The sequence below is a fragment of the Pontibacter sp. LHS2 genome, from assembly GCF_058932845.1.
On the sequence record NZ_JBZYWG010000001.1, the window covers coordinates 1,557,127 to 1,787,812 of the forward strand.

At 49.8% G+C, this 230,686-nt stretch carries 178 protein-coding genes, 1 pseudogene and 1 riboswitch (2 of these 180 running past the window's edge); of the genes and pseudogenes, 104 read left to right on the forward strand and 75 right to left on the reverse strand.

Going from position 1 to position 230,686, the window contains the following annotated elements:
- On the forward strand, window positions 1-2,498 hold the 3' portion of the coding sequence (gene uvrA / locus AC5FX6_RS06835) for an excinuclease ABC subunit UvrA (protein WP_493596278.1). 46 nt of this gene lie to the left of the window's left edge; the window shows 2,498 of its 2,544 coding nt (coding positions 47-2,544); its start codon lies beyond the left edge, outside the window; its stop codon occupies window positions 2,496-2,498.
- Window positions 2,499-2,509: 11 nt separating this feature from the next.
- Here the strand turns inward: uvrA and AC5FX6_RS06840 are convergent, their stop codons facing one another.
- Complete coding sequence (locus AC5FX6_RS06840) at window positions 2,510-3,268, reverse strand: hypothetical protein (RefSeq protein ID WP_493596279.1); 759 nt, start codon at window positions 3,266-3,268, stop codon at window positions 2,510-2,512.
- 211 nt (window positions 3,269-3,479) lie between these two features.
- Between AC5FX6_RS06840 and AC5FX6_RS06845 the strand changes: the two genes are divergently transcribed.
- Window positions 3,480-4,007 carry a hypothetical protein gene (locus tag AC5FX6_RS06845; RefSeq protein WP_493596280.1) on the forward strand — a complete coding sequence of 176 codons (528 nt, stop codon included), beginning with the start codon at window positions 3,480-3,482 and terminating at the stop codon, window positions 4,005-4,007.
- A gap of 98 nt (window positions 4,008-4,105) precedes the next feature.
- Here AC5FX6_RS06845 and AC5FX6_RS06850 read toward each other — a convergent pair whose 3' ends face one another.
- The 7 genes from AC5FX6_RS06850 to ggt all read right to left on the reverse strand — a co-directional run bounded on the left by AC5FX6_RS06850 (window position 4,106) and on the right by ggt (window position 14,759).
- Entirely contained in the window at window positions 4,106-5,410 is a 1,305-nt protein-coding gene (locus tag AC5FX6_RS06850) for a RagB/SusD family nutrient uptake outer membrane protein (RefSeq protein WP_493596281.1), read from the reverse strand.
- Between the two features lie 47 nt (window positions 5,411-5,457).
- On the reverse strand, window positions 5,458-8,466 hold the full coding sequence (locus AC5FX6_RS06855) for a SusC/RagA family TonB-linked outer membrane protein (RefSeq protein ID WP_493596282.1): 3,009 nt from the start codon (window positions 8,464-8,466) through the stop codon (window positions 5,458-5,460).
- Window positions 8,467-8,517: 51 nt separating this feature from the next.
- A complete protein-coding gene (locus tag AC5FX6_RS06860) occupies window positions 8,518-9,717 on the reverse strand; it encodes an anhydro-N-acetylmuramic acid kinase (protein WP_493596283.1) in 1,200 nt (399 codons plus the stop codon).
- A gap of 146 nt (window positions 9,718-9,863) precedes the next feature.
- Window positions 9,864-10,544 (reverse strand): ABC transporter ATP-binding protein, encoded by a 681-nt coding sequence (locus tag AC5FX6_RS06865; protein WP_493596647.1) that lies wholly within the window; start codon window positions 10,542-10,544, stop codon window positions 9,864-9,866.
- Window positions 10,545-10,573: 29 nt separating this feature from the next.
- Window positions 10,574-11,833, reverse strand: coding sequence for an ABC transporter permease (locus AC5FX6_RS06870; RefSeq protein WP_493596284.1), 1,260 nt, complete (start codon window positions 11,831-11,833; stop codon window positions 10,574-10,576).
- A 2-nt stretch (window positions 11,834-11,835) separates the two neighbouring features.
- Window positions 11,836-12,912 carry an efflux RND transporter periplasmic adaptor subunit gene (locus AC5FX6_RS06875; RefSeq protein WP_493596285.1) on the reverse strand — a complete coding sequence of 359 codons (1,077 nt, stop codon included), beginning with the start codon at window positions 12,910-12,912 and terminating at the stop codon, window positions 11,836-11,838.
- Between the two features lie 254 nt (window positions 12,913-13,166).
- Window positions 13,167-14,759 carry a gamma-glutamyltransferase gene (ggt, locus tag AC5FX6_RS06880; protein WP_493596648.1) on the reverse strand — a complete coding sequence of 531 codons (1,593 nt, stop codon included), beginning with the start codon at window positions 14,757-14,759 and terminating at the stop codon, window positions 13,167-13,169.
- Between the two features lie 275 nt (window positions 14,760-15,034).
- On the opposite strand from ggt, the gene AC5FX6_RS06885 reads away from it, so the two are divergent.
- A complete protein-coding gene (locus AC5FX6_RS06885) occupies window positions 15,035-16,039 on the forward strand; it encodes an amidoligase family protein (protein ID WP_493596286.1) in 1,005 nt (334 codons plus the stop codon).
- Window positions 16,027-16,953: a gamma-glutamyl-gamma-aminobutyrate hydrolase family protein gene (locus AC5FX6_RS06890; protein ID WP_493596287.1), complete on the forward strand. Its 927-nt coding sequence runs from the start codon at window positions 16,027-16,029 to the stop codon at window positions 16,951-16,953. The genes AC5FX6_RS06885 and AC5FX6_RS06890 overlap by 13 nt, the downstream gene beginning before the upstream one ends.
- A 6-nt stretch (window positions 16,954-16,959) precedes the next feature.
- Here AC5FX6_RS06890 and yjjX read toward each other — a convergent pair whose 3' ends face one another.
- Window positions 16,960-17,520: an inosine/xanthosine triphosphatase gene (yjjX, locus tag AC5FX6_RS06895; protein WP_493596288.1), complete on the reverse strand. Its 561-nt coding sequence runs from the start codon at window positions 17,518-17,520 to the stop codon at window positions 16,960-16,962.
- A gap of 184 nt (window positions 17,521-17,704) precedes the next feature.
- Window positions 17,705-17,808, forward strand: a riboswitch (SAM riboswitch).
- Window positions 17,809-18,157: 349 nt separating this feature from the next.
- On the opposite strand from yjjX, the gene AC5FX6_RS06900 reads away from it, so the two are divergent.
- From AC5FX6_RS06900 to AC5FX6_RS06930, 7 genes are all read left to right on the forward strand, one after another.
- Complete coding sequence (locus AC5FX6_RS06900) at window positions 18,158-19,141, forward strand: ATP-grasp domain-containing protein (RefSeq protein WP_493596289.1); 984 nt, start codon at window positions 18,158-18,160, stop codon at window positions 19,139-19,141.
- Between the two features lie 2 nt (window positions 19,142-19,143).
- Window positions 19,144-20,166 (forward strand): LLM class flavin-dependent oxidoreductase, encoded by a 1,023-nt coding sequence (locus AC5FX6_RS06905; protein ID WP_493596290.1) that lies wholly within the window; start codon window positions 19,144-19,146, stop codon window positions 20,164-20,166.
- Between the two features lie 189 nt (window positions 20,167-20,355).
- Window positions 20,356-21,126, forward strand: coding sequence for an SDR family NAD(P)-dependent oxidoreductase (locus tag AC5FX6_RS06910; protein WP_493596291.1), 771 nt, complete (start codon window positions 20,356-20,358; stop codon window positions 21,124-21,126).
- Between the two features lie 122 nt (window positions 21,127-21,248).
- Window positions 21,249-24,014, forward strand: coding sequence for a cation-transporting P-type ATPase (locus tag AC5FX6_RS06915; protein ID WP_493596292.1), 2,766 nt, complete (start codon window positions 21,249-21,251; stop codon window positions 24,012-24,014).
- 82 nt (window positions 24,015-24,096) lie between these two features.
- Window positions 24,097-24,852 (forward strand): alpha/beta hydrolase, encoded by a 756-nt coding sequence (locus tag AC5FX6_RS06920; protein ID WP_493596293.1) that lies wholly within the window; start codon window positions 24,097-24,099, stop codon window positions 24,850-24,852.
- A 111-nt stretch (window positions 24,853-24,963) separates the two neighbouring features.
- Window positions 24,964-25,866, forward strand: a complete 903-nt coding sequence (locus AC5FX6_RS06925) for an alpha/beta hydrolase family protein (protein WP_493596294.1) — start codon at window positions 24,964-24,966, stop codon at window positions 25,864-25,866.
- 83 nt (window positions 25,867-25,949) lie between these two features.
- Complete coding sequence (locus AC5FX6_RS06930) at window positions 25,950-26,411, forward strand: tellurite resistance TerB family protein (RefSeq protein WP_493596295.1); 462 nt, start codon at window positions 25,950-25,952, stop codon at window positions 26,409-26,411.
- Between the two features lie 12 nt (window positions 26,412-26,423).
- Here the strand turns inward: AC5FX6_RS06930 and AC5FX6_RS06935 are convergent, their stop codons facing one another.
- The 4 genes from AC5FX6_RS06935 to AC5FX6_RS06950 all read right to left on the reverse strand — a co-directional run bounded on the left by AC5FX6_RS06935 (window position 26,424) and on the right by AC5FX6_RS06950 (window position 31,909).
- The gene (locus AC5FX6_RS06935; protein WP_493596296.1) at window positions 26,424-27,401 is read right to left on the reverse strand and encodes a GlxA family transcriptional regulator; all 978 of its coding nucleotides are present in this window, start codon (window positions 27,399-27,401) and stop codon (window positions 26,424-26,426) included.
- A gap of 197 nt (window positions 27,402-27,598) precedes the next feature.
- A complete protein-coding gene (gene msrB, locus AC5FX6_RS06940; protein ID WP_493596297.1) occupies window positions 27,599-28,060 on the reverse strand; it encodes a peptide-methionine (R)-S-oxide reductase MsrB in 462 nt (153 codons plus the stop codon).
- 31 nt (window positions 28,061-28,091) lie between these two features.
- Window positions 28,092-28,517 carry a DoxX family protein gene (locus tag AC5FX6_RS06945; protein ID WP_493596298.1) on the reverse strand — a complete coding sequence of 142 codons (426 nt, stop codon included), beginning with the start codon at window positions 28,515-28,517 and terminating at the stop codon, window positions 28,092-28,094.
- A gap of 188 nt (window positions 28,518-28,705) precedes the next feature.
- Complete coding sequence (locus AC5FX6_RS06950) at window positions 28,706-31,909, reverse strand: AsmA family protein (protein WP_493596299.1); 3,204 nt, start codon at window positions 31,907-31,909, stop codon at window positions 28,706-28,708.
- 327 nt (window positions 31,910-32,236) lie between these two features.
- Between AC5FX6_RS06950 and AC5FX6_RS06955 the strand changes: the two genes are divergently transcribed.
- A complete protein-coding gene (locus AC5FX6_RS06955) occupies window positions 32,237-32,575 on the forward strand; it encodes a hypothetical protein (RefSeq protein WP_493596300.1) in 339 nt (112 codons plus the stop codon).
- 94 nt (window positions 32,576-32,669) lie between these two features.
- On the opposite strand, the gene dacB is transcribed toward AC5FX6_RS06955, so the two are convergent.
- The 4 genes from dacB to tcmP all read right to left on the reverse strand — a co-directional run bounded on the left by dacB (window position 32,670) and on the right by tcmP (window position 37,347).
- Window positions 32,670-34,064, reverse strand: a complete 1,395-nt coding sequence (gene dacB / locus AC5FX6_RS06960) for a D-alanyl-D-alanine carboxypeptidase/D-alanyl-D-alanine endopeptidase (protein ID WP_493596301.1) — start codon at window positions 34,062-34,064, stop codon at window positions 32,670-32,672.
- A gap of 103 nt (window positions 34,065-34,167) precedes the next feature.
- Window positions 34,168-34,863: a hypothetical protein gene (locus AC5FX6_RS06965; RefSeq protein WP_493596302.1), complete on the reverse strand. Its 696-nt coding sequence runs from the start codon at window positions 34,861-34,863 to the stop codon at window positions 34,168-34,170.
- Window positions 34,864-35,031: 168 nt separating this feature from the next.
- The gene (locus AC5FX6_RS06970; protein ID WP_493596303.1) at window positions 35,032-35,595 is read right to left on the reverse strand and encodes a DUF1543 domain-containing protein; all 564 of its coding nucleotides are present in this window, start codon (window positions 35,593-35,595) and stop codon (window positions 35,032-35,034) included.
- A 627-nt stretch (window positions 35,596-36,222) separates the two neighbouring features.
- The gene (tcmP, locus tag AC5FX6_RS06975) at window positions 36,223-37,347 is read right to left on the reverse strand and encodes a three-Cys-motif partner protein TcmP (protein ID WP_493596304.1); all 1,125 of its coding nucleotides are present in this window, start codon (window positions 37,345-37,347) and stop codon (window positions 36,223-36,225) included.
- 71 nt (window positions 37,348-37,418) lie between these two features.
- Between tcmP and AC5FX6_RS06980 the strand changes: the two genes are divergently transcribed.
- The gene (locus AC5FX6_RS06980; protein ID WP_493596305.1) at window positions 37,419-37,853 is read left to right on the forward strand and encodes a hypothetical protein; all 435 of its coding nucleotides are present in this window, start codon (window positions 37,419-37,421) and stop codon (window positions 37,851-37,853) included.
- Window positions 37,854-38,061: 208 nt separating this feature from the next.
- On the opposite strand, the gene AC5FX6_RS06985 is transcribed toward AC5FX6_RS06980, so the two are convergent.
- The 7 genes from AC5FX6_RS06985 to AC5FX6_RS07015 all read right to left on the reverse strand — a co-directional run bounded on the left by AC5FX6_RS06985 (window position 38,062) and on the right by AC5FX6_RS07015 (window position 46,968).
- Entirely contained in the window at window positions 38,062-38,268 is a 207-nt protein-coding gene (locus tag AC5FX6_RS06985) for a hypothetical protein (RefSeq protein WP_493596306.1), read from the reverse strand.
- Window positions 38,269-38,351: 83 nt separating this feature from the next.
- Complete coding sequence (locus AC5FX6_RS06990; RefSeq protein WP_493596307.1) at window positions 38,352-39,263, reverse strand: DUF4097 family beta strand repeat-containing protein; 912 nt, start codon at window positions 39,261-39,263, stop codon at window positions 38,352-38,354.
- Between the two features lie 45 nt (window positions 39,264-39,308).
- Window positions 39,309-40,178, reverse strand: coding sequence for a DUF4097 family beta strand repeat-containing protein (locus tag AC5FX6_RS06995; RefSeq protein ID WP_493596308.1), 870 nt, complete (start codon window positions 40,176-40,178; stop codon window positions 39,309-39,311).
- Window positions 40,179-40,182: 4 nt separating this feature from the next.
- Window positions 40,183-40,998, reverse strand: a complete 816-nt coding sequence (locus tag AC5FX6_RS07000) for a HEAT repeat domain-containing protein (protein WP_493596309.1) — start codon at window positions 40,996-40,998, stop codon at window positions 40,183-40,185.
- Window positions 40,995-41,561: an RNA polymerase sigma factor gene (locus tag AC5FX6_RS07005; RefSeq protein ID WP_493596310.1), complete on the reverse strand. Its 567-nt coding sequence runs from the start codon at window positions 41,559-41,561 to the stop codon at window positions 40,995-40,997. The genes AC5FX6_RS07000 and AC5FX6_RS07005 overlap by 4 nt, the downstream gene beginning before the upstream one ends.
- A gap of 178 nt (window positions 41,562-41,739) precedes the next feature.
- Window positions 41,740-44,190, reverse strand: a complete 2,451-nt coding sequence (locus AC5FX6_RS07010; RefSeq protein ID WP_493596311.1) for a TonB-dependent receptor — start codon at window positions 44,188-44,190, stop codon at window positions 41,740-41,742.
- Window positions 44,191-44,547: 357 nt separating this feature from the next.
- A complete protein-coding gene (locus AC5FX6_RS07015) occupies window positions 44,548-46,968 on the reverse strand; it encodes an ABC transporter permease (RefSeq protein ID WP_493596312.1) in 2,421 nt (806 codons plus the stop codon).
- Between the two features lie 287 nt (window positions 46,969-47,255).
- On the opposite strand from AC5FX6_RS07015, the gene AC5FX6_RS07020 reads away from it, so the two are divergent.
- From AC5FX6_RS07020 to AC5FX6_RS07045, 6 genes are all read left to right on the forward strand, one after another.
- Window positions 47,256-48,614, forward strand: coding sequence for a sigma-54-dependent transcriptional regulator (locus AC5FX6_RS07020; RefSeq protein WP_493596313.1), 1,359 nt, complete (start codon window positions 47,256-47,258; stop codon window positions 48,612-48,614).
- Window positions 48,604-49,959 (forward strand): sensor histidine kinase, encoded by a 1,356-nt coding sequence (locus AC5FX6_RS07025; RefSeq protein ID WP_493596314.1) that lies wholly within the window; start codon window positions 48,604-48,606, stop codon window positions 49,957-49,959. The genes AC5FX6_RS07020 and AC5FX6_RS07025 overlap by 11 nt, the downstream gene beginning before the upstream one ends.
- Window positions 49,960-50,012: 53 nt before the next feature.
- Entirely contained in the window at window positions 50,013-50,630 is a 618-nt protein-coding gene (locus AC5FX6_RS07030) for a phosphatase PAP2 family protein (protein WP_493596315.1), read from the forward strand.
- Window positions 50,631-50,750: 120 nt separating this feature from the next.
- Window positions 50,751-52,478: a SulP family inorganic anion transporter gene (locus tag AC5FX6_RS07035; RefSeq protein ID WP_493596316.1), complete on the forward strand. Its 1,728-nt coding sequence runs from the start codon at window positions 50,751-50,753 to the stop codon at window positions 52,476-52,478.
- A 205-nt stretch (window positions 52,479-52,683) separates the two neighbouring features.
- Window positions 52,684-53,571, forward strand: a complete 888-nt coding sequence (locus tag AC5FX6_RS07040; RefSeq protein WP_493596317.1) for a dienelactone hydrolase family protein — start codon at window positions 52,684-52,686, stop codon at window positions 53,569-53,571.
- Window positions 53,572-53,604: 33 nt separating this feature from the next.
- A complete protein-coding gene (locus AC5FX6_RS07045; protein WP_493596318.1) occupies window positions 53,605-54,129 on the forward strand; it encodes a GNAT family N-acetyltransferase in 525 nt (174 codons plus the stop codon).
- A 77-nt stretch (window positions 54,130-54,206) separates the two neighbouring features.
- On the opposite strand, the gene AC5FX6_RS07050 is transcribed toward AC5FX6_RS07045, so the two are convergent.
- Window positions 54,207-54,620, reverse strand: a complete 414-nt coding sequence (locus AC5FX6_RS07050) for a VOC family protein (protein ID WP_493596319.1) — start codon at window positions 54,618-54,620, stop codon at window positions 54,207-54,209.
- Entirely contained in the window at window positions 54,621-55,550 is a 930-nt protein-coding gene (locus AC5FX6_RS07055; RefSeq protein WP_493596320.1) for a 2-hydroxyacid dehydrogenase, read from the reverse strand.
- Window positions 55,551-55,735: 185 nt separating this feature from the next.
- Between AC5FX6_RS07055 and AC5FX6_RS07060 the strand changes: the two genes are divergently transcribed.
- Entirely contained in the window at window positions 55,736-57,292 is a 1,557-nt protein-coding gene (locus AC5FX6_RS07060) for a protein adenylyltransferase SelO (protein WP_493596321.1), read from the forward strand.
- A 107-nt stretch (window positions 57,293-57,399) separates the two neighbouring features.
- Complete coding sequence (locus AC5FX6_RS07065) at window positions 57,400-57,651, forward strand: BPTI/Kunitz domain-containing protein (protein ID WP_493596322.1); 252 nt, start codon at window positions 57,400-57,402, stop codon at window positions 57,649-57,651.
- Window positions 57,652-58,434: 783 nt separating this feature from the next.
- Here AC5FX6_RS07065 and AC5FX6_RS07070 read toward each other — a convergent pair.
- Genes AC5FX6_RS07070 through AC5FX6_RS07085 form a run of 4 tightly spaced genes read right to left on the reverse strand, consistent with a single transcriptional unit; the run spans window position 58,435 to window position 61,045 of the window.
- Complete coding sequence (locus tag AC5FX6_RS07070) at window positions 58,435-59,367, reverse strand: hypothetical protein (protein ID WP_493596323.1); 933 nt, start codon at window positions 59,365-59,367, stop codon at window positions 58,435-58,437.
- On the reverse strand, window positions 59,364-59,552 hold the full coding sequence (locus AC5FX6_RS07075; RefSeq protein WP_493596324.1) for a hypothetical protein: 189 nt from the start codon (window positions 59,550-59,552) through the stop codon (window positions 59,364-59,366). Before AC5FX6_RS07075 ends, AC5FX6_RS07070 begins: the two co-directional genes overlap by 4 nt.
- Window positions 59,552-60,646: a toxic anion resistance protein gene (locus tag AC5FX6_RS07080; RefSeq protein WP_493596325.1), complete on the reverse strand. Its 1,095-nt coding sequence runs from the start codon at window positions 60,644-60,646 to the stop codon at window positions 59,552-59,554. The genes AC5FX6_RS07075 and AC5FX6_RS07080 overlap by 1 nt, the downstream gene beginning before the upstream one ends.
- 9 nt (window positions 60,647-60,655) lie before the next feature.
- On the reverse strand, window positions 60,656-61,045 hold the full coding sequence (locus tag AC5FX6_RS07085) for a hypothetical protein (RefSeq protein WP_493596326.1): 390 nt from the start codon (window positions 61,043-61,045) through the stop codon (window positions 60,656-60,658).
- A 408-nt stretch (window positions 61,046-61,453) separates the two neighbouring features.
- Between AC5FX6_RS07085 and AC5FX6_RS07090 the strand changes: the two genes are divergently transcribed.
- From AC5FX6_RS07090 to AC5FX6_RS07105, 4 genes are all read left to right on the forward strand, one after another.
- A complete protein-coding gene (locus tag AC5FX6_RS07090) occupies window positions 61,454-62,023 on the forward strand; it encodes a pseudouridine synthase (protein ID WP_493596327.1) in 570 nt (189 codons plus the stop codon).
- A gap of 155 nt (window positions 62,024-62,178) precedes the next feature.
- Window positions 62,179-63,780: a M20/M25/M40 family metallo-hydrolase gene (locus tag AC5FX6_RS07095; protein ID WP_493596328.1), complete on the forward strand. Its 1,602-nt coding sequence runs from the start codon at window positions 62,179-62,181 to the stop codon at window positions 63,778-63,780.
- A 194-nt stretch (window positions 63,781-63,974) separates the two neighbouring features.
- On the forward strand, window positions 63,975-65,120 hold the full coding sequence (locus tag AC5FX6_RS07100) for a putative sensor domain DACNV-containing protein (RefSeq protein ID WP_493596329.1): 1,146 nt from the start codon (window positions 63,975-63,977) through the stop codon (window positions 65,118-65,120).
- Window positions 65,121-65,239: 119 nt separating this feature from the next.
- Entirely contained in the window at window positions 65,240-67,708 is a 2,469-nt protein-coding gene (locus AC5FX6_RS07105) for a TonB-dependent receptor plug domain-containing protein (RefSeq protein WP_493596330.1), read from the forward strand.
- A 67-nt stretch (window positions 67,709-67,775) separates the two neighbouring features.
- On the opposite strand, the gene AC5FX6_RS07110 is transcribed toward AC5FX6_RS07105, so the two are convergent.
- The 3 genes from AC5FX6_RS07110 to AC5FX6_RS07120 form a co-directional block, all read right to left on the reverse strand.
- Complete coding sequence (locus AC5FX6_RS07110) at window positions 67,776-68,987, reverse strand: DUF1501 domain-containing protein (RefSeq protein ID WP_493596331.1); 1,212 nt, start codon at window positions 68,985-68,987, stop codon at window positions 67,776-67,778.
- A 24-nt stretch (window positions 68,988-69,011) separates the two neighbouring features.
- On the reverse strand, window positions 69,012-70,424 hold the full coding sequence (locus AC5FX6_RS07115; protein ID WP_493596332.1) for a DUF1800 domain-containing protein: 1,413 nt from the start codon (window positions 70,422-70,424) through the stop codon (window positions 69,012-69,014).
- 121 nt (window positions 70,425-70,545) lie between these two features.
- Window positions 70,546-70,986, reverse strand: a complete 441-nt coding sequence (locus AC5FX6_RS07120) for a winged helix-turn-helix transcriptional regulator (RefSeq protein WP_493596333.1) — start codon at window positions 70,984-70,986, stop codon at window positions 70,546-70,548.
- A 116-nt stretch (window positions 70,987-71,102) separates the two neighbouring features.
- Here AC5FX6_RS07120 and AC5FX6_RS07125 point away from each other — a divergent pair, with 116 nt between their 5' ends.
- The 4 genes from AC5FX6_RS07125 to AC5FX6_RS07140 all read left to right on the forward strand — a co-directional run bounded on the left by AC5FX6_RS07125 (window position 71,103) and on the right by AC5FX6_RS07140 (window position 74,117).
- Window positions 71,103-71,732, forward strand: coding sequence for a nitroreductase family protein (locus AC5FX6_RS07125; protein ID WP_493596334.1), 630 nt, complete (start codon window positions 71,103-71,105; stop codon window positions 71,730-71,732).
- A 74-nt stretch (window positions 71,733-71,806) separates the two neighbouring features.
- A complete protein-coding gene (locus tag AC5FX6_RS07130) occupies window positions 71,807-72,508 on the forward strand; it encodes a DsbA family oxidoreductase (protein ID WP_493596335.1) in 702 nt (233 codons plus the stop codon).
- Between the two features lie 18 nt (window positions 72,509-72,526).
- Window positions 72,527-73,543, forward strand: coding sequence for an LLM class flavin-dependent oxidoreductase (locus tag AC5FX6_RS07135; protein ID WP_493596649.1), 1,017 nt, complete (start codon window positions 72,527-72,529; stop codon window positions 73,541-73,543).
- A gap of 208 nt (window positions 73,544-73,751) precedes the next feature.
- Window positions 73,752-74,117 (forward strand): spore germination protein GerW family protein, encoded by a 366-nt coding sequence (locus tag AC5FX6_RS07140; protein WP_493596336.1) that lies wholly within the window; start codon window positions 73,752-73,754, stop codon window positions 74,115-74,117.
- Between the two features lie 31 nt (window positions 74,118-74,148).
- Here AC5FX6_RS07140 and AC5FX6_RS07145 read toward each other — a convergent pair whose 3' ends face one another.
- Complete coding sequence (locus AC5FX6_RS07145) at window positions 74,149-74,760, reverse strand: hypothetical protein (protein ID WP_493596337.1); 612 nt, start codon at window positions 74,758-74,760, stop codon at window positions 74,149-74,151.
- 225 nt (window positions 74,761-74,985) lie between these two features.
- Here AC5FX6_RS07145 and hflK point away from each other — a divergent pair, with 225 nt between their 5' ends.
- Window positions 74,986-75,969 (forward strand): FtsH protease activity modulator HflK, encoded by a 984-nt coding sequence (gene hflK / locus AC5FX6_RS07150; RefSeq protein ID WP_493596338.1) that lies wholly within the window; start codon window positions 74,986-74,988, stop codon window positions 75,967-75,969.
- Between the two features lie 3 nt (window positions 75,970-75,972).
- Complete coding sequence (gene hflC / locus AC5FX6_RS07155; RefSeq protein ID WP_493596339.1) at window positions 75,973-76,911, forward strand: protease modulator HflC; 939 nt, start codon at window positions 75,973-75,975, stop codon at window positions 76,909-76,911.
- A gap of 196 nt (window positions 76,912-77,107) precedes the next feature.
- Here the strand turns inward: hflC and AC5FX6_RS07160 are convergent, their stop codons facing one another.
- On the reverse strand, window positions 77,108-77,413 hold the full coding sequence (locus AC5FX6_RS07160) for a hypothetical protein (RefSeq protein WP_493596340.1): 306 nt from the start codon (window positions 77,411-77,413) through the stop codon (window positions 77,108-77,110).
- 26 nt (window positions 77,414-77,439) lie between these two features.
- Window positions 77,440-78,279, reverse strand: coding sequence for an MBL fold metallo-hydrolase (locus AC5FX6_RS07165; RefSeq protein WP_493596341.1), 840 nt, complete (start codon window positions 78,277-78,279; stop codon window positions 77,440-77,442).
- Between the two features lie 463 nt (window positions 78,280-78,742).
- Here AC5FX6_RS07165 and AC5FX6_RS07170 point away from each other — a divergent pair, with 463 nt between their 5' ends.
- Window positions 78,743-79,975 (forward strand): FISUMP domain-containing protein, encoded by a 1,233-nt coding sequence (locus tag AC5FX6_RS07170; RefSeq protein ID WP_493596342.1) that lies wholly within the window; start codon window positions 78,743-78,745, stop codon window positions 79,973-79,975.
- A gap of 116 nt (window positions 79,976-80,091) precedes the next feature.
- Here AC5FX6_RS07170 and AC5FX6_RS07175 read toward each other — a convergent pair whose 3' ends face one another.
- The 3 genes from AC5FX6_RS07175 to AC5FX6_RS07185 form a co-directional block, all read right to left on the reverse strand.
- Window positions 80,092-85,059 (reverse strand): DNA repair ATPase, encoded by a 4,968-nt coding sequence (locus AC5FX6_RS07175; RefSeq protein WP_493596343.1) that lies wholly within the window; start codon window positions 85,057-85,059, stop codon window positions 80,092-80,094.
- A gap of 273 nt (window positions 85,060-85,332) precedes the next feature.
- Complete coding sequence (locus AC5FX6_RS07180) at window positions 85,333-87,468, reverse strand: flotillin family protein (RefSeq protein ID WP_493596344.1); 2,136 nt, start codon at window positions 87,466-87,468, stop codon at window positions 85,333-85,335.
- A 5-nt stretch (window positions 87,469-87,473) separates the two neighbouring features.
- Window positions 87,474-88,100, reverse strand: coding sequence for a hypothetical protein (locus tag AC5FX6_RS07185; RefSeq protein ID WP_493596345.1), 627 nt, complete (start codon window positions 88,098-88,100; stop codon window positions 87,474-87,476).
- 155 nt (window positions 88,101-88,255) lie between these two features.
- Here AC5FX6_RS07185 and AC5FX6_RS07190 point away from each other — a divergent pair, with 155 nt between their 5' ends.
- The 3 genes from AC5FX6_RS07190 to AC5FX6_RS07200 all read left to right on the forward strand — a co-directional run bounded on the left by AC5FX6_RS07190 (window position 88,256) and on the right by AC5FX6_RS07200 (window position 90,620).
- Window positions 88,256-88,903, forward strand: coding sequence for a CatA-like O-acetyltransferase (locus tag AC5FX6_RS07190; protein ID WP_493596346.1), 648 nt, complete (start codon window positions 88,256-88,258; stop codon window positions 88,901-88,903).
- 167 nt (window positions 88,904-89,070) lie between these two features.
- Window positions 89,071-90,144, forward strand: coding sequence for a 3-oxoacyl-ACP synthase III family protein (locus AC5FX6_RS07195; protein ID WP_493596347.1), 1,074 nt, complete (start codon window positions 89,071-89,073; stop codon window positions 90,142-90,144).
- A gap of 224 nt (window positions 90,145-90,368) precedes the next feature.
- Complete coding sequence (locus tag AC5FX6_RS07200; protein ID WP_493596348.1) at window positions 90,369-90,620, forward strand: hypothetical protein; 252 nt, start codon at window positions 90,369-90,371, stop codon at window positions 90,618-90,620.
- Between the two features lie 135 nt (window positions 90,621-90,755).
- On the opposite strand, the gene AC5FX6_RS07205 is transcribed toward AC5FX6_RS07200, so the two are convergent.
- The 7 genes from AC5FX6_RS07205 to AC5FX6_RS07235 all read right to left on the reverse strand — a co-directional run bounded on the left by AC5FX6_RS07205 (window position 90,756) and on the right by AC5FX6_RS07235 (window position 101,260).
- Complete coding sequence (locus AC5FX6_RS07205) at window positions 90,756-92,138, reverse strand: ABC transporter permease (RefSeq protein ID WP_493596349.1); 1,383 nt, start codon at window positions 92,136-92,138, stop codon at window positions 90,756-90,758.
- A 3-nt stretch (window positions 92,139-92,141) separates the two neighbouring features.
- Entirely contained in the window at window positions 92,142-93,566 is a 1,425-nt protein-coding gene (locus AC5FX6_RS07210) for an ABC transporter permease (protein ID WP_493596350.1), read from the reverse strand.
- Window positions 93,563-94,279, reverse strand: coding sequence for an ABC transporter ATP-binding protein (locus AC5FX6_RS07215; protein ID WP_493596351.1), 717 nt, complete (start codon window positions 94,277-94,279; stop codon window positions 93,563-93,565). Before AC5FX6_RS07215 ends, AC5FX6_RS07210 begins: the two co-directional genes overlap by 4 nt.
- A 251-nt stretch (window positions 94,280-94,530) precedes the next feature.
- Complete coding sequence (locus AC5FX6_RS07220) at window positions 94,531-96,969, reverse strand: TonB-dependent siderophore receptor (RefSeq protein WP_493596352.1); 2,439 nt, start codon at window positions 96,967-96,969, stop codon at window positions 94,531-94,533.
- Between the two features lie 515 nt (window positions 96,970-97,484).
- Window positions 97,485-97,763 (reverse strand): hypothetical protein, encoded by a 279-nt coding sequence (locus tag AC5FX6_RS07225; protein ID WP_493596353.1) that lies wholly within the window; start codon window positions 97,761-97,763, stop codon window positions 97,485-97,487.
- Between the two features lie 187 nt (window positions 97,764-97,950).
- Complete coding sequence (locus AC5FX6_RS07230) at window positions 97,951-98,682, reverse strand: Mut7-C RNAse domain-containing protein (RefSeq protein WP_493596354.1); 732 nt, start codon at window positions 98,680-98,682, stop codon at window positions 97,951-97,953.
- A 109-nt stretch (window positions 98,683-98,791) separates the two neighbouring features.
- Window positions 98,792-101,260, reverse strand: a complete 2,469-nt coding sequence (locus tag AC5FX6_RS07235; RefSeq protein ID WP_493596355.1) for a TonB-dependent receptor — start codon at window positions 101,258-101,260, stop codon at window positions 98,792-98,794.
- A 323-nt stretch (window positions 101,261-101,583) separates the two neighbouring features.
- On the opposite strand from AC5FX6_RS07235, the gene AC5FX6_RS07240 reads away from it, so the two are divergent.
- The 3 genes from AC5FX6_RS07240 to AC5FX6_RS07250 all read left to right on the forward strand — a co-directional run bounded on the left by AC5FX6_RS07240 (window position 101,584) and on the right by AC5FX6_RS07250 (window position 107,743).
- Window positions 101,584-102,894 carry an NCS2 family permease gene (locus tag AC5FX6_RS07240; RefSeq protein WP_493596356.1) on the forward strand — a complete coding sequence of 437 codons (1,311 nt, stop codon included), beginning with the start codon at window positions 101,584-101,586 and terminating at the stop codon, window positions 102,892-102,894.
- Between the two features lie 203 nt (window positions 102,895-103,097).
- Window positions 103,098-106,373 (forward strand): S41 family peptidase, encoded by a 3,276-nt coding sequence (locus AC5FX6_RS07245; protein WP_493596357.1) that lies wholly within the window; start codon window positions 103,098-103,100, stop codon window positions 106,371-106,373.
- A gap of 308 nt (window positions 106,374-106,681) precedes the next feature.
- Window positions 106,682-107,743, forward strand: a complete 1,062-nt coding sequence (locus AC5FX6_RS07250; protein WP_493596358.1) for an ArsO family NAD(P)H-dependent flavin-containing monooxygenase — start codon at window positions 106,682-106,684, stop codon at window positions 107,741-107,743.
- Window positions 107,744-107,817: 74 nt separating this feature from the next.
- On the opposite strand, the gene AC5FX6_RS07255 is transcribed toward AC5FX6_RS07250, so the two are convergent.
- Entirely contained in the window at window positions 107,818-108,585 is a 768-nt protein-coding gene (locus tag AC5FX6_RS07255; RefSeq protein ID WP_493596359.1) for an oxygenase MpaB family protein, read from the reverse strand.
- A 254-nt stretch (window positions 108,586-108,839) separates the two neighbouring features.
- On the opposite strand from AC5FX6_RS07255, the gene AC5FX6_RS07260 reads away from it, so the two are divergent.
- The gene (locus AC5FX6_RS07260) at window positions 108,840-109,700 is read left to right on the forward strand and encodes a bestrophin family protein (protein ID WP_493596360.1); all 861 of its coding nucleotides are present in this window, start codon (window positions 108,840-108,842) and stop codon (window positions 109,698-109,700) included.
- 70 nt (window positions 109,701-109,770) lie between these two features.
- Window positions 109,771-110,001, forward strand: coding sequence for a DUF3820 family protein (locus AC5FX6_RS07265; RefSeq protein WP_493596361.1), 231 nt, complete (start codon window positions 109,771-109,773; stop codon window positions 109,999-110,001).
- Between the two features lie 8 nt (window positions 110,002-110,009).
- Here the strand turns inward: AC5FX6_RS07265 and AC5FX6_RS07270 are convergent, their stop codons facing one another.
- On the reverse strand, window positions 110,010-110,408 hold the full coding sequence (locus tag AC5FX6_RS07270; protein WP_493596362.1) for a DUF4268 domain-containing protein: 399 nt from the start codon (window positions 110,406-110,408) through the stop codon (window positions 110,010-110,012).
- 176 nt (window positions 110,409-110,584) lie between these two features.
- On the opposite strand from AC5FX6_RS07270, the gene AC5FX6_RS07275 reads away from it, so the two are divergent.
- Together AC5FX6_RS07275 and AC5FX6_RS07280 are read left to right on the forward strand one after the other, a co-directional pair.
- Window positions 110,585-111,226, forward strand: coding sequence for a dioxygenase family protein (locus tag AC5FX6_RS07275; RefSeq protein WP_493596363.1), 642 nt, complete (start codon window positions 110,585-110,587; stop codon window positions 111,224-111,226).
- 134 nt (window positions 111,227-111,360) lie between these two features.
- Window positions 111,361-112,815: a M48 family metalloprotease gene (locus AC5FX6_RS07280; protein WP_493596364.1), complete on the forward strand. Its 1,455-nt coding sequence runs from the start codon at window positions 111,361-111,363 to the stop codon at window positions 112,813-112,815.
- A gap of 96 nt (window positions 112,816-112,911) precedes the next feature.
- Here AC5FX6_RS07280 and AC5FX6_RS07285 read toward each other — a convergent pair whose 3' ends face one another.
- Window positions 112,912-115,731 (reverse strand): alpha-amylase family glycosyl hydrolase, encoded by a 2,820-nt coding sequence (locus AC5FX6_RS07285; RefSeq protein WP_493596365.1) that lies wholly within the window; start codon window positions 115,729-115,731, stop codon window positions 112,912-112,914.
- Window positions 115,732-115,951: 220 nt separating this feature from the next.
- On the opposite strand from AC5FX6_RS07285, the gene AC5FX6_RS07290 reads away from it, so the two are divergent.
- The 12 genes from AC5FX6_RS07290 to AC5FX6_RS07345 all read left to right on the forward strand — a co-directional run bounded on the left by AC5FX6_RS07290 (window position 115,952) and on the right by AC5FX6_RS07345 (window position 135,204).
- Complete coding sequence (locus AC5FX6_RS07290) at window positions 115,952-116,527, forward strand: RNA polymerase sigma factor (protein WP_493596366.1); 576 nt, start codon at window positions 115,952-115,954, stop codon at window positions 116,525-116,527.
- A gap of 128 nt (window positions 116,528-116,655) precedes the next feature.
- Complete coding sequence (locus AC5FX6_RS07295; protein ID WP_493596367.1) at window positions 116,656-117,690, forward strand: FecR family protein; 1,035 nt, start codon at window positions 116,656-116,658, stop codon at window positions 117,688-117,690.
- 17 nt (window positions 117,691-117,707) lie between these two features.
- Window positions 117,708-121,001, forward strand: a complete 3,294-nt coding sequence (locus AC5FX6_RS07300; RefSeq protein ID WP_493596368.1) for a SusC/RagA family TonB-linked outer membrane protein — start codon at window positions 117,708-117,710, stop codon at window positions 120,999-121,001.
- Window positions 121,002-121,012: 11 nt separating this feature from the next.
- A complete protein-coding gene (locus tag AC5FX6_RS07305) occupies window positions 121,013-122,638 on the forward strand; it encodes a RagB/SusD family nutrient uptake outer membrane protein (protein WP_493596369.1) in 1,626 nt (541 codons plus the stop codon).
- Between the two features lie 74 nt (window positions 122,639-122,712).
- The gene (locus tag AC5FX6_RS07310; protein WP_493596370.1) at window positions 122,713-123,753 is read left to right on the forward strand and encodes a SusE domain-containing protein; all 1,041 of its coding nucleotides are present in this window, start codon (window positions 122,713-122,715) and stop codon (window positions 123,751-123,753) included.
- 147 nt (window positions 123,754-123,900) lie between these two features.
- Entirely contained in the window at window positions 123,901-126,369 is a 2,469-nt protein-coding gene (locus AC5FX6_RS07315; RefSeq protein WP_493596371.1) for a glycoside hydrolase family 31 protein, read from the forward strand.
- 64 nt (window positions 126,370-126,433) lie between these two features.
- Window positions 126,434-128,008, forward strand: a complete 1,575-nt coding sequence (locus AC5FX6_RS07320; RefSeq protein WP_493596372.1) for an alpha-amylase family glycosyl hydrolase — start codon at window positions 126,434-126,436, stop codon at window positions 128,006-128,008.
- A gap of 21 nt (window positions 128,009-128,029) precedes the next feature.
- Window positions 128,030-129,205 carry an aldose epimerase family protein gene (locus AC5FX6_RS07325; RefSeq protein ID WP_493596373.1) on the forward strand — a complete coding sequence of 392 codons (1,176 nt, stop codon included), beginning with the start codon at window positions 128,030-128,032 and terminating at the stop codon, window positions 129,203-129,205.
- 657 nt (window positions 129,206-129,862) lie between these two features.
- Window positions 129,863-132,595 carry an alpha-L-rhamnosidase-related protein gene (locus AC5FX6_RS07330; protein ID WP_493596374.1) on the forward strand — a complete coding sequence of 911 codons (2,733 nt, stop codon included), beginning with the start codon at window positions 129,863-129,865 and terminating at the stop codon, window positions 132,593-132,595.
- A gap of 113 nt (window positions 132,596-132,708) precedes the next feature.
- On the forward strand, window positions 132,709-132,957 hold the full coding sequence (locus AC5FX6_RS07335; RefSeq protein WP_493596375.1) for a hypothetical protein: 249 nt from the start codon (window positions 132,709-132,711) through the stop codon (window positions 132,955-132,957).
- A gap of 73 nt (window positions 132,958-133,030) precedes the next feature.
- On the forward strand, window positions 133,031-133,936 hold the full coding sequence (locus AC5FX6_RS07340; RefSeq protein WP_493596376.1) for a LysR family transcriptional regulator: 906 nt from the start codon (window positions 133,031-133,033) through the stop codon (window positions 133,934-133,936).
- Between the two features lie 62 nt (window positions 133,937-133,998).
- On the forward strand, window positions 133,999-135,204 hold the full coding sequence (locus AC5FX6_RS07345; protein ID WP_493596377.1) for a threonine synthase: 1,206 nt from the start codon (window positions 133,999-134,001) through the stop codon (window positions 135,202-135,204).
- An 8-nt stretch (window positions 135,205-135,212) separates the two neighbouring features.
- Here AC5FX6_RS07345 and AC5FX6_RS07350 read toward each other — a convergent pair whose 3' ends face one another.
- A complete protein-coding gene (locus tag AC5FX6_RS07350) occupies window positions 135,213-136,019 on the reverse strand; it encodes a DUF1206 domain-containing protein (protein WP_493596378.1) in 807 nt (268 codons plus the stop codon).
- A 163-nt stretch (window positions 136,020-136,182) separates the two neighbouring features.
- On the opposite strand from AC5FX6_RS07350, the gene AC5FX6_RS07355 reads away from it, so the two are divergent.
- The 8 genes from AC5FX6_RS07355 (at window position 136,183) to AC5FX6_RS07390 (ending at window position 141,220) form a co-directional block, all read left to right on the forward strand.
- Window positions 136,183-136,557, forward strand: a complete 375-nt coding sequence (locus AC5FX6_RS07355; RefSeq protein ID WP_493596379.1) for a methylglyoxal synthase — start codon at window positions 136,183-136,185, stop codon at window positions 136,555-136,557.
- A 79-nt stretch (window positions 136,558-136,636) separates the two neighbouring features.
- Complete coding sequence (locus AC5FX6_RS07360) at window positions 136,637-137,080, forward strand: hypothetical protein (protein ID WP_493596380.1); 444 nt, start codon at window positions 136,637-136,639, stop codon at window positions 137,078-137,080.
- 45 nt (window positions 137,081-137,125) lie between these two features.
- The gene (locus AC5FX6_RS07365; RefSeq protein WP_493596381.1) at window positions 137,126-137,578 is read left to right on the forward strand and encodes a hypothetical protein; all 453 of its coding nucleotides are present in this window, start codon (window positions 137,126-137,128) and stop codon (window positions 137,576-137,578) included.
- 161 nt (window positions 137,579-137,739) lie between these two features.
- A complete protein-coding gene (locus tag AC5FX6_RS07370; RefSeq protein ID WP_493596382.1) occupies window positions 137,740-138,057 on the forward strand; it encodes a hypothetical protein in 318 nt (105 codons plus the stop codon).
- A gap of 54 nt (window positions 138,058-138,111) precedes the next feature.
- A complete protein-coding gene (locus AC5FX6_RS07375; protein ID WP_493596383.1) occupies window positions 138,112-138,501 on the forward strand; it encodes a hypothetical protein in 390 nt (129 codons plus the stop codon).
- A 191-nt stretch (window positions 138,502-138,692) separates the two neighbouring features.
- Complete coding sequence (locus AC5FX6_RS07380; RefSeq protein WP_493596384.1) at window positions 138,693-139,058, forward strand: DUF2200 domain-containing protein; 366 nt, start codon at window positions 138,693-138,695, stop codon at window positions 139,056-139,058.
- Window positions 139,059-139,100: 42 nt separating this feature from the next.
- Complete coding sequence (locus AC5FX6_RS07385; RefSeq protein WP_493596385.1) at window positions 139,101-139,658, forward strand: helix-turn-helix domain-containing protein; 558 nt, start codon at window positions 139,101-139,103, stop codon at window positions 139,656-139,658.
- A gap of 98 nt (window positions 139,659-139,756) precedes the next feature.
- Window positions 139,757-141,220 carry a serine hydrolase domain-containing protein gene (locus tag AC5FX6_RS07390; protein ID WP_493596386.1) on the forward strand — a complete coding sequence of 488 codons (1,464 nt, stop codon included), beginning with the start codon at window positions 139,757-139,759 and terminating at the stop codon, window positions 141,218-141,220.
- 94 nt (window positions 141,221-141,314) lie between these two features.
- On the opposite strand, the gene AC5FX6_RS07395 is transcribed toward AC5FX6_RS07390, so the two are convergent.
- Complete coding sequence (locus tag AC5FX6_RS07395) at window positions 141,315-141,527, reverse strand: helix-turn-helix domain-containing protein (protein ID WP_493596387.1); 213 nt, start codon at window positions 141,525-141,527, stop codon at window positions 141,315-141,317.
- A 2-nt stretch (window positions 141,528-141,529) separates the two neighbouring features.
- Entirely contained in the window at window positions 141,530-142,066 is a 537-nt protein-coding gene (locus AC5FX6_RS07400) for a DUF2975 domain-containing protein (protein ID WP_493596388.1), read from the reverse strand.
- A 284-nt stretch (window positions 142,067-142,350) separates the two neighbouring features.
- On the opposite strand from AC5FX6_RS07400, the gene AC5FX6_RS07405 reads away from it, so the two are divergent.
- The 6 genes from AC5FX6_RS07405 to AC5FX6_RS07430 all read left to right on the forward strand — a co-directional run bounded on the left by AC5FX6_RS07405 (window position 142,351) and on the right by AC5FX6_RS07430 (window position 150,232).
- Entirely contained in the window at window positions 142,351-142,875 is a 525-nt protein-coding gene (locus AC5FX6_RS07405) for a DUF421 domain-containing protein (protein ID WP_493596389.1), read from the forward strand.
- 189 nt (window positions 142,876-143,064) lie between these two features.
- Complete coding sequence (locus AC5FX6_RS07410; RefSeq protein WP_493596390.1) at window positions 143,065-147,126, forward strand: response regulator; 4,062 nt, start codon at window positions 143,065-143,067, stop codon at window positions 147,124-147,126.
- Window positions 147,116-147,946 (forward strand): CheR family methyltransferase, encoded by an 831-nt coding sequence (locus AC5FX6_RS07415; protein WP_493596391.1) that lies wholly within the window; start codon window positions 147,116-147,118, stop codon window positions 147,944-147,946. Before AC5FX6_RS07410 ends, AC5FX6_RS07415 begins: the two co-directional genes overlap by 11 nt.
- Window positions 147,946-148,518: a chemotaxis protein CheB gene (locus AC5FX6_RS07420; protein WP_493596392.1), complete on the forward strand. Its 573-nt coding sequence runs from the start codon at window positions 147,946-147,948 to the stop codon at window positions 148,516-148,518. Before AC5FX6_RS07415 ends, AC5FX6_RS07420 begins: the two co-directional genes overlap by 1 nt.
- A complete protein-coding gene (locus AC5FX6_RS07425; RefSeq protein ID WP_493596393.1) occupies window positions 148,508-149,719 on the forward strand; it encodes a sensor histidine kinase in 1,212 nt (403 codons plus the stop codon). The genes AC5FX6_RS07420 and AC5FX6_RS07425 overlap by 11 nt, the downstream gene beginning before the upstream one ends.
- A 33-nt stretch (window positions 149,720-149,752) precedes the next feature.
- Complete coding sequence (locus AC5FX6_RS07430; protein ID WP_493596394.1) at window positions 149,753-150,232, forward strand: DUF2721 domain-containing protein; 480 nt, start codon at window positions 149,753-149,755, stop codon at window positions 150,230-150,232.
- A gap of 72 nt (window positions 150,233-150,304) precedes the next feature.
- On the opposite strand, the gene AC5FX6_RS07435 is transcribed toward AC5FX6_RS07430, so the two are convergent.
- Window positions 150,305-151,768, reverse strand: a complete 1,464-nt coding sequence (locus AC5FX6_RS07435; RefSeq protein WP_493596395.1) for an aminoacyl-histidine dipeptidase — start codon at window positions 151,766-151,768, stop codon at window positions 150,305-150,307.
- 314 nt (window positions 151,769-152,082) lie between these two features.
- Here AC5FX6_RS07435 and AC5FX6_RS07440 point away from each other — a divergent pair, with 314 nt between their 5' ends.
- From AC5FX6_RS07440 to AC5FX6_RS07455, 4 genes are all read left to right on the forward strand, one after another.
- Window positions 152,083-153,114 carry a phosphatase PAP2 family protein gene (locus AC5FX6_RS07440; protein ID WP_493596396.1) on the forward strand — a complete coding sequence of 344 codons (1,032 nt, stop codon included), beginning with the start codon at window positions 152,083-152,085 and terminating at the stop codon, window positions 153,112-153,114.
- 87 nt (window positions 153,115-153,201) lie between these two features.
- Complete coding sequence (locus tag AC5FX6_RS07445; protein WP_493596397.1) at window positions 153,202-153,627, forward strand: EamA family transporter; 426 nt, start codon at window positions 153,202-153,204, stop codon at window positions 153,625-153,627.
- A 3-nt stretch (window positions 153,628-153,630) separates the two neighbouring features.
- Window positions 153,631-154,116 (forward strand): GNAT family N-acetyltransferase, encoded by a 486-nt coding sequence (locus tag AC5FX6_RS07450; RefSeq protein ID WP_493596398.1) that lies wholly within the window; start codon window positions 153,631-153,633, stop codon window positions 154,114-154,116.
- 29 nt (window positions 154,117-154,145) lie between these two features.
- Window positions 154,146-154,649: a DinB family protein gene (locus tag AC5FX6_RS07455; protein ID WP_493596399.1), complete on the forward strand. Its 504-nt coding sequence runs from the start codon at window positions 154,146-154,148 to the stop codon at window positions 154,647-154,649.
- 449 nt (window positions 154,650-155,098) lie between these two features.
- On the opposite strand, the pseudogene AC5FX6_RS07460 reads toward AC5FX6_RS07455, so the two are convergent.
- Together AC5FX6_RS07460 and AC5FX6_RS07465 are read right to left on the reverse strand one after the other, a co-directional pair.
- Window positions 155,099-155,545, reverse strand: a pseudogene (locus AC5FX6_RS07460) (nucleotidyltransferase domain-containing protein); the annotation flags it as partial.
- Between the two features lie 239 nt (window positions 155,546-155,784).
- Window positions 155,785-157,128 (reverse strand): glycoside hydrolase family 2 TIM barrel-domain containing protein, encoded by a 1,344-nt coding sequence (locus tag AC5FX6_RS07465; protein WP_493596400.1) that lies wholly within the window; start codon window positions 157,126-157,128, stop codon window positions 155,785-155,787.
- A gap of 189 nt (window positions 157,129-157,317) precedes the next feature.
- On the opposite strand from AC5FX6_RS07465, the gene AC5FX6_RS07470 reads away from it, so the two are divergent.
- Window positions 157,318-159,129: a glycosyltransferase family 2 protein gene (locus AC5FX6_RS07470; RefSeq protein WP_493596401.1), complete on the forward strand. Its 1,812-nt coding sequence runs from the start codon at window positions 157,318-157,320 to the stop codon at window positions 159,127-159,129.
- Window positions 159,130-159,215: 86 nt separating this feature from the next.
- On the forward strand, window positions 159,216-159,971 hold the full coding sequence (locus AC5FX6_RS07475; RefSeq protein ID WP_493596402.1) for a hypothetical protein: 756 nt from the start codon (window positions 159,216-159,218) through the stop codon (window positions 159,969-159,971).
- Between the two features lie 39 nt (window positions 159,972-160,010).
- Here AC5FX6_RS07475 and AC5FX6_RS07480 read toward each other — a convergent pair whose 3' ends face one another.
- Entirely contained in the window at window positions 160,011-160,907 is an 897-nt protein-coding gene (locus tag AC5FX6_RS07480) for a glycoside hydrolase family 25 protein (protein WP_493596403.1), read from the reverse strand.
- A gap of 177 nt (window positions 160,908-161,084) precedes the next feature.
- Here AC5FX6_RS07480 and AC5FX6_RS07485 point away from each other — a divergent pair, with 177 nt between their 5' ends.
- A complete protein-coding gene (locus AC5FX6_RS07485; RefSeq protein WP_493596404.1) occupies window positions 161,085-161,957 on the forward strand; it encodes a M28 family peptidase in 873 nt (290 codons plus the stop codon).
- A gap of 27 nt (window positions 161,958-161,984) precedes the next feature.
- On the opposite strand, the gene AC5FX6_RS07490 is transcribed toward AC5FX6_RS07485, so the two are convergent.
- Window positions 161,985-163,106, reverse strand: coding sequence for an alanine racemase (locus AC5FX6_RS07490; protein ID WP_493596405.1), 1,122 nt, complete (start codon window positions 163,104-163,106; stop codon window positions 161,985-161,987).
- A 321-nt stretch (window positions 163,107-163,427) separates the two neighbouring features.
- On the opposite strand from AC5FX6_RS07490, the gene hemN reads away from it, so the two are divergent.
- The 3 genes from hemN (at window position 163,428) to AC5FX6_RS07505 (ending at window position 166,621) form a co-directional block, all read left to right on the forward strand.
- A complete protein-coding gene (hemN, locus tag AC5FX6_RS07495) occupies window positions 163,428-164,807 on the forward strand; it encodes an oxygen-independent coproporphyrinogen III oxidase (protein WP_493596406.1) in 1,380 nt (459 codons plus the stop codon).
- Window positions 164,808-165,350: 543 nt separating this feature from the next.
- Window positions 165,351-165,899 (forward strand): CopD family protein, encoded by a 549-nt coding sequence (locus AC5FX6_RS07500; RefSeq protein ID WP_493596407.1) that lies wholly within the window; start codon window positions 165,351-165,353, stop codon window positions 165,897-165,899.
- A gap of 59 nt (window positions 165,900-165,958) precedes the next feature.
- A complete protein-coding gene (locus tag AC5FX6_RS07505; RefSeq protein ID WP_493596408.1) occupies window positions 165,959-166,621 on the forward strand; it encodes a hypothetical protein in 663 nt (220 codons plus the stop codon).
- An 82-nt stretch (window positions 166,622-166,703) separates the two neighbouring features.
- Here the strand turns inward: AC5FX6_RS07505 and rluF are convergent, their stop codons facing one another.
- From rluF to ctlX, 3 genes are all read right to left on the reverse strand, one after another.
- Complete coding sequence (rluF, locus tag AC5FX6_RS07510; RefSeq protein WP_493596409.1) at window positions 166,704-167,714, reverse strand: 23S rRNA pseudouridine(2604) synthase RluF; 1,011 nt, start codon at window positions 167,712-167,714, stop codon at window positions 166,704-166,706.
- 91 nt (window positions 167,715-167,805) lie between these two features.
- Window positions 167,806-168,717 (reverse strand): AEC family transporter, encoded by a 912-nt coding sequence (locus AC5FX6_RS07515; protein WP_493596410.1) that lies wholly within the window; start codon window positions 168,715-168,717, stop codon window positions 167,806-167,808.
- A 74-nt stretch (window positions 168,718-168,791) separates the two neighbouring features.
- Window positions 168,792-169,721 (reverse strand): citrulline utilization hydrolase CtlX, encoded by a 930-nt coding sequence (gene ctlX, locus AC5FX6_RS07520; RefSeq protein WP_493596411.1) that lies wholly within the window; start codon window positions 169,719-169,721, stop codon window positions 168,792-168,794.
- Between the two features lie 573 nt (window positions 169,722-170,294).
- On the opposite strand from ctlX, the gene AC5FX6_RS07525 reads away from it, so the two are divergent.
- Together AC5FX6_RS07525 and AC5FX6_RS07530 are read left to right on the forward strand one after the other, a co-directional pair.
- Window positions 170,295-172,496, forward strand: coding sequence for an SBBP repeat-containing protein (locus AC5FX6_RS07525; protein WP_493596412.1), 2,202 nt, complete (start codon window positions 170,295-170,297; stop codon window positions 172,494-172,496).
- A gap of 433 nt (window positions 172,497-172,929) precedes the next feature.
- On the forward strand, window positions 172,930-175,071 hold the full coding sequence (locus AC5FX6_RS07530) for a T9SS type A sorting domain-containing protein (protein WP_493596413.1): 2,142 nt from the start codon (window positions 172,930-172,932) through the stop codon (window positions 175,069-175,071).
- A gap of 61 nt (window positions 175,072-175,132) precedes the next feature.
- Here AC5FX6_RS07530 and AC5FX6_RS07535 read toward each other — a convergent pair whose 3' ends face one another.
- From AC5FX6_RS07535 to AC5FX6_RS07545, 3 genes are all read right to left on the reverse strand, one after another.
- On the reverse strand, window positions 175,133-176,911 hold the full coding sequence (locus AC5FX6_RS07535; protein ID WP_493596414.1) for an aminopeptidase P family protein: 1,779 nt from the start codon (window positions 176,909-176,911) through the stop codon (window positions 175,133-175,135).
- 96 nt (window positions 176,912-177,007) lie between these two features.
- Window positions 177,008-178,138 (reverse strand): OmpA family protein, encoded by a 1,131-nt coding sequence (locus tag AC5FX6_RS07540; RefSeq protein WP_493596415.1) that lies wholly within the window; start codon window positions 178,136-178,138, stop codon window positions 177,008-177,010.
- 165 nt (window positions 178,139-178,303) lie between these two features.
- Entirely contained in the window at window positions 178,304-178,873 is a 570-nt protein-coding gene (locus tag AC5FX6_RS07545; protein ID WP_493596416.1) for a hypothetical protein, read from the reverse strand.
- A gap of 279 nt (window positions 178,874-179,152) precedes the next feature.
- On the opposite strand from AC5FX6_RS07545, the gene AC5FX6_RS07550 reads away from it, so the two are divergent.
- Window positions 179,153-180,175 (forward strand): IS110 family RNA-guided transposase, encoded by a 1,023-nt coding sequence (locus AC5FX6_RS07550; protein ID WP_493596417.1) that lies wholly within the window; start codon window positions 179,153-179,155, stop codon window positions 180,173-180,175.
- Window positions 180,176-180,278: 103 nt separating this feature from the next.
- Here AC5FX6_RS07550 and AC5FX6_RS07555 read toward each other — a convergent pair whose 3' ends face one another.
- Window positions 180,279-180,791 (reverse strand): hypothetical protein, encoded by a 513-nt coding sequence (locus AC5FX6_RS07555; protein WP_493596418.1) that lies wholly within the window; start codon window positions 180,789-180,791, stop codon window positions 180,279-180,281.
- 315 nt (window positions 180,792-181,106) lie between these two features.
- On the opposite strand from AC5FX6_RS07555, the gene AC5FX6_RS07560 reads away from it, so the two are divergent.
- The 17 genes from AC5FX6_RS07560 (at window position 181,107) to AC5FX6_RS07640 (ending at window position 204,656) form a co-directional block, all read left to right on the forward strand.
- Window positions 181,107-182,351 carry an efflux RND transporter periplasmic adaptor subunit gene (locus tag AC5FX6_RS07560; RefSeq protein ID WP_493596419.1) on the forward strand — a complete coding sequence of 415 codons (1,245 nt, stop codon included), beginning with the start codon at window positions 181,107-181,109 and terminating at the stop codon, window positions 182,349-182,351.
- A gap of 81 nt (window positions 182,352-182,432) precedes the next feature.
- Complete coding sequence (locus AC5FX6_RS07565; RefSeq protein ID WP_493596420.1) at window positions 182,433-183,893, forward strand: TolC family protein; 1,461 nt, start codon at window positions 182,433-182,435, stop codon at window positions 183,891-183,893.
- A gap of 93 nt (window positions 183,894-183,986) precedes the next feature.
- Window positions 183,987-184,691, forward strand: a complete 705-nt coding sequence (locus AC5FX6_RS07570) for an ABC transporter ATP-binding protein (RefSeq protein ID WP_493596421.1) — start codon at window positions 183,987-183,989, stop codon at window positions 184,689-184,691.
- Window positions 184,692-184,693: 2 nt separating this feature from the next.
- Window positions 184,694-185,935, forward strand: coding sequence for an ABC transporter permease (locus AC5FX6_RS07575; RefSeq protein ID WP_493596422.1), 1,242 nt, complete (start codon window positions 184,694-184,696; stop codon window positions 185,933-185,935).
- Entirely contained in the window at window positions 185,932-187,110 is a 1,179-nt protein-coding gene (locus tag AC5FX6_RS07580) for an ABC transporter permease (RefSeq protein WP_493596423.1), read from the forward strand. Before AC5FX6_RS07575 ends, AC5FX6_RS07580 begins: the two co-directional genes overlap by 4 nt.
- A gap of 54 nt (window positions 187,111-187,164) precedes the next feature.
- Window positions 187,165-188,544 carry a sigma-54-dependent transcriptional regulator gene (locus tag AC5FX6_RS07585; protein WP_493596424.1) on the forward strand — a complete coding sequence of 460 codons (1,380 nt, stop codon included), beginning with the start codon at window positions 187,165-187,167 and terminating at the stop codon, window positions 188,542-188,544.
- Complete coding sequence (locus AC5FX6_RS07590) at window positions 188,528-189,844, forward strand: sensor histidine kinase (protein ID WP_493596425.1); 1,317 nt, start codon at window positions 188,528-188,530, stop codon at window positions 189,842-189,844. Before AC5FX6_RS07585 ends, AC5FX6_RS07590 begins: the two co-directional genes overlap by 17 nt.
- 172 nt (window positions 189,845-190,016) lie before the next feature.
- Window positions 190,017-190,229, forward strand: coding sequence for a hypothetical protein (locus tag AC5FX6_RS07595; RefSeq protein ID WP_493596426.1), 213 nt, complete (start codon window positions 190,017-190,019; stop codon window positions 190,227-190,229).
- 497 nt (window positions 190,230-190,726) lie between these two features.
- Window positions 190,727-191,500: a polysaccharide biosynthesis/export family protein gene (locus AC5FX6_RS07600; protein ID WP_493596427.1), complete on the forward strand. Its 774-nt coding sequence runs from the start codon at window positions 190,727-190,729 to the stop codon at window positions 191,498-191,500.
- A gap of 10 nt (window positions 191,501-191,510) precedes the next feature.
- Window positions 191,511-193,883 (forward strand): GumC family protein, encoded by a 2,373-nt coding sequence (locus tag AC5FX6_RS07605; RefSeq protein WP_493596428.1) that lies wholly within the window; start codon window positions 191,511-191,513, stop codon window positions 193,881-193,883.
- Window positions 193,884-193,986: 103 nt separating this feature from the next.
- Window positions 193,987-195,522: a lipopolysaccharide biosynthesis protein gene (locus AC5FX6_RS07610; protein ID WP_493596429.1), complete on the forward strand. Its 1,536-nt coding sequence runs from the start codon at window positions 193,987-193,989 to the stop codon at window positions 195,520-195,522.
- A gap of 84 nt (window positions 195,523-195,606) precedes the next feature.
- Window positions 195,607-196,797: a glycosyltransferase family 4 protein gene (locus AC5FX6_RS07615; RefSeq protein WP_493596430.1), complete on the forward strand. Its 1,191-nt coding sequence runs from the start codon at window positions 195,607-195,609 to the stop codon at window positions 196,795-196,797.
- Between the two features lie 53 nt (window positions 196,798-196,850).
- Window positions 196,851-198,152 (forward strand): O-antigen ligase family protein, encoded by a 1,302-nt coding sequence (locus tag AC5FX6_RS07620; protein WP_493596431.1) that lies wholly within the window; start codon window positions 196,851-196,853, stop codon window positions 198,150-198,152.
- Between the two features lie 64 nt (window positions 198,153-198,216).
- Window positions 198,217-199,152 (forward strand): nucleotide-diphospho-sugar transferase, encoded by a 936-nt coding sequence (locus AC5FX6_RS07625; RefSeq protein WP_493596432.1) that lies wholly within the window; start codon window positions 198,217-198,219, stop codon window positions 199,150-199,152.
- Window positions 199,153-199,265: 113 nt separating this feature from the next.
- Complete coding sequence (locus AC5FX6_RS07630; RefSeq protein WP_493596433.1) at window positions 199,266-200,105, forward strand: glycosyltransferase family 2 protein; 840 nt, start codon at window positions 199,266-199,268, stop codon at window positions 200,103-200,105.
- 27 nt (window positions 200,106-200,132) lie between these two features.
- On the forward strand, window positions 200,133-201,389 hold the full coding sequence (locus AC5FX6_RS07635; RefSeq protein WP_493596434.1) for a right-handed parallel beta-helix repeat-containing protein: 1,257 nt from the start codon (window positions 200,133-200,135) through the stop codon (window positions 201,387-201,389).
- Between the two features lie 639 nt (window positions 201,390-202,028).
- A complete protein-coding gene (locus AC5FX6_RS07640) occupies window positions 202,029-204,656 on the forward strand; it encodes a PA14 domain-containing protein (RefSeq protein ID WP_493596435.1) in 2,628 nt (875 codons plus the stop codon).
- Between the two features lie 311 nt (window positions 204,657-204,967).
- Here the strand turns inward: AC5FX6_RS07640 and AC5FX6_RS07645 are convergent, their stop codons facing one another.
- Window positions 204,968-205,447 (reverse strand): hypothetical protein, encoded by a 480-nt coding sequence (locus AC5FX6_RS07645; protein WP_493596436.1) that lies wholly within the window; start codon window positions 205,445-205,447, stop codon window positions 204,968-204,970.
- Between the two features lie 314 nt (window positions 205,448-205,761).
- The gene (locus tag AC5FX6_RS07650) at window positions 205,762-208,038 is read right to left on the reverse strand and encodes a LamG-like jellyroll fold domain-containing protein (protein WP_493596437.1); all 2,277 of its coding nucleotides are present in this window, start codon (window positions 208,036-208,038) and stop codon (window positions 205,762-205,764) included.
- A 677-nt stretch (window positions 208,039-208,715) separates the two neighbouring features.
- Between AC5FX6_RS07650 and AC5FX6_RS07655 the strand changes: the two genes are divergently transcribed.
- The 3 genes from AC5FX6_RS07655 to AC5FX6_RS07665 all read left to right on the forward strand — a co-directional run bounded on the left by AC5FX6_RS07655 (window position 208,716) and on the right by AC5FX6_RS07665 (window position 212,622).
- Window positions 208,716-210,194, forward strand: coding sequence for an MBOAT family O-acyltransferase (locus tag AC5FX6_RS07655; protein WP_493596438.1), 1,479 nt, complete (start codon window positions 208,716-208,718; stop codon window positions 210,192-210,194).
- 12 nt (window positions 210,195-210,206) lie between these two features.
- Entirely contained in the window at window positions 210,207-211,319 is a 1,113-nt protein-coding gene (locus AC5FX6_RS07660) for an alginate O-acetyltransferase AlgX-related protein (protein WP_493596439.1), read from the forward strand.
- A 61-nt stretch (window positions 211,320-211,380) separates the two neighbouring features.
- Window positions 211,381-212,622 carry a glycosyltransferase family 61 protein gene (locus tag AC5FX6_RS07665; RefSeq protein WP_493596440.1) on the forward strand — a complete coding sequence of 414 codons (1,242 nt, stop codon included), beginning with the start codon at window positions 211,381-211,383 and terminating at the stop codon, window positions 212,620-212,622.
- Between the two features lie 10 nt (window positions 212,623-212,632).
- On the opposite strand, the gene AC5FX6_RS07670 is transcribed toward AC5FX6_RS07665, so the two are convergent.
- The 7 genes from AC5FX6_RS07670 to AC5FX6_RS07700 form a co-directional block, all read right to left on the reverse strand.
- Complete coding sequence (locus tag AC5FX6_RS07670) at window positions 212,633-213,847, reverse strand: glycosyltransferase family 4 protein (RefSeq protein ID WP_493596441.1); 1,215 nt, start codon at window positions 213,845-213,847, stop codon at window positions 212,633-212,635.
- 102 nt (window positions 213,848-213,949) lie between these two features.
- The gene (locus AC5FX6_RS07675) at window positions 213,950-215,296 is read right to left on the reverse strand and encodes an NAD(P)H-dependent oxidoreductase (protein WP_493596442.1); all 1,347 of its coding nucleotides are present in this window, start codon (window positions 215,294-215,296) and stop codon (window positions 213,950-213,952) included.
- A gap of 125 nt (window positions 215,297-215,421) precedes the next feature.
- A complete protein-coding gene (gene rfbC, locus AC5FX6_RS07680; RefSeq protein ID WP_493596443.1) occupies window positions 215,422-215,973 on the reverse strand; it encodes a dTDP-4-dehydrorhamnose 3,5-epimerase in 552 nt (183 codons plus the stop codon).
- A 61-nt stretch (window positions 215,974-216,034) separates the two neighbouring features.
- Complete coding sequence (gene rfbG / locus AC5FX6_RS07685) at window positions 216,035-217,141, reverse strand: CDP-glucose 4,6-dehydratase (protein ID WP_493596444.1); 1,107 nt, start codon at window positions 217,139-217,141, stop codon at window positions 216,035-216,037.
- A gap of 79 nt (window positions 217,142-217,220) precedes the next feature.
- Entirely contained in the window at window positions 217,221-218,021 is an 801-nt protein-coding gene (gene rfbF / locus AC5FX6_RS07690; protein ID WP_493596445.1) for a glucose-1-phosphate cytidylyltransferase, read from the reverse strand.
- 314 nt (window positions 218,022-218,335) lie between these two features.
- Entirely contained in the window at window positions 218,336-219,157 is an 822-nt protein-coding gene (locus AC5FX6_RS07695; RefSeq protein WP_493596446.1) for a WecB/TagA/CpsF family glycosyltransferase, read from the reverse strand.
- Window positions 219,158-219,161: 4 nt separating this feature from the next.
- Window positions 219,162-220,493 (reverse strand): undecaprenyl-phosphate glucose phosphotransferase, encoded by a 1,332-nt coding sequence (locus tag AC5FX6_RS07700; RefSeq protein WP_493596447.1) that lies wholly within the window; start codon window positions 220,491-220,493, stop codon window positions 219,162-219,164.
- A gap of 1,051 nt (window positions 220,494-221,544) precedes the next feature.
- Between AC5FX6_RS07700 and AC5FX6_RS07705 the strand changes: the two genes are divergently transcribed.
- From AC5FX6_RS07705 to AC5FX6_RS07715, 3 genes are all read left to right on the forward strand, one after another.
- Complete coding sequence (locus tag AC5FX6_RS07705) at window positions 221,545-228,081, forward strand: DUF8696 domain-containing protein (protein ID WP_493596448.1); 6,537 nt, start codon at window positions 221,545-221,547, stop codon at window positions 228,079-228,081.
- Window positions 228,082-228,087: 6 nt separating this feature from the next.
- Window positions 228,088-229,104, forward strand: coding sequence for a PorP/SprF family type IX secretion system membrane protein (locus AC5FX6_RS07710; RefSeq protein ID WP_493596449.1), 1,017 nt, complete (start codon window positions 228,088-228,090; stop codon window positions 229,102-229,104).
- A gap of 129 nt (window positions 229,105-229,233) precedes the next feature.
- A complete protein-coding gene (locus tag AC5FX6_RS07715) occupies window positions 229,234-229,626 on the forward strand; it encodes a transmembrane 220 family protein (protein ID WP_493596450.1) in 393 nt (130 codons plus the stop codon).
- Window positions 229,627-229,704: 78 nt separating this feature from the next.
- Here the strand turns inward: AC5FX6_RS07715 and AC5FX6_RS07720 are convergent, their stop codons facing one another.
- Both AC5FX6_RS07720 and AC5FX6_RS07725 read right to left on the reverse strand, forming a co-directional pair.
- Window positions 229,705-229,914 carry a heavy-metal-associated domain-containing protein gene (locus AC5FX6_RS07720; protein ID WP_493596451.1) on the reverse strand — a complete coding sequence of 70 codons (210 nt, stop codon included), beginning with the start codon at window positions 229,912-229,914 and terminating at the stop codon, window positions 229,705-229,707.
- A gap of 35 nt (window positions 229,915-229,949) precedes the next feature.
- On the reverse strand, window positions 229,950-230,686 hold the final stretch of the coding sequence (locus AC5FX6_RS07725) for a heavy metal translocating P-type ATPase (RefSeq protein WP_493596452.1). 1,498 nt of this gene lie beyond the right edge of the window; the window shows 737 of its 2,235 coding nt (coding positions 1,499-2,235); its start codon lies beyond the right edge, outside the window; it ends in the stop codon at window positions 229,950-229,952.

Below are 230,686 nucleotides of genomic sequence, written 5' to 3' on the forward strand. Positions count from 1 at the left end.
GATTTGTAGAAGTACGTGGCGCCCGGGAGCACAATCTCAAAAACATCAGCCTTTCGATACCTCGCGATGCACTTGTCGTGTTCACAGGCGTGTCCGGTTCAGGAAAGTCTAGTTTGGCGTTTGGAACATTGTATGCGGAGGCGCAGCGGCGCTACCTCGAATCGGTGTCACCTTATGCGCGGCGCCTGTTCCACCAGATGGCCGTGCCGGAAGTAGATGCCATTGACGGATTGCCTCCAGCTGTGGCTTTGCAGCAACAGCGCGGGACACCCACTACCCGATCTTCTGTAGGCAGCGTCACCACTCTCTCGAACCTGCTGCGCATGCTCTATTCCCGGGCCGGCGACTACCCGGAGGGGCAGTCCATCATCTATGCCGAGGCTTTCTCTCCTAACACCGCAGAAGGCGCCTGCCCTACTTGTCACGGTCTGGGGCGAATGTATGATGTCACCGAAAAGTCAATGGTGCCGGACGACTCACTCACCATACGCGAACGGGCGATCGCGGCCTGGCCCACCGCCTGGGGCGGACAGAACCAGCGCGACATCCTGGTGACGATGGGCTTTGATGTGGACAAGCCCTGGCGTGAGTTGCCCCAAAAGGACCGTGACTGGATCCTCTTCACAGACGAGCAGCCGGTCGTGCCCGTATACCCGGGGTATACCCCTGAAGAAACGCGCCGTGCCGTTAAGCGCAAGGAGGAGCCGAATTACATGGGGACCTTCAGCAGCGCCCGCCGGCACGTGTTCCATACCTTCGCCAACACGAACAGTCCGCTCATGAAAAAGCGGGTCATGCAGTATATGCTCAGCACCGACTGCCCTACCTGCCAGGGCAAGCGCCTGCGGCCGGAGTCTTTGTCCGTCAAGTTTGCCGGCTATGATATCACAGAGCTTTCGCGACTACCGCTGAAAAGGGTGCAGTCTGTTCTGAAACCATTTGCAAGAGGTACTGAGCCGGGCCATTCCCGTACGGAAGCAGAACATCCTGAGCAGGCCATCGTCGCTAAACGCATTGCAGATGACCTCTGCGCCCGCATCGATGTGCTGCTTGACCTGGGCCTGGGCTATTTGTCGCTGGAGCGCAGCACGCCTACCCTTTCCCCGGGTGAGTTGCAGCGCCTGCGCCTGGCTACACAACTTTACTCCCATTTATTCGGAGTAGTGTATGTGCTCGACGAGCCTTCCGCCGGTCTGCACCCTGCCGACAAGGTGGCCCTGCTCCGTGCCCTCGACGGGCTCAAAAAAGCGGGCAATTCACTCTTTATTGTGGAGCATGACCTGGAGGTGATCCGCCATGCTGACTGGATCGTGGACGTGGGCCCTGCTGCCGGCGAGAAAGGTGGTGAGATCCTGTACAGTGGTCCTCTCGAAGGATTAAGAGAAGTTGCATCCTCCCGCACGGGTTCTTATCTGTTCAGCCAGCCAAAAGGGTTCAACCAGAACCCACGTGAACCGAGAGAATGGCTGGAACTAAAAGACGTCAGCCGGAACAATCTGCATAGCCTGTCTGCTGCGTTTCCGCTTGGGGTGTTCACATCCGTGACTGGTGTATCGGGCTCCGGCAAGTCCAGTTTGGTAAGCCAGGTACTGGTAGAACTGGTAGCTTCTCACCTGGGGCATCAGCTGCCTGTAGAGGAAGAGGAAGGCAGCGAATTAGAACGTGACATACCTGTTACAACCGGAGGCCATATCACAACAGGTATGGAGGAGATCAAACGATTGGTGCGCGTGGACCAGAAGCCCATTGGTAGAACACCTCGCTCCAACATGGCCACCTATACCGGCTTGTTCGACCACGTACGCAAACTCTTTGCCAGCACACCACTCGCAAAAAAACGCCGCTACGATGCGGGGCGCTTCTCCTTTAATGTGGCCAAGGGGCGCTGCGAGAATTGCCAGGGAGAGGGATTCGTGATGGTGGAGCTCCTCTTTTTGCCGAGCGTATACGCCCCCTGCCCTGTGTGCCACGGTGCACGCTACAATGCCCAGACACTGGAAGTCACCTATCGCGATAAGAACATTGCCGAAGTACTGGATATGACGGTGGATGCGGCCTGGGAGTTTTTTGATGAAGAAGCCAGCGTACACCGTGCCCTTACCATGCTCCGTGAAGTTGGCCTGGGTTACCTGCGACTAGGGCAGCCGGCCACCGAGCTTTCGGGTGGTGAGGCGCAGCGCATCAAACTGGCGACCGAACTGCAGCGCTCCCAGCGTGGCAATACCCTCTACATCTTAGACGAGCCTACCACCGGTCTGCACCCTGCGGATGTCGACAAACTGATGATCCAGCTCCACCATTTAGTTGATGCAGGTAATACTATTATTGTGGTAGAGCACGACATGCGGGTGGTGGCTGCCAGCGACTGGGTAATCGATATTGGTCCGGGTGCCGGAGAGGAAGGCGGTTTGGTAGTGGCGGCAGGACCACCGGAAAAGATCGCCAAATCCAAAGGGAGCAAAACCGCACCTTTTCTGAAAGCGTTGTCCAATACCTAAACTAGGCTGCTTTATAAGGAAAACAGAAAGTTCGCCTGCAAAATAGATTCGTTAAGCCCTGCTATACCTACTACGTTGCGCCAGTAGCGCCATTCGGTGCCTGCGTATACCTTGCCGGGCTTATCCCAGAAACTGCCCAGGTCTACATGGAACTGCGGCTGCGTCAGGTACTGCGTGGTGCCGGGGCCACGATCCCCGATAAAATCCATAAAGCCCCTGAAGCGAAAGCGGAGGCGCTCTGACACAGGTATAGGAATATCCCAGCTTGGCGTAAACTGGTAGGTACCGCTGTATTCGGCGCCGTGTTGTTTGTAATAGTAGGTTTCCAATTGCAGCAGTCCCTGACCAGGCAGCCAGAATTTGAAGGCTGGCCCTGCCGTGTAAACAAAGAAGTCTTCATCACCCCCAAACAGTACGTTCAGTCCCCCTCCTACCAGTACATCGCTTATCGGGCCGACGCTGAAAGCGCGGCCTGTAGCACGGCTCAGGCTCAGTTTGGGATACCACTCCAGATACAGATTCGGAGCTGCCAGACTAGCATCGTTGAAAAGATCCGCAAAGCCGAATTGCTCAAAAGGTCCCAGGTCTCCAAAATGCTCTACTGTAATGGTAGCCAGTTGACCTGACTGATTCAAGCTGCGGCCATAAAGCAATTGCACATTGGAGCCTCCTTTATAATTTACCTGCGCCAGTGCCTGGTTAGCAAAAAGGAGTAAAAGAACATATAAAAGGCACTTACTGCTGCTCGTATTCAAAAGTGTTTTTGCCATTCCGATTTACATAATGAGGTACTAAAATATCCGGTGCGACTGCAAAACTCTATTTACGGAAAGCAAACACTTTATTGTAAAAATTGAATACTAAAATTTCGACACTTTACCCTCATGTCACTATAAGTACTTCACAAATTGCTATTTATACTATTGCATTGCTATTGTTATTATCTCTAAATTTGTAGGTTACCATTATTTTACTTGTGCGATGGAGCTAAGATTCGTACATCATTGGAATTATGCGCTATGTGAGCGTGAGCACGGTATACTGGAATCTGCCATATCGCTCACTACGCAACGGCGCGACGAGTTTTTCCTGAAGCTAGCGGCTGACTTCATCGCTGTTCATACCCAGATACAGTATGTGCTCATCGGAAGCCTCAGCTCGGACCACCGTTATGTTCATACCAATGTCCTGCTGAAAAACGGCGACCTTCAGCCAAATATCAGTTACCCACTGCTACACTCTCCCTGCGATTCTGTAATTACCCAGCGATTCTGTTACTACCCCAGTAACGTGCAACACTACTTCCCGCTTGACCTCGAGTTGCAGGAACTAAACATTGAGAGCTACCTGGGCAGTATCTTCCTGACAGAAGATGGTGAACCCGTTGGCCTGATCGCTTTGATGAGTGACAAGCAATTGGACAATGCGGCCTTTGCCGAGCATCTTGTATTAGTCCTTAGCCCTGCCATTGAGGAGGAACTGATCCTACAGCGCAATAATCAACTCTAATTATCAGGTATAAAAAAACCTCTAGCTGCCTGCAACGTGCTATGCCGTTACATGCAGCTAGAGGTTTTCATTTTATCAATGACAGGTATAGCGTAATCTTAGATAGCCGGATCGTTTGGCGTGTTTGGATTATTGCGACGCTCCTGATCAGGATAAGGGTAAAAATTGCGGTTGCGCTCTGCCAGGTTATCAGGAGGTCCAGGACGATTGAATCGGCGGCTGTCTTCCCACTTCTGCCCAGTCAGGTATAGCTCCGCTGAGCGCTGCTTGTATACCTCCAGCAGCAAGGCCTCTCTTGTTACCGGACCGCTGTAGGCAGGCAATCCGGCATGCACACCAAATGGATCACCGGATGTCTGCGTACGCACCTGGTTGATCAGAGCCAGTGCTTCATCCAAAGAGCCATTGCTACGCAGCAGGGCCTCCGCTTTGATCAGTTTCATCTCGTCTGGCAGGTATACCGGGATTCTCGAAGTTTGCGTACTGAAGAAGCCAGCCAGTGTTCTAACAGGATCTCCATTTACCACATCTGTTGGTCCGGTCATATAAAAATCCAGGCGTCTGTCCCCTGCCTCAAACAGCTCTGCAGGCAACCCAAATCTATCACGTGGTCTGAAGTAACCTAAGCCGATTTCAAAGTTCGTGGCATTGAAAATTGGGTTAACACTTTGGACGTTGTAATCAAATTCAGATGTCTCTGATAGATCGACCTTATCAGCATTGGCAATGGCCGCTTCGTAGTTGCCGGCATACAGGTTATACCTGGCATTGAAGGCATAGAGAGTGTTCCTCAGGTCAAATAAAGGCCCTGTCACCTGTGCGGTAAACTCCGGCGAGGGAGGAGTAGCCTCAATCAAGGCTATGCCCTCTTCCAGATGGGCAATGGCTGCTGCTAGCAATTCCGCTCGAGGCCTGAAGGTAACATCGTCTGTCTGACTGGTTTCGGTATTTGCCTGCTCGAACGCAATGGCCAAGTTTCCCTGAGCCATGGCATTAAACAAATGCGCATGCGCCAGCACACCGCTCAGTGTACCACCTGTCAAGGTAGGTATGTCAGCGGCGTTATCTATGATTTGCTCACTCATCAGCATCGTGCGCTGCATTCTGGACCAAAGACTAAGAATATTGCCATTGAAGGTAGGCAGCGCTGTGCCACCCGCCTCCAGTTCCAACACGTTTGTGAAGGTTGCAACACCCTTAAGTTCGCGCCCGGTCACGCCAGGATACAGATAGGCAGCCTCCAATCCTGCTGTCGAGTAAAACTGCCGCAGGCCTATACTCAGACCTATAATACCCTCCCGGGAGTTCAGCACCTCCAGGTCACTGGCTGCGTTGGGGTTAGGTATGTCCAGTTCACAACTACTGACTATCAGCATAAAGCCGGACAATACCGCTGTTTTCAAATATGAGGTTATATTTTTCATATAATTATTCTTTTGAATGAAGAAGACTAGAATGACACGTTGATACCCACCGCATAGGTTCTTGGGATCGGCACTTCCACAAAGTCAAAGCCACGTACGGCATTGAGTTGACCGGCGGCATTCACTTCCGGGTCATAACCACTGTAGTCATCTATAGAAAAGAGGTTGCGGCCAGCCAAGCTCAGGCGTACATTGGGACTGCCCAGGAAAGCTGGCTTAAAATCGTACGCCACAGATATCTCACGCAGCTTTATAAAAGAACCGTCTTCTATATAATTTTCAAAAATACCGAATAAAGCGGCGGAAGTCCCTTTCGGCACCTCTCCTCGCAATTCGGGTTCATAGCCCGCCAGTCCGCCATAAAAGTCACGCTCCCCCACCCGGCGTGTGAAGTTAAATACATCAAAGCCATAAGCGGCATCAAACTGTGTGCGGAAAGACAGGCTACGGCCAATGGTAAGCTCATTTACCCATGAGCCAGTCCAGTCGGGGTTGGGGTCGCCGATCACTTTTGGTACTGTTGCACCAATAGGTTGCCCGTTTTCTGGGTTACGCCCTGCCCGCTCAGGCTGCGGCAGACCGGCAGGATTCAGCAGTAGCGTGCCATCCGGGTTGCGGGCAAAATAAGTGCTATAGAAGGCGCCGATCGGGTAGCCATCCACAGCGGCCACTTGCCCGAAACCTCCTGGAAACGTTACTACGCCTCCAGGTATGTTGTTCAGCGTATTTTTGTTTCTGGAGTAGATCAAGGTGGATGTCCATTTGAATCGCTCCGACTCCACCGGTGCGCCTGTCAGCATAAGCTCAAACCCCTTGTTGGTCATTGTGCCAACGTTGGCATACTGATTCACGAAACCTGTAGAAGGTGAGAGATTGATGAACAGCAGCAGATCTTCCACGTCCTTTCGGTAAAACGTAAATTCCAGCCCTAGCCGGCCATTCAGGAAGCTCATGTCTGCACCGATCTCTTTCTCTATCTGTCGCTCTGGTTTGATACCCTCATTACCCAGTTGCGGTGATGGTACCAGGCCCGGCAAGCCGGACAAGGCAACAGGGTTATAGTTGGTGTAACGGCCATATGCAGGTATAGCCGTCAGGTTGCCGGCCTGGCCATAAGAGGCTCTCAGTTTCAGAATCGGAATGATGTTGCCCATACCTTGCCAAAAACTCTCATTGGAGATCAGGTAGCTACCACTCACTTTCGGGTAGAACTGCCACCTGTTGTCCTTTCCGAAAATAGAAGAAACATCGTAGCGTCCAGCCCCTGTCAGGAACAAGCGGTCTCCGATGCCGAAGGTCTGCTGGGCAAAGAAGCCAAGGATGTTTACGTCGCGACGGCTCTCATCGGCAACGATGTTGGCACCCCTGGCGACTTGCACCAAGGGTGCCAGTTGAGTTGCCGTGATAGCCGTTGAATAATCCTTTTCAACCTGCGCTGTTGCTCCTGCACCTGTCGTCGACTCTAGCCAGTCAGTCAGCATAGCCCGGTAAGAAATGTTCAGGTCGTTATTCAGGCGATAAGAGGTAAGGTCTGCGCGGCGTGAAAAGCCAGCGTTGTAGGAGGGCGTAGTATTTCCTATCGGAATAAGGCCGGTGGCTATCTGTGTCGCGTTGTCATAGCCCAGTATATAATTGATGTTGAGGTTATTGATCGGGGTCAGATTTACCTGGAAATCACCGATAAATCTATTTGTCCTTTGGCGGAAGTCAAAGCGGTTGATCGCTTCCAGTGGGTTTGTTCTTCTTAGGATCGATATCGGTGCAGTAGATGGATAGACACCCTCGACAGGACGCGGATCGATATAGTTGTTACTAAAAATAAAACCCGTTAAGGCACCATAGGCTTCCGTTAGACCGCCGTTTGGTATCTCCTGGCTGGTGCTCAGCGAGTAATTGGCTCCCAATGAAACAGATAACCAGTTATTTATTGTCTGATCCACCCGCACGCGGGCTCCGGAACGCTCAAACTTCGTATTGTCGATGATCCCCTGGTTGCTGAGATAGTTGCCACTCAAAAAATACTGGGTATTGGCACTGCCACCCGACACTGACAGGTTGTTTTCTGTTCCGAAAGCTGTTCTGAAAATTAAATCCTGGTAATCATAGCGCTGCACAGGCTCCTGCGTCAAGTCATTCGGATTAGTATTGACAAATCTGAAAGGGTACTGATTATAGTCCAGTGTTTTACGCACCCGATTCACCCGAAACTGCGTGGAGGCTGTAATCTGGGGTTTGCCCTCTTTCCCGCGTTTGGTGAAAATCTGCACTACCCCGTTACTGGCACGGGAGCCATATATGGCCGCGGCCGCAGCGCCTTTAATCACTTCTATGCGCTCAATATCATTCGGATTGATATCTACGAGGCGATTTTGCGTATAGCCTCCCAGGTCGATCAGTTGCTCGGAAGTGTTGTTGATGATCACCCCATCCACGATATAGAGCGGGTCACCGGAACCCACCACCGTACTGGTGCCTCGCAGGCGTACACTAATACCACCGGCCGGGTTACCGGAGTTCTGTGTGATTTGGGCACCGGCTATTTTACCAGCCAAGGCTTGGTCTACAGAGGTAGCCACACTGTTTTCGAGGGAAGCAGCCGAAACCGTGGAGATGGCATTACCCAACTGCTTTTTACTCGTAGCTACCGAAGTACCCGTCACTACCACTTCATCCAAACCTACGATATCCTCCCGGATCTGCGCATCAACCTGCACCGTTTGCTTATCGCCGAGGGTGATAGGACGCACCTCTGGTTTAAAGCCTACAAAAGAAAATGTGAGCTGATATGCACCTGGCGGCAATGCGGCTGACAGGTTGTATACTCCATTTGCATCTGTGGCCGTGGCGATGTTGTGGTTCTGAAACTTCACCACAACGCCTGGCAGCGGTGACTTCGTGCGGGCGTCAGTTACGGTACCTGTAACGGTGTAGCGTGCACCCTGCGCAATGGCCAGCTGACAGGCAGCGACCAACAGGAAGATACACAGCAGGATAGCCTTTCCGGAGGCCTTCCCAAACAAGTAAATATTTCTCATAGTGCCTCTTAATTTGTACTGTTAATAATGTGATGTATCGATAGTGAGAATTTACTCTGGCAAACTGATCTTCCCCATCAGCACAGAAGGTACCCGCCTTTTACCCGGGCCGAAGGGTATAGGCTCTCCTACCAGGCACTCGTTGGCCAAGGTGGCAAACAATACCGCTTCTTTTGCGTCAGGAGATACCCCCAGCTCAGCCGTATTGCGGACAGTCGCACCCGGCAGCAGCTCTTTTATATTTTGTATGAGTAGCGGGTTGTGCATACCGCCGCCACTCAGGAAAATTTCAAAATCAGCGCTATCAAGTGAGCGGTTCAGCGCATCAGAAATGGCCACCGCTGAAAACCGGTTCAGACTCGCCATGACATCTTCAGGAGACAGGTGTTCGGTATCAGACCTGCGCTGCGCTGCGGCCAGGTATGAGAGGTTGAACAACTCAGGGCCGGTTGTTTTAGGAAAGTCCTGCTCAAAGAATGGATGGTAAAGCAGGGCTGCCACCAACGCAGAATTATACTTCCCTTTTAAAGCAATGGCTGAATCTGCGTCATAGTAGGTGCCAGGGAATTGCTGCTGCACATAAGCGTCCATCAGCGTGTTGCCAGGTCCTACATCGGTAGAGAAAATACGGCCTGTTTCCAGATCGCCTGGCAAAAACGTGAAGTTGGCTATCCCGCCAATGTTGAGCATGATCCGGTTCTGGTGCTCTTTTGAGAAAAGCAGGTAGTCACCGTAGACAGCCAGCGGCGCTCCTTCCCCTCCTGCAGCCACGTGTTTCTGCCGGAAATCACTCAGGGTAATCACCCCTGTGCCCATCGCGATGTGGTCGCCATCCCCGATCTGCAGCGTAGCGTCCGGCATACCTGCCACGCCATGCAGCGAAGCTGGTGCGTGATAGATGGTTTGCCCATGACTGGCAATCGCATCCACTTCCCCGGCTCCCACTTCCCACTCCTGCAAACTTTGGTTGATCAGGTCAGCATGGAAGCGTCCGATGTAGGCATTCAGCAGGCAGACACGCTCCAGGTCTACCTCCCGCTTTGAGAAGATCGCTTTCACTTCTTTTTTAAAGGTATCATCGTAAGGCATCGTCACAAATTCCCGCAGTTTCATGCGGGTTTGCGTGCCGTGACCCTCAAATTCACAGAGTGCAATATCAAGTCCGTCAAGTGAAGTACCTGACATGAGACCAATGATGGTTCTTTTCTCTTTACTGGCGACTTTGAAAAGTCTCGCTAGCATTTTATTCATAATAAATTAGATAGGGTGAAACCACTAAACAAAAGAACCATAGGTTCTTCATACGAAATCTATAAAGTATGGGTAATATAGATACAGGCGAATTTCCGCATAATCATGCAGAAATTCACAAGAAGGTTGTATTAAGGCTGGCTTAATTAGCTGCGAACGATGCGGCCATCCTCCATTTCGATGATGCGGTGGCTGTTTTCGGCAAACTCAGTGTCGTGGGTAACAATAAGCAGGGTCTGGTTGTGCTCCTCTGTGAGTTCTTTAAAAATATTAAAAACAATGTCGCTGTTGCGTTTGTCGAGGTTGCCGGTAGGCTCATCGCCCATGATAATGTGCGGGTCGTTGATGAGGGAACGGGCAATGGCTACCCGCTGTTTTTCGCCGCCAGAAATACGGTATGCCGACTGCTTGGCCAGGTGGTCTATCCCAAGCATTTTAAGTCGCTCCATGGCACGGTGCTCTATCTCCTGCTCACTATATCTACCCAGTTTCAGGCCGGGCAGCATCACGTTACGCAGCACCGTGAACTCATTGAGCAGGTAGTGAAACTGAAATACAAAACCGATCTTCTCGTTTCGGATGCGGGCCAGTTCAGGGTCCGGGCGGCCAGACATCAGTTCTTTGTCGATGTAAAGTTCCCCAGTATAATCGGTATCCATAGTGGAGAGAATGTACAGGAGCGTGGACTTGCCGCAACCTGACTTCCCGATCACGGACACAAACTCCCCTTTGTTGACGGTAAACGTGATATCCCGGAGCACTTGTACAGTCACAGGGTCATGGAACGCCTTGTTGACTCCTCTTGCTTCAAGTATGACTTGCTGCATGTTTTCTTCGCTGCTGTTCATTGCTATACCTATTTGCCTCGGATGATTTCAACCGGATCCACTTTGCTTGCCTTGCGGGCCGGGAAGAAACCGGCAAAATAGGTGGTGATCAGCGAGAAAGATCCGCCTATGAAATAATAAAGTGGATCGTAGTTTACCGGAAAAGTCTTTATGGTAGGCAATGCGGAGGTGTTGAATGGAATGCTATCAATAATTGCAGAAAATATGAAGCCGAACAGCAAGCCCATCGTCCCTCCAAAAAAACCAATGCTCATCGCAATCACCAGAAAAACCAGGTTTACATCCCGACCTGAAAAACCCGTGGCCTTGAGTATCGCAATGGAGTCCATCTTTTCGTAGATCATCATGTTGAGAATATTGAAAATGCCGAACCCTGCTACGATCAACAGGGTGACACCCACAGCGTAAGAGATCATCGAACGCACACTGCTACCGGTCTCAAACTGTGCATTGGCCGTTTGTATGTCTTCTGCATCAACCTGAAATAGCTTGGCGTATTCATGCGCGACGGCTGGAGCCTGCTCCAGATCGTGTAGCTTCACCTGGATGTCAGTCATGTAGTTGGCCGGTTTGCCCAGCAGCTTTTGGGTGGTCGCAATGGAGGCATAGCTCTGCACCTTGTCATATTCCTGTATACCTGACTGAAAATAGCCGACCACTTTCAGAGGAAATCGCTCCCCCTGCGCCGTCGTCACCTGCACTACGTCACCTATATCGGCTACCAGTATTTCGGCCAAACCTTTGCCCAGTATGATGCTGTTGGCCACGTTCTTCGCATCGATGGCATTGCCGGAGGTCACGTATTCCTGGAAATTGAACAAACGACTTTCCTCCTCCACATCCACACCGTTGATCACACCAGTGATATCGATCGTACCCTCGTTGAAAAACACCTGTGCCATGAGTTTTGGAGTCGCGCCCAGTACCCGCTTGTCCGCTTTTACGGCCTGTAGAATTGGTCCGCTGTTGTAGATCTCCTGCCGGGTGATGCCCGCTTTCACAGAGCTGACAAAATTGTAAGAGTCCTTGTACTGTTCCGCTACATTGACGGGTTGGTTCTCGCTGGGCTTGATCTCGTTGTAAAGGCGCACATGCGGCGTACGGTTGAGTATCAGGCTGTCGAGCATGTCGTTGAGACCGTTCATAAAACCAAGCAGCGTCACAAACATGGCGATGCTGAAGGTTACGCCCACGGCAGCCACCAGCGTTTGCCGCCAGCGTGCCAGCAACATGGATTTTGCAATGCTGATGATCAGTTTAAAATTCATCGCTAGGGCTTCACGATCACATCTTCACTTGACAAACCTTCTACTATCTCTACCTTCTGGTAGTCCTTCAGGCCGGTCTTCACGGGCACTCGTTCGTCTTTGCTCTTGAGCACATAGCCGCCATCCACCAGATATTCGCGGGGGATGGTGAGGGCATTCTTTTTAGCCTGGATGATGATGTTGGCTTCTGTGGTCAGGTTAGGGTATAGGGCATCGGGCATGGTCACAAATTCAGCCTCTACCGTAAAGGAGCGGGTACGCTCGTTCATGGCCGGGTTGACCTTGGTGATGCGCCCCTCAAACACCTGCCCCCGGTAACTGTCGAGGTTGAGCAGCACCTGTTGGCCCGGCTTGATGCGGGCTATGTCGTACTCGTCTACCTGCAGTTCCAGTATAAACTCGTTTGCATCTCCTACCACGGCAATGGGTACCTGCGGACTCACCAGTTCTCCTTTTTCGCGCAGCACGCTGTATACCTTGCCATTGGTTTCGCTTTTCACGGCATAGTCGTCGCTCACGGTTTCGCTTATCTGCAGGTTCTTCTGCGATTGGCGGGCGGCAAAGGCCAGTTGCTTTCTAAGGTCGCTGTAGCGAAGGCGGGCTGAACGGTATGCTGTCTGTGAGTTTTTATAGGCCAGTTCGCGTTGCTCCAGTTCTACTTTGGTGCCGATCTGGTTGGCCCACAGGTTGCGCTGCCGCACCAGCAACAGAGAGTCGTTTTGCATGCGGCTGCGTGCCAGATCGATGGCTTCCTGCAATTCAGCCAGCTTCTCGGCATTGGCACCTACGCGGGCGTATTCGGCAGCCAGCCGAGCGTTTTCGGTGTTCAGTCGGGCGGCGTCGTTGTTGATCCGAACCAATGTCTCTCCCTGCCGGATGGTGTCCCCTTCTGTTACGAATATCTCTTCTATGATGCCACTCACCACCGGGTATACCTGGTATTGGTTGCGGCTCTTCACTACGCCGGAGGCATACACGGCTTCCGAAATATCCTCTACAGTAGGTTGGGTGGTTTCCTTTTCACCACCGCAGGAGGCGAGGAAGACCAGCAGAAAAGCCAGTTGAAAATATCGTTTCATCGGCATGATTCTTCTAACGTCACAAACATAGATTCAGGTGGTCTTACACGTATACAGTGGGCCATTGCCCAGCCCCGGTTAACTCACCTGCAGCCGATATTACCGGCCTTGTGGTACGCTCCAAATGTAATGCATTCAGCACTTCCATGTATCCTGAGGCGACAGTTTTATGTAAAAAAACTCAAGAGAATCTGTAAACTATTTTCACCACATAGACTTCACCAACTGCATTGCCCTTATTAGCAGAAAGTGAACTAGAAACCGGCCGCTGCATCATCTCCTCTCGGATCTGCTCCTCCTTCCAGACGACCATCCGGGCGCACCAGTATACCTGCGGCTCTGCCAATTCCTCCTGATTTGGGAGCTATCCGGTGCCCTCGCCACCACATCTTCAACCCTGTACCAAATCCCAGCGCGCCCCATTCACACAGTATCCAGTCGGGTTTCCACTGGTGATGAAAGCGGCCGGCATTGACTGCTCCCTGCATCGGCATGCCATGTACGGTTACGTTCAGGATGATCTGGTAAACAGTAGTGATGATAGTGGAGCCGCCCATGCTCCCGATGATCAGGTGGAGTTTGCCGTCTTTTTCCAGTATGGCAGGCGTCATAGAACTGAGCATGCGTTTGCCCGGTGCTATGGCATTGGCCTCCCCGCCTACTAGTCCATAGCTGTTCGGGAAACCCGGCTTGACACTGAAATCATCCATCTCGTTATTAAGCAGAAATCCCGCTCCAGCCACAAACACTTTGGAGCCGAAACTACTGTTTAGTGTTGTGGTAACTGAAATGGCGTTTCCCTGCGAATCAACAATGGAATAGTGCGTGGTATTGGGGCTTTCGGGGGGAGCGGGCACACCGGCCAAAACAGCATCGCTGTCTGTCGCCCTGTCCAGCGACACATCCTGCATTCGGCTACGGATATAAGCCGTGTCCAGAAGGCCTGCCACCGGCACTTCGTAAAAGTCCGGATCACCCAGGTGCCGGGCCCGGTCAGCGTATATTCTTCGCTCGGCCTCCACCATCAGGTGTGCTGTCTGTGCAGAATTCCAGCCCCAGTCTTTCAGGGGATAATCTTGTGCGATGTGTAGCAGTTGAAGCAAGGCTATACCTCCGCTGGAAGGAGGCGGCATGGAAATCACATGATAGTCACCGACTTGCCCTGCCAGGGGTTTACGCCAGACAGCGCTGTAGGCTGCCAGATCGGCTTTGGAAATAATGCCCCCACCACGCTGCATCTCCGCCTCGATCAGCTCAGCCGTCTCCCCTTCATAAAAACCTGCTCTGCCCTGATCCCGGATCCGCTCTAAGGTATAGGCTAAGTCTGTCAACCGGAGGCTATCCCCTTCCCGCCAGCGGTTCTGGAGGATGAACTCCGGTCGCAGGGTGTTGTATTTTATAAAATCGCTTCGTTCATCGTTTAGCTTCTTTGCCTCCTTCCGGGTTAGGGGAAAGCCTGTGGCGGCTAACTCTACTGCGGGCTGCACCAATTCGGCCCAGGGCATGCTGCCATACTTTTCGTGCAGCTTGACCATACCGTCCACTGTGCCGGGTACTCCAGGAGCCAGGTGCCCCTTGAAGCTCAACTCTGTTATGACATTTCCCTGCGCATCCAGGTACATGTCGCGATGGGCTTTGCCCGGTGCTTTCTCCCGATAGTCCAGCGCATCCACGGCCCCATCCTGCTGTCGAAGTACCAGGAATCCACCGCCTCCAATGTTCCCCGCATCAGGGTATACCACTGCCAGGGCAAATTGCACCGCCACTGCCGCATCCACGGCATTGCCGCCGCGCCGCAGGATGTCAGCCCCCACGTCAGAAGCCAGCGGATGCGCTGTCACCACCATGGCATTTTCAGTAACTAGTCCGGTTTCGTTTGTATCCCATCCCGTGCAGCCCGAAATACCAATGATCACGAGCAACAGGGTAATTCTGATGAATGTCAAGCCTGCTTTTCTTTAGTCCTAGAAATGAATCCTACTCTTTACCCGATTGCAGTCCTTCAGGTTTTAAATGCAGGAAGGGCTATCGGCTATGAGGATCGATTATCTCTGGCTACGGCAGGCGCATCCGAACCGTATCCCTGTATTGCCGTTTTATTTACATATCCTGAATTTAAACTATGGTATTCAAACATCCGCCCATATTACACAATGAACAAGGCAAGCTGCGTAAAGTGGGTTTTGAGCTGGAATATACTAACCTGAGCGTTGAGGACTCTGCACGGCTGGTACAGGAGCTGTATGGGGGAACCGTGCAAAAAGAAAACCGCTTCAAGCAGCTGGTAACCGGTACGGAGCTTGGTGATTTCACGATTGAGTTTGACCTGACGCTGCTCACAGAGAAACGCTATAAAAAGGTGTTTGAAACCTTCAACCTGCATATCGAAGACATCAAAATTGGAAATGGCACCCTGGAAGATGAAGTAGAGGAAACGCTCGGCAATTTGATAGGTAAAGTGTTCCCCAACGAGATCGCCTGTCCCCCGATCCCCTGCACACAGCTTGACAAGCTGGAAAGGCTGCGGGATGCCCTTTTCCAGCACCATGCTGAGGGAACAAATGCCTTCCCTACGAATGCCTTTGGCACCCACATCAATGTGGAGGTTCCCGAATTGGACATTGACACACTGCTTGCTTACCTGCGGGCTTTCCTGCTGCTGTACCCCTGGCTACTGGAAGAAGGACGAACCGACTTCGCCCGGCAGATCAGTCCCTTTATCGCCCCTTACCCGGCTGACTATGTGGACTTGGTGCTTAACCCGGACTATGCACCCGATCTGGATGGGTTTATTATCGATTACCATACCTATAACCCGGACCGGAACCGCCCGCTGGACCTCTATCCCTTACTGGTCTACCTCCGAAGTGATATGCTGGCGCAGTATACCAGACTTGGTAAAGTAAAGGCACGCAAAGCCTTCCATTACAGGCTCCCCAACAGCTCGGTCTCACAACCTGACTGGACCCTGGCGCAGGAATGGAACAATTGGGTGCGGATTGAGGAGCTGGCAACGGACAGGTCTACCCTTGCTCATATGAGCAAAGAGTACCGCTACCTGAAGACCCACACCTTACTGGGTTTTGAAACCAAATGGACAAATAGAATAAAGGAATGGCTATCCTAAGATCTGAAAATAAAATACACCGAGGCAGACCGACCATCGGCATCACAGGGCCTGACAAAGGTGGTGGAGCCGCCTGGTTTTTCACGGCACTTTCGGTATTGCTGGCCGGCGGCAGACCGGTACGCATTACGCCCTCCAGGCCCCGCACCGCGGACGGTTTGCAGGGATTGATCATAGGAGGAGGCGCTGATGTGGACCCCTCCATTTATGAGCAGGAACATGTGATGGATGAGTACTTACGCCGCACCCTGCAACATCCCCGAAAGAACATTTTCCAGCGGGTAGGTCGCTTTGTGAGTTGGGTTTACTACCCGGCCGTGTTCCTGCTCCGCAAATTGCTTAGTCGCAAACTGAGCTTCGGGCTGGACCGTGCCCGCGACCACCTCGAGCTGCAGCTGCTGGACCAGGCTGTACAAAAGAACCTGCCCGTGATGGGGATCTGCCGGGGGGCTCAACTGATGAACGTGTATTTCCGGGGTACCCTTTACCAGGACATCAACACGTTTTACCTTGAAGAGCCCAATCCGGCCAGTGTGTTTCCGGTGAAAAAAGTGCATATAAAAGCAGGCAGCAAATTGGCTGATGTGTTAGGAACCCAGCGGCTCAGAGTGAATGCACTGCACAATCAGGCGGTAAAAGAAGCAGGAGAATCCGTGAATATTGTCGCCCGTGAGCCCAACAAGGTTGTACAAGGTATAGAGCATCAGGAGCAGGAGTTCATGATCGGTGTACAATGGCATCCGGAGTACTTGCCGCAGAGTCGCTCACACCGTCGGCTATTCAAAGGACTGGTGCAGCAGGCAAGGCTCGTCAATCAGCAAATCGAGGAAAATGACCTGCAGACATCTCTGTCACAACCTGCGCTGGAGGCCGAAAAACAGTTAAAACAGCAAACTGACGAAACACAACAGTAAAACTAACTACCCCTCCAGAGTTTTCTGCAGGTATAGCGCCTCGTTTTTGAACCGTACCAACGCCAGTATCACAGCCTGCTCGTAGAGCTGTGTTCTGTCTACCGCATTGTCGGTGAGCAGCCCGATAGCACCGGATGCCTGCTTTGAATTGGATTTCCTGAACACCAGGTCATCCGCTTCCCCAAGTTCCATCCCCTTCTCTACCAGATCGGCTACAATGCCGGGCAGGTAAAAAGAAGCTGATCGCGCCTTGCCTATACCTTTAGCCGAGCGCACCACCACCCAGGCAAAAGCAGCCAGTTCGTCATCATGCGACTCCACACCGCCTTCTATACCTATCCAGTAATCAGCATCCGGATGTGCCGCGTGCGCCTTGTTTACCCTGTTCAGGGCGCCAGTCATGGTTTCCTCGTCTGTCATGGGCTGGTCAGCTACGCCAGAGGGCACTGACACAGGTATGGCCTCGAAGTGCAGCGCAGGAAACATGTTGCGGAAGCCACCAAGGGCAGCAGCTACTTTTACCGGGTTGCGTGACGCGACCACTACAGTATGTTGGGGTTTGCTCATCAGGTATAGGACTTAGTCAATGCAAAGAAAGGGAAGCGACTGCAGAAGTAAAAGCCCATAGACTCGATCTGGCTCAGCCCGCTTCAAAACCAATGTACCTACACTTTTTTTACTTATAATTTGGAATTCTTAAAATCTGCCCCCAACTTTGTATCCGTAAAGTCAATATACCTACACCGTATTTGATTTATAAAGAAGAAGGGAGAGAACAGGCTCTGTGAACTTCTAGCAACCAGTGAACCACACCAGGTGCTAATTCCTGCCTAAAGCATTTAGGGGATATAAATTTTTAAACATGAACAATTCAGCGAACACCCTTACTGGTTCACTTATCAACCGAAGCATCCCAGCTTCATTCGGTTCATCATTTTCATTCGCTTCTTATACCTGTTGTTGCTGTTGTTGCTAACACAGCTGCGAAGGTCTCCACTATTTTAAGTTAGACTTTATCGTCTCCCTGCGCAGCTCACAGGGATAGCGCTGCCCTATGCACTCGCTGCATCTCGGGCCCTGCTTTGTCATACCCTTTCCTGCATTTTTAGGGTCTTACTCCCTGTGTCTCATCATTTTCCTCACCTTGCCTGAGCGGGGTGCCTGGTACCATTTTGTCAACAATTCACACTTAATATATATACTTATGTCAGCCTATTCATCAGATAAAACAATAGCTATTTTTCACGAACACCAGGAATGGTTCCGTCCCTTGTTCAACGAACTTGAGGCACGCGGCATACCTTACGAGCGCCAGGATGCAGCCGCGCATACCTATGATCTGGCCTCGCCGGAGCAAAACTACAGCCTGGTATTCAACCGCATGAGCCCATCAGCTTACCTGCGCAATAACCAACAGGGCATCTTCTATACCTTGAACCTGCTTGCTCACCTCGAGGCAAAAGGTGTAACAGTGATCAACGGTCACAAAGCTTTCCTCTACGAAACATCCAAAGCGCTGCAGCTCACGCTACTCGAAAAACTGGGCCTGCCCTACCCGAAATCGCGTGTGATCAACCATGCTTCGCAGGCGGTAAAAGCAGCGGAAGGACTGCGCTACCCAATCGTGGTAAAAGCCAATATCGGAGGCAGTGGTGCCGGCATCGTGCGCTATGATTCACCGGAAGAACTGGCGCTTGCTGTTACCACCGGCCAGGTGGAGCTGGGCATCGACCACACGGCGCTGGTGCAGGAGTTTATACCTGCCCGCGGTGGCCATATAAACCGCGTAGAGACCCTGGGCGGCAAGTACCTCTATGCCATCAAGGTATACACCACAGGTGAGAGCTTCAACCTCTGCCCTGCCGATATCTGCCAGACCACTTCCGGCAAAGAGCTGGTACGCAATGCCTGCGCCATCGACGCACCGAAGAACGGTATGCGTGTAGAAGCCTTCACCCCGGAGCAGGAAGTGATCGATGCTATCGAGCGGATCATGCAGGAGGCAGGTATAGATGTAGGTGGCATCGAGTATACCATCGACGACCGCGATGGACAGATCTACTACTATGACGTGAATGCGCTGTCAAACTTCGTGGCAGATGCCGTTAACGTGATCGGCTTCAACCCGCATGCCCGTCTGGTGGACTTCCTGGAGAAAAAGGCGCAACTGAAAAGAGAGGAGGTATAAGCATGGAATTCGGATATTGGTTACCGGTATTCGGCGGCTGGTTACGCAACGTCGACAACGAGAACATGGCCCCGAACTGGGACTATGTCAAAAAACTGGCGCAACGCAGCGAGGACTGGGGTTACAGCCTCTCCCTCATTGCAGAGCTATACCTGAACGACATCAAAGGTGAAGAAGCCCCCTCCCTGGAAGCCTGGTCTACCGCGGCGGCTTTAGCAGCTGTGACCGAGCAATTGGAGATCATGGTGGCCGTGCGCCCCACTTTCCATAACCCGGCCATACTGGCCAAGCAGGCGGCCAACATCGCCCAGATCAGCGGCGACCGCCTGTCGCTGAACGTAGTATCGTCGTGGTGGAAAGACGAGGCGACCAAGTACGGACTCCAGTTTGAGCAGCACGATGACCGCTACGCCCGCACCAAAGAGTGGCTCGATGTCGTGACTGGCGTGTGGGAGCAGGACCACTTCTCTTACCAGGGCAACTACTACCAGGTAGAAGACAATGTGCTACAGCCAAAACCAACCAAAAAGCCCTTTCTCTATGCCGGCGGTGAGTCGGAAGCGGCCAAAACGCTTATCAGTCAGCAGTGCGACGGCTATGTGATGCACGGCGACTCACCGGAACTGATCGGAAAGCGCATCGACGAGATGAAACGCCGCCGCGAAGCCAGGGGCCTCCCTCCTATGAAGTTCGGTGTGGCCGCTTACAGTATCGTGCGTGACTCGGAGCAGGAAGTGAAACGGGAACTTGACCGCATTACCCATGTGAAGGAGTCAGCAGCCGGCTTCAAGAACATGGAACAGTGGGTGTCGGGCACACAACTCGAGCGCCAGCTATCCCTGCAGGACTACTCGGTTTCAAACCGTGGTTTGCGTTCGGGTTTGCTGGGTACGCCGGCGCAGGTACAGGACCGCATCGCGGAGTTTGAGGCCGTAGGCGTGGATTTCTTCCTGTTGCAGTGCAGTCCGCAACTCGAGGAGATGGAGCGTTTCTCTGAAGCTATTATACAGCAAGTGGTCGCTTAAGCATAGCACCCTACCTAATACTAACAGCAACCTAAACTTACCTAACCTTTGGATCCCTGTCGCTTTCTGAGTGGCAGGGATTTTATAGTATATAGCATTTTAAACAGTGACCCTCGTCATTATTTTATTGAGATGCCCTTCCGAGATTTGCGTTATAAGAATAAGGTGCTCACTCTAAATTTTGAAAAAATGACAGCAGATTCACAAAAACAGTTTTCAGGCAAAGTAGCGCTCGTAACCGGAGGCTCATCTGGTATAGGAAAGTCAACTGCACTGCAATATGCCCGCGAAGGCGCCCAGGTGGTTGTATCTGACATACACGAGGAACCGGGCAGGCAGGTAGTGCAGGAAATAGAACAACTTGGCGGGCAGGCTGTTTTTGTGCTGGGCGACGTATCAAAACCCGAAGACTGCGAGCGCATGGTGCAGCAAGCCGTGGAGAAATTCGGCCGGCTGGATATCGCCTTCAACAACGCAGGTATAGGCGGTGAAGCCAACCCGATTGCCGAAATGAGCATCGAAGGGTGGAACAAAGTGATCAGCGTGAACCTGAGCAGTGTGTTCTATTGCATGCACTTTCAGATCCGGCAGATGCTGCAAAACGGCGGCGGGGCCATCGTGAACAACTCATCTATCCTTGGTCAAGTGGGCTTTGCTAATTCAGCTGCTTATGTGGCGGCCAAGCACGGCGTCGTGGGGTTGACCAAAAACGGAGGCATCGAGTATGCTGCACAAGGTATACGGGTCAACGCCATTGGTCCGGCCTTTATCAAAACTCCCTTGCTGACCGATGCCGGCATGACCGAAGACGTGCTGCAATACCTGACTACCAAGCACCCGATCGGCCGTTTGGGCGAGCCCGAGGAAGTTGCCGAGCTGGTTATCTGGCTGAGTTCTGATAAAGCTTCGTTCGTCACAGGATCGTACTACGCTGTAGACGGCGCCTACCTGACGCAGTAAACACCCGTATTACCTACAGAATACCACCTTCTTCCGTAATTCAGATACTCACCTTGTATTGGAATTAATGTTATCTGCGAGCGCCTTGCATCCGCAGGTATAAACGACAACATCAAACTGATATGAGTGTAACAGAAGAGAAAAGAGTAAGCACAAGTCCCCTGAAACCTGGCCAGCATCCTGACTGGCATAGCCTGGAGGCACAGGAAGCGCTTGATTTGCTGGAGGTATCACCCAAGAAGGGACTGACTGATGAAGAGGTGCAAAAGCGGCAGGAACAGTACGGTCGCAATGTGATGACGCCCAAAAAGCAGCAGAGCGCTTTTGTACGGTTCATGTTGCAGTTTCACCAACCCCTGATTTATATCCTGCTTGCCGCTACGGTAGTTACCTTTCTGCTGGATGAGTACATCGACTCAGCCGTGATCTTTGGGGTGGTGTTTATAAACGCGATCATTGGGTACATACAGGAGTCAAAGGCCCTGGCTGCGATCGATGCACTGTCACGCAGCATGACGGCGAAGGCGCAGGTGATCCGCAATGGCAAAAAGCAACACATCAATGCGCAGGAGCTGGTACCCGGCGATATCGTGCAGGTGCAGTCGGGCGACAAGTTTCCGGCCGATGTCAGGTTGACGCAGGTGCGCGACATCAAGGTAGACGAATCAGCGCTGACCGGCGAGTCTGTGGCTGTGGAGAAAAACGCTGCGGCTGTGGCTGCGGACGACGTGCTGGGTGACCGCTTTTCGATGGGCTTTGCCTCCACCGTCGTCACCTACGGGCAGGCCACCGGTGTGGTCGTGGCTATAGGCGATAAAACCGAGGTGGGCAAGATACAGGAGTCGATCTCGAGTGCGCAGACCCTTGAAACCCCGCTTACCAAAAAGATCAAGGAGTTCAGTCACCTGCTGCTCTGGGTTATTCTGGGGCTGGCAGCGGCAGTGTTTGTTGTAGAAACCATGCGCGGGGCTGACTGGGGCGATACCTTTATGGTGGCGGTGGCATTAGCTGTAGGAGCTATACCGGAAGGCTTGCCGGTGGCAGTGACCATCATGCTGGCGCTCGGCGTTTCCAAAATGGCCAAACGCAGGGCCATCATCCGAAAACTGGTAGCCGTGGAAACTTTGGGCAGCACCAACGTGATCTGCTCAGATAAAACCGGTACGCTCACCGAAAACCAAATGACCGTGCAGCAGATCGTGGCCGGTGACAAGGTATACGCCGTGAGTGGCCTGGGCTATCGACCGGAAGGCCGGATACAGGAAAATGAGCAACAGGCTGACCTGAGCACCAATAAGGCACTGGAGCAACTCCTGATCGCGGGCTTGCTATGCAACGACAGCTCCGTGAAAGAGAAGGAAGGCCAATGGACCATTGAGGGTGATCCGACGGAGGGAGCCCTGGTGGTTTCTGCCCAAAAAGCCGGATTTGAACGCAGCAAACTGGAGCAGGACATGCCCCGCAAAGATGCGATCCCTTTCGAGTCGGAGCATCAGTATATGGCGACGCTGCATGAAGGCGAACGCCGTGTCATCTACCTGAAAGGTTCCGTGGAAGCTGTGCTGGAAAGAAGCGAAAGCATGCTATTGCCTGATGGCGAAGCGGGGCGACTGGATGAGGAAAGCATCAACAATCAAGTCGAGCAGATGGCCGGTGAAGGACTGCGTGTGCTGGCCTTCGGGATGGCAGAAGCAGATGGACTGGATAGCATAGACCACGACAAGACTCGCTCCGGCTTGGTGTTTATTGGTTTGCAGGGCATGATCGACCCGCCGCGCAAGGAGGCCGTGGAGGCAGTGAAACTATGCCAGCAGGCAGGTATAGATGTGAAGATGATCACGGGTGACCATGCTGCCACAGCGGCTGCCATCGCCAGCCAGATCGGATTGGAAGGTGCTCGGGAGCATGGTAAGCTCAAGGCCATCACCGGAAAGGAACTACAGCAGATCGAGGATAAGGAACTGGAGGATATCGCCGAAAACACGGCTGTGTTTGCCCGTGTGGCCCCGGATCAAAAACTGCGTTTGGTGAAAGCCCTGCAGGCACGCGACCACGTGGTAGCCATGACAGGTGATGGTGTAAACGACGGTCCCGCTCTGAAGCAGGCCAACATTGGTATTGCCATGGGAATCACCGGAACCGACGTAGCCAAAGACGCCTCCGACATGGTACTCACCGACGACAACTTTTCATCTATTGAGGGAGCCGTTGAGGAAGGCCGCAGCGTGTTTGATAACCTGACCAAGTTCATCGTCTGGACGCTACCTACCAACCTGGGTGAGGGCATGGTGATTCTGGCCGCTGTGATCTTAGGCACTCAACTGCCGGTGCAGCCAGTGCAATTGCTTTGGATTAACATGACTACTGCCGTGCTGCTTGGCCTTACGCTGGCCTTCGAGCCGAAGGAGCCGGGCATCATGGATCGTCCGCCGCGCCCGTCCAACGAGCCTATCCTCACGAAAGACCTTGTTATGCGGACCCTGCTGGTGGGTACGATCCTCCTGATCGCGGCCTTTGGCCTATACCTGTATGAGCGCCGCATACTGGGTACTGATGTAGCAGAGGCGCGTACGGTGGCAACCACGGTGTTTGTGGTGCTGGAATCTTTCTACCTGCTAAGTTGCCGCTCCCTGGTGCGTCCTATGCGTGAGATCGGTTTCTTTAGCAACCTGTGGGTGTATTATGGCATTGCCGCGATGTTCTTCTTTCAGGCCCTGTTCATTTACCTCCCGATCATGAACACGCTGTTCGGCTCTGCACCGCTGGATTTAATGCAGGTATTGCGCATTTTTGGTGCTGGTGTTGTGTTGCTGGTCATTGTGACTATTGAGAAAACCATCCGCTTCAGTATCAACAGACGAAAGGAAAAAACGGCGGCCAAAAATTAGGCCGCCGCTCTACTTAAAGTCAAAGCTTTTGAAGACCGTAGTTAGCATTGGGATCGTACTGGTTTGTATATACCTGTTATTTATGGGCTTTTTATCGTTTCAACAAGAGCGTCTGATCTTTTTTCCGGAAAAGCTTCCTGCTGACTACCGCTTTGGTTTCAGACAGGAGTTTGAGGAGATTGTCATACATGCAGGTGATGGCACCCGGCTCCATGGTGTGCTGTTTAAAGTACCGAACCCGAAAGGTCTCGTGTTTTACCTGCACGGAAACGCCGGCTCCGTGGATTCCTGGGGTTGGATATATGAAGCTTACATACCCCTGCAGTATGATGTGTTTGTGCTGGACTATCGGGGGTATGGCAAAAGCGAAGGAAACATCACGAGTGAGGCGCAGTTTTATGCGGACGTGCAGTTGGCTTACGATGAGTTGAAAAACAGGTATAGCGAAGAGAAAACCGTTGTGATCGGCTACTCGATCGGGACGGCGGCGGCTGCTAAACTGGCCGCAGAAAACAAACCCAAGCTTCTGATCCTACAGGCTCCCTATTACAGTTTAGGTGATCTGATGCAGAGCCTATATCCCTTTGTGCCAACATTTCTGCTCAAGTACAAGTTCGAGACGTTCCGGTTTGTACAGCAGACCCAGGCTCCCATTGCCCTCTTCCACGGTATGCTGGATGAGATCATTTACCCGGGATCATCAGAGAAGCTGAAAGCACACCTGAAACCTACCGACCGGGTGATCCTACTCAAAGGTCAGGGGCATAATGGTATGAATGAAAACCCTGCCTACCGACGTGAATTGGCCCGGGTGCTGACTCAATTGGTGAATAAATAAACAGGAGGCCTGGCATGGCTTAACAAGGTGCCAGCTACGATCAGGTAGAGAGAAATCTGTTGATTCCAGTATCTTTACTGATCATCTGATATAAAACTTTCCTTTTCTCACATGCGCCCAATTCTATATACTTTGCTGCTCTGCCTTTTGTGCAGCACTACCCTTTTTGCCCAAAACCAAAAACCAACGCTGATCACCTGGCAGGATATTGCTGCCTTCCCCGCGCCTGCCGCAGGTATGCGCATTGCCTATGGCGCAGACTCTTTGCAGTATGGTGAGCTGCGCCTGCCGGAGGGCAAGGGTCCTTTTCCGGTGGTAGTCGTAGTGCATGGCGGATGCTGGCTGTCGCAGTACAACATGCAGTATATGGCACACCTGAGTGCTGCTCTCACAAAAGCAGGTTATGCCACCTGGAACCTGGAGTTCCGTCGTGTGGGCGATGCCGGAGGAGGCTGGCCGGGCACTTTTCTGGATGTGGCGCAGGGCACGGACCACCTGAAAGTATTAGCGAAACAACACTCGCTTGACTTAAAGCAAGTGGTGGTGCTGGGGCATTCGGCAGGCGGGCATTTGGCCTTGTGGCTAGCGGCACGTAGGAATCTTCCTCGCAAAAGCGAACTCTATACCCGTAAGCCCTTAAAGGTAAGCGGTGTGGTGTCACTGGCAGGTATAGCCAATCTGGAAAACTACGCAACGGCCCAAGGAAGCTGCAATGCCGCCGTACCTAAACTAATGGGTGGAATGCCGGTAGAAGTGCCTGAGCGCTACCTGGTGGCTTCCCCGATGCGTATGTTACCGCTAAAAGTACCGCAGCGCATGCTACAGGGAGCACTTGATCCTATTGTACCTGTCGAGCAGGCAACAGCGTATGCAGATCGTGCCAAAAGCAAAGGAGATGCTGCAGAAGTGGTGCTCCTCCCCGACGCCGGACATTTTGATCTGGTGGCTCCCCAGTCACCAGCCTGGGCTAGTGTATTGACCTCTATTAGTGAAGTGCTTCAGAAGAAGAGGTAATCGGTCCTGCCAATTGCAACCGTTCATCGCAAAACAAATGTATGACATAGCAAGTACCTATTAACTGAGTCAATAGATAACCCATGGAAGGCGTTTTTAACACAACAGGTCGGACCAATGTGCCCGACACCTATACCTACATCCCGCAAAACGAACAGGAAGCCTGGATCGCCATCATGCACGCCTGTGTAGCTGTTGACGACGATGTGGCCGATGAAGAGCTGGATGTGATGGCGCATACCCTGGCCAACCGATCGCTCTTTGAAGGGCACGACATCATGGCTTACAGCAGAAACGTATTCTACGCGCACGTACAGCTTGGCAGCAAATTACTGATCGACAACTCAGTAGACTTGATATCGGAAGAAAACCGCCCCACTCTGTTTGCGCACACCATCCAATTGGTGCTGTCGGACTGCGTGGTAACCGAAAAGGAGGAAGAGCTCATTCATTACCTGTACTCCGCCCTTGACCTGGATGAAAAGAAAGCACAAGAGATCGTCCGGGTCATACTGATCCTCAATAAAGACAAGAAGTGCCCGTGAAGAAGACTATACCTACACAGTCAACTCCCGGTTGTACTTGCTCCGATACTGCAGCGGTGAAAGGCCTGTGATGCGCTTAAATGTGGTTCGAAAGGCTTTTGGGTCAGAGTAACCCACGTTGTACATCACTTCATTCACGTTCTCGCGGGAAGTTTCCAGGCTTAGCTTAGCTGCTTCGATCTTCACGCGCTGGATGTACTCTACAATGGAATTGGCAGTAGCTTTTTTGAAGCGGCGCTCCAGGTTACGACGACTTAGGGCCAGCATATCGGCCAGTTGATCTACCGTGATCTTTTCCTGGTAGTTAGTTTCTATGTAATCCTGTGCGGTTTTTATTTGGTCGTCGTCATGCTCTTTTTGCCCTTTGAATATCATAAATGGCGATTGGCTGCGGCGCTCGATCTCAATCTGGAAAGCCTTCGACGTGAACACGGCTACATCCCGGCCAGCATACTTCTCGATCAGGTATAGGATCAGGTTAAGATAAGAAAAGGCACCTCCGCTTGAATAGATCCCCTGTTCATCTGTAATGATCTTATCTTCCACTAACTGCACATCAGGAAACATTTTGCGGAAATCGTTGGCGGCCATCCAGTGTGTAGCGCATTGCCTGCCATCCACGAGTCCGGTTGAGGCCAGCAGAAAAGCCCCTACGCAAAGACTGGCTACCTCTGCCCCGGCTTTGTGCTGCTCAATGATCCAGGGAACAAAATGCTGGTTTTGCTCAAGGTTCTGCACTATGTCTCCGTCGAGCGCCGGAATGATGATCAGGTCCGTCTTAGCTACGTCCTGCGTTACGGTATCGGTAAAGACCGTGTATATGCCGCCGGCAACAGATAACTGCTCTGTGAGTCCAACCAGTTGCACATCGAACAAGGCAGGTTTGCCCATACTGATAAGCAGTTTGTTGACCTCCGTCAGAACCTGCCGCGGACCTTCCACACTGCCCAGGATGGCTCCTTTCGGAACCAGAATCGATATATGCTTCATCCGGTTATCTCTATCTGATGTTTCTGCCGTACTTTTCCTGAAAACACCCCCAACTTCAACTATAATCCTCAGCTAAGGGACTCTTTTACATAATCAAGTTAGAAAGAATTACGGTCGCGACCAAGCATTTCGGATGGTGTAATTTTTATGTATTGTGAGGACTTCCGGATTAAATAAATCACACCTACTAGCAGCTTTCATTGGATATCGCTACCATCATCTATCCTGACCAGACTTGCCGAGTTAATGCAGTAGCGCAGACCGCCCGGCTCTGGTCCGTCGTGAAAAACGTGGCCCAGGTGACTGTCGCATACGTTGCAAAGAGCTTCGATGCGCTGCATATGGTGGCTGTCGTCAAAGGCATAGCGGATGGCGCCCCGGCTGGCGGGTTGTGTGAAACTGGGCCACCCCGAGATGGCATGGTACTTCTCTGTTGCATTGAACAGGACTTGTCCACAAGCCGCACAGGTATAGGTCCCTGGCTCATAGGAGCGACAGTAGGCGTTGCGATAAGGCGGTTCGGTGCCTTTTTCCCGAAGCACAGCATACTGTGCGGGAGTCAGCATCTGCCTCCATTCTTCCTCTGTTTTCTCGACTTTGAGGAAAGGCTCCGGATTGCTGTATTTGGCGTAATAGATGATATCTTTCCAGCGTAGCATAGCTGCTTATACGCATCCTTATCCCGATTTGTCAGGTATAGCTTGGCCTTCTGTCTTTGTCGCGGCGCGGCCCTCTGCCCATCCCTGCGTCAATGCTCCAGATTCCGGCTCCCCGGGCTGCCATGTATAAAAACAGAAAGCAGTAAAGCACGGCTTTCTCCCCGTTGTTAAGCAGCGGATTCCAGCCTTCGGGAAAGTGCGACATAAAGAAAGCGACCGCCATCTGACCACTGGCAATAAAAGCTGCCCAACCCGTGAAAAGACCAAATGCAATCATAAGTCCGGCCACCAGCTCCACTACACCAGCCACACCCATCATGGAGGCAAGCTCGACTGGTGTACGGTCGCCAGGCCAGGCAAAAAGCTTTTGTGTGCCGTGCATGGCAAACATCAATCCGGATACTATGCGCAATATCGCATACAGTTGCGGACTGTAGGGTCCCAGAAATCTTTCCATAGTTAGCTAATTAAAATACGAAACCTAACGTATTGCTATGCAAATATTTACATAAGACCATAAACGATCTGAAGGAGAAATAAGTTAGATTAACCCTGAAAAGGTACTCTGCCCACTGTGGTCGTTCGAATCAAGTATCGCATTGCGATCGGACTGTTGAATGAAGATCTTTCGCAGATCCAACAATCCTACTTTTCTATATCAGAGAAGGCTGTGTCGATGCCGTAAAGCTGCAATACATCCAGAAATTCATTGCGGAGCATGTAAGTGATATCTTCTCTTTCGCGTCGGTTGCTGAGCTTCACCTTAAACTTGTCCAGCTCCCGCACGAGCAGCAGGTGCTGCTTGTTCTGGCCATTTTTCAGGGAAAGTGAATCTTCCTGAATCTGCTCAATGCGGCGCTCGTTGTTGCCGAACAGAATCTGGAATATGTTGATGTCCATGCTCAGGTTGGCGGCTCCTCCCATGGTATAAGAGCCCCTCAGGTCGAAGGTAGAGAGGTTGTTGTGCAGGCTGAAGCCAGGCGTGATGAACTTGTTTTTGTGCAGGATAAAATCAGCGTCCACATCCTCAAAGTACAGGTGCTCGGTGCGTTCTTTCCGCATAAAGCCGAGCGCCTCCTGTATGGGTTTTATGTCTATCAGTTCCATATTCTGAAAGGTAGCGCGGGTATAGGCCACGGTGCGGTCAAAACTTGGGGTGAAGGTGCCGTCCAGTTTGGTGTAAATGACCACGTGACAATCTGCTTTGCCTTTTATGTTGCGGCTGCTGAGTATATCCAGCTCCATCTGCTCGGCCACCGTAAACAGCTGCTCCATGTCCACATCCTCTACCTGCGCCTTCAGCCGAACAGGGATCGTGTCGGAGGGTTCGTTCAGAATCATCACGCCCTGCGAGAAGATGGTTCCGCCGAAAGCGTTCAGGTATAGTTTGTCGAGTTGCGCCTGCTCCCTGTTCAGTCTGGCATCGATGGCCACATTGCTTCCTTTCAGGTAATCGTACTTCAGCTCCTGCGCCTTGATGTGCATGCTCAGGTCGTATACCTTCTCCCGTAGTTTCGTTATGCCGTTCTCCTCTTTCTTTTCTTCCGGCTGATTGATTTCTTCTTCCTTAGGAGGGAGTAAAGTTTTAAGGGATGCAAAGTTTTGCATGAAAGCCTGCAGATCCAGAAAATCGTAATCTAGTGTCACGTCTAGATAGGGTCTGGTCAGGATCGTTCGGGTCAGGTAAAAGCCGCCCTTTGCCGTGGCTAACCCGCCTTTCGTAGTCCGAAAGCGCATATCGTCCATCGTCACATGGCTTCGCTTTTTGTTTAGGCGCACCGAAATGTTTTGTAGGTCTTCGTCGCCAGGCAGGTTGACCTGACGCACCAACAACGACAGCTGCACTTTTTGCAGTGGCTGTATAAAATCCAGCGCATTACCTTTACCTGCGCCGTCGGTTTTACCGCCTGCTGCATTGCCTCCGCCAGCTGAACCGGCGATGGCGTTGATCTGCTTCATGCTAGTCAGGTTGAGGTTGTCCATTTCGGCGGCCAGTTGTACATTTGCCTCGGTCAGGCGGCGGTTGTCATTGGGTACTATCACCTTCCCCGTCACGGCTATACCTTGCGATTGCAGGCCGATGTCAGAAAGCGTGAGTTGTTTGCCGTCGCTCCTGAGGCGGGCCTTCATGTTGTGCACCGGAGTTGACTGCACGTTTAGCCGCTCACATGTCAGCCGCATGTTCATCCGTAAAAACTCTGGCAGAATAGTAGTAGGCACATTTGCTGCTTTAGCTACAGCTTGTGGTGCCATACCGGCTTTTACCTCTGGTTCCAACTTAAGCCAGTTGGTGTTGACTTGTTTCAACTCTATGGCGCCGTTTATCGTGACAGTGTTGTGCTGCCCCAAGAGGTAATTCATGATATTGCTCGCAGCGCCAGATACAGAAAAAGGCTTTCCTCCTAGTCTACCACCCATCCCTTGCAGTTGAAGTTCGCTACCTGCCAGTTTGGCCACACCGTTTAGGTCGGTGCAGGGCACGGCCAATTTTGCCGGTTGAAAACCTATGTTGTGCAGACTGATCGCTCCATGCCACTGCAAATCCTGCTCCCGCAAACGGCCTTCGCTGGCATGTAGATTTCCTTTGATGATCACATCACCGGCAATGGTGCCACGAGGAAGTGAAATGTAGTCCGGCGGCAGCACCCGTGCCAGACTGTCCAGGGTATAGCTGCCAAAGAGACGGGCGTCAACGAAGGGTTCGGTGAAATTGGTGATTTTGGCTTGTAGGTAGACGCTGTCCTGACCGGTATGGGCAGAGAGACGGTGCAGTGTAAATGAGCTCGATTCGGGCGACTGCTCCGGTCCGTTGTCGAGTTGCCCGGCAATCTGGATATTGGATAGCGTGATGCGGGTGGTGGGCCAGTGCAGTTTGCCGTCCTGCAAAGCAAAGTTGAGTTTGTTTCGCGGACGCTGCTTAGAGCCAGAGTGTCCGGCAATGTGGTAGTGCAGCTTCACACGGCCATCGCTTTCCACCTGCTTCAGCAAAGGAATCGACCTGACCGAGGACATTTGGTTCAGCAGAAAGAAAAAAGGCTGGTAGCCTTCAAAGTGAAGATCCAGATTTGAACCCTCACCTGTGACTAGCTTTTGGTGCGTACCCGAAATTAGTACTTCATTGCCATTCAGCATGGCTTTGCTGTTCTCAATTTTTCCCTGCTTTTTCTTCAGATCGTAGGTATAGCGGGCATCTACAGTAAAGGCTCTGTTCTCAAAAAGACGAAGATCGCGGCTGCTGATGTGCCCGATTTTCCCTTCCAGTTTACCTTGCAAGTATAGCTTTCCTTCCTTCACCTCCGCCTCCATATCTGAATTGAGTATGTGCAAAGCCAGCCCACTTTCCTTGTAGTGATTTTCAGTAATTATCCGCGCATTTTGGATTCGGATCTGGTCGATTTCCAACGACAAATCGCTCTCGTTTTCCTGCTGTTCATCTCCTTTGCCGAAGGCAAGGCTTACTTTGTTTCCGGCCGAGTCTACCCGCTGATGGAAAGTCAAACCATGGAGGTATACCTTGCTTGCCCGGATCGTGCCGAAGGGCCACTGCAGCACCGGCACCAGCACTTCTGCCTGCTTCAGAGCCAGCACCTCCAGCGGCTCTGCCGTGCTGGTGTCCACTAACGATATATTGTGAAGTGAAACCGTCAGGTATGGAAAGTTATTCCAGCCGGATATTTCCGACTGAAAAGGCGCGAGTGCCACGCCGGGTTGCCGGGTAAGCGCCGTTTTGATCAGGGCTGGCAGTTTGTCCTGGTATAGCGAGGGCAACAGCAGAGACGCTGCCAGTACCAGGGTCAACAGAAGGCCTATCACCAACAAAAATATCTTCCCTAAAATGTGCGGTTTCATAGATTATATAGAAGCGCCTCCCGGATTTATAATACCGGTTAACCTTTCCTTAAACTCACTTTTTAAAAGAAAGTTGGGACTACTTCTACTTGCCTGTAGCTCCTGTGTTATATAGGTTTAGGCTATATAAGCGATGTTTTTCCGCAATCCCTTTGTCATAGCGAAAAGTTGCATTCAAAAAAGCTGTCAGAATGCCCGAGAAGCTGAGATATAGCATGTAGAGACGCCTTCTGATAACCTAAATCCCGTTTTCATCCGTACAGATTATTACCCTGGCGAGGACCAGGCATGAATTAATGTTTTAATAAATTAGAAGGAGATAACGTGATGAGTAGCAATAACAGAAATATTTCAGAAGACCCGAATTCAAGAAAAGGAGAAGGCGTAAGCGGCCTTGGCAAAGGCAAGCAGACAGGTCCGGTAGCAGGCGGTGCCGACAACACCCGAGGTGAAAACAAACCGAGCCGTGAAGGCAGCAGTGGCGGAGCCAAACAGGGTAACCCCAATCAGAGGGAGCAAAAAGGCCCGCAGGATCCCAATGCCAATCTGGCTACCACCAGCCGTGGCGCTGACAGTACGGACAAGGAGTTCCGTAACGACCAGCCGAATGCCAGTACCCTTAAGGGGCACAAGAGCAACGAAGGTCTCGGAAATGAAAAACACTAATTTTTGATAACTGAATCGACCCAATGGTCATAAAGCAAAAGCCCCGACACTGTATGCCGGGGCTTTTGCTTTTCTGTTATTCTAATAGGCTGATCTACTTCAACTCGTCCAGCACCTGGTACATCTTTTTGACCAGTCCAGAGGCAGAGCCATTGTAATTATTCACCACGAAAGCGAATACATATTCCCGCCCATTCCTGGCTTTATGATATCCGGTATAGCCTTTTACTCCGCGTATGGTACCACTCTTCATTTTCATGCCGTTAAAGCTTGGCAGTGAGGTATAGAAACCCGGGAACCAGGCCTGCTGACGGGCATGCAGCAGCATACGTACCTGTGCATGGGTAGTCACCCGGTTGAGTGGCGACAGGCCAGAACCGTCGACCATGGCTAGTTCGGTTTCGGCTATACCTTGTGACTTCCAGTGTTGCCTGATCTGCTCCAGTCCTTTGCGGGTATCGCTGGTGCCTGAGTTGTTGTAAGCGATGGTTTTCATGAGTGCTTCGCCATACAGGTTCACACTCTTGCGGTTGAACCAATACACAATGCTATCCAAAGGTGGCGAGACAACAGTATGTAACGAGGTATAGCCCTGTTGCGAAATGCCGTTGTGCTGCATTGTGGCTTGCGTTGGCATGCTGATACCTAAAGTCCGGAGTGTGTCAGCCAGCATACTCACAAACTGATTGGCACCGGAAGGCAGTGCACCGGAAATCTTAAAGCTGCTCTCGTTGACAGGTATAGTACCCCGGATAGCCGCCGTCGAAGTGCCTACCGGAAAATAGATGTAGGCATTATCCCCTGTGCCCGCTGCGGCAGATGTTAACTCAGAACGCAGCCCATAGCCATTCAGGTCCGGAACTGTTCGCACAATGGAGACCGGGTCGCCGATCTGCTTGCCAGATTTGAGAATAACATCGTACTGATTTTCACGCCAGTTGAGTTTAGAAGCACCGGCCCCGTAATAGTTGGCAATGTCCTGCCACATCCAGCCATCAGGCACGGTTTCTTCATTCCAGCCTTCATTGCTTACTACTACCTCTCCTATCGATTTTATACCTGCCTGCTGCACTGCCCGAACGATCTCGCTGAGCACAGCTCCCTCTTTGGTAGTTGCCCAGCGCCAGCTCCCAAAAGTCGGGTCACCACTCGGCATGATAAGCAGCGACGTATTACTGCCGTTTTTCCGAAGGGCAAATTTCGTTTCGTAGCGGTGGTCCTTGCCAAGCAGTTCGTAAGCGCTAATGCTCGTGATGATTTTCATGGTGGAAGCCGGCGCCAAACCAACTTTACTGTTGCGGTCAAATACCACCTGGCCTGTTTTAGCATCCACCACATACAGTGAGGCGATGCCGTTCTGCATTTGCGGGTCAGTTTCGAATTTCTGGAAGGCGGTCGTCAGTTTAGACGAAGCTGACTGAGCCCAGGCACAGTTTAGGGTCAGAAAGCAGGCAATTAGTAAGGTAAAAGGGGTGATACGGGTTTTCATATCCAAAAAATACGCATTTCCGCCGGTTATCCCCAATCCTTAAACCAAAACAGCCGCTTATTCCTGCGAATAAGCGGCTGTTTTGCTATTTTAAGAGCTGATACTACCAGTCATAGTTGTCGCGGTCTCTGTTGCGCTCGTTGAAGCGACGTTCGTCGTCTGATCTGCGCTGTTGGCTATGGCCCCAGTTGTTGTAGGCGCTGCGCTCCCGGTCTTCATCGCGGTTGTTATACCTGGTAGAGCCGTAGCCTGTGTCGCGGAACTGATCGAAACTGCGGTTGTAACCTCTGCCGTCCCTATTCTCATTTCTGTAGCCAGACTCTTCACTTCTGTAGCCTGATCTTGACATATTGTTGTCCATGTAACCAGTGCCACGGTAGCCTCTGTTTGGCTCCTCATTCATGCGGCCGCCGTAGTTGTAATCGCCTGATCGGCCATAGTTCTGACGACTGTGGTCGTCGTGGTCATAGTAGTTTCGATCACCACCCATCTGGCGTGGTCTTTCGTGGCCGGACATGCCATAGTTGGATGGCCCGTAGGCGGAGCCGCCCCCGTAATTACTGCCTCCTTCGCCATAGCGTGTTCCGCCACTAAAGTCACCATAGGCACGTGTCCCGCTCGTCATTCTGCTGCGATCATTGCGGTCTTCGTGTCGGTCATGATCACTCCTGCCCTGATCGCCTTCCGGATTGTAGCGCGACAGGCTGTTCGTGTTACCAGTTCGGGCATTTCCGTGTTCATCAAAGTCGGCATAGTGATTCTTGCGTGGGCGGTCATTATACTCGTTGTTTCTATTCATAGCTTCGTTATTTAGGTTAAAAACTCTTCCTCTCATAACGCAACAAAACGGAGCATGTTCTTAATCGCCCTCCGAAAAAGCACTCACAACCTAACCGCAACTTCAGTCCAGAAGATGATTCCAGATCAGGTTAAACGTAGAAAATCCACCAGCTGGAGGCCGCTATACCTACAACTTATGCAGTTGAAAATATCCCAGGTAAAGCTCGTCTTCCGAGCCTTCTACACCCGGTGTGATTTCGAGTCTGTACTGCTGCTTGTCCTCATCCGTCAGGATATCTTTCACTTGAAAAACCTCGTCTACATCCACACCGAACTTATCGTCGATGTGTGAGGTGGCTCCCTTAAAACCGGTGTGTTTGTAAAAGGCAGTTTGCTTCGCCTGCTTCACAGCCCCCGCTTGATCTTGTGCTACTGCCAGCATTTTGTAATGAAACTCGTCGAACTCACCTGGCTTGTACCCGCCAAGATTCAGGAAGAACAGCTTGTCAGCACCAGTCTCAGCAGGTGTAGCATCCTTCGGTACTACTTTTATTTGGTAGCTGTTGACCTGTGTCACTTCCCGCCAGGCATCCACGTGAATATTGCCTTTCGCCTCCGGCCAAAAAGCCTTAATAGCCGGCACAAGGTCTCTCACCTGTTCGCCTATTGCAAAGAACATGTCATGCTGCTCAGTATTACGACCCGCCGGCCGACAGCCCAGCATCAGCATAAAGAGTTTAGGGTTTTGCATTGGTGTTTGGTTATTGAAATGAAATTTCTATTTATTGAGGTGTATTTTGCTTGATTTAGGTAGCTATTATTCAGGTAGAAGTAGAGTAACTACGGTTATTGACATCCCTCTGTCCCTAATTGTCTGAATCAGGATTTTCAGGATTTAAAGATTAACAGGATTCTCGGGGAACGATTATCATCCCCCTGCCCCCTTCTTTGTCGAGGGCCCCTACCCCCAAGGGGGGCTTTTCTGAAACTGCTAATTCACAGGTATAAGCGCTGATCCAATCTTTATAATTCACAGACCACTGGCACGCATTGAAAAGGTAACTTGACCCTTAAGCTATGAAATAGAACACCTCAGCCAAGTGCACCAAATGACGCTCCACTGTTTGAGCGTTCAGCGAGTGGGGGTAGGGGCCCTCGATTTGGAGCGTCTTGATTTTTTTGCTTACTTTTTTCATCAAGGAAAAAAGTGAGTGCCCGCAGCACAGGCGAAGCAATGAAACAAGTCATGTCGCTATACCTGCAAAAGCAGCAACTCTACCTAGGCCAGAGGCCCCGCCATAGCAGACACGAGCGTGGACGCTCGCGCCATAGCATCACACCCGACCCCGGCGGCCAGGTGACAAATCATCCTTCCACCTTACTTATACCCAATAATCGAAGTAAACGACACCTTCCGCATAGGCTGTCGCGAAACCGGGTTGATTGCCTCTACCACTCCCTCCGCTTTCAATACCTCCAGCGCTTCTTTGTAATTCCCCCGGATATAATTCGTACCGATATTATGATGGCGGTAAATACTATCGATCGGTAGATTATGATAATAGTCTCGCTTACCTGCCAGGTCAGAAATCAGGTTCTTGATCGAGTAACGGTACTGCTCCTGAAACAGCGACAACTGGTGCTTGATGTTCGCTCCGAAAAGCGGAACGCCGTCTTCCTGGTAGTCGCTGTACATGAGCATGAGCTCCTTCATTTTCATGTAGGGCGCATCATTCTTGGAGACAAAAAACAGGTAGTGACTCGTCTGGTTCTTTTTGGGCAGACTGATCTTGAAGCGGAACGTCTTGTAATCCTTCTCCCGAAACACATCCTCAAACTGGTCAACCATAAAGTCTTCCCGCTGGCCGGCATCCTGGTAGCGGTCACAGAACTCGCGGATCTTTTGCAGGCGCTCTTTGCCAAAAACATCGGCCATGATGCTGTCGTCAGTTGCTCCCTGCACAACAGCCCGTAGCTTAGCTGGCGTAAAGAGCATGAACAGATCCAGGCCCCAGCGGCGCACCGACTGCAAGAGCAGCTGCTGTGAAAATTCATAGCCGAACGGATCCAGGTATAGCAGCGTGGGCACATCGTTGCCGAGGAGCTTGGCAAGTGAGGCCAGACTAGTCTCTTCATGCAATAGCACAGGTTTGTGCTGCAAGTCTTCGTAGTAAGGCAATTGCTGCAGGTTCTCCTTTAGCCTGGCAGTAACGGTTTTCTTTTCGTCGTTGAAAAAAGTGCGCACCACTTTGTTCAGGTTATACTTATCCGTAGCCCCGAAAATGCTATTAAGTACCCGTACAGGCGTGGCAGGCTTGCCATCTTCGGGCTTTCCGTCACCTGCGTACAGATCAATAAAGGCCAGCACCGGGTTGGTCTTGTAGCGCTGCCCCTGCAACTGGGCACTGCACCAGGCCTTGAAAAATTCATTCAGCAGCTCTGACTTAATCTCGGCGCTGCTGCGCTGTTCTATAAAAAAATCGTTTGTATCGGCAGTAGACATGGAAAATAGCCCAATGTTTTATGGAAAGGTAAAGTTAGGGCTTGTTTCAATTATAAGCGTAATTTTGCAGCATGAAACTGACTGGCAACATTCTCAATATTAAAAACAAGCGCGACGACCACAATGCAGGTATCGTCATCGAGGTGGACAAGATCGAATACGTCACTTACAAGAAGGATGGCAAGTATTACCAGCCTTTTAACCTGGAAGTGGAGCTGGAAGAACCGATTGTGATCACCGGTGACCAGTTGGCCCGCAAGGCGGACAAGCACCTGCAGGAAGGCGAATACGATTTTGATGTGTATGACAAAGAAGGTGAAGACTATGTGTTGAATGAAAACAAGTTCCTGTCGGTGCTGATGATGTACGATGAGGATGAACAGGAGCACTTCCTGTCGTCGGTAGAGTATACGGTTACATTACCTAACGAAGATTTCAAGGTGCTGAAAGAAGAGCAGCACAAACTCCGACAGTCCCGTAAAGGCGCTGGTAAAAAGAAGAAATAGCCTGCCGCATATCAGGTATAAAGACAGAAAGACCTGTTTCAAGCATAGCTTAAAACAGGTCTTTCCTTTTCATGTTCCGTCAAACATGGAAGCAATTCTTCCAAAAGCTTCTACAAGCTTTAATTCAGGTTTACGCCTGTCTGAACGATAACATAATGTCTATACCTGGTTATACGTATCACAACGCACTAGGTTGATGTCCAAACACTTACTTTTTGTTCATACCCAGATAAATACCGTAACCGATCAAGCCAGCGCCCACAGCAAAAAGTACATACTGCTTCTGCTTGTTGTCCAGACCGTTAAAAGTATCCAGGCCGTATTTGCCCGGGTTCTTCACCATGTTCAGTATATCGCCTGGGTTTTGCATCAGGTTTTCAAGTAGATTCGAGGATTTTGATGTATTGGTCTTCATAGTTTTTCTTTTTTCTTTTGCTTACGGCAATAGGAGCCGAATAGATAGGAAAATTACAGAAAAGCTATACCTGATGCAAGAGGCTATTTGTTTGCCTTTCTGAGGTAGATGTTACCGTTCATGTTCTTGATCATGATTTCGGGACCGCCACCATTTACTTTGCCTGAAATAAAGTCTGCAGTGCTCACCCGGTATAGCCCCTTCTCGGTACGGGTACCGGTCGGCGTTTGAGCTGCTTCCTTGGTCATATCAAAATCAGTGTATACTTCTCCCCTGTCAGATTTCAACTTAGCATTGAATTTTGAATTGGCCGGCAGTGTCACATCCACATTTCCATTCAGGGTAGAAAAGGCCATGGGCGACTTGCCATCCCACTTCAGGATGTTGGCTTTCACCATGCCGTTTGTCGTGTTCGCCATAGCCGTGCCCGACACATTCTCAAGTACGATGCTGCCATTCACGTTAGACAGTTCCAGGTTACCATTTACATTGCTGATCATGATGTTGCCATTATTCACCGTTGACAGTTTCAGGTTAAAGTTAACTGGCACCATGATTTCCAGATTCAGTGGTCTGTTGATTGATTCAGTTGAAATCTGAACATTATTATTTTGCTCCGTTATCGTCAAGTTTATGTTTGAGTTAGGAATCCGCTTCAGCCCATTTGACTCAGACATAGACTGACCTGCCTGATGCGCTTTCTTCATCGACTCTCTCAGGGCTTGCTTCTTTTCAGCTTCTGAGGCTGGAGCCGTTGTAACTACATTTTCTTTTATGTTTTCACGGATACTGCCCTTATTACTGCCAGGACTCGCCTTCACGATGACCTCCCTGGTTTTAGTGCCGCTTACTTTTATTGATCCGAATACAAGGCTTACTTCCAGAGTACCTGTCTCGTTCGGTTTACTGAGGGGTACTTTCAATTCCTGCGTTTCCTGTGCAAATACAGAGGTGCTCAGCAGCAGGAATATCGCGATGATCATGTTGCGTTTCATGGGTTCTTTAGGTTGTGGTTCATGTATGTGGCCAAGCGTAGTTGCTTAGCTTTGTGCTTTCACAATTACTTTTCCGTTGAAGGTTTTCAGGTATAGCGAAGCTGCTCCTGCCCCCGTTTTATAAGTTGATTCTTTGCCAAGTTTATAGGTAGTAGTGCTACCATTTTGGCTATTAACTTTCTCCACTTTAGGAGCCAGGTGCTGCAGGTCCTCCAGATCGGTGTAGAAATCGCCATTGAAGGCACTGAAGCTAATGGTGGCTGAAAGCGACTTACGGTACAGCAACTCAACGTTGCCGTTCAGCGTTTCCAGCCTCGCCTGCTTTTTTGGGTTTTCACGGTACTTCGCGACCACGCTTCCGTTCACTGTTTTGGCATCTACATCTCCTGCAATGTTGTCCAGCAGAATCGGTCCGTTCACGTTCGCTGCATGAATGTAACTGGCGGTAAGGTCTTTAATCGTGATGTCGCCGTTGTTAATCGTGGTTAGGTCTATATTGGTGTTTTGTGGAACCTTGATCGTGAAATTGTGCGTGAACCTATACCCCAGTTCTTTCGTGATATTCACGCCCCGATTGGAGGAGCCGGTTCTGTGCGACTGAATGTAGGGCGCTTTCAGATAGCTGATGATGCTATCGCCGCTCACTTCAAACTCCAGGCTCAGTTCTCTCGATTTTTCCAGTCCGTCTGCTGTTCGTGGTTTGATAATGCGCTCTACCTCGATCAACACCTTGTCGCTGTTGTGTGTCTCCACATGCACAAAGCCGTCGATATTTTCGACCTTGAGCACATTGCCGGGTGATTTACGGTTAAAACGCAACTCCTTTACGATCTTTTCGGTGTGGTGCTGGGCCAGCAACTCACTGTTGACACAGCAGAATACCACCAGTAACACCAGGTATTTAATGACTTTCATAGTTTTAGATTAAGACGTTTATACTTTCTTTTATTTTATCTTTTACCAGTTCGTTGGTGCTTTCATCCTGCAGCAGCTGCTGGAGTTGTGGCACTGCTTTTTTCTCCTGCAAAGCCTGCATCAAATCAGCCAGGGCGATCTGTACCATCGGTGAGTCCTGCTGACTGATGGACAGGATCAGCCCCGCCCTTACTTCCGGCTTTTCTGTGTGACTTTTCAAGGCTTCAACAGCAGCCAGCCGCACGTTCACATTGGGGTCATTGTTAAGCGAATTGAACAAAGCATCGATCACCCGGCTATCGGCATTTGTCATCTCCTGCGAGATGTTCACGGCCCGCAACCTGTCCACTGCCAGGGGTTGATCAATTAATGTCGTAAAGAGCACCTGCTTCATCTGGCTCAGTTCCATGGCCAGCATTTTTACATCAGGGTCCTGTTGCGGCTGTTCTTGCTTTGGAGAGAAGGAAAGCCAGGCAACCAGGAAACCTGCAAAAAAGATAACCAGGGTATAGGCAAACTTGGCTGGGCTCAGAAAAATGTTCAGTTGCTGCCAAAGGTCTCCCCAGGAAAAAGAAGGCGCTGTAGGTATCACCTTTTGCTTTTCTGTAGCCAGCATCTGGTTGAACTTGGCATCCAGCCCAGGCCCTGGCTCCGGCTCCGGCAAGGTATGGAAGGCATTGAATACAGCTTGTGTCTCCTCCAGTACAGCAGCAGGTATAGCGCCCGATGCCACCAGGGCTTCAAATTCTTTTCGTTGCGTCTCGTCCAGGTTTCCTGTCAGGTAGTCCAGGATCAGTTCTTCGTGTCGCTCGCTGTTCATATGTTTATTCCTTTCGCCTGTAATTTTAGAAAGACCTCCCGTAGGTCATTGATCGCCCGAAACACCCGTACCTTTACATTTGCCTCGGTGCAGTTGTGTAGTTCTGCAATGTCTTTGTATTTCACCCCTTGCAGTTTACTCAGCAGCAACAGCTCCTTTTTGTCGTGGCTCAATTGGTCGAGGGCTTTTTCCATCAGCAGCAGGTGCTCTTCTTTCTGCTTCGCTTCTCCGGGTATCGTCAGGTCTGCCAGCACATCCTGTTTCTCACCTATGTCAGTGGTGATGCCGGCTTTCTTTGATTTCCGGATGTGATCGGCCAGCACGTTGCGGGCCAGGTGATACAGCCAGGTGACAAACTTGCCATCGCCCCGGAAGGTATGCCGGTACTTAAGCACCCGCTCAAAAACATCCTGCACCAGGTCCTCGCTCAACTCAGCATTCCGGGTGAAGCGGAAATAAAAGCCGTACAGGCTTCTGCCATACCGCTTAAAGAGCAGGCTGAGCTTGTCAAGGTCGCCAGACTTTACCTGGAGCATCAAAGCATTGTCAGTCAGTATTTCCAAATGAGCAGGTTGTTTGAGTGTTCATCTTTAGAAACTCCGGTTTTAGGAAAAGTTACAACATTCCGGCACTTATTTTTGCGCAAAAGGAGCAAAGCTAGAGAGTCGCGCCTGCCCATAAAAGATAATGGGGCTCAGAAAGCCCCATTATTCTCACCTTTACAAACAAGCAATAATTCGATCAACCGCCTGTGCGGTTCAGTTCTTCCAGGTTGTTGCGGCGGCGCTCTTCTACTTTTGCGCCTCTGCTAAACTTATATCGGAGGGTAAACCCGATGTTACGCTGTCGGAAATATTGGTCCCAGTCACTCACGTTGCCCTCACCCAGCGTAGCTCCAATGATCAGGTGCTGCGTTCCAAAAACATCATTCGCGTTGATGCTCAGGTCCAGTTTTTCATCCATAAAGCTTTTCTTCACCCCCACATTTAGCCACCAGCGCGCATCGGCACGGTAGAGCGCATAGACACTAGGTCCCTGGTATACTCCGTTTAGCTCCAGCTTTACTTTTTTAGGCAACAGGATGGTGTGGTTGGACTGCAGCATGTAGAACACCTGGTCGTTTACAGTCTGTCCATTATCAAGCGCGACATTGTACTCGTTATAAGCCACGATCAGTGTATTGTTCGACTCCCAGTTTTTCATGACGCTGTAGGGTATATTAGCTGTCAGGCTCAGGTTTTTGGAGTCGTCTGCGTTGCCGATGTAATACACAGTGGTGGCCGTTTCAGGGTCAATAGCGACCAGCTCTACAATAACATCCTGCGTGTGCTGATAGCTCAGGGTCAGGTTATAAGTCTTCTTGAACACCTGAGAGACGCTGAAGGCATGGGTAAACTGCGGCTTCAGGTCTGGGTTGCCAAGCCAGTAGGTATACGGGTCGCGATAGGCAAAGAAGGGATTCAGCTGTCCGTAATTAGGGCGCTGCAGACGGCGGCTGTAGTTATAATTGATCTGGTAGTCGTCGCTCACCTTCTGCTGGAGAAACAGGCTCGGAAACAGGTTGAGATAACTTCGCTTTGTGACATCACCTGTGGTCAGCAACTCCCCTCTTGACTGTGTCTGCTCTGCCCGCAAACCTGATTGCAAACTAAACCGCTCGCTAAGTTTGGTATTGAAATTTACATAGGCAGCATAAATGTTCTCATCATACACAAAGTGGTTCGTCCGCCTGGTGTCCAACACCAGCGTTTCGCTGTTGTTGAAGTAAAAGCGGGAGTCGGCATCGGATATCACCCGGCTGGCTTTTGCTCCCATTTCCAACTTGCGCCCTAGCGCCAGTGGTTTCGTGAAATCAACTTTGGCAGCATAAATATCGAACTCGTTTGGTGTGTCGGTATACAAGAAATCCTGCGTAACGGCACCCGGATCGGTCAGGTCATAGAAGAAGTTATAGAAGTTAGCATCTCCTCTGTTCCTGATCTTTACGAAATCCAGATCGGCGGTCAGTGTCGTGCCCAGGGTGTCATACTTGCCCATGTAATGCACATTGGCCGTTCTGTTAGAAAAGCGGTTCTGGTTGAAGTTGTCCGCATCTATAAACTGGGTTGGCTGATCAGGCGAAGGCCCAATGTAAGTCTCTGTCAGGAAATCAGCATGCAACTGGTTGTTAGCATAATACCCCATGACACCCACACTGTGTCGATCGTTAAAGCTGTAGTCTGTTCCCAAACGGACAGCAGGCGGGCCCTCCACTTCAAAATTACCGTCCGCCACCTGATCGAAATAGGTAGAGGACTCATCGCCTTTGAACACACGGGTAAAAGTGGCATCGCGTCCTCCGACCCGACGCGCCATATCCAGGTTCACGAATGAGCTCCACGGGCCGGTCTTGTAATTGATGCTGGCTCCTGTGCTATAGCCGTACTGCTTAAAATTATAGTTGCCTCCGGCATACACACTACCATTCAATCCTTGCACGGTATTCTTTTTCAGGTTGATGTTGAGTATACCCGAAGAACCCTCCGCATCATACTTTGCTGATGGATTGGTGATGATCTCGATGTTGCGGATGTTCTCGGCAGACATACCCTCCAACAGCGAGCGCAGGTCACGGGCAGACAGGTAGGTCAGCTTTCCGTCGAGCATGACGGTTACCCCTGCACGTCCATTCAGCTGAATGTTGCCCTCCTGATCTATGAACACACCCGGAGAAGTGGCCAGTACATCATAAGCTGTCCGGCCTGCAGCCAATGCCGTTCCTTCTATACTCACCACCATGCGGTCGGCCTCCTGGGTGATCGTAGGACGAAGCGCTTCAACCGTCACTTCCTTGAGCTGGGTAGCAGTAGGCACCAGTCTGATTATACCTGCCGTTACCTCTGGCTTTGCCGCAGTGACCGCTACCCGACTGACAAACTTCTTCTGATAACCCAGGAAGCTGATGGCCAATTGGTAATTCCCTATTGGCACACCCTCAAATGAAAAGCGGCCAGTTGCATCGGTGAGGGAGCTCTGGAGTGCTTGTGTGGTACCTGGCTGCAGCAAAGCGACCGTAGCATACTCAATGGGCTTGCCAGTAAGTGAGTCGGAAAGGGTGCCGGTGATTTTACCTGCTTCCTGCGCCCACGCGGCATTGGAAACGGACAGGAGAAGACATAGCAATCCCATCAAAAAAAGTACACTTTTTTTCATAGTTATAGAGTTATGATTTTATTTATTCGCTTTTGTATGCGTGGGGTACAAGCTAAAGACACATCTTTCTGCTCACAGTTGCATCCGGCATCAATTTAATCTCACATCTTGCTGCGCCGCCCATTAAGGAGACGATCGAGTGTCTAAAACCTTACAGGCTTTTCCAATTTTATTTTCAGAGACTGCTAAGGGCTGAGCAGCCTCCAGGTGATTTACATAGAAGGAAACTTCAGTTTTGGGGAAGGTTACAGAATTTCCTGTACTTTTTTTCAGGTATAAGGTATAGGCGGCGCCTCAGCCAATTCATGCTGTTACAAGTAGCTTTCAACTGAGGCGCTGCCTGTGTTCCGTATTACATTAATCGAAACGCAGATTGCGCACCGGATTGGACATGGCCGCCTTCAGAGCCTGGTAACTGATCGTGATGAAGGCAAGAACAGCGGCAAATACACCAGCCACCACGAATATCCATACCGGTATGTCGATGCGGTAGGCAAAGTCTTCCAGCCAGTTTCGCATGGCATACCAAGCCAACGGGAAGGCAAGCAGTGCCGACACCAGGATCAGCAGTAAAAACTCTTTGGAGAGCAGTGCCACAATGTCTTTGTTTTCAGCGCCCATTACCTTGCGTATACCTATCTCCTTTTTACGGCGCTCCGCTGCGTAGGCAGCCAAACCAAACAGACCCAGGCAGGCAACGAATATGGCGATGCCCGTAAAGATCCAGAGCAGCGATTTCAGCTTATCCTCCGACTTGTACATCTTCGCGAAGTTATCGTCCATGAACATATATTCAATCGGATATTCAGGCGAAAACTTATTCCATACCTCCTTTACATGCTCAATGGAGCTGGCTATGCTTTCCGCTTCCATTTTCACAGCCACTTTAATGTTCGCTCCCGGATATATCTGCAATACGGTTGGGTCGACTTTATCATACAGGCTCTTAAAGTGAAAGTCTTTTACAACTCCAATGATCTTCCCTTCCTTCAGAGAGTCCTGGTTATCCCAGGTTGGCCATAATAGTGTTTGCCCGATTGCTTGTTCAGGAGTTCCGTAGCCTAATTCCTTCACGGCAGTTTCATTGATCATAAAAGCATGATCAGCATCTGTCTTAAATGATTTGGAAAAAGGTCTGCCTGCTATCGTTTTCACATCAAGGGTGTTCAGGTAATCGAAGTCCACCATTAAAATGGTGGTGGACTGGCGCAACTGCTCCCCATTTCGAAGCACGATAACACCATCTCCTGCTGTAGCGTCTCCCGGGAATCCATAGCCGATGGAGGCGCTTTTAATGCCGGGAGCTTTTACTAACTCACTTTTGAACGTTTCATAGTTCGTGAACATGTTATCCCCTCTCATCTGGAAGAACATGATTTGCTCCTTATCAAAGCCCAGGTCTTTGTTGTGCAGGTATGACACCTGCTTGTACACCACAAAAGCACAGATGATCAGGAAAATGGACAAGGCGAACTGCACCACAATCAACCCATGGCGCAGCCACTGGATACGCCCCACCTTGCTGTCAACCACCACTGCGCTTTTGAGCACCCGTACCGGCTGAAAACCTGACAGGATCAAAGCCGGGTAGAAGCCCGCCAGTATACCTACGACTATGGTAAGCAGCACTAGCAGCAGCAACAGGTATGGTTCGGTGAAGACATTGAAACTCATTTCTTTGCCTGTGAAGGCGTTCAACGAAGGCAAGAGCAGGGACGTGAGGGCAGCGGCGAAGATCACACTGATGAGGGTCAATAACATGGTCTCCCCGATGAACTGTGCTACGAGCTGGCTACGGCTGGCACCAAGCGCCTTGCGCACCCCCACTTCTTTGCCACGCTTCATCGACTTGGCAGTGGCCAGGTTGACAAAGTTGAAGCACGCAATGAGTAAAATGAAGATGGCGATAATCCCAAGCGCCTTTACATAAGTTATATTCCCTCTGATAGACTGATCGTACTTAAAGCTGGCTGAGTAAAGGTATACTTCTCTGAGAGGTTGGATAAATGGCAGGTAATCATGGGGCTTATTATTATTTGGGTCGATCTGCTTGGCCACGATCTCTCTGAACTTAGACTGCACAAATTCAGGATCGGATCCTTCTTTTAACTTTATATAGGTATAAAACTGCTGCCAGCCCCAGTTTTTCATCCGCTCGGGAGGAATACCTGCCGCTGACATAGGCAACACAAAATTGACAGGCAGATGAAACTTGTCGTTGCTCTCAAACACCCCTTTGACCAGGAGCGTCGATTTGTTGACTGAAAACTCTTTTCCAACAGGGTTCACATCTCCAAAAACCCTTTCTGAAAATTTATCCGAAATGACAATGGAAGCGGGTTCATCCAACGCCTTTTCAGGAGAGCCATATTTAAACTTCAACCTAAAAATATCGAAGAACTGGGGATCCGCAATGAACATTCCGGTTTCATAGAGCTGCTTATCGTCTACTTCTATGAGTGTTTTGTTGTCAAAAGACAGCATCAGGATACGGGCCATCGACGTTACTTCAGGAATGCTTTCCTGCAGGGTAGTCCCAAACATAGGCGGTACACTGGCCATAAAATCACCACCACTCTCGCCCGTCTGCTGGTTGTATACCCGGTATACCTGCTCCCCTTCCGGCAGGAACTTGTCGTACTGCAGCTCGTCGTACACAAACAGCCCGATAAGCAGGCAGGCTGTTAAACCCAGAGCAAGACCTGCAATATTGATAAAGGAAAAGCCTTTGTGCCGTAGCAGGTTTCGGTAAGCGGTTTTGATGTAGTTTCTGAACATGACGCTCAATTTAGTAGATGATGCGATATAGTATGACACCAACAGTTCTGATCTTAATCAAAGCACTGCCTGGCTGCTGTTTTAATACAGAGTCAATGCCATAAATTTATATTATTGATAATTAGATACTTACATAAAAACATTACTTTAAGTGCGTACATTTTCGCGCAGCCGGTGTGCGATTTCGCACGCCTCTATTTCCAGAAAAGCCTGTTTTAGCTTCGTAATCAGCCAGTTGTATTAATGGCATAATTATAGTTTCTTTAGGTACTATATCATACCTCCTTATGCTGTTAAAAAAGGCCTCCATACTGATTGTTGATGATGATGCCGATGTGCTCACGGCTGTCCGTCTGCTGCTCCGGCCACAGGTCAAAGAGATCGTGACGGAAAAGAACCCGGAACAGCTCCCTGTTTTGCTAAAGCAACAGACATTCGATGTCATCCTGCTGGACATGAACTTTAAGAGTGCCATCCATACCGGCAATGAAGGGTTGTACTGGCTGCAAAAAATAAAGGAATTGCGACCGGAGGTAGCCGTCATCATGATCACGGCTTATGGCGATATTGACCTGGCCATCAGGTCCCTGAAAGAAGGCGCTTTTGATTTTGTAGTCAAGCCATGGCACAACGAGAAACTGCTCAACACCATTACCAATGCAGTAAGCCAAAAGTTAAACGGCAGCAAAACCACGACCTCAGGTACAAATACCCCTGCCAGCGACTTCGAACTGCTGGGCGAGTCGGATGTCATGCAGGATATTAAGCTTAAGATAAAGAAAATAGCCCCTACCGACGCCAACATCCTGATACTGGGTGAGAATGGCACTGGTAAAGAATTGGTGGCTAAAGCCATACACGAGCAGTCGTTGCGGGCCGCCAAACCCTTTGTGAAAGTAGACGTGGGTGCCCTTACGGATTCGCTGTTCGAGAGTGAATTGTTCGGCCATAAGAAAGGCGCTTTTACCGATGCCCGCGAAGACCGCGCAGGTCGGTTTGAGGCCGCACAGGGAGGTACCATCTTCCTGGATGAGATTGGCAACATTTCGCTGCACCAGCAGTCGAAACTACTGAGTGTGCTCCAGAACCGACAGGTGATCCGGGTGGGTGCTAACGAACCGGTCAACATTGATGTGCGTTTGCTTTGCGCCACCAACGTACCGCTGAGTGAACTGGCAAACGAGTCCCGCTTTCGGAAAGACCTTATCTACCGCATCAATACCGTAGAAATCCTCATACCACCGCTTCGCAAGAGAGGGAAAGATATAGTGCTGCTGGCTACACACTTTGCCCAGGTATATGCGCACAAGTACATGAAACCAGTGCCTGAACTCAGCAAAGCAGCCCAAGATAAATTGCTGCACTATCACTTCCCCGGCAATGTGCGTGAACTGCAATACGCGATTGAAAGAGCAGTTATTATGGCCGACGCGGCGCTCCTGGACGCAGATGATATTCTCTTTTCGCCTATAGAGGCTGCACCTGCAGGCGAAGCCCTGGAGCACGGCACTAACCTGGAGGAGCTCGAAAAACTGACCATCAATAAAGTGCTGCAGCTGCACAATGGCAACCTGACCCGAACCGCCAAAGAACTCGGCATCACCAGAACAGCGCTCTACCGACGCATGAACAAGTATGGGCTTTAGAAACTTAGAATGGGCGATGATCGCACGGGTACTGCTTCTGCTCATGACCCTGAGCATACCGGCTTTCGTCATCGTCAAGGGCTGGTCAGAAACGCTGGTGTTCTGGCTGCCCGTGTTTATTTTTCAGGTGCTGGATCTGCTTCGCTTTTTGCGCAAAACTCAGACAGAATTCGATGAGTTTATACAGTCAGTTCATTACCGGGATTTTTCCAGGCATTTTAATGTGCAGCATGCCTATACCCAGCTGCAGCCTCTCCGCAAAGGCTTTAACGAGATCAACTCCACATTCAAGACCATCACGCTCGAGAAAGAAACCCAGTATCATAATCTGCAGAAGGTAGTAGAGTTGGTGGAAACAGGTATACTGTCTTATGACATGGAAAGCGGAGAAGTGGTGCTCATGAACGAATCGCTCCGGAAGTTACTGCATGTCCCTTTCATGAAAACGATTCATTACCTGTCGAAGCGGGATAAGGAGCTGTATGAAGTCATCCTGGCTCTGGAACCTGGCCATACCCGTATTGCGACTGCCCATACGACCCATTTCGAGAAGAACACGACCAAAGTGCTGCTCTCGGCTACAGCACTGCAAAACCAAGGAAACAGGTATAAACTGGTTGCCTTTCAGAATGTAAATGAAGCCTTGGATGAGACAGAGTCACAGGCCTGGCAGAAGCTGCTGAACGTGCTCACACACGAGATCATGAATTCAGTCGCTCCCATCTCCTCTCTGGCAGATACACTCAAAAACCGCCTGCAGGAAACCCAACCCACAGGTATAACCGCAGAAGATCTGGAGGACCTGGAAGTAGGTATAAGCACGATCAAGCAACGAAGTGAGGGTTTGCTGCGCTTCGCCGAAACCTACCGCAATCTGAACAAAATCACGAAGCTGAACCTGGACACGGTATATGTGAAAGACCTCTTCGCCAATTTGCAGCGCCTGATGCAGCCAACCCTGGCACAAAAAGGTATACAGCTGGAACTTAACCTGGCCAACCCCTACATATCACTGCATGCCGACCCCACGCTGCTGGATCAGGTGCTGATCAACCTCCTGGTCAATGCCATGGAAGCGGTGAAAACGGTGGAGACTCCACAGATCACGCTTGCAGCCTATACCTCTCCGGATGAGAAAACGGTCATCAAGGTCATGGACAACGGCATCGGCATGTCTCAGGAAGTGCAGGAGAAGATCTTTATACCTTTCTTCAGCACGCGCAAACAAGGGAGTGGCATCGGGCTCAGCCTTTGTAAACAGATTGTGCTGTTGCACCGCGGGACGATACAAGTCCAGTCCGTTCCAGGAGAGGGCACTACTTTTATGCTCCGTTTTGGACAATGAAATTTTAAAAGCCTCGTATAGGTAGCAGTACTTGAAAATATTAAAGCTTACCCATGTTTCTGCTTCCGAATCTGGCGCTACTGCTCATAGTTACTACTACCTTTTTTGAAACCTTCGCCAACCTGGACCTGGCCACACTAGAACTGCTAAATGGCAGCCGTGCAACAGATCTGGACTTCATGCTGCTTACCCTGACCGTTACCGCCTATGGACTTGGTACCATGGTACCGCTTTGCCTATACCTGACAGGACATTTCAGGAGGATTGTTTCGCTCAAGTTGAAAGCCTATCAGTATGTGTTCGCCATGGGGCTGAATGTTCTGTTTATTGGTCTGCTGAAGTATACTGTTGATCGACCCCGCCCCTTTATCACCCACGACTCAATTGAGCAGATTGCGGAGGCCAGCAGTCCCTCCTTCCCTTCCGGGCACACGGCTTTTGCCTTTACGGCTGCTGTTGTACTTGTGCTGATGTTCCGCAGTCCCGTTCTGCGCGGCCTTATACTGACCTGGGCCTTGCTCGTCGCTTACTCCAGACTGGCCTTGGGCGTGCACTACCCCAGCGATGTACTCGGCTCCATGCTGCTCGGATCTGCCGCTGCCTTCCTGTCTACTTACGCCTTTCGGAAATACCGCGAACAGTTCTATACCTTGCTCAGGTATCGGTTATAGATTCATTATATACAACTTTTATGATATACATCAGTAATACTGACTTGCAACGGTTCGGGGCTGGTCATATAATGAGTACAACCACAGCGTAGAGCCCTGATAGTTGTGTATTCCCGGGAAATGTATGTATCGCTCTTGCTGCTGCGCATTAACCCACGTGATTCTCCCGCTAATCTATACAACGAAACGATGAAAGGATTTACATTTACTAAAGGTGACATTTTCGGAGGGCTTACCGCCGGTATTGTGGCCTTGCCGCTTGCACTGGCCTTTGGACTCCAGTCAGGTTTGGGCGCTGCGGCTGGTCTTTACGGCGCTATCATTTTGGGGTTGATCTCGGCAGTCCTAGGTGGGACCTTTACCCAGATCAGCGGTCCCACAGGTCCTATGACAGTGGTAGCAACAGCTGCCATTGCAGGGTTTATCCAAATAGGAGGAAGTCTTGAAATCGTAGCCGGGGCTATTGTCGCCACTTTCCTGCTTGCCGGTATTATACAGGCGCTCATGGGCGTCATACGGCTTGGCGCTCTGATCCGCTTTATACCTTACCCGGTTATATCAGGCTTCATGAGCGGCATTGGTGTAATTATTATCCTCCTTCAGCTTTTTCCAGCCATAGGCCAGCCGTCACCACCTACAACCATTGACGTGGTTCGACAGATCGGGCCTGCCATTTCAAACATCAATGTCTGGGCACTGCTCTATGCAGCGCTCACTGTGGTGATCGTTTACCTTTTTCCTCGTATTTCGAAAACCGTCCCGGGTACACTGGTGGCACTCATTGGTGTGACTATTTTGTCAGTCGTGCTCCAAAAAGACGTTGAAGTGATCGGCACCATTCCTTCCGGGCTTCCCGAGATACAACTTGCCAGCCTCTTTTCAGTTGACGCGGCTTTCTATGGGCAAATAGTTCGCGTGGCCATTACACTGGCTGCACTTGGTGCCATCGATTCCCTGCTTACTTCGGTAGTGGCCGACAACATTACCAAAACGCGCCATGATAGCAACAGGGAATTGATCGGGCAAGGTATAGGCAACTCGGTTGCAGGTATTTTTGGCGGTTTGCCTGGTGCAGGCGCCACCATGCGTACACTCGTCAATATCAGATCAGGAGGAACGTCAAGATGGTCGGGCATTATTCACTCTGCCACCCTAGCGATTATTCTTTTGGCTGTAGGTGCTTACGCGGCTTTGATCCCAAAGGCAGTGCTGGCAGGCTTGCTCATTACAGTTGGGCTGGGTATCCTTGATACACGTGGAATCAGACATATCCGAGTGGTGCCGCGCACTGATGCCGCTATTATGATTGTGGTATTGCTGGTAACTGTTTTTCTCGACCTGCTCACCGCTGTAGGTGTAGGAATGGTGATGGCGGCGCTTTTCTTTATGAAAAAGATGAGTGATTCAATTGGGGCACGTACCCTCGTGGAACCACTGGACACATACGACAACGGACAACACTGGCAGAACAAGAACCTGCCTGCTGAGCTAGAAGGAACTGTTTTGGTAAAGCATATTGAGGGTCCTTTGTTTTTTGGTTTTGCGTCGGGATTACAAAAAATGGCGGAAGGCGTTGTGGATGTCAGCCATGCCATTTACCGAATGGAGGAAGTGCCGTTTATTGACCAGACAGGTTTATACTCTCTACAGGAAACGCTGATGACCATGCAGGAAAGAGGGATCAAAGTGTTTATAACGGGACTTCTGGAACAGCCAGAGCAAATAATGCGGAAGGGCGGGTTAATCCCGCAACTGATTCCCGATAAGCATGTCTGCCCTACATTCACAGCGGCGGTCGACTGCATTATAGACGATCTCAAGAAAAAGGAATTGCCTCTCTCTTCTTAAAGAGTATACTTATAAAGCCTGAGTGCATCAGCTGTACGAGCTCGTTACAATCTTTAGCAGAATCAAAATATTACAGGTCTGGAGCGACCTCTTTTCCATTCTGTTTCCTTACCTTAATGATTATCTTAGCGCTTCGCAAAAGTCAGTAAAAATAGTACTTTGCCTCTGACGCTCAGATCAGTTTATAGCAAAACAGAAAGCCCATATGGAAGAGATCAAAAAAGAAGACATCAAGCAGGAAGTGTTTGACCTGTACGACGATTATGCGCATGACCGCATCAACCGTCGGGATTTCATGCAGAAACTTTCGATCTATGCGGTGGGTGGCCTCACGGTGGCTTCGCTTGCGAGTTTTCTGATGCCGGACTACAAAAACAAAGTTCAGCTCGCGGCAGATGATCCGCGCATCATATCAGAATACATTACTTACCAATCCCCGAAAGGCGGGGGTCCGATAAAGGCGCTTTTGTCGATGCCGGCTGATGCGAAGAGCAGGCTGGGTGGTGTGGTGGTCGTGCACGAAAACCGGGGCCTGAATCCGCATATCGAGGATGTGGCCCGAAGAGCCGCACTGGCTGGGTTTATCTCACTCGCCCCGGATGCCCTCACGCCGTTGGGAGGCTATCCCGGCACGGATGATGAAGGCCGTACTCTGCAGAGCCAGCGGGACCGCAACGAAATGCTCGAGGATTTTATAGCAGCGCATGAATACCTGAAGACTCATAAAAACTGCAATGGCAAAGCTGGTGTGGTAGGCTTTTGCTTTGGTGGCTGGATCGCGAACATGATGGCGGTGCGTATACCTGATCTGGCAGCAGCCGTGTCTTTCTATGGAGGCCAGGCACCTGTAGAGGATGTTCCGAGAATCAAGGCTCCCCTTCTCCTGCACTACGCCGAACATGACACCCGCGTGAACGAAGGCTGGCCGGCTTATGAAGAAGCTTTAAAGAAGCACGATAAGGTATACACCGCTCACTTCTATCCAGGTACCAACCACGGCTTCCACAACGACACCACACCCCGATACGACAAAGCTGCGGCCGAACTCGCCTGGCAGCGTACCGTTGATTTCTTAAGTCAGCATTTAAAATAACATTACACAGGAAGTGATACTTAAAGCAGGTATATGATGAATTTCAAACTGCGTCCCTGGACCATGGAGGACCTCGACAGTCTGATCAAATATGCTGACAATTTCAACATAGCCCGGAACATGGCGGATGTATTTCCACATCCCTATACCTACGAGAAAGGCGTATCTTTTTTAGAGATGGCAACGCAGGGAAAGCCGCCCCATATCCTGGCAATCGAGGTAGAAGGCGAAGCCGCAGGAGGTATAGGTATACACTTGCAGCACGACATTTACCGTAAAAATGCCGAGATGGGTTATTGGCTGGCAGAACCACACTGGGGCAAAGGCATCATCACGGAGGCTATCCGCCAGATGATAAATTACGGCTTCACGAACTGGGAGATCACCCGCATCTTCGCACGTCCATTTGGCTACAACATCGGTTCGCAGCGAGCACTAGAGAAAGCCGGCTTTGTGTTGGAAGCAAAGCTTGAGAAGACCTTTTATAAGAATGGAAAATACCATGATGAGCTGATCTACGCTGTCAGGCGGCCTAACCTGCACGAAGATCAGGTATAGCCATACCTGAAAAAACAAAAAGGCCAGCTTGTAACCGATACAAGCTGGCCTTTGCTTTTAAAGCCGTTGGCGATCTATCAGGAAGCAAATACCTCCTCCGGATTCTTAAAAGCCTTAAACTCAAGCGGGTTTTTGCTATGGTCGAGGATAAACATGGTACGCTGCTCCCCTACCTGCCCTTCGTAGCGGGTGTAAGGTTCCACCACAAAAGGTATAGCATGCTGCTTCAGTCGCTCGCGCACCTGATCGAACTGTTCGTAGCTGAGCAGGCAACCAAAGTGCGGCACCGGCACACTGATACCAGCCACTTGTCCGCAATAGTCGGGCTCAGGTATGTTGGCACTCACGTGGGCTGACAGCTGGTGACCAAAAAAATCGAAGTCGATCCAATGCTCTGTGCTGCGACCTTCTTTGCATCCTAGTATGCCAACATAAAACTGGCGCGTCGATTCAATGTCCTTTACCTTGAAGGCGTAGTGAAATGGGTTCATTTAATATCCTTTAGCTTTTGATACTACATTGATTAGTGGCTCGCCGTGGCGCATCCGGTCATAGTTTTCCAGAATCTGTGACACAGCAGAGGCCGGATTAGTAACACTGGCGACGTGTGGCGTCACCGTTATTGCCGGATGCGACCAGAATGGATGCTCCTCTGGCAACGGCTCTTCCCGGAATACATCTAAACTGGCTCCCGAAAGATGCCCCTTGTCGAGCATTTCGATCAGATCGTCATCAACCACGTGTTCGCCGCGGGCTACATTGATGACATAAGCCCCTTTAGGAAGCTTGCTGAATGTGTCTTTGTTTAAAATATCGGCCGTTTGCTTGGTTAAGGGTAGCAGGCAGATCAGGATGTTGGCACTCTCCAGAAAAGCAGGCAGTTCCTCTGAACCGGCATAAGTCCCTACCCCTTCCATCAGTTTGGGAGAGCGGGACCAGCCGTGCACTTTAAAACCGAGTTTGCTCAACTGCTGTGCCGTATGGGTACCGAGTACGCCCATGCCCATCACTCCAATCACCACGTCGGCGGTTCGCTTATAGCTGTGCTGTTTCCAGGTATGGCTTTGCTGTGCCTCTTTATACTTCTGTAATCCGCGCACATGATTGAGTACCTGTGAGATCACAAAAGTAGCCATGTCCTGCGTCAGGTCTTCGTCTACGATGCGGGTGATCTGAACACCTTGCGGTAAATCCGGATCACGCAAAATATGGTCTACTCCGGCACCCGTAGAGGCGATGCATTTTAGGTTTGGAAATGCTGTGAAAGCACCGGGCTGGTGGTTCCAGGCCAGGGCAAACTCAACTTCCTCTGCCGGACCTGTATCCGGATAAACATGTACTTCTAAGCCCGGACGGCGTTCCTTCAGGGCACTTTCCCAGCGGCTCGTGTTTCTGCCCTGGCTGAATATAGTGATTGACATAAAAGCTGTAAGTCTGTTCGGTAATGTTTGGCGATGTAAAGCCTGTCCCTGATTACGTACTAAACGGGATAAGTCTGCTAAATTTAACTAATCTTGCACAAATCTTGTTAAAGAGAAATCAAAAGGCTGACAAAAGCTTTACAGAAATGCCATGGTCAGCTTCCTTATACCTAAAACTGAATAAGATGGAGCAACTGAGCTCAAAAATTTATAAAAAAGAATTTGTAGACGCTTTTGCTGGTGATGACAGTGGCACGCTAACGCCTCGCCAGACACCGGGCGTACTCTACAGCAAAGCAAGACCTACTCCGGTAGAAAAAGTGACTCTCCTGGCCTGGTCCGATGCGCTTGCCAGAGAGCTAGGTATAGCCAGGCCCACCGAGCAGCAAGACATCGATATATTGGGTGGTAATCAGGTAACAGACACCATGTACCCTTACGCAGCCTGCTATGCCGGACATCAGTTTGGCAACTGGGCCGGTCAGTTGGGCGATGGCCGGGCCATTACGCTCGGTGAATGGGAAGCGCCTGATGGTAAAACCTGGGAGCTGCAGCTGAAAGGCGCAGGACTCACGCCCTATTCCCGCCGTGCTGATGGACGAGCCGTGCTGCGCTCCTCGGTTCGCGAGTATCTGATGAGTGAAGCCATGCATTATTTAGGTGTGCCTACTACTCGTGCCCTGAGCCTGGTGAGTACCGGTGAGCCTGTTCTGCGAGACATGTTCTACAATGGCAATGCGGCCTACGAGCCCGGTGCGATCGTGATGCGGGTTGCTCCGAGTTTCCTGCGCTTCGGCAACTTCGAGATGCTCAACGCCCGCAAGGAAGTCGATAACCTGCGTCAGCTCGTCGACTGGACCATCTCCCGCTATTACCCACATATCACGGGTGAAGACAAAGTAATAGACTGGTTCAAAGAGATCGTGGAACGTACTGCCCGCCTGATGGTGGAGTGGATGCGGGTGGGCTTTGTACACGGCGTGATGAACACCGACAACATGTCCATCCTCGGCCTGACCATCGACTATGGCCCTTATTCGTTCGTGGACAATTATGACCCGAACTTCACCCCGAACACGACCGATCTGCCGGGCAGACGCTATGCCTTCGGGAAACAGCCCTCTATCGGCTACTGGAACCTGGGCGCTTTGGCTGGCGCTCTACTGCCGCTAACTGATAAAGATAAGTTGGTAGCCACACTGGAGTCATTTAAGGATGTATATTGGTCGGCATACTATGCCATGATGGGCCGCAAACTCGGGTTAGACCAGGTATCTCCATTAGACCGTGATTTGATCAGTCATTTTGAGAAAACCCTGTCAACGATACAGCCTGACATGACCATCTTCTATCAGTTGTTGATTGATCTTCCGCTTTCGGTAGAGCGTGAAGAAGATGTAGCAGATCACTTCAGGCAGGCACTGTATGATGACCTGACAGCGGAGCATAAAACAGCGCTCTATACCTTGATCAGCAACTACCTAGAGCGGCTAAACACGAACAAGATCAAGCGGTCGGATTCACAGGAAATGATGCGAAAAGCAAACCCACGTTTTGTGTTGCGCAACTACCTGCTGCACCAGGCGATTGAAGGATTGGAGAAAGGGGATGACACCCTGTTTGTGAAGCTACAGGAGGCTATCAGAGAACCGTATTCCGATAAGTTTGACGAGTTCTTCCAGACGCGACCCGAATGGGCTTCCCAGAAAGCAGGATGCTCGATGCTTTCGTGTAGCTCTTAAGTAACGGCGGCAGAAATTCAGGCTCGAAGAATTTCTGCCGCTGGTTTGCAAAGTCGATCAACCATCTCCTATCTTAATGCAGGTATAGCTTTTAACAAAACTGCAACATGAAAACCAAGGCGCTCCGTATCCCAATCCTTTTCGCAGCGGTGCTCGGATTGACTTCCTGTGAAAAAGACTGTGAAACCACCATTGCTGCCTGCACTGAACGGCCACCAACCGATGAACTCTGCCTTGCAGCATTCAACAGATGGTTTTACAACGAAGACAAAAATAAATGCGAGGAAATCAGGTATAGCGGGTGCACCTTGAAAGGATTTGAAACGAAGCAGGAATGTGAGCAATGCAAGTGTAGTTGATTAAGATTACAGGTATAGCTCGGTAGGTTATGTTGCAGTTACCGGTCCTACGACCCCTAAGCTAAGGCGGGGATTTTGGCTGCACTACGCACCAGGTGTAGCCGTTGCAGCGATGATTCCCGTGCACGATTAACACACACCTGCCCCTCTCTTCGTAGAGGCCCCCTACCCCCATAGGGGAATCTCATTAATGATTGTCATCCCCCTGCCCCCTTCCAAGGGGGACTTAGCTGCCACTACCAATCTGCAGGTATAAGCGCTATATTAAGTGACCACTGACAGGTATAGCAAGACTAACTTGCACGGAAACTATGGAACAGATAAATGTGCCAGGTGCACCCTTTGGCGCTCCACTGTTGGGGGTGAAGGGGTCCCCCTGTCAAGAGCGTTCAGCGAGTGGGGGTAGGGGCCCTCGATTTGGAGCGTCTTGATTTTTTTGCTTACTGGGGGTAGGGGCCCTCGATTTTTTCATCAAGGAAAAAAGTAGGTGTCCGCCGCACAGGCGAAGCTGTGAAATAAGGCAAGTTGCTATACCTGCAACAGCCGCAGCTATAATACCACTTGCCCGCCGCACAGGCGAAGCTATTAAACAACATCTTTTGTTATAGCTGCTACAGCCGCAGCTATACCTATACCTGGGCCAGAGGCCCCACCATATCCGTCACGAGCGAGGAAGCTCGCGCCATATTACGACAGTATCATACCCTGAAAGCCAGTGATAAAATCAATAAAAAAGCCCCTGATCACGCAGAGGCTCTTCACTAGTAAATTCTAAAACTAACTTTAAAAACTCTTCCGATGCATTCTTACCGGAAACAACCGATAATCCATTAAGCTCACGGCGTACGGAAACCCCCGCCAGTGCACAATTGGTACATGCCGGGCGGGGCTTGGCCCTTTGGTATCAGGTATAGCGAGCATCGTATTACCGATATAACTCAACTCCCCCTTTTCAACCGCTAACTTACCAGCAACATGCTGCAGGAAAACATCCTTGTCAGCATCCGAAGAAGTAAAGGAAATCTCACGTGATATGGTGGCACCGCCTTCCAACTCGGGTGCATAGAACACGCGGGAGAAAGTATCGATGGCAATGATGGGGACACCCAACGTTGGCACCTTGGCCTGCATGACATCCGGAGGCGTCATAGGCGCCTGATTGGCCACTCGCTTCACCATCTCCGTAACTTTCTGCGCAGTATAGATGCCCTTGATCGTTTCGGATTCGATGCGCTTGAGTACCTGCTCTACCTTTGACTCGAAAGGCTGACCTGGGTTCTCCTGCCGCGGCGGAGTCGCCGGTCGCGGTTGAGACTGCCCCTGCGGACGCGGCTTCTGTACCTGAGGCAATGGCTTTGGCTTTTCACGCTCCGGCACGTAGCTGTCTTTGATATGTCGCTCGTGCACATTGATCACCGTCGTGAAGGTATTGATAAAGTGCTCTGTGTTCTGCACATGAAACAGCTCTAGCTCCTGTATGCGCTTGCGGGTAACCAGGTAGTTGTGTACTAGCTTTGTTTTTTCGAAAACGGCCAGCACCTTCTCTGCGTGCGGGGTGTGCTGATAGCGCTCGTACAACCTGTGCAGCGCATTGAGCCTGGCGTTAGAAGCACGGATATACTGCATCGCACGGGCATCAGCAGCACCGGGATGGTCTATGACCGTGCGGGTCGATTCCTGTTCCAGCCCGAAAAAAGAACGAAAAAATCGGATCATTTAGACAGGATGCGTTTGAGGTGCTGGGTTTCGATTTCGACCTGTAGTTTCTCAGAGAGTTTCATCTCTTCGAAAAGGTTGTCGATATGCTGGATATAAAGGTCCAGCACCGCCTCCTGCTCGTCGCTCAGGATGCGGTGCCGGACGGCTAGTTCTTCTTCTTTCTTATCCCCTTTGTAAATCATTATTCGATTTCAATCTGTTTGGACTTGCCAAAAGTGCCGATGATCTTGCTGTTAAGTTCTTCCTGAACCTGTGCCAGTTCTTTTACGGCTTCTGCCCGTTTCTTGCTGCCCTCTTCTGATATCTTGATCACCTGATCGAGTGTTTCTACCATGTCTTTGTTCACCTTCTTCAGCGTCTCCACATCCACAATGCCGCGCTCGTTTTCCTGCGCTGCGATCACAACGTTTTTCTTCAGAAGCTCGGAGTTCTTGCGGAGCATTTCGTTTGTCGTATCGGTCACCTTTTTCTGTATCTCGAGGGCCTTTCGCTGCTTCTCTAAGCCAAGCGCAATGGCCACCTGCTGACGCCATACAGGTATAACCGTCACAATGGAATTCTGGATCTTCTGAGCCAGCACATCGTTCGTGGTCTGGATCATACGGATCTGCGGCATCGACTGCGTAGCGATGGTATGCGACAAAGTGAAGTCGTGTACCTTCTTCTCCAGACGCTCTTTAAAGGCGATCATATCGCTCAGGCGCTGCACCGCCAGTTCGTCCTGTCCGCTGTTTTCCACCTCGTCCTGCAGCTTCGGTATGATGTCGGTTTCGATCTCTTCGATCTTCATCTTTCCGGCTGCGATCACAGAGCGTATCTCGTGGATGTACTCCACTGCCTGGTTGAACATGACTTCCAGACTGGTGGAGTCCTTCATGATGCTCTGCCGGGTACGCTCCAGTTTCACGACTACATCGTCTACATTGGCCGACACGGAGTTGTACTGCGAAGCGATCTGCTTCGACTTATCTGAAAACTTTTTCACGAAAGGCAGGCGTGAGAAGAACCCGCCCTTCTCCTGCTCATCGATCTTGATCATGTTGATCTGGTTGAGCAGTTCGTTGATGGCATCACCTGCCTCGCCTGAATCCTTGGCTTTTACTTTGGTGAGCAGTTCGTTGGAGTAATGGCCCAGTTTGCGCTGCGTTTCCACACCAAAGTTGCTCAGACTTTCCGGGTTACCCGGATCGATGGACTTGGAAATCGCCAAAGCTTTTTCCCTTATTTTTTCTTGATTCTCTGCGATCGTAATCTCTGTTTTCTCTGTTTTTTCCATCTTGTTTTATTACCTAAAAAGGTTGTGATTGATTAGGTCTAAAGAGTTTAAGTACTTTTTGATATTCTCGTGGCGGTCGGTGGTTTCGTACCACTCAATATCGTTAAGCGGCAGGTACTCACCCAGTAAGTCACGCACTTCATTCAGCAAGGCTTCTCCCTTTTTTGTTCTAAAATCAGGATTCCGGTACTGCGCACTCACATACTCTACTTTCACCTGACCGGTCTTAGTCACAGCCAGTTCGCGCACTTCCACTACCAGTTCCGACGACTGGCCGTTATCGTTTACAATCGTTTTATAAACGCCTTTATTACCCTCTTCCAGCGCTGCGGCACATTGCTTGCGAACATCCAGCAGGGCTTGGCGTAATTTCCGGTTCGGCACAACGTAATGTCCCACAATATAACCCAGTAGAGCAGCTATTAAGAATGTCCAAAAAATCACTTTCGTATTTATAAAGTTTAAAGCTCAATTACTATGTAATGAAGCAAAATAAATTGATGTTATCAAGTATTGATGAAGCAGATGGGGCCTGGAACAGCTGGTTGATTCTCATTTTCACCTGTTATACTCCTCGCTCCCAGCCTTTTTCTATCTTCTATACGCGGAACCTGCACCTGGGGCTGACGAGAGTTCAGGCTGAATAAACAGCAGGAATTGCCCCCCTGCACCAATTGTGCCCGAACACATCTTTTCATTGTCCTATTACGGTGGCGAGGCTCCATACTTTACAGGGCTCGCCGATAAAATCAGGCATTTTGTCTAATTTGCGGGACGATCTATACCTGATTTTTTACTTTCGCATACATGCAGCACCGGCATTTCATTTTGCACAAACCCTACGGCTACATCAGCCAGTTCGTGACCGACAAGAAAAAGAAGAAACTACTCGGCGACCTGCACGACTTCCCGGCCGGCACCATGGCCATCGGGCGGCTGGATGAGGCCAGCGAGGGTTTGCTGCTGCTCACCACTGACGGCAAAATGAGCGAACAGGTACGCAGTAAGCATGTCGAAAAGGAGTACTATGCGCAAGTAGACGGCCTGATCACCGACGAAGCCATCGCCCAGATGCAGGGAGGGGTGTCCATCGGGCTTTACGGCGAACAGTACGGCACACGCCCCTGCACCGCTTTCCGGCTCGAGGCCGCACCGGATTTCCCGGAACGCAGCCGCCGCATCCGTGACGACCGCCACGGCCCGACCAGCTGGGTGTCGATCACGATCTCTGAAGGAAAGAACCGACAGGTTCGCAAAATGACTGCTGCTGTGGGCTTTCCGACATTGCGACTGGTGCGCGTGCGGATCGGGAATATAAGACTGCAGGAGTTCGTGCCGGGGAGTGTATCAGAAGTTGAAAGCTTTGAACTGGGATAAAACCTGTGTTATACCTGCGAAATTTCATTGGTACTTTAAACCAAAGTCGTCACGAGGAGTCTATTGAGCGGTTTCGATAGCGATAGCATATATTTACTATATTTAACGGATATACCTTAACATATCATACAAACAATCCATACCTTAAATTAACCATGAAGAAACACCCTATTCGCATTCTGGCCTTGGCTTTGATGCTATCGGGCGGTGTGAGCAGCGCAACGCTAGCACAGCGACCGCAACAGCAGCAGGCACAGTCACAACAAAAGCAGGATCCTGTAATACAGAACATCATCAAGATGGCCACTGAGAACTCACAGCTGGAGAAGCTGGGCCATGAGTTGATGGACGGCGTTGGACCACGTTTGGTAGGTACACCGCAGATGAAAGAGGCCGCCGACTGGGCCGTGAACAAGTACAAGGGTTGGGGCATCGACGCACGCATCGAAAACTACGGCGAATGGCGTGGCTGGGAGCGTGGCATTACCCATATCGACATGGTACACCCACGTGTAAAATCACTTGAAGGCATGCAGCTGGCCTGGAGCCCGGCTACCCCATCTAAAGGGGTGACGGCTGAAGTGATCACCATGCCTGAGTTCGCCGACTCCGTTGCTTTCCAGCGCTGGTTGCCGAGCGTAAAAGGCAAAATGGTGATGATCTCGATGAACCAGCCAAGTGGCCGCCCAGAGTACAACTGGAAAGAGTTTGCGACGGAGGAGTCTTTTGAGAAAATGAAAAAAGAGCGTGACGAGCAGAACGAAGCCTACCGCAAGCGCATCGCTGCTACAGGCAAAAACGCCCGTACGCTTCCTGTTGCGCTGGAGAACGCCGGTGCTGCCGGTATTGTGATGTCAAACTGGTCACAAGGTTTCGGCGTGAACAAGATCTTCAGTGCTTATACCAAGAAAATCCCTACCGTAGATATCGCTTTGGAGGACTACGGCATGCTGTACCGCTTAGCGGAGAACGGTAGCAAGCCACGCATCAAGGTAGTAGCTGAGTCGAAGCACGCCAAGAAGCCGGTTCCTACTTTCAACACAATCGCTGAGATCAAAGGCTCTGAGAAACCAGACGAGTACGTGATCCTGTCAGCTCACTTTGACTCCTGGGATGGCGGTACCGGTGCTACTGACAACGGCACGGGCACGATCCTGATGATGGAAGTGATGCGTATTCTGAAGCAGGTATACCCGAATCCTAAGCGTACGATCCTGGTAGGTCACTGGGGTAGTGAAGAGCAGGGTTTGAACGGTTCACGTGCTTTCGTAGAAGATCATCCCGAAATTGTGAAGAACACACAGGCTGTTTTCAACCAGGATAACGGTACTGGCCGTGTGGCTAACATTTCCGGTCAGGGCTTCCTGCACGCTTATGACTACATGACCCGCTGGCTGAACGCCGTGCCGCGTGACATCACCAAAGATATCCAGACCTCATACCCTGGCTTCCCGGGTGGCGGTGGTTCTGACCACGCTTCATTCATTCCGCACGATGTGCCAGCCTTCATGCTGAGCTCCCTGAGCTGGTCTTATGGCAACTATACCTGGCACACCAACCGCGACACCTACGACAAGATCGTGTTCGACGATGTGCGCAGCAACGTCATCCTGACGGCAATTCTGGCTTACATGGCCAGCGAAGAGCCAGAGATGGTATCGCGTGAGCGCAGTGTGATGCCGGTTAACCCGCGTACTGGCGAGCAAATGAGCTGGCCACAGCCAAGACCTTCAACCCGCAAAGGTGGACTTGACTAAGGTATAATTTCACAGGTAATTTACCTGATCTATTTCAGCACAGCCGCTGCAGACTTTCTGCAGTGGCTGTGCTTTTTTTATGGCTATACCTGATCATGTCAATCCTTGCTTTTGAAGGAATCTATCGGTTTTTGGACTTAGCCCCGTATAAAATAATATAGGCAACCAACTATACCTATAAAGCAAAAACAGACATGATTGGCAAATCGACATACAAGGCCGCACGCGAAGTGGCACAAATTGCGGAAGACCATTTCACCAACCAAATCGAAGCAGCAAAAAAACTAAACGGAAACAACCTGGCCACCATACCGCCTGCCCGCATCATCGAGACCATGATCGACGCCGCTTTCTGGGCGAGCCTGCGCCGTGAAGAAGGTCAATCTCCTAGAATATCACTTGCCTTCCTACCGCCCGAGCAGACTGAGCAGCCGCTCTTGTTTGAGCATCACCTGACCTTATCACCTGCCGTGCTGACCAAGATCGGCCCTGGTGTGGAACGGCCGGGTATCCACCTGGGCGTGTGGTACGAAGGAGACTACCTGCATATCTGGGGTACCACCCGCAGTATCCCTAACTTTTGCTTTGTACTGGATGTGCCGGAGCCCGGCTTGCTGGTGATTAAGCACCGCCGACAGGATGGCTTTGGCAAGTTTGTGAACGTGGCGGTGCTGATGGGCGATCAGGTAAAGATCGTGAACGAAGAAAGCTCCCATTTACCCAATTGTCCTGATGTGCTGACTTCCCTCCTAGGCTTCAGCTCCCTGAGCGTCTGGAATAAGTCACTCAATGTGCTGGTGCAGCTGGCCGTGTCGATGCGCTCCCACAAAAAAGGGGGCATCCTGCTGGTGGTCCCTGCTGGTTCCGATACCTGGCGCACTTCCATCCGACACCCGATGCGCTATGCCGTGGGCCCCGCCTATTCTGAACTGACTGATTTGATGAAGCGAAAAGGAGAAAAAGATAATGACAACTCCGGATGGCAGGACGAGCTAAGAAGAGCCATAGAAGCCCTAGCTGGGCTCACAGCCGTGGATGGTGCCACCATTATCAGCGACAAGTATGAATTGTATGCTTTCGGTGCCAAAATAACCCGTAAACAAGGCAGCATGCCCGTAGACAAGCTGATCCTGACAGAACCGGTGATCGGAGGCGAAGCCATGATCGACCAGCCTGCTCTGAGCGGTGGCACCAGGCATTTGTCAGCCGCCCAGTTCGTGCACGACCAGCGGGACGCCATTGCACTGGTTGCCTCACAGGATGGCAGGTTTACCATCTTCAGCTGGTCTGATTGCGAGAACATGGTACAGGCCAACCGCATTGATTCCTTGCTACTCTAGCAGCATAAATCGCCACAATTTTCTATCCCGAAAAGAGATACACGTTTGTGATTTTAAGGAATGATTATTGCACTCGTTTTTGTTGATAAAGAAGAGATGTTTTAGAAAAAGAGGACGATATGATCAGATATAAAATAACTAAAAAATGGGCTTTCCTGGTGCCGGCACTGCTGCTGGCATTTGTGTCGCTGGCATTCGTCAGCCCACAGACAGGCCTGCTCCAGACGCTGGAGAGCCACCTCGCCAACTGGCGCACGCAGTATTCTCCTGAGAAGGTATACCTGCACCTGGATAAGCCGCGTTATACGCCGGGCCAACAGATCTGGCTCAAAGGCTATGTGGTAGATGCTGCCAGTCTGCAGCCGACTACGAAGAGCCGTGTGCTTTACGTGGACCTGCTCAATGCCAATGACGAAGTCGTAGAGCGCCTGAAACTGAAAACTGAGAATGGCAAGGCTAACGGCGACATCGTTCTGCCGGCTAACCTACCAGTAGGTCAGTATACGCTGACTGCTTATACCCAATGGATGCGCAATTTCGGGGAAGAGAGCTTTTTTCGGAAAGAGATCAGCATTATTGGCGAAAAGCCGTTGACAGAAAAGCAGGATAAAACGGCTCAGAAAATCGACCTGCAGTTCTTTCCCGAAGGTGGTGATCTGGTGCAGGGATTGCAAAGCCGTGTAGCCTTTAAAGCCAGCAAACCCGACGGAACAGGTATAGCCGTAACCGGTGCCGTATATGATGCGCAGAATCGAAAACTACTTGACTTCAAAGACACACACTTAGGTATGGGGGCTTTTGCTTTGCAGCCGCAGCAGGGTCAGCGCTACATCGCCCGCGTTACATTCGAGGATGGCAGAAAAGCCGAGTATACCTTGCCTGAAGCCAAAGCGACAGGCTATGTGCTGAGCGTAAACGAAACGGCCAATCCGGATCAGCTACAGGTGCAGGTTGCAGGGAATGCCTCCGGCCGGCAGTCGCTGGTGCTGACAGGTATAAGCCGCGATGCGGTGCAGTATGCGGAGCAGCTCAATGTGCAGGCAGGACAGAATTTTAGCAAGCAGATTGCCAAAGCGGACTTCCCGACAGGTATAGCACGCTTCAATCTGGCCACTGCATCGGGTGAGCCCTTGGCCGAGCGACTCGTGTTCATTGATAATCAAGACAACCTGGACATCAGCCTGACAACCGACAAGAAGACCTACAGCGGACGTGAGCGTGTGACCATGCAGGTACTGGCCCGCGACAAGCAGGGCAAACCGGTGTCTACAGACTTTTCACTGGCCATCACCGACGACGAACTGGTAACACCGGACTTGCAAGGGCTTAACATCAATGCCTACCTCCTGCTCACCTCCGACCTCCGCGGCTACGTGCAGAATCCGGGCTACTATTTTGAAAGTAACGACGTGGCCCACCAGGAGGCCCTCTCCTACCTGCTGATGACGCAGGGCTGGCGCCGTTTTGGTTGGCAACAGCTGGCCAAGGGTGAATTTCCGGAGTTAAAGTATAGCCCTGAAACAGACCTTGCTGTGCGGGGCACTTTGCTCACTGACAGGGGTAAACCCGTGAAAGGCGGTGAAGCGCTGCTATACCTGAAAGGGCAGCACCTTGCTTTTATCACGACAGAAACTGATAAAGACGGCCGATTCGCTTTCGAGGGATTTGACTATACCGGCGCCGTAGACATGGTGGTGCAGGGCACAGATAATCGCGGTCGTAGAAAGCATTTGCAAGTGCAGATCGACGAGCAGGATTACCTGCCGAAGCTATCGGCTATACCTGCTCCACGAAGTGAAGAACTCGTGGCAAGTGCCAGCCCTGACCTGCTCACAGCTGGTAAAGTAGAAATGGCCGCGGCCGATGAAATCAACAGTGGGTTCACTTTGAAAGGCATCTTGCTGAAGGATGTAAAGATACAGGGCCAGGCTGATATGGTAGAGCCCTTTAAACTGCATCGAAAAGCGGATGTGGTCATCAACGCAAGAGACTTGCCCATGGCTCCTTCCGGCAATATCATAGAGTCCTTGCAGGGACGTGTGGCCGGTGTACAGGTATACCGCACCGGTCCTAACGACTTCCGGGCGCGTATCCGGGGTAGCAGAACTTCTCCGCTATACCTGATCGATGGCATGCCTGTCGAAGAGGGCATTACTTCGCAGCTCAACCAGTTTGATATCAGCCACATCGAAATCCTGAAAGACGCTGCCAGTGCCAGTCTGTACGGTGGACGTGCCTCGGGTGGTGTGATTGCACTGTATACATGTCAGGGTGGCGAGGCGATGCAGGAAGTGGAACCCGGCAAGTACATCATCATACACCGCGCACAGGGCTACAGCAAGGTGCGAGAGTTCTACAGTCCGCAATACGATGGCAAAACACCTGCCAGCCGCGAGCCTGACCTGCGTACCACGCTCTACTGGAATCCAGGTGTGCAAACTGATGCGCAAGGCAAAGCGACTGTCAGCTTCTATGCAGCCGACCGCAACACGACCTACCGCGCCATTATGGAAGGTATATCCGATGCCGGTAAGCCCGGTCGTGGTATAGCTACTTTTGATGTGAGTCTAGGAAGAGCTAATCCTTAAAAGAGTTACCCAGCACAAAAAATCCCGCCGCTTGTACTTAAGCGGCGGGATTCTTTGTGTCTATATTTTATACAAGTCCCGACAGGATTTGGGTTTTATCGCCAAGGATACCTGCGGCATTACCGCTCAGCCAGTTCTGCAGCAGTGTGGCATATATATTCCGGAAATCGATGCTATACCTTAAGTCGCCCTCGTCAAGATCCTGCAGATTGGGACCATCGTTATAAATGCCCGCCTGCTTTAGCTTTCCGCCGATCAGAAAAAGATTGTTAGCCGTGCCGTGGTCTGTTCCGTTGCTGGCATTCTGGGCTACGCGTCTGCCAAACTCCGAAAACACCATGATCACGGTATTGTCAAACTCCTGCTGCTGTTTCAGGTCTTCTACAAAGCTGTAAACACCTTCCGAAAGCTCCCGGAGCAAATTGGCCTGCTGCCCCACCTGCCGCACATGCGTATCGAAACCCGTGAGCGAGGCATAGTATACACGCGACTCCACACCTGACGAGATTAGCTCGGCAATGGTCTTCAGGTTGCGGGCAAACTCCCCGTTCGGATAGTCTTTTTTGCTGCGGTATACCTTGGTCTTCTCTTGCAGGTAACCAGCCGATTGCTGGGTATCGATCAGCGTTTTGTAGAGATAATCTACCTGATGATGGGCATGATCCTGCTCGTGGAGCTGTGCCGCCCGCTTCAGGAAATTGTCGTTGGTAGCCTGGAAAAAGCGCTTCACATCCTGCACCGCTATACCTGTATACTGCGCTCCTTTCAGCGCCAGACTAAGCGTGTCGTCTACTTCAATGGCGGCATGATTGGCTCCCGGCCCCGACAGGCTGTCGAGGTAGCGTCCGAGCCAGCCTGTGCTCAGGTACTCGTCAGAGGCGCTGGCTGAGTGCCAGATATCCATGGAGCGGAAGTGTGAGCGGTCCGGGTTGGGGTAGCCCACACTGTTAAGAACAGACACGTAGCCCTGGTCGTAAAGCAGGCGCATCTTTTCCATCGCCGGGTTCAGCCCCAGGCCCTTGTCCAGGGTGAGCACTTCACGGGAAGGTATAGCCAAGGTGGGACGCGCTTTGTAATACAGGTCATTTTGATACGGAACTACCGTGTTCAGTCCGTCGTTACCGCCGCTAAGCTGTATCACAACCAGCCTTTTACCATTGGAGTTGGCCAGCAATGGTAGTCCTCCCCTGTCAAGGCCATGCAAAAAATTGGGTACCAGCAGCATGCCCGAGGCCAGCGCCGACATTTTAATAAATTCTCTTCTGGAAGTAGAAGCCATAGTCCTAAAGTGTGCGGTGGAAAACTAGCATAACTGGTACTCAGGCAGTGAAAGCAGCCGCAGCGTCAGCAAAGTGATCTTGTCGGCATGGCTGGCTCCGTCCGGCACATGCTGCGCCAGCAAGGCGGCGGTTTCCGGTCGTAGCGGTACCTGCAACAGTTTTTGACCCAACGTCTCGATCAACTCCCTTTCTTTTACATTCTGCAATTGCTGATGCAAGCCGCTCAGATCGGCCTTGGCCCGTACAACCCGTATCCCATCCTGCCGACGCCTTCGCGGTGCGGTCGGTTCGGAGTCGTCGTCAGGTTTCAGGTTGACCTCCAATGCCGCATCCTGCAGCAGTGCTGGTCCTATTCGAAGCCGGAATGAGAGCGTGGAGCTATCGATCCAGTTGCGCCCGCCGGCCCAGCCACTTACGTTCGGGGGCCTGAATAGCTCCTGCCCCAGCGCCCGCTGCAATACCAGCGGACTGCGGCCATCAGCATAACTTATATTAAACTGACGCTGCAAACCTGCCAGTAGTTCTATCGGTGATTTGATTTTGCTCCCCACCACATCAGGTCCGTAAAACCACTTCGCCGTGAAGATCTTCTCCAGCAGCTTCGATATATCATAGCCTGTTTCGTAGAAGTAGCTGCTCAGGCTTTGGATGCGTACCGGATCAGGTATATCACTTACAAAAAAGGTGTAGATCTTTTCGGTTAGGAATTCGGCCGTGCGCGGTTTCTCTATAATAATCTGCAGTATTTCTTCCCCGCTGAAATTCCCCTGCTTCCCCATAAAAGTTTTTTTACCCCGGTCATGCTGTCGCGCACGGAACACAAATTCCCCTTGCGGATTGTAGGACCAGCCGGTAAAGGCACGGGCGGCTTCTTTGATGTCCTGCTCAGTATAATGCCCCCGGCCCAGCGTGAACAGCTCAAGCAGTTCGCGGGCGAAGTTTTCGTTGGGGCGTTGTTTGCGATTTTGCTGGTTATTGAGAAACTGCAGCATACCGGGATCTTTGGAAATGGCCAGCAGCAGGTCCGGAAATTTGCCTAAGGCATGCGCACGGAGGGTGTTGTGCTGTAGCAGGGCGATGCGGGGCTCCCGCAGTCGGCAGGCAAAGTGCCCATGCCAGAAGAGCGTCATCTTTTCACGCAACTGGGCGTCGGAGGTGGCCATCTGCTGGAGCCAGGTATTGTTAAGCAGTACAAAGCCCTGCTGCCTTTCCCGCTGCCGCTGTTGGCGCATTTCGGCATTCTGCGTATCAGTTTGCCCTGATATTTCTGTATATGGAATCGTTACTTGAAGAGGTACTGCCGGGCCTGACTGGCGAAACAGGTCGCGAACAGTTTGTTTGATTCCGGGACTAGCCTGATCAGGTCTGAAAGGTATACCAAAGCCAGCCCGCCAATAGAGGTGCTGCAGCTTTTGTTCGCGTGCTGAAGTTTTCATGCAGATGCCATTTAAACTTAGATGAAATAGCCTCATCAAGGTTTAAATATACCTGAAAATATATGTTAGCAGGTATGGCATCTAACAAATTTAAAGTCAGTCGGTTTTGACCGACTCGCCACTACGCTAGCTGTGCTTGTTTTTCCTTCTTCCCATACCTTTCCCGAGCCTCCAGAATCTGGTTAATGTTCAGCTTGGCCCAATCAGCCAACTGCAGTAATTGCAGCAGCAAGCCCTGCCCCAGCGGCGTCAGGCTGTACTCCACCCGGGGTGGGATTTCCGGGTATACCTGTCGGCTAACCAGCCCATCCTCTTCCAGTGAGCGAAGCGTTACGGTGAGCATGCGCTGCGAAACACCGTTGATCTGGTTTTTGAGTTCGTTGAAGCGTAGTTTCTCCTCTTTCCCAAGGGTGAGGATGGTATAGATGGACCACTTGTCCCCGAAACGGGCCAGAATATCCTTGATCGGGCAGCAGGTTTCGATATCTTCCTTGCTGCACAAAACTTTATCGATCTTTTTCTGAATCGTAAGTTGCTGGTTTTCAATGTTAGTTACTTCCATGATACTTAGTGTGGCGAATGTACCTGCTTGACATGCACAAATTTAACAAATACCTTTGAGTTACCAAAAGTAACTAAGTAATGAAACGTTACTGGTCCTTTAACTGTTGTATAGACATGAATATCTTAGAATCTTTGAAATGGCGCTATGCCGCCAAGCGAATGAACGGCCAGCGTGTGCCGTCCGATAAAATAGAGCGTATACTGGAAGCCATCCGTCTGGCTCCTTCTTCCATGGGTCTGCAGCCTTATACCGTATTGGTGATCGAGGACGAGGAACTGAAAAAGCAGATCAGACCGGTTGCCATGAATCAGCCACAGATCCAAGAGAGCTCGCACCTGCTGGTTTTTGCAGCATGGGACGACATCAACCCGGCCCACATCGAAGAGTACATCCAGCACACAGCTGAGGTGCGCAACATGCCAGCCGAGCAGCTGAATGATTTCAAAAACACCCTGTTAGGTATAGCTGAGCGCAACACGCAAGAGCAGAATTTCAACTGGGCTGCCCGTCAGGCTTACATCGCCTTTGGTGTGGGACTGGTTGCTGCCGCTGCTGAGCAGGTTGACGCCACCCCAATGGAAGGCTTCGATGCAGCTGCATTAGACAAACTGCTGAACCTGCCGAAAAAAGGCTTGCGCAGCGTAACACTAATGCCGCTCGGCTACCGAGACGTGGACAACGACTGGCTGGCCAAACTGCCTAAAGTAAGACGACAGAAAGAAAAATTCGTACTGGAAGCATAAGCTTCGAATTAGCAAGTACAGCCGACAGCTACCTTTATCGGGCAGCTGTCGGCTTACGCATTTAAAGAATTACTATGACAAAGCAGAAAATTAAAATAGACATCTTCTCCGATATCAACTGTCCCTGGTGCTACGTGGGCGAGCGTAGACTCGACAAAGCGCTGCAGCAGGTCGGAGATCAATACGAAGCTGAAATCAGTTTTAAAGCCTTTGAACTGAACCCGAACATCCCGCAGGTTGGTATGGGCAGACTTGAGTACTTCAAGGGCAACTATGGTGAACAGATCGTGTCGCAGGTGCCGGCCATGGACCAGCGCATGACAGAGGCCGGTGCTGAGGAAGGGATCAAGTTTAACTTCTCGGACAGCATGACGGTGAATAACACCTTCAACGGTCATCGCCTGATCTGGCTGGCTGAGCAGTACGGTGTGCAGCACGAGGTAGCCAATGCGCTCTTCAAAGCTTATTTCACTGAAAACCGCCAGATGAACGACACGGCAGTATTGAAGGAAATAGGAACAGCACAAGGTATACCGGCTGAGCGACTAGAAAACTTTTTTGAGAGCGAAGAAGGCAAACAGGAAGTGCGTCAGATGGAGGCCTTTGCGCAGGCCGCAGGTATAACTGGTGTACCGGCTTTTGTGATTAACGACCAGTACCTGGTAAGCGGTGCCCAGCCAGCAGAAACTTTCCTAAACGTATTCAAGCAAGTAGCGCCCACTATCCAGAAGCTCGACATCGAAGGCAACAGCTGCGATGTAGGCGGAGTGTGCTAACCATATAATCCAAGCATGATGGCAGACAAAAAGCTAAGCGAAATTAAACTATCCGTTCTTGATCTGGTTCCGATCCGATCAGGCAAGAGCATCCACGACTCCTTTCAGCACAGTCTGGAGCTGGCCCGTCACGTCGAGCAGTTGGGCTATACCCGCTACTGGCTGGCTGAGCACCATAACATGCCCGGCATCGCCAGTTCAGCTACCGTTGTGCTGATCGGCTACATTGCAGGCGGTACTTCCACGCTGCGTGTGGGCTCGGGTGGCATTATGCTACCGAACCATGCCCCGTTGGTAGTCGCGGAGCAGTTCGGTACGCTCGAGAGTCTCTACCCCGGCCGCATCGATCTGGGGCTGGGCCGCGCCCCCGGCACCGACCAGGTCACAGCCTATGCGCTGCGCCGCGACCTGCAGGGCAACGTGGAGGATTTCCCGAACAACGTAGCCGAGCTAAAGCAGTACCTGAGTGCCGACAACAGCACGGCCAAGGTAAGGGCTATACCCGGCGAAGGGCTGGACATCCCAGTTTGGATACTGGGCTCGAGCACTTTTGGGGCACAGCTGGCCGGCATGATGGGCTTACCTTATGCCTTTGCGAGTCACTTCGCCCCTGCTGCCCTGCACGCCGCGCTCCAGGTATACCGCGATAGCTTCCGCCCTTCTGAGCAATTGCAGGAGCCTTATGCGATGGCCTGTGTGAATGTGGTAGCCGCTGATACCGATGCGGAGGCCAACCATTTGGCAAATTCCCTTTACCAGTCGTTCCTGAACGTGATTCAAGGCAAGGCCTTGCCGATGCAACCGCCAGTGGAGAGCATGAAAGACCGTTGGAGTCTGCAGGAGGAGTATGCTGTGAAACAGATGCTGCGCTACAGCTTTGTGGGCAGTAAAAAGTCAGTACAGGAAGAACTAGAGGCTTTCGTGGAAGAGACACAGGTGGACGAACTGATGATCTCCACTGGTATCTATGATCCGGAAAAGCGACTTCATTCCTATTCCCTACTTTCTGAAATTACCGCACTGCAAGAGAAATAAATATTGGACTGGCATTGCCCAGCCAACATTGTACTTAGAAACAGACCCGGGCATGGCTCCGGGTCTGTTTTTTTTATACCTATACCTTCATTTCGATGCCACTCACCTTAAATCCGTGGCATTACCCTACCTATGTTGCAACGAATTGATTCCTGCACGTACAGCTTAGTTACTGATCGGTAACTTATCACCAATAACCTGATAGCAGATGGAAGAGACATCAAAGAAAGACCATAATAGTTTTATAGAGCGGCTGGCACAGCGGCTGGGCATCTCAGCTAATGCCAGCACAATTTACGGTGAACCGGTGGAGCGCGATGGCGTAACTGTTATACCTGCAGCCAAAGCCATATATGGTTTTGGAGGCGGCAGTGGCGCTAAAGCGGGTGAGGAAGGAGCTGGCGGCGGTGGCGGTGTGGCCATCAAACCCGTAGGTTACATAGAGATCAAAGACGGTAACACCAAATTCAAATCTATACCTGACCCAGAGCGGGTGATCAAGATCATTGGCGTTAGCGGTATTATGGCCTTTATTTTGATGAAAAGCGTTGATAAGCTGGTTAACAAACGCTAACCCAGATCAATTAGCGGTTAACCGCTGCTACTTACTGACCTGCCTTGTTGCGCGGCGGGTTGATCATGATGTGGGCGCCATGCGTGCCGGGATGCATGATCCAAGGCATGGCCACGGAACCCTGGTCAGGCTTAAGCGGCAGACCGGTGCTCTCGGATGTGGCCCACGGGATGTAGACCACATACCGCAGGTAGCCGTCGGCTACCTCACCGGCACGCATATTTACCTGCTCATCAGGTGCACTGTACACAAAAAGTGTGGTGGGCTGCTTTGGCATGTTCAGCTTTCCGCTCTTGGCTTCTTTCTCACGCATATCAAAAATTTCGTTGGCACTCACACCTTGTCGGCGCAATTCTCGACCACGGGCCATGAAGGGCTCTAAGTCGCGGTGGTAGCATGATACCGAAAAGCCAGGCTGATTCGGGTCGTCTGCCAGACAGACCAGTTCATTAGTGCCTTTCCTCAAAGTGACCATCTCTCCTTTCTGATTATAGCCCAGCACAGTGGCCCCTTCTCGCATATCGGCCGGGGCAGCCAGTACGGCGGTTTTGATCTGCGCTTCGGCAGTTGGGATAGTGGTGTTCTGGGCCTGACTGCTATACCCTACCAGCAGCATGAGAACAAAGGTGAGGAAGTGTTTCATATCGGTTGTATAACTAAGTACAAGTGATCAAAAGCTGGCTGATCATCAGCTTTTACCCTGTACGAATAATTCAGTAAAAAGCTTTCAACAATGTATAGTCACTGTTTTTAAAGTACGCTATACCTGCATCACTCACAGAGAACTCCTTTCCCTATACTTATCAAGACATCAACATATTAAGATATTTTAGTTATCTTAACGCTACAAACAAATACTCCCGCGCCCATGGCTGAACCTAACTACCGGCTACAGTACTACATGTTTATGCTGAGCAAGCACTTCCGCAAGATTCTGCTCGGCTTGTTCCTGCTGATACTCCTGCTTACTTCCGTGAAGACGGTTGGCCCTGAAGAAGAAGGCGTGGTGATGTACGTCGGACACTACGACCGTACCGTGCAGCCCGGACTAAACTTCATTTTGCCTTTCGGTATTGAAGAGATGAAGAAAATCCCAGTACAGCGTCAGCTCAAGCAGGAGTTCGGTTTCAGAACACTGGAGGCAGGCAGAAACACACAGTACTCCAAAGCGGACTTCAATGACGAATCGCTGATGCTGACCGGCGACCTGAATCTGGCCAACGTGGAGTGGGTCGTGCAGTACCGTATCGTGAACTCTTACAATTACCTGTTCAAGGTGCGCGACGCAGAGAAAGCCCTGCGTGATATGTCCGAATCGGCGATGCGCAAGATAGTAGGCGACCGAACTGTAAACGAAGTACTTACTGTGGGCCGTCAGGAAGTAGCCACCAGCATGGAGGTGCTCTTGCAGCGCATGTGCGACGAATATGAAAACGGTATTCGCATTGACCAGGTAGTGCTGCAGGACGTGAATCCGCCCGAGACGGTAAAGCCGTCTTTCAACGCCGTGAACCAGGCCCAGCAGGAGCGCGAAACCCTGATCAACCAGGCCGAGTCGGAGTATAACCGCATCATTCCGCGTGCGCGTGGCGAGGCTGATGAAACCGTTCAGCTGGCCGAGGCCTATGCCCTGACGCGTGTGAACGTAGCAACCGGTGAAGCTGCCCGTTTCAACTCCCTCTTCGAAGAATATGTGAAAGCTCCTGAGGTAACCAAAAAGCGCTTATACCTGGAAACCATGGAACGCATCCTGCCAAAAATAGGCGATAAAGTGATTGTGGATGAGCGTGGCAACAATGTACTGCCGCTCTTGAACCTGAATCAGAATAAAACTCAAACTCCAACGAAATAGCCTGTGAATACCCCAAAGATACTTTCGCTTATAGCTGCAGTACTCCTGCTGACATTGCTTTTCACAAGCGTATTTGTGCTCGACGAAACCAAGCAGGCCATTGTCACCCAGTTTGGTAAACCTGTAGGCGAACCACGCTCCCAGCCAGGTCTGCACTTTAAGATCCCGATCATTCAGAAAGTGCAGTTTTTTGACAAGCGCTACCTCGAGTGGGACGGCGATGCCAACCAGGTACCGACCAAGGACAAAAAGTTTATCTTCGTAGACTCCTATGCCCGCTGGCAAATCACCAACCCGCTGCAGTTTTTCATCCGTCTGCGTGATGAGCGCTCCGGCCAGTCCCGCCTCGATGACATACTGGACGGCGAAACACGCAATGCCATTGCCAGTCACGATTTGCTCGATATTGTGCGCTCCACCAACCGAGAGCCGGAAGTATCTGATGAGATCATGGAAGACCTGGAGAACCTGGACAAGATATCTGTTGGTCGCGACAAAATTGAAGCGCTGATACTGAAGAGAGCCAACGAACGTACCTCAGACCTGGGTGTGCAGATATTGGACTTCCGCTTCAAGCGGATGAACTATGTAGACGAGGTGCGTAACCGCGTTTATGACCGTATGATTAGTGAGCGTAACCGTATTGCCGATCAGTTCCGCTCTGAGGGTCAGGGTGAAGCCCGCAAGATACAAGGTAACAAAGAACGTGACCTGGCCCAGATCACGTCCCAAGCCACCCGTGAAGCCGAAGTGATACGTGGTAAAGCTGATGCACAAGCCACCTCCATCTACGCCTCTGCCTACAACCGCAATGCCCAGGCCCGCGAACTCTACGGCTTCCTCCGCTCCATGGAAACGCTGGAGAAATCATTTGATGATAAGACGAGTATAATCCTGTCTACTGATTCGGAACTGTATAAGTATCTGAAGCGAGCGAACTAAGAAGAGTTGGGGAGTTAGAAAGTTAAAAAATTAGAAAGCTAGAGATTTGAAAAAGCCCGATGACCTTACACTGTAAGGTCATCGGGCTTTTTTGGCTTATGATCGCTTGGTAGGGACAGGTCGCGACTTGTCTTAATCGTGAACAGAAATTCTTTTTGCTGACAGTGGTAAGTATCGATTGATTTTATTTATCTGTTTACTGGCAGCGCAAAATATTATATAAGCTATTAGGGCTTACCCTCATTTTACTTCTTCTTTCTTCTCCCTCGTTCAAAAACCGCCTGATTTTGCTGAAAGGAGAAAGGCAGTGGTAGGCAACATAGAAGAAAATCAAACTCATTAAGATTAACAGATGTCCGCCAAAACCTGATACAGAAAGTGTTCTACTATGAACACCTACCGCTACCAAGTCATTCTTTATCATTAACACACCTACTACCAAGCAAAGGATTGCGATATAGATAGAAAAAATAAAGAAGCTTTTGTCTGTCTTAAATTTCATAGCAATCGTCTCCTAAGATAATAGGCTTAAAAAAGCGAAAGCTGTTCTCCTGCAGGCTGTATGTCACTCACGGATAGGGTACGTTCAAAAATATCGCCCTGGCAGCTGATTTTATACACAGCTGTTTCCTCAAACCTCGAGGCGACCACGACTTCGGTGCCGTCGGCACAGGTCTCAAAAAGGCGCTTGGCCAGTTTCGGGCAGTTGTTGTCCTTGGAGAGGTGAGAGAGAAACACATGGCTCATGAAAGCGGGTTTATGCGCTACAAACAGCTCAAGTGCCTGACGATTGGACAAGTGTCCGTGGTTGCCACTGATGCGCCGCTTGAGGTAATACGGGTAGTAACTTTGCTCCAGCATTCCCTCGTCATAGTTTGTCTCCAGAAAAGCAGCATGGCACTGCTGGAAGTGATGGATCACATGGTCGCATGGTGTGCCGATATCCGTGAAAACGCCTATTTTCACCCCATTACCTTCCACGATAAAACTGTGCGGATCTGCCGCATCATGATATTTTGGAAAACCTGTAACAGACAAGCTACCGATTTGTACCGGCTCGTAGCCTGTAAAGGACTGCACCTCTATCCTACTCAGGTCCATCCGGGAGCGGTACAGCGTGCTGGCTGTAATGTATACTGGCAATCTGTACTTATGCGCCAACACTGGTATCCCTTTGATGTGATCGGAGTGCTCATGCGACACAAAAATAGCCTTCACCTTACTCATCGAGAGCCCAAGACGCTGCATGCGCCGTTCGATTTCACGGCAGGAGATGCCAACATCCACCAACACGGCTTCTTGGCCGTTGCCGATGTAGTAACAGTTGCCGTTGCTTCCGGAAGCAAGTGAGGTGATGGCTAAAGGCATAGGGTACAAAGGTCGGGCATTTATAGGTATAATTCAACTTGTATCTTTCCATTCTTTCTCTTAACAAACTCTTTTACTGGCAATCTCTCCTTCACAGAAACATGTCGACCATAAAAGCTCAGGCTAAGCTCTTCTTCAAAAAGCCCTAAATAAATAGCAAGCTTCGTTAATCGAAAAAAATTCATCTCCATACAACTTCCATTCACATATCTTCATCTTTTGCCCCACAGTGTCCAGTAATGAACAGGAATTGTTCAATAATAACCAATATTTAAGTCTAGATGTGCTAAAAACTAAGCTCTAAGCCAGATTTTAAAATCTGGCACGCCAATTGACAAAACACAATAAAATCAATCTATTGTTTAATCTTAAGAAAACGCCTATGAAACAAGTTTCATTTTAATCACTGCTAGAAAACCTCCTAGACATTCTGAATACCGCTTACAAAATAAAACTACTGAATATGAAAAAGTTAAAAAATTTAATGCCCGGCTTATTGCTGGGTGCTATGGTTGCGCTTACGTTGAGCAGCTGCGACAAGGAAGATCCTAAGCCAACCAATCCCATTGACCCAACAAACCCTACAGATGGAGAAGTGATTGAGACGCCCTTCACCGCTATACCTGCAGACTTTGTTGGAACCTGGTATATCGATCACAATCAAGGTCCTCTTTCAGCCAATTGGGAACAAGGTACTTTTCAAGGCAAACAGGGCTTTCGCGAATTCAGGACAATCGTGATGACGGCAGATGGAAAAAATGCGGTGGAGTATACCTCTGATGTGATGAATGTGGGTGATGAGGTTAAGCAGTACCTCTATAAAATGACAGGAACTTTAGAGCACAAGGCCAACCCGAACACCATCACCTTTCATGCTAAATCAGGTAAAATGAGAATATTCAGCAACAAATACTCTGGCTTCAAGGAATCTGATATCATCACAAAAGACGTAAAGGCTTATAAAACGGTTTTCATTAACCCTGAGGCTTCCACTTACACCAACTCGCAAAATTTCTTGACAGCAAAGCGCGTTGATGGTAACATGCAGCAGTCGGTGAGGTTCAAAAAAGTAGAAGGCGGTACTGGTACACCAACCAGCCCGGGCGGCCTGTACACGAAGCCACCTACTACAGGTACCTATGTGCAAATCGGTGACAAGTACTATCCGACTGTGACCATCGGTAACTTGGAGTGGATGTCTGTGAACTATGCCGGGCCAGGCGGATTGAGTAATTCTGATAATCCTGAATACGGTACTTTCCTGAAGTATCAGGATGTTGCGGCCATTCAGATACCTACAGGTTGGCGGCTCCCTACACGGGAAGATTACCTGGCACTTTTGAAGTCACAAGGTATAGCATTTGATGAAATCTGGGACAGTACTGACGGGTCTGACGTACAGTCGAAGCGTTTGCTGGGCCAACTGATGTCGACCACGGGCTGGCTGAAACAGGACGGTTACGCTAACAATAAATCTGGTTTCAATGCGGTACCCGGCAACCTGATGGTAACCAATGGGAATCCGCATGGTGCAGGCTCCAACTGCCTACTCTGGACAGCTAACCGCGATGCCGAAGATAATCCGATTGTGTTTAAGATCATCCAGTTGCCTAGCGATACCTATGCCTCCTTCTCTGGTCAGCCTATTGGATATAACCCACCACACGTGCCGGTAAGGTTTGTTAAGAACAAATAAGCGTTTTAACTGATTTGATGCTTTTGATTAAGAACTTCTGTAAAAGTTAAATGCAAAATAAACAAGCCCCTGCAGGATCTATACCTGCAGGGGCTTGTCTGCACCTCAGCTATACCTTACAATTCCTCCGCTGCTTCCAATCTGCTTGGCTTAAACTGGCTCAGCACCTCTTTAATACCTGCCAGTCCGCCAGAGATGTTCTCCATTTCCGACAACACCTGCCCTACCTGGTTGTTGTCGCCGAAGCCTTTGAGCTTGTTATTGCGAACGAAGGTAGCTTTGATGTCTTCCCAGCGCTGCGCCTCGGCCTCGGTCATGATGCCGATCAGTTGTTTAAACTTGAGCATGTTGGCTTCGGCTCCTGAAGTGAGCGTCTGCGATTCGGCTTCGTAATGCGACAAAATAAGCGTTTGCAGTTCCTGGTCGTTCATGATCGGCATCACCTTTTCGGCCAGCTTGTTCATGTTACGGTAAGAGCCCTGCAGTTTAAAAGCTGGCTCGGTTCGGTACTCGTCTGCCTGCGCGGCCGATCGGATGTACTCCAAGTTTACTTTCAGGATCACGTCCTGAATCTTGAGCAGCTTTTTCAGCACCAGCACATACTCGTTAATCTCGGCAGCTGAGTGATTCCCTTCAAACTCCAGCCCTTCGCTATTGCCCGTTTCAGCCAGTTGGATGAGCGCATACACGTCTTTCTGACTCTTCGCCGCCAGCTTCGCCAGCACGGTATTGGAGGTAAGGGAGTTCTCGATGTAGCTCAGCTTGAACACGTCTTCCGTGTCGCCAATGATGTCGCCGAGGTTGTAGATGTCGGCACGGTTGGCGAGCATGTCAGGTATACGAAACTTCTCCCCTGTCTCCGTGTAAGGGTTACCGGCCATGACCACGCATACCTTCTTGCCCCTGAAATCATAGGTTTTGCTGCGGCCTTTGTACACGCCTTCAATCTTGCGCTGGGCATCGCAAAGCGAGATAAACTTCTGCAGAAACTCCGGGTTGCAGTGCTGAATGTCGTCGAGGTAAATCATCACGTTATCGCCCATCTCAAAGGACAGGTTCAGCTTCTCCAGCTCCTCGCGGGCAGCGGCATTAGGTGCCTCCTTCGGGTCCAGCGCTGTGACCTGGTGACCAATGGCCGGCCCGTTGATCTTCATGAAGATAATGCCCAGTCGGTTGGCGATGTACTCCATGATCGTGGTCTTGCCATAGCCCGGAGGCGAAAGTAGCAACAGCATACCCATCAGGTCGGTACGTTTGGTCTCCCCTGCCGCGCCGATCTGTTTGGCGAGATTGGCGCCGATCAACGGTAGGTATACCTGATCGATCAGTTTATTACGCACAAAAGAAGAGAGCACCCTTGGCTTGAATTCGTTCAGCCGAAGCGCCTGCTCCGCCTGCTGCGTCATGTTCTTTTTGAGCTCCGTAAACTGTACAAAAGCATTTGCAGTGTTATTGGTATAGTCGCGTAGCCGATGCAGGAACTGGTGATAGTTCAACTGGTAGCTTTGCCCCTGTACCTGCTGGTGAGCCCCCTGCATACCTTGCAGGTTTTCCTTCAGTACGGTGTGCACCACCTGCAGCGGATTGTAGCTGTCGGTCAACAGCAAAGTCGCCACCTCGGCCACAAACTCGGTTTTGTCATGCTGGCCAGCCTGTGCAATGTACGCCTTCAACCAATGCTGTATCAGTTCGAACTGGTGGGCCACATTCTCCTGCAGTGCTTTAACAGACTCTTCAAACCTATCCAGCACTTTACGCTCCGTCAGGAAATGTTTGAAACCATCGTATAGCACGTCGGCCTGACTGTCAATGACAAAGTGGTTGCCACGGGTAAGTTCGTAAAACAGGTATGCTCCCGCCTCCCCCGCATTGGCCTCCTTACACAATCCCGTCTCCTGCTGGAAGGTATAGAGTTCCTGTTGCAGATCGGCCTTCACATCATCAAACTCGTGTGTATCGGGGAAAACCTGCAGGATCGCGCTTATACCTTTGAGTTGGTGATTCAGTGTGTTCTTCTTCGCTTCCGGCACAAATACTTGCCAGTACAGCTGCGCACAGGCTCTGTCGATGGAGGTATAGCGCAACAGGTCGGCTGTTTTGATCAGGCGGATAAGCGCACTTAAGATCAGCCCCGCGTCGTGGTCGTGGACGCCTTTCATGTAGCCCTCGTTGAAACGTACGGCCATGAATTTGTTCACGTACTCGGTCAGTTCGGATTCAGTGAGTTTGTGCAGTTCGTCTAAGGATAGGTATCGGAAACTGTTCTCCGTCTGCTGACTCGCTATACCTTTGTCTTGCGCAGCCTCCAATATTTTAAAGGCAAGGTACTCGGCACGGTATACCTGATTGTTCTCGGAAACCAGCGTCTGCTCCCATACCGGACGATAACTTAAGAACTGGTCATCCGTGATCTTCTCGAAAAAATTAGTACCAGTGAGGTGGTAATACATAGCATCGTCGCGGTGCACCACGCTCAACTCCAGCGGCTGGGTGTTGACCGTAAACTGGTGCTTGCCAAATTTCAGAATATTGGCGCCGTCCACAAACAGCTCCTGCTTGTCTTTCAACTGACGAACGGCGTCTTCCTTGAGTGTCTTAAGACGGCTCTGGATGGTATCGGCTTTTACCGTATCGCCGATCTTGAGCAACTCCTCTACCGTACTCCGCACCTTCTCGATCATCAAATCGGAGGCGAAGTAACCATTTATCTCGTTTACAGAAGTCAGTTTGCCGGCCCGGTTCTGGACTGCTTTCAAGATGCGGTCTGCTGCCTGCTGCAAGCTGTTAGCACGCTTGTTCTGCGCTTCCTGCAACTGCATTTTCTTCGATTCGAAAGCGCTGTAGATCTCTTCCCGCTTTACCGTGAGTTGCTCAATGAACTCGTCAAAATCCGGGAAGCGGCCTTCCAGTTCTTCCAACTGCACCATCAGTTTGGCCAGATACTCTTCGCACTTCTGCGGCGAGTCCGACACATCGAGGTAGTTAACCACACTCTGGCTGATCAGCTTGATTTGGGAGTTAAATTCAGCTTTGCCCTCCTGACTTAACAGCTCTTTGCGTTTGCGGCGCAGGGTGGCTTTGGTCTGGTTAAACGTGGCATAAATAGCCGAGATGGTATCGATGATGCGGGTGGTCTGGGTGGCGTCTTCGATCTTGAGGTTGCTCACCACATCAATCAGCATTTCCAGCTCCGCCGAAACGGCCGCGATTTCTTTGTCAGTAGCGTCGGCTTCTACCACCTTGGCTATACCTTCGATGGTGGCATTTATTTCCTTTACCTGCTTCTCGTAAGGTGCCAGTGAGTTGGGCTGCAACAGGAAATCAACGGCTCCGTTGGCGGTATCCTGCGCAAATTGCTGTAGCTGTGCTTCGTATTTTTCAATGGTCGGCAGGTCGGTATAGCGGAGCTCTTTTAGCGAGATCACCTCGCCGCGTATACCGCGCAGGTCGGCCAGGTACTTCACATAATCGTTGATGCTCTCTGCCTTCTTGAACTTCAGCGTCTGGATAAGCGCGTCGGCTTGCCCCAGCACCTGACCTATCTGCGCCTGCGTGTTTTTCTTGATGCTGAGCACCTTTTCATACTCTTCTACCGCAGCCGTAGCCGTCTGCCGGATAGCCGAAATCGGAGCAGCCAGGTTGTAGGTCTCCGCACGATTCAGCCAGTGGTAAGAGTCCAGTACATCGGTGGTTTTCTTGATCAGGTCAAGGTATAGGTTGGCATAGGAATCGTCTTTGTGCAGGAGCGACAGTACTTCGTTGCTCTCGGCCATGGCCCTCACAATATCCTTGTTGCCGATCTTGTACAGGTAGGACTCTTGCGTAACAGGTATAACAAAGTTGGGTCCGATGTAAGACGTCTGCCAGATCTGAATCGCATGGTGCTTCTGCGCTTCATCGTTCGCACGGAAATAGCACAACTCCCCGTTCTCGTAGATGGCATAGCCGTGACAGAGGATCGGCGTTTCGATCTGCTGCGTGATCAAGTTGTAAGACAGCAACTGGTAGATGCCCGACTCCTTGTTATAAAACACATACAGGAAATCCTCGCCGTTCGGAGAGGTGATGCGCTTCTCAAAAAGCATATCCTGCAGGTTGTTATCAAATTGCTTGAACTCGCCTGTCTGCAGGTAATAGCCATAGGCGTAGATGATGCCCTGCCCATCCGGCAACAGCACACAGCTATGCTCCAGCGCATCGATGCGACGGGCTTCCTGCAGCTTGATGTTGTAGACAAAATAACGGTAATTGTTCTCGCGGTATGGGCGTATCTTCAGAATGATGATATTGCCTACCACGGCGTAGTAGATCTCCGAATCATCCAGCGTCTGGTCCTTGTCTTCTACTTCTTCTGCGTAAATGCCACGGCCAGAGTCGGTATTGTCTTCTACCTTGATGGTCAGGTCGCCGCCAACCGTCTCCACAAACACCTTGTCCTCGATGGAAACGTGCGGGTGCTTGCCTTTGCGCTGGGCCTCGCGGGTGGTGCGCTTCCAGCTAAAGTCATGCTGGTTGGGGAAGATATACTCGTGGTCGCTGCGGTTGTCGATGTAGGAGATGCTGTCACCTTTGAACAACCACTTAAAAGTCTTGATATCATTGACGCCTTTGCCCACCCGGAACACCATGTACAGGTAGTTGCCGATGTGCGCAAACTTGACGAACTGGGTATTCTTGTAGTATTTGTAAAGCTTCTGAAAATCGTCTTGGAATGTCTTGTCTTGCAGTAGGTCCAGCGGCTGCTGATGAAAGCTGTGCCCTTCGTAGGTATAGACGCCAAACACATCCGACAACTCCACTTCCGACTTCAGGCCAAGGTATACGTTGTAGCCGAAAAGCAAGGTATAGCCCACCGGCACCATGTCCCAGGGAACGCAGTTGTTTTCGGTGGTAATCCGCTCGGTCGTGATCAGCTGCGTCTCGATCGCCCCGAACACGCTCTTGCGCTCTTGGTTGAGTTGCTCCAGTTGCGTGCGCAGTTCAGCCCCGCTTTTCTGCAGACGGTTCCGTAAGATTTCATAGGTCCCACCCTCCAACTGCACGTTTTCGGCAGTTGGTGTGGTGGCGGTATTGGTATCTTCCATGGTAGTGGAGGCAAAATTTTAGAAGCTACTCTAAAGACCTCGCGGTGTCTATCAGACCCGCTAGTGTCTGCGCCAGTAGCTGTTACTATACCTACTATAGATATAAGATTTGGCCTTCGGCATAGACTCTCACAGGTCTGGAAGACACTGTGAGGTCATCAGAGCAACAGATAATTTCTTTTAAAGTGTATTCACAGCTAGATTCTGTACTAATGGCTGGCACGCATGAAAAAAGCCCCTCTCCTGTTTTTAGGAGAGGGGTTTGGGGTGAGGTTAGTTCAATGAAATATAAGGCTTATCCGCAATCCCCATCGCGGTAGCCGTTGTGGTCAATTGCTTCAGCGTATTCAGCGTGCCTTCGTCGGCGCTGCTTTGCATCATCTTCAGCAAAAGAGCCGATACGCTCAGGTTACGCACATCATCGGAGGTCATGCCGAACTGGTTGATGAACTGCTGCAGGTTCTCGCGAAAGTCCACATGCCCGTTGCCATTTGGCTGGAAGAAAGTCTCTTTCACCGTGTTCAGCACCTCGCTGTTGCTTACCAGTCGGTCCACTTGCTTGCCTTTGGTGATAGAGCCCACGATCTGGTCGAAGAACATGGTTTCACCACCCACGATGTCAATTTTCGCTGACTTCAGGGCTTCGGAAATCACTTCGGCCTGTGAAGCGGCAATGTCTTTCTGGATATTGATCTGAGCCAGTTCGATGGCTTTGTCTTTGTCCAGACGCAGCTTGAACTCTTCGTGTTCTTTGCCCACGCCATCCAGCTTGCGCATGGCTTCGGCTTTCTCCTCTATACCTTTGGCATCCACGGTGAACTTCTCTCCGATCACACGGGCCTCCGCGAGACCGCGTTTCTCTTCGGCGGCTGCCAAGTTTTCTACAACCGTCGCATCGGCTATACCTTGCTCTTTGGTCACTTTGGCAGTTACCATACCCAGTTTCTCGTCGGCTTCGGCCTGTGCATTGGCCTTCGCTTTGATTACCAGTGCTTCCGCTTCGCCTTCCTTCATTCGGGCATGGGCTTTGGCTTCCATCACCTGCGCTTCAGACAATCCAAGCGCTGCCGCTTGTGCTGCTTCCGCCTCGGCCATCGTCTTGATCGCCTGTGCCCGGTTGTTAGAAGATACCTGCTCTGCCTCGGCATCAATCAGCAATTGCTTGGCTCGGAACTCCGCCGCCTGACGTGCCGCTTCGGCGCTCTTGATCTCTCTAACAAGAGACTCCTCTGCTTCCTTTTCTGCATTCTTAATGGCTACGGCTTTCACACGGTCAGCCTCGGCAAAAGCTTTGGTATCCTTGATCTTCTCTTCTTCCTCCACCACGGCTTTCTCCACGGTCACACGCTCGCGGATGATGCCCTGTATGTTTTTGCGCTCTTCTTCGATGGCCTTTTCTTTCTCGATTTGCGCCAGTGCCACGATACGCTGTTTTTCATTTTCTTCCAGCAAACGGGCCTGTTCCACACGCTCTGTTTCAATGGCATCTGTACGCTGCTTGCTGCGCTCAGCTACCAGAATCTGGCGGTCTTTGTTCTGCTCGGCGATCTTCACTTCTTCGTCTGTTGCGATGCGGGCTTTCTCTGCTTTCAGACGCTCTTCGTGGCGCACTTTTTCCATCTCAGCAAACTCACGCGATTTGATGTTCGATATCTCACGTTTCTGCTTTTCTTCGTTTTCGGCCAGTTGTTTTTCGAGCTCCAGAATCGTTTCCTGCGCTTCTACATCCTGCTTCTTAATAGTCTTCTGTTTTTCGCGTTCGATCAGGTTGGCCTGTACCTTCTGCTTAGCTGTCAGGTCGATGATCTTCTTGATACCTTCGGCATCGAGGATGTTGTTTTCGTTCAGGTGCATCAGCGGTGTTTGCTCCAGGTAGTCGATCGCGCAGTCGTCCAGTACATAGCCGTTCAGGTCTGTGCCGATGGTCTGGATGATCTGGCGCTTGAAGTCGTCGCGGCTGTTATACAGTTCTACGAAATCAAAATGCTTACCCACCGTTTTCAACGCTTCGGAGAACTTGGCATCAAAAAGGCTCTCAAGGGCTGAGTGGTCAGAGGCACGCTTACAACCGATGGACTGCGCCACCTGAATCACGTCTTCCGGCGTTTTGTTCACGCGCAAAAAGAAGTTCACCTTGATGTCGGCACGCATGTTGTCTTTACAGATGAGGCCTTCGGAGCCAGTTCTGGAAATCACGATCGTCTTGAGGGTAATGTCCATCACCTCCAGCTTATGGATAACGGGCACTACAAAAATACCGGAGAAAGATACTTTCGTATCGCCCAGACCGGTACGTACCAGCGCCTCGCCTTGGATGGCCTTCTGGTACATCTTAATAACAAAGACTATTAAGCCAATAGCGAATACCGCCAGCATAATGACGATAGACAGGGATAAAGATTCTAACATGCGAATTAAATGGTTTGGTAAGGTTCTATAAGGTAAAATTTGTTTTCAGCATTGTATTCGAGCACAAGTGCGGTTTCTCCTTTCTGCACAGCAGAGCCCATGGTCGTTCTGACATTCAGCAAGAGCGGAGCCCCCGTTGTTTTCACAGCGGCCTGTCCCATGTCGTTGCCATTAGCAGGCAAAATGACCGTACAGATCTGCCCGATAATGTTGGCGGCTGATTCATGTTTCTTTTCCAGCGCGGCAAACACCTTCACAAAGGGCATGGTCAGAAATTTGGATACGAACAGAGCGGCTACGAACGAGGGGATCAGGTATAGCCATCCTAACAAGGTATAGCCGTCGTTAAAGTAGTGGTTCGCCAGGATAGAGATCACCCAGAAAGGCAGCGCGAAGAAAGTGAGGAACACCATGAAAGGCACCTTGCCCAGGTTAAAAAAGGCGAGCACTGAGTTCAGCCAGCTAACCGACGATATGCCATCAGCGTCCACATCCGGCTCCACTTCTACATCAAAGAAATCGAGGTCCAGCAAGCCGAAGATGACGGCCAGCCAATACAGCATGACGAAAACCAGTAAGGCTGTTGGAATGATGTTGACACTGGAAAAAGTAGCTTGTAAAAGTTCGTTCATAGGCAAAGTAGGTTAGCGTGCTATAAATATAATAGAATATTCATAACATTGCATACACTCACTGCTTCTTCACAAAAAAATAATAGTGCGCAATCTCTTATCTTTGTGCTTCCGTTTACCAAAGGTAGTCTGCTTAAAATCTGCCCTATTTATACATGCAAAACCGCTATAGCAAAGAAATCATACCTATCGAAGGATGGGAACGTGAAGAGAGTTTTCGATTCTTCAGCACCTTCACACAGCCATTTTTCAATGTCCACACGGAGGCTGATATCACGCCGCTTTATCATTACTGCAAACAGCATGGCTTATCTGTTTCGCTGGCTTATATGCACGCGACTGTACAGGCTGCCAGAAATACAGAAAGCTTCCTGCTGCGCATCGAAAACGGACAGGTGGTGAGGTATAGAGGACTGGATATGTCAACTACTATTCTGAAAGACAACAAACAAATCGCCTTTACCCATTTCCCTTACCAAGAAAAGCTGGAGGACTTTTGTGCCGAAGGTACCCGTATCATTTCGGAAGTAAAGCAAAGCAAAAAACTGTTCAACGGCCATCAGGGCGTTGACCTGCTGCACATGACCACACTGCCCTGGTTTACTTTCCGGGGTATGGAGCATGCCTTCTCCATTAACCCTGTTGATCCGGGCGTGCCGAAGATAGGCTATGGCAAACTGGAGATGCGCCAGGACAGGGTATACCTGCCCATCAGCATTGGTCTGCACCATGCCCTGGCCGACGGCTACCACATGCACCTGTTCATGGAGGAGCTGGCTCAGGTTATCCAGAGCTATTCTTAGCAGAAATCGACGGATAAATTGCGCTATACCTGACAAAGTGTATAACAGTATTAATGTTTAAACACTTTTGCAAAATTTTTCTTGCCCTATATAGTGGTTATCAATATATTGTGTAGCTCCAGGGTCTTGCACCCGGATAATCTTCCTTCACCTTTTAATCTACCAATATGTGGCGATCCGTTATCACTGGCACCGGCAGTTATATTCCGACAGAAGTAAAAACCAACCAGGATTTTACCTCTCACAATTTTTACACAGACCAGAACGTGCCGATCGGGGTTTGCCCGCATGTGGTGGTCGAGAAGTTTCAGAAAATAACAGGTATAGCGGAGCGTCTCTATGTGGCCTCCCATCTTACCACGTCTGATATTGCTACCCTGGCCGCCGAGCAAGCCATCCAAAACAGTGGCATCGACCCCGAAACGCTGGATATGATCATTGTGGCGCACAATTTCGGCAACGTGATCGAAGGCACGATTCAGTCTGATGCCGTGCCTGCGCTGGCCAGTCGCGTGAAGCACAATCTCAAGATCAAGAGCCCAAATTGTGTGGCCTACGACATCCTGTTTGGCTGTCCGGGTTGGGTACAGGGCGTGATTCAGGCCGAGGCGTTTTTTAAGGCAGGTATGGCCCGTAAGGCGCTGGTGATTGGAGCTGAAACCCTCTCCCGCGTAATCGATCTGTATGACCGCGACAGCATGATCTTCAGTGATGGCGCAGGTGCCTCAGTGGTGGAGTACCAGGAAGTACCTGAAGATGGCAGCGGCATACTGGCCAGCTGTGCCCGCAGCCATAGTGTGGATGAAGCCTTTTATATCAATATGAATAAGTCCTACATGCCTGACGGTGACCCGCGAGTGCGCTACATCAAAATGAAGGGCCGCAAGGTATACGAGTACGCCATTAAGCTAGTGCCGGAAGCCATGAAGGCCTGCCTGGATCAGTGCGGTGTAGACATCCAAGATCTTAAGAAAGTTTTCATCCATCAGGCCAATGAAAAGATGGACGAAGGCATGATTCAGGCGCTCTACAAACTCTATGACAGACGCGACATTCCGGAGGATATTATGCCGATGAGTATTCATTACCTCGGCAACAGTTCTGTGGCCACCGTACCCACGCTCTACGACATCGTTAGCAGGGGTCAGGACGAGAAGCATCAGCTAAACAAAGGGGACATTATCCTGTTTGCTTCAGTAGGGGCTGGTATGAACATCAATGCGATCTGCTACAGGGTATAGCCACTATTGCGGACACCTAAACCTGAGCCCTGCTACCAGTAGCGGGGCTTTTTGTTTCAAATCGGTAGGCGTTCATAATCAGTCACAATACTGCTGATCACCTTGGTTTTTTGTACATTGCAGTATCGTAGCCCGGGATAAAGTAGTGTATACCTGATCAGACTACGAATTGCTGCTGTAGCGCTAGACCTGCGGTTTGCAACTTAATTAAAATACCGATTGAAATGAAGAATTTGCTACTTTCGTTGAAGCCCAGATTAAGTAATCACTTTTTCATAAAGAACTTAAAACCTACGCTGCGATTTGTAGCCATGGTAGCCACACCGCTCTGCCTGGTCAACAGTTTTATCGCCACCCAGGACAGCATAAACTTTTATGCAGATTTGGCTTCCCGCTTTACATTTAGCTTCCTGATTACCTATCCGCAGGCAGTAGTGTATGTGAGCCTGATCAAGTGGTTTGACAGAAAAAGGTAATGGGTGCTGAAGGTTTACATATTCACTAGATCAACCAATTCACTTTAAATAATCTGGTACCAGAAAAACAAAGCCTCGCTGCAAAACAGCGGGGCTTTCATGTTTAACTAGTAGTGCGTAATGAAAAAACTTTGATTACCTGACGCTCGGCTTTATTCTTCTGAACAGCAACATACCTACCACAAAAACCAGCAGCACACTCAGCGCTAGTTTATAAAGCCCTGTATGTACCGTCGCAAAATCAGGTGAACTGGTAAAGCTGTGGCGTGGCTCTTTGGCATAGTCGTCATTTGTGAAATTGACCTGATTGAACAGGAAAGGATAGTAAAACTCTCGGAGCGAATCGTGGTACTGAGTGGCACTTTGCAGGAAGCCCACATAAGACGGCAAATCAGAACCGGCCATGGCATTGAAGATGGTCTGCACGTTGACCGGCACCGACCATACATTCAATTGCTCTACCAATTGATGGCGTGTCTGCAGTCCTTCCTGGTATTCCCGCGCCAAATCTGCCACGGCTACATCACCCAAATGATGGAAGGCATAGTACCAGCGCCAGGCAAAGCGACCCTGAATTTCGGTGGTGTCGGTCCACTCCGGGTATAGGGCAAAGAACTTATCCATTGTTTCACGCTTGGGTTTGTCCCAGCCACCGTGCACTACTTCCCGCTGTTTGATGGTGAGCTCCAAAGCCTGAGGCATCGGCTGCTTCACGGCAATGTACACATTCAGCAGCGCAGGTATAATGATGGTGAGCATGAGCCACACCCCCAGCAGCGTCACGGCATTGAAGGCGGAGTTCTTTTGCAGGGCCGCCACCACGAAGGCCACACCAAACCAGAAGAGGCAGTATAGTATGACCACGCCCAGCCAAAACGCAACCCGCATATCCGGCGAAACTTGCCCCCATACCATGGCTACCACCGAGAGCAGTAAGGCTAAGCCCAGCACCAGCATCATCCGGAAAGTCAGCTTGGCACCGACGATCAGTGGCAGGCTAATGGGTTGCGAGAGCAGCAAAGGCAGTGTGCCCTGCTCCTTTTCTACCGATAGGATGTTAAAGCACAGTCCGATAATCAGCAGCGGAAACAGGTATACCAGCACAAAGGCCAGGTCGAAATTGCCTGACAAGACTTTGAGCGGATTGATGTTCTCGGTGTCGTACAGTTGCGACTGCAGGTTAAGCAGGCGGAGTTTGATGTAATACGGGTTCACATCGCGCTGCCCCAACGACAAACTGGCCCAGGAGTCCGGATGGTTAACGGCGAAGGTGGAGTGATAATAGCCAATGTCGCCGGCGTCGGTACCGTCTGGGTATTTCGCTTTCAGCTCCTCAATGTTTTGCTCCGTCAGCACATCCAAAGCGGCAATGTTTTCCTGCTGCCGGTTTATTTCCGTAGTGCCGTAGTAAATACCATACAGCCCTGCAAAAAGAGTCAGTAAGGTCAGGATGAGTAATCCTTTATCGGCCCTAAAATTGAGCCATTCGAATTTTATCAGTATCCAGAATTTCTTCATCGCTTAAGCAATTTTAGTTTTGTCAATCAGCCGCATACCTACCAGACTGACCAAAGCCAGCCACATGAACAGGGCGATTAAAGACACTAGGTGGTTGGCCAGTGCCCAGCCGGCTTGCGGTGTTTCGTACACAAAAGGCTGAAACTCCTTCCAGGTATCGGTACCCAGGCGCGTCTCTTTGTCGCCGTATTTCAGCCGGGTTGTCTGTATGTGGTTCAGCCCCTGCGCCAGGTTGTACCGGTACTGTTCCGCCTCGTTCTGAAAATGCACATAGTGGTTGAAGTCTGCGCCGGCCATACCCATGGATAAGTGGCGCACTGCCTGGTAGGGGTTCAGGAAGCCAGCAAATTCAGAAATGCGGTTCTGCTTTCGGAAAATGTCGGTCAGCTCCTCGAAATGTTCCTGGTATACCTGTGTGCTGTGCTCCTCTCCTGCCGCCATGCGTATACCATCGAAGTTCACAGGCAATTCCTCCAGAGAAGAAACCTGATATTTCTTCAGCAACTCTTGTTTCAAGGCCTCGGTGCGTTCGTCCTGTCCACTGCCATGCCCGTCTATACCTTTGGCTACTTCTTCGTGCACGTCAGCATCCATTTGTGCTTTGGTTGGTGTGGTATAGAGTGTTGAACCCAGGTTAGCAGATGCTTTGGGTATAATCACACAACAGAGTATCCAGATACCCAGCAGGGTAACCAGTGCCGTGCTCGATCGCTGGTGCAAGGCCGATACCACCACGGACAGCACGATGAAAATGAAGAAGTATACCAGATAAAAGCCGATGAACAACAGTAGTCGCACCAGCACATCATCCCCTAAATCAAACCCGCCTTTACCGAATAAAAGCATACTAGCGAGTAGCAAGGCCGGTGCCACCACCAAGGCCACCACTTTGCTGTAACCGGCTACCTTTGCCCAGGCCACCTGCCGTAACGACACGCCCTGACTCAGCAGGATTTTCAATGTGCCGGTCTCCTTCTCCTGCGTAAATGCTCCGAAACACAAAAAGATGATAAGCAGCGGAATAAGCATTTGCAGCACAAAGGCCACCGTCATTTCGCCGAAGCGGATAAGCGACGAAGATTGCTGTGCCTGGCTGAAGTTGGCGCTGTTCTGCTTGTGTGCCTCCATAAACACCGAGGCGCCGGTATAGGAGTCCATGCCGAAATCCAGAAAGCTGATGCTGGACTTGGGGCGGAAGGCGTAGGAGCCGTAGTGCGCCATGCGGTGCGGGTGACGGTCTTCGGAGTTGGCGAACTGGTCGTTCACCGTCTGTTGCGCAGCTTCGCGCTCGGCCTGCAGGGTGTTATAACTGTGCAACCCCACCACGGTGGCGGCCAGCAACAGCAGCAGCACGATGATGCTGAGCGCCATGAAACGACGGTCACGCAAGGCGCTGATGAATTCTTTCTTTGCTATGCTTTTTATCATCGTGTTACATGCATGTAGTTCAGGTATAGATTTTCTAACTCGTTAGCATCGAGGCTCGCTGCAGGCTGCACATCCACAAGCTCGCCTTCCCGCATAATGCCGATGCGCGTGCCCACTTCCTTGGACCGGAAGATGTCGTGCGTCGCCATGAAGATGGCAGTACCCTGTCTGCTTAATTTCAGCAACAGCTCCGAGAATTCGTTGCTGGCTTTCGGGTCGAGACCGGAAGTAGGTTCATCGAGTAGCAGCACTTTGGCGTGCTTGGCCACCGCAATGGCTATACCTACCTTTTGGCGCATCCCTTTAGAGTAACCGCCTACTCGGCGACTCACGGCATCAGCAGGCAAGCCTGCCTCAACCAGATACCGTACAAGTTCCTCTTTCGAGTAATCAAATCCTGCCAGGCTACTGAACAAGGCCAGGTTCTCCATACCTGTCAGGTTGGGGTATAGCATCACGTTTTCAGGTATATATGCCAGGTATTCTTTTACCTGCGTCACGTTGCTGGCCACTTCGTATCCATTGATGTAGGCGGCGCCAGAAGTAGGTTGTATAAAGCCCAGGAACAGGTTAATAGTCGTGGATTTGCCCGCGCCATTCTGCCCCAAAAGACAGAAAATCTCGCCGGCACTTATCTGTAAATCCAGACCTTTGAGCGCCACTTTATCCTGGTACTCTTTTCTGAGTTGCTTTGCTTCTAGTATGTATTCCATTTTCTTAGATGATGATGATTGATGTGTTTAGATTTCTTATCATGAATATTCAGTCCTGATTTTAATTATCAGGGAAATATTCCTCGATGGTCAGGGTTATTTTTTCTGATTTTGTCATCCTGTAAGGATCTTGGTAAAGAGGGTCCCTACCCCCGCTAGTAGCATAAGCTTAACCTCAGGGGGAAGGGGCCCTCTATTTCCAAAAACTATCTTAACAGAGTGACAATAATTTCTGAGCATGCTTTCTTCAATCAAAAAGAGTACCCGATGCTCGCCATAAAATTGCGGGGCGCACCCGGGCTCACGCGGAAGTAGTCGTAGCCGCCCACAAAGTATTTCTTGTCGAGCAGGTTGTTCATGTTCAGGTTGAACTTGAACTTGTTGATGTTGTAGAACAAGGCTGCGTCAACGGTCGCGTAGGATGGCCAGTAGTCCCAGAACAGTTCGCCGGTTCCTACACGGCTGGCCTGGTTCTCCATGCGACGCTTGCTCATCTGGTGACCGCCCACTGCAAAACCAAGTCCGCGCAGCTCCGGCAGATCGAAGGTATACTTGGCCCACAGACCAGCGCTGTGCTTCGGTGCATTGGCCAGCGGCATGCCGTTTTCGGCGGCTATACTTGCCTGCAATACTTCAGTGTGATTGTAGGCATAATTGAAGTTCAGGCTTATAGTAGAGCTCAGGTTACCGGCCAGTTCCAGTTCCGCTCCCTGCGAACGCGCTTTGCCGTTTTGCTTGTAGGTCGGGTTGCCGTCAGCTGTGAACTGTTCGGTTGGCACCAGCATGTTCTGCTTTTCTATCTGGTAAAAAGACAGCGTGGCAAACAGGCCTTTGTTGAAGAATTCTCCTTTCAGACCGGTTTCCACCTGGTAGCTGGTTTCATTTTTGAAAGTTTCGCCGTTGCCGTAGCGCTCCGGAAACTTGATAAACTCCGGTTTCAGCGGTTTGAAGCCCTGGCTATAGCTGGCAAAGTAGTTCAGGTTGTCGAGTAGCGAGTAGGTCACGCCCAGACGTGGCAAAAGTACGTTCTGCACGATCTGCTCTTGTCCGTCGCCATAGTTGCGCTTATCCTGAAACATTTCGTAACGCAAACCTGCCAGTACTTTGAGCCTGTCAGTCAGCTCCATCTGGTCCTGCACATAAATGCCAGTCGTATTATACACCGCATTAATGTAGTCGATAAAGAATTGCGGCGTCGGGCGGCGGATATACTTGGTTGCGTCCTTCAACTCATATACCGGGTTGTTCAGATCCAAAGTGAGTGGCACAACCTGACCGTTCATCAACTGCTGTCGTGCCTCCCAAATCGTACTGCTTTTGTCCGTATCAAACTCAATGAAATCTGCACCCAGCGCAATCTTATGGCTCACGCTACCGGTATTGGCGTTCAAGGCAAAATAGCCCGAAAAGCTGTTGGTATACTCCTCCGCCATACGCTCGTAGTAGCGCAGGTTCATGATCGTGTTGGCCGGTGCGTCTGCATAGGTGTTCAGCGTGCGGTGTTCCTTCAGATCCTCCGAATAAGTAAACTTCAGATAAGAGGCGTTAAAAGAAAGCCAGTCCGTGAACTTGTGGTTGAGGGAGGCATTCAGGTAAAAGTCGTTTACCTTGAAGTGGTCGTTTGGCTGGTTTAGCGCAAACGAGAAAGGCAGGGCAAACAGGTCACCACCACGCACCACCAGACCACGGTCCAGATAGCCGTTGAAGTTGCTGTACACCACCTCGGCATTGATGGTCGTCTTGTCGGTTGGGAGGAAGGTTACAGTCGGCGCAATGATCACCGCTTTGTTGTCGATCACGTCGCGGAAGGTCTCCGTGTCTTCGTAGCTGAAATTGAGGCGGTAGAGCATGGTTTTGTTCTCATTCAGCGGACCTGTAAAGTCCAGCGCCGTGCGCACCGTGTTGAAGCTGCCCACTGAAAAACTCACCGCTTTGCGCTCCTCGTCGAGCGGCTTTTTGGTCACCATGTTAATGGTACCACCCGGGTTCACATCGCCAAACAAAGCAGCGCCCGGCCCTTTCAGCACCTCCACACGCTCGATGTTAGCTGTAAGCGGCACCCGGAAAAAGCCGTTACCATAGCTATACCCGGAGCGCATGCCATTCAGCAGACGGAAGCCACTCTCGTAGCCGTTGCGGAAGCCACGCACGGTCATGTCGTCGTAATGTGAGTAAAGCGTCACGCCGGCCATGTTCTTCACCACATCCGTCAGACGATAAGCTTGCTGGTCTTCCATCAGTTCCTTTGTCACGGTCGAGATGGTCTGCGGCACGTCAATCACCAGCGAGGCGGTTTTGGTACCGATAAAGCTGTATTCGCTTTTATAGGATGTCTCCTTGCGACCCAGCACCTCAACTTCCTGTAAAGCGTTTGTGGAGGTAGTCAGGGTGAAGTTCAAAATCAGCGCAGGGGCGTCAGCTGAAAGCACGACCTCACGTCTTTCTTCTTTGTAACCCAATCCTCTGACTATTACCGTGTGGCTGCCCAATGGAAGGTGTTGTAAGGTATAACCCCCAGCAACCCCAGACATGGCAGCATGATTACCCTGTGTCAGGAGTATGGAAACGCCTTCTACCGGGTTTCCTTCCTGTGTGCGCACATTTCCGGAAATACTTCCGGGGTTTTGTGCCATACCTGCAACGTGTGCAAGGAGTAATACCAGGATCAAGACGAATTGGTATTTTTTCATAAAGTGAGTATGATTGAGTTTTTTGATCTGTTAGAAATAGAGGGCTTATACCTGGCACTCAGGTAAAGAAATAGGCACTTCATTTTGGAATGATGAATACAATAATTCCTGAAGATGAAAACTTAGGATGAGTAAGCAGCTGGGGAGCCTTTTCTACTGGATCGGATGCGGCGGCTATACCTGTAGGTTAACAACACTCAGGTATAGCTTTGCCTGTAACTATAGGCGCTGCAAGGCGCCTATAGTTCTAGTGTGTTTAGAACTACGACCCAATTGCCGCAGCCAAAACTCAGCCACATCGAAACTGATAAGTAAAGAATTGATCAGGTGCTTATCCTGGAGAAGAATACTGGTGTTACAGCTCAAAAGCGAATGCGAAAAAGCCAAAACAAATTAAGCCTTCATGCATCAGCTAATAACATACAGCCATGCAGTCCTCTTACAAGGAAGCATATAGAAACCAGCCAAAAAGCAAGGCTCTCAAGCCTTTGCACCAAATAATTCTTAAGAAAAGGCTATGCTACGGGAGGTCCCCGGAGATAGGTATTATTGGGATAGGTAAACTTCCAGGCAAAGCTATAAGGCTGCAAATAGCAGACCTCAGCCGTATACTTGATCAACTCAAAGGAAAACTCCGGGGAAGAGAAATCTGAATTGTAGAGCTCGTCAACCTGGCAGTGCTGGTGTTTCGTGTCTACTTTGTGATCTGCATCAGGAAGCGCGTGCTCCGTGTGATCGTGAAAGTGCATAGCCAATACCATCTCGTCTGGCACCATCACGCGAGCGAATAGCATCAGAAAAGCAAAAGCGATATAGGTACGGAAGCTATACAAATTATCGTAGTCTGTGAGTTGTGTGTCTGCCCACGTCAGAAAAGCAAAGGTAAAATATTGATACTACCTTTCCATATTAAATTTTTAGATTCTTCATTACCCATTTCACTTTCCGGAAACAGGTATACAGGAAACATCAACCAAAAAACTAGCTGGCAGTGTTCCTAATCTTTTTCACCAATTTCAGCATCCGCTCAAAGTGGGAGCCTTTCCAGTATACCTGTTTGCATTGCTGGCACTGGTAAAACTCATCAAAGTACTGTTTCGTTTTAGGTGGCAGCTGCTCCAGTACTTCCTGTTTATTGACAGGCGCAATGTTACCATTACAGATCATGCAGCGGGTAAATGGCCTGAGCTGGTCGCCTAATCTATACCTATGGATCACCTCTTGAAGTTGCTCTTCGGTTTGTTGTGAGCGCAACCAATAGCCTTCAGTTATAGCTTTGTTCTTAAGCAGATTTACATCCCGCGTGAGTAAGATGCGTTGCTCTTCGCAGGACAGCCGCAACAGTTCCGGGTCCTGCAGGTGCTGTTCGTATACCGTGTCGAAGCCCAGCATGCGCAGCGATCGGGCCAGCGAGCCTAAATGTACATCCAGCACGAAACGTCGCTCTCCTATACCTGCCAGTAGCTCTTCTTCCCTTCCTTCAAAAGAGAAAACCTCCACGCGATCAGCCGGCGCAAGGCGCTGGCTAAGATCTACTTTTGTTCCATTCACCAGCACCTCCCCCACCTCTACATGCGGCACACCGATGGCCTCGATCATATCTTTCAAGGTCTGGTGTTCTGCATAGGTATAGGGGAAGCTGATATGGCGCTTCATGGGCCGCAAAAAATCATTCAAAGAGCCGTAAAACTTGAAATAGGCAGTCTGGGACATGGTACAGCAGGTATAACCCAGGTATACGCACCTAAAGCAAAACCGCCCGGACAAGGCCCGGGCGGTTTAACAATTAACAAAAACCAGTCTTTAAACTATTTACTATTTCTTAGTTTGCTCTTCTTGTTTCTTCTTCGGCACTGCCGGTGCGGCGGCGGGACGGACCAGACTGTGCCTGGCCGAAGCGGTAATTAAAGCTCAAGGTGGCTACCTGTGTGTCGCGGCGCTGGTAGAAGTTCTCTTCATAGCGGGCCAAAGCGGTGTAGCCATTGGCTTTGTTGGTAAAGAATATGTCCGACACGTTGAGCTTCACACTGGCCTTTCTATCCCAGAACTGCTTCTGCACACCCGCCGACATAAACCAGATCGGGTCTACTTCCAGGAAGCCATACACTTCGCGGCTGCGGTAAACGCCCACCAGTTCGGCAGACCAGTTATTCGGCAGTTTGAAGGTGTTGTTGGAGTTGAGGTTGAAAGTCGGACGACCGTTGCTCAGGTCTGTTTCAGCCAAAAAACCTTTGTAATGACCATAGTAGAAGGTACCGTTGTTCACGCTGTTGAACCAGTTACCGATCGAGAAGGGCGCTGTCAAGGTCAGGCCGTAGTAGTCGAGCGTGGCCAGGTTGCGGAAGGTCTGCACCACCAGCTTCTCTGCATTCGGGTCAGGCGAGAGCACGTTCACCATCACATCGGTGGTGTGGCTGTAACTGAGCTTGGTAATGAAACGCTGATCAAAGGTATGGGTCAGTTCGAATGAGTACGAAAGCTCTGGTTTCAGGGAAGGATTACCCGCTGAGTATGTGCTTGGGTCCAGAAAGTTCTTGAACGGATTGAGCTGGTTGTAAGAAGGCCGGTTGATGCGGCGACTCACAGACATTCCCAGGTCATGCTTCTTGCTCAGGCTATAGTTAACCGCTGCGCTCGGAAACAGCTGGGTATAGTTGCGCTTAAAACCGTCCTCTCCAACTACCTGCCTCCCTTTGGCAATCGTATTTTCGAGACGGAGCCCTAGCTGCAAACCTGCTTTCGCCCATTTTTTATTTGCATTCACGTAAGCCGCGTTGATATTCTCGTCATACAGGAAGTGGTTGCTCTTATCGGTATCCGGCACATTGCCGCCATTGCTTCGGTCAAAAAAGGCCAGGTTGTTATCGGCCGTCACCAGGCTGCTCTTCAAACCAGCCTCAAAATTGCCGCCTATCGCAGTCAGTGGCTGACGGTAATCGGCGCGAGCCGATTTGATCGTAAGCTCTCCGTCCAGGGTACCGTACAGCAGGTAGGGGTCACGGATCTGCTCGTTGCTCAGGTTATAATAATTGGTGATGAAGTTCTGCTCATCGGTGTTGCGGTATGCAATGTAGTCCACATCGGCGGTGATCTCACGACCTACGCTGTCGATCGTGTGCTTCAGGTTGAAATTATAGGCCTGGTTGCGGCGGCCATGCTCCACGTCGGCAGTGGTGATGAAAGATGACTCTGCCACGCCGGCTGCGTTGATCACACTGGAGCGGTTGTTTGTTCCGCGGTCCAAGTCCGATACGAAGCCACTGGCTATTACACCCAGCACCGTTTTTGGTGACAGAAAGTAATCAACCCCTACCCTGCCCGTGTGGTTGTTCAGCGTAAAGTCAAACCTGTTCTGCTGGTCATAAGCGCCGATGAAGCTGCCGTTCTCGTCCAGGAAGCGGCGGTAAATATCCAGGTCATTGAAGTCTTTGCGCAGCACATAGTTGTAGCTGCCGAAGAGGTTGAACTTCTTGGTGCGGTGGTTCAGCTGCACCCCCTGGTTCGACTTGGCAAAGCGACCCTGACCATATGAAGCGTTAAATGTTCCGTTGGTGCCCAGGCTCTTGTCACGCTTCAGGCGGATGTCGATGATCCCCGAGTTGCCCGCTGCATCATACTTTGCCGATGGGTTGGTGATCAGCTCGATTTTCTCTACGCTGCTGGCTGACATGCCGCGCAGCATGTTCGCTAGTTCAGCACCCGACATTGGTACCTGCTTTCCGTCCACCATTACGATCACACCCTGACGCCCACGCATGCTGATGTTATCATTCTGGTCGATCACCACGCCCGGTGCCTTCTCCAGCACTTCCAGGGCCGTGTTACCAGCCGACACAATGCTGTTTTCTACATTCAGCACCGTTTTGTCAAGGTGCTGCTCGATCAGCGGTTTCTGTGCTTCGATCACGACCTCCTTCAGCGCTGTTGCAGACTGGCTCATCAGGATCGGATTCAGTTTCAATGCTTCTGACTCAGAGCTTACATTTGCTTCCATGGCCTTCGACCTGCCAAATCCAACCATGCTGGCAACGACCTTATACCTGCCAACGGCTATACCTTCGAACAGGAAAGTACCGCTTTCATCGGAGAGCGTCCCCTTCACGAGGGAGGAATCTGCTGCATGGAGCAGGAGCACGTTGGCATAGCCCATCGGTTTGTCAGCTGTTTCCAGCACCTTGCCCGTGATGGTAGCTTGCTGGGCCGAAACAGAAGTGAAAAAAAAGAGAAAAAACGACAGCAGTAAGAGCACCTTACTATTGCGTTGAGACTGGTGAGATAGAGAATTTTCCATGTGCGCTTTGTAATTATTTTTTCATAGTTTGGTTTTGCTTATTCTAATAGTGTGCCATTCACTTAAACAACTGATATTCAATAACTTAATTTTAAATAATTGATTTTAAGTTCCTACTTAGTGTCCCATAATGGACACTCCTGTTTTGAATTCGGACACACTCTATGCAGGAAGTGTAAGCAAAAGAGAAAGGCGATAGCTAGAGGGTTGCTTTAAAGCAAGAAAAATGTGGGTGCAAGGCCGGACTTTAACATTTTGTTAAGATATCTCCGTATAAATTGCCTAATATTAAACTGTCATACCTTGCTAACCCACGTCCGAGCATGGAGTCATACTTTGAACTGAAAAAGAATAACACAACCATTCGGACAGAGATCCTCGCCGGTTTCACCTCGTTCCTGGCAACAGCCTATATCATCGTCGTCAACCCTTCTATCCTAAGCCAGGCGGGTATGCCTTTTTCGGGCGTGCTGACGGCCACGGTGTTGGTATCAGTTTTCAGCAGTGTGATGATGGGGGTTTATGCACGCAATCCGATCATCGTGGCGCCAGGTATGGGACTGAATGCCTTCTTTACTTTTTCGGCTGTGATGGGCATGGGCATTTCGTGGCAGGTCGCATTGGGCGCCGTGTTCTGGTCCGGCATCATTTTCTTGCTACTCTCGGTGTTCAATGTGCGCACGCTTATAGTCAAAGCTATACCTCGTCCTTTGCGCTACGCTATCGCAGCTGGCATTGGCTTGTTCATCACCTTGATCGGATTTGCTAATGCCGGTTTTATTGTCTCAAACCCGGCTACGACTGTTGGCCTGGGAGCACTTACGCCTTCTGTCCTCACCTTTTTAGCAGGCCTGTTTCTGATGGCAATCCTGATCACGCGCAACGTGACCGGCGCTATACTACTGGGCATTTTATTCACTACCCTGGCGGCATATCCATTGGGGCGCTGGTGGGGAACGGACGTTGACCCCATCGTCAGTTGGCAGGGACTTGTATCGGCACCTGACTTCAGCCTGATCCTTCAGCTCGACCTGGTCAACTCGCTGCAGTTTGCGGTGTTCCCGGTTATTTTCGCTTTCGTGTTCACGGATCTGTTTGATAGCCTTTCCACTTTTGTAGGATTGGCGGAAGCCGCAAACCTGACAGACGAGCATGGGGAACCCCGAAACATCAAGCGATCGCTCACGGCCGATGCGGTTTCCACTACACTGGCCGGGCTCGTGGGCTCCAGTCCGGGTACGGCGTACATTGAGTCGGCGGTAGGTATAGAGGCGGGTGGTCGCACGGGCTTGACAGCTGTCGTGGGTGGTCTATTATTTTTGCCCTTCCTGTTTCTGGCTCCATTGCTCTCTATGATTCCGGCCATCGCGACGGCACCTGCTCTGGTGCTGGTAGGTGCTTTTATGGTGCGCCCCATCGTGAAAGTCAACTGGCTGAAAATGGACGAGGCTATACCTGCTTTCCTGGCGATGGTCCTGATCCCTTTCACCTACTCTATCTCCCAGGGCATCATCTGGGGCTTCCTGAGTTGGGCCGTACTAAAAGTTGCAACCGGCCAGACAAGAAGCATCTCCCCTACTTTATGGGTTATCGTTGCCTTTTGCGTGCTGGCTTTGGTCATGCAGTCGCATTAAGTGTAAGCGGCAGAAGTTTTTCTCCTTGAAGAAACGAGAACTCAAGTTCAAAGCTTACAAGCGTATGCCTGAGGGGTGAGAGTGGTTTATCTCAGAATAACTGAAGCAATCAAACTCGACTTGTCTCAAAGCCAAAACAGTTTTGTCCAAACACTAAAAATTCCCCACATCTTCCTTAAATTAGGGCTTTCAATCCGAACCCTATGATCAAAAAATTTGCTCTAGCAGCACTGCTCGCCACTGGATCGGCGCTGTCAGTTGCTGCGCAGGACGCACCCTCCTGGTTGCGTTACCCGGCTATCTCCCCTGATGGCAAGACCATTGTTTTCACGTACAAAGGCGACCTCTATACTGTTCCGGCGGCAGGCGGCAATGCTATACCGCTTACCCTGCACGAGGCGCATGATTTTATGCCGGTGTGGAGCCACGACGGTAAGTCGATCGCTTTCGCCAGCGACCGTTACGGCAACTTCGACATCTTCGTGATGCCGGCCACGGGCGGAACGGCCCAGCGCGTAACGCACCATTCGGCCAACGAATTCCCGTATGAGTTCAGCGCTGACAACAAGACCATCTACTTTGGTTCTAACCGTCTGGATGCGGCCAGCAACCGCCAGTTCCCAACCGCATCACAGCCGGAGCTGTACCAGGTGGCAGTTTCCGGAGGCCGCGTAACACAGGTACTCACCACGCCAGCCGAAGAAGTGAAACTGAGCCGCGATGGCAGCAAAATGCTTTACCAGGACAAAAAAGGCGGCGAAAATACCTGGCGCAAGCACCACGTATCGTCTGTGGCCCGCGACATCTGGGTATACGACACCAAAAGCGGCAAGCATACTAAACTGACCACCTACGAAGGCGAAGACCGCAACCCGGTTTTTGCTGACAACGACAAAACCATTTACTACCTGAGCGAAGCCAGCGGCACGTTCAATGTGTATAAGATGGCAGCGCAAGGTCCTGTTAAGCCAGAGCAGGTCACTAACTTCGAGAAGCACCCGGTGCGCTTCCTGACTGCCGCCAACGACGGCACGCTCAGCTTCAGCCAGAATGGCGAACTCTATACCAAGAAGGCAAACGGACAGGCGCAGAAAGTAAACATCCGCATTGCCACCGACGCGAAAAGCAATAATGAAAACATTCTTTCTGTGGGCGACGGCATTCGTGACCTGGCCGTGTCGCCTAATGGCAAGGAAGTAGCTTTCATTTATCGCGGTGAAGTGTTTGTGAGTGCTGTCGAAGGTTCGGTGACCAAGCGCATTACCAACACGCCGGAGCAGGAGCGCAGTGTGAGCTTCTCGCCGGATGGCAAGTCGTTACTCTACGCCAGCGAGCGCGGCAAAAGCTGGAAGATCTACAAGACAGATATCGTACGTTCGGAGGAGCCTTATTTCTATGCTTCTACCCTATTGAAGGAAACGGCCCTGATCGAAAACGACAAGGAAAATTACGATCCGCAGTATTCGCCGGATGGCAAAGAAGTCGCTTTCCTGGAAAACCGCATGACCCTGAAAGTGCTCAACCTGGCCAGCAAGCAGGTACGCACCATTCTGAACACGAACGAGCTGTTCTCCATGCGCGACAACGACCAGTACTTTACCTGGAGTCCGGATGGCAAGTGGCTATTGTTTGAGTACTCTGAGCCGGGCTTCGCTAATGGTGAGGTAGGTATTATTGCGGCAGACGGCAAAGGCAAGAAGGTTAACCTGACCGAAAGCGGCTACAGCGACTTCGCTCCGAAGTGGATGATGGGCGGCAAAATGATGATCTGGAACAGCACCCGCGACGGTATGCGTGCCCAGGCCAACAGCGGCGGCGCACAGGCCGACGTGTATGCCCTGTTCTTCACCCAGGATGCCTTCGATAAGTATAGACTTAGCAAAGAGGATTACGCACTGCTGAAGGAGCAGGAAGAGAAAGCAGCCAAAGAAAAGGAGAAGGAAAAAGAGCAGGAGAAAAATAAGAAGAAAGCCAAGAAAGAAGAGACTGCCAAAAAAGAAGACCTGCAGATCGACTGGGAAGGCATCAACTACCGCAAGGCAAAACTGACGCTGCATTCATCCAGTTTGTCGGATGCCCTGGTATCCAAAGACGGTGAGACGCTTTACTACCTGGCCAAGTTTGAGAAAGGCTTCAACCTGTGGTCGACGAGCCTGCGCTCCAAGGAAACCAAAATGCTGGTAACCCTGAACGCGAATCGTGCCCGTATGGTATGGGACAAAGAGCAGAAAAATATCTTCCTGGAGTCGGATGGAAAGATCGTGAAGCTCGACCCAAGCAACAGCAAGCAGGAGACGGTGAAGATAGACGGTGAGATGAACCTGGATGTAGCCGCTGAGCGTGCCTTCATGTTTGAACACGTATGGCGCCGCACCAAGCAGACCTTCTACACCGCCGGTTACCACGGCGCTAAATGGGACGAGCTGAAGGCCGATTACGAAGCCTATCTGCCGCACATCAGCAACGACCACGAGTTTTCTGAGATGTTGAGCGAACTGCTAGGCGAACTCAACGTGTCACACTCCGGCTCGAGCTACAGCAAAAACGATCCGAATGGCGACGCTACTGCTTCGCTGGGTATTTTCTACGACCAGACTTATACCGGCAACGGCATCAAGCTGGACGAAGTGATCGTGGGTGGACCGCTGAACAAGGCCGGACTGAACCTGAAGGCAGGCATGATCATCGAGAAAATCGATGGTGAAACCATTACCCCAGACAAAGACCTGGCGCAGTTCCTGAACCGCAAGGCTGGTAAAAACACCTTGCTCACGGTGACGGATGCCAACGGCAAAAACAGAAGGGACATTACCGTGAAGCCGATCTCACAGGGTGAAGAGAATACGCTACTTTACAAGCGCTGGGTGCGTCGTAATGCGGATGAAGTGGATCGTTTGAGCAACGGTCAACTGGGCTATGTGCACATACCGGGCATGAACGACCCGAGCTACCGCACCGTGTATGAAGAAGTGATGGGCAAATACGCCAACCGTAAAGGCATGGTAGTAGACACCCGTAACAACGGCGGCGGTGACCTGGTAGCCGACTTGGCCATGTTCCTGAGCGGCAAAAAGTTCCTGGACTACACCACGGATACCCGCTCTGCCGGTTTCGAGCCGTCTTTCCGCTGGACCAAGCCAAGCATCGCACTGGCCAACGAAGCCAACTACAGCGACGGCCACTGCTTCGCCTTCAGCTACATCGACCTGAAACTGGGCAAGCTGGTAGGGATGCCGGTACCGGGTACCTGTACCTTCGCCGGCTGGGAAATGCTGCAGAACGGTAGCGTGCGCTGGGGTGTACCACCACTGGGCGTGAAGGACATCCAAGGCCAGTACCTGGAGAACCTACAGACCGAGCCGGACGTGAAAGTGATGAACGAATACGAGCTGGTGAGCAAAGGCAAGGACCAGCAACTGGAGGCAGCCGTAAAAGAGTTGCTTAAGGATATTGAAGCACAGGGAAGCGCGCAGAAGTAAGCTACCCCTAGTCATAGCAAAAAGCCCCGGCCCTGGTCGGGGCTTTTTGTTTTAGGTATAGGCTATGTTGTAATACATGGGCTATACCTGGTATACCTTAATCGTACTTCATGCATCATGCCATTTACTTCTCTCCGGTATACAAGCAACAATTTAAGGTCAAAATAATCAGCCCCATCTGTCATCCCGACGAAAGAAGAGTTCTGAATTAAATTAAAACCTAGCACCACTCCAGATTTCTCGCTTTGCTCGAAATGACATAAAAAGCTTAAATACCGTATCTTTCCCACACAAACAGCTTACCTGACATGCAGACGATCTATGACACCATCGTAATCGGCGGTGGGCAGAGCGCCCTGGCCTGCGCCTACTACCTGAACCGTGCGAAGCTCCATTATATCTTACTCGACGATCAGCCGGCACCAGGCGCTTCGTGGCGCAATTACTGGGATTCGCTCACGCTCTTCTCCCCTGCCGCTTTCAGTAGTTTGCCAGGCTGGCTTATGCCTGAGAGCAAAGGCGAGTTTCCTTCCCGTGCTGAAGTAGTTTCCTATCTGACGCAGTACGAACACAGGTATAAAGTGCCCGTCGAGCGGCCGGTGCAGGTGCAGGACGTCTGTTTTCGGGAAGATGTTTTTGAGATTAAAAGTGCTGATAAAACTTACCGTACCCGCACCGTCATCAGTGCAACAGGTTCGTTCCGCAAGCCCTTTATACCTGACTATCCGGATGCAGATAAGTTTGAAGGCCAGCAAATGCACTCCGCTGCCTATAAAAACCCGGATGGCTTTGCCGGGAAACGGGTACTTGTAGTGGGTGGCGGCAATTCAGGTGCTCAGATCCTGGCCGAGGTTTCTAAAGTAGCGGATACTACCTGGGTGACTTTAAAAGAAGTGACCTATCTGCCCGATGATGTGGATGGCCGTGTCCTGTTCGACCAGGCATCAGCTAAGTACTACGCCATGCAGAAAGGTGAAGCGCTTGATCCGTCCAGGTATAGCCTGGGCAGCATTGTGATGGTGCCGCCGGTAAAAGAAGCCCGGGACCGTGGCGTACTTAAAACAGTGAGGCCTTTTAAAAGCTTTTACAAAGATGGTGTCATTTGGGCGAATGGAAAAAAGGAGCCGATCGATGCCGTGATCTGGTGCACAGGTTTCCGATATGCGCTGGACCACCTCTCCTGTCTGCAACTGGTAGCTGATAATAAAGGTCGCATAGAAGTAAAAGGCACGCAGGTCGCGCAACAGCCAGGACTCTGGTTAGTAGGATACGGCAACTGGACAGGCTTCGCTTCAGCCACCCTTATTGGCGTAGGTCGCAGCGCCCGGCAAACGGTAACAGAGATTCAGGATTTTCTGAACAAGGTATAGCCAGCACAATTTAACATAATTCACAAACTAAAAACCTTCTGTTATCCAGTCCTCTACTTTACCTGCTAACGTGACTACCAGGCCGGTGCGTTATCAAGCGCTTTAATTTCCTTTTTGTAGGCAGACGGCAGAATAACAGATTTAAGCAGCCACTCGGCCTTAAAGAACCTGCTCAGTTTGTAAGCGGCCAACACCGGGCGCAACAGGGAAAAACTAGTAAGGCCTAATTGCCCCCGCACCAGAGTCGGAACGATTAGTTTCTGCCCTTCCAGCAACAACCTATACCTGATGGGGCCCAGGTGCTTGCGATACTGCTTGTACAGGTCAGTAGTGAAGTGACTAGCCGCCAGGTTTTCCGCTAAGTGCTGTTGTCGCATGGGCAGCCAGGTTTGATAATTCTCGGGCAAACCCTGCAGTCCCATCCGGGAACCAACCCGCCAGAACACCTCGAACACATTTTCCTTTTCTGCTTCAGTTAAAGGCCGTTCCAGCAGCTCAAACGAACGGATAGAATAATCGATCAGCATGAAAAGCACATCCCGGTAAGCCCAGTCAGGTATCGCCATGCCCCGCTTAGACTCTACCCCGGCATGGATCTTTGCCATTGTGTCGATTGCCTTGTGCGCCCCTTCCATACTGGAAAACACAATTTGCCGGGCATAGCCTACCGTGGAGAACAAGCGTCCCAACGGATCAGCGGGTAGCCGTCCGGTGAAGTAGAGCCAGTCCACTGCCTTGTTGAGCGCAAATTCGGCTGAGGCGCCTGCGAAAATGAACAGGATCGTGTCGCCCTTTCCCCAGATCTCACGCACCACACTATCTTGCTTTACAAAGTATTCCATAGTAAGAGAACAAAGGTATTGCTCAAATTGTGCTGACAGGTATATTATTTACTAACATGCAGGTATGGCATTACCCAACTGAAGTATATACAACTGACAATCAAAAACATAGATAAATTAATATACTTATTTTTAGATGCAGTGCTTGCACATTAAAAAAATTTGTATTTATCTTTAGGCTCAACTTTTAGCCGAGCTGAACCCCGCTTAGCCCGCCCGCTCACTTAGGGACGGGCTAAGCGGATTTCTTTTTTATGATCAACTACAACCCCAAAGACTGGTTCGTTTTCATTTTCCGTTTCTCGAAGGCTGATACCTTCAGGAGACTTATGCCCCTCATGCTGGCCGTGGGAGCTTACTCTGGTCTGGTGGCATATGTGGAACTCAACTTTCTTAATCTTGCTGAAACACAGTACATCCGCAATGTAGGCATGATGCACGGGGTATTGGGTTTTGTTATCTCGCTGCTCCTTGTGTTTCGCACCAACACTGCTTACGATCGCTGGTGGGAAGGACGCAAAATATGGGGAGGACTCACGAACAGTTCGCGCAACCTGGCCATTAAGCTGCAGGCTATTTCCACTGACAAAGAAGACCGACGCTTCTTCCGACTCATGATCCCGAACTATGCCTTCGCCCTCAAATGCCTCTTACGCGAAAACGAGGACTTCCGAGAATTGGATCCAGTGCTTGATCTCAAGAAAGAGAAGCACCTGCCTAACCAAGTGGCAACTGGCCTATACAAACGCCTAAATGCCATGTACACAGAGGGCAAAATTGAGACTGCCCAGATGCTGGTGCTCAACGAAGACATAAAAGCGCTGACCGATCACTGTGGAGCTTGCGAGCGCATCAAGAACACGCCTATACCTTTTACTTATAGCGTGTTCATTAAGAAGTTTATTTTCTTTTATGTGATGACACTGCCTTTCGGCTGGGTGTTCAGCCTGGGTTACTATGTCATACCGGTCGTTATTCTGATCCTGTATGCCTTGGCCAGTTTGGAGCTGATTGCTGAAGAGATAGAGAATCCTTTCGGCACAGACCCCAACGATTTACCCGTTGATCAAATTTGTCACAACATCCGCAAGCATGTGAGCGAAATACTGGATTAAAGCCTTCCATTATGGAAGGCTTTTTTATGCCTGCGATCTAAACCTTATCTTTAGGAAAACTACGAAGTCTATGCAACCTGACTCCTCCATGCTCACAGAGCTGGTCCGAATGAAAATGCCCTTCGGCAAATACAAGGACACGGTGCTTTGTTATTTGCCTGTCTCATACCTGGAGTGGTTTGCCCGTGAGGGCTTTCCACCTGGCAAGCTCGGCATGTTACTGGCGACGCTCTATGAGATCAAGATCAATGGACTGGAGTATTTGCTCGATCCTTTGAAGCGGCAGGCCCGCATGCGCTAGGGCTATCCCTATCGCAGCTCGTCAAAACTGTATTTGGCATCGCTCCAGAAGGCATCCAGGGCGATAATGCGGGGTTTGAAAAATGAAATAAGCGCCGGCCAGTCATCCTGGTTAAAAACACTCACTCCTTTTAGTTCTGTGTAGATGCGGCTAATCACTTTTCCGTATTCGTCTACCGTGTGCAGATCCCAGTTCCACTCCTCTCCTAGAGTATCGTGCAGGAGCTCCTTCATGGCTTCAAACTGCTCAAAGAACATTTGCTGGATTTCAGAGTCCGGCTGTACCATCTCAATGGCAATGGAAGCTTGCTTTTTGTCAGCCTGCATGCGGAAGTATACGTTCTTCAAGCCTGTCTTATAGTTGATCCAGTTGGTGGGCATACCTTCCGCGGAAAGGACTGGGGACATGTACTGCCCGAAAGCTGTCCAGAATGCCTGCTTAAGTTTTGACGCTTGTTCCCGTGTGTACATATGGCAAAATTGGTGATTGTAGAGGTAAATAACAAAGTGAATGAGAATGAACAAATTCGCCTTATACCATAGTGAATACGTAAACAGGATAGTATACCTGTTCTGCAACATCCATGATAAAAACGATTCTGCTATACTTCTGGCTAATCACTGCGGCCAGCTGTCACGCACAGGACAACAGGGAAGCACAAAAGCTTGCCCGTCGTATAGGAGGGCCTTGTGAAGGATGCGAAGCATTGCACGAGTATGGCGATAAACAGCTCAGCCCAACTGATACACTTCCGGCTTTTCAAACTACTGCGCAAAACAAGCTAAAAGTGACGGGCACCGTCTACCTGCCCGATGGCAGAACTCCGGCGCAGGATGTGATCCTGTACATTTACCACACAGACGAAACTGGGATTTACCCTAAAAAGGGAAAAGAGGAAGGCTGGGCCAGGCGACACGGTTATTTAAGAGGCTGGATCCGGACTGGGGCTGATGGCAGGTATACATTCTATACCACTAAGCCCGGTTCCTACCCGTCCAGAACAGAGCCTGCCCACATCCATATCACCGTCAAGGAACCTGACATGAACGAATACTACCTGGATGATTTTCTGTTTGAAGATGACCCTTTGCTCACGCAGCAAGTACGTGCATCGCGCAATGGCCGGGGTGGAAACGGCATCATGGCCCTCAGCCGCGAAGGCAACCTGCTGGTCGCGAAAAGAGATATCATCTTGGGTCAAAATATACCGGACTATACCCGTTAGCAAATCGCTCCTGAAAATGCGTAACAGGCTCTTGCCGCAACTTAAAAATTGTATTATCGTTGCTTGTTACATATTCAGTCTCTGCGATATACCTGACTTTCGGGTGATATGGGGAGGCTTAAAAAGATAAAAATATGAGAAAAAACATAATATCCGGATTATTGGCATCCGTATTCCTGATAAGCAGCTCCTGCCAGACCAACCCGGTAACGGGTAAGAAAGACGTGATGTTCATGTCAGAGAGCCAGGAGATTGCCCTCGGGAAGGAAGCCGACCCACAAATAGTAGCGGAGTTTGGACTATACGAAGACCCTGCTCTGCAGCGCTTTATCAACGAGAAAGGCCAGCAAATGGCTAAAATCTCACATCGCAGCAATCTCAACTACGAATTTAAGATCGTAGACTCCCCAGTGATCAATGCCTTCGCCGTACCAGGTGGCTATGTATACTTCACCCGCGGCATCATGGCCCACTTCAACAATGAAGCACAGTTTGCAGGAGTACTTGGGCACGAGATCGGGCACATCACAGCACGCCACTCCGCCCAGCAGCAAAGCAAGTCCATACTGGCGCAGGGCGGTCTGCTGCTCGGTATGATCCTGTCGCCAACCGTAGCTCAGTATGGCCAGGAAGTTTCGCAGGGACTCGGGCTGTTGATGCTCAAGTATGGCCGCGATGCTGAACGTGAGTCTGACCGACTGGGTGTCGAGTACTCGACCAAGATTGGTTACGACGCTACGGAAATGGCTGATTTTTTCCTTACACTGCAGCGCAAGCAGGAAGAAAGCGGACAGGCGCTGCCGTCTTTCCTGTCATCGCACCCTGATCCGGGCGACCGTTACAATACAGTGCACCAACTGGCTGCAGAGGAAAAGAAGAAACAAAACCTGACCAAAGCGCAGATCAACCGCAACAATTACCTCAAAATGATTGACGGGCTTATCTACGGAGAAGACCCAAAACAGGGATTTGTGGAGAACAACGTATTCTATCACCCAGTGTTGAAGTTCCAGTACGGCATGCCTGCTAACTGGGGCTACCAGAACTCCCCGCAGCAGGTTCAAATGGGACCGAAAGACGGAAGCGCTGTGATGGTCTTAACCCTTGTTCCCGGATCAAACTTAAAAGAGGCGGCGCAGCAAGCGTTGCAGCGTTACAACTTACAGCCTGTGGAGAGCAAGGAAGTAACCGTGAACGGACTGCCAGCCATTGCAGTAGTGGCAGACCCTGCTCCGCAACAACAGCAGCAACAGCAACAGCAGCCTTTACGCACACTCACCTACTTTATACAATACGGGGGGAATATTTACAGCCTGATGGGAATCACGACGGCTCAGAACTTCAACACGTATTTTCAGCAATTCAGCAGCAGCATGCAAAGCTTCCGTGAACTGTCAGACCCTGACAAATTGAACCGACAGCCGGAGCGCATTCGCATTGTGACGGTATCGCAGAACACGACACTGGCTCAGGCGCTGCGAAGCAACAATGTCCCTGATGCCCGCCACAATGAACTGGCGGTGCTCAATGGCCTGCAATTGAGCGACCAGATCCAGTCCGGCACCATGATCAAGGTACTCAGAAAATAACCACGCCTCTACCAAAACAAAGCGCCCTGCTTCAATATTAGAAGCAGGGCGCTTTGTTTTTAGGAGGTAATAACTGACAGGTATAGAGTACCTCGTTTAGTTTTGCACCTTCAGTAGTTTGTGTACTGACTTTTTACCGCCTTGCTCTACCTGCATGTAGTAAATGCCGGCAGGTACACGCTGTAACCTTAGCTGCTCCTGGTGGCTATGCTGATGCTTCAGGAAACGAACTTGCTGCAATTGACGGCCCGTCATATCTACTAGTTGTACCTGCACAGGTCCACGGTAGTCGCCTTCCAGGTGCAACACGGTAGCTTCCTGCATGGGGTTCGGGTATACGCTTATACCTCTTTCAGCCAGTTCCTCTTCAGCTGACAGCACCAGACCCTGCCATGGCACAAGGCCTGGCTTCGGTGTTTCTAGCTTTTTGGTGGTATAAATATGAAACTCGCCCGGCTGCAGTTCCATTGCCTGACCCGGGTCTGTGATGTTGTTTTCTCTACCGGTGAAATAATCATACCACACCCCGGCAATCGGGAAATTAGCATTCATCGGCTGTGCCTTCACATCAAAGTTCCCGATTATAAATACCCGCATATCCTCATGATAAAGGGAGATGCGTTTTACGTGACCACTCAGCTGCAGGTCAAAATCGTCGGTGCTGAAAGCCGGTTCGTTCAGTTTCAATTTGATCAGTTCGGCGTATACCTGGTAGAGCTTCTGACGATCCGGCTGCTGCTGATACTCCCAGCGGATTGGCTTTTTACCAGTACGGCCGTTTTCGTTGATCGGAACTTCATAACCCAGTTCTCCAAACTGCCACATCATCTTCGGGCCAGGTATAGGAAAGAAGAAGGCGGCAGCCAGTTTAGAACGATCGAGGGCAGTGCTCAGGGTACGGGTATTGTAACTGCCATTGCGGTTACCGTAGTTGAGCACGTCATACATAATGCGTTCCTCATCGTGGCTTTCCATGTACCCGATCAAATGGGGATTATCCCAAGAGCGGTTTTTATAAGAAATCCCCTGCGGATTGGCCAGTACCCCTTTTGCCATATTGAGGTAGTCGTGGTTATAGTTGCCCCAGAACATCATGCCGTAATTGGACAGTTCTTTTTCTTCCTGGTTGTCGGCAAAGTGCTCCAGTATTACATAGGCCGTTTCATCATAGCTTCTGATCTCGTTATAAATGCGCTTCCAGGTGGCGACGCGGCTGGCATCGTATGCACTCCAGGCATTTACGTTTTCACCGGTATTTTTTTGAGTGAAACCCTTTGAGAGGTCAAAGCGGTAGCCGTCTATGTTGTACTCTTCTATCCAGTGGCGGTTCACACGCTCCACCAGGGCCTTAGTGGCTTCGCTCTCGTGGTTGAAATCGAAAAACACACTGAAAGGATGCGTGGCACGCTGGTTAAAGAACGGGCTGTTGGCAGCCGGCTGGTTGCCGTCCCAATACATTTTCACATACGGATACTCGTAATCCGCCTGATTGAGCACAATGTCCAGAATTACGGCAATACCCATTTCGTGCGCCTTGTCTATGAAAGCTTTCAGGTCGTTCTTGGTGCCATACGCTTTGTCGGGCGCAAAAAAGAAGATCGGGTTATAACCCCAGGAATCGTTACCGGAAAATTCCATCACCGGCATCAACTCAATGGCGTTCACGCCGAGGCGCTTCAGGTAGGTGAGCGTATCTGCCAGCACTTTGTAATTGCGGGCTTCAATGAAGTCACGCACATGCAGTTCATAGATCACCAGGTTCTCCGGATCAGGCCTTTCAAAGTCGGTCACTTTCCAGGTATAGCTCTGCTGGTTTGTTTGCAGGATCGATACGATGCCCTGGGCTCCTTCCGGGTATGCTTTTAGGTTAGGATAGGTGCTGGCAGGTATGTACTGGTCCATAGCCGGGTCCAGAATCTTTTCAGTATAAGGGTCGGCAACGGCAAGTGTACCATCCACCAGGTACTGGTAGGCTACTTCCTGCCCCACTGGCAGACCCGAGAGTTCGATCCAGTAGCGGTTGCCATCAGGTGTGCGTTTCATGAGGTACTCCTGTCTGCTCTCCCAATTGTTAAACTCCCCGATGGCATATACAAAGCTCTTGTGTGGCGCATACAGCACCAGGGTAGCGCTGGTGGCACCGGTATAGTTCACACCATCCTGCATACCGTTTGGCAGGGCTGCTACTGTCGGTTGAGGCTTCACACGGAAGGTAAAGCTTTCGGTAGCAGTGGCCTCGCCTTGCTTAGCCTCGATGGTAACAGTGCGCAGTACACCTTGCTGGTTGCCAGCATTGATGCTCGTCTGTATAGCGTCGGTATTGTTGGCGCTGTAGACAACCGTGTTGTCCAGCTTTACGGTTACGTTAGCACTGTTGGAGATGACAGCCCGCACAGGTATAGCACTGTTGGCCTCCACAAAAAAGTTTCGCTGCTCAGGTTCGCGTAGGGCTATCTGCAGGCTTCCGTCATAGATCTGGATAATAAAGTCTTCGGTTTGGGCAGTGCCGTTGCCATTCTTGAGTAGCAGGCCCAATTTATCGATGGTCTGGCCGGCGGGTACTCCAAAGTATGTTCGGGGCGTGAGTTTAATCTGCCAGCGGTCGTTCCCAAGCGAGGTCATCTTGCCCGGATTAAAAGGCTGGTTGAAACTCGTTTGACCGGCCGGCTGATACTGAAAAGCATCAGTTGAGCCTACTGTTCCCGCGCCTGACCACAGGTACACATCGTCGGTCTTACCCAGCAGCCCCGTGGCCCGACCGTCTTTTGCCTGCTTTACATCAATAATGATGGTAATCTCCTGGTCGCCGTTAGGGAACTCAGGTATAGTTTGGACTGCCTGTGCCTGTACCTGCCAGGTTATACCTGCCAAGAAAACGAAAAGCACCAAAAATCGGTAGAGGTATTTGTTTGCCATAAAGGGATATAATAAATGAAAGGAATTCAGGTATACAGTAGCGCGCAGGCTGATCTTGAAGCTATAACAACAAACGCATTCACTTAAAATACGCTTATTCTTTGATTTGTATGTTATAACACCAGATAAGCTTGGATATTTTTCAGAGCTTAAAGGTATGATTTTCGATTAAATTCTAATATAATTGTTGTACTCCGTGTCAAAAACGGTGCAATCGCGCATGGATGAGCAAGAAGTTTGGGGCAGGTTTAAAGCAGGAAGCGAGAATGATTTTTCGCTGCTGTATCGTCATTTTGCCCCTATTATGCTTCGTTATGGTAACCGGATCACGCCTGACAAAGAGCTTATACGCGATTGCTTGCAACAGGTGTTCTTTTCGCTCTGGAAAAGCCGTGAATCTGTAGGTACCCCTACCAACGTGCAGCATTACCTCCTCAGGGCCATCCGAAACGAGATCATTAAAAAGGGGAATCGCGCCAAACAACATGAAACCTTGCCTGAACATTACCTCTTCGGTCTCGAGGACTCCCACGAGCAAACCATGATCCAGCTACAAACGGCCGAACTGACCCGTCAGCGGATCGCGGAGCTTCTCTCCCAGCTACCGGCCAGGCAGCGTGAGGTCATCTTCCTGAAATACTACGCCAACCTTAAGTATGATGAAATCGCCGCCATCATGAACATCGGGCAAGACTCCGTATATAAAACGACCTACAAGGCAATTGCCCGCCTCCAGCAGCTACTCACAAAGAGTTCACTCTTACTCCTTACACTCTTTTTTTTAAAAAATATCTAGCTTATTATCAACATCTTACAACAAATAAAAATTTTTTTGTAGGATGAAGGGATAATTTTGACTGTTACCGGCTCTTGTATGTAGAGCGTCCCTATTAGCTTATACTGCACATCAACAAGAAGCACGACATGAACCACGCAACAGCCACTGCCGCTGAACTGGCAGCCGACCATGACTTTATACAATGGGTCAAATACCCTACGCAGGAAGGCACGGCGTACTGGTCCGAATTCAGCGAACACTATCCTGAAAAGGCAACAGAACTTGCTGAGGCGCGTCGTATAGTGCTTTTGCTCTCACAGGAACAAGCCGATGACCTGAGTTGCTCCGATGACGTGGAAGTGGTATGGACGCAGTTACAGGATGCCATTCGTCAGGAGAAAGAGCGCGGAACCAACAATGGTCGGGTACGCTCACTTTGGGGTCTAACCCGCAATGCCTGGTTATCTGCAGCAGCTGTTATGGTAGTTCTGCTTGCCTCTGCCGCACTCATTTTCAATCTGCAAAGTAGCAAACCGGTCACTTATGCCACCACTTATGGAGAGAAGCGAATTATCCAACTTTCTGACAAATCCGTAATAGTACTTAACGCAAACTCTAGTATAACTATTCCTGAAAAGTGGGAAAAAGACAAGCCCCGAACCGTACAGTTGCGTGGTGAGGCCTTTTTTTCAGTAAAAAAACAGGCTAATAGACAGCAGTTTATCGTCACAACCAGCAAGGGTACCCAAATTAATGTACTCGGAACGGAATTTAACGTATATGACCGCGACCTGGAGGACCGAGTGGTGTTGGCAAGCGGAAAAGTAAAGCTAAGCGCCCTACAAAACGGTGAAAACAAACAGGTAGAAATGCAGCCCGGCGACCTTATAACAGTATCTGCAGCACATGGCTTCAGCCATCGTCGCGTGGAACCGGATCTATACACAGCCTGGCAGCACAACAAGATATATTTTGACAACTACACACTGCGTGAAGTAGGCACGCTGATCGAGCAGCAGTATGGCTATAAAGTTGAATTCAGTGGCAACGAGCTCCCCGGGCAGCGCATCACCGCCTTCCTGGAAGTAAAGAAGTCCGATGACATCCTTAACACACTGGCTGAGACATTTGACCTGAAAATCACCCAAAAAGAGAACACAATATACATAAGCTCACTATAAAATTAACCCCATAATCTATGCTAAATAAATCTACCAAGAGACTAGGTTCCTTTGGCCTGGCAGTGGCCCTGAGCTGCTTTCAGGTGCCGGGGACCGCTCAGGGTTATCCGGGCCCGGGTCCGAACCTTGCAGTGAACCACACCTCCGGACAGGCCCTGACGGCCAAGTCGCTCAAAGATTTGCTCAATGATCTTAAGAACTCACACGGCATACAGTTTTCATACCAGGCCAGTCTCGCTGAGGATTTGCAACTGATCGTGCCGGAGCAGAAAGACGGCGTACAAAACGTGGATGAGTTCCTGGGCACCACACTGGCCAGCAACAACCTGGCTTACAAGAAAGTGAGAGGCGTCTACATTATATCGAAAGCACGACCTGCCTCCACGACCACCACAACCGTAGTAGCCAAGCCGCGCACTGAAGTGCAGCAGGATGTACAGGTAACAGGTCGTGTACTAGACGAGAATGGCGGTACGCTTCCGGGCGTAACGGTTGTACTGAAAGGCACTACCCGTGGCACGTCCACGAACGCTAACGGAGAGTATACCCTATCTGTACCAGCCTCAGGCGGTTCACTTGTGTTTTCCTTTATTGGCTATACCACGCAGGAAGTAGCCATTGGCAATCAGTCCACCGTTAATGTGACCATGCGCCCTGATGCCCAGGCACTTCAGGAAGTTGTGGTAGTTGGTTATGGTACACAGCGTAAATCTGATATTTCAGGTGCCGTAACCGCGATTTCTTCCGAAGACTTTGTGCAGGGTCAGATCACCACACCTGAGCAGCTGATTCAGGGTAAGGTAGCCGGTGTTCAGATCACACCAAACGGTGGCGCTCCAGGCGCTGGTAGCCGCATCCGTATCCGTGGTGGTGGCTCTCTTAATGCCAACAACGATCCGCTTATCGTAATTGACGGTGTGCCGCTTGACAATTCATCAGTGTCCGGATCGGCTAACCCGCTCAGTTTCCTGAATCCGAATGACATTGAGACATTCAACATACTCAAAGACGCATCAGCTACTGCCATTTACGGCTCCCGTGCTTCAAACGGTGTAATCATCATCACCACCAAAAAAGGCACTGTCGGCCAGAAGCTGAATGTTACGTTTACAACGCAGCACTCGCTTTCTAAAGTAGGCAAAACGGTTGACGTATTATCAGCTGACGAGTTCCGTCAAGTAGTAAACGAGCAAGGCACTGCTTCGCAGATCGCACTGCTGGGCAATGCGAACACGGACTGGCAAGACCAGATCTATCAGACTGCTTATACCACAGACAACAACCTGAGCGTTGGCGGCTCGGTGGGCATACTGCCTTACCGTGTATCGCTGGGCTACCTGAATCAGGATGGTGTGTTGCGCACAGGTAACTTTAAGCGCGGTTCTATTGGTGTGAACCTGAACCCACGCTTCCTGGATGATCACCTGACAGTAAACCTGAACTATAAAGGTGCCATTACCAACAGTAAGTTCGCAGACGAAGGCGCCATCGGAGCAGCCGTGGCCATGGACCCGACACAGCCTATCATGTCTGGTAGCGACCAGTTTGGCGGTTACTTCCAGTGGCTGGATGCCAACGGGCGCTATAACCCGCTGGCCACCCGCAACCCACTCAGTATGCTGGAGCAGCGTGACGACCGCGGTGAGGTGAAACGCCACATCGGTAACGTGCAGTTGGATTACAAACTTCACTTCCTCCCGGATCTGAGAGCTAACCTTAACCTGGGTTTTGATCGCTCTAACAGCAGCGGCTCTACTTTCTATCCAGCTGATTTTGCGCCGGAGGCTCCAAACAATGGTAGAAGAACAGAGTACGAGCAGGAGAAGAAAAACACACTGGCTGACTTCTACCTGAATTATGTAAAAGACCTGACAGGTATTAACAGCCGCATCGACGCGACAGCCGGTTACTCGTTCCAGGAGTTTGAAAATGAAAGTCCGCAGTTTATCCCAACTGATGCGGATGGGTCACCGCTCAGCGACCTGGAACCAGGACTTCCAACAAATGATATCTATCGCCTTCGCTCTTACTTCGGCCGTCTGAACTACGTGTTACTCGACCGCTATATCCTGACAGGTACAGTGCGCCGTGACGGTACATCACGCTTCAGTAACGATGTGCGTTGGGGTACATTTCCAGCTCTGGCACTGGCCTGGAGAATCAATGAAGAAGCTTTCCTAAGAAACTCTCCGGCTGTGTCTGAACTGAAACTCCGTTTAGGTGTGGGTGTTACAGGTCAGCAGGACATTGGTCCATTCTTCCCATACCTACCACGCTACACCATTAGCGACAACACCGCACAATACCAGTTTGGCAACCAGTTCTACAATCTGCTGCGTCCTGAAGGATATGACGTCGACATTAAGTGGGAAGAAACTACCACTTACAATGCAGGTATAGACTTTGGCTTCGTAAATAACAGAGTGAACGGTAGCCTCGACTACTTCTTTAAAGATACACGCGACCTGTTGGCACTTGTTTCGGTTCCTGCAGGCACTAACCTCGTGAATGAGCTGATCACAAACGTAGGTAACCTGGAGACAAGAGGTCTGGAAGCAGCTCTGAACTTTGTGGCTATAGACAATGAAAAAGTGAACTGGAGCATCGGTGTAAACGGAACCTACCAAAAGCGTGAGATTACCAATCTGAGCAAGATCGAGGATCTTAACTTTGAAGGATATCCTGTAGGTACCATTGCCGGTGGTGTTGATAACAGAATTCAGATCAGAACAGTAGGATATGCACCGGATGTGTTCTATGTATACAAGCAGGTATACGATGAGCAGGGCAACCCAATCGAGGGCTTGTATGCTGACCTGAACGAAGACGGTGTTATCAGCGAAGCAGACCGTTACCGGTATAAGAAGCCTGAGCCTGACTTCTTCCTGGGCTTTAACTCTAACCTGACTTACGGCAACTTCGACCTTGGTATCGTGATGCGTGGCAGCGTGGGCAACTACATGTATAACAACGTGTACTCTAATACGGGCGCCTACCGTGGCTTTATGTTCCCTGGCTACCTGACTAACGTATCGCCAAACGTGCTGGAGACCAACTTCATGAACTACCAGCTGTTCTCTGACTACTACATGGAGAACGCTTCGTTCCTGCGTATGGAGAACATCAACTTTGGCTACAACGTGGGCCGTATCTTTAATGAGAAAGCGAATCTGCGTCTGAATGCCAACATCCAGAACCTGTTTGTGATCACCAAATACAACGGTCTTGATCCTGAGATCGCCAACGGTATAGACAATAACTTTTACCCAAGGCCGCGTGTTTATACCCTAGGTCTGACTGTTAACCTTTAATGCATCCCATCATGAAAACTCTGAATTTCAGAAACATAAGAAACATAGCACTGGCAGGGGCCCTTTCTCTGACAGCTGCTTCCTGCGACCACAGCTTGGACATAGAGCCGAAGTACGATGTGGTTTCAGCTAACGTGTACCGTGACTTCGCCAACTACAAGAGCATCCTGGCTAAAATGTATGCCGGCTATGCGGTAACAGGTCAGCAAGGCCCTGCCGGTCGTCCGGACATCAGCGGTATCGACGAAGGCTTTTCAAACTACCTGCGTCAGTACTGGCAGGCACAGGAACTGTCAACTGACGAGGCGATCATTGCCTGGAACGACGGTACCCTGCGTGACCTGCACGACATGGACTGGACACCGGCCAACGAATTCCTGCGAGCGCTTTATAACCGTATCTTCTACCAGGTTTCGCTTACCAACGAGTTCATCCGCGAAACACAGGATGCCCAGCTAAGCGAGCGTGGTATTACGGGCGCTAACTTGGAAGAGGCGAAACGCTTCCGTGCAGAGGCCCGCTTCCTGCGCGCCCTGAGTTACTGGCATGCGCTTGACCTCTATGGCAACGTGCCTTTTGTGACGGAGCAGGACCGCGTAGGTTCTTTCTTCCCGGAGCAGACGACACGTGCTAACCTGTTCAGCTATGTGGAAAGCGAACTGCTGGCCATTGAGAATGAACTGGGAGCGCCGGGTTTTGAGTACGGCAGAGCCGATCAGGCTGCAGCCTGGACATTGCTTGCCAAGCTATACCTGAATGCAGAGGTATACACTGGTCAGGGCCGTTATGCTGATGCCGTGGCCTACTCCAGAAAAGTGATTGACTCAGGTCGCTACCAACTGGAGGCAGAGTATAGCCACCTGTTCCTGGCTGATAACCATACCTCAAGTGAGATCATTTTCCCGATTACGTTTGATGGCATGCGCACCACTACCTGGGGCGGTATGACTTACCTGGTGCATGCGCCTGTAGGTGGCAACATGAATGCAGCGGCATTCGGCATCAACGGTGGCTGGGGCGGTTTGCGCACTACCAAGAACATCGTGGAGCTATTCCCAAGCACCAACGCCACTCCGGATGAGCGTGCCATGTTCCATACCGACGGACAGAACCTGGAGATCGATGACATCTTTACTTTCACAGACGGCTACCCGATCACAAAATTCAAGAACGTGAACAGAGCAGGCCAGGCGGGTTCTGACCCAAGCGGCAACCACCCGGATACAGACTTTCCGATGTTCCGTCTGGCGGATGTATACCTGATGTATGCTGAGGCTGTGTTACGTGGTGGTGGCGGTTCTACAACTGACGCCCTGAGTTATGTAAACCAACTGCGCACCCGTGCCTACACCAATGCCAATGGTACTGTCAGAGGCAACGGCGGCACGATCAGCCAGGGACAGTTGACGCTTGACTTCATCATCAACGAACGCGGACGTGAGTTAAAGTGGGAAGGTCACCGCAGAACGGACCTGATCCGTTTCAACAGGTTTACGTCGGCTACCTATGTATGGCCGTGGAAAGGTGCCGTTCCGGAGGGAAGGGGTGTGGAGGAATTCCGCAGACTCTACCCGATTCCAAGCACGGACCTGACTGCTAACCCGAACCTGACACAGAACCCGGGCTATACGCGATAATCTGAACAAACCGGAGGCTGGTCTTACACCGGCCAGCTTCCGGATAGATCAATCACATTTTGAAATCATCAAATATGAAAAGCACGATAAATAAGTTATTCATCCTGTGCCTCATGTCGCTGGTGCTGTTCTCTTGCGAGAAAGACGAAGAGCGACTGGTACTACGCCCGGGTGCTGTCCCTACTCTGGCTGCCACTGCCAATAGTGTAGAGCTGACACCTGATACCAAAGAGGAAGAGGCCATGACCCTGAACTGGACCGCCGCTGACTACGGCTACCAAGCAGCCGTTACCTATACCTTGCAGTTTATTCCGGAAGGTGGAGACTTTGCCTCAGCCAGAGAAATAGAAGCGACACCAGGCAGGCTGACCAGAACCTTCACTGTAGCAGAGCTAAATACACTGGCTTCACAACTAGGTCTGGCACCTAACAACGAAAGCACGGTGCAGGTACGGGTTGAGTCTTCCGTAGCTGATAATGTTACTCCTACTTACTCCAATGTCGTATCATTTGACGTGACGCCATTCCTTGACATCATCGAGTATGCATCGCTTTGGGTACCGGGCAGCCACCAGGGTTGGAACCCAGGCACTGCACCGAAAATATCGTCTGTGAATGACAACGGGGTGTATGAAGGCTATGTAAACTTCCCGGATGCACAAACCAATTTCAAAATTAACCCGGCACCGAACTGGGACAATGACTTTGGAGGTACCAGCAGCGGCAACAAAGGTACGCTTGTGGCAAAAGCCTCAGACCTGCAGGTAAACGGTGCTGGCTATTATTTACTTAAAGCCAATACCAACCAGATGACCTGGGAAGCCATCAAAACGACCTGGGGTGTAATAGGTGATGCGACTGGCAGCTGGGATAATGACAAGGATATGACCTACGATGCGGCAGAGCAGGTATGGAGAGCGACCCTTAACCTGTCAGTAGGTGAAATCAAGTTTAGAGCTAATGACGCTTGGAATATTAACTTAGGGGATGACAATGCCGACGCTCTTCTGGAATATGGAGCAGCCAACATCAAAATCGAAGAGGCTGGTCAGTACGAAGTGATCCTGAATCTCTCAAATCCGGGCAACTATACCTACTCCCTGATCAAGCAATAAGATGTGGAGCTCGCGCACAGACTTTTCTGAAGCATACTGCTGCGAACTGCATCATTAAACTCAGCAAACCCGGCAGGCAGCACCGCTTGGCCGGGTTTGCTATATAAAGACCTTTTGTTTTCAACCTTTCAGCAAAGATCTCCCCACATGAAGATTTTATACAAACCACTGGCTGCCCTCCTGCTGACCACGGTGCTATACCTGCCCTCCCATGCGCAGAACAGCCCCATCAGAGAGGTTGGCTCCGTGAATAATGTCAACATCTCCGGACAGAAAGTAAGCCTGACCACCGACCAAAACACCCACGTTGAAGTGACGGTTTATACCCCGACCGTGGTGCGCGTGCGCATGGACAAGCAGCCACTCGGCAAAGACTTTTCCTACGCCGTGGTTACGCAACCACAGCAGGCCAAAGTAAACATCACACAAAACGACAAAGAGGTTACCATCCTGACAGATTCGCTGCAGGCCCGCATTACCAAAAGTCCGTTCTCAGTCGCTTTCCTGACCCGCGATGGCAAGGTAATCAATCAGGACGAAGAGGGTCTGACTACCTCCTGGATCGGGGAAGAGGTGACCACCTATAAGAAAATGCAGAAAGGCGAGCGCTTCATCGGTTTGGGTGAGAAGACCGGCGGACTCGACCGCCGTGGCAGCGGCTATACCAACTGGAACACCGATGCCTATGCCTACACCACCGGCCAGGATCCGCTGTATACCACCTTTCCTTTTTACATCGGTATCCACAATGGCCTTAACTACGGCATCTTCTTCGACAACAGTTACCAGAGTGATTTCAACTTTGGGGCCAGTAACGACCGCTTCTCTTCGTTCGGGGCACAGGGCGGCGAGATGGATTACTACTTCTTCTACCACACCAAATTGGCCGACATCATCGGTAGCTATACCGGTTTGACAGGTCGCATGGAACTGCCACCACTCTGGAGCCTGGGCTACCAGCAGAACCGCTACTCCTACTACCCGGAAACAGAGGTATTCCGTATTGCCCAGACCCTGCGCGAGAAACGCATACCTGCCGACGGCATCACGCTGGACATTCACTACATGGATGCCTACAAGCTCTTCACCTGGGATAAATCGCGTTTCCCTGATCCTGCCGCCATGAACAAAAAGCTCAAAGACATGGGCTTCCGCACGACCGTAATCGTGGATCCGGGCATTAAGATTGAGGAAGGCTATGGCGCCTATGAACGTGGCGTGAAAGATGATGTGTTTCTGAAGTACCCCGACGGTAAATACTACTCTGGCGAGGTATGGCCTGGCTGGACGCACTTCCCGGATTTCACGAGCGAGAAAGGCCGTGAATGGTGGAAAAAAGAGATCAAATTTTTCGCCGACACCAACGTGGATGGCTTCTGGAACGACATGAACGAGATCGCCACCTGGGGTCAGAAAATGCCGAACAACGTGCTTTTCAGTTTCGAAGGCAACCTCACCACACACAAGCAGGGACGCAACGTGTACGGTCTGCAAATGGCCCGCGCCAGCTACGAAGGCGCTCGTCAGCACATGCCGAATAAGCGTCCGTTTATTCTCTCCCGTGCCGGTTACTCGGGTTCACAGCGCTACTCCGCCATATGGACTGGTGACAACCGCGCCGAGGACAGCCACATGCTTCTAGGTGTGCGTCTGCTGAACAGCCTGGGTGTAACAGGTGTCGCGTTCTCAGCGATGGACATTGGTGGCTTCACGGGCAATGCGCCAGTTGGCCTGTTTGCCCGCTGGATTCAGCTGGGAGCCTTTACTCCTTACTTCCGTAATCATACCGGCGTAAACACCCGTTCCGCCGAGCCCTGGGCTTTTGGAGAAGAGGTGACGGAAATTGCCCGCAACTTCATCAGCCTGCGCTACAAACTGATGCCCTACATCTACTCTAACATGTATGAAGCTACGCAGAGCGGACAGCCGCTCATGCGCACACTGGCCATCGATTATACCCACGATCCGCAGGTATACAACGGCGAGTTTGAGTCACAGTACCAGTTTGGAAAGGCCTTCCTGATCATGCCGTTTGAAAGCACCAAGAACTATGGCAAAGTATACTTCCCGCGCGGCAAGTGGTACGACCTCTGGACAGGTGAAGTAAAGCAGGGCAATCGCGAAGAGATGATCGGGGTGCAATACAACAAACTCCCGATCTATGTGAAGGAAAGCAGTATCATCCCGATGCAGTCGCTGGTGCAGCATACCGCTGAAATGCCAACCGACACACTTACGGTACACGTTTTCCGTGGCGATGTGAACAACAGCTTTGTGTACTACGAAGACGATGGCGAGAGCTACGACTACGAGAAAGGCGCCTTCTATAAGCGCACCATCTCCTATGACCCGCGCCGCAAGACTATTACGTTTGGCGATGTGGAGGGCAACTTCCAAACGAAGTTCAACCACGTAAAGGTCATGCTGCACGGATTCGATGCGAAGACCAGATTCCAGTTCAACGGCAAACGGACGAATGTGCAGGAGGATTTTGCTTCTTTCATCGACCCGGTTTCCCGTTTCGACCCCCAGGGCAGTGCTAACCCGCAGATCGGGTATAAGGTGCGCAGCATGGTCGTGCGTAACGACAACGGTCGCTTTACAGTCGGCTTTTAATTGATCAGGCCTCCACAGCATTTCAGTTCTGTGGAGGCTTCTTTCTTCCTCAAAACAAACAATCATGAAAAAACTCAACCTGCATCATCTGCTGCTTATACCTGCGCTATACCTGGCGACGGGCTGCAGCTCGACAAATCAACCGGAAAGCCAGCCTAATACTGCCGCAAGCGAATGGCCACGAAGCGTGAGCTACGAGATCTTTGTACAGTCCTTCTGCGACTCGGACAACGATGGCATCGGCGACATCAAAGGCATGACCTCTAAGCTTGATTATCTGGCTGAACTAGGTATAGAAGGCATCTGGTTGATGCCGATGAGCCCCTCTCCCACCTATCACAAATACGACGTGACCGATTATACCGGCATCCACCCGGATTACGGTACCATGGAGGACTTTAAAACCTTTGTTGAGGAAGCCCACAAGCGCAACATCAAAGTGGTGATTGACTTTGTAGTGAACCACTCCAGCAACCAGCACCCTTGGTTCTTAGAGGCGGCTAAAGATGAAAAAAGCCCTTACCGGGACTATTATGTGTGGGCCCATAAAGACGACCCACAGACTAAAGGTGAAGGCAAAACTACAGGCGATGACTCGCACAACGTGCATCAATGGCATGAAGTGAAAGGCAGCGACTACAAGTACTTCGGCTACTTCTGGGGTGGTATGCCTGACCTGAACTTCGATAATCCAAAGGTGCGCCAAGAGGTATACAAGATCGGTCGCTATTGGCTCGAGGACGTGGGCATAGACGGCTTCCGTCTGGATGCGGCCCGCCATATTTTCCCGGATGACAGACCGGCAGATAATCACCAGTTCTGGGAAGAGTTCAGAGCGGAAATGCAAAAGGTAAAACCTGATGTATACCTGGTGGGCGAGGTATGGGCCGAGGCCGATGTGGTAGCCCCTTATACCAAAGGCCTTCCTGCCCTCTTTAACTTTGAGATGAGCTGGAAAATACTCGATGCCCTGAAGACTGGGAACGGCGATTCACTGGCTATTCACCATGATCGTATCATCAACACTTATCAAAAGGTGAATCCGAACTTCATTGACGCTACCATCCTGAGCAACCACGACCAGAACCGCATCATGAGCGAGGTAAACGGCGACATGAACAAGGCGAAAGTAGCGGCGGCGCTTCTCTTTACATTGCCGGGTGCTCCATACGTTTATTATGGGGAAGAGATTGGGATGCAGGGCAAGAAACCGGATGAGCAGATCAGGGAGCCTTTCCTGTGGGATACCAAAGCCAACGACGATTGCCGTACCAGTTGGGTAACCCCCGAGTACAGCACCGAGCAAAATGTGAAGCCGATGGCACAGCAGGCACAGGACCCGAACTCACTGCTGAACCATTACAAAGCCTACATTCAACTTCGTAACAGCAGCAAAGCGCTGACGCATGGGGAACTGGAACCGGTGAATATGAACAACCGGGCTGTCAGTGCCTTTATGCGTTCTATGGACGATGAATCGCTCCTGATACTGCATAACCTGTCAAGCAAAGCGGTTAGTGTAACTATACCTGCCAGTTTGCAAGAACACAATCAACTGCTACACCAGCACAATGCCGCTAAATTAAATGGCAATGCCGTACAACTGCCGGCCTACAGCTCCATCATCCTCAGAAAATAGAATATGAACAGCAAAGAAACTATGCTAAAGCTCAAAGGCCGCCATACCTTGCTCTCCTTCGTACTAATTGGATGTTTGGGTATGGCAACCTTCACGGGCTGCAACGGCAATCCGGATCAGCCCGAACAAAGTTTGAGTACCCAAGAAGAGAATACCATGGAAATAAAATCCGAGCCTTTTGGCACTGCTCCTAACGGACAGGAAGTACAGCTCTATACCTTGACCAATGCCGAAGGTATGACCGTGAAGATCACCAATTACGGAGCCATCGTGACGTCTATCCAAACACCGGATCGCGACGGTCAATTAGGCGAAGTAGCCCTCGGCTTTGACAGTGTGGATGGGTATGTACCCAACGATCCTCACTTCGGTGGCATTGTGGGCCGCTACGCTAACCGCATCGCTGAAGGCAAATTTACTTTGGATGGACAAACCTATACCTTGGCTACCAACGATGCACCGAACCACTTACACGGCGGCATCACCGGTTTTGATAGAGTAGTTTGGCAGGCCGAACCCTTGCAGAAGCAAAACGCTATCCGGCTTACCTATGTAAGCAAAGACGGCGAAGAAGGCTATCCCGGCAACCTGACTGTGGTTGTCACCTATACCCTGACTGGCTTCAATGCCCTGAAGATTGACTACGAGGCCACTACCGACAAAGCCACGCCGGTCAACCTGACCAATCACAGCTATTTTAATCTGAGCGGAGGTAAGGAAAAGGACATCCTTAACCATATTGTGAAGATCAATGCCGATCAGTTTACCGCAACAGATAAGACGCTTATACCTACCGGCGAGCTAGCTTCTGTAAAAGGCACTCCTTACGATTTCACCTCGCCAACCCGTGTGGGTGAGCGTATCGAAAACCTGCAGGGCTATGGCTACGACCTAAACTACGTAGTGCGAAATGGTGGCGATAAACTGGTACACGCTGCTACTGTGGAAGACCCAAGCACCGGCCGCATGATGGAAGTGCACACGACGCAGCCCGGCATACAGCTCTACACGGCTTATCACCTGAACGGCACCCTGACAGGCCATAACAACACAACCTACAACCGCTACGCCGGCCTCTGCCTCGAAGCCCAGCATTACCCGGATTCTCCGAATCAGGAAAGCTTCCCTTCGTCGATCATCCGGCCCGGTGAGAAGTACAGCGAAACGACGGTGTATAAGTTTGGGGTGAAGGAGTAGTGTGAATCTGAATTTATGGAATTGCAGGATTATCATGCACGATTAACACATCCCTCCCCCTCTCTTCGTAGAGGGCCCCTACCCCCAGAGGGGAATCTTGCAATAAAAAATTCAGAAGCATAAATGGTGTCGTTAAGGTATAACTCTGCACGATTGTCATCCTTCTGTTCCCTTCGAAGGGGGCTTACCTGCTGTTGTGTGACAAGGACAAGGTTCGTGGTTTCTGATGCGGATGCCGGGTCATACCACCCCTGCCCCTCCTTAGCTAAGGAGGGGAGCCTGCAGTAGCTATTTTGTAGGTACAAGCACTGTAGTAACTGTCACGTAACACTGGCACACATTGAATGAAGTCCTTGCACGCGAGCAATAAAACAGATCACCTCAGCCAAGTGCACTTTAACGACGCTCCACTGTTGGGGGTGAAGGGGTCCCCCTGTCAAGAGCGTTCAGCGAGTGGGGGTAGGGGCCCTCGATTTGGAGCGTCTCGATTTTTTTGCTTACTGGGGTAGGGGCCCTCTATTTTTTCATCAAGGAAAAAAGTAAGGCCCGCCCGGCCAGGGCAAGCAATGAAACAATACACGTTGCTATACCTGCAACAGCCGCCGCTACGTCAGTTAAAAGCTGGCTAAGCGAAACTACAACCTTTTAAAATTAACTATGACTAAGTACACTTACATAAAAGCAGCAAGCTTAGCAGCACTACTAACTGCAACCGCCTGCAAAACACCTCAACCTGAAACCGGCACGACTAACGATACGGTCAGCACCGAACAGCCAATCTGGCAATCCCAAGCTTACAGCATTTACTCTGACCGCGTGGTGCAAGGTGACTACGTGGCGCAGGCGCTCTCCCCTACTGAAATCACCTCCAGCTACCAGAGCCCAGCCAACGAGTTTCAGTCCCCGGAGGTCCTGTTCAAGTTCAGCATCAACAGCAAGGACAACGAAATGCCGCCGGGTATGGACCACCAGTTCATCTGTCTCGCTGAAGAAGGCGGAAGTTGTGAGACCCCGATCATCAAGTTCGGACAACAACTCAAAGCCACTGAGCCAGCACCTGCCAAAGCCTTTCTACCACCGAACACGCCGCTGACGGTAAGGGTGGATATGCGTGAAGTGTTGAATGCTTTTGAGAAGCAAGGATTTTATACCGCTTACAACGGCAGCAAGGTATACAAAGACGATTTCAAGGGTGTTTACATTGCAGGCAACTCCTCTCCCCTCACGTGGGATTTTGACAACCTGGCGAGCCGGGAAGGAATGGAATTGGAAGACCCGGATGGCGATGGCATTTACGAGGTGACGCTGAGCATGAATGCACACCAGGAGGAAAAGCAAATTGCTTCTCACTGGAAACTGAGTCTGCCAATCCAAAAGTATCCGCAGTACAGCTCCGACTATGTACTGACCGACGCGCTTTACAACATGACGCTGGAGGAAGTGGTGAAAAACATCGAAGAAGATGGCACCTTCCGGACAGGGAAAGAATGGGCCGGCGTTTGGACCCGCGACATCAGTTACAGTTTGATACTGGGACTGGCGGCCATTGAACCGGAAATAGCCCGCAAGAGTCTGATGCGCAAAGTAAAGAACAAACGCATCATCCAGGACACGGGAACGGGTGGTGCCTATCCGGTATCGACGGACCGCATTGTGTGGGCTACGGCCGCATGGGAGATCTACACTGTGACCGGCGACCAGAACTGGCTGCGCGAGTCCTACGAGATCGTACGCAACTCCATGGAAGACGACTTGCTCAACGCTTTTGACCAAACAACGAATATGATGCGCGGTGAGTCTTCTTTCCTGGACTGGCGTGAGCAAACCTATCCGAAATGGATGCAGCCAGCCGACATCTACGCTTCACAAAACCTGGGCACCAATGCCGTGCACTATCAGGCCAATGTGCTGTTGAGCCAGATGGCGACGATGCTAAATGACAAACAGGCCGCTGACAGGTATAGCAAATTGGCTGAGCTCATCAAGCAAGGTATAAACACGCATTTGTGGCAGGAAGATAAGGGATATTACGGGCAATACTTGTACGGCCGCAACTACCTGTCGCTTTCCCCAAGGGCTGAGGCGTTGGGTGAAGCACTGACAGTGCTGTTTGGCATTGCTGATGCCGAAAGAGCGAAGAGAATTGTGGCCAATACACCGGTATACGAGTTTGGCATTCCGAGCATTTTCCCGCAGATTCCGAACATTCCGCCTTACCACAACAACGGCATCTGGCCTTTTGTGCAGGCCTACTGGACATTGGCAGCCGCTAAGACCGGTAACGAAACCGCTACCGAGGAAAGCCTGAATGCGATTTACCGCCCCGCCGCTTTATTCCTGACTAATAAAGAGAACTTCGTGGCCAGCAATGGCGACTACGCGGGCACGCAGGTAAACTCCGACCGTCAGCTCTGGAGTGTGGCCGGATACCTGGGCATGACCTACAAATTACTTTTCGGTATGGATTTTCAGGCAGACAAGCTGGTGTTCAAACCTTTTGTGCCGGAGAGTTACAAAGGCAACCGCCGTCTAACGAATTTCAGGTATAGAAATGCAGTGCTCGATATCGAGATGCAGGGCTTTGGCAACAGCATCCGTAGTATCACGTTGGACGGTCAGCCACTGGAAGGTGCCGCTATACCTGCCAGCCTCAGCGGCCAGCATAAGGTGCAGATCGTGCTCGCTGACGAAATAAGCGACAAAGGCAGCCAGAATAAAGTAGCCCACCACGTAACCCCTCCTACCCCAACTGCCACTTTCGCCAATGGCAAATTCAGCTGGCAGCCGGTAGAGGGCGCAGTGAACTATACCGTGCTCAAAAACGGTAAGCCCCTGCAGGAAACCACCGAGACAGGTATAGCCGTGCAAGCGGATGGGTACGCTGAATATCAGGTGATCGCGACCGATGCAGCAGGTTTTGGCTCTTTCGCCAGTGAGCCGATTCCGGTGTATGCCAAGTCGCTGGAACAGGTATACGAAGCTGAGACGGTGGCTAGTCCAGCCAAACAACCTTACAAAGGCTTCACAGGCAAGGGCTTCGTGGAAGTGAGCAAAAAGGTGAATACGACCATTAACTTCAAAGTAACCGTGCCACAGGCAGGCTTGTATGCCATCGACTTCCGCTACGCCAACGGTAACGGCCCGATCAACACTGACAACAAGGCGGCCCTTCGCACTTTGAAAAAAGCCAATGCATTTGCGGGCACTGTTGTGTTGCCGCAGCGTGGCATCGGCGAGTGGAGCGACTGGGGCTATACCAACAAGGTATGGGTGCAGCTCGAGAAAGGCACTAACCAATTGTCACTAACCTTCGAGCCGGCTAACGAGAACATGAACGGAGAGATCAACCAAGCCATGATCGACCACCTGCGCCTGATTCGGGTACAGTAGCATCAATCAATTGCAATAAGATGCCCCGGTCTGAATCCAATCAGGCTGGGGCTTTGTGTTTTAGTGGCATCTTCTTCCTCTAAAATGAGTATAGGGTATACCTTAAATTACGAATGATGACGCAACGAGAAGTTACCGATAGCGAAAATACCAACTGGACCTGCGTACAGGCCTATGGCTCCCTATCCAAGGAAAGCGCTGAGAAGGCAGCAGAACTGGCAGAAGAAACAAACGGCGATGTGACAGTGGTCTGCACCCCGAGCGGTGGCGCTCAGACTGTGCGGCTGCAATTGCCGAAAGACTGGATGGATACTGTATCAGACGAAGAGTTGGTAAAACAAATCACCGCTTCTCAGAATTAATTCCCGACAGCGTTTACCTGCTACCAAACAACAAGGCAATTCGTTATACTTGCAGGTACACACTTATACAGGTATGCTCTCTCACAGGCACGAGATTTTTATGGAAGTGGCAAGGTTGCTTAGTTTTACAAAAGCCAGCCAGACGCTTTTTATCAGCCAGTCCGCCATCAGCAAGCACATCAAGGCGCTGGAGGAGTTTTATAAAACTGGCCTCTTTGAGCGACTCGGTAACAGTGTGGTCCTTACCCCCGCCGGCAAGCTACTGTATACAAAGCTCTTGACTGCCAAACAGCTGCAGCACGAGTTATACCAGGAATTCAAGCAAGTCAGCGATAACTTCTCCCCGCAGGTAAAAATGATCCTGGGTGCCAGTACTACGATCTCTCTCTACATCCTGCCACCGGTGCTTTCGGCCTACTTACAGAAGAATGCCAATGTGCAGCTTGATCTCAAGAACCGAAACAGCGAGAACATTCTCAAAGCACTGCTCGACCATGAAATAGACTTGGGCATTGTGGAGGGTATCAACAAGGTAAGTAACGTCACTTATACTCCTTTCCTGACAGACGAAGTGATTGCCGTGTGTTCATCCCGCAATCCGCTCAAAAAGCAGCAGTTGGAGGTGCGTGACCTGTATGATATTCCGTTGGCACTTCGCGAACGGGGATCAGGTACGCTGGCGGTGCTGGAACATGCGCTGGAGCAGAAAAAAGTAAAGCTACAGGACCTGCCTATCAGAATCAGGCTTGGTGGTACAGAAGCATTGAAAAACTTTGTGCGAGTCGACACCTGCCTTGCCTTTTTGCCGCGACAGGCAGTGCTCAAAGAGCTACAGTCGGGGGAACTGGTGCAGGTGCCTATCACGGGACTCACTATCAAACGAAGCTTTAACTTCATTCAGCGTAAGGGCACTGAAAACAATTTCCCATACAAAAATTTCATTCAGTTTACGAAGCGTCATTATTCCATTTTGGAATAGGCCATTATATATCTCTATTTTGTTCAGTCATATCAGTTGTGCTATTTGCCGTAAATACTGATATGGAAACGTCCCTTCAACCTTTGCTGAGCCACCTTAGCACCCTGACTTGCTCGAGTTGTGGCAAATCTTATTCTCCTTTCGAAAAACAGACAGTTTCACCATGCTGTCAACTGCCGTTACTAGCTGACTATACGCTTGCCGATTCCTTTAGCAAAGAGGCGCTGCAAAATCGGGTAGGTACCATGTGGCGCTACCTTGAAATGCTGCCTGTGCTGCACGAAGAGAACATTGTAAGCCTCGGCGAAGGCTTTACCCCGATTCTGCAACTTGCTAATCTGGCAAAGAAATATGAATTAAGCTCACTGCAGCTGAAAGACGAAGGCCAGAACCCAACCGGCTCCTTCAAGGCCCGCGGACTGAGCATGGCCATTTCCAAGGCGAAAGAACATGGTGCGGAGGGCTGCATTATACCTACGGCCGGTAATGCTGGCGTTGCCATGGCTGCTTATTGCGCCAAGGCAGGTATGCGGGCCGTGGTGGTAATGCCACGTCATACCCCAAAAGCTTTTCGGGATGAATGCTACTGGTATGGTGCCGAGGTGGTGCTCGTGGATGGCCTGATCAACGACTGCGCAGCCAGGGTAAAAGAACTCAACAGCAAAGGCGAGTTGCTGGATGTGTCTACCCTGAAAGAGCCTTACCGACTCGAAGGAAAAAAGACCATGGGCTATGAAATAGCAGAGCAAGGCAACTGGCAACTACCAGACGTGATCCTATACCCTGCGGGCGGTGGCACCGGACTGATCGGTATCTGGAAAGCCTTTAAGGAAATGAAGTCAATCGGATGGCTGCCCGAGAATGCCAAACTACCTCGTATGGTAGCGGTGCAGGCCGAAAACTGCCGCCCGCTGGTAGAGACTTTCTACGGCAGGCAGGCCAATGCCCAAAACTACGTGGGCAAGCCTACCATTGCCAACGGTCTTGCCGTGCCGCGCCCGTTGGGTGAGCAACTGATGCTTCAGACATTGCAGGAATCCGGCGGAACGGCTATCAGTATCACGGAAAGCGAAATGGTAACAGGACTAAAAGAGCTTGGTGCCAACGAAGGCCTTTTTGTAGCGCCGGAAGGAGCCGCAGTATGGATGGCAACCCGCAAACTAGTAGACATCGGCTGCATATCACCAGACGAAAAGATACTCTTGCTCAACACAGGTTCCGGACAGAAATACATGGAGAACTTATCGGATGTGTTTTCGCAGGATTAAGCGCAGCCTTATCCTTCCCTGAACTTGTAATACACACTGAAAACGAACATGAAAAAGCCATAGCAAACCGTACCTACCGCTACCAAAAAGAAAGCACTGTCACCTATTGTACCTCCTCCTATAAAGTCGAAGGCTGAATCAGTATCACCGACTGCATCTTCGTCCTGCTTAAAGGCGCCGCGCAGCAGGAAATAACCTAGCACCAGGAGAATGATGCCGCGTGCAAAATATCCCGCCCATGCCATGGTATGGATGATGCGTTTCTTATACGTTTCCAGTTCCTCCAGATGCAGGCGCTTGTTGTAGGCTCCCTGCATTACAAACAGGAACTGAGCCAGCCCCGTGAGCATGGTCACTACTCCAGCGGCTCCAACCAGCCATGGCCCTGCATCCCAGGCCAGTACCCTGGCTATCATCAGCTGTTGTTCTTCTTCGCTGTTTCCCCCACCTCCGTTCAGCACTTCGTAAGCGGAATAGGCAATAAGTCCATAGCCTATTCCGCTTAAGGCAACCCCTACCCTTTTGGCTATCCCTTTCAGATCACTTCCATATTCATAAGGATCGGTCAGCGCCTCGAATATCCGCCAGACGATATAGCCAACCATGCCGATCAGCACTATCCAGACCAGCACTTCTCCTAGTGTATATTCAAGTAAATAATCCATGGCACGCTCTTCATCGGCATCATCTTTTGACCTGCCAAACAGAGACAATATCGCCATGCAGCCAAGCAACACATACACCATACCGATGGAAACACAGCCGTAACGGGCCAATATGTAAGCTGCTTTTCTGTACTTATGGTCTACAGTCATGGGTATTGTTTTGTGGGCTGGATTTATTTTAAGGCTTATATGAATGCGTTAAGATTGTGTAAAGAATGAAATCTTTCCGGCATGGGTCGTGGCTATTTATAAGGAAAACACTATCTTCACTAACACCATTAGCCAGATCTTTTCATCCTATACGGCATACCTTATGACAACTATCGCTTTAATTGCCCACAACAACAAGAAAACCGAACTACTGAACTGGGTAAAAGAGAACCAGCAGGCCTTGCGCCAATACAAACTGATCGGGACGACCAACACCTCCAAACTTATCAACGAGCTGCTGGACATGAATATCGAACCCTTCGGACACGGCCCCAGCGGTGGTGATATTTTATTAGCTGCCCGCCTGCTACAAGGTCAGATCCAGAAGGTGATTTTCTTCATCGACGTAGAAACCCCGCACGGCCACGAGCACGATATCCAAACACTGATCCGCACCGCAGTGCTAAACAATATTCCTATCGCATTGAATAAGGCATCGGCTGATTTGATTGTATTGGAAAGAAAGGAGTCGGTATAAATCTATAACTCCAACTCCACATATAGTGCAGATAGTAGGAGTAGGTACTCCTGCTATACGCTAGTTGTTCCACATTGCAATGAATTATAAAAAGCTAAATATTGATTGGAATGCTGAGCCAAACGCCCCCGAACCGAAGCTGGCGGTTAACGGCAGTCAAGTTAGCCTTAGGTTTTATCTCAACTCATTCGTCTTCGACCAAACTGAAGAAGATGAAGAGGGTGAATTAACTTTTTTTAACTGCCATATATACAGCTTCAATAGTTGTAACGATGAAGGGTACCAACAAGGACAGTATAGATATTCAAATGAACAACTACCTTGGGGGGAATTCTACCTACTGCAAACTAATTGGAAGGATGAATTCCCAGCGGGGTGCCCAGTCCTAAGTGAGGTAGTTGAAGAAAGTAAAATGAAGCACTTCATCTTCTTTTTGCGAGACAACACTTTTGAATGTGTTGCAGGAGGCTATGAATTCAGGTACCTAAACACAAAAACAACGCAGGCACAACAAAACCTATAGTGCATGAACGCACCATAGCCAAGCCGTTATACTTAATTTCAATTCATGGGAAAAACTTTACTCCTAATACTGGCTTCCCTCATAGCTTTAAGCTGCCAACCTAAACTTGACAATAGAATGACCAATAAAGAGCATCAATTTAAAGAAGGACAAGTTTGGGAATACAAAACAAGGGTGGGTGAAGAGTCCTCAAAAGTAACAATTCTGAAAATTGAGGAATACCCAAAGGACCAAGTGGTAGTACACATTGCGGTAGACAAGGTAAAAATAAAGAGCCCAACAAACGAAGATAGTACTATAACTTTTATTGAGCACCTACCATTTGATTTGGTGGCGCTGGAAAAAAGTGTGACAAAGAAGATAATAGATAATCAGCCTATACTTGATTTCAAAGATGGGTACGAGGTATGGAAACTGTTCTTTGACGAGGGAGACGCTGGTGTATTCTCAACTTCTGTTAAAGAAGCCGTTGCATATACTGAAGAAACAATGGAGTAGAAGTATTAAAAAACATAGTATAACCCAGCGCAGGCTCCACACTCGGCTACACCTGGTTCGCAGCCTGTACTAACCGTTTTATGACATTTAAAATATAAAATTTAGGCTTCAAAAACGACTTGCACCTTCTCCTGATAAAACAAGCGAAAAATTAAATCAAGATGTTCCATATAGTTATTCACTGTCAGCCCAAAAAGGGAAACGAAGAGTTCTTTGGAAAAGCAATTGGAGCTTATGCCTCAATCTTACTTGACTATAAAGACTATAATGGAGCTATGGAATTATCGAAATATTATGTGGAAGAGAATGGTTGGGAAATCTTAAATATAGAAGACGAATATTACACTTTCGAAGACAAAGAAGATTTACCAGTTGACTATCAACAATATTTCGATGAATTGGGTGAGTATGGATATTCTTTAATATTTAATACTTATGACGAAAAAGAAGAAAAAAACGACACACAACAAAACCTATAGTGCATAAACGCACCATAGCAAAGCCGTTGGCACTTATTTAGAACATGAAAACTAATGGTACTTTTTGATTATATCTATTTTAGACTAGCAAAATTTTTTTTCAAAAAGGACGGAACAGCAGCTCATAGAGCAAACGCTTTATTAACTATTATGCAAATAGGTCTCCTGCTTGAATTCTGTACTGTGCTTAACCGTTATCTGCTTCATTTTGATGTATCAAAGCCTAACATAGATTTTAGAATTTTAGCAGCTGGCCCTGTTTTACTGCTAACGGCCTATAATAACTACAGGTACAAGCATAAATATCTGATTTTTAGAGATAGATGGTATGAAAAATCAACTGCGTATGTGATCAAAGGTATATTAGTCATTTTAGCTCTCCTGTTTCCATTCATACTGCTTTTTATAATAGTTGATAATCCACTTTTTAACAGGATTCTCTAAGGAATAATAAGCAAAACATCTGCTAACAAATGGTAAGACTCATCTGATAAGTAGTGTTGAAGAGATAGAGGAACTAGGTTATGTAAGGGTATAAAGATTACATTCAATGCTGATCCGATAGGAAAAATATCAAAGAACGATAGTTGGCGATAAAACATTAAAAAAAGAGCGATCAGAATGATCAAAACAGCATGAAAACAACCCCAGAACACGATGACCGAATGGCTAAAATGATCTTTGCATCGGTATATCCCTACTACGTCGCAAAGGTTGAGCGCAAAGGCAGGACAAGAGAAGAATTACATCAAGTAATTGAGTGGCTGACGGGCTTTGAAGAGAAAAAATTGCAAGAATTAATTGACGAGCGTGTGACCTTTGAAGCGTTTTTTTCACAAGCCAGCTTGAACCCCAATGCTCACCTGATCACAGGAGTAATATGTGGGTATCGGGTAGAGGAAATAGAAAATCCTTTAACAAAGCAAGTAAGGTATCTGGACAAGCTAGTGGACGAATTAGCGAAGGGCAAAAAGCTTGACAAGATATTACGACAGGTATAAAACCAAATTTAAAGGTACTACCTAATCTTTACCCTTCAACAAATGTCTAGACTACTAGCGCTCAGAGAAAAGGCAAACTTAACCCAGGAAGAGTTGGCTGAACTGTCGGGCATTTCTGTGAGAACCATCCAGCGGATCGAATCGGGTACGGCGCCCAAAGGCTATACCTTGAAAGCCTTGGCGAAGGCACTGGGCGTTGAGGAAAGCGCACTACTGGTCGGGGATGCTATACCTGACCAAACACCTATACCTGATCAACCAAATGTGACCTGGCTCAAGCTAATTAACCTATCCTCGCTGCCGTTCACCATTATTCCGCCAGCCAACATTATATTACCGCTGATCATCATGTTTGCCAGAAAACAGTTCACGCCACTTGCCAGGCAAATCGTATCAGTTCAGATCATGTGGACCATCCTATCCCCCATTATTTTCATGCTGGGTGCTTTCATGAAAAACTGGTTTGATCTGGGAAACAAATTTACCCTGGTCATAATGATCCTCTTAGTGCTGACGAATGTGTTTATCATCCTCCGGAACACAGCCGAGCTCGATAAAAACAAAAGCCTTTATATCAAATTGAATTTCAATATCATATAAGCTTTGCTTAGAAATGGCGGGATGCTGTCGTGCTATTGGCGGCTCAATTTTTTCACTAAATTACATCAGTTACGGACCTTTGCCTTAAAGACATACTTATGGCAAAGCGTATATTTTTCAGCACAGTACTTCTGTTCTTTTGCTCCCATGTCATGCGGGCGCAACTAAGCAAAACCTCCCCCCTCTTTATCGAGCTCAAGCAACTGGACAGCACCTTCTTTGAAAGAGGCTTCAACCAATGCGACCTGGTATACCTGGAGCAAGCTGTTTCAGAAGATCTGAAGTTCTACCATGACCAAGGTGGTTTCCAGGACCGAAAAGCTTTTCTGGAAAACACACGGAAATACATCTGCCCAAACGCTGCCAGCAAGCCTATCAGAAAGCTGGACGAAGCAAGCCTGGAAGTTTTTCCGCTTTACAACAACGGGAAGCTTTACGGCGCTATCCAACATGGCATCCACCACTTTTATATCAGAGAAGCCGGCAAGGAAGACTTTTGGACTGGCACTGCTCGCTTCACCTCTGTTTGGATGCAGGAAAATGGCACCTGGAAACTGAGCGAAGTTTTGAGCTACGATCATCAAGATCCACAGCCGGAGAAACTGCGGGAAAATACTATAGAGCAACTGCTCAAAGATAACCGTGTGCCTGCCTTGGGTTTGGGTATAATTGAAAATGGAAAACTAACCAAAGTGGAAGTTTTTGGTACGCTGGATGGAAAAAGAAAAGCTCCTGACAATACCATTTTCAAAGTGGCTTCTTTGACCAAGCCCGTTGTCGCGCTCATTACTTTGAAGCTGATTGACAAAGGCTTGTTAGGTTTGGATGAACCGCTCTTTAAATATTGGGTAGACCCTGACCTGAAGAAAGACAAGCGCTATAAGAAACTAACACCGCGGCTTGTACTCAGCCATCAAACGGGCTTCCCAAACTGGCGTTATATGACTGATTCAAACAAGCTTGCTTTTGAGTTTGACCCTGGCACCAGGCACCAATACTCTGGCGAGGGATTTGAGTACCTGAGAAAAGCCATTGAAAAGAAGTTTAATAAAAGCATCGAGGAGCTTGCCAGTGAGTTGCTGTTTATACCTGCAGGTATGAGTGATACACGGTTCTGGTGGGATACTACGATGGATGAAGCAAGGTATGCGCAAAACTTTGACTCGGAAGGTATAAGGCTTCCAACAACCAAATATTACGAAGCCAATGCAGCAGCCAATCTCCTGACAACTGTAGAGGATTTCGGAAATTTCCTGGTCTATGTGTTGGAGGGTGCAGGGCTGTCAGCTTCCATTTCAGACGAGATGCACAGGAGTCAGGTACAACTGCGCAAAGATGATTACTTTGGATTAGGTTGGGAGAAGCTAACCGGGTTCAGCGATGGGGAGTATGCTTTGATTCATACAGGCAAAGACCCGGGTGTTAGCACGTTGGCTATCATTTACCCGAAGTCAAAAAATGGATATCTGATCTTTTTGAATGGTGATAACGTGGACAAAGTATATGAAGAGTTGTTGACCAACCACCTATATCTGGGAAAAGAATTGTGGGGTAAGCGATAAACAGACCTCATTGGTTAGTTTAAAATGGTGAACACTCTGTCAAGCAATGGGTTTAAACTACAGCGAGCTGACTGCCCCATGATATTCTGAGGCTTCAACTATTTTCATTGCCATACTCCAGCAAGTCACCGGGCTGGCAGTCGAGGGCTTTGCAGATAGATTCGAGGGTGCTAAACCTTATTGCTTTGGCTTTCCCGGTCTTGAGGATCGAAAGATTTGCTAATGTTATATCCACCTTCTCCGACAGCTCATTTAAGGACATCTTCCGCTTCGCCATCATTACATCCAGGTTCACTATGATCGGCATATTTATACTGTTAATTCGTTTTCGGCTTGTATCTCCACGCCTCGCTTAAATATTTGAGAGATGATAAACACAAGGCCTGCCATCAAAAAGAAACCATCCGTGGACCATTGCTCCAGTGTAATCCCCGTTCTTTTAGAAAGCCACTCCATGTGCGCATTATTAAACAAGGCAATAGCCCATATTCCGAGCAGAACATAGCTGATTTGTTCCAGCAGCTGTGCCACATCAATCGAAAAGGGACTTGCCAAGTTTACTTTTGACAATGCCTTGATCAAGAGATAAAAAACATAAGCCTTCATCCCTGCAAAGGCTATCATGAAAGAGACGATCATGGAGTATTGCCAAAAACTGTATTCCCGCAATTCATATAAACTCAGGTCTCCATAGAGCCTATGCACGCCTTCCGGATTGACAAGACTCACCCCATATGATACCAGGATAGCACCTGTTTTCACCATCAGACCTACAAATGCGATCCATGACAGCACATACATCACCCGGAGAATATGCTCAGTTCTTGTTTTGCCTTGCTTTTCCATAACATGATCGTTTAAGTTGATCGAAGATAAGTAAATATTTATTGATAAACAATAAATATTTACTAAATTAAGATAATTCGGAAGATTAAATTTAATCTGATTGGACTGAATTCAGTAGCAGGTAAGTATCTCATTCGTCTTTGCCCCTGCCCGAAAATATGAATAGCAGGATGGGCAGATAGACTGATAGACGATGATGGTTTATATTTTATCCGTAACTGTTCAAACTCAATTAAGTAAAAGAGGGCGTATACCTAAACTTAAAACAAAGGAATACACACCTTATGGAAAAATTCTTTTTTGATAATTGGGAGAGCATCTTAAGAACATTCACCATCACCATTCTGGCTTACATTGCCATGATCTTGCTGCTCCGATCATCGGGCAAACGAACACTCTCTAAAATGAATGCATTTGACTTCATTGTGACGGTGGCACTGGGCTCAGCACTTGCTGCGGTTTCACTTAATAAAAGTGTGGCCCTGATTGATGGTATTTTGGCATTTTTTTTACTGATTTTCCTTCAATATGTCATTACGTGGCTTTCAGTCAGGTATAAATCCGTGAAGCATTTTATCACCAGCAAACCTACTCTGCTCCTCTACAAAGGAGAACTACTGGGCGAAGCCCTCAAAAAAGAACGGGTCACGATAGAGGAGATCAACTCGGCCGCACGCAATGGCGGGCACGCCGACCTGTCCCAAATTGATGTGATGATCCTGGAATCCACGGGTGAGATCACTGTGATATCAGGCATAAAGTCAGGCTCAACCAATGCCCTTAATGACGCTGAGAATTTTCCGCGCTGAAGTATAACAATGCTATCAGGTTGTAGCAGCAACCGCTAATTCCTATCAGGCAACCGACATTGACAGCTCAATTATAGCAGCAATCTGTTCAAGCTTTTCCTATACCTGCGCCCGAAAATTGCCTATGTTTTCCTAACTTGCATTTTCAACAGGTTCTTATTCACCCTTGCCTAAACCTACGCACGTTAGATGAACATCATCCGAAACCTGAAGATCAGGGATAAGCTTCTACTCCTGCTTGCCCTGCTCCTTTTCCCGCTTATCTACTTTGTAGCTGTTACTGTGCAGCGCGAATTTGAAGATAACGACAAGCTGAAGGACGAGATCGTACAGCTCACCGAGTCCGAAAAAATATCTACTTTGCTTCACGCATTTCAGCGTGAGCGGGCTCGCGTACTGGCTGCAGCTTCCGGTGACTCCATCTTTATGTTGGATGCCCGCGCACAAAGAGCCCTGACCGATGCCGCTGCTCGTGATCTCGTCGATTTCCTGAGCGAAACCAGTCGCACCCTGCCTGCCATTACGATGATGCAGGCTCTTAATAAATACCGCACCGACCTGGACAAAGGCCGACTAGACGTAGCAGATTACCGGCGCTATTCCAATGAATTCATATTCAGCATGCTCAACCGAATGGATGCGAGTGCTACCGGTCTGAGCAACGTCGAGATCAGCCGCAGACTGATCAGTTTCAAAAGTCTCTCAGAGTCCAAAATCCACTTGGGGCGTATGCGCAGCCTGCTCATGAAATCTATGCAGGAAGGCATTTTTTCATATCAGGATTATGCCCTCCTGATGACGCAGTATAACAACCACACAACAACGCTGGAGAACTTCACGCGCTACGCCGACCAGCAGACTTTGCAGGAGGTTCAGAATATTTTAGTGTCTGACGAGTACAAGAGCGTCATTTCCATTGTACAGCGCCTGGAGCAGAATCCGGAAACTAACCTGAACACTTTTAATGCAGGAGTTGTGTACAATTTGTTCAGCACGAATATTGAGGCACTTCGTGAGGCTGAAAAGCACCTGATTCAGAACATCCGGACTCAGGTAGAAGAAGAGAGCGCTCGCAAGGAAAGCTACTTGCAGGTACTTTTCATCATACTGCTCTTAATCCTGCTTTTAACCGGTTTCCTCTCCATTTATATCATCAACCTGATCTCCAATTCGCTTTCTACCCTCAAGACGGCGGCCGACCGCATCAGACTGGGAGCCACAGATGTGAAGGTGGATATAGAAAGCGAAGACGAGATAGGCAGTGTAGCTTCTTCCTTTAGAGGCGTGGTGGACAAAACAGTGTCGCTGTCGCAGGTAGCGCAGGCAATCGGGGAAGGCAGATACGATGTGGATGTGAATGTGCAAAGCAAAGAGGATGTGCTGAGCCTTGCTATCCGGGAAATGAAGGACAACCTGCAGCGCTTTACCACCGAGAACGCCAACCGCAACTGGGTACTGACTGGTGTGGCGGAGCTCAACAACCTGATCGGCGGTGAAAGCACCCTTGACAATGTTGCCAAACATGCGCTCTCCTACCTCTGCAACTACACCGACTCTGAAGCCGGCGTGCTTTATCTGCACAACAACAATGGCAAACTGGAGCCGGCTGCCAGCCACGGGGTGCAGCAAAATAAAAGCCAGCTTCCTGTTTTTGAAGTTGGAACAGGTACAGTGGGTCAGGCTGTGAGTGAGCACAAAGTAAAAGTGCTGGAAGGCGTGCAGGAAGAATACCTGCGCATTCGCACCGGTCTTACTGATATTGAACCTGCCACCGTGATCATCATTCCGCTTTACTTTGGCAACATTGTGATAGGTGCCCTAGAACTGGCCTCTCGTCAATCTTATACTGAAGTGCAGCGCCGCCTCCTCGACTCTGCCGCCGAGCGTGTTTCAGTGCTGATCCATACCCTGAAGACTCACTTGCAAACGCAGGAGTTACTCTACGAAACACAAAATCAGGCCGAGGAACTTGAAACGCAGCAAGAAGAACTGCGCCAGCTCAATGCCGAACTCAAAGCGTCGGAAGAAGAGCTACGCGTAAACCAGGAAGAGCTGCAGGAAAAGAACGCCGAACTCGAAGAGAAGGCACAGCTATTGGAAGAGCAGTACGAAGCGCTGGGAGCCAAGAATAAAGCCCTCGAAGATGCCCGCGATGCCATCGAGTTGAAAATACAACAAGTGGAGACGGTGAGCAAGTACAAGAGCGACTTCCTGGCCAACATGAGCCACGAACTGCGCACGCCGCTCAATAGTATCCTGATCCTGTCTCGCCTGCTGGCTGACAACAACGAGAATACCCTTTCCACCAAGCAGATGGATCATGCCCAGATCATTCACAAATCGGGCAATGACCTGCTCAGGCTGATCAACGAAATACTGGACCTGTCGAAGATCGAGTCGGGTATGGTGAAACTGGAAACAGAAGAACTGAAACTGTCTGATATCTCGATGGAGCCGATGTTCAAAGAACTGGCTGCCAAGAAGAAGATCAACTTCAAAGAGCGCCACCTGGCTGGCAATTACGACAGTATTGTAACCGACCGCTTCCGACTGGAGCAGATCCTGAAGAACTTCATCGGCAACGCCATCAAGTTTACCGACGAAGGTGGTGAAGTGGAGTTCAAGGTATACCCTGTCACACAGCGGCCTGCCTTCAAAACATCCCAACTGCGCGATACCCAGGACGTGGTGGCCTTTGCCGTGCGTGATACGGGCATCGGTATACCTGCCGACAAGCACGGCATGGTGTTCGAGGCCTTCCAGCAGGCCGATACTTCGACTACCCGCAAGTATGGCGGTACCGGTCTGGGTCTGACCATCAGCAAAGAGCTGGCTACACTATTAGGCGGTGAGCTGATGCTGGAAAGTGAGCCTGGCACCGGCAGCACCTTTACGCTATACCTGCCGCGTGTGCCTTTTAGCACAGCAAATGGTTCTGCTATACCTGAGCAGCGTCAGGCTCCTGCTTATACCCCACCAGCAACACAACCTGCCGCAATACCTAGCCCAACGTCGGTGCAACAGAAGAGCCAGAGCATGGGGCAAGTGTTCCTCAACATGGAGCGACAGGACAAGAAAGACATTTGCGTGCTGATCGTGGAAGATGACAAAGGCTTCAGCGACATTCTGGCCGACTTTGCCAAAGCCAAAAACTTTAAAGTGCATCAGGCCTTTACAGGTCGCGACGGACTGCGCATTGCGCACGAAGAAAAACCGGATGCGATGCTACTCGACATACAGCTGCCAGATATGACCGGCTGGGATGTGCTCCAGAAAGTGCGTGAAGACAAAGACCTGCGAGACATCAACGTACATGTGATGTCGGCTTATGACAAAGAGGTGATTGGAGAGCACGCTGAGAACGAAGAGTATTTGCCAAAGCCAGTTACTCTCGAGATGCTCAACAAGGCATTTGGCTCCATCGTGAGCAAGTCAGGAACCAGTATCGAGAATATCCTGATCGTGGAAGACAACGAAATTGAGAACAAAGCGGTGGCTGAACTGCTGCTGTCCCATGGACTCAAGTCGACATCTGCTTACTCTGCCGAAGAAGCTGAGAAAGTGCTGGCCAAACAAAAAGTGGACTGCATCATCCTCGACCTTAACCTGCCGGGTATGAAGGGTTACGAATGGATGAAAAGGATTAAGTCGCAGACCAAGCTTGGTGATATTCCGATCATCATCTACTCGGGCAAAGACCTGAGCGAGGAAGAGGAAACCAAACTGAAGGAGTTCGCCAACACGATCATCATCAAAAACGAATACTCATACCTGCGCCTGCTTGACGAGGTACAGCTCTTCCTGCACAAAGTAAACCAGAAGCTGCCACCGGGTAACGAATTCAAGATGAAGCTGCACGTGCCAGAGGAGGTACTGCGCGGCAAGAAGATACTGGTGGTGGACGACGATGTGCGTAACATCTACTCCCTGAGCAGTTTGCTGGAGATGCACGGTATGAAAGTAATTGCTGCCTATGATGGCAAAGAGGCACTCGAAAAACTTGATACTGAGACAGGTATAGACATGGTGCTGATGGACGTGATGATGCCGGAGATGGATGGTATAGAAGCGACAAAACGAATCCGGACGGATTTACGTTTTAAGCAACTGCCGATCATTTCACTCACTGCGAAGGCCATGAAAGAAGACAGAGAAAAATGCATAGAAGCCGGGGCTTCGGATTATATACCTAAACCAGTTGACACCGACAAGTTGCTTACCCTGATGCGCGTTTGGCTGTATGAAGCTTGAGCAGGATGAGTTGTTTGAGCTGGAGGTAGAGGCGCTCATCAAAGAAATACACACACAGTACGGGTACGATTTCAGCGGCTATGCACGGGCCTCGGTGTACCGCCGCATCAAGCGTTTTCTGGGGCAGAAGCATTTGCAGAGCATCGAAGAACTGCGTAAGTTTTTGTTCACGGACAGTTTCTTTTTCGAGAATTTCCTGCAGGAGATCACCGTGAACGTGACGGAGATGTTCCGTGACCCGACTTTCTATAAGTCACTGCGCGAGAACGTGCTCCCGATCCTGTCCACCTACCCTTTCATTAAAATATGGGATGCGGGCTGCTCTACGGGCGAGGAACTGTTCTCGCTCGCCATTCTGATGGAGGAGGAAGGTTTGCTGAGCCGTACCAAGATCTATGCAACTGACATAAACCAGAAAGTGCTGCGGCAGGCCAAGGAAGGCATCTTCTCGGCTTCGCATATGACAGCCTATACGGCGGCCTATTATGCAGCTGGTGGTCAACGCGATTTTGCAGATTACTATACCAGCAACTATGGCAGTGTGAAATTCAACTCCTCGCTTGTCAAAAACGTGGTTTTCTATCCGCACAACCTGGCTACCGATACCTCTTTTAACGAGTTTCACCTGATCGTGTGCCGCAACGTGCTGATCTACTTCAACCGGACGCTGCAGGAGCGGGTATACCAGTTATTTGATGAAAGCCTGATCAGTCTGGGCTACCTGGCGCTTGGCAAAAAGGAAACACTCGCTATGTCGGACATCAGCAGCAAGTATAACTTCGTAGATAAGAACAACCGCATTTACCGCAGAAAATTGTAATGCTCGACACTTCCAGACTTGTTGTAATAGGTGGCTCCTGGGGCGGCATACAGGCTTCGCTGAAAATACTGCAGGGCCTGCCCGCTGACTATAGCATTCCTATTGTACTGGTGCTGCACCGGCTGCGCAATCAAGAAGGCAGTCTGCAAGAGCTGTTTGAGAAGAAGCTGAGCCTGAAAGCGGTGGAGATCGACGATAAAGCCCCGCTGGAGGCAGGCCATGTGTACATAGCTCCGGCTAACTACCATGTACTGCTCGAAAAGGACCATACCTTTTCGCTCGACGACTCAGAGCTGGAAAACTACTCCCGCCCCTCCATTGATGTGACATTTGGCAGTGCAGCCGATGTTTTCGGAAAAAATACAGTTGGGATACTACTTAGTGGCGCCAGCAAGGATGGAAGTTCAGGATTAAAAGCTATATTTGAAAAACGGGGCATTGCTATTGTGCAGCACCCCGGCGAGGCGGAGATTGCCACGATGCCACTGGCAGCCATCAACAGCATACCCGGCTGTAGTATCATGAACGTTGAGCGCATACAAGCTTATTTGCTAACCTTACATGGACACTGACCACCTGACCATACCACATACGACCTTGCCGACAGACACCCACCCGGTTAAGATACTGCTAGTAGATGACAAGGAAGAAAACCTTGTCAGCCTGGCGAGTCTGCTCTCTGAGGAAGGAGACAATACGCATTACCTTTTTGCTAACTCAGGCGAAGAAGCCCTGAAGCTAGCGCTGCAGGAAGAAATTGCTCTGATTCTGCTGGACGTGCAAATGCCCGGCATGAATGGCTACGAAGTGGCCCGTTACCTCCGCGACATCTCTAAAACACGTGATATTCCCATCATTTTCGTTACAGCCATCCACCAGCAGGATGTGCATGTGATGGAGGGATTTGAGGCCGGTGCTGTGGACTTTTTGTTCAAGCCCCTGCACCCTGCTATCACCAAGGCTAAAGTAACGGCATTTGTTCGCTTTTACCTGCAGAAGAAAGAAGTGGAGCTTGCACACAAACGCACACAGGAAATCAACCGCGAGCTGGAAGAACGTGTGAAAGCCCGCACGGCAGAGCTTACCCGCGTAAACAAAGACCTCGACAACTTTGTGTACACCGCCTCTCACGATCTAAAAGCCCCTATCAACAACATTGAAGGACTGGCAGTCGCCCTGAAAGAGGTACTTGATAGCCCGGAACCCGATCATGATGAACTCAACATCATCATGGCCATGATCCAGGATGCGATTAGTCGTTTCAAACATACCCTGATGGACCTGACTGAGGTGGCCAAACTGCAGCATCAGGATGAAACAGCCATCGAAAGCGTACGGTTTGAAGAGCTGATTGATGACATAACGCTCAACATTCAGGACCTGATTCTAAAATACGACGCCACGATTGACACTGACTTTTCAGAGGCTCCTGAGATGGTTTTCTCCCGCAAAAACCTTCGCAGCATCGTCTATAACCTGGTGTCAAATGCCATCAAGTATAGCTCACCTGAACGCCCGCCGATCATTGAGGTCAGTACGTATCGTGAGGGCTCATATACTGTGTTCCGTGTGAAGGACAATGGACTCGGTCTGAAGTCAGAAGACAGGGACAAGGTATATGGTATGTTCAAACGCCTGCATGCGCACGTGGAAGGTACCGGCGTCGGTCTGGCTATTGTGAAGCGCATAGTGGAAAACAGCGATGGCAAAATTGAATGTGACAGCGAACAAGGCAAAGGTTCTGAATTCAGAGTTTATCTGAGGGGGCAGTAAGTACCGGCCACCTAAGCAAGGTATAGCACAACGATGGACAACCTCTCCGCAGCACTTACCATCTTGTCGGCCATGATCACTCCGGCTATCCTGATCATGGCAAGCGGCTCTTTGATACTCACTACTTCTCAACGCTTGAGCCGCAGCATGGAAAGAGTTCGCAAACTAGCCGACCAATACAGCACACTAACTGCTAAAGAAACCCTCTCCCAGGCTGACCTTGCTGAAAAAGGCTTTCTACTGGAGCTCCTGATGCGGGCAACCCGCCGCTGCCGCCTGCTGCAACGTGCCATGACGAGTCTATACCTCACCCTCGGTGTCTTTGTGGCCACCAGCATCGCCATCGCCCTGTTCGACGTACTTAACCTACCCTATGCCTGGGCGATTACCCTGCTGAGTTTGATCGGGGCCGGCCTGCTGTTCTACGCTAGCTTACTGCTGATCGTGGAGTCAAGGATCGCCCTGCAAGCCGTGGATCGCGAGATGGACTGGGTGATGCGGGTGAGTAAGTAGAAAATGTATAAAACAGAAGAGCCGCTCTTTGCATTTGCAGGAGCGGCTCTTCTGTTTTATTTAAGAATGGGACTACGCTTTAGCAGGTATACGCTTCAGTGTATCCAGCAGGAAATCCCAGTACTTCTGCACCGAGCTGACCTGCACTTTTTCATCTGGAGAGTGAGCACCGCGGATGTTAGGACCAAAAGAGATCATCTCCATCTCCGGATAGTTCGCACCGATGATACCGCATTCCAGACCGGCATGGCAGGCGTTCACGTGGGCTTCTCCGTTATACTTCTCTTTGTAGAGGTCGCTCATCAGCTGCACAATGCCCGCACCCGGACGAGGCATCCAACCCGGATACATACCGCTCAGCGATACTGTTGCGCCACCCAGTTCGAGCGCACTTTGAATAGCTGCAGCCAGATCCATTTTCTCACTATCCACAGAGCTACGGGTGAGGCACTGCACGGTCAGTTTTCCGTCCTGCACCAACACACGAGCCACGTTATTGGAAGTCTGCACGAGGTGCTGAATATCCGGACTCATGCGGTATACCCCGTTATGGCAGGCATAGAGCGCACGCAGCAGCTTGCTCTGATAGTCGGCTGGCAATACCTGTGTCGGGGCTTCTGTCTGCTCCACTGTTACGGCCAGATTCGGATCGGTCGTAGCATGTTCGTTTTTGAGGATAGCCGTCAGCTCCTCCACAAATTTTTCAAAAGCCGTCGCCTCACCTGCAGGTATAGCCACCACGGCTACTGACTCACGAGGGATCGCATTGCGTAGTCCGCCGCCATCGATCGCGCCAATGCGCAGGCCAACTTTTTCAGTAGCCTGGTGCAGCAGACGGTTCATCAGTTTATTGGCGTTGCCGCGACCGAGGTAGATGTCCATACCAGAATGACCGCCTGTCAGGCCTTTGATGCTTACTTTATAGCCTTTCATATCGCCGCTTATACCTTCAGACTGATAAGTGCCGCTGGCATTGATGTCCACTCCGCCGGCACAACCGATGGTCAGTTCGGTATCATCTTCGGTGTCAAGGTTGAGCATGATATCGGCTTCCAGCATACCGCCTTTCAGGCCAAGTGCACCGGTCATACCTGTTTCTTCGTCTACCGTAAACAGCGCTTCGATGGCTGGGTGCTCGATATCAGAAGAGGCAAGTAGTGCCATGATCGTAGCCACTCCTAAACCGTTGTCAGCGCCCAGCGTCGTACCACGGGCTTTTACCCAGTCACCGTCTACATACATGTCGATGCCCTGCGTGTCGAAGTCAAAATCGGTGTCGGCGTTCTTTTGGTGCACCATGTCCACATGGCTCTGGATCAGTACCGTTTTGCGGTCTTCCATACCTGCGGTGGCGGGTTTCTTGATGATGACATTGCCGATCTCGTCCTGTATGGTTTCAAGGCCAAGTTTCTGACCAAATTCCATCATAAAGGCGATCACACGCTCTTCTTTTTTGGAAGGACGCGGAACGGCATTCAGGTCAGCGAAATTATTCCAGAGGGCTTTCGGTTCGAGTGCTCTTACTTCAGTGCTCATGTATGGATTTTATTTTTGATTGCGATGCTCGTGTATACCTGCGTGCAGGCATACCTATTGGTGGGCGCTAAGGTACTAAGATTATGGGAATGCGCCAGAATCTTTAGGCTCTCCTACCCTAGAAGGTTTAGTCTTATAAACTTGCCAGCAAGAACCTTACAGGATGACAAAAGTAAAGTAGAACGATCTGCCACTGCGAGGGCAACTGACAAGCAACTCCTCTAATAAAAAAATTTCAAACCCTTGCGTCTTTTCGATTCCCTCCCCGTCATCCTGATGAATTTGAAACTAAAACATAAACAACAATTCATCATATGGAACCGATCTATCAATTCGCAACACCACAGTCCATCCAAAACCAGAAAGCCCAGGAAGGCGATCAGAAACAAAATGCTACGCAGCAGGTAAATACAGCCAATTGCTGCGAAGCGGCAGAAGCAAAAAGAGCTAACTCCTCTTCTCCCCTGCTTGCCCTTGCCTTCCTTTTACTTACTAGTTTGTTTGTCAACTTCGCTGCCACAGCCCAAACAGCTATGGTCTTGAACAACAACCATAGCAAAGCTACTAAGGAAAATAAATCAGATGTAGCTATTCACTCTTTGGACGACATTGTTTTTCCTGAGGCTGACTTCAAGCGTGGCGCCTACCTGAAGCTGCGCACCGTATACGTTGATGTGCCGGTAAGCAAGTTCAAGCTGAAGCCTTTCCCTGCCAACAGTTCGGCCGAAACCCGCGCTGAACTCGATTTCCTATTGCACTTGCAAAAAGCCCGCAATGCTGAGGCCATCAACCGCACGGAGACCATGGCCAACGTATACTTCGATCCATTGACTACCAACCCGGCCGATGCCGACTATATCCGCAACATCAACAGCCTGTTCTATATTGGCCGCGACCTGGGTCCCTGGTTCAATGCGCAACACTTACCCCTAACAGCACAGGTTTTGCAAAATGTCATTCAGGATGCTACTTACTACATCTTCTCGCTCAAAGCCGGCTTTAGCCGCCCACGCCCTTACCAATTGGATGCCCGACTGGAGAATCTGGAAGCACCGGGCCACGCCTCTTACCCTAGCGGCCACTCTTCCACTTCGCACGTGCATGCCTACATCCTGAGCCACATCTTCCCGGAGTATAAAGACCACTTCATGGGTGTTGCCAGCGACATGGCCTTCTCCAGAGAGACCCGTGGTGTGCACTACCCAAGCGACTCAGAAGCCGGTAAGGAGTTTGCCCGCCAGTTTGTGGAAGAGCTGATGAAGAACCGTAAATTCCGCACTGACCTGGAAGCCATGAAGGCGGAAATAGTACAGGCCAGAGCAGCCAATCAACTCACGAAAAAATAAGCAACACAGCCGCACAAAAATTCCGGTCAGGGGTAGAGGGAAAGAACAAAACCTGTCGTACTATTGCAGCCTGAAATTTGAGGGATAATGGAATCTTGGTTAGGATACGCACTCATTGCCATGCTCACAGGGGGCGTGGCAATGGTGTTTGCGAAGATGGGCATGAATAACAACGCTAATGAACATTTAGCGCTGGTAATACGCACAGGGGTATTGTTTATGATGGTGCTGGGGCACGCACTCTATGCCGGCGGTCTTAAAACGGCCCGGCTGATCGACAACAAAACACTCACCTGGTTCATCCTGGCGGGAGTTTGCACGGCGATTTATTGGATACTCTATTTCAAAGCCATCAAAACAGCCGATGTATCGGTAGTGGCTACGATTGACCGGGCAGGTATACTGGTGACGGTGGGCCTCTCCTACTTTCTGCTGAACGAACCGCTAACGCCGCGACTACTGCTGGGCATGGGCGTGATCTTGTGTGGCACCTTGATTCTTATCTGGAAATAAGCAATGATACAACTTGTAACAATGCAGAAGGAGCATGCGGATGATGTGCTTCGCATCTACGGGGAAGGACTTGAGACTGGTCTCGCGACCTTTAATACTGAAGTGCCCTCCTGGGAGGAATGGGACTGCAACCACCTGCCGCATACCCGCGTGGTAGCGATAGAAGATAGTGAAGTACTGGGTTGGGTAGCACTGCTGCCCGTCTCCTCCAGAGCCTGTTACCGGGGAGTGGCTGAGTTCAGCATCTACATCGCTGCCCGCCACCGTGGTAAAGGTATAGCTGACCAACTTATGCGCGCCATGATCGAAGAAAGCGAAGCCAACGGCATCTGGACGCTGCAGTCGTCTACTTTCGCTGACAACACCACCAGCCTGCGCATGCAGGAGCGGCACGGCTTCCGGCAGATCGGCTATCGCGACCGCATAGCCCAACTTCACGGGGAGTGGCGCAACACCATACTGCTAGAGCGCCGCAGCAACTTGTTTTAACCTATACTTCGTATGCCCTTAAAAAGCCCATGGAGATTCACAACATAACCTCCTTTCTGGATTACTATGGCAAGATCAGGCAGCGCACTGAACGTGTCATCGCTTGTATACCTGCCGATCAGTACGATTGGACTTATCGCCCAGGGAAATTTACCTTTGCTGACCAGATCCGGCACATCGCGGCAATTGAGCGTTATCTGTATGCCGAGGCCGTGCTAGGTCAACCTGCTTCTTACAAGGGCTGTGGCCAAGAACTGGCCGATGGTCCGGAGCAGGTGCTTGCTTTTTTCAGGGAGAAGCACGGGGAAAGTCTGGCTATTTTCAGCCGTTTGTCCGACGAGGACCTGCAACAGAAAATACAGACACCAGGCGGCGGTCACATTACTTGCTGGAAATGGCTGCGGGCGCTGGTGGAACATGAAATCCATCACCGGGCGCACATTTATACCTATCTGGGCATCCTGGGAGTACCAACGCCTCCAATTTTTGGCCTTACCTCAGAACAGGTACAAGAGCAAAACGAGAAGAATTAAAACCAAACGCATAAAAAATGGCCACAGCACAGTGCTGTGGCCATTTTTTATGAAATTATACCTGCCTTCAGGTATGGCGCTTATATCGTCCGGATGGTCACGACTTTGTAATCCCACTTCGTGATATCATGTCCGTACTGAGTTTGGTCGATAAACGGACCCCGGCAAATCTTTTCTTTGGGTGTTTCTACTTCGTACTGCTCTTTAGCCCTCAACAGCAGCTCGTCCATCAGCCAACGAGGTATGATGTCGCGCTCCGAGGGGTATACGAATTGAAAGCTCATGAACTGAGCCAGCAATAGTTGCCAGTGCTGTTCGGTATAGCTCCACAGCCGATTCCAGTCCAGTTTTTCGCCGCAGCGCAGAATAAGGTGGTTGATGTCGGAGCCATCGTAGCGTTCCCGGTTCTGCACATACAGCTTGCACCAGATCAGCTCCTCCGGCGGCATAAATTTTACCTTCACCCCGTACAATTCCCCTTCTGTGGCAAATTCGAACCAGCGGTCATCCACGGGGCACAGACTACCAGGATTGTTGAAGATCAGGTCCATCAGGTGCTCTCCCTTTTTGGCTTTGGCCAGCCAGCGGGCATCGGTCATTTCGGTGGTGTAGCCATCATCTGCAAAGGTCTTGAGTATGCGCGGGCACTCTCCCGCTTTACAGAATACGTCCAGGTCTTTCGTAGCTCTGTTGATGCCAGTATACATATCAAGGGCAAGACCGCCCCCTACCAGAAACTTGGCTTCACTTTTCATCAGCAGGCTGAGAGCTTCTCTGTAAAAAGCCTCTGCACTTACCTTTTCTGTTGTTTTTTTACCCGTTTTAGCCTTCCCATTGGTTCTTGTACCCGCAGCGATGGCTGTCTTTATGTTTGTATTATTCAGTTGCTTGCCCATGTGTCAAATTCAAGCTCTATCATCAATATAATTTTCAGTAGGAGACAGCAAGGCCTGAAGACTGCCTCTATCAGAAACAGTCTAAATTGTACTACTCCTAAATATAAAACTGAGGTAAGTGGTTTACTGTGAAAGCATCAAATTAGTTGTAGCGCTCACTAAATAAACAATGCGCTAACATAATGCCTTGTATTGGAGCTTAAATCTGAACATTCAAATTGCACAAACAAGAGATGACTTTAGTAAAAATCCAATGCAGAACTGAAGGTGTTGCCGGCCTTCACATAAAAAGGAAAATTAGCGGTGGCCACGTTTCCCTGCCCGTCATACACATAAGCGTATAGCCTGTAAGGCCCATCTTGCTGAGGCGCCTTCAGGGTGGCCTTTGTACCCTCCATTTGTGTGATCGCTTCAGGTATAAGGGCTGGCTTTTGCTCTTTTATTGCATTACCATCCTCACTCACCGTCTCCGGCAACAGTTCCCACCTTACCTCTAGACTGTCTCCTTCCGGGTCAGTAACGAACACGGCAACTGAGGATAATTCCCCAGGTTGCAGGTATACCTGGTCAGTGGCAAAAATGTCTTTGAGTGACATGTACGCAATGTGCGGTGCCCGATTGAAGTCACGTTTTCCGGTCCAGATCTCGCGCATCACCTGAACCATCTCCGTCTCCTCGCCTGTCTCCGTCATCATGCTAAACCAGGTAGGCGTTGTTTCGTACTTGTAGCCCCAAATAAAGGCATAGGCACCCAGGCAATGGTCCAGGTCAGCCAGTACAGTTTTCTTGTACCTCTCGCGAACAAAAGTAGCTTTCTCAGAACTGGTTTGCTCGATTGGCGCGTACCACCAGGTGGTGTAAGTTTCCCAGTAGCCTCGTCCACCAAACTCAGCTATAACATAAGGACCATTCCAGTCCGTTTCGCGAAGTTCAGCCGGCAAGTCGTGCAGGGCTCCGAAGGAGTTGATGGATAAGATATCAATGGCTGGGCAGCGACGCTTAATGAGGTTGACAACCTGCTTGGGTACGTTCATCACAGTGGTCGTTGTCGGGTGGTTAGGATCAATTTCATGAATCATTTCCGCCACGCCATTCACGGCATCCCATACCTTCACGTTAGAGCCTTCTGCATAAAGCTCATTGCCTACTACCCACATCAGCAAGGCCGGATGGTCTTTGTATTTAAGGACTTCTGCTCGCAACCGCTCCTTCTGAGCCGCCACGTCATCTTTGTCATAGTAGTTGAAGCCTTCCCGCTCTCGTTCCATCCAAAGCCCCAGCATCACGGTCAGCCCTTGTTCATGTGCTTCGTCCAGGATGCGCTGCGCATCATCCGTGTGCCACACCCGGATAGAGTTGCCACCGTAAGCTGCTACTTTTTCAAAATGCTCGTAGCCTGCGGCTCCCTTTATAAAGTAGGGTTCGCCATTCCGGTATAAGGTATACTTTTCCCCTTCCTTCACTACTTCTACAGTGCGTCCTAGTTTGTTATATTGTTGATCTTCAGATGTTCTAAAAGCACAAGAATTGAAAACGAACAAGCAAAACACAAGAATTGTACTATTGCGAATAAGATAAACCATAAAGCTGGTTAGCATAAAGTTAAGATGGTAAGGCGTAAGCGATTAAATACAGGGTAAAGCAATGGAACTTTTGAGGCTAATACGAGTATAAACCCCAGATGTTATTGTACCAGATAATCACAAAACATGCAAAATAGCTTGTGCATGAAAATTAAGCCATCCTAAAAAAATACACGTTCCCGTTCGCTGATGTATAACATTCCTGCCAGTAACTCTAAAGTACAGCATACTTCCATTCAAGGCGTTGTTCCAAAGCCGAAGGATGTTATGACCATTCGGGTCATGATCGTGATGGGGTTGATTACGATGGTGTTATTCCTTTACTGGTTCCTCGACTCTGACCATATTGGTTACCTGCCACTCTATATTTTATTGACGACTGCCCTCGGCTTTAAGCTACTGCGCACTTTGCACGAGTGGTATCATTACTTTGATGTGAGTGTGCCCGTCAAGCCGAAGCTGCGCACCAAGTTCAAGGTCGATGTGCTGACCACTTTCTGTGCCGGCGAGCCTTACGATATGATCATCAATACGCTGGAGGCTATTCAGCGTATTCGCTATCCACATACGACTTACTTGTGCGATGAGGCCGATGATCCTTATCTGAGAGAACAGTGCGAGCGACTGGGTGTGATCCATGTTACCCGCACCAAAAAGGTCAATGCCAAAGCGGGCAACATCAACAACGCACTACAGCAAGCTACCGGTGACATCTGCCTGGTGCTGGATCCTGACCACGTACCAGTGCCTGAATTTCTGGACGAGGTGCTGCCCTATTTTGAAGACCCGGAGATTGGTTATGTGCAGTGCGTGCAGGCCTACTACAACCAGAAGGAAAGCCTGGTGGCCTACGGTGCCGCCGAGCAGACTTATAACTTCTATGGCCCTATGATGATGGGCATGAACGAACACGGCACAGCACAGGCTATCGGCGCCAACTGCACTTTCCGCCGCAGCGCCCTCGACAGCATTGGCGGTCACGCAGCTGGCCTGGCCGAGGACATGCACACGGCCATGCAGCTGCATGCCAAAGGCTGGAAGTCAGTGTACGTACCCAAGATTCTGAACCGCGGACTGGTACCGGGCACATTGGCAGCCTACTACAAGCAGCAGGTAAAATGGAGCCGTGGCACATTCGAGTTGCTCTTCACCACCTACCCGAAACTGTTTAAGCACTTCACGTGGCGGCAGCGCATTCATTACGGCACGCTTCCACTCTACTACCTCTTTGGCGTTTTCAACCTGATCGATTTTCTGATCCCTTCCCTGGCTCTGATCATGGCCGAATTTCCATGGTATGTGTCACTCGGGGAGTTCCTGATCATGTTCACGCCTTTCTTCCTGATCTCCATCGCCATCCGGCAGTATGCGCAGCGTTGGTATCACGAAAAAAATGAAAAAGGATTCCATATGTTCGGCGGCATTCTGCGCACCGGCACCTGGTGGATCTTTATGCTGGGTCTGATCTATTCGATCTTCCGGGTGAAGGTGCCTTACATCCCGACACCTAAAGACGATAAACCTAAAAACAACTGGCTTCTAAGCCTGCCTAATATGCTGATGGTCGGGCTGATGCTGGGAGCCATCGCCTACAGCCAGTACCTCTACGGACACTTGTACACCAACCCTTATGTGCAGATGATGGCCATGTTCTCGCTCGTCAATGTGGCGATACTGGGTTCGGTCGTGGTCATTGGCCAGGAGAAGTTCATACAATGGGTAAGGTACAACATCCTGCATGCCAACCTGCTGCAGCCTGTGCTACAACCGTTGCGCCTGGCCATCTGGCGTACCCGCCACAGCTTCTATGACGGTATACGCTACGTAGCTATTGTGATTACCATGCTGTCGGTGGCTGTTTCAACCAGCTTCCTGTTATTTGGCTACAAACCTTACAACACTTCCCAGAAACAGGACAAGCCACTGGTACAGAAACCATCACAGCCGAGGGCTAACTTAAATACTATCCTCCCTGCCAGTTTGCTACCGGCTGAGAAGTAAGCCTAAGCACAAATTGCCCAACAGTTGACGGTCGCTCCCGTTTATAGGAATAGTGAATTGATGTGCAACATTAAAACTATAAAGCTATGAACAGATACTCATCAGACAGAGAGCATGACCGCCACGAAGGAGGTTTTCATACCCATCGCTCGGAGCGCTACCGCCATCCGGAGCAGGACAGTGGCTATCGTTTCGACGACTATGGCTCTGCAGCGCATGGTGGCTATGGTAATGAAACATTTCAGGACACCTGGGGTAACCAGGGCAATGAGCGGGGCGGATCGCGCAACTATTCCAGAAGAAACATCACCGACAGCGATACTTACAGCACTTCCCGCAACTATGGCAACATGGGCAGCTACGGTGGTGCCCAAGGCTTTGGTGATATAAGAGGCGGCCGCCATGATTCTGACCATCCGTTTGATAGCGGTATGGGCTCGCAGCGCAGCTATGGCGGCGAGGGCCGTGGCTCAATGGGTGACCGGGGCTACCGGGAAGAAGGCCGCAGCTACAGCCGCCACAACAGGTCTGGTTCCGACCGTGAGGACTTGTATGGTCGCGAAGTATCACGCCGCTTTGAAGGCAGTGGCGGACAGGGTCGCTACGATTTTGAGCGCGATGATTACTACAGCTCCAACTACGGCGATGACCAGGGCAACTACATGGGCAGCGGGTATAACCGTGAGTCCCGCAGCCGATATGGAGAGGGCGACTACGGCTCAAGCGGCTTCATGCAGTCAAGAGATCAGTCACGTGGCCAAAGTAACAGAGACCGTGACCAACGTGATCGTCGCCCACGTGAGTTCAACACTGCTCAAAACCGCTGGAGTAACGACTGGTAGATCAGAACAGAAATCCTATAAAAACAGCAAAGGCGCAGCTTATCGTTGCGCCTTTGCTGTTTTTGGAGCGTCTTTCGGATCTGTCGTTTCTTTAGGCTGGATGCATAGTTTGAGAATATCTTTTTTGGTGCCGTAGAAGATATTGCAGTCCACAGGTCCCCGTATACCTTCGATCACACCCCGGTCGGTATGCTGCCAGAAGGAAAGCAATGCCCGGTCTGTTCGCTGCATTTTGAGTTCTTTCACGTTATAGTGCGCGATCCAGAGCGTGTATTCATCAAAGAAGCCCTCCAGATAATCTTTGTAAAAGCTGTAGCCGGTGTAGATGATGGGCTTTGTGCCATAGGCCCGCTCCACGTGCACCAGCCACTCTTTGATATCGCCCCGGAAATGGTTGAGCGGTTGCTTGCCGCGCACTTCTACATCCAGTACAGGCGGCAGGTCGCCGGGCTGCAGCACCACGGTCTGAATAAAATTGCGGGCCTGCTCTTCGGGTGATACATTGGGGCGGTAAAAATGGTAGGCTCCCCGGATGATCCCTACCTGCTGTGTTCCTTCCCAATTGCGCTCATAGTGACTGTCCTTTAGCTTCACACCTTCTGTGGCTTTGATAAAGGCAAAGGATACATCATTGTCGCGCACCTTCTCCCAGTTGATCTTGCGCTGGTACTTGGACACGTCTATACCCAGTATCGTATTGCCAAGCGGACTATGCCCCTCAGGCCAGATGGGCTGTTTTTTTTCGGTGAAGAACTCTACATAAAGCACCAGTAAACCAATAGCCGCGACCACGCCCAGCCCGATCCAGAAAGGCAGCTTGGACTGCTTCTTTTTGGGCTTCTTGCGTTTAGGCGCAGCACGGGGAGCCTTCGGGGCTGGTGTAGCCTTGGGCGTCCGGATGGCATTGATCGGATTAGCGGTTTTAACTGTACTCATAGCTTCCTGTGGGGAAAGCAAAGATATACCTTTCAGACAAATGGAAGGTATAGCCATGTTTAAAAAAGATTACCTGCTCGTGCGGCTATACCTTGTAATTGCTTTAAAAATAGCGCTATACCTGCTGCTGTTGACTAAACAGATTCTGGTATAGCCGTAAAAGGAAGTTCACAGAAAATGAAAGGCATGACAAACAGCAAGCACAGACTTTACCGCGATGTAGAGCAGCTGACAGGTATACAACCCGCCCGAAATTACCAGAACATGAAGTCCCTGGAGGAGGCCGTCAGGTACATTAAAGGTGAATTTGAGCAGCTGGATTGTGAGGTGGTGGAGCAGCCTTTTAAAGTCGACAACAGGACTTATAAAAATGTGGTAGCTATGTTTAAAGGCCAAAGCAGTGCTGAACGTATTGTGGTGGGCGCCCACTATGATGTGTGCGGCGACCAGCCCGGCGCCGACGACAATGCTAGTGGAGTAGCCGGTCTGCTCGAAACGGCCCGACTCCTGCACGAGCACGAGCCTGATCTAAAACACGACATTGAACTGGTAGCGTATTGCCTGGAGGAACCGCCCTTCTTTGCCAGCGAAGACATGGGCAGTGCCGTGCATGCCCGAAAACTGTATGAGCAGCAAGTAAAAGTGCGGGCCATGATTTGCTATGAAATGATCGGCTACTTTTCAGAGGAACCAAACTCGCAGAAGTTTCCCGATCCAGAGTTGGCGAAGCACTATCCTGACAAAGGCAACTTTATAGTTGTGGTCGGAAAGACAGGGCAGGAAGCCTATACCCAACAGGTGCGTGACCTGATGCGCCAGCATACTTCCATCGATGTGCAGTCGGTTAACCTGCCGGCTGGCTTTGGGCTGGTGGGTCTCTCCGATCATCGCAATTACTGGAAGTACGATATTAACGCCATCATGATCAACGACTCCTCTTTTCTGCGCAACCCCCACTACCACCAGACCAGCGATACCATTGACACGCTCGACTTCGACAAAATGGCGGCAGTGGTGCAGGGGGTTTACGGAGCCCTGATCAAGCTATAAAAAAAGCCGGTACTCCACAGGATATACCTAGCTGAAGTACCGGCTGCTTCTACCTGACAGATGCTCCAGCCGCTTGCCATCGAGCGTGGTATAGCTTCCCATCACATCAGCGGTAAGGCAGGAATGGATTGGCAGAATCCCCATCAGGTCGCCTATTTTATACTTGTCGAAAAGCTCCTTGCTGGCCCGTATGGTGCCGTGCTCCTGTGACAGCGACACTACTTCTATACCTTCCAGCGGCTCCGACCAGCCGTTTTCCGTCAGTTCGACCACACGCCCGAATAGCAGCGAGCCATCTGCTCCCACCAAACTGTCTTTAGAAAAATGCACGCTGCCGCCGTGTACGATGATCTCGTTGCGCTCCGGGTGCTTGGCGATCACCGGACAGGCCATGCACACCGCTATCTGCCCAAAACTGCAGGAGCCGATGTGCTGTTGCGTCAGGTCATAAAACACATAATTGCCCGGTCTGATCTCGTCTACTCCAGTGATAGTCTGCAGGATGCTGCAGGAAGGCGTGTCCCCAATGGATACCTGCAGCTCCGGGAAGCGTACCTTATACCTGTCGCGCACCAGATTGAGAAGAAAGACCGTGGTATGGTGGATGGTGCGTATCGCCTCAGCATCGGTTTGCTTGTAGGTATGGCCGTCATGGGCCAACACGCCTGTGAACTGTAGCTTATCGCGCTGCTCTAGCAAGGCCACCATTGCATCCAGTTCTTCGTGACTGTGCGGCAGGATGCCTGTACGACGATAGCCTGTGTCGATCTTAAGCCAGAGGTTCACCGGATGCTGCAACTGATCTGATAATGCCTGTACAGTTTCGATGTTCACGGCCACCAAATGCAGCTTTATCTTGGACGCCAGTTCGTTTACCAACGCCATATCCCGGATGTTCACAGGTATAGCCACCATAATGTCGCTCCAGCCATGCGTGGCAAAGTAGCGGGCCATTTTGAGCGAAGACACGGTAATGACTTCTGTTCCCGCCTCCCGGAACCACTCCCCCACCTGCGCCGATTGGTGCGTTTTAAAATGCGGACGAAGCCGGATGTTGTTGCGGGCAGCCTTCTCGGCCATTAGGACGATGTTCTGGCGGCATTTCTTTTCGTCCAGTAAGAGGGTGGTTTCTTTGATATGGTCGAGCATGTCTTTCTGGTTTTACAGGTATAGCAAATACTGGGGAAGGCATCAAGCTCTGTCGGAAACTATCGCCTTGAGGACAAGTGAGAATTCGCTGAAACTTAACGCCACAAACAGGCTTTGGGGAGGCTCGTGACAGGTATAGCACCTAACATTTTCGCTCAAAAATTTCTTTTCATGACAAATATCACCCCTTAGCCCTGCCCTAAAGTTCATAAAAAGCAGCTTGACTGACAAATGTCATTTCTTAGGTGAAGGGTGTACCCGACCTTTGTACCCATCATGAAGCAGCTATTGCTTCGGTGTACCAATTTAGAATAATCGCTTATGAAAACTGCTGTCGCGCCCACCACTCCTGTTGAACTGCTGGCCAAGTACGATGTACCTTCGCCACGCTATACCAGCTACCCCACTGTGCCGTTCTGGGACGAAAAACCCCTGCCCGAAGCCCGTTGGAAGAGCCATGTGCAGCAGGCTTTCCGAGCCACAAACAAGAAAGAAGGCATCAGCCTATACCTGCACCTGCCCTTTTGCGAGGCACTATGTACATATTGCGGCTGTAATAAGCGCATCACCAAAAACCATGCGGTAGAGTCGCCTTATCTGGAGGCGCTCCTGAAAGAATGGGAACAGTACCTGGCGCTTTTTGACGAGAAACCACGCATCACTGAGCTGCACCTGGGTGGTGGCACACCTACGTTCTTTAGTGCAGCTAACCTGAAGAACTTGTTGGAGCGTTTGCTTGAAAAAACCGAAACTACGCCAAATGCGGCATTCAGCATCGAAGTGCACCCGAATGCCACCAACGCTGAGCAGCTGCAGGTGCTCTATGATCTGGGCTTCCGCAGGCTGAGTGTGGGCATACAGGACTTTGATCCGTACGTGCAACTCATTATCAACCGCATCCAGACGTTTGAGAAGACAAAGGAAATATTTGACATAGCCCGTGAAATCGGCTATACCTCTATCAACGGCGACATTATCTACGGACTGCCGCACCAGACTGAAAACAGCGTTCGCCATACCATCGAGAAAGTGAAAGAGCTGCGCCCGGAGCGCATTGCCTTTTACAGCTACGCTCACGTGCCCTGGAAGAGCAAAGGCCAGCGTCGCTACTCAGAGGCCGACCTGCCTGCACCGGAAGTAAAGCGTGGTCTGTATGAACTGGGCAGAGCCATGCTGGAAGAGGCTGGTTACATCGAAACTGGCATGGACCACTTCGCCCTGCCGGAAGATGAGCTGTGCATTGCAGCGGCCAACGGCACATTGCACCGCAATTTCATGGGCTATACCCCGCGCCATACCCAGTTGCTGATCGGCTTGGGCTGCTCCAGCATCTCTGACACAGGCACGGCCTTTATGCAGAACATAAAAAAAGTAGAAGGGTATGAAGAGGCCGTTCTGACAGAGCATCTGCCGATCTTCAAAGGCCACGAGCTAACCGGTGAGGACATGTTACTGCGTACCCACATCCAGAACCTGATGTGCCGCGACTACACCAGCTGGGAGCCGGAGGAACTACCCTACTTTGTGGATGCCTTGATGCGCCTGCAACCGCTCGCAGACGATGGGCTGGTAGAGTATAGCAGCCAGGACATACAGGTGCTGCCAGCCGGTAAGCCCTTTGTACGCAACATTGCCATGTGCCTGGATGCGCGTCTTTGGACTGGGAAAATAACGGTGCCGGTTTTTAGTAAGTCTGTTTAAGGTGAGTTAAATAGGTCTGTTTTTTTGATTGATTATTCAGACTAATGACAAAGTCCGGAGAGCGCTTGTTCTCCGGACTTTTGCTTTTAACTGGTGTAGCAGTGGTTGTAGGTATAGCTTATCTGACTAGAGTTATAGCTTGGCTTGGCCAGCCGGGCCTCACTTTTTTCCTTGATGAAAAAATAGAGGGCCCCTACCCCCAGTAAGCAAAAAAATCAAGACGCTCCAAATCGAGGGCCCCTACCCCCACTCGCTGAACGCTTAAACAGTGGAGCGTCATTTAGGTGCACTTGGCTGAGGTGATTTGTTTCATTGTGAGCGTGCAAGTTAGTCTTGCTATACCTGCCAGTGGTCTTTGTGGTTTACAACAAAAACTACGAAGCTTATACCTGTCAAATAGCAGCAGCTCCCCTCCTTCGATAAGGAGGGGCAGGGGTGGTTGGATCTGATTTAGCAAAAATCCTGTTAATCCCTAAATCCTGAAAATACTGATTCTGACTTTTGTTTTTATGTACCTTTGCCCAAACAGCATCCTGACGGTCTATGTCCTTTTTATACCTCAAAGCCCTGCACATTATATTTGTGGTTACCTGGTTTGCCGGCTTGTTCTACATCGTGCGCCTGTTCATCTATTATGCTGAGGCGCAGGAGAAACCGGAGCCCGAACGCAGCATCCTGCAGAACCAGTTCAGCATCATGCAAAAGCGACTTTGGTATGGTATTACCTGGCCATCTGCCATCCTGACCCTAATCTTCGGCACCAGCATCGTTATCACACTTGGTCTTTATGATCCTTTTCCGGGCTGGCTTGTCTGGAAATTAGCTTTCGTGGCAGGATTGTACGCGTACCATTTTCTTTGTCACAGCATTTTCAAACAGCAACAAAGCGGCATTATCAGGTATAGCTCCACCCAACTGCGCATCTGGAACGAGGTGGCTACGGTCTTCCTGATCGCCATCGTGTTTTTGGTAGTGCTTAAAAGTGCGCTAAGCATGGCCTGGGGCATTGTGGGACTGCTGCTGTTTTCGGCATTGCTGATGCTGGCCATTCGCATCTACAAGCGAACCCGGGAAGCGAAGCAGGCGCGTTAAACTACTGAACAATTCGTGCTTTGCCACGGATTTTGTAACTTTGAACAAACACCTGATACATGAAACAACCCGCACTGAAGCCCAACGAGAGAGAACTTATCAAACTGATACGCTTTTTTAGCAAACGTGCCGCACGACTGATGGAGGAGGGCGAACTCAGCGCGGAGCATACCCAAATGACCACCGCTTGCGAGAATCTGGAAACGCAGCTAATCACGCATGCTGCCAATCGCACCGCCATCATGGACAAGCGGGAGCGCCTGCTCAACATCATCGAGGACAATGCCCAGTGCCCTAAGTGCAACAAAGCCGATATGCTGAAGCGCACCGGTGCCACCACCAACGAGCACGGCTGGAAATGCAATACCTACAAGTGCCGCCGCTGTAATACGAGCTTTACCTGGAACCGCCCCAATAACCCGTGGGATATGGTAGAGTTTCTGGAAATGTACATCGGTCAGCTGCAACTTGCCATGGCTGCTGAGCAAAACCAGGACGTGATCAACCACACGGAAGATGCAGTGGCCCAGATGAAGGATAGCTTGAGCCGCCTGCGTCCGGTGCTGCAAACATCAGACGAAGAGATAGACGCCCTGCAGCAAAAAGAAAAGGAGATGGATAAGTTGATTCATCAGTTCAAAACCTACCTGCAGATCGAGAAGATCAAACTGAACGCCTATCCGGAAGAGGACGCAGAAGAAGAAGAGGAAGATAATCAGTAAACAACATAGCAGTGAAAAGCCGGTGCAACAGGAAGGTCTTATACCTATACCTGATGCACCGGCTTTTTTATGGGTAGTTAGGTTAGCGCCTTTTGCGTCCGCCGCCCTTGGCTGCCGGCGCATTTCGGCTGGCCCCTCTGGAGCCTGTGTTGCTCTTCCCTCCTGACTTCTTAGCCCCCGGCCCTTTGGAGGCGCCGCGCTGACCTCTGCCGCCTTTGGAGTCGCTTGCTCCGAAACCGCTTTTCTTGCCTGCACCACCTTCTTTTCTGGGTGGTCTACTTCCAGACGTTGACTTCTTGCGAGTTGGCTGCGAAGTTTGCGATTGATTAGCAGCTGCCTTTTTCTTGCCTACTGAGCCTTCCTCTGTCATCACGGAATCAGCTACCAGGCTATGTAGCATTTCAATCTCGGTTTCAGTGAGCTCTCGCCATTGGCCTAACGGAAGCTTAGCCAGGGTGATGTTCATGATGCGAATGCGCTGCAGAGTCTGCACTTCATAACCCAATGCCTCGGTCATACGACGGATCTGGCGGTTCATGCCTTGCGTGAGGATGATACGAAACTTGTTCAGCCCCAACTGCTCGACAAAACACTTCTTCGTGTTCACCCCAAGTATCGACACGCCATTGCTCATCTTCTGCACAAAATCCTCGTTGATCGGCTTATCCACTGTCACGATATACTCTTTCTCGTGCTTGTTACCGGCCCGCAGGATCTTGTTTACGATGTCCCCATCATTGGTCAGGAAGATCAGGCCTTCTGAGTCTTTGTCGAGGCGGCCAATCGGGAAAATACGCTCCGGATAATTGACAAAGCGGATGATGTTGTCGCGCTGTGAGAGATCGGTGGTGGTTTCTATACCTGCCGGTTTGTTCAGTGCCAGGTATACGGGTTCCACCTGGTTCCATTGCAGTGTTTTGCCGTCTACCTGTATTTTGTCTTTGCCTTTAATCCGGGCTCCGACCTCGGGGGGCTTGCCATTGACCAATACCCTCCCCTGCTCTATCAGTTTATCTGCTTCGCGACGGGAACAGATGCCTGCGTCGCTGATGAACTTGTTTAAGCGGATGCCGTCGGATGTGTGTTGTGTCATAATCTAAGATGGCCGCGGTCTATACCTGCCGGCCGTGTGTTTATACTTGTAAAATAACGAGAAAACTTCAGGAATAGCTAACCGATTGTCCCTACAGTCCCTGCACCAGCAGATACCAGACGGCCAGTGTAATAAAAGACAGCGGAATCCCGAAGCCCACCATCATAGAGGCTAGCCGGGGCTTGAGGCCGTAGGAAATGGCCACGATAGAAGCCGTGATCATAGGTGCCATACCTGCCTCCAGGATACTCACCTGTACTACTGGTCCGCGCATACCGAGCACCCCTGCATAGAGTACGTAAATCAGTAAAGGAGCAAGTATCAATTGAAAAGCCAGGCCCAGAGCCAGAAAGCGCCAGTGCTTGCTCCTCCGCTCAATCCGCAATTGCATGCCCACACTTACCAGCGCCAGCGGCGTCACGGTGCTACCCAATCGGTTGAAAACATCTTTCAGGTCATCCGAAAAATGCAGATTGACTACATTCATGGCGAAAGCGATCACGAATACGAGGAAAGGCGGGAATGTGAGAATCTTCAGGCCAATGGCTTTAAAGTCCGGCTGCCCCTTGGAGAAGTAGGCGGCCAAAGCTATACCTAGCGTCGAAACGACCACAAAGGTACCAGGCAGGTCCACGAGGATGGCCGTCTGCAAACCCTGCTTGCCGTACAGCGCCTCGATGATCGGGAAGCCGACAAAGGAAGTGTTACCCAAACCGGCAGTAAGAATCAGACAACCCACCAGCTTTTTGGACCAGCTATATATCTTGCCTAAGGTATAAAAGAAGGCCGCGGCCGCCCCAAAGCAGATCCAGGCCACACCCACAGGCAGCAGTACCGTGCTATCCAGTTCCACCTCAGGTATAGCGTAAAGCGCCAACGCCGGAAGTGAAATGTGAATAATAAACTGGTTGAGTACCACCGGCGACGTGCTCGGGAAAGCTGGCACCCGGCGGAGCAGCACCCCCACGATCAGGCAAAGAAAAAGAAGAATGATACTGCTCATGCAGGCTCAGGTATAAATGAAACCGCAAAGCTAGGTATACGGTGGCAGGTATAGGGTATGGTTCAGCGGAAAAATTATCGCTTCTTAAACAACTCCGCGATCATGCACCGGATGCTTCCTCCCCCTGCTTTCTCGATCATGTGGATGGGCAGGTTTAAGATGTGCTCATTATGCGCCTGCATGCGTTCCAACTGCTGCGGCGTCAGGCTTTCGTAAGCGGCCTTCGACATAACCAGAATACGTTCGCCCTGCTGGTTTTCGACCTGCAGCATATTGCCCGCAAAGTGCTGGTAAGTTTGCTCCTTGCTGATCTCGATGATCTCTTTTCCGGTCCTCCTTAGGCTGGTGTGCAACTTTTCACGATCTTGTTCACTCACCACATCCAATGCTACCACCACGTAGGTATCACCCACACACATCATTACATTGGTATGGTAAATCAGTTCGCCTGCTGGCCCGTAGGCTTCGAACGTAACCGCTTCATAGCCCAGTTTGTCACAGAAATGCGCTAACGCCTCTAAACTCGTACGTGGTGACACCGCAGCGTAAGCGATCTTGTTCACACGGTCCAATACCAGGCTGCCTGTACCTTCCAGGTATACAGGTGCTTCCTGCTCCTCAAAAAATTCCAGCGCCACATGCTCTCCACACTGGCAGGCATGCTTGATCTGCTCTATAACCTCCTCACGTCGTTCGTTTCGTCTGCTGGCCGACGCCATGGGGTAGGTGACCAGTTGTCCCTCAGAGTGAGTAGAAAACCAGTTATTCGGAAAAACAGAGTCAGGTGTGCCTGCATTTTGAGGATCGCGCATTGTGATCACCTCCACACCAAGTTGACGCAATTCCGCCACCGCATTTTTGAACTCCAGCAGTGCAATATCCTGCACCTGCTCAGGCGTAAAGTCCTGCAGTTCTTTCTGAAAAGCATTTGTAGCGGCTGCCTCCGGGTTATACCCAAAGCCCGTAGGCTCGATCATCAGGATGGTGCTGGTGGTTTGTTTCATGTTTCACAAATTGTGGCGTTCAATCAATAAATACGCAAGATAGAAATTGAAAACCGGTTTGCTATAAATATGGCTACTAATGTAGACCAATTCAGATTGCATTACATACCCTCCTCTATAAAGCCGGCTATCATATACTTCAAAACAAGTCAGGTTGATTTCTAAAGATGTCAACTTCTGGCATCCTGATTTATCCGTTTGCAATCATTTCCTTGTGATTTTGACCTGTTTACTCCACAGGATACACCTGTTACACATTTTAGAGTTTTATTTTCTTATTTTTTATTTATATAGTTCAATATCAATCGTATTATAAAAGACCATTCCCATTCACCTGAGTTTATTCTTAACACCCTTGTTTCAGAAAGATCCGGTGCCGGCCCTATTGGCAGGAGAATAACTGACAGGACGCTATCTAATTTACGAAATAGCCAAATCCACTTGTATAGCATTTGATTTCAGGATTTTATACTTGGTGTGCAACTTCATTTGCTCTACTGATCAGTAGCAGTCTCAACTTGAAAGTCAAGTCTTAAGATACAATTCGTTACCTCAGTTTTATTTACCAAGCTAATGGAACAACTTTTATTATTCGGAAGAGCACTGGTGCTGGGTATTCTTCTTATCATTCCTGCATTAGGTTTTTCTCAAGTTACCCAGGAATGGGTCGTCACATACAATGGTCCGGGATTCAGCCTGGATGGGGCAACAGCCATGGTAGTAGATGCTGATGGCAATGTGTATGTGACGGGCTTCAGTTATTCGAGTAAACCTGTCGACGATACCGAGGCCTTTAAGGACATTGCCACAATCAAGTACAACTCAGCGGGTGAGCAGCAATGGGTGGCAAGGTATAATGGATCAGTGAACGGAGCAGACCACGCCGTGGATATTGCCCTGGATGCAGCCGGGAATGTATATGTGACCGGCTACAGTGCCGATAGCAAAACGGCTGATAGTGACCCCAGATCCAGGTATGATTATTTGACCATCAAATACAACGCAGATGGGGATGAACAGTGGTTTGCCTTTTATAATGGCCCTGGTAACGGTTGGGACCAGGCTACGGCTTTAGAGGTTGATGACGCAGGCAATGTATATGTGACTGGTACTGTTTATGTAAGTGGCCCAAGCTACGGCGGCAGCGCGAACTATGACTATGCTACCATCAAGTATAATACAGACGGCGAAGTGCAATGGATAAAAAGATACAATGGGCCTTCAAATCTTTCTGACAGAGCCACCAGTCTTGCCCTGGATGCAGCTGGCAATGTGTACGTGACTGGCACAAGTCTCGATCTTACTGATATATTCCGTAGGAGTGCTGCAACCATCAAATATGATTCAAATGGGGATGAGGTATGGATAGCCAGGTATGGTGGGCCTGAGAACAACTCAGACGTCTATACAAGCGATCTGGCTCTTGACGCTGCTGGCAATGTATATATTACGGGTTACAGTTGGTCCGAGCTCGACTCTGATGACCTGCCCATGTATGACTACACGACTCTCAAGTATAATTCAGCAGGCGTGCTGCAGTGGGATCGATTCTTCGACTCCGGTGAACTGGCAGTTTATCAGCCTGCTCCAAGAGATGATTTTGCGCGGGCGCTGGCTGTGGACGCCGAGGGTAATGTCTATGTAACCGGTCAAACCGGCAACAGGGAAGAAGATCCTGACAATGCCTTCCTCACGATCAAGTACAGTACGCTGGGGGACGTGCTTTGGGCCGCACCATTTGACGGGCCAGGCGGGCCACAGGGAGGCGGTGGCAATGACGTTGTGCTGGATGCTGAAGGAAATGTGTACGTCACTGGTTCTATAACCATGACACAGGAATGGCAAAATACAGACTATGCCACTATCAAGTATAGTCCGGAGGGTATTCAGCAATGGCTTATGACATACAATGGACCAGGTAACTACATAGATAATGCAGCTGCCATCGGGTTAGATGCTGCAGGTAATGTGCATGTAACCGGACAAAGCTACCTTGACGATGAAAGTGTTTTTTACAGGGACATGGATTCTGAATATGCCACTATTAAGTATTCTCAAACGACCTGCACGCCGCCCTCTCCAGTCCTTACGGTCGTTCCAACCTCTGCTGTCTACACCGGCGGTGATCCGACTACTTTATACCTGGGCTATGGACCACAGAGCGTACAATTGGTGGCCAGCGGTGGGGAGAGCTATACCTGGCACCCAGCTACTGGCCTGAGCAGCACCTCAACTTCCGAAACTGTCTTCACCCCCACGGCCGCCGGCACTTACACCTTTACCGTCACCGCCTACAGCGGCGCCTGCTCAGCCACAGCTAGCGTTACCATCAAAGTGGTGGATGCCCGCTGCGGCACGCGGGACAAGGTGCGCGTGTGCCACAACGGGCGGACCCTCTGCCTGCCGCCCTCCGCTGTGAGGGCCCACCTGCGCAACCACAAAAAAGACAAACTGGGCATCTGCGGTGATGAGTCTGCCGAAGAGGAGGTTATCACTGTAACAGTCCCCCTGAAGTTGTTCCCTAACCCTTTTAGCGACTGGGCCAACGTGGAGTTCTCGCTGCCCGTGGAGGGAGCCTACCGCCTGGAGCTCTTCAGCGCCAGTGGCAAGATGCTGGGCGTTGTGACCCAAGGCCAGGGGCAGGAAGGGCAAGTGGTACGGCTTGAGCTGAAGGCCGAGCAGCTGCAGGCCGGTAAACTCCACCAGGGCATTTACTACCTGAAGCTCTTCACCCCAGATGAAGTACAAACGATAAGACTGGTACTGAAAGAATAAGTAGTTAATGAAAGCATGTGGTCATTTGCCATAGTACACCCTGTTCAAGTAATTATAAATAATTAAATTTTACCTACAATTAGTTAAACTAAATCAATATAAAGTAGTATAGCATAATAGATCCTGCTATGGATTTTATTGCTGCTCCAAACCCTCTTAGAGCGCTGCCCATACTATGCTGATACAACAGCCAGAGTAGCACTAGGTATGCACTTTACCTGCTACAGCGCAGTCTTTTGACCAACTGTATTGGCAAAAAGACTTGATCACTCATCACAATGGATCCTCGATATGCATTCAGCATTGCTGGAGCAGGAGAACTATGTGCTTTTGGGTCGACCACTGTATCTCCATCGGTTTGTCAAATGCGATCGGCGATAGGTGTAGGCTTAATCAACTTATTGATTGATCTCATTTTCAAACATCCTACATTATGAAAACAAGTTTACCAAGCTACATTTTCAATTTACAGCCGAACAGCCCGTCTTTTTCCTGGCTTTACTTCCTGGCAGTTTTACTTCTCTCATTCAGCTACTCCCAATTATCGCAGGCGCAGACCGTGGAGTGGGATAAGACAATTGGCGGCTCTGATGACGATCAACTTACTTCCTTGCAGCAAACTGCTGATGGAGGTTATATACTCGGTGGATACTCTAATTCGGACATCAGCGGAAATAAAAGTGAAGCCTCTAAGGGGTTTTATGATTATTGGATTGTAAAGCTAGATGCAAACAGAAATAAAGAATGGGATAAAACATATGGCGGGAGCGACTTTGACGCAATAATAACTATAAAACAGACCAAGGACGGAGGTTATATTTTGGGTGGAAGGTCCTCCTCAGACATCAGTGGGGACAAAAGCGAACCTTCACGTGGCTCTGAAGACTATTGGATAATCAAGCTCGATGCAACAGGAAACAAAGAATGGGATAGGACATTTGGTGGGGATATGCAAGATATCTTCACCTCCATTCAGCAAACAAGCGATGGGGGGTATATCCTTGGGGGATTTTCTGATTCAGGCATCAGCGGGGACAAAAGCGAGGCACAAAAGGGTGCGGGTGATGAGTTCGTATGGGACTATTGGGTGGTCAAGGTTGATGCAAGCGGTAATAAGGAGTGGGACAGAACCATTGGAGGAGAAGATAGTGATAGGCTCCAGTCAATTCAGCAAACGCTGGACGGAGGTTACATCTTGGGAGGCTACTCGAACTCAGGCATCAGCGGTGATAAGAGCGAAGCCTCACGAGGAGGCTATGATTTCTGGATAGTTAAAATGAATGCAAACGGTGGTATAGTGTGGGACAAAACATATGGTGGCGACAATCATGAAGTATTTGGCTCTTTGCAACAAATTGCTCTTGAGCAAACCTTAGATGGAGGTTATATTTTAGGTGGTAGCTCAGCCTCAGGTATAAGCGGTGACAAAACTGAAGTGAACCGGGGGCAAGGTGATAATGCGTTTAACTATGACTTTTGGGTAGTAAAGATCGACGCAGATGGTGCTAAGGAGTGGGACAAAACATTTGGAGGAGATTCAAATGACAGTATGGTCTCCCTGCAACAAACCATTGACAATGGGTACATTCTAGGAGGAACGTCTGAATCAGGAATTAGCGGAGAAAAAAGCGAGCCTTCAGCAGAAGAGAGTAATGATTATTGGGTAGTGAAGATCGATGCCAACGGCATATTGGAGTGGGAGGAAACAATTGGAGGGAATGGTATAGATATATTGCAATCCTTGCAGCAGACGCTAGACGGTGGGTATATTCTTGGAGGTAGCTCGAACGCTGGTGTAGGAAGAGATAAAACTGAACCCAATTATGCTACTATAGATCCAGAAAGCACAGACTATTGGATTGTAAAACTAAGTGGCGAATCTACTTGCACGCCTCCTACTCCATCCATAGCATTGGTGCCCACATCCAATGTATATACAGGAGGTGACCCTGCCACACTATACCTGGGGTACGGACCTCAAAGTGTGCGTTTACAGGCAAGTGGGGCTGAGCGCTACGAATGGAGCCCGGCTACTGGTCTAAGCAGCAGTAATGTAGCCAACCCACTTTTCACACCAACTGCACCGGGTAGTTATACCTTTACGGTCACAGCCTTTAATGGCACTTGCTCCGCCACGAGCTCTGTGACAATCACGGTGGAGGATGTGCGCAGTGGCAAGGGCAAGATATTAGTGTGCCATAGCGGTAAAGCTATTCGTATCGCTCCCCCAGCTGTTGAGGCTCACCTGCGCAATCACAAAGGTGACAAACTAGGCATGTGTCAACCTGCTCCACAGGAAGTAAACCAACCTACCGCAGTAGCGCTAAGGGCTTTTCCTAACCCTTTCCGAGACAAAACAAATATAGAGTTTTCACTTTCTCAGGACGGATCTTACCAATTAGAGCTTTACAATGCCAATGGTAAGTTATTAGGTATAGTCGCGCAGGGAAAAGGCAAAAAAGGGAACCTGATCCAGCATGATATAGAAGGCAAAAAACTGAAGGAAGGCGTGCACTACCTACGCCTGATCACTGACGATGAAGTACAGACTGTCCGATTGGTTCTAAAGAAATAAAAAGAAAAAACCGGCTATACCTTGCACAGGTATAGCCGGTTTAACGATCAAAAAGCAATAATTAAATCGCTTTCGCCTTTTCCTTCAGCCAGCTCAGTTCTTCCTCTGTCAGCTGCGGGCCAAGCTTGTCTACCACTAATTGGTTGTAGTCATTGAGCCATTTGATCTGGCGCTCATCCAGCAGCTCTTTCTTCACCGGAGCCGTGTCGATCAGCGCTAAAGTCAGGTGCTCAAAGGTATAGAACTCACCGAAGTCATTGGCCTCGTCAGGTATAGTCAGCACCAGGTTCTCGATGCGGATACCGTACTGGTTCGGACGGTATAAGCCCGGCTCTACCGAGGTGATCATGCCCAGTTCAATATCCACAGGCGTTGGGGAAGGGTTGAACACATGCGGGCCTTCGTGCACGTTCAGGAAAAACCCAACGCCGTGCCCGGTGCCATGTCCGTAATTGCGTGCATAGTCCCAGAGTGGCTTGCGCGTGATAGCGTCGATCTGATAGCCGCGCGTGCCTTTCGGAAAGCGGGCGGTGGCGCCGTCTATCATGCCTTTCAGCACCAGAGTATAGTCTATCTTTTCTTCTTCGGTCAGGTTGCCCAATGAAACCACGCGGGTGATGTCGGTAGTACCTGTCGTATACTGTCCGCCGGAGTCCAGCAGGAACAGGCCATCGGCTTTCAGTTCTACATCGCTCTCCGGTGTGGCTTTATAATGCGGCAGGGCACCGTGCGCTTTATAGCCGGCAATGGTATCGAAGCTTTCGCCCACAAAGCCCTCCTGCTCAGCCCTGAATGCAAGTACCTTATCAGCAACAGATAGCTCAGTGATGGTCTCTTTGCCCAGATTCTCCTCCAGCCACTTGAAGAAGCGGGTTAAGGCCACGCCGTCTTTCACCATCGTTTTGCGGGTGTTTTCTACTTCCGCTTCATTCTTAATGGCCTTTAAGAAAGTAGTCGGGTTAGTGGTTTGGATCACACGCATACCTGCTGGCAACTGTTTATACAGCGCATAGCAGTTGCGTTTTGGATCAATCAGAATAGTAGCGTCGCTGGGTAGCTCAGCGAGCAGGCGTTCCACCATTTCGTAAGGCTGCAGCTCCACACCGTCGGCCATCAGTTGTTTCTTGTCATCCTCACTTAGTTTGGCCTGGTCAATGAAGAGAATGGTGTTATCCTGACTGATCAGCGCAAAACTCAGCACCACCGGGTTGCACTTCACGTCGGAGCCGCGCATGTTGAAGAGCCAGGCCATATCGTCGAGGGAAGAGATCAGGTGGTAGTCGGCTCTTTGCTTTTTAAGGGCTTTGCGCAGTGCTTCCAGTTTTGCCGTAGTAGATTGGCCGGTTGTCTCCTCTCCTATCAGGTAGGCAGAGGCAGTTGGCAACTCAGGACGGTCCTCCCAAATGGCGTCCAGCAAATCACGGTCAGAGGCCAGGGCTATACCTAGCGGTGCCAACTCCTGCTCCAGCAGCTCAGCCAGACCAACTGAGATCAGTTTCGCATCATACGCCACCACTTCGCCTTTTTCCAGACGGTCACCCAGCCAGCCAATGTATTCCGGTGCGTGCTGTGCCTGCAGTTTCACGAGCTCAAAGCCACTATCTTCCAATTGATCTTTGGCCTGTACAAAATAGCGGGCATCGGTCCAGAGGCCGGCAAAGTCCTGCGTGATCACCAGCGTGCCAGCCGAGCCGGTAAATCCAGAGGCAAAGTAAATGCACTTGTAGCGGTCGGGCAGGTATTCGCTGATGTGGGGGTCAGCCGAAGGTATGATGTAGGCGCTCAGTCCCTGCTCTTTCATCTGCTGGCGTATGGCAGCCAGTCTTTCTTTATAGTTCATAGTTCGTGTGGCTTAGTGAAAGAGGCAAATTAAGGAAAGATGGGGAGAAATGCGCGGATTAGAACGAGAATGGTGGCCGATTAACAATCAGGGCACTTATTTCCGGAGAATCTCAATTTCTACCCGCCTGTTCAGAGCCCGGTTAGCATCAGTATCATTGGCCACTTTCGGCATACGCTCACCCAACCCCTCAACAGAAACCCTGTCCGCAGCTATGCCGCTGTTGGTTAAATACTCTTTCACTGACTGCACCCTGCGGATGGAAAGCTGTAGGTTATCTTCATCTGAACCTACATCATCGGTATGGCCTGTTATACGCACCACCACTTCCTGCTCTGCTTGCATAAAAGCTGCCAGCGAGTCGAGCATGGGGTAGGCCACCGCCAGTATATGATGATCTCCGGAAGTGAAATTAATGTCTTCGAGGGTGATCGTTTCTCCAACATGAAAGGGCTTAGACGGACTGCTCGTGCCGCCTACTGCGGAGGCAATGGGTACAGCCTTCTCCTGTTCTGCTGCCGACTTCAGCACTACACTGATGTTGTCGTAACAGTAGTAAGTGCCTTTGGTCTTGCTACCTTTCTCCTCCTGCTCTTCATCAGGGTTCATGGATGCGAGGGCTTCTGCGTTAGCCCCTATAAAGTTGCCGATCACAAGAAAGCGCTCCCCTCCTTTGGCTTTGTAAATGGCGCTTACTTTTGTCCATACCTGTCGCGATGCCAGTGGGCCCGGTTGGGCAGCTCTTAACGCCAGGTAGGGTATATTGGTCCCGGTGAGCGGATGATCTTTGAGTCCGTACACCTCGCGGGTAGACCGCATTGGCCTATTGATGAAATGCACGGTGATCTCACTGATGGGCGGCTCTATGGTAGAGGCTTTGATCGTATAGAGCGATACCAAATACTCTTGGTTCTTCTGGAGCGGGCGAGTCAGTTCAGCTTGCGTCAGTTCGCTGGCGCCGTAGCTGAACCATTGGCACAGGCAAACCTCCCCGAAAGCGATATTTGTTAACTGTCTGCTGGGTGTTTCGGAGCGATACGCATTGAAGTAAGGCGGATACATGATTACCTTGCCTTCTACTGACGCAATATCAGGTGTGCCGCTCACGCCCCTGAATCCGATAATACCTCCTTTCAGCTCCTCCAGGCTGGGGTTTCGCACCAGATTCTGCGCCAGGGCCTGACTCAGATATAAGCTGAAAAGAAAGTATAGCAGAAATGCTTTCATTTCAATAATTACGGGGAGCGCCTTGTGAAGATTTTGGTTAGATTGTCTTACTGAATTTGGAGGTTTACTAGTTTAACGGTTTCGAGCAATAATGTGGGCGAGATGCAGCGAGAACCTGTATGATACACCTTGTTAGGCTATTGCTGATCTTTTTTTACAGATAGACTAGTTAGTAGCACATAGCTTATTTTCCAATAGTAAAAGTTCAAGACATATTATTGAAAGCGGTCTCTGGGTTAGTTTTTGATGATCAAAGTAAGGTTTCTCGTTTAAGAACTGATTCTGTACAATATATTCTGTAACCTGCATTAGCCCCTTATCAGTAGAGCCTGCTTTTGCCCTTGCTTTAGTGAGCAATTCCGTTAATCTGGCTTCTACATGCAATTCTTTATAGATCTGCATTCCTTTCTCCCCGCTTTCGCTTGGATTCATGAGAGTGCCGCTTTCATGAATCCCACCAGTTTGTTCCATATACTTCATAGCTAAGGTATCTATCACCATAGCAATTTCCAGTACATTTTGATGGAGTTCTGGATTATGACTTTGTGGGATTTTTGATTCGATTAAAGGATAGTAATCGAATCTGTTTGAAGTATTCATGCCAACAGCATAGGCTGACAAGTCTTTTAGATCATCTTCTGCTAAGGAAGAATAGCTCTCGGTACAACCTGTTGCAAGTATAGAAAATGAAAAAAGGACAATTAAACATATCCCAAAAGGGTAAAGTTTAAGCATTACTTTTAATTATGTTTTAGGTTTAGCCTAACCTTTAGATTTGGTCTATATTATTTTTCCAATACACCCGGTACCCTTTTCTCAGGTATAGAAGTATTGCCTTTTATACCTTAAGGCAGCCAGTGCACTACCCGCTAACAAGGCGAGACTGGTCCTAACAGCCGATTTAGACTGGCTGCTTTATTTTAAACCCGCAGGCAGGGGTCATATAGATTTTCGGGACATGAGGGCCCATTATAAAGGTTTCGATCCGCAGCTTGCATAACTCAAACAAAAGATATGGAAAAGCCTATCAATCCGCAAGCCCCGGCCTTCATCTTGGGCATCGATGTGTCAAAAGACAGCCTGGATGTGTGCCTGGTCAGGGTCAGTGACAACCAGCAACTCTGCCACAAGCTCAACAACAACCCCTCCGGCTTCAGAAGAATGAAAGCCTGGCTTAAGCAGCACGGCTGCGAGGCGGGAACGGAAACGCTCTGCTGCCTGGAGCACACGGGGCTCTACACCCGCCAAGTGGTCCATTATCTGCTGGCAAGGGATGTGCAGGTGTGGATGGAGAGCGCCCTGCAGATCAAGAGAAGCATCGGTATGGTCAGGGGCAAGGACGACAAGGTGGACGCCCAGCGCATCGCCCGCTACGCGCTGCTGCACCAGCGCGATGCCAAATGCCTGAACCTCTCCGGTGTGACGCTGGAACGCTTAAAGGATCTGCAGGCAAACAGATCAAGATTGCTAAAGGCATTGCAGAGTATCAAAGTCACCATCAAAGAACTCATAGCGGTAGATCCGGTGTCTGGCAAAACACTCGAGCAGGTGAATAAGAAGGCCATCAAAGGACTGGAGAAGAGCATGGAGCAGGTGGAGGAGAAGATGCAGCAGTTCATCGCCAAAGACGGCGAGCTAAAGAAGAAGTACGACCTGCTCACCTCAATCAAGGGCGTGGGAAAGGTGCTGGCCATCTCGCTGCTGGTCTATACCCAGGGCTTCACCAGAATGGATGACGCCAGGAAGCTGGCCTGCTACTGCGGGGTGGCTCCCTTTGAGTACCGCAGCGGCACGAGCGTGATGGGCAGAACGGGTGTGTCCAAATTTGCCAACAAAGAACTCAAGCACATCCTCCACATGGCCGCCATCAACAGCGTCCGGTTTAACGAGGAGTTCAGGCTCTACTTCGAGCGCAAAGTCGGGGAAGGCAAGAGCAAGATGAGCGTCATCAATGCCGTCAGAAATAAGCTCCTCCACCAGATCGTGGCGGTGGTGAAACGGGGAACTCCTTATGAACTGAAATTGAAGAATATTTAGAGCAAAGCCCTTGTTTTAATCATAGATTTCGGCTAGTATAATAAGTGTGCGAGGCCATCGGCCGAAGTATATTGATTATACCTTGTTAGGTGATTTAATTTACTTATACCTTCAAGTTGTCTTTCCAGAGTAATCTAATTGCATTGAAATAGTCAGTTTCAAAAGTTAACGTTCTGATTTCTGCTATTTCGAATTCATAATCGTAATCTTCAACTATCTTTCCATCAGCACCTATAAAATCGATAAGTAAATACCTGTCTTCTAAAATCTGCTTTACTTTCCCCATCATAACAGCACATTCTTCCGAGTCTTGAAATTCAAATAATCCGTATGTTTTTTCAATCCAATTCAAAAGTTCAAGGGTTGTACCAAAGTAAAACCCTTCTGGTAAGGTTGAAGTTGTTTTCCTTAATTTGATTACTCTTTCTACTTTTTCCTCGCTTGCTGTTCTTTCTGTTTTATCAATGAAGGATTTCCTTAAAATCTTGTAGCCGTCAATTACATAATCTACAGGAATATATTGGACTAGAATCCAGCTTTCGTTTTCAGCGATTGCTCTGCCCATTATCGGGTCTTCCCAATCTTTTAAGTAATACTTATTTACCTGTCCTATCATTCTCTTTTATTTCACCTAACTCGTAGCTAAACGGAAGTCTACTCCTGTTATCCGCCATATAGGGTAGCTATATGGAATAACATACCTTAAAACTACATTATAATTTCAATTTATAACACGATCTATAATCTATACTACCTTAATCCCCATACCTATAATTTCCCTCCTCCCAAAACCGCACAAACTGTTCAATAATGAACAGGCCCAAAGCTTCAAAAACCTAATTTTTAATTCACAAAACACTGTAAATCAATAATATATAAATCTGGCATCTAAATTGGCTATACCCTCTCGATCAAAGTACAAAATAAGACAATGGATCGTGAATTATCAGCCAGCACCAAACAAGCCCAGAAGCGAAAGCGCATTTGGCAAATAGGTATAGCCGCTGCTCTAGTGGCAGCAGCCATTTTCGGATTCAGAAACCTGATTAGTCCTAGCATTGCCCAGGCAGATATCAGAACAGCGCTGGTCGAGGAAGGGCCAGTTATTGCGACGATCACAGCTTCAGGTACAGTGGTGCCGGAGCACGAGCAGGTAATCACCAGCCCTATCCAGGCACGCATCGAGCAGGTGGTGCACAACACAGGCGAGCAGGTGCAACCCGGCGACCAGATCCTGCTACTCGACAGAGCTTATACACAACTAGCCTACGATAAACTGAAAGACGAGCAGGAACAAAGCCGTCACAAAACAGTGCAGCTCAACCTGAACCTTGAAAAGAAACTCAACGCCCTGGCTTCGCAACTGGAGATAAAACGGATGCGGGTGAAAAGTCTGCAAGCCCAGTTGGAAGATGAACAGTACCTCCTCACTATCGGAGGTGGTACACAGGAGAGTGTGAAACAAGCCGAACTCAACCTGAAGATCGCGCAGCAGGAACTCGAGCAGATTGAACGAGAAATTAAAACAGAGCGTCAACTGCTTAAAGCTGACGAACAGGAACTACGCTATACCCTGGCCATGCAAAGCCGCTCGATCGAAGAGCTGCAGCGCAAAATGGAACAGGCTGAGGTACGAGCCAAGCAACCAGGTGTAATCACCTGGGTCAAAAACGAGATAGGCAGCAACGTGAATGCCGGCGACATCATTGCCCGTCTCGCCGACCTGAGCAGCTATCGCGTGCAGGCTACCATTTCAGATGCTTATGCCAGTCAGATCAGCATTGGAAGCAGCGTAGTAGTCCGCATCAACGACACGAACCTAAAAGGCAGCATTGCCTCCATCAAACCAACAGTAGAAAACGGCATCGTCACATTTTTTGTGGCGCTCGAAGATAAAGCGCACCAACTCTTGCGCCCCAGTATGCGCGTGGATGTGTATGTGCAGACAGTTGCCAAACCGAACACGCTGCGTGTGAAGAACGGTCCCTACTTTAGAACTGCCAGCAAGCCACAGGTATACGTGTTGCGTGACGGCGAACTGATCAGAAAAGAAGCCAAGATTGGCGTGAGCAATGTGGACTATGTGGAATTGGAGCATGGTGTGCAAGCCGGCGATAAAATAGTAATCTCCGACCTGACCGACTATCAGCACCTGGACAAGGTGAAAGTTAAGTAAGTTGGGGAGTTTGAGAGTTGATGAGATAGAAAGTTAAAAAGTCCTTTGTCTGAGAACAAGTCGTGACAGGCTAATAAAATTATGAAAAAGCTTTACTGTTTGTTGTTTGTAATGCTGCTGCCCTGTTTGCCAGGTATAGCACAACCGGCGACCCGCACTTTGAGTCTGCAGGAAGTGATTGCCCTGGCGCAGGAGCAGTCCGCGGCGGCCCGGCAAGCTGAGACCAGCCGTGAGAACAGCTATTGGCAATGGCGCAGTTTCAAGTCTGACTACAAGCCGCAGCTCAGTTTAACGGGTACCCTCCCCGACTTCAGCCGCACGATCATGCCGGTTACCCAGCCCGACGGTACCACCGACTTCAAACCGGTCTCGATCAACAACTCGGAGCTCGGGCTGAGTTTAAGCCAGGTGGTCAGTCCGACTGGCGGCCGGGTGTTTGTTACGTCGCTGATGCAGCGTTTTGATGACTTCGACCGCCAGCAGACCCGCTACAACGGCAACCCGGCTATCATAGGTATAGAGCAGCCGCTGTTTGCTTATAACCAACTTTCCTGGGCCAAAAAGATAGAACCGCTCCGTTACCAGGAGTCACAGAAAACATACTTGGAGGAGCGCGAAAAAATAGCCGTGAACGCCACTAAATTATACTTTGATCTGCTTCTGGCCCAGACCAACCAGCAGATCGCCAGCAAAAACCAGTCGAGTAACGATACCTTGTACCAGATCGCGCAGGAGAAATACAAGCTCGGTAGACTTTCCAAGAACGACCTGTTGCAGTTGCGCCTGGCTGTATTGAATGCCGAGCTGGCGATGGCACAGGCTGCTCTTGATCAGCAAACTGCGGCACTTGCCCTTAAGACTTACATCGGCATGAAAGAGACAGATCAGTTGGCCTTGCTGACACCGGCAGGTATACCGGATGCAACAGTGTTAGCTGAAGTAGCACTCGCCGAGGCCCGCAAGAACCGCAAAGAGAACATCAACTTCAGCAGACGATTGTTGGAGGCAGAGGCATTGATGGCCAAAGCACATGGCGACAATGGCTTCAACGCCAGCCTGTTTGCCACCTTCGGCCTCACGAACCGTGGCGCCTCTTTCACCGACATCTATACCCGACCTGAAAACCAGCAGCGGGCCCGCATCGGTTTCAGCATGCCGATCATGGACTGGGGACGACAGCGCTCTATCTATAAAGTAGCGGAGCTGAACAAACAGTTGGTGCAGTACACCGTGGACCAGGAAGATGCCAACTTTGAGCAGGCCGTGCTTACACAGGTGAACCAGTACAACACGCTGAAGTCACGCATTGCCACCACCGCCGAGGCTGATGCCATTGCAGAAGAGCGTTACGAAATCGCCCGCAACACTTTCCTGATTGGCCGCATCAGTATCACCGATCTCAACATCGCCCTCGCAGAAAAGGACCAGGCTCGTCGCGCTCACATTGCTTCTTTAAGCGAGTTCTGGACAGCACACTATACCCTGCGATTGCTAACGCTTTATGATTTTGAGCAACAGCAGGTGATTGAAATGAGTGAGTGAGCGAATGAGTGATTTAGTGAATAAAGAACATCAACAACTTAGCAATGCAGCAATTCAACAAATTCATCGATATTAGAACCAAGGTATAAAACTATGATCACGTTAAAGAACATCGAAAAAGTCTACCAGACCAAGACCATTGAGACGGTAGCGCTGCACAACGTCAACCTGCACATCTCGAAGGGCGAGTTTGTGTCGGTGATGGGACCATCCGGTTGCGGTAAGTCCACGCTGCTCAACATCATGGGCTTGCTCGACGAGCCAACCAATGGCGTTGTGGAGATAGATGGCAACCCCATCAGCAGGTACAAGGACAAAGAGCTGGCACACATCCGCAATCAGAAGATCGGTTTTGTGTTCCAGAGCTACCACCTGATCAACGACCTGAGCGTGCTGGACAATGTGGAGCTCCCGCTCCTGTACCGAAGCAGCATCTCGGCAGCCGAAACACGTCACCTCGCACTCACCGCTTTGGAAAAAGTCGGACTCAGTGCCCGCACCAAGCATTACCCTACGCAGCTTTCCGGTGGACAGCGCCAGCGTGTAGCCATAGCCCGTGCGCTGATCGGCCAACCGGAGATTATACTGGCTGACGAACCGACCGGTAACCTCGACTCCGTGATGGGCGAAGAGATCATGAACATCCTGCTCACGCTTAACCGCGAAGACGGCACCACGATCGTGATGGTGACGCATGACGAGAATATGGCTCAAAAAACAGAGCGCCTGATCCGTTTCTTTGATGGCCAGCAGGTATCTGATGCTAAAACTGCCGCATTCGACTATCAAAAGGTATAGCCATGTTGAAGAATTACATCAAAATAGCCTGGAAGGTGCTCTTGCGGCGCAAGTTCTTTACCTTCATCAGCCTCTTCGGCATCAGCTTTACACTGATGGTACTCATGGTGGCTACTTCCCTCTTCGACCATACCTTTGGGCCGCAAATGCCGGAGCGAGAAATGGACAAGCTACTTTTTGTCAACATCATGCGCGAAGAACAATCCGAGGGCTACATGAGCAGTGGGCCACCGAGTTACCATTTCCTGGACCGCAACGTACGCACGCTGCAGACACCTGAACAGGTATCCATTAATTCGGTGTTCTTACAGGTGAACAGCTACATTGACAACCGCAAACTTGCCCTGGATATTAAATATACTGACCGCGAGTTCTGGGATATTCTCGATTTTGAGTTTCTGGAAGGAGGCCCATTCGGGCAGCAGGAAGTAGCAGGGGCCAGCCGTGTGGCCGTCATTAATGAAAGTACCCGAAACAACTATTTTGGTGAAGGTGAGGCTGTGGGGAAAACCATAGAGGTAGACCAGGTCAAGTACAAAGTAGTCGGTGTGGTCAAAGATGTACCTGTACTACGCCTGAACTCCTACGCTGACATCTGGGTACCCATCACACTCAGAAGCCAGGACTTCAACAAGCCTGGACTGAGAGGAATGTACTTTGCTACCATTAAAGCACACAACCCGGCTGACATACCGAAGATAAAAGAGGAATATGCTGCCATGGTGCAGAAGTTAGAGGATCAGCACGCGGTGAAGGGCACCAAACTCTCCTCCTTCCCTGACACGGTGCTGGAGGCCTTTGCCCGTACCTTCGTGGGCAGAGGAAGAGAGTCCGGCCTGGGTCTGTTCTATACAATACTAGCTGGTCTGGCATTCCTGTTCATGCTGCTGCCTGCTATTAACTTGGTCAGCATCAACATCAGCCGCATCATGGAGCGCTCTTCCGAGATTGGCGTCCGAAAAGCCTTTGGAGCTACCTCCTCTACCATCATCGGGCAATTCATTGTCGAGAACGTCTTTCTGACACTGCTGGGAGGTATACTTGGTTTTGCGCTATCAGCTGCTGTGCTGAGGCTCATCAACGAAAGTGGCGTGATCGTGTATGCTGATCTGGGGCTGAACCTGCGGGTGTTTGCCTGGGGGCTGCTGCTGAGCCTGATTTTCGGATTAATTTCCGGAGTGTACCCCGCCTATAAAATGTCACGCTTAAAAGCCGTTGAGGCACTGAAAGGAGGCTCGAAATGATACGCCATCTGTTTAAACTAATATGGAACAGGAAGAGAAGCAACTTCCTCCTCATAACTGAGATATTCTTTTGCTTCCTGGTGCTGTTCGCGGTGCTGAGTCTGATCGTGTACAATGTGCGCAATTACAACAAACCGCTGGGTTTCGAGCACGACAATGTGTGGCTGCTGACCATGCGCCCCGAAACCGACTCGACAGCTCTAAATCGACAGACGCTGGATCAGATCCTGCAGCGAACCAAGGGTTTCCAGGAAATCGAGAACGTGGCCCTGACCAACAGCAATGCGCCATTTGCCTTTAGCCAGATGAACAATAATATTTCTTATGGGCAGAAAGAAATAATGGCCAACGAATACAGGGTGCAGGACGACTTTGCTAAAGTCATGAAGGTGCAGGTGAGCGAGGGCCGCTGGTTTGGTCCAGCCGACAATGGCTCACACCACAAACCGATTGTGATAAACAACGCCATGGCAGTTCGCCTGTTTGAAGGAGAAGACCCTATCGGCAAGCTCCTGCCCCGCAACGACTCCTCCAACTACCAGGTGGTCGGCATAGTAGATCATTACAGGCCTTACAGCGAATACGCTGCTGAGGAGCCAGCTTTCTTTGACCGCATCCATCTGCCTGACAATGAAAGTGACTTTTATGGTGAGCTCTTGATACGAGTGAAGCCGGGTACAGGCGTGGAATTTGAGGAGAGAATGGTGAAAGAGCTTTCAGGTATAGGCAAGGGTTGGACATTGGAAATAGCCACCCTGGAGAAGATGCGCCAGAACAAGGCCAAGGTGGCCAAAGTCCCGATGATAGCCCTGGCCGTCATCTGTGGCTTCCTGATTCTCAACGTGGCGCTGGGGTTGTTTGGGGTGCTTTGGTATAACATCAGCCGTCGCAATAGTGAAATCGGCCTGCGCAGGGCTGTTGGCGCTTCTTCTTCACAGGTATACCGGCAGTTCATCGGCGAGGTGCTGGTACTGGCAACTTTTGGTCTGTTGCTGGGCGTAGCCTTTGCCATCCAGTTCCCGCTATTACAGGTGTTCGAGGTTGAATCGGTTGTTTACTTCATTGCTTTGAGCGTGGCCGTAGGAGTCATCTATCTGCTGGCGGTGGGCTGTGCCTTTTATCCGAGCCGGCAGGCAGCTGCCATCCACCCGGCTATCGCTTTGCACGAAGAATAATCGTAAATTATACCTGAAAAAATTATCTTTAGATCAGAAAAAAATTCGCTGGGCATGATCCTGATAATAGATGATGATGTGGCCGTCCGCGCCTCTCTGAGCATACTGCTCAAACAGCACGGCTTCAAGACAAAAGAGGCTGCCTCTCCCAAGGAGGCGCTCGAAGTGGCGCAGCAGCACGTCTTGCAGCTCGTGATCATGGACATGAACTTCTCCATCGAGACAACAGGCCATGACGGACTTCAATTGCTGGAGGCTTTCAAGCAGCGCATGCCGCAGTTACCTGTTATCCTGATCACTGGCTGGGGATCTATCAGCCTGGCGGTGGAAGGCATGCGCCTGGGCGCAGCTGATTTTATCACCAAGCCCTGGAGCAACGACTACCTGGTGCAGGCAGTGCGCACGGCCCTCAGTCTATCCCAGCAGGCACCAGCGAAAGACGAAGCCCTGACCCGCAAAAAAATGGACCAGCAGTACGATTTTAAAAACATCGTAGGGCAGGATCCACAGCTGCTTCAAATCCTGAAGCGGATCGGGCAGATTGCGCCAACTGACGCCTCGGTGTTGATCGAGGGTGAGAGCGGCACAGGCAAGGAACTGATAGCGGAGGCTGTGCATCGTAACAGCCTCCGCAAGTCCCAGCCTTTCGTGAAAGTGAACCTGGGCGGCATATCGGCCAGTCTGTTTGAAAGTGAGATGTTCGGCCACAAACGCGGCGCCTTCACCGATGCTAAAGCCGACCGGGTAGGCCGCTTCGAACTGGCGAACAAAGGCACCATCTTCCTGGACGAGATCGGAGAACTGGACATGAACAGCCAGGTCAAACTGCTGCGCGTGCTACAGGACCGCACTTATGAAGTGCTCGGAGACAGCCGCTCCCGCAAACTCGACATCCGGGTCGTGTGTGCTACCAATCGCAACCTGGAGCAGATGGTGGAGGAAGGTAAATTCCGGGAGGACCTGTTCTACCGTATCAACCTGATCAAGGTGCGTATACCTGCATTGCGTGAGCGGCCGGATGATATTCCGCTGCTGGTGCAGTTCTTTGTCGAGAATATGAAAAAGACTTACCACCGTCCTGAACTGGAGATAAGTCCCAAAGCGCTTCATTGGTTAAAGGAGCTGTCCTTCCCGGGCAACATCCGGGAATTGAAAAACCTGGTGGAGCGCACAGTACTCGTAGCTGAAAATGACACTCTGAGTGCCGAAGACTTCCAGGCGCAGGCACAGCAGGGACCTGTAAAGGCTGGTGATAAAACATTGCCCGCCGTCGGTACGATGACCCTGGACGAGATAGAAGCCTCCATGATCAAAAAATCCATGGCCTATTATCAAAATAACATCAGCAAGGTAGCCCGTGCGCTGGGCCTGAGCCGAGCCGCCCTCTACCGTCGCCTCGAAAAGTTCGGCATCCCATATGAAGCTCAGGACTAAATTCATCCTTTTTGCGGTTGTCCTTCACGGTCTCCTGGCTGCGATGGCTTACTTCCTGCTGCAGGAAAACAAGTTGCTGTTTATAGGTATGGAGGTATTGGTCTTAATCTCCATTGTCATTACCATCAACCTGTACAATACCTTTTTTAAACCGCTCCATCTGATCCGGGCAGGTATAGAGACCATCCGCGATAAAGACTTCTCTACCAAGTTTGTGCGAGTAGGGCAGCCGGAGCTGGATGAACTGGTGGATGTGTACAACCGCATGATCGAACAGCTTCGTCAGGAAAGAGTGGCACAGGCCGAAAAGAGCTTCCTGCTTGAGAAGATCATTCGCGCTTCTCCTGCCGGCATTGTCTTACTTGACTTCGACAACCGCATCGAAAGTATAAATCCCGCCGCCGAGCGTTACCTCAATTTATCTGGCCAGGTACTGCAAGGCAGCGCACTAGGGGCACTTCCCAGCACCTGGGCAAGAGAACTGACACAGGTCCAGGCAGGAAAACCTTATACCTTCCGCCTGAACGGTATCCGGACTTTCCGGGCGCACCGGGCGCACTTTATTGACCGTGGTTTTCAGCGTGCCTTCATCATGATGGAGGAACTCACCGAAGCCATTATCAAAAATGAGCGGCAAGCTTATGAGAAAGTGATTCGGATGATGTCGCATGAAGTGAACAACTCAACCGGCGCCATCAACTCGATCCTGGACTCCGTGCAGTATTATACCCCGCAGATAGACGAAGAGCACCAGGAGGATTTCACCTATGCCTTGCAGGTTGCGATCGACCGAAATGCCAACCTGAGTAAATTCATGGCCAACTTTGCGGATGTGGTACGGCTACCAGCCCCTTCCAAAAAACCAGTTCAGGTGCAGGCACTGTTGAAGCGGCTTGAACGGTTGATGTTGCCCCAGTTGGAGCAGCGCCAGATCGACCTGACGCTTCAACTTCCTGCCACTCCCCTTTGCATACCCATGGACGAGCAACAAATAGAGCAGGCTTTGCTCAACATCCTGAAAAATGCGATGGAAGCAGTGAAGTCAGCGGGTAACATTTGGGTGACACTTCATGAAAATCCTCTTTGTCTGACGATTGCCGATAATGGTGAAGGTATACCGGAGCAAGTTCGCCCCATGTTGTTCACGCCATTCTTCAGCACAAAAGACAACGGACAGGGCATCGGTCTGACCATGATCCGGGAGATATTACTCAGCCATGGCTTTCAATTCTCGCTCGAAACAAGTGACGAAGGACTTACCAGTTTCAAAATACGTTTCTCAGCAGAGGATATCAAATAGAACTAATCCATTAAAAAGCATTCAAACACCTCATTTACGTTGAATCATTCTAATAATCATCTAAATTTTATTCTGAATGTAACCTGATTCACTAAATTTCCGTAACCGCCCGCATACAACCTATGTTATAAATCCCTATATTGGTTCTATAGTTCGTTTATTCACTTACAAGATGGAATACAATATAATAGTTGCCCCTAACCTCGAAACATTAGCAACAGAAGTTGCTGTATTATTTCCGCAAGGCTGGAAGCTAAAAGGTGGAATCATTGAGCACGCTGACGGATTTTCGCAGCAACTGGTGCGTAAGACCGCTGATAAACTGAAACAGCGCCAAATGCCGGTGTCAGATGCCAAACAGCGTCGCACTAAATGGATTGAATAATAAAGCATACTCTATATACCCTTTATATTAAGTATCGAAACCACCTTTTTCGTGCCGAACGCATGGGAAAGGTGGTTTTGTTTTATGTCTTTACTTTAACTTAACACTAGCCACCCCCTTACTCTCACTCTTTGCTCACAAGTATCAAAAAGACTTCCTTATTCCACTTACAAATTGCACTTTACACATAATATGGTTATATTAATTTTACCATTAGCATAACATTCACGGTCTCCACATTTTTAATCTGCGAAGTTTTTATTTTTTATAAAATATTAAATATCAGTTACTTGAAATAAAAACAGGTATAGTACAACATTAAATTCACGTAATATTTTTCAAAACAAGAATCTTTTTGCGGCTCCCATAGTATATATGGCTGATACAATTTTTTGGGTATGCTTACTGCCTTCACATGACAGTAAACTGCCCTTGAGCGCTGTAAATGAGCAGCCTCCAGACAATCATCACTATATACAACACCCTAAGAAAAACACATGAGACGAGTCGTATACTTCCTACTCCTACTAATATGCGCATCATCATGCCTGAGCAAAAAGGAGCTCGTATACATGCAAAATGACAATTTGAAGGAGACAGTGCCAACCTCCATGCAGACTACTTACAAGCCTTACCAGCTACAGCCCGCCGACGTACTCTCGATCAAAGTACAAAGCTTGGAGCCCGAAATTTCCAACATATATAATATTGTACCGCCTTCAAGCGCCTTCGGCTTTGCCGACCCAGGGACGATGTTCCTCAGTGGTTACTCTGTAGATGACGAAGGAAACGTGAACCTGCCTAACGTAGGCAAAGTAAAAGTGGCCGGGCTGACCCTGCAGCAGACACAGGAGCTGATTCAGCGCAACGTTGACCGCTATATCACCAACGCCACTGTAGTAGTGAAGCTTATCAACTTCAGAGTAAGTGTGTTGGGTGAGGTTAACCGTCCGGGCCAGTACTTTGTATACAATGAAAGAGCAACCCTTTTTGATGCCTTAGGTATGGCCGGCGATTTATCGCGCGGTGCTTCCCGTGAAAATATAAAACTGGTGCGACAGACACCAGGCGGATCTGAGGTAGTACTCTTAGACCTCAAAGACCCCAATATCGTACAATCAAAATACTACTTTATGCAGCCTAATGATGTGCTCTATGTAGAGCCGTCTGTTGCACAGGTGAAACGTGACAACCTGGTAGCCCTTAACGTAGCCACTATTGCCCTAGGAGTTATCTCTACGGCCGTAGTTATCCTGAATTATTTAAAGTAAGAATCCTCTCATGAGACGAAAAAATAAAGAGCACGAAATAGATCTGCGAAGCTGGTTGTTTAAATTCAGAACCAGGTGGTATCTCTTCCTGGCTTTTGTACTGGTAGCAATGGCAGGGGCCTATGTCTATGTCAAGAGTTCTACCCGCATATATGCTTTCAAGTCAACCCTGCTGCTGGGAGATCAGCACACCGGCTCTAAAAAAGCGCAGGAATTATTGAATCTCCTGGATGTGCAGAACAAGGGGATCAAGGTGGAAGACGAAATCGGTATTCTGACTTCGGCAGACATGATTCGCAACACCTTGAAACAGCTTGACTTCTCTATATCTTACTACAAAGTACCTGACCACTGGCTAAACACGGGGCTTGACCTTATTAAAGAAGAGCAGTACGACAATGCCCCTTTCATAGTGCGTCTCGACACGAGTTCGCTCCAACTAGTTGATATACCCTTAGAAGTGCGTGTGCTGAACGACAAGGAGTTTGAGTTATCTGTAAAAGCTGAGACTCCTCCCCTCTACGATTTCACGACACACAATGTAAAGCAGATCGTTTCTGAAGTCAACTTTACAAAAGTGCTGGAGTTTGGCAAGCCGTATAAGGACAAGTATTTCAGCTTCACAATTGAGCGTGCCAACCCGGATGATAAGATAGACGCTAAGAAACACTACTTTGTGCTCAACAGCATGGAGAGCCAGGTGGCCCAGTATGCCAGTACTCTGCATATCAAACCGATTGAGCGTGAAGCACGCGTTCTGGAGCTGAGCACCAAAGGGGCTATTCCGGAAAAGGAGTTGCTCTTCCTGAATACACTGATGGAAACGTATGTAAAGCGCGATCTGGACGAGAAAAACACAAACGGTCAAAAAACGCTTGAGTTTATCGACAGCCAACTCGCCAACCTAACGGACTCACTCCGTCAGAGCAAGCAGGCGCTATCGACTTTCCGTTCGACCAACCGCATTGCCAACATCGATGTGCAGTCCAACATCAGCTATGAAAAACTGGCGCAGCTGGAAATGGAGAAATCGAAGTTGAGCACAGAAAAGCAGTATTATGTGACAGTACTTGACCAGATCGAGGACGACGAGAGTTTCACGCAGGCTGTGTCACCTGCAGTAGCAGGCGTGCAGAACCCGAACCTGGCCAACCTATTCACGGAGCTATCTCGCTTAAACCAGCAGCGGGCATCTTACAGTGTAAGTGCTACTGCGGACAACCCGAGAATAAAGGTAATTGACAGTGAGATAAAAAGCACACGCAATGCTATCATCGCGAACATCCGAAACCTGATCCGCTCTACTGACATCTCTATCGCCAATGCGGACAAACGTATTAGCCAGCTTGAGACGGGGATTGCGAAAGTACCGGAGCATGAGCGCCGTTTGATGGATCTGCAGAACCAGGCCGATTTCGTGAACAAGAAGTATGACTTCCTGCTCGAGAAACGCGCTGAAGCTGCTATTGCACTGGCTACGAACACCACCGATAAGAAAATAGTAGACAAAGCTGCCATGTGGGGAGCCGGTCCGGTGAACGTGAAGCCCAAGATGATCTTCATGCTCGCCATTATTCTTGGCCTGATTATACCTGCTGCCCTTATTGTGCTGCTTGACAACGTAGACAATACCATACAGGGCAAGAACGACCTGAACAATGTGACCAACATTCCGTTCCTGGGCGTGATTGCACATGGCACCAAGGCCGATAAGCTGGCCGTAAAAAACAACCCACGCTCTGCCATTGCGGAGTCGTTCAGGTCCATTCGCATTAACCTGCAATACCTGACAGCTGAAACAAACTTTAAAGTGCTAGGCATTACCTCATCGGTATCTGGCGAAGGTAAAACCTTTACCTCCGTTAACCTGAGCAGTGAGATGGCCATGGCTGGCAAGCGTACAATCCTGATTGAGTCGGACATGCGCAAGCCTACCTTCGGCAAGTACTTCAACACGCACAATGCAGCTGGTCTGTCCTCATACCTGAGCCAGGGCCTTCCGTTGGAAGAAGTGATCCAGAAAACTGATATCGAGAACCTGGATATCATTTCGTGTGGTCCTATACCTGATAACGCTATCAAGTTACTGGAACACAAACGTATGGCCGAGCTGATCGCTAAGCTGAAAGACCAGTACGACTATATAGTGATCGATACGCCACCTATCGGATTTGTGGCCGAGTACTTTATCCTGATGAAGCACATGGACGTAAATCTGTATGTGGTGAAGCACAAGTACACCAGCAAAGACATGCTCACCCAGGTGAACGAACTGTACGCAGCCCGAAAGTTGAAAAACATCTACATGGTGATCAACGATCTGGACTACAATACCACCTACGAGTACGGATATAAGAAAAAGGGCAGCTACTACTACGTATAGCGCCTAAGCGATACATACATGCGCGCTTGAACTTGAAGGTGCTGTGGGATGCAGATTCCTGCAGCACCTTTTTTGAGAAGCGCACGATTACCCAAACGTACACATGAGTAAAAATTTAGCTTCGAAGGCGGTTAGTGGCTTGAAGTGGAGTTCGGCGGGCACCCTTGCCAACGCCGTCATGCAGATTGGCTATACCTCGGCTATGGCCCGCCTTCTTGCGCCTGAGGCCTTTGGTTTGGTTGCCCTTTCAGCAGTAATCCTGCGCTTTGGTTACTACTTCGCCAATCTGGGTCTGAACCAGGCAATTATCCAGAAAGAAGAGCTCACCACTGAGAATATCCGGGCGGCTTTCACCTCCTCTGCCCTGCTGGGCGCCATATTTACTGTGCTGGCCTGGGCGCTTGCTCCCTATGCTACCATGATCTTTGACATGCCGGAAGTAGTGCCCATTGTGAGGGTGATGGCACTCGCGTTTGTGATCGGGGGACTATCGGCTACGGCTACCAGTCTGCTGCAGCGCAACATGCGTTTTAAAGAGCTTAGTATTGTGGAGACAGCCTCCTATGTCATATCCTACCTGGGTGTGGGTATTCTGCTGGCCTGGCTGGACTATGGCGTATGGAGTTTGGTGTACGCTTCGCTGGTGCAGTCTGCGCTGGTAGCATTGGGAGCTTATATCATGGCACGTCACAATGTGTTGCCGGTGGTGCGATGGGATGCTTACAAAGCCTTACTCGCTTACGGCAGCAAAATGTCTGTCATCAGTTTTTTCGAATTTATTTATGCAGAACTGGCTACGCTGCTGATTGGCCGCGTATTTGGCGCTTACCGACTGGGTATTTACAATAGAGCCTTCATGCTCGTGAACCTGCCCATGTACAACCTGACCCGCACCGTGTCAAGGGTAGTCTTCCCCTCGTTCAGCAAGCTGCAGGCCGAAACAGAGAAGCTGTCCAAGGTATACCTTTCCAGCACCACCCTGCTGGCTACCCTCATCATACCTGTATGCCTTGGCATTATGATCGCGGCACCCGAGATCGTGTATGTCTTGCTGGGTGACCAGTGGCTCGACGCTATACCTGTGCTACAAGTGTTAAGCCTGGCCATACCGCTCAGCTTTATCACGATGTTCGCAGGTATCGTATGTGACGCCAAAGCGGTCCTTAACTGGAAGATCGTCATTACTATCACGTTGATCGTGCTGATCAGTGGCCTGTTTTTCCTGCTCCGCGACTATGGTCTTGTCGGTTTTGGCTTTGCCTTGCTCATCAGTGAGCTGTTTCGCATTGGCATGTACCAGACACTCATGAGGAAAATACTGCATCTCTCTTACTGGAAACAGCTGCGGGTATACCTGCCCGGCCTTATGAACGGAGCTGTGGTAGCAGTAGTCGTATACCTGGCAAGTACCTTGTTACGTAACATGGAGTTACCTCATTTGGTGATTCTGATCTCTCAAATGATCATTGGTGCCTTTGTGTTCCTGGCCATGATTCTGCTTTTCCCGCACAGTGCGCTCAAAGAGCAGCTACACATGGTATTTTCCAAGCTGGGAGTACAGGATAATCCCACCTCCTACTATGGCAGAATGCTGATGCGGTACAGAAAGAGCCTGATTAAAGAAACAGAGAGTGTATAAAAAGGGTATAAACACGAAAATGAGACAGTAGTTAGCCAGCCATGTCTGATCTAATACATACTACATTATTATAGAATAAAACAAATGACTATAGGAGTAGCTGGGCCCGTTAATCTGCAAGTACTTGATTGGGACCTTAAAGACACGAACTTACCCCCAACCAATGCATTCCCACTTACCTCGCACTTCATAAATGCTTTGCTTAAAAGAGGGTTTAAAGTGATTGCCTACACTAACTCTACCGAGATCGCTGAGCCAATGGTGTTGGAGAGTGGTAATCTGAAGGTTTGCATCAGCCGCCAGAAACCCCAGCCTGGTCGCCGCTTCTTTCTATATGAGGTAGAGGATCTTCGAAAGATGATGATCGCACATCCGGCTGATTTCATCAGTGCGTTCTGGAGCTATGAGTTTGCATGGGCAGCCTTAAAAACAGGAAAGCCCACTGTAGTGAGCCTGCACGATGTGGCATTCCAGATCCTATGCAAGATACCTGACATGTTTCGTTTAGTACGCTGGATGATCAATTACATAGTGGTGAGCAAGGCAGACTTCCTGTTGGCTAATTCCGCCTATACCTACAACCAGCTTGACCGAAAGACCAAAGCCAAAACCCGAATAATCGACAATTTTTACCCGCATACCCTCCATAAACGTCTGAGCTCAACTACTCAGAAAGGAAATTACATTATAACTGTAGCGCAAGGCTTTACGCATCGTAAAAATATAGAAACAGGACTACAGGCTTTTGCGTTACTGCGTAAACAGTATCCGGAATTGGAGTACTACCTGGTAGGGGTTGACTCTGAAGAAGGTGGCTTGGCACAACAATACGCCCTCGCCAGTAATATAACAGATGGAGTACGCTTTATGGGGCCAATGCCTTATGACGATGTATTCAAGCTCATACAGAATGCTCAGGTACTCTTACATCCATCCAGAGAGGAATCGTTTGGCATGGTGCTGCTTGAGGCCATGGTAGCACGCACACCGGTGGTAGGAGGTGAAAGCAGCGGCTATATACCACATTTGCTTGACCAGGGCAAAGCAGGCCTGCTCTGCGATGTAGACTCACCTGAGTCCATGGCAACTGAAGTAGGACGCATTCTGGCAGACAAGAAGCTGTATCAGACACTGGTGGACGAAGGCTTCAAGTACGCGGAAGAGAATTTCTCTGAGGACGTGATAGTGGACCAGCACCTGCAGTACTATAGTGAGATTCTTGGTAAGCCCCTGAAGCCGGTGGCTGAGCCAAGTAAGCCAAAGCAGGTAGCCTGACATGGCTGCTGCTAGCTTTCAGCAGGCTAGTTGGCTTTAACATGAATAACCATATGAAATTTAATTATAGCTTTCTATTTATCATTCCCATTGCCCTGATCATGTTCATGGACAACATGTTCACGGAATTGGCTGCACCCTCAAGCCCTGATGTGCAGGCAAACATTCTTAATCTTTTGCTGAAGGCGATGGCAGTCATTTCATTTGCCTACAGCACATTCTATTTCAAGCGCATGTCGCCGGTGATGCGAGTAGCTTATGTGCTGACTACGTTGTATGTACTGGCCATGGTATTCGAGTCATACTACTTCTATAACACCCCTATGGTGTACCCGCACGTGTTTCAGAAGCTGTTTCTCTTTTACTTCAGTTTTTTTGTGTATACCTTCTACAAAGGGAATTTTCATCTCAAGTTCTCACACGTAGTCTGGTTTATACTCGGTGGCTTTTGGATAAGTGTGATTGTGGTGCATCCGGATAAACTCAACCTGGGTGCTTTTACCTCCCACGAGCGGGGTGTGTATTGCTCTTCAGTGTATATGCTGGTAATACCATTCATCTACTTTCTGAGCAAGTATATCTTCCATGGCAAACTCTCCAGTTTGTTTGCCGCGTTCTTTATCCTGGTTTCAATCATCTTTTTCCAGCACCGTACAGTCTGGATATCTACTGCCCTGGCACTGGCTATCTATTACCTGCTGATCAGGTTTAAATCAGGCTTCTCGATTAACTTCATCGCCAAATTCCTGCCGATTGGTATCGTGTTGTTGATTGCAGGTATAGTAAGTAGCGCTTTCCTGTTCTCAACAAATCCGGAAATCATCACCAAGTTCGAAGAGAGCTTCTCCGACATTGAAAATTTCGATTCACAGGGAACCGGTGGCTGGCGCTACATACAGTGGATGTCTTACCTGCCCTTTATACAGGATAACTGGCTGATAGGTATGCGTTTCGAAGGATTTGAGTTGCCCATTCAGTTCTGGCGCGATGACACCAACGAGCCGGTATTCGACGATGGCGACGGGCACCATTTCCACAGCTTCTATGTAGACATTCTTTTTTACACTGGTTTTGTTGGACTTGCCATTTACTCCATCATGCCGATTTACGCTATTGTGAAAGGACTGCGCTCCAAAGCCATGACGGTGCACCAGATCATCCTGATCGCCTTTATCAGCACAGGTTTTCTTTACAGTTTCTCGTATGTACTGCCTGTGTTTTATTATGCCGTACTGGGCTGGACTATCGTGTACATGGAAGAAGACGGTGTAGAGCGAACTACGTATCTGCGCGATTTTGCATCACGCTGGAAAGCGAAAGCAATCGGGCAATATCGCAAGCTAACAACGGCTTGAGAATAACAACTTCTGTCGAAGATTTCAGTATACAAAACAAAATATATTGTTATACCTTAATATCATGAGTAATTCTGTTCCTGCTACTCCTTTGCACACACCTGTGCTGTTAATAATATTCAATAGAGCTCACACCACACAACAAGTTTTCGACCGTATCCGACAGGTAAAGCCTTCGCGACTTTACGTAGCCGCTGATGGCCCTAGACCCAACGTGGAAACAGATATAGCTAAATGCGCTGAAACACGCCGCATTGTAGAACAGGTGGACTGGGACTGTGAAGTAAAAACGCTTTTCCAGGAGAAAAACCTAAAGTGTGGAGTAGCGCCTGCTACAGCAATAAGCTGGTTCTTTGAACACGAAGAGGCCGGCATTATACTGGAAGACGATTGTGTGCCCTCTAAAAGCTTTTTCTGGTTCTGTCAGGAGCTTTTGGACAAATACAAAAACGATACGCGCATCATGCATATCAGCGGTAACAACTACCTGAACGGCTGGCGCAAAGACAATGATTACTCGTATTACTTCTCCAACAAAGTGAATGCCTGGGGCTGGGCTACCTGGCGACGTGCCTGGCAGCTTTTCGACTTCAACCTAAAAGCATACCCGGAGCTTAAGGAAAAAGGCTACCTGAAAGGCCTGTTCCTCAACAAGTTTGAAGAAACCTATCGCCTGAGCAAGCTAGAGGAAGCCTTTGCCAGCATCCCGAACGGAGACATCTGGGATTACCAATGGGAATTTACCGTATACAGCAACTCCGGGCTTTGTATTGTGCCTGAAGTAAACCTGGTGCGCAACATCGGCTTTGGAGAAGATGCGACACATACGTTTAACACCCACGATAACAAGGCACAGATCACGGAAAACGAGATCGCTTTCCCGCTGCGCCACCCTCGCTTTGTAGTGCGCGATATTGAATCAGATTCGAAGAACTTTAATCACTTGATCCGGGGCAAAGTAAGCTCAAAGCTAAAGAGCCTGCTGAGCTTCAATTTATAATATTAATCCAACAACAACCCTCCTTATTTTCGTAGACAGTACTGTTAGCATAGTTTCGTTACAAGATTGCTAACAAGGAATGCACTATAAAAATAGATTTATACTTATACCTTATGATAAGCATTGTTATACCTGTATTTAACAGAAAAGAATATACTAAAGAGTGCCTTGAATCGCTGAGAAAGCAAACAGATCAGCGTTTTAAAGTGATCATTGTAGATGATGGCTCAACGGACGGCACCGAAGACATGCTCCGGGAGGAGTTTCCGGAGGTGGAAGTGCTCAAGGGCAGCGGCAACCTGTTCTGGACAGCAGGCGTCAATATGGGAATCAGACATGCGCTGAAGCAGGACGCTCAACTCATCATGACCATGAACAACGATGTGATCACGGATGAGCGCATGATTGAGAAAATGTATTACTGGCATGAGCAAAAGCCTGTGGCTCTATTGGGCGCACTCGAGCTGGATGCCAACACCAAGCAGCCCATCTTCGGAGGCGAGCGGTTAAACTGGCTGCTGAATACCATCGAAGAAGTACTTCCGACGTTATCAAAAGATGACCAGAAGGGCTTGCACGCAGTCACTCACCTACCAGGGCGAGGCTTGCTTATACCTAGGGCGATCATCGAAAAGATAGGAGTCTTTGATCAGGATCGGTTCCCGCATTATATTGCAGACTACGACTATACCCACACTGCCAGAAGGGCAGGGTTTGAACTGTATGTCAACTATGATGCAAAGCTGCTCACCTATCCGGAAGAAAGCGGGGAACGTCAGATACGAAGCGAAAAGAACTTCAAAAACTATTACAAACACCTGTTTGACCTGAAAGGCGGTGGTAACCTGCGGGACTTTACGAGATTCACACTGAAGAACTGCCCGACGCCTTTTATTCCGTTTCACCTGGCAAACGGCTATACACGCAGACTGCTGGGATACTTTATTAAGTAGTACCACACCATGCACCATGCATTTGATTTGAGAAAAGATTTTCCATACCTCAAAATGCTAAGCATTGCTATACCCTTCGTGGTGGTAGCAATGCTTTTTGCTTATTATTATACCCAGGGGCACCTGCCCGGCGCTAAAAGGAGCGCTAAAGCTACTACAGCTGGCTATGATGACCCGATCGTAATCAAGAAGGGCGGCACCTACTCCGGCAACTGGGAGTCAAAAGACTCTGAAGTGCCGGCTGTGGAAATCAGGACATCCAAGCCTGTCATTATTGAGAATTCTAGTATCAGGGGAGCGGGATACCTGATTAAAAGCTGGGGACACGCTGCCAACATCACCATCAGGAACACGAAAGGCTACGGTCTACCCCCTACTCCCTGGATTGTGTATGAAAAGCCAAGGCGGTTTCTGATCGTCAATGATTTCAAGCATGTGGTGGTTGAGAATTGCTACATGGAGAATACAGCCGGTATTTATATAGGTGAAGCCTACAAAGGGGATGGAAGTCCAAATAATACCATCAAAATCCGCTATAACAAGGCAAAGAATATTGACGGGCGCATTTATGATGGCTGGTACCGGGTACAGTTTGCGCAGTTCAATTTCCGAAACCCGATCCAGCATGCCGAAATCGCCTGGAACGAGGTGATTAACGAACCAAACAATTCACGGGTGGAAGACAACATCAACCTTTCTAATTCGAGAGGTACGCCAGACTCACCTATCCGTATCCATAACAACTACATTCAGGGCGCTTATCCTATCCCTGCCGATAGCGAAGAGTTTTCAGGTGGAGGTATTATTGCTGACTCGTGGTACGAAGATGGCATGGGCGACCCTAAGGAGGTAGCCACGGCCTATGTAAAGATCTACGATAACCAGACTGTAAACCTGGGCAATTACAACTATGCTATTGCAGGTGGCAACAACATTGAGGTCTTTAATAACCGCGCCGTCAACACTGCCCGCTTCGAAAATGGTGAACAATTTAAAATGTGGACACAAGGACTGTATGGCTATGACTTTTATGAAAAGAAATCGACTTTCAACAATACCTTTCATAATAACGTGATCGGAATTATGGGACGGGACGGTCGGAATGACAACCATTACTTCCCGGATGGGACAGTGCGTGAGCACAGTAATTCTTTTCTTGAAGGTGAAATAACCAAGCAAAGCGAAGCAGCTGAGTACCGGATCTGGAAAGCAAAGCTAGAGAAAAACAACATACAGCTTGGCTCCTCCCAAGAACAGTCCAACAGATCAGCCCCATTACAATAGCTGAATACAATACTTCAATCACCCACTGCCATTTCAATCCTCGACTAGTTACACACCTATCATTATTGGACCCCTCCTTGCCTTAACTCTTGTGCCATACTATCTCCTACCTGGCAAGTCAAAGTTATAACACCTTTTAAAAATCAAAACACCATATCCCTCATTATTAAATATATTATATTTTATATATTCATCCATTTTACAGATATTATGCCTAAAACTTGAACTAGTATCTAATATTTAGAATTAATAATTCTGGTTTTATTTATACCAATTCTACACTTAATCCATATAAATTGTTTGCACTTTTGTAATTTTTGTAACTTTTTTCAACAATCCTTTAAAGCCAGAAACCTCCAATACTAACTCTAATCACACATTTTTCTTCTTTAATAAATTGAAATATCCAAAGCACCTATGATTTAATCAAGAATTTATCATAAAAGACTGGTTTTTCTAAAATTTTCCTACTTATATTTGCAACAACTTATATATGGAGATACACGCAAGGATTAGCCAAGCTTAATATCTTCATAAAAAGCACCAAGCAGCACACCTGCTTCTCTATCTGAAAATGGTAGCTTGCTTGGGGCCTTATAAGGAGTACATTTTTTAATTTTTCAACTTTTAGCCAAAAAGATGAATACAGTTTCCACTAAGGTGACTAAGTGGACGGGGACAACTCTGTCTGCTTTCATGCTCACACTCGTAGCCTTTCTAATCTCGACAGGTTTCGTTAACGCCCAAACTTACAGCGGGCCATTAGTAATCACAAAAGGAGGTACCTATACAGGTAACTGGGAATCCAAAGATTCTGAGGTAGCTGCTGTAGATGTTCGTACATCCGAACCTGTAACCATCGTAAACTCAAACATCAGAGGTGCTGGTTACCTGATCAAAAGCTGGGGTCATTCAGCCAACATCACTGTAAAAAACACGAAAGGCTATGGTCTTACTCCTACTCCTTTCAGAGATTACAAGAAACCACGTCGTTTCTTAACAGTTAACAACTTCAAGAATGTTGTTGTAGAGAACTGCTACCTCGAAGGCACTGCCGGTATATATATTGGTACACGCTATGAAGGTGACGGATCTACTAACAACACGGTAAAAATCCGTTATAACAGAGCCAAAAACATCGACGGCCGCGTTTACGGTGGCCAGCGTGAGCACTCTCAGTTTGCTCAGTTCAACTACCGTGGAAGCTTGCCACACGCTGAAATCGCCTGGAACGAGGTGATCAACGAGCCGAACAAATCACTTGTGGAAGACAACATCAACCTGTCTAACGCTCGCGGTACTTCTGGTTCTCCTATCCGTATTCACAACAACTACATCCAGGGTGCTTACCCATTCCCTGCTACAGAGACTAAATTCTCAGGTGGCGGTATCATCGCTGACTCATGGTACCAGGATGGTATGGGCGATCCGGCTTCTGTTGCTACTGCTTTCGTAAAGGTATACGATAACCAGACTGTAAACATTGGTAACTACAACTACTCAATCGCGGGTGGTAACAACATCGAAATATACAACAACCGTGGTGTAAACTCTGGTTTGTTTGATGATGGTACCCGCATGAATACGCACAACGTAGGTCTTTATGGTTATGACTACTATAAGAAAGGCGCTACCTTCAATGCTGTGATGCGCAACAACGTAACCGGCGTAATGAGCCAGGGCAACCTGTTCGACAAAAACTACTTCCCTGATGGTTCTGTAAAGAACGAAAACAACCCATACATCGGAGGTAACATCACGAAGCAGCACGAAAAAAATGAATACTCTGCATGGTTAGCTAAGCTAAGCAAAAACGGTGTTGTGCTTGGCCCGAACGGCACTGCACCATCTACTTCGCCACAGCCTACTACTGAAGCTCCAGTTGCTACAGCACCTGCTGAGCAGACACCAACTGTAGGCACTGGTTCTACAACAACTGGTACTGTTACAGGTACTTCAGGTACTGGCAAAATCACACGTGACTTCTGGTCAAACGTACACGGTTCTACTGTAAGCGTAATTCCAGTAAACACAAAGCCAGCTTCAACTACAGAATTGAACTCGTTCGAGGCGCCGCAAGGCCAGGGCAACAACTACGGCCAGCGTATCCGCGGCTACGTGACGGCTCCTGCCTCAGGCCAGTACACTTTCTGGATCGCGGCCGATGACGTGGCTGAGCTGTACCTGAGCACAAGCGAAGACCCGACCAAGAAGACGCGCATCGCCCTGTCAAGCACCTGGACTAACCCACGTGAGTGGACTAAGACCAGCGGTCAGCAGTCTGCCAAGATCACCCTGGAGGCCGGCAAGCGCTACTACATCGAGGCACTGATGCTGCAGGGCGGCGGCGGCGACAACCTGGCCGTGGGCTGGCAGTTGCCGAACGGCACCATGGAGCGTCCGATCGCTGGCAACAGACTGTCTGAAATGGGAAGCACTGCTCCTGTAGTAACTGTACCTACTGCTAGCATAACTCCTGTAGGCAAGATCACACGTGACTTCTGGTCAAACGTGCACGGTTCTACTGTAAGCGTGATTCCAGTAAACACGAAGCCAGCTTCAACTACTGAACTGAACTCGTTTGAGGCGCCGCAAGGCCAGGGCAACAACTACGGCCAGCGTATCCGCGGCTACGTGACGGCTCCTGCCTCAGGCCAGTACACTTTCTGGATCGCGGCCGATGACGTGGCTGAGCTGTACCTGAGCACAAGCGAAGACCCGACCAAGAAGACGCGCATCGCCCTGTCAAGCACCTGGACTAACCCACGTGAGTGGACTAAGACCAGCGGTCAGCAGTCTGCCAAGATCACTCTGGAGGCCGGCAAGCGCTACTACATCGAGGCACTGATGCTGCAGGGCGGCGGCGGCGACAACCTGGCCGTGGGCTGGCAGTTGCCGAACGGCACCATGGAGCGCCCGATCGCTGGCAACAGACTGTCACCTATCGAATCACTGACTGCTTTAGCTTCGTCTTCGCTTTCTGCTGAGACAACTGACACTGACATCAGCTTCGAAAAAGTAAGCGCTTATCCAAACCCATTCAACGACGTGGTAACACTTGACTTGGGCAAAGAGGAGATCAAGCTGCAGGAAGTTGTAATCCTGGATCAGGCTGGTACAGTAGTATACAAAGAAGACAACCTGAAGTTGGAGAGCAGTAAGCTGGTGATGAACCTTGCTTCTACTGGACTAAGAGCAGGTCTGTACTTCCTGAAGTATACTGACTCTAACGGTAAGAGCAACACGATTAAGCTGATCAAAGAGTAATTACCAGCTTAATATCCTCAACGCTAATTGAGGGATATATTAGAATTTACAGATTGGCTTAGAACAGCCAAATACAGAAAAGCGGTGCAGGAGTTATCCTGCACCGCTTTTCATTTTGTAATAACCTGACAGAGTATACTTTAATCAATTAAACAAAGCTAATCGTCCAGTGCGGATGGCACACCTATGCACGTTAAATGATTAAGTGTATAACCATAAAAAACCCTCCTGTTTTAGTTGATACATGTGCTGTATCTCTAAGACGGGAGGGTTTTCAAGTTGATGCCCCTGAAAGTCTGGGCTAGATATTGCTATTTCTTACGGACGAATCTCCAGGTATATACGCCTACTTTAGAGGTAGTCTTATCCGCTTCCGCAGCTTCTTCCGGGAAACCAGCCCAAGGCTTCTCTTCAACCCATGTCATTTCTGATTCTGAAATAGATTGAACAGTATAACGCCCCCTATCGTTACCCCGCTGCAACTCAATTACAGTAGAATCGCTAGGATCTGGGAAACTGTAATTCATCACCTCTGGCTGACCACCTCCTGGTACGGTAACAGTCACACGCTTACCGTCAAAACTGAAGGCTGTCTGATACTGTACCGAGTCTGTATACATCACTTCATCATCCATAGAGTAATAAACTCTTTTAATCATGGTGTTTGTCCAGTCGCCACGCATCTGAGCATCAATTTCAGATACAGGAGGCTCAAATGTGCTATCGTCGTCATCGTCACAAGAAGTGAGGAAGAGTGCAAAAAGTATTGGAATAAAGAATAATTTTTTCATAAAAAAATACAATTTAAATAAGTAAAGGCACTTTTAAGTTTGAGGATAGATTGTTTGTCTTAACGTAGAAAACCTAATGTTTTTCAAGCATAGTACGAGCTACGTTTTGCAGGGTTTATTAAAAATCTCACAAATACAATATTTATATAAGAAGTGATTGCTATTCATTACGTTATGAAAAATTTAAAAGTTATAACCAGGTTGTATACCTATAAACCCTGTAGAGCCACCGATCCCTAATTACAATATGTAAGTGCACTACCCAATGCTTCCACATAATCATGAAGCCTTCATTCTTTATGGATTCAAAAGAATTAACGAGCTACAACGAGTTTCCGATTAAGAGTTTTGTTACTTCCAGCTACTGTCAGGTTATAAATGCCCGGTGTTAAAGATCCACCGACCGGTAGTGTCAGATACAGCTCTCCAAACTCATTGGTGCGCACCTGTTGGCTAAGCACCTGCCTTCCGGAGACGTCTGTTATCATAAAAGTTACGTCTTCACTCTCTTTCAGATTGGCGATTTCGATGGTAACTTCATCTCCCATCCTGCTCGGGTTAGGATATACTTTAAAGGATGAGGCTGAAGGTGACCGATCTTGCAACAGGATGATATTAGAGTAAGTAAAGGTCCCGTCCCGTCGAACCAACCGAAGCCTGTAATAGCCTTGCTCTTTGAGTGGCGTTTCATCTGTAAAATTGTAGTTGATGGCAGACGTTGTAGTACCCGAGGCCTTCACCTGACCGATGGCTGTAAAGTTTTCACCATCTTCTGAACGCTCTATCTCAAAATAGTCTGTTTCAAGCTCGTAAAGGGTTCTCCATTCCAGCACTGCGACCTTTTGGGTGAAGCTTTCCCCTTCGGCATAGCGGCCCTGGAAACTCAGGATTTCCGTCAGATTGTTGTACACTTCAACAAAGCGTTCTCTAATCTCATCCTGAGAGAGGGCTCTGCCAAAGAGCTTCACTTCATCCATATCACCTTCATAGTGGTAACTGTTAAGCTTACTCGCATTAAAGTAGCCCAGGGTAACAGGTGACCGGCTGCTAAAGCTATACTTGTTTGCAAAGCTGCCAACCGCGATGGGCTCACCATCCACATAGAGCCTTACAGTGCCCGAACCACCTTCCCGCACTGCCACCAGTTGGTGCCAGCCTCCGTCGTTGAGCTTGGGTCCTGCTGAGCCTACAAACTGACCTTCAAACTCAATATCGGGCAAGTAGAAAGCGGCTTTTCGGTCTTTGTCAAGCCCCAGCCACCACTGAGATGGCGAGTCTGTAGCATGGCGCCCAAGCAGTACCTGGTTTTGAGCCTCACTACTTCCTTCTCGGGTTTCAGTGCGAAGCCAAAGCTCAATGGTAAATGTCTCGTTAGCATCCCAATCGAAGTTCGGACTACCGATCACATCCAGCCCTGTGTCGCGCCCATTAAAGCGCTGTGCCCCTCCTACTACCCCTTTCACCGCGGCAGGCCGGCTTCTTGCTCCCACTATGGCGTCAATAGGCGTATACACGTCCCGATAATTAGAACCTGTTGTTTCATTTAGCATCCAGTGGTGCAGCATACCTATACCTTCTTCCGTAGCGGCTCTCACATTAATCTGAAAGCGGTGCGGTGCACTCTCACCCTGACTATTGTTTGCTTTCACCTCCACCGTAAAATTGCCTGCAGCCTGTGGAACCCAGGTAATCAGGCCTGTGCCTGCATTGATTGCCATTCCCGGCGGGCCTGAAATCAGGATGTATCGAGGGGCTGGTTTACCGGCTGCATTCACATCATAGGTATATTGCTGGTTGACAGCGCCATAGGTAATAGGTTCAGATACGATTTCTGGCCTGATCACTTCAGGTCCACAGTAATTGCCCGCCCCGTGGTTATAACGGTCGCGCATTGCCTGCTCTGACAAATTCCTGTTGTAGATGAGTAGTTCATCAACAATACCATCAAAGTAAAACTTGCTGTCAATATCGATGTACCCGATTGTGACCGGGCTGGTGGACTCCATGCTTCCGGGGTATACCTTCGTTTCAGATACCCTGTCGTCTACTCTAAAGCCGTCCACATATAATTTAGTAATCTGAGGGCCACCTTCCCGCACAACCGCCAGGTGATGCCATTTGCCATCAGCCACGTTTACAGCTTTTAGATAATCACTGATCGTGTGGCGTTCCCCCAAGTTATCCTGCATATCAAAAACAGCATACCCCTCTGGATTAACGCCAAGCCACCATGCCATCAGACCATTACCGGATTTGCGGCCAACAATTACCTGATTAGATGATTTACGGTTCACCTGCACCCATACCTCCATGCTGTAACTGCTATTGGGTCCCCATTCGAAGTTTTTGATCTCTGTGAATTGCAACCCGGTGCCTGCACCGCCAAAGCGCTGTCCACCTGCAAAGCGACTGCTGATTGGTATCGGACAGTTCGTACAGGTAGCGCTTCCATTGGTCACATAGTCGACATAACTGCCAGCCACTTTTTCATCAAAACCAAAGTGATGCACTAAACCAGGAGGGCATGCGGCCTGCGCCATCACCATACGCTGATCTGCTACGCTGAGCAGCAGGACGAGTGCAATGGCCAAGGCTACTTTACACTTAGAGCCTAAGGGGTATAAAAAGAGGTATCGAATAAGGTACCTGAAGATGGATGCTATCATATAAGCTCACTAAATATCTTTTTCACGACATCCGCTAATTGCTCGCCAATGTATATCGTGTTGTTTTTTGTAACGAAGCGCTGGACAGCTGCTGTTTTAAGCAAAGGGCTAGCTCACAACATTGCCTGTCCTGTACGAAGAGTATAGAGTTACTGTTGTATTAGAGTACAATAATATTACGCCGTTGCGTGCCAGATGTTCGGCTTTAAGACATACTAAAATTGTCCATAAAGCCACTAAATAGAATGGAGCTTACAAAAACCGAATTGGGGCTTGATAATATGGCAAAAGCATATCCGGTAACACAACACACCTGTACCTTGCCTCTCTCTTGACGCAGTTGACAAACCACGGGATGCAATTCTTTTATTAGGAAGAACAGCCATTTGCGACGGCTCACGTAAAGAAAGCTGCACAATTATTTCTGTGCCCCTATACAGTCAGAAAAATATATACCGTAATCCTAAACCTTTTGGTCTGACTCTTAATATATACTAAGAAAAATGACTTCTGAATTGGTCAGATCAGCTAAAAATCAGGAAAACGGCTACGAAACAGCATGAGACGACGTGCTTCTCAGACATTCATAACAGCGTCTAACTATGTTATTTAACTCTACTGAATTTTTCATATTCTTCCCGGTAGTAGTTACGCTCTACTTTTTAACACCCCCCAATCGCAGATGGCTGATTCTGCTGTTGGCGAGTTATTACTTCTATGCTTCCTGGAAGCCAGCCTATACCTTGATCCTGATCTTCTCAACCATTGTGGACTATAGCTGTGGCCGAGCCATGGGCAGGTATAGCGACGAGGAAAAACACAAACGCAAGCCCTACCTTTGGCTGTCATTACTATCCAACCTAAGCATACTCGGATTATTCAAGTATTACAATTTCTTCAATGACAGTGCACGCGACCTGGCCTCTACCCTCAACATGGACTATGCAGTGCCCGCCTTTGAGCTGCTTTTGCCGATGGGCATCTCGTTCTATACCTTCCAGACCATGAGCTACTCCATTGATGTGTACCATGGGCGTATCAAACCGGAGCGGCACCTGGGTGTATTTGCCCTGTTTGTTTCATTTTTCCCGCAACTGGTGGCAGGGCCTATCGAACGGGCAGGCAACCTACTGGGGCAGTTGAAGGCCAATCACGAATTTAGGTATGACCGCGTGGTGGGCGGTTTGCGGCGTATGGGCTGGGGCTTTTTCAAAAAGATCATGATCGCGGATAACCTCGCCCTGATGGTAAACCAGGTATACAATAATCCAACCGACTACGAGGGCATCACGCTCATCATCGCCACTATCTTTTTTGCTTTCCAGATCTACTGTGACTTCTCCGGCTATTCTGACATTGCCATTGGGGCAGCGCAGGTCATGGGCTTCCGGCTGATGGAGAACTTCCGCAGACCTTACTTCTCCAAGAGCATCTCAGAGTTCTGGAGCCGTTGGCATATTTCGCTTTCCTCCTGGTTCCGCGACTACCTGTACATACCGCTTGGGGGCAACCGGGTGGTAAAGTGGCGCTGGTACTACAATCTGTTCATCACTTTTTTGGTGAGTGGCCTGTGGCACGGTGCAAACTGGACCTTTGTGGTATGGGGCGCATTACACGGCTTTTATCTGGTGTTTGCAATCGTAACGTCAAAGCAACGAGACGCCCTGGCTGATAGTCTTGGGCTTCGCAGCCGCCCGTTACTTTATAAGTGGGTGCAGGTGCTCAGTGTTTTTGCGCTGGTGCTTTTCTCCTGGGTATTTTTCCGGGCTAACTCTATCGGGGAGGCATTTTATATTCTGCAGAGCAGCTTGACAGGTATAGGTAACATCCGACAACTGCTGGCAGGTATAAACCTGGAGCACATTCTGTTCATGGACCAGGGTTTTAAGGTATTTGCAGTCTCTGTCATCTCGATCATGATCATGGAAACGGTTCATCTGATCCAGCGGCATGGCAGTGTATCGCAGTTGATAGGTCAGCGACCTACAGTTGTGCGCTGGGCGTTCTACTACGTTGCCATCATAGCGGTGCTGCTCTTTGGGCAATTCGGTCACCAGGAGTTCATTTATTTTCAATTCTAATCAGCACAGGGAATGAAAAATAGAGAGGTAAGAAGGCTTTTCAAGAAATTGACGCTGCTCGTGCTGCCCTTTGTACTGTGGCCTTTTATTGAAGCGATTGTACTGCCTATCAACTACTTCACCTTTAGGATCTGGGAAACCATCTCTGTGAATAGTGTTCGTTTGCTGTCCGGTCCGTTTTACCCGAATATGCATATGCGCATGGAGGAAGAAGGTGAACTGGCTCCCCGCACACCCTATGCTGAAAAGAAAATAGTGGAGTGGTATACCGACCCTTATGGCTATCGCAATCGCGACACCAAAGCGGAAGTGCTGCTGATCGGGGACTCCAATATAACAGGCGCTAAACTTTCGCAGGAGGAAACACTGGCTGAAGTATTGGAGAAACAGCTGGGCAAGCACGTTTACTCCTTCGCCCCTGCCACTGTCAACCGTTTTTTGGGCACGAAGCGCTTTGAGGAAAACCCTCCGGAGGTTGTCGTGGTGTCGAGCATTGAGCGCCGTATACCTGAGCTGCCAGCCGTAGGTGCCACAGGTATAGGCAATAAACTTCGCGACCGGACAGGTTCTGTCATCAATTCATCAAAGGCGCTGACCTGGATGGCTGTCACGGCAGACCGCATCTCAAAGCTGGGTCTCTACCATCGCACCTTGGCAAACATAGAGCGGAGGTTCGGCAAAAAAACCTACATCCATTATCAAAACGAATTCTTTATGGAGGGAGAATACGCCAACAGAACCTTCACAGACGAAGAAATAAACCAGATAGCCGACGTGTTGGAAGGCTATAAGCATGCACTGGCTGAGCGCGGCATTCCATTTGTGTTTATGCCTATACCTAACAAGGAGAACATTTATCACCAGTTACTACCTTCGGCACGTAAGCCTGATTTTCTGCCCCGCCTCATGGCCGAGCTGAAGAGCAGAGACGTAAAGGTGGTAGATACTCAAGAGGCTTTTGAGCACTTGTACCATCATGAACAAAAAAAGCTATACCCTGCCGATGACGGCCACTGGAACAATACAGCCGTGGCAGCCGCTGCCAGCCTATTGGCGCGACATTTGCAGCAAGTGGATGACAGCACTGAACAAAGCACCCGACATTTGGTCAAGCAACTAGATTGATGGTGTAACACAGCCATATTTGAATTACAAACGTATAGCAATTATTACTCACCATATATATATGAAACCAAAGGTATTTTACGATAAATCCACCAATCGTCTGAAGAAGATACTTGGGCGTATCATTCCCCATAACACCCGTTTCAGACCTACTGGCGTTTGCCAGATCAATACAAAAGATGAAGTTGCCTGCACCAAATCCGAAGTAAAGGTGCATAGTATATACCCTAACCTGACTACTCCGCTCGAAATATCAGAAGAACTGTATCAAGCCTGTTCTGATTACTGGAAACCGAAGCGCAGCGTGACCACGGATTATGTAGTGGTGGAGGTGCCAAACGGTCGCATCCATACTGATAATGAGAGCAGTGTGGCCATCGTATCGCAGCAGAACAGAGTCATTGAAAATGTGTCGCTTAGCTTGACGAACGGCAAAGCCACTAGTGCTGAGCAAAACAACATCTTTACCCAAAGCTATTTCCAGGCGCCAACCCGCTTTAAGGGTACGGTTTTCACCATGCTAACCGGTGGGGCCGGCCTTAATAACATCGGCCATTGGTTTCTGGATGTGCTACCGCGCCTGCATCTGCTCCGTGAAAGTGGCTTATACGATGAAGTAGATTGGTTCCTGGTGCCTAATACAAGGTATAGCTACCAAACGGAAACGCTGGAGCTGCTAGGTATACCTGCTGAGAAAATCATCACAGGCGTAGAATATCGCCACCTCACTGCCGATCGCATCATTGCCTCTACGGCACCACGTGGTAATCATACCTTGGTACCGCGCTGGTTGGGACAGTACATCCGTGATTCTTTCCTGCCACTGGTACAACATGAGGTATTACCGGCATCAGAGCGGGTGCCTTACCTGTACATCAGCCGCAGCGACTCGGCTATACGCAACGTGCTGAACGAAAAAGAGCTGCTGGAGGCGCTGGAAACGTATAAATTCAAATCCATTGTATCCAGTAAGTACAGCATCCTGGAAAAGATCAGGATGTTCTCTCAAGCCAAAGTGGTGGTATCAGCCACAGGCGCTGGATTGATCAGTATGTTCTTTTGCAAGCCAGGCACCAAGATCGTCGAGATCTTCCACGAAGGTTTTGTGATTGAACCGTTCTATGATATCGCTGGCAAAATAGACCTCGACTATGACTACATCATCTGCAAAGGCGAAAAGCCGGTGCATGATGCGGCAGAAGGCCAGCGACAGCATTTGTTTGTCGAAACCGATCAGGTTGTGGAGATACTTGAGAAAATGCGAAAAAACTCAGGAAAAAAGAATAGCGTGGAAACAGTATAGAAGTTGTTTCCTAAGAGATAGTTGCCTCTGTGACCTTAGTTGCAGGGGCATTTTTCTTTTTAGCCCGGATAGCGTCTTCATAAATAGCAATGAGCATGCGATAGTTAGCTTCAGGCGTATACCTGTCTTCATAGCTTTGACGAGCCGCCGTACCTAGTTTCGCAGCCAGTACAGGGCTCTGGAATAAGTGTTGGACTTTTTCAGCCAGCTCAGCAGCATGACCAGGGGTATAATGCAGACCGTTGATCCCATCTTCGACTAACTGTTCTGCACCACCAATTTTGGCGGCAATAGCAGGCGTACCAGTAGAGAACGCCTCGATAATAGTCATACCGAACGTTTCCATCCATTCCGAGGAGAAGATCAGGCCACGAGCGCTTTTCAGCATCTCCAGTACCTGCTCCCGATTCTGGAAGCCCAGGTAATCTATGTTCTCATGCGTTGCCGCATACTCCTCCACTCGTTCCCGCAGCGGACCATCCCCCACCACTTTCAATGGGAAACCTTTCAGTTCATGTGCTTTCAGCAGGGTCTCTATCCCTTTTTCAGGCGTTAGGCGACCAACGTACAGGAAATAGTCCTCACGCTCGGTATGGCCTATACCTAAATCCTGGGTAAAATTAGGCTTCACAGCGAGTTGCTCCGGCCTTAGCTGGAGCGAAGAGTCACGGAACAGGGTGGCAGCTCCTGGGGTAAGCGCGATGAACTTGTCAACTTTTTGCTGCCAGGTGCCCAGCACTTTGTGTATACCTGTGGTGAGCACTACTGATGCCGTTTGCACTGCAGAATCCCTGTATACCTTTTGTTGGATGGCACCCAGTGGGAAAGTCTTTTGCAAATTCTCCAGTTGTACCTTACCCTTGTAGTAAAGTAAAGCGCTTGGGCAAACCAAACGATAATTGTGCAGTGTCATGACAACAGGTACCTGCATGCGCTGCGCTACATAAAACACAGCCGGTGACAGTAACGGAAAGAAATTGTGCACATGGATGACATCGGGCTTGAAAGCCTTTATCCGCTCCTCTACCAGCTTCGCACTGCCTGCATTATACACAACTCCAAGCGCAGCCTTTAGCTTTTCGGTCAGGCTGTTCACCTCTTTGTTCGAGAAAGTTAGTTTCTCCACCTGATGACCGTGCTGCTCTAACAGGTTAGCTTCCGCGTGAAAAACGGTATCCTCGCCTCCGGCCTGTTTGTAGTAGTTGTGTATGATAAGAATGCGCATGTATAAAAATATATAGTCAGGCATACGAAATCCCGCCCGGGCCATACCTGACCGAGGCGGGATTTGTACCTGTTTTGTATTGTATGCTGCAACTGCCCCTGTTTAGGCTATTGCAGTTTTAGTCGTTGCTTGTTCTTTAGCCTCTGCAAAAGCTGAAGCAAAGTATTGACGCTGCTCTTCCCGGAGTTTGTCGATTGTTCTACCTTCTGGTAAAAACACGTCGTCATAAGTTAGCACCTGGTCTTTCGGTATGTCACGCTTCAGCACGCAGCCTTCCGCTATACCTATTGGCAGCAGATTTTCGTGCGCGGTCACATCGGCATTTTCGCAAAGCCCATAGGTCATGTAATGGCCGATGCCGTCAATGGTTTCGCCAGCCTTTAGGTCCTTTTTGGCGGCTGTTACCACTTCCACATACGGACGATCCAGTGGCGTGAGTGCAGCATCATTAAAGAGTACGGCTCTGGCAATAGTGAGCGGCACTTCGAGATGGCACAGGTGATACGGGGTATAGAAACAGTAAAGCGGCCCCTCACCCATTTTGTAATAGTTGAGGTAGTGCTGCTGTCGTTCGTTATCCTGCGTAGCCAGCACAAATACACCACCGGCTGGCTCAGCTATACCTACCACATAGTCTACAATGCCCGGTCCATTGGTAAGTTCTTCTAATGGGAACAGATTCACGGACTCCCTAATGTTAGCTCCCTGTGGCGCGTAAGGACCCAGCATACCGCGTTTGGCTACACGCATGCCTGTTCCGTTTGCCACTATGGCCTGCTCAAAGGAAATCTTGGTACCGTCTGCAAAAGAAGTAACCATGGCAGGGTTCTGACCCCAGCGCTTGGCAAAACTCTCTTGTGTGGTCGGGTTGCGATACGGGTCGTGCAGGCCTTTGATATTGCCGCAAAGCACGGGCTTCATACCGATCGACTTCACGTAGCGGTACAGGTTCATGATCACGCCAGGCTGGTCACCATCCACATTCGTGAACACAACACCTGCTTTATCGGCGTATACCTTCAGGATCGGGCCGACGGTGCCGTCCACTTCAGCATCCATCATGATCGTGTGCTTGCCATTTTGGATAGCCTCCAAAGCCACTTGTGCTCCGAATTCCACGGCACCGGTCACTTCCAGGATCGCGTCTATACCTTCCGCCCGACAAAGCAGCATGGGATCGTTGGTGATGCTATACCTGCCGTTGCGGATGTTTTCTTGCAGAGCCTCTAAAGAGTCCACTTCCTCCACCTCGGCTATACCTGCCTCGTTGTAAGTTTCACGGGCGCGGTCGATGGTGCGGTTCGAGATAGCCACCAGTTCCATACCTGGCACGTGGTGCTTGATTTGCAATGCCACGCCTTTGGCCATAAACCCGGCTCCTACCATCCCTACACGGACAGGCCGTCCTTCAGCTTCTCGTTTGGCTAATGCGGTATCTATAATGATCATAGTTCTTCTTTTAAAAATGCGCCTTTATTAAACGACTTTATACAGTCTCAGACAATCCCCAACTTCAGTTACAGGTATAAAACTGAGATCTTTTATTACCTGTCCTTTTTCTGTTGACCGATTGCTCAAAAAGCTGACTGCTCTGGTATAGCTTCCAGCAATGGATGGTTCTGGTCTTTCTCCGAGATGATCTGAGGTTCCATGGGCCATTGTATGTTGAAAGCCGGGTCATTCCAGCGATGCCCGCGTTCAGCTCCGGCCGCATAGAAGGCCGTTACCTGATACATCACATCAGAGTTGTCCTCCAATGTCAGATAGCCGTGCGCGAATCCTTCCGGAACATATAGCATGCGGTAATTGTCAGCCGTCAGTTCCACGCCAATCCATTGCTTGTACGTTTCGGAGTCAGGGCGCAGGTCCACGATCACGTCGTAGATAGCGCCGCGGGTGCAGCGCACAAGCTTGGTCTCGGCGTGCGGTGCCAGTTGCATGTGCATGCCGCGCAGGGTGCCCTTTTTGTAGTTGTAGCTTACATTGGCCTGCACCAGGTTAGTGTTTAGCCCGTATTGCTCAAATTCGTTCTGGCAGTACGCCCGACCGAAGAAGCCACGTTCATCTTCCAGCTTTTTGATGTCGATGATGTAAGCGCCTTTTAGTTTGGTTTCTGTAAAGATCATGTATGTTGATGTATTGGAAAACACCTGCAAAGGGCTGCCTTGCAGGTGTCTGTCGTTCAAATTATGATGGCAGGTATACGGGTTGTTCGTCTTCGAGGTATTCGGCAATTTGCCCCATCGTGAATTCTCTGATGTCAGTTATACCTTCATGGTATGTTTTATACCAGCCAATGGTGCGCTCAATGGCTTGCGAAGAGTTGTACTTTGGTGTCCAGCCAAGCTCTACCAGTGCTTTGCTGATGTCCAGCTTAAGCAATCCGGCTTCGTGTGGCTGGTTCTTGAGTTCCGGCTTGTCATAGCTGCCAGATCCCCATACCTGCAGGGCCTTCTGTACCAGATCTTCCACAGGACTATTGTCGCCCGCCTGCGGACCGAAGTTCCAGGCGCCGTCAAAGGATTTCGGGTTTTCAGCCATTTTAGCACCCAGCAAGAGGTAACCACCCAGCGGCTCGAGTACGTGCTGCCACGGACGCACCGCATTCGGGTTGCGCACCGTTACCGGTTCCCCTACCCGCAGTGCCCGCACTATATCCGGTATGATCCTATCCTTGGCCCAATCGCCACCCCCGATCACGTTACCGGCGCGGGTGCTGGCAATCGCTTTCTGGTGCTTTTCAAAGGCTTCTGGATGGAAGAACGAACGGGTATAGGACGAGATCACCAACTCCGCACAGGCTTTGCTGGCGCTATAGGGGTCGTAACCGCCCAATTGGTCCGATTCCCGGTATGGGTATACCCACTCCTTGTTCTCGTATACCTTATCCGTCGTGATCAGCACGACAGTGCAAGCCTTCTCGAGCTTGCGCACGGCATCCAGCACATGGGCTGTTCCTACGGCATTCACAGCAAAGGTCTCGGACGGAAATTCGTACGACAGACGCACCAGCGGCTGTGCGGCCAGATGGAAAATAAAGTCCGGCTGAAAGCGCAGGACAGCTTCTTCCACGGCTTCCTTGCTACGGATGTCAGCGATCACCGACTCGCACAGGCTGTCGCCGTCGATCAGGTGATACATGTCTTCTTCGGTTTCGGGTGCAAGGGCGTAGCCCATGATCTCAGCTCCAAGGGAATGCAACATTTGCAGCATCCAGGAACCTTTGAAACCGGTATGGCCTGTCAGAAATACTTTTTTGTTTTGATAGGTTTGCTGCAGAAATTCTCTCTTCATCAGCTTATGTTTCGCTAAAAGGTCAGGTATAGGATATGTTATACGAAGTCGGTCAACAATGTGCTATACCTACCGTCGTTTAGGCATTTACAGGTTGGTTTTGAATCACTTTATACCACGGAGCCTTTCCTTGCTGGATCAGCTCTTCCAGGTAGTTCTTATCACGAAGGGTGTCCATCGGTTGCCAGAAGCCGGTATGCTTGAAGGCAGCCATCTCCCCTTCACGGGCCAGACGCTCCATCGGCTCACGCTCCCAGGTAGTATGGTCTCCGTCGATGTAATCGATCACGGAAGGCTCCAGCACGAAGAAACCACCGTTGATCCATGGCTGCTCACCGCCTTCAGGCTTCTCCTGAAAATGGCGTACATGCGTGTCTTCTCCTGAGAGGGTAAAAACACCGAATCGGCCTGGCTGCTGCACAGCGGTAAGTGTCGCTTTGGTGCCTTGCTGCTTATGAAACTCAATGGAAGCGCTGATATCGATATCGCTTACACCGTCGCCATAAGTTAAGCAGAATGTCTCGTCACCAATATAGTCACGCACACGCTTCAGACGGCCGCCGGTTAGCGTACCCTCTCCTGTGTCAACCAGCGTCACTTTCCAGGATTCTGTATTATTTTGGTGCACCTTCATGCTATTATTGTTCATATCGAAGGTCACATCAGAGTTATAAAGGAAGTAATTAGCAAAATACTCTTTGATCATGTGGCCTTTGTAGCCGCAGCAAATCACAAAATCGTTGATGCCGTGCGAAGAGTATATTTTCATGATATGCCAGAGGATGGGTTTTCCGCCGATTTCTACCATCGGTTTTGGTCTAACACCACTCTCTTCACTGATGCGGGTTCCGTATCCGCCGGCCAGTATTACAGCTTTCATTAATTTTAAGGGTTTGGGGTGAACTTTTGTTTTAAATCTGTCTTCTATACGACAATTACTATATTTTGATTTTGATAAATCGGAAATAATAGTCGTGTCTTCTTATCAGCAAAGCCTGATGCTCTGTGGTAGAACCTGGTATGTTATAACACACCTACTTCAGGAGCAACTTGTCCTTATACCCACATCTGGCATTTAGGTTTTACAGAAGGATGACGTTTAGTTTGATGTCTGCTTCTATAGCTTGAAAGGCATGGATGAAAAAAATGCGCTGTGGTGGGTTTATACCTACGCAGCGCATTTTTTTGATACTGTTAGTTTACCGTTACCACGGTGGCTTTTTTATGCTTATCACCGGGCCATAGCATATCTTTCAGAGTCAGGTATACGAAGGTGCTATTGGTAACCAGGTAGCGTTTCCAAAGTCGCTTGGGCTCTTGATACAGCCGGTATGTCCATTCCAGTGACAGGTCACGTGCCCATTTCGGCAGTCGTCTCTCCAGCCCGGCATACGTCATGTAAGCCTGACCCACACCCAGCATGCAGGCTTTTACGCGACCTTTATGCTCGGCCATCCAGCGTTCCTGCTTCGGGCATCCCAGGGCTACAAATACTAAGTCGGCCCCTGCATCATTGATCATATCCACGATGGACTGATCTTCCTCCTCCGTTAGCTGACGGAAAGGCGGTGAATAATAGCCCGCTATCTTTACATCCGGGTGCTTAGATTTGGCAGTTGCCACCACAGCTTCCAGTACATCATCTGTAGAGCCATAGAAGAAAACAGACTTACCTCTGGCAGCGGCTTCTTCAATCAAACGCGGCATCAGGTCCATACCTGGCACACGGTCCTGGTTGTGACCGTACTTCAGTTTCATTAGCTTGGAGAGTGGTCCGCCGTCTGGCGAGGCCACATCTGCCTCGTTTAGTATTTTATTGAAATTCGGGTCCTGGTATGCTTCTACCAGCATGTGCACATTGGCAAAGCATACATAAGATGAAGCTCTATTATCGGTCATCCAAAATACCTGCTCCACAAATTCATCAAAGCGGCCAGTCGTGATGTAGGACTTCAGCAGGCGGCGCTTTTGCTGCAAGGGTGCTGCAGTTCTGCGCATGATACTTGTCTCAGTCATCTCGTTAGTATGCATTTTTCTCACCTTTCACCATGTTCCAAACAGTCAGGAAGATGATTTTCATATCCATCATGAAGCTCCAGTTCTCCATGTATTTTACATCATACTCTACACGTTTCTCCATCAGGTGCACTTCTTTGGTCTCGCCTCTAAAGCCGCTCACCTGTGCATAACCCGTAATACCCGGTGTTACGAAGTGACGCATTTTGTATTTGTTAATCACTTTAGAGTAGTGATCCAGCTGCGATACCAGGTTCGGACGAGGTCCTACTACCGACATATCGCCTAGTAGCACGTTGAAGAACTGTGGCAATTCGTCCAGATTAGACTTACGCAGGAAGGCACCTACTCTGGTAATACGCGGGTCATTTTTAGTAGCTTGCAACTCCGTGCTGTTATTCACCCGCATGGTTCTAAACTTGTAGCACACGAAGAGTCTGTTCTTTTTACCCGGACGCAACTGCTTAAAGAAGATCGGTCCCGGAGAACTGATTTTGATTGCCAGCGCGATGATCGGCATCACGATAGGGAACAGGAACAAGATTACACCTAATGAGAAGGCAATGTCAAAGGCACGCTTTACAACGCGGTTTGTCACTTGCTCCAGTGGCTCCTTGCGCACACTGATCATCGGGATGTTCTGGTAGAAGTACATGTTCACTTCACGCTGCACGATAGCGCTGAAATCAGGCACAATACGGAAGTAGATGAAGTTATCATCGGCAAACTCAGTCAGATCATCGATCTGCTCCTTGTCATTCACAGGCAGTGTGTAATACACCTCGTCAATGTTGTTCTGTAGGCAGTATTCTCTCAGCTCAGCCACATTACCTTTTACCATGCTGCTGTGCTTGCTCAGTTCATCGGCTTTGTCGGTGAAGAATCCCATAAACTTACGACCTGGCGCTTCATCGCTGCTGAAGGTCTGGTGCAGTGAAATGGCTGCAGGTCCCATACCTACGATCACGTAACGGCTGTACGCCATATCTGATTTTGAGAAGTAGCGCTGTGCAAGGAATAAAACCACTCGGCTTATACCGATCAGCAGCGCTGTAAACAGATAAGTATACAAAAGCAGCAAGCGGGACAGGTGCTCCAGGTTGAAAATCACAATACAGCTGGAGAGTATCACAGCGTGTATTGCAAATGCGTTGAGCATGTTGCCTGTCTTTCTGCCTACCGGCAGGAAGCCATCAATGCGGAACATGAAGTTCTTGAATCCCGATACGATCCACCAAACCAGTGCAAACAGTACAAAGAAGATACTGTACTGGTGGGTGAGCTCAAGATCACCGTATCTGAAAAGGTTTGACAGCTTAAATGCGAAAGCTATCAATGTGATGTCTAGTATTAATAAAATTATTCTATTAAAACTATTATAGTGTCTGTATTTGTGCATAACCTGAAATTGTACTTATAGAATCATAATTCCCTTTTTTCCTTAATTGACTTCCTTACGCCTCTTCCCTTCAATCACTTTGTCAATTCTCACGTTGCTCCGGGACCCATGACAACCTTAATGTCTGTATTCACCTTTAGTCTTAAAATAATATTCTGTTTTTGAACATTTAATTCTGACGTTGATAACCGCTCGCAATTACCAAACGGAATTTAGACTGAAATACGACTGCATTTATATTAAGGTTTATTAATTTATCGCTAAAACATTAATAAAATATTAAGTGATAATATTAGCATATTACTATTTTTAAATACGCCTAAGTTAAAATTATAACTTAAATCTTTATTATATAACTTTTTTTATAATTTACACCTAATAGGCCTGCTATTCCTAAAAAGGTTTCACTTAAGCTGCCAATATTTTCATAATAAAATTTTCAACAGGTAAATCCCCCTATCAAAAATAGGTTGGTTTGTAATATCACTTTCTAAACCAATGATCGCGCAGTAATTCATATACCAGAATGTATCATAAATCAGCAACCTTTAATGATTTAATCATATCTATAAATAATCCTACATACACAGTTTATGTTATAATACGCCCTACTTTTATTGGCTTAAACATGATAAACAACCTGATAGCGAAGATTTCGAGATAAGAGGGGATAGTAGAACACTATTTACAAGAATAAGCACTAAAGCTTGATTCATAAAAAATTTACAATTATTTGAACCAAGTGTCAGCGAAAAACATTTTGCACAATACGGACAGGCTACAAAAATGTTTGGCTTAAAGCGATAAAAGTTTCAGATATACGAAATTCATTTTCAAGACACTCTGATAACTAATGCACGCTCAGTTATAGTAGGGATTGTTACACCTTCTATACTATGAAAGCGTCCTTTTGCCGAATTGAATTATACAGCCATCCTCATTTTTACAGAAAAGCATTCATCTATAGCAAACTTATACAGAACCCTTTATGCAACCGGTACAAAAGAGCCTCGCCATTGTTGTGCTCACCCTGCTTTATGTGTTGTGTTTTGATGCAAAAACCATAGCACAAAGTTGCACTCCTATTATAACAATTACGGGCTCTTCCTCTTTGTGCAACGAAGGGCAAACAGTGCTCACTGCCACAGAAGCAGCCAGTTACAAATGGTCTAACGGCGCTACAACTCAAAGCATTACCATCACATCAGCAGGCACTTACACTGTCACCACCACTACAGATGACGGCTGCACGGCCACTTCAGAACCTACCCAAATTAGCGGCCAACCCGACGCTACCATCAAGGATCCGCTTTACGACTTTACCTATTGCAGCTATACAGGTAGTGCCAATTCGTTCAAACTGGAAGTAGAGAATGCATCCACTACGGCTGCCACTAACACGGGCTATACCATTAGCTGGGGTGATGGCAAAAACAGCACCCTCGGCTCCGACTTTGAGCGCACCAGCCATACTTATACCGCCCCTGGCCTTTATAATATCACTGTAACAGCTACTGATGCCAGCGGTTGCCAGGGCACCTTCACAGAAAAGCTTTTCATCGGCAGCAATCCCGGCCTTGGCATCACCAGCGATGGCAATAACATTGACTGTGCCCCAGTGTCTTATGGATTTAGAATTACAGGGGTGGAGGGCAACTCGCCACATACTGTCTATACCTTTCAGTTTGACGACGGTACTGCGCCCTATGTATTCAAGCACAACGAACTGCCTGCAGACCGCATCCTGCGCCATGAGTTCCTGGAGTCATCCAAAGACAAGCCCAACGGTTTTACGCTGACAGGCACAGCCATCAACCAGTGTAACAAATCAATTGCCACATTTACTGGTATTCGCATTTCCAAAGGCCCTATCGCTGATTTTGCCGTCGGAAATGTGTGTCTGAACGAACCCATCCGCTTCCAGGACAAGACCAAAAACGGTTACGATGCTTCTGCCCGAACCGATCGCTACCGCGTTAAATGGGAAATTTTCCCGGAGACCGGCTGGAAGTTCTCTTCCGGTAACAACACGACACTTTCTCCAAACGTGGTATTCAACGAACTGGGCGAGTATATGGTCCGCCTGACAGCTTACCCGCTTGATCCGAATTCAACCTGTTTGCCAACTGTTATGGAGCAGATGATCGTGGTAAAGGATGTCCCCAAAGCCGCCTTCGACCTGACCTCGGATGGCGGTGTGTGCGCCCCTTCTATCTTTAGATCACGAAACAACTCATCGGGCGCAGACCTGAAGTATACCTGGACTATATCAGCTACAGAAGGCTGGAGCTTTGCGGAAGGCACTGATGCCAACTCTGAAAACCCGGTGTTCAGTTTCAATCAATCGGGCACCTATACTGTCTCCTTGCTGGCCAGCAGCTTCTGTTCTGCTGTTAGCACACAGGAAACAGAAATTATCGTTATTAACAAACCTCTAGTTAATTTACCAGAGGCTCAAACCTACTGCGGTCCGCAAACGATCGCTTTTTCAGAGACTAATGCCGCACACAGACCTCAGTTTGATGCTCAGTCCGGAACGATCAGTGCCTACCGCTGGGAAGTGAGCGGGCCAGCTGGTGTGACTTTTGAAGAGGGAAGTGATGCAGGCGCGGCTTATCCCATGATCCGCTTTGCTGAGCCTGGTACTTATAATGTAAAAGTGATCGCCACCAACGAGTGCGGTAGCTCAGAAGAAGCAACACAGCAAATTACGATAGATGCTATACCTGTACTCGAACTGAGCGCTCCCAAGGCAGTAGTGTGCCTGAATAGTGGCATCATGCAGTTAGAGGCCTCGCATAAAGGCGGCACCTGGAGCGGCTCTGCATATGTCTCAGCTGAAGGGCAGTTCAACCCTGCGGCAGTTGGCACTTACGCTCTCTCCTATACCTATCGTGCCGGTGTGTGCGAAGTAACAGAAGAACTGCAAGTTACAGTAAACGACTTGCCAGTTGCGCCAACCGTACAGCAAGTGGCGACGCTCTGCCCAGGCAGCACTGCCCTGCTACGGGTATTGCAGGCCGAAGGCAGCGTGCAATGGTACGAACAGCCGACCGGAGGCAGTTTACTGCACGAAGGCAGCAGCTTCCAGACGCGGTCACTTGACCAGACCACGACTTTTTATGCCCAGACCACGGTAGAAGGTGGCTGCTCAAGTGTGCGTACCCCAATCAAAGTAGAAGTATACCCGGCAACTCCAGCCCCTGTTGTAGCTCCTGTTACTCACTGCGGTGCGGGCAGCAGCGCTATCCTGATTGTGGAAGGTAATGCAGGGGCTTACGAATGGTTTGCCGATGCAGCGGCGACACAGCAACTGGAAACAGGCAGAAGTTTCACAGCCCAAAACCTCCCCGAAGGTATCAGCACATATTATGTACGCGGCGTTACAAACGGCTGCTACAGTCCAGTAATAGCGGCAACTATCACGATCCTGCCAGCACTGGACCGTAATATCCTGAACGAAACTGCAACGATTTGCGCTGGCCAGTCCCCTGCCCTGCTTACTGGCGCAATGCCAATTGGTGGTAACGGCAGCTATACTTATCGCTGGGAAGCTAGCGTGACAGGTGCCAACGAGGGTTTTGAAAGTATTGATGGCGCCACGGCCGCCACTTTCCAGCCAGGTAAACTCAACCGAACCACCTGGTATAGAAGAACGGTGCTATCTGCAGGTTGCTCTCATACCTCCGCTCCTGTTATAATAACTGTAACGCCTGTAATAGATCAAAACACGCTTACTACCATCGCGCCTATTTGCGAAGGGGCAGAAGCTCCTACCCTGCAGGGCAGTGAGCCGACTGGCGGCACGGGTAGCTACACTTATACCTGGGAATACAGCACCACGGGCACTAATGGAAGTTTCAGAGCGGCAAACGGCAATAATCGTGAGCAGCACTACAATCCGGGTGTACTGAACGAAACCACCTGGTTCCGTCGCAAAGTAACCTCCGGCACTTGCCAGGAACACATCAGCGAAGCCGTGAAAGTAACGGTGGTGAAGCCGATCACCATGAACTTTGTTTCAGTGCAGCAAAACACTATCTGCAGTGGCACCACGCCATCTGTTATCATCGGCAGCATGCCGCAGGGTGGGACTGACTTGAAGTCTTACCGCTGGGAAATGCGTACCGAAGACGGCGCTTTTGTGCCAGCACTTGGTACCAACACAGGCCTGAACTATACGCCGCAGATCAACGACAAAACCATGTTCTACCGCCGTGTGGTAGCTGGTGGACCTTGCGACGAAAACTACAGTAACGAAATTCAGATACTGGTACAGCCTGCAATCACGGATAATACAATCCAGATCGAAGGCCAGCCGGTTATTTGCGAAGGCACTGCTGCAGCTACGCTGACAGGTGCGCAGCCTACTGGTGGAAACGGAAGCTACACCTATCGCTGGCTATACAGTACAAGCGGACCGAACGCTACGTTCAGTCCGGCTCCAGGCCAGCATACTGGCCAGCACTACACCAGCCCGACTGCTTTGGCTCAAACTACCTGGTATACCCGTGAAGTGGTATCAGGCGAGTGTATCAGCAACTCAGCGGTAATCGAGGTAACAGTTGTAGGCCTGCCAGCAGCACCAGAGGTTGCGCCGGTTACCGTATGCGAAGGCAACTCCGCCACCTTGACCGTGAACAGCCAAACGACCAATACTTTCCGCTGGTATGCCAACGCTGCTGCACAAAATTACCTGTTCGAAGGATACAGTTTTGAAACTGAAGTACTGCATCAAACCACGACTTTCTTTGTAGAGGCAGTGAATGTAAACGGCTGTGGCAGCAGTGAGCGCCTCCCTGTGACGGTAACAGTCAACAAACGTATCGACAGTAACAGCCTGACAGCCCCGACTGCAGCAATTTGCGCCGGGCAGCGTCCGAGCACGCTAACAGGCACGACCCCAACTGGTGGAAATGGCAGCTATACCTACCGTTGGGAACGTAGCGAGCAAGGTGCGGAGTCTGGCTTTAGCTTAGTTGCTGATGCCCAGTCAGCCACTTACCAGCCAGAGGCACTCGAAAAAACAACTTGGTACAGGAGAGTTGTGCTGTCTGGTCCTTGCGAGGCACACACCAGCACTGCTGTGAAAGTGGAAGTACTTCCGGCGATCAGCAACAATACTATTGCAGTAGAGAAAAGCACCATCTGTTCAGGTGATGTACTGCAGCTGCTAAAAGGCGCAGCACCAGCAGGCGGCAATGGCAGCTATACCTACCTATGGGAAAGCAGCCGCGACGGTCAGCACTTTACTGCAGCAGCAGGAACCAACAACCAGCCCGATTATCAGGCTCCTGCTCCGCTGACTGAGCGCATGTGGTATAGAAGAGTGGTGTACTCGGCTCCTTGTCAGCAGTCACTCAGCCAAGTGCTGGAGATTATGGTGCAGCCAGTGATAGCTAACAACACCATTACCACCCAGTCGCATGCCGTGTGCGCAGGTGATACGCCTGGCGAATTGAAAGGCACCCGTCCAACTGGTGGCAACGAGCAGCCGGTATATCTGTGGGAAAGCCGCACCGAAGGCACAGAGTTCGCCGCTGCAGCTGGAAATAACACTGGTATGAACTACCAGCCGGGTCAGCTGTCTGAAACCACCTGGTTCCGCCGTAAAGTAGTAGCCGGTGAGTGCTTTAATACGTCAGTTGAAGTACGCATTCTGGTAAATGCGGTGATTGCCCACAATACCATCGCTGGAGACCAGGTGATCTGTACAGGCAGCGCTCCGTCCAAGCTAACAGGCTCACAACCTATTGGCGGCACGGGCAGCTATACCTTCTATTGGGAAGCAGCAGGTACTGACGGGGTATTCCGCAGAGTGAATAGCAGCGCAGCTTCTGATCTGAACGTTGGTACCCTGACCACAACCACGTCTTTCCGCCGTGTAGTGGTGTCTGGCCCTTGCCAGCATGTGTCGAACGTGGTGACGATTACAGTTTCGCCTGTTATCAGCAACAATACGATCGGTCTGAACCAAAGCATTTTCAGAGGGCAGACACCAGCTCCGCTTTCTGGCACTAACCCTAGCGGTGGAGCTGGAGCGGGCAGCTATACCTACCTGTGGGAAAGCAGCCTTAGCCAACAGGGTGGTTATCAACCAGCCGCAGGTATAAACAATGGCCGCCACTATACACCGGATGCGCTTTACGAATCTACCTGGTTCCGTCGCCGTGTGCTATCAGGTGGTTGCGAGACAGTATCTGATCCGGTGCTGATCGAAGTGCACAAAGGCGTTACGAACAATAACATCTACAGCGATCAGGTCATCTGCGCAGGCAATAAGCCAGCAACCCTGAACGGCTCGGTGCCAGTGGGCGGTGATGGGCAGTTCCTGTACCTGTGGCTTGCCAGCACGAAGGGCGCTAAAACAGGCTTTATGACGGCTACCGGCCAGAGCACAGGCAAAGATTACAGCCCGGCGGCACTTACGCAGTCTACCTGGTTCCGCCGTGTTGTGCTTTCCGGACCAAAGCCAGACACTAGTGCAGCCGTATTCATCAGCGTACGTCCGCCTATGGCCAACAACCGCATCAGCACCAGCCAAACTATTTGCTATGGTACAGCGCCATCACTTTTAGTAGGCACCCTGCCAACAGGCGGTAGCGGCAACTATAACTATACCTGGGAAAGCAGCACCAGCGGCCCGGACAATGGCTATACCACGGCAGTTGGGAGCAACAGCGGCAAAGACATCCAGTCGGCAGCGCTTACTCAGACCACTTGGTTTAGAAGAATTGTCACTTCTGAATCGTGCGAGCGCCTGGTGAGCGAAGCTATAAAAGTAACCGTGACACCACTGCCAGACATGCCGACCGCAAGCAGCCAGACCATCTGTCACAGCACCAAAACCACCCTGACCGCAACAGGCAAAGGTGGCAGGTTAGAGTGGTACGACCGCGCAACCGGTGGTAATCCGATACAAGTCGGCAACAACTTTACGACACCGATCCTGACCAGCACCACCACCTACTATGTGCAGGAAGTGGCTTCGTCATGCGCCAGTGAGCGCCGTGCTGTGACCGTGGCGGTGCCTGCTCCAAGTGCCAACGCAGGTATGGACCAGATCCTGATGCTCGGCAGAACGGTGCAGCTCCAGGCTAGCGGCGGTGCAACCTACAGCTGGTCACCAGCTGAGGGCCTGAACAATCCGAACATCGCGACCCCATACGCCAAACCAGAGAAAACGACCACCTATACCGTGACGGTGACCAACGAGGCAGGCTGTGTGTCTACGGACGAGGTAACTATTACGGTGCAGCAATTGGTGTACGTGCCGAATACCTTCACACCGAACCAAGACGGCGTGAACGATGTGTGGGAGATTCTCAACATAGAGCAGTATCCGAACTGTAAGGTACAGGTGTTCAACCAATGGGGCAACGCTGTGTTCAGTTCGCAAGGCTATAAAATACCGTGGGACGGACGCCAGAATGGCAAAGAACTCCCAATCGCTACTTATTACTACCTCATTCAGCTTGACAACCAGGAAAAACCGCTTTCAGGAAGTGTGACAATTGTTAAATAACCGTCTATGAACAAACTTTTAGCTTTAGGATTTGTGCTTCTGCTCGCTACCCAGGCCATGGCGCAGCAAAAGCCGCAGTACAGCCAGTACACTCTCAACAACTACCTGCTCAACCCCGCCATAGCAGGTATAGAGGATTATGCCGACGTGAAAATCGGCACCAGGCAGCAATGGTCTGGACTGGAAGGAGCGCCCGTATCATACTACGCCACCTTCCATGCTCCGATCATGAAGGAGGTAGCCCCTGTAACAGCGGCTCAACGTAACAGTTCTCCCGCCAAAGAAGCCACTACCAAGAAGCCAACCTCTTACCGTCGCATCAGGCCGCACCATGGCCTGGGCGCTATGGCCATGACGACTGCAACAGGCCCTCTTAAGCGTAGCAGCTTTAATGTCAGCTATGCTTACCACCAGCCCCTTTCCCGCACCTTGCGTGTAGCTGCAGGGGTAGCCCCGGGATTGATACAATACAGCCTGGATCCTACGGCAGTGCGCGTCATCAACCCGAATGATAAGGCCATTAACGATGGACGAATCAATGAAATGAAGTTTGACCTGAATATGGGCTTGTGGTTGTATTCCTATAATTATTACATAGGTATAGCCGGTGCCCAGCTCGTACCAAGCAAGCGTGAACACCTTACTTCCGGCACTGCCACTGATAACAGCGGCAGACTGCAAAAGCACTATTTCCTGACGGGTGGTTACCGATTAGACGTGTCGCCTGATCTGGCGCTTATACCTTCGGTGATGGTAAAAATGGCACAGCCAAGCCCTGTATCGGTTGATGCAACTCTGAAGGCACTGTATAGCGACCGCATTTGGGCTGCAGCTTCCTATCGCCACAATGAGTCAGTTTGTGTGATGGCAGGTGTAAACATTAGCTACCTGATGGATCTAAGCTATTCTTATGATGCCAGTGTATCACCGCTTGCCGGCACCAACTCGGGCAGTCATGAAGTTGTACTAGGTCTGAAACTGCGTAATCCTTCTAAAATCATTTGCCCACAGTGGGCATGGTAAGTTTCCTCTTACAATATTAAAAATATCCAACGAGCAGCTAGAGGCTGCTCGTTTACTTTTAAAACACAAGTAAAACGCAAAACTTTTATATAATTTTCCAGTATAGCAGTATAATCAATTTAGTCAACTATGACACTCAAACAAATCCTTCCGACCGTATTGGGTATTTGTTTTATTGCTTTCGCTGCTATGCAATACAATGACCCGGATGCTATACTTTGGATAGCCATCTATCTTCTCGCTGCGATTTTCAGCTTCCTGGTAGCTCTGAACAGAGCTAATCAGGCTATGCTGCTGAGTGCTTTCGTTGCATATGCGATTGGAGCCATCTACCTCTGGCCCGAAAAATGGGAAGGTATAGCAATTGGAGGTGGAGATATCAAAAACATTGAAGAAGCGCGTGAATCCTTAGGGATGGCATTGAGCAGCTTATCCATGTTAGGATATACCATTCTTTGTAGGGGCAAATCGCGCCTACACCCACGGAAATCAATCGTGAGGCAAAGTAAATGGGCAAACTGATTCAGCTTGCCCATTAATGCTCACCATAGTTGGCAACTACCCCCTATTAGTTGTACTTCCCACTTCGTTTAGAGGGAATTATACCTGCTCTGCCTTAAAACCCGCTTTCTCTACTGTGCTTTTTATATCCTGAGCATCCAGGCTCTCTGTACTAACTTCCAGTATCTTGTCTGGATTCTCTGTATCTACTTTCCAGTTCTCTATTCCTTCCAGTTTGTTCAGATGAGGCGTCACAGCTCTCACACAGCTACCACAGTTTATGGTTGTTTTAAACTTATACGTTTTCATACTTAACATAACAAATCAACTTATTAAAATAATTCTTATAATTTCTTCCCGCGCAGGCGCAGACTGTTACTTACCACTGAAACCGAGCTTAAGGCCATAGCAGCTCCGGCTACCATTGGGTTGAGCAGGAAACCTGTGAACGGGTAAAGTAGACCAGCGGCCACAGGTATACAGATCACATTGTAAATAAAAGCCCAGAACAGGTTTTGCCGAATGGTGCGCACCGTAGCCCTTGAAAGGTTAATGGCCGCTGCTACCTGCATCAAATCAGAGCGCATCAGGGTTATACCTGCCACATCCATGGCTACGTCAGTACCATGTCCCATCGCAATACTAACGTCGGCTGTGGCCAGGGCCTGCGCATCGTTTATACCATCTCCTACCATCGCCACCACTTTCCCTTGCTCCTGTAGCTTTTTCACAAAATCGGCTTTATCGCCTGGCAGCAGTTCAGCCTCAAAATGGGTGATACCTACCTGCCGGGACACCGCGGCAGCTGTCTGCATATTGTCGCCGGTGAGCATGTATACTTCCAAACCTGCAGCTTTCATACGGGCTATACCTTCGGCAGCGGCAGGTTTTATGGGATCGCTCACGGCAAACACTCCCAGGGCCTTTTGCCCATTGGCAAAGTATACGGCAGTTTTAGCGTTTTCCTGCAGTTTCCGGGCGGCGTCCACCAGTTGGGCCTCCATGGCTATACCTTCCTGACGAAGCAACTTTTCGTTACCCGCGAAAAACTTTTCACCACCAAATGCTGCTTCCACTCCCA

Coding starts and splice junctions, on each gene's coding strand:
- AC5FX6_RS06840 (WP_493596279.1), bottom strand. CDS start 3,268: ATGGCAAAAACACTTTTGAATACGAGCAGCAGTAAGTGCCTTTTATAT.
- AC5FX6_RS06845 (WP_493596280.1), top strand. CDS start 3,480: ATGGAGCTAAGATTCGTACATCATTGGAATTATGCGCTATGTGAGCGT.
- AC5FX6_RS06855 (WP_493596282.1), bottom strand. CDS start 8,466: ATGAGAAATATTTACTTGTTTGGGAAGGCCTCCGGAAAGGCTATCCTG.
- AC5FX6_RS06860 (WP_493596283.1), bottom strand. CDS start 9,717: ATGAATAAAATGCTAGCGAGACTTTTCAAAGTCGCCAGTAAAGAGAAA.
- AC5FX6_RS06865 (WP_493596647.1), bottom strand. CDS start 10,544: ATGCAGCAAGTCATACTTGAAGCAAGAGGAGTCAACAAGGCGTTCCAT.
- AC5FX6_RS06870 (WP_493596284.1), bottom strand. CDS start 11,833: ATGAATTTTAAACTGATCATCAGCATTGCAAAATCCATGTTGCTGGCA.
- AC5FX6_RS06875 (WP_493596285.1), bottom strand. CDS start 12,912: ATGAAACGATATTTTCAACTGGCTTTTCTGCTGGTCTTCCTCGCCTCC.
- ggt (WP_493596648.1), bottom strand. CDS start 14,759: ATGGTGGTGACAGCGCATCCGCTGGCTTCTGACGTGGGGGCTGACATC.
- AC5FX6_RS06885 (WP_493596286.1), top strand. CDS start 15,035: ATGGTATTCAAACATCCGCCCATATTACACAATGAACAAGGCAAGCTG.
- AC5FX6_RS06890 (WP_493596287.1), top strand. CDS start 16,027: ATGGCTATCCTAAGATCTGAAAATAAAATACACCGAGGCAGACCGACC.
- yjjX (WP_493596288.1), bottom strand. CDS start 17,520: ATGAGCAAACCCCAACATACTGTAGTGGTCGCGTCACGCAACCCGGTA.
- AC5FX6_RS06900 (WP_493596289.1), top strand. CDS start 18,158: ATGTCAGCCTATTCATCAGATAAAACAATAGCTATTTTTCACGAACAC.
- AC5FX6_RS06905 (WP_493596290.1), top strand. CDS start 19,144: ATGGAATTCGGATATTGGTTACCGGTATTCGGCGGCTGGTTACGCAAC.
- AC5FX6_RS06910 (WP_493596291.1), top strand. CDS start 20,356: ATGACAGCAGATTCACAAAAACAGTTTTCAGGCAAAGTAGCGCTCGTA.
- AC5FX6_RS06915 (WP_493596292.1), top strand. CDS start 21,249: ATGAGTGTAACAGAAGAGAAAAGAGTAAGCACAAGTCCCCTGAAACCT.
- AC5FX6_RS06920 (WP_493596293.1), top strand. CDS start 24,097: ATGGGCTTTTTATCGTTTCAACAAGAGCGTCTGATCTTTTTTCCGGAA.
- AC5FX6_RS06925 (WP_493596294.1), top strand. CDS start 24,964: ATGCGCCCAATTCTATATACTTTGCTGCTCTGCCTTTTGTGCAGCACT.
- AC5FX6_RS06930 (WP_493596295.1), top strand. CDS start 25,950: ATGGAAGGCGTTTTTAACACAACAGGTCGGACCAATGTGCCCGACACC.
- AC5FX6_RS06935 (WP_493596296.1), bottom strand. CDS start 27,401: ATGAAGCATATATCGATTCTGGTTCCGAAAGGAGCCATCCTGGGCAGT.
- msrB (WP_493596297.1), bottom strand. CDS start 28,060: ATGCTACGCTGGAAAGATATCATCTATTACGCCAAATACAGCAATCCG.
- AC5FX6_RS06945 (WP_493596298.1), bottom strand. CDS start 28,517: ATGGAAAGATTTCTGGGACCCTACAGTCCGCAACTGTATGCGATATTG.
- AC5FX6_RS06950 (WP_493596299.1), bottom strand. CDS start 31,909: ATGAAACCGCACATTTTAGGGAAGATATTTTTGTTGGTGATAGGCCTT.
- AC5FX6_RS06955 (WP_493596300.1), top strand. CDS start 32,237: ATGAGTAGCAATAACAGAAATATTTCAGAAGACCCGAATTCAAGAAAA.
- dacB (WP_493596301.1), bottom strand. CDS start 34,064: ATGAAAACCCGTATCACCCCTTTTACCTTACTAATTGCCTGCTTTCTG.
- AC5FX6_RS06965 (WP_493596302.1), bottom strand. CDS start 34,863: ATGAATAGAAACAACGAGTATAATGACCGCCCACGCAAGAATCACTAT.
- AC5FX6_RS06970 (WP_493596303.1), bottom strand. CDS start 35,595: ATGCAAAACCCTAAACTCTTTATGCTGATGCTGGGCTGTCGGCCGGCG.
- tcmP (WP_493596304.1), bottom strand. CDS start 37,347: ATGTCTACTGCCGATACAAACGATTTTTTTATAGAACAGCGCAGCAGC.
- AC5FX6_RS06980 (WP_493596305.1), top strand. CDS start 37,419: ATGAAACTGACTGGCAACATTCTCAATATTAAAAACAAGCGCGACGAC.
- AC5FX6_RS06985 (WP_493596306.1), bottom strand. CDS start 38,268: ATGAAGACCAATACATCAAAATCCTCGAATCTACTTGAAAACCTGATG.
- AC5FX6_RS06990 (WP_493596307.1), bottom strand. CDS start 39,263: ATGAAACGCAACATGATCATCGCGATATTCCTGCTGCTGAGCACCTCT.
- AC5FX6_RS06995 (WP_493596308.1), bottom strand. CDS start 40,178: ATGAAAGTCATTAAATACCTGGTGTTACTGGTGGTATTCTGCTGTGTC.
- AC5FX6_RS07000 (WP_493596309.1), bottom strand. CDS start 40,998: ATGAACAGCGAGCGACACGAAGAACTGATCCTGGACTACCTGACAGGA.
- AC5FX6_RS07010 (WP_493596311.1), bottom strand. CDS start 44,190: ATGAAAAAAAGTGTACTTTTTTTGATGGGATTGCTATGTCTTCTCCTG.
- AC5FX6_RS07015 (WP_493596312.1), bottom strand. CDS start 46,968: ATGTTCAGAAACTACATCAAAACCGCTTACCGAAACCTGCTACGGCAC.
- AC5FX6_RS07020 (WP_493596313.1), top strand. CDS start 47,256: ATGCTGTTAAAAAAGGCCTCCATACTGATTGTTGATGATGATGCCGAT.
- AC5FX6_RS07025 (WP_493596314.1), top strand. CDS start 48,604: ATGGGCTTTAGAAACTTAGAATGGGCGATGATCGCACGGGTACTGCTT.
- AC5FX6_RS07030 (WP_493596315.1), top strand. CDS start 50,013: ATGTTTCTGCTTCCGAATCTGGCGCTACTGCTCATAGTTACTACTACC.
- AC5FX6_RS07035 (WP_493596316.1), top strand. CDS start 50,751: ATGTATGTATCGCTCTTGCTGCTGCGCATTAACCCACGTGATTCTCCC.
- AC5FX6_RS07040 (WP_493596317.1), top strand. CDS start 52,684: ATGGAAGAGATCAAAAAAGAAGACATCAAGCAGGAAGTGTTTGACCTG.
- AC5FX6_RS07045 (WP_493596318.1), top strand. CDS start 53,605: ATGATGAATTTCAAACTGCGTCCCTGGACCATGGAGGACCTCGACAGT.
- AC5FX6_RS07050 (WP_493596319.1), bottom strand. CDS start 54,620: ATGAACCCATTTCACTACGCCTTCAAGGTAAAGGACATTGAATCGACG.
- AC5FX6_RS07055 (WP_493596320.1), bottom strand. CDS start 55,550: ATGTCAATCACTATATTCAGCCAGGGCAGAAACACGAGCCGCTGGGAA.
- AC5FX6_RS07060 (WP_493596321.1), top strand. CDS start 55,736: ATGGAGCAACTGAGCTCAAAAATTTATAAAAAAGAATTTGTAGACGCT.
- AC5FX6_RS07065 (WP_493596322.1), top strand. CDS start 57,400: ATGAAAACCAAGGCGCTCCGTATCCCAATCCTTTTCGCAGCGGTGCTC.
- AC5FX6_RS07070 (WP_493596323.1), bottom strand. CDS start 59,367: ATGATCCGATTTTTTCGTTCTTTTTTCGGGCTGGAACAGGAATCGACC.
- AC5FX6_RS07075 (WP_493596324.1), bottom strand. CDS start 59,552: ATGATTTACAAAGGGGATAAGAAAGAAGAAGAACTAGCCGTCCGGCAC.
- AC5FX6_RS07080 (WP_493596325.1), bottom strand. CDS start 60,646: ATGGAAAAAACAGAGAAAACAGAGATTACGATCGCAGAGAATCAAGAA.
- AC5FX6_RS07090 (WP_493596327.1), top strand. CDS start 61,454: ATGCAGCACCGGCATTTCATTTTGCACAAACCCTACGGCTACATCAGC.
- AC5FX6_RS07095 (WP_493596328.1), top strand. CDS start 62,179: ATGAAGAAACACCCTATTCGCATTCTGGCCTTGGCTTTGATGCTATCG.
- AC5FX6_RS07100 (WP_493596329.1), top strand. CDS start 63,975: ATGATTGGCAAATCGACATACAAGGCCGCACGCGAAGTGGCACAAATT.
- AC5FX6_RS07105 (WP_493596330.1), top strand. CDS start 65,240: ATGATCAGATATAAAATAACTAAAAAATGGGCTTTCCTGGTGCCGGCA.
- AC5FX6_RS07110 (WP_493596331.1), bottom strand. CDS start 68,987: ATGGCTTCTACTTCCAGAAGAGAATTTATTAAAATGTCGGCGCTGGCC.
- AC5FX6_RS07115 (WP_493596332.1), bottom strand. CDS start 70,424: ATGAAAACTTCAGCACGCGAACAAAAGCTGCAGCACCTCTATTGGCGG.
- AC5FX6_RS07120 (WP_493596333.1), bottom strand. CDS start 70,986: ATGGAAGTAACTAACATTGAAAACCAGCAACTTACGATTCAGAAAAAG.
- AC5FX6_RS07125 (WP_493596334.1), top strand. CDS start 71,103: ATGAATATCTTAGAATCTTTGAAATGGCGCTATGCCGCCAAGCGAATG.
- AC5FX6_RS07130 (WP_493596335.1), top strand. CDS start 71,807: ATGACAAAGCAGAAAATTAAAATAGACATCTTCTCCGATATCAACTGT.
- AC5FX6_RS07135 (WP_493596649.1), top strand. CDS start 72,527: ATGGCAGACAAAAAGCTAAGCGAAATTAAACTATCCGTTCTTGATCTG.
- AC5FX6_RS07140 (WP_493596336.1), top strand. CDS start 73,752: ATGGAAGAGACATCAAAGAAAGACCATAATAGTTTTATAGAGCGGCTG.
- AC5FX6_RS07145 (WP_493596337.1), bottom strand. CDS start 74,760: ATGAAACACTTCCTCACCTTTGTTCTCATGCTGCTGGTAGGGTATAGC.
- hflK (WP_493596338.1), top strand. CDS start 74,986: ATGGCTGAACCTAACTACCGGCTACAGTACTACATGTTTATGCTGAGC.
- AC5FX6_RS07160 (WP_493596340.1), bottom strand. CDS start 77,413: ATGAAATTTAAGACAGACAAAAGCTTCTTTATTTTTTCTATCTATATC.
- AC5FX6_RS07165 (WP_493596341.1), bottom strand. CDS start 78,279: ATGCCTTTAGCCATCACCTCACTTGCTTCCGGAAGCAACGGCAACTGT.
- AC5FX6_RS07170 (WP_493596342.1), top strand. CDS start 78,743: ATGAAAAAGTTAAAAAATTTAATGCCCGGCTTATTGCTGGGTGCTATG.
- AC5FX6_RS07175 (WP_493596343.1), bottom strand. CDS start 85,059: ATGGAAGATACCAATACCGCCACCACACCAACTGCCGAAAACGTGCAG.
- AC5FX6_RS07180 (WP_493596344.1), bottom strand. CDS start 87,468: ATGTTAGAATCTTTATCCCTGTCTATCGTCATTATGCTGGCGGTATTC.
- AC5FX6_RS07185 (WP_493596345.1), bottom strand. CDS start 88,100: ATGAACGAACTTTTACAAGCTACTTTTTCCAGTGTCAACATCATTCCA.
- AC5FX6_RS07190 (WP_493596346.1), top strand. CDS start 88,256: ATGCAAAACCGCTATAGCAAAGAAATCATACCTATCGAAGGATGGGAA.
- AC5FX6_RS07195 (WP_493596347.1), top strand. CDS start 89,071: ATGTGGCGATCCGTTATCACTGGCACCGGCAGTTATATTCCGACAGAA.
- AC5FX6_RS07200 (WP_493596348.1), top strand. CDS start 90,369: ATGAAGAATTTGCTACTTTCGTTGAAGCCCAGATTAAGTAATCACTTT.
- AC5FX6_RS07205 (WP_493596349.1), bottom strand. CDS start 92,138: ATGAAGAAATTCTGGATACTGATAAAATTCGAATGGCTCAATTTTAGG.
- AC5FX6_RS07210 (WP_493596350.1), bottom strand. CDS start 93,566: ATGATAAAAAGCATAGCAAAGAAAGAATTCATCAGCGCCTTGCGTGAC.
- AC5FX6_RS07215 (WP_493596351.1), bottom strand. CDS start 94,279: ATGGAATACATACTAGAAGCAAAGCAACTCAGAAAAGAGTACCAGGAT.
- AC5FX6_RS07220 (WP_493596352.1), bottom strand. CDS start 96,969: ATGAAAAAATACCAATTCGTCTTGATCCTGGTATTACTCCTTGCACAC.
- AC5FX6_RS07225 (WP_493596353.1), bottom strand. CDS start 97,763: ATGCTATTCGCTCGCGTGATGGTGCCAGACGAGATGGTATTGGCTATG.
- AC5FX6_RS07230 (WP_493596354.1), bottom strand. CDS start 98,682: ATGTCCCAGACTGCCTATTTCAAGTTTTACGGCTCTTTGAATGATTTT.
- AC5FX6_RS07235 (WP_493596355.1), bottom strand. CDS start 101,260: ATGGAAAATTCTCTATCTCACCAGTCTCAACGCAATAGTAAGGTGCTC.
- AC5FX6_RS07240 (WP_493596356.1), top strand. CDS start 101,584: ATGGAGTCATACTTTGAACTGAAAAAGAATAACACAACCATTCGGACA.
- AC5FX6_RS07245 (WP_493596357.1), top strand. CDS start 103,098: ATGATCAAAAAATTTGCTCTAGCAGCACTGCTCGCCACTGGATCGGCG.
- AC5FX6_RS07250 (WP_493596358.1), top strand. CDS start 106,682: ATGCAGACGATCTATGACACCATCGTAATCGGCGGTGGGCAGAGCGCC.
- AC5FX6_RS07255 (WP_493596359.1), bottom strand. CDS start 108,585: ATGGAATACTTTGTAAAGCAAGATAGTGTGGTGCGTGAGATCTGGGGA.
- AC5FX6_RS07260 (WP_493596360.1), top strand. CDS start 108,840: ATGATCAACTACAACCCCAAAGACTGGTTCGTTTTCATTTTCCGTTTC.
- AC5FX6_RS07265 (WP_493596361.1), top strand. CDS start 109,771: ATGCAACCTGACTCCTCCATGCTCACAGAGCTGGTCCGAATGAAAATG.
- AC5FX6_RS07270 (WP_493596362.1), bottom strand. CDS start 110,408: ATGTCCCCAGTCCTTTCCGCGGAAGGTATGCCCACCAACTGGATCAAC.
- AC5FX6_RS07275 (WP_493596363.1), top strand. CDS start 110,585: ATGATAAAAACGATTCTGCTATACTTCTGGCTAATCACTGCGGCCAGC.
- AC5FX6_RS07280 (WP_493596364.1), top strand. CDS start 111,361: ATGAGAAAAAACATAATATCCGGATTATTGGCATCCGTATTCCTGATA.
- AC5FX6_RS07285 (WP_493596365.1), bottom strand. CDS start 115,731: ATGGCAAACAAATACCTCTACCGATTTTTGGTGCTTTTCGTTTTCTTG.
- AC5FX6_RS07290 (WP_493596366.1), top strand. CDS start 115,952: ATGGATGAGCAAGAAGTTTGGGGCAGGTTTAAAGCAGGAAGCGAGAAT.
- AC5FX6_RS07295 (WP_493596367.1), top strand. CDS start 116,656: ATGAACCACGCAACAGCCACTGCCGCTGAACTGGCAGCCGACCATGAC.
- AC5FX6_RS07300 (WP_493596368.1), top strand. CDS start 117,708: ATGCTAAATAAATCTACCAAGAGACTAGGTTCCTTTGGCCTGGCAGTG.
- AC5FX6_RS07305 (WP_493596369.1), top strand. CDS start 121,013: ATGAAAACTCTGAATTTCAGAAACATAAGAAACATAGCACTGGCAGGG.
- AC5FX6_RS07310 (WP_493596370.1), top strand. CDS start 122,713: ATGAAAAGCACGATAAATAAGTTATTCATCCTGTGCCTCATGTCGCTG.
- AC5FX6_RS07315 (WP_493596371.1), top strand. CDS start 123,901: ATGAAGATTTTATACAAACCACTGGCTGCCCTCCTGCTGACCACGGTG.
- AC5FX6_RS07320 (WP_493596372.1), top strand. CDS start 126,434: ATGAAAAAACTCAACCTGCATCATCTGCTGCTTATACCTGCGCTATAC.
- AC5FX6_RS07325 (WP_493596373.1), top strand. CDS start 128,030: ATGCTAAAGCTCAAAGGCCGCCATACCTTGCTCTCCTTCGTACTAATT.
- AC5FX6_RS07330 (WP_493596374.1), top strand. CDS start 129,863: ATGACTAAGTACACTTACATAAAAGCAGCAAGCTTAGCAGCACTACTA.
- AC5FX6_RS07335 (WP_493596375.1), top strand. CDS start 132,709: ATGATGACGCAACGAGAAGTTACCGATAGCGAAAATACCAACTGGACC.
- AC5FX6_RS07340 (WP_493596376.1), top strand. CDS start 133,031: ATGCTCTCTCACAGGCACGAGATTTTTATGGAAGTGGCAAGGTTGCTT.
- AC5FX6_RS07345 (WP_493596377.1), top strand. CDS start 133,999: ATGGAAACGTCCCTTCAACCTTTGCTGAGCCACCTTAGCACCCTGACT.
- AC5FX6_RS07350 (WP_493596378.1), bottom strand. CDS start 136,019: ATGACTGTAGACCATAAGTACAGAAAAGCAGCTTACATATTGGCCCGT.
- AC5FX6_RS07355 (WP_493596379.1), top strand. CDS start 136,183: ATGACAACTATCGCTTTAATTGCCCACAACAACAAGAAAACCGAACTA.
- AC5FX6_RS07360 (WP_493596380.1), top strand. CDS start 136,637: ATGAATTATAAAAAGCTAAATATTGATTGGAATGCTGAGCCAAACGCC.
- AC5FX6_RS07365 (WP_493596381.1), top strand. CDS start 137,126: ATGGGAAAAACTTTACTCCTAATACTGGCTTCCCTCATAGCTTTAAGC.
- AC5FX6_RS07370 (WP_493596382.1), top strand. CDS start 137,740: ATGTTCCATATAGTTATTCACTGTCAGCCCAAAAAGGGAAACGAAGAG.
- AC5FX6_RS07375 (WP_493596383.1), top strand. CDS start 138,112: ATGGTACTTTTTGATTATATCTATTTTAGACTAGCAAAATTTTTTTTC.
- AC5FX6_RS07380 (WP_493596384.1), top strand. CDS start 138,693: ATGAAAACAACCCCAGAACACGATGACCGAATGGCTAAAATGATCTTT.
- AC5FX6_RS07385 (WP_493596385.1), top strand. CDS start 139,101: ATGTCTAGACTACTAGCGCTCAGAGAAAAGGCAAACTTAACCCAGGAA.
- AC5FX6_RS07390 (WP_493596386.1), top strand. CDS start 139,757: ATGGCAAAGCGTATATTTTTCAGCACAGTACTTCTGTTCTTTTGCTCC.
- AC5FX6_RS07395 (WP_493596387.1), bottom strand. CDS start 141,527: ATGCCGATCATAGTGAACCTGGATGTAATGATGGCGAAGCGGAAGATG.
- AC5FX6_RS07400 (WP_493596388.1), bottom strand. CDS start 142,066: ATGGAAAAGCAAGGCAAAACAAGAACTGAGCATATTCTCCGGGTGATG.
- AC5FX6_RS07405 (WP_493596389.1), top strand. CDS start 142,351: ATGGAAAAATTCTTTTTTGATAATTGGGAGAGCATCTTAAGAACATTC.
- AC5FX6_RS07410 (WP_493596390.1), top strand. CDS start 143,065: ATGAACATCATCCGAAACCTGAAGATCAGGGATAAGCTTCTACTCCTG.
- AC5FX6_RS07415 (WP_493596391.1), top strand. CDS start 147,116: ATGAAGCTTGAGCAGGATGAGTTGTTTGAGCTGGAGGTAGAGGCGCTC.
- AC5FX6_RS07420 (WP_493596392.1), top strand. CDS start 147,946: ATGCTCGACACTTCCAGACTTGTTGTAATAGGTGGCTCCTGGGGCGGC.
- AC5FX6_RS07425 (WP_493596393.1), top strand. CDS start 148,508: ATGGACACTGACCACCTGACCATACCACATACGACCTTGCCGACAGAC.
- AC5FX6_RS07430 (WP_493596394.1), top strand. CDS start 149,753: ATGGACAACCTCTCCGCAGCACTTACCATCTTGTCGGCCATGATCACT.
- AC5FX6_RS07435 (WP_493596395.1), bottom strand. CDS start 151,768: ATGAGCACTGAAGTAAGAGCACTCGAACCGAAAGCCCTCTGGAATAAT.
- AC5FX6_RS07440 (WP_493596396.1), top strand. CDS start 152,083: ATGGAACCGATCTATCAATTCGCAACACCACAGTCCATCCAAAACCAG.
- AC5FX6_RS07445 (WP_493596397.1), top strand. CDS start 153,202: ATGGAATCTTGGTTAGGATACGCACTCATTGCCATGCTCACAGGGGGC.
- AC5FX6_RS07450 (WP_493596398.1), top strand. CDS start 153,631: ATGATACAACTTGTAACAATGCAGAAGGAGCATGCGGATGATGTGCTT.
- AC5FX6_RS07455 (WP_493596399.1), top strand. CDS start 154,146: ATGGAGATTCACAACATAACCTCCTTTCTGGATTACTATGGCAAGATC.
- AC5FX6_RS07465 (WP_493596400.1), bottom strand. CDS start 157,128: ATGGTTTATCTTATTCGCAATAGTACAATTCTTGTGTTTTGCTTGTTC.
- AC5FX6_RS07470 (WP_493596401.1), top strand. CDS start 157,318: ATGTATAACATTCCTGCCAGTAACTCTAAAGTACAGCATACTTCCATT.
- AC5FX6_RS07475 (WP_493596402.1), top strand. CDS start 159,216: ATGAACAGATACTCATCAGACAGAGAGCATGACCGCCACGAAGGAGGT.
- AC5FX6_RS07480 (WP_493596403.1), bottom strand. CDS start 160,907: ATGAGTACAGTTAAAACCGCTAATCCGATCAATGCCATCCGGACGCCC.
- AC5FX6_RS07485 (WP_493596404.1), top strand. CDS start 161,085: ATGAAAGGCATGACAAACAGCAAGCACAGACTTTACCGCGATGTAGAG.
- AC5FX6_RS07490 (WP_493596405.1), bottom strand. CDS start 163,106: ATGCTCGACCATATCAAAGAAACCACCCTCTTACTGGACGAAAAGAAA.
- hemN (WP_493596406.1), top strand. CDS start 163,428: ATGAAAACTGCTGTCGCGCCCACCACTCCTGTTGAACTGCTGGCCAAG.
- AC5FX6_RS07500 (WP_493596407.1), top strand. CDS start 165,351: ATGTCCTTTTTATACCTCAAAGCCCTGCACATTATATTTGTGGTTACC.
- AC5FX6_RS07505 (WP_493596408.1), top strand. CDS start 165,959: ATGAAACAACCCGCACTGAAGCCCAACGAGAGAGAACTTATCAAACTG.
- rluF (WP_493596409.1), bottom strand. CDS start 167,714: ATGACACAACACACATCCGACGGCATCCGCTTAAACAAGTTCATCAGC.
- AC5FX6_RS07515 (WP_493596410.1), bottom strand. CDS start 168,717: ATGAGCAGTATCATTCTTCTTTTTCTTTGCCTGATCGTGGGGGTGCTG.
- ctlX (WP_493596411.1), bottom strand. CDS start 169,721: ATGAAACAAACCACCAGCACCATCCTGATGATCGAGCCTACGGGCTTT.
- AC5FX6_RS07525 (WP_493596412.1), top strand. CDS start 170,295: ATGGAACAACTTTTATTATTCGGAAGAGCACTGGTGCTGGGTATTCTT.
- AC5FX6_RS07530 (WP_493596413.1), top strand. CDS start 172,930: ATGAAAACAAGTTTACCAAGCTACATTTTCAATTTACAGCCGAACAGC.
- AC5FX6_RS07535 (WP_493596414.1), bottom strand. CDS start 176,911: ATGAACTATAAAGAAAGACTGGCTGCCATACGCCAGCAGATGAAAGAG.
- AC5FX6_RS07540 (WP_493596415.1), bottom strand. CDS start 178,138: ATGAAAGCATTTCTGCTATACTTTCTTTTCAGCTTATATCTGAGTCAG.
- AC5FX6_RS07545 (WP_493596416.1), bottom strand. CDS start 178,873: ATGCTTAAACTTTACCCTTTTGGGATATGTTTAATTGTCCTTTTTTCA.
- AC5FX6_RS07550 (WP_493596417.1), top strand. CDS start 179,153: ATGGAAAAGCCTATCAATCCGCAAGCCCCGGCCTTCATCTTGGGCATC.
- AC5FX6_RS07555 (WP_493596418.1), bottom strand. CDS start 180,791: ATGATAGGACAGGTAAATAAGTATTACTTAAAAGATTGGGAAGACCCG.
- AC5FX6_RS07560 (WP_493596419.1), top strand. CDS start 181,107: ATGGATCGTGAATTATCAGCCAGCACCAAACAAGCCCAGAAGCGAAAG.
- AC5FX6_RS07565 (WP_493596420.1), top strand. CDS start 182,433: ATGAAAAAGCTTTACTGTTTGTTGTTTGTAATGCTGCTGCCCTGTTTG.
- AC5FX6_RS07570 (WP_493596421.1), top strand. CDS start 183,987: ATGATCACGTTAAAGAACATCGAAAAAGTCTACCAGACCAAGACCATT.
- AC5FX6_RS07575 (WP_493596422.1), top strand. CDS start 184,694: ATGTTGAAGAATTACATCAAAATAGCCTGGAAGGTGCTCTTGCGGCGC.
- AC5FX6_RS07580 (WP_493596423.1), top strand. CDS start 185,932: ATGATACGCCATCTGTTTAAACTAATATGGAACAGGAAGAGAAGCAAC.
- AC5FX6_RS07585 (WP_493596424.1), top strand. CDS start 187,165: ATGATCCTGATAATAGATGATGATGTGGCCGTCCGCGCCTCTCTGAGC.
- AC5FX6_RS07590 (WP_493596425.1), top strand. CDS start 188,528: ATGAAGCTCAGGACTAAATTCATCCTTTTTGCGGTTGTCCTTCACGGT.
- AC5FX6_RS07595 (WP_493596426.1), top strand. CDS start 190,017: ATGGAATACAATATAATAGTTGCCCCTAACCTCGAAACATTAGCAACA.
- AC5FX6_RS07600 (WP_493596427.1), top strand. CDS start 190,727: ATGAGACGAGTCGTATACTTCCTACTCCTACTAATATGCGCATCATCA.
- AC5FX6_RS07605 (WP_493596428.1), top strand. CDS start 191,511: ATGAGACGAAAAAATAAAGAGCACGAAATAGATCTGCGAAGCTGGTTG.
- AC5FX6_RS07610 (WP_493596429.1), top strand. CDS start 193,987: ATGAGTAAAAATTTAGCTTCGAAGGCGGTTAGTGGCTTGAAGTGGAGT.
- AC5FX6_RS07615 (WP_493596430.1), top strand. CDS start 195,607: ATGACTATAGGAGTAGCTGGGCCCGTTAATCTGCAAGTACTTGATTGG.
- AC5FX6_RS07620 (WP_493596431.1), top strand. CDS start 196,851: ATGAAATTTAATTATAGCTTTCTATTTATCATTCCCATTGCCCTGATC.
- AC5FX6_RS07625 (WP_493596432.1), top strand. CDS start 198,217: ATGAGTAATTCTGTTCCTGCTACTCCTTTGCACACACCTGTGCTGTTA.
- AC5FX6_RS07630 (WP_493596433.1), top strand. CDS start 199,266: ATGATAAGCATTGTTATACCTGTATTTAACAGAAAAGAATATACTAAA.
- AC5FX6_RS07640 (WP_493596435.1), top strand. CDS start 202,029: ATGAATACAGTTTCCACTAAGGTGACTAAGTGGACGGGGACAACTCTG.
- AC5FX6_RS07645 (WP_493596436.1), bottom strand. CDS start 205,447: ATGAAAAAATTATTCTTTATTCCAATACTTTTTGCACTCTTCCTCACT.
- AC5FX6_RS07655 (WP_493596438.1), top strand. CDS start 208,716: ATGTTATTTAACTCTACTGAATTTTTCATATTCTTCCCGGTAGTAGTT.
- AC5FX6_RS07660 (WP_493596439.1), top strand. CDS start 210,207: ATGAAAAATAGAGAGGTAAGAAGGCTTTTCAAGAAATTGACGCTGCTC.
- AC5FX6_RS07665 (WP_493596440.1), top strand. CDS start 211,381: ATGAAACCAAAGGTATTTTACGATAAATCCACCAATCGTCTGAAGAAG.
- AC5FX6_RS07670 (WP_493596441.1), bottom strand. CDS start 213,847: ATGCGCATTCTTATCATACACAACTACTACAAACAGGCCGGAGGCGAG.
- AC5FX6_RS07675 (WP_493596442.1), bottom strand. CDS start 215,296: ATGATCATTATAGATACCGCATTAGCCAAACGAGAAGCTGAAGGACGG.
- rfbC (WP_493596443.1), bottom strand. CDS start 215,973: ATGATCTTTACAGAAACCAAACTAAAAGGCGCTTACATCATCGACATC.
- rfbG (WP_493596444.1), bottom strand. CDS start 217,141: ATGAAGAGAGAATTTCTGCAGCAAACCTATCAAAACAAAAAAGTATTT.
- rfbF (WP_493596445.1), bottom strand. CDS start 218,021: ATGAAAGCTGTAATACTGGCCGGCGGATACGGAACCCGCATCAGTGAA.
- AC5FX6_RS07695 (WP_493596446.1), bottom strand. CDS start 219,157: ATGACTGAGACAAGTATCATGCGCAGAACTGCAGCACCCTTGCAGCAA.
- AC5FX6_RS07705 (WP_493596448.1), top strand. CDS start 221,545: ATGCAACCGGTACAAAAGAGCCTCGCCATTGTTGTGCTCACCCTGCTT.
- AC5FX6_RS07710 (WP_493596449.1), top strand. CDS start 228,088: ATGAACAAACTTTTAGCTTTAGGATTTGTGCTTCTGCTCGCTACCCAG.
- AC5FX6_RS07715 (WP_493596450.1), top strand. CDS start 229,234: ATGACACTCAAACAAATCCTTCCGACCGTATTGGGTATTTGTTTTATT.
- AC5FX6_RS07720 (WP_493596451.1), bottom strand. CDS start 229,914: ATGAAAACGTATAAGTTTAAAACAACCATAAACTGTGGTAGCTGTGTG.